138 protein-coding genes and 3 pseudogenes are annotated in these 168,936 nt (G+C 67.5%); 78 read left to right on the top strand and 63 right to left on the bottom strand.

Annotated features, from left to right (window positions below):
* Window positions 1-136: 136 nt before the first annotated feature.
* Window positions 137-1,693: a sigma-70 family RNA polymerase sigma factor gene (locus tag DIE15_RS20725; protein ID WP_124834229.1), complete on the bottom strand. Its 1,557-nt coding sequence runs from the start codon at window positions 1,691-1,693 to the stop codon at window positions 137-139.
* 308 nt (window positions 1,694-2,001) lie between these two features.
* Here DIE15_RS20725 and DIE15_RS20715 point away from each other — a divergent pair, with 308 nt between their 5' ends.
* Together DIE15_RS20715 and DIE15_RS20710 are read left to right on the top strand one after the other, a co-directional pair.
* Complete coding sequence (locus tag DIE15_RS20715) at window positions 2,002-2,436, top strand: hypothetical protein (RefSeq protein WP_124834228.1); 435 nt, start codon at window positions 2,002-2,004, stop codon at window positions 2,434-2,436.
* A 35-nt stretch (window positions 2,437-2,471) separates the two neighbouring features.
* On the top strand, window positions 2,472-3,290 hold the full coding sequence (locus tag DIE15_RS20710) for an SH3 domain-containing protein (RefSeq protein ID WP_124834227.1): 819 nt from the start codon (window positions 2,472-2,474) through the stop codon (window positions 3,288-3,290).
* A 98-nt stretch (window positions 3,291-3,388) separates the two neighbouring features.
* On the opposite strand, the gene ilvD is transcribed toward DIE15_RS20710, so the two are convergent.
* The 4 genes from ilvD to DIE15_RS20690 all read right to left on the bottom strand — a co-directional run bounded on the left by ilvD (window position 3,389) and on the right by DIE15_RS20690 (window position 9,823).
* Entirely contained in the window at window positions 3,389-5,248 is a 1,860-nt protein-coding gene (gene ilvD, locus DIE15_RS20705; RefSeq protein WP_057928321.1) for a dihydroxy-acid dehydratase, read from the bottom strand.
* Window positions 5,249-5,518: 270 nt separating this feature from the next.
* Window positions 5,519-6,541 (bottom strand): Ldh family oxidoreductase, encoded by a 1,023-nt coding sequence (locus DIE15_RS20700; protein WP_124834226.1) that lies wholly within the window; start codon window positions 6,539-6,541, stop codon window positions 5,519-5,521.
* Window positions 6,534-8,126 carry an aldehyde dehydrogenase (NADP(+)) gene (locus DIE15_RS20695; protein WP_124834225.1) on the bottom strand — a complete coding sequence of 531 codons (1,593 nt, stop codon included), beginning with the start codon at window positions 8,124-8,126 and terminating at the stop codon, window positions 6,534-6,536. The genes DIE15_RS20700 and DIE15_RS20695 overlap by 8 nt, the downstream gene beginning before the upstream one ends.
* A 71-nt stretch (window positions 8,127-8,197) precedes the next feature.
* Window positions 8,198-9,823, bottom strand: a complete 1,626-nt coding sequence (locus DIE15_RS20690) for an APC family permease (protein ID WP_124834224.1) — start codon at window positions 9,821-9,823, stop codon at window positions 8,198-8,200.
* 612 nt (window positions 9,824-10,435) lie between these two features.
* Between DIE15_RS20690 and DIE15_RS20685 the strand changes: the two genes are divergently transcribed.
* The 4 genes from DIE15_RS20685 (at window position 10,436) to DIE15_RS20670 (ending at window position 14,091) form a co-directional block, all read left to right on the top strand.
* Window positions 10,436-11,368, top strand: a complete 933-nt coding sequence (locus DIE15_RS20685) for a 4-hydroxyproline epimerase (protein WP_124834238.1) — start codon at window positions 10,436-10,438, stop codon at window positions 11,366-11,368.
* Complete coding sequence (locus tag DIE15_RS20680; protein WP_124834223.1) at window positions 11,365-12,492, top strand: FAD-binding oxidoreductase; 1,128 nt, start codon at window positions 11,365-11,367, stop codon at window positions 12,490-12,492. The genes DIE15_RS20685 and DIE15_RS20680 overlap by 4 nt, the downstream gene beginning before the upstream one ends.
* A 100-nt stretch (window positions 12,493-12,592) precedes the next feature.
* Window positions 12,593-12,826: a 2Fe-2S iron-sulfur cluster-binding protein gene (locus DIE15_RS20675; protein WP_011658575.1), complete on the top strand. Its 234-nt coding sequence runs from the start codon at window positions 12,593-12,595 to the stop codon at window positions 12,824-12,826.
* Window positions 12,823-14,091, top strand: a complete 1,269-nt coding sequence (locus DIE15_RS20670) for an FAD/NAD(P)-binding oxidoreductase (protein ID WP_124834222.1) — start codon at window positions 12,823-12,825, stop codon at window positions 14,089-14,091. Before DIE15_RS20675 ends, DIE15_RS20670 begins: the two co-directional genes overlap by 4 nt.
* A 46-nt stretch (window positions 14,092-14,137) precedes the next feature.
* Here DIE15_RS20670 and DIE15_RS20665 read toward each other — a convergent pair whose 3' ends face one another.
* Window positions 14,138-15,082 (bottom strand): LysR substrate-binding domain-containing protein, encoded by a 945-nt coding sequence (locus DIE15_RS20665; protein WP_124834221.1) that lies wholly within the window; start codon window positions 15,080-15,082, stop codon window positions 14,138-14,140.
* A 164-nt stretch (window positions 15,083-15,246) separates the two neighbouring features.
* On the opposite strand from DIE15_RS20665, the gene gtdA reads away from it, so the two are divergent.
* The 9 genes and pseudogenes from gtdA to DIE15_RS20620 all read left to right on the top strand — a co-directional run.
* Window positions 15,247-16,293 carry a gentisate 1,2-dioxygenase gene (gene gtdA, locus DIE15_RS20660; protein ID WP_124834220.1) on the top strand — a complete coding sequence of 349 codons (1,047 nt, stop codon included), beginning with the start codon at window positions 15,247-15,249 and terminating at the stop codon, window positions 16,291-16,293.
* Window positions 16,294-16,393: 100 nt separating this feature from the next.
* Window positions 16,394-17,092: a fumarylacetoacetate hydrolase family protein gene (locus tag DIE15_RS20655; RefSeq protein ID WP_057928333.1), complete on the top strand. Its 699-nt coding sequence runs from the start codon at window positions 16,394-16,396 to the stop codon at window positions 17,090-17,092.
* Window positions 17,093-17,126: 34 nt separating this feature from the next.
* The gene (gene maiA, locus DIE15_RS20650) at window positions 17,127-17,768 is read left to right on the top strand and encodes a maleylacetoacetate isomerase (protein ID WP_124834219.1); all 642 of its coding nucleotides are present in this window, start codon (window positions 17,127-17,129) and stop codon (window positions 17,766-17,768) included.
* Window positions 17,769-17,787: 19 nt separating this feature from the next.
* Entirely contained in the window at window positions 17,788-18,996 is a 1,209-nt protein-coding gene (locus tag DIE15_RS20645; protein ID WP_057928332.1) for a 3-hydroxybenzoate 6-monooxygenase, read from the top strand.
* Window positions 18,997-19,072: 76 nt separating this feature from the next.
* Complete coding sequence (locus tag DIE15_RS20640) at window positions 19,073-20,434, top strand: aromatic acid/H+ symport family MFS transporter (protein WP_124834218.1); 1,362 nt, start codon at window positions 19,073-19,075, stop codon at window positions 20,432-20,434.
* A 121-nt stretch (window positions 20,435-20,555) separates the two neighbouring features.
* Window positions 20,556-20,906 carry a helix-turn-helix transcriptional regulator gene (locus DIE15_RS20635; protein WP_057928309.1) on the top strand — a complete coding sequence of 117 codons (351 nt, stop codon included), beginning with the start codon at window positions 20,556-20,558 and terminating at the stop codon, window positions 20,904-20,906.
* Window positions 20,896-21,330: a YeeE/YedE family protein gene (locus DIE15_RS20630; RefSeq protein WP_057928308.1), complete on the top strand. Its 435-nt coding sequence runs from the start codon at window positions 20,896-20,898 to the stop codon at window positions 21,328-21,330. Before DIE15_RS20635 ends, DIE15_RS20630 begins: the two co-directional genes overlap by 11 nt.
* Window position 21,331: 1 nt before the next feature.
* The gene (locus DIE15_RS20625) at window positions 21,332-21,754 is read left to right on the top strand and encodes a YeeE/YedE family protein (protein WP_057928307.1); all 423 of its coding nucleotides are present in this window, start codon (window positions 21,332-21,334) and stop codon (window positions 21,752-21,754) included.
* A 106-nt stretch (window positions 21,755-21,860) separates the two neighbouring features.
* A pseudogene (locus tag DIE15_RS20620) lies at window positions 21,861-22,488 on the top strand (PLP-dependent aminotransferase family protein); the annotation flags it as partial.
* A 144-nt stretch (window positions 22,489-22,632) separates the two neighbouring features.
* On the opposite strand, the gene DIE15_RS20615 reads toward DIE15_RS20620, so the two are convergent.
* Entirely contained in the window at window positions 22,633-22,908 is a 276-nt protein-coding gene (locus DIE15_RS20615) for a hypothetical protein (RefSeq protein ID WP_057928306.1), read from the bottom strand.
* Between the two features lie 97 nt (window positions 22,909-23,005).
* Window positions 23,006-24,343 (bottom strand): cytochrome-c peroxidase, encoded by a 1,338-nt coding sequence (locus tag DIE15_RS20610; RefSeq protein ID WP_057928305.1) that lies wholly within the window; start codon window positions 24,341-24,343, stop codon window positions 23,006-23,008.
* A gap of 22 nt (window positions 24,344-24,365) precedes the next feature.
* Between DIE15_RS20610 and DIE15_RS20605 the strand changes: the two genes are divergently transcribed.
* The gene (locus tag DIE15_RS20605; protein WP_124834217.1) at window positions 24,366-24,620 is read left to right on the top strand and encodes a hypothetical protein; all 255 of its coding nucleotides are present in this window, start codon (window positions 24,366-24,368) and stop codon (window positions 24,618-24,620) included.
* Here DIE15_RS20605 and DIE15_RS20600 read toward each other — a convergent pair.
* Complete coding sequence (locus DIE15_RS20600) at window positions 24,607-26,070, bottom strand: metallophosphoesterase (RefSeq protein ID WP_124834216.1); 1,464 nt, start codon at window positions 26,068-26,070, stop codon at window positions 24,607-24,609. The genes DIE15_RS20605 and DIE15_RS20600 overlap by 14 nt on opposite strands.
* A 185-nt stretch (window positions 26,071-26,255) precedes the next feature.
* On the opposite strand from DIE15_RS20600, the gene DIE15_RS20595 reads away from it, so the two are divergent.
* Complete coding sequence (locus tag DIE15_RS20595) at window positions 26,256-27,104, top strand: class I SAM-dependent methyltransferase (RefSeq protein ID WP_124834237.1); 849 nt, start codon at window positions 26,256-26,258, stop codon at window positions 27,102-27,104.
* Between the two features lie 87 nt (window positions 27,105-27,191).
* On the opposite strand, the gene DIE15_RS20590 is transcribed toward DIE15_RS20595, so the two are convergent.
* Window positions 27,192-27,503 (bottom strand): hypothetical protein, encoded by a 312-nt coding sequence (locus DIE15_RS20590; RefSeq protein ID WP_057928302.1) that lies wholly within the window; start codon window positions 27,501-27,503, stop codon window positions 27,192-27,194.
* Window positions 27,504-27,561: 58 nt separating this feature from the next.
* The gene (locus DIE15_RS20585) at window positions 27,562-29,583 is read right to left on the bottom strand and encodes a BCCT family transporter (RefSeq protein ID WP_124834215.1); all 2,022 of its coding nucleotides are present in this window, start codon (window positions 29,581-29,583) and stop codon (window positions 27,562-27,564) included.
* A 506-nt stretch (window positions 29,584-30,089) separates the two neighbouring features.
* Between DIE15_RS20585 and DIE15_RS20580 the strand changes: the two genes are divergently transcribed.
* The 9 genes from DIE15_RS20580 (at window position 30,090) to DIE15_RS20540 (ending at window position 40,315) form a co-directional block, all read left to right on the top strand.
* Window positions 30,090-31,040 carry a MurR/RpiR family transcriptional regulator gene (locus DIE15_RS20580; RefSeq protein WP_124834214.1) on the top strand — a complete coding sequence of 317 codons (951 nt, stop codon included), beginning with the start codon at window positions 30,090-30,092 and terminating at the stop codon, window positions 31,038-31,040.
* A complete protein-coding gene (locus DIE15_RS20575) occupies window positions 31,037-32,026 on the top strand; it encodes an isoaspartyl peptidase/L-asparaginase family protein (protein WP_124834213.1) in 990 nt (329 codons plus the stop codon). The genes DIE15_RS20580 and DIE15_RS20575 overlap by 4 nt, the downstream gene beginning before the upstream one ends.
* A 27-nt stretch (window positions 32,027-32,053) precedes the next feature.
* Window positions 32,054-33,970 carry a dipeptide ABC transporter ATP-binding protein gene (locus DIE15_RS20570; protein ID WP_124834212.1) on the top strand — a complete coding sequence of 639 codons (1,917 nt, stop codon included), beginning with the start codon at window positions 32,054-32,056 and terminating at the stop codon, window positions 33,968-33,970.
* Between the two features lie 129 nt (window positions 33,971-34,099).
* On the top strand, window positions 34,100-35,662 hold the full coding sequence (gene gsiB / locus DIE15_RS20565) for a glutathione ABC transporter substrate-binding protein GsiB (RefSeq protein WP_124834211.1): 1,563 nt from the start codon (window positions 34,100-34,102) through the stop codon (window positions 35,660-35,662).
* A 67-nt stretch (window positions 35,663-35,729) separates the two neighbouring features.
* Window positions 35,730-36,650 (top strand): glutathione ABC transporter permease GsiC, encoded by a 921-nt coding sequence (gsiC, locus tag DIE15_RS20560; RefSeq protein WP_057928296.1) that lies wholly within the window; start codon window positions 35,730-35,732, stop codon window positions 36,648-36,650.
* A 7-nt stretch (window positions 36,651-36,657) separates the two neighbouring features.
* The gene (gene gsiD, locus DIE15_RS20555; protein ID WP_057928295.1) at window positions 36,658-37,551 is read left to right on the top strand and encodes a glutathione ABC transporter permease GsiD; all 894 of its coding nucleotides are present in this window, start codon (window positions 36,658-36,660) and stop codon (window positions 37,549-37,551) included.
* Entirely contained in the window at window positions 37,551-38,648 is a 1,098-nt protein-coding gene (locus DIE15_RS20550) for a P1 family peptidase (protein WP_124834210.1), read from the top strand. The genes gsiD and DIE15_RS20550 overlap by 1 nt, the downstream gene beginning before the upstream one ends.
* Window positions 38,645-39,472, top strand: a complete 828-nt coding sequence (locus tag DIE15_RS20545; protein WP_124834209.1) for a M55 family metallopeptidase — start codon at window positions 38,645-38,647, stop codon at window positions 39,470-39,472. The genes DIE15_RS20550 and DIE15_RS20545 overlap by 4 nt, the downstream gene beginning before the upstream one ends.
* Before the next feature lie 57 nt (window positions 39,473-39,529).
* Entirely contained in the window at window positions 39,530-40,315 is a 786-nt protein-coding gene (locus DIE15_RS20540) for a helix-turn-helix domain-containing protein (RefSeq protein ID WP_124834208.1), read from the top strand.
* Window positions 40,316-40,790: 475 nt separating this feature from the next.
* Here DIE15_RS20540 and pcaG read toward each other — a convergent pair whose 3' ends face one another.
* From pcaG to DIE15_RS20525, 3 genes are all read right to left on the bottom strand, one after another.
* Window positions 40,791-41,384, bottom strand: a complete 594-nt coding sequence (gene pcaG / locus DIE15_RS20535) for a protocatechuate 3,4-dioxygenase subunit alpha (protein WP_057928291.1) — start codon at window positions 41,382-41,384, stop codon at window positions 40,791-40,793.
* Between the two features lie 3 nt (window positions 41,385-41,387).
* On the bottom strand, window positions 41,388-42,095 hold the full coding sequence (pcaH, locus tag DIE15_RS20530) for a protocatechuate 3,4-dioxygenase subunit beta (protein WP_057928290.1): 708 nt from the start codon (window positions 42,093-42,095) through the stop codon (window positions 41,388-41,390).
* 303 nt (window positions 42,096-42,398) lie between these two features.
* Window positions 42,399-42,962, bottom strand: coding sequence for a YiiX/YebB-like N1pC/P60 family cysteine hydrolase (locus DIE15_RS20525; RefSeq protein ID WP_124834207.1), 564 nt, complete (start codon window positions 42,960-42,962; stop codon window positions 42,399-42,401).
* A 120-nt stretch (window positions 42,963-43,082) separates the two neighbouring features.
* Between DIE15_RS20525 and DIE15_RS20520 the strand changes: the two genes are divergently transcribed.
* The 4 genes from DIE15_RS20520 to DIE15_RS20505 all read left to right on the top strand — a co-directional run bounded on the left by DIE15_RS20520 (window position 43,083) and on the right by DIE15_RS20505 (window position 45,745).
* The gene (locus tag DIE15_RS20520) at window positions 43,083-43,820 is read left to right on the top strand and encodes a helix-turn-helix domain-containing protein (protein ID WP_057928288.1); all 738 of its coding nucleotides are present in this window, start codon (window positions 43,083-43,085) and stop codon (window positions 43,818-43,820) included.
* A gap of 77 nt (window positions 43,821-43,897) precedes the next feature.
* Window positions 43,898-44,884 (top strand): pca operon transcription factor PcaQ, encoded by a 987-nt coding sequence (gene pcaQ, locus DIE15_RS20515; protein WP_124834206.1) that lies wholly within the window; start codon window positions 43,898-43,900, stop codon window positions 44,882-44,884.
* 134 nt (window positions 44,885-45,018) lie between these two features.
* Window positions 45,019-45,378: a type II toxin-antitoxin system RelE/ParE family toxin gene (locus DIE15_RS20510; RefSeq protein WP_124834205.1), complete on the top strand. Its 360-nt coding sequence runs from the start codon at window positions 45,019-45,021 to the stop codon at window positions 45,376-45,378.
* 70 nt (window positions 45,379-45,448) lie between these two features.
* Entirely contained in the window at window positions 45,449-45,745 is a 297-nt protein-coding gene (locus DIE15_RS20505; protein ID WP_006758577.1) for an XRE family transcriptional regulator, read from the top strand.
* A 101-nt stretch (window positions 45,746-45,846) separates the two neighbouring features.
* Here the strand turns inward: DIE15_RS20505 and DIE15_RS20500 are convergent, their stop codons facing one another.
* The 3 genes from DIE15_RS20500 to DIE15_RS20490 all read right to left on the bottom strand — a co-directional run bounded on the left by DIE15_RS20500 (window position 45,847) and on the right by DIE15_RS20490 (window position 52,646).
* Window positions 45,847-47,121, bottom strand: a complete 1,275-nt coding sequence (locus DIE15_RS20500) for an APC family permease (protein ID WP_057928286.1) — start codon at window positions 47,119-47,121, stop codon at window positions 45,847-45,849.
* A 142-nt stretch (window positions 47,122-47,263) separates the two neighbouring features.
* Window positions 47,264-51,766 carry a DEAD/DEAH box helicase gene (locus DIE15_RS20495; RefSeq protein WP_124834204.1) on the bottom strand — a complete coding sequence of 1,501 codons (4,503 nt, stop codon included), beginning with the start codon at window positions 51,764-51,766 and terminating at the stop codon, window positions 47,264-47,266.
* A gap of 355 nt (window positions 51,767-52,121) precedes the next feature.
* Complete coding sequence (locus DIE15_RS20490; protein ID WP_057928284.1) at window positions 52,122-52,646, bottom strand: metal-dependent hydrolase; 525 nt, start codon at window positions 52,644-52,646, stop codon at window positions 52,122-52,124.
* 396 nt (window positions 52,647-53,042) lie between these two features.
* Here DIE15_RS20490 and ggt point away from each other — a divergent pair, with 396 nt between their 5' ends.
* Both ggt and ppk2 read left to right on the top strand, forming a co-directional pair.
* Window positions 53,043-54,764 (top strand): gamma-glutamyltransferase, encoded by a 1,722-nt coding sequence (ggt, locus tag DIE15_RS20485; RefSeq protein WP_057928283.1) that lies wholly within the window; start codon window positions 53,043-53,045, stop codon window positions 54,762-54,764.
* A gap of 228 nt (window positions 54,765-54,992) precedes the next feature.
* Window positions 54,993-55,943 (top strand): polyphosphate kinase 2, encoded by a 951-nt coding sequence (gene ppk2 / locus DIE15_RS20480; protein ID WP_057928282.1) that lies wholly within the window; start codon window positions 54,993-54,995, stop codon window positions 55,941-55,943.
* 61 nt (window positions 55,944-56,004) lie between these two features.
* Here ppk2 and DIE15_RS20475 read toward each other — a convergent pair whose 3' ends face one another.
* From DIE15_RS20475 to DIE15_RS20450, 4 genes are all read right to left on the bottom strand, one after another.
* Window positions 56,005-56,187, bottom strand: coding sequence for a hypothetical protein (locus tag DIE15_RS20475; protein ID WP_260428298.1), 183 nt, complete (start codon window positions 56,185-56,187; stop codon window positions 56,005-56,007).
* Window positions 56,188-56,281: 94 nt separating this feature from the next.
* A complete protein-coding gene (locus DIE15_RS20470) occupies window positions 56,282-56,887 on the bottom strand; it encodes an IMPACT family protein (RefSeq protein ID WP_409364311.1) in 606 nt (201 codons plus the stop codon).
* A gap of 829 nt (window positions 56,888-57,716) precedes the next feature.
* Window positions 57,717-59,918, bottom strand: a complete 2,202-nt coding sequence (locus tag DIE15_RS20455; RefSeq protein WP_124834203.1) for a glycoside hydrolase family 3 C-terminal domain-containing protein — start codon at window positions 59,916-59,918, stop codon at window positions 57,717-57,719.
* 497 nt (window positions 59,919-60,415) lie between these two features.
* Window positions 60,416-61,675: an oligosaccharide flippase family protein gene (locus DIE15_RS20450; RefSeq protein ID WP_057928328.1), complete on the bottom strand. Its 1,260-nt coding sequence runs from the start codon at window positions 61,673-61,675 to the stop codon at window positions 60,416-60,418.
* A gap of 578 nt (window positions 61,676-62,253) precedes the next feature.
* Here DIE15_RS20450 and DIE15_RS20445 point away from each other — a divergent pair.
* The 5 genes from DIE15_RS20445 to DIE15_RS20425 all read left to right on the top strand — a co-directional run bounded on the left by DIE15_RS20445 (window position 62,254) and on the right by DIE15_RS20425 (window position 69,805).
* Window positions 62,254-64,110, top strand: coding sequence for a serine aminopeptidase domain-containing protein (locus DIE15_RS20445; protein ID WP_057928327.1), 1,857 nt, complete (start codon window positions 62,254-62,256; stop codon window positions 64,108-64,110).
* A gap of 213 nt (window positions 64,111-64,323) precedes the next feature.
* Window positions 64,324-64,713 carry a hypothetical protein gene (locus tag DIE15_RS37070; RefSeq protein ID WP_185734519.1) on the top strand — a complete coding sequence of 130 codons (390 nt, stop codon included), beginning with the start codon at window positions 64,324-64,326 and terminating at the stop codon, window positions 64,711-64,713.
* A 108-nt stretch (window positions 64,714-64,821) separates the two neighbouring features.
* Complete coding sequence (locus DIE15_RS20435; protein WP_057928279.1) at window positions 64,822-66,048, top strand: polysaccharide biosynthesis/export family protein; 1,227 nt, start codon at window positions 64,822-64,824, stop codon at window positions 66,046-66,048.
* A 59-nt stretch (window positions 66,049-66,107) separates the two neighbouring features.
* Window positions 66,108-68,381 (top strand): polysaccharide biosynthesis tyrosine autokinase, encoded by a 2,274-nt coding sequence (locus DIE15_RS20430; RefSeq protein WP_124834202.1) that lies wholly within the window; start codon window positions 66,108-66,110, stop codon window positions 68,379-68,381.
* On the top strand, window positions 68,378-69,805 hold the full coding sequence (locus DIE15_RS20425) for an oligosaccharide repeat unit polymerase (RefSeq protein WP_260428297.1): 1,428 nt from the start codon (window positions 68,378-68,380) through the stop codon (window positions 69,803-69,805). Before DIE15_RS20430 ends, DIE15_RS20425 begins: the two co-directional genes overlap by 4 nt.
* A gap of 9 nt (window positions 69,806-69,814) precedes the next feature.
* Here DIE15_RS20425 and DIE15_RS20420 read toward each other — a convergent pair whose 3' ends face one another.
* The 4 genes from DIE15_RS20420 to DIE15_RS20405 form a co-directional block, all read right to left on the bottom strand.
* Window positions 69,815-70,867 (bottom strand): acyltransferase family protein, encoded by a 1,053-nt coding sequence (locus tag DIE15_RS20420; RefSeq protein WP_124834201.1) that lies wholly within the window; start codon window positions 70,865-70,867, stop codon window positions 69,815-69,817.
* 134 nt (window positions 70,868-71,001) lie between these two features.
* Window positions 71,002-72,081 (bottom strand): glycosyltransferase family 1 protein, encoded by a 1,080-nt coding sequence (locus tag DIE15_RS20415; RefSeq protein ID WP_057928275.1) that lies wholly within the window; start codon window positions 72,079-72,081, stop codon window positions 71,002-71,004.
* Window positions 72,082-72,108: 27 nt separating this feature from the next.
* Window positions 72,109-73,257 carry a glycosyltransferase gene (locus DIE15_RS20410; RefSeq protein WP_124834200.1) on the bottom strand — a complete coding sequence of 383 codons (1,149 nt, stop codon included), beginning with the start codon at window positions 73,255-73,257 and terminating at the stop codon, window positions 72,109-72,111.
* A 459-nt stretch (window positions 73,258-73,716) separates the two neighbouring features.
* Entirely contained in the window at window positions 73,717-74,778 is a 1,062-nt protein-coding gene (locus DIE15_RS20405) for a glycosyltransferase family 2 protein (protein WP_124834199.1), read from the bottom strand.
* A 414-nt stretch (window positions 74,779-75,192) separates the two neighbouring features.
* Here DIE15_RS20405 and DIE15_RS20400 point away from each other — a divergent pair, with 414 nt between their 5' ends.
* Entirely contained in the window at window positions 75,193-76,482 is a 1,290-nt protein-coding gene (locus DIE15_RS20400; RefSeq protein ID WP_124834235.1) for a nitrous oxide reductase family maturation protein NosD, read from the top strand.
* Between the two features lie 74 nt (window positions 76,483-76,556).
* On the opposite strand, the gene DIE15_RS20395 is transcribed toward DIE15_RS20400, so the two are convergent.
* Both DIE15_RS20395 and DIE15_RS20390 read right to left on the bottom strand, forming a co-directional pair.
* Window positions 76,557-78,179, bottom strand: a complete 1,623-nt coding sequence (locus tag DIE15_RS20395; protein ID WP_124834198.1) for a mannose-1-phosphate guanylyltransferase/mannose-6-phosphate isomerase — start codon at window positions 78,177-78,179, stop codon at window positions 76,557-76,559.
* Window positions 78,176-78,760, bottom strand: coding sequence for a drug:proton antiporter (locus tag DIE15_RS20390; RefSeq protein ID WP_057928326.1), 585 nt, complete (start codon window positions 78,758-78,760; stop codon window positions 78,176-78,178). Before DIE15_RS20390 ends, DIE15_RS20395 begins: the two co-directional genes overlap by 4 nt.
* Window positions 78,761-80,169: 1,409 nt before the next feature.
* Here DIE15_RS20390 and DIE15_RS20385 point away from each other — a divergent pair.
* Window positions 80,170-81,561, top strand: coding sequence for a sigma-54 dependent transcriptional regulator (locus DIE15_RS20385; RefSeq protein WP_057928269.1), 1,392 nt, complete (start codon window positions 80,170-80,172; stop codon window positions 81,559-81,561).
* A 45-nt stretch (window positions 81,562-81,606) separates the two neighbouring features.
* Here the strand turns inward: DIE15_RS20385 and DIE15_RS20380 are convergent, their stop codons facing one another.
* From DIE15_RS20380 to DIE15_RS20355, 6 genes are all read right to left on the bottom strand, one after another.
* A complete protein-coding gene (locus DIE15_RS20380) occupies window positions 81,607-84,081 on the bottom strand; it encodes a glycosyl hydrolase 2 galactose-binding domain-containing protein (RefSeq protein WP_124834197.1) in 2,475 nt (824 codons plus the stop codon).
* Window positions 84,078-85,133 (bottom strand): DUF1839 family protein, encoded by a 1,056-nt coding sequence (locus tag DIE15_RS20375; RefSeq protein WP_124834196.1) that lies wholly within the window; start codon window positions 85,131-85,133, stop codon window positions 84,078-84,080. The genes DIE15_RS20380 and DIE15_RS20375 overlap by 4 nt, the downstream gene beginning before the upstream one ends.
* A complete protein-coding gene (locus DIE15_RS20370; protein ID WP_057928266.1) occupies window positions 85,130-86,110 on the bottom strand; it encodes an amino acid--[acyl-carrier-protein] ligase in 981 nt (326 codons plus the stop codon). The genes DIE15_RS20375 and DIE15_RS20370 overlap by 4 nt, the downstream gene beginning before the upstream one ends.
* Window positions 86,107-87,303 carry an acyl-CoA dehydrogenase family protein gene (locus DIE15_RS20365; RefSeq protein WP_057928265.1) on the bottom strand — a complete coding sequence of 399 codons (1,197 nt, stop codon included), beginning with the start codon at window positions 87,301-87,303 and terminating at the stop codon, window positions 86,107-86,109. The genes DIE15_RS20370 and DIE15_RS20365 overlap by 4 nt, the downstream gene beginning before the upstream one ends.
* Complete coding sequence (locus DIE15_RS20360; protein ID WP_057928325.1) at window positions 87,300-87,551, bottom strand: acyl carrier protein; 252 nt, start codon at window positions 87,549-87,551, stop codon at window positions 87,300-87,302. The genes DIE15_RS20365 and DIE15_RS20360 overlap by 4 nt, the downstream gene beginning before the upstream one ends.
* 168 nt (window positions 87,552-87,719) lie before the next feature.
* The gene (locus DIE15_RS20355) at window positions 87,720-88,502 is read right to left on the bottom strand and encodes a Crp/Fnr family transcriptional regulator (protein WP_185734517.1); all 783 of its coding nucleotides are present in this window, start codon (window positions 88,500-88,502) and stop codon (window positions 87,720-87,722) included.
* Window positions 88,503-89,416: 914 nt separating this feature from the next.
* On the opposite strand from DIE15_RS20355, the gene DIE15_RS20350 reads away from it, so the two are divergent.
* Both DIE15_RS20350 and DIE15_RS20345 read left to right on the top strand, forming a co-directional pair.
* Window positions 89,417-90,199, top strand: coding sequence for a Crp/Fnr family transcriptional regulator (locus DIE15_RS20350; RefSeq protein ID WP_057928264.1), 783 nt, complete (start codon window positions 89,417-89,419; stop codon window positions 90,197-90,199).
* Window positions 90,200-90,210: 11 nt separating this feature from the next.
* On the top strand, window positions 90,211-91,617 hold the full coding sequence (locus DIE15_RS20345; RefSeq protein WP_124834194.1) for an undecaprenyl-phosphate glucose phosphotransferase: 1,407 nt from the start codon (window positions 90,211-90,213) through the stop codon (window positions 91,615-91,617).
* 82 nt (window positions 91,618-91,699) lie between these two features.
* Here the strand turns inward: DIE15_RS20345 and DIE15_RS20340 are convergent, their stop codons facing one another.
* Window positions 91,700-91,909 (bottom strand): hypothetical protein, encoded by a 210-nt coding sequence (locus DIE15_RS20340; RefSeq protein ID WP_057928263.1) that lies wholly within the window; start codon window positions 91,907-91,909, stop codon window positions 91,700-91,702.
* A 306-nt stretch (window positions 91,910-92,215) separates the two neighbouring features.
* Here DIE15_RS20340 and DIE15_RS20335 point away from each other — a divergent pair, with 306 nt between their 5' ends.
* On the top strand, window positions 92,216-92,608 hold the full coding sequence (locus DIE15_RS20335) for a TraR/DksA C4-type zinc finger protein (RefSeq protein WP_124834193.1): 393 nt from the start codon (window positions 92,216-92,218) through the stop codon (window positions 92,606-92,608).
* Between the two features lie 167 nt (window positions 92,609-92,775).
* The gene (polX, locus tag DIE15_RS20330; RefSeq protein WP_124834192.1) at window positions 92,776-94,542 is read left to right on the top strand and encodes a DNA polymerase/3'-5' exonuclease PolX; all 1,767 of its coding nucleotides are present in this window, start codon (window positions 92,776-92,778) and stop codon (window positions 94,540-94,542) included.
* Between the two features lie 13 nt (window positions 94,543-94,555).
* On the opposite strand, the gene ald is transcribed toward polX, so the two are convergent.
* Window positions 94,556-95,671 (bottom strand): alanine dehydrogenase, encoded by a 1,116-nt coding sequence (gene ald, locus DIE15_RS20325; RefSeq protein ID WP_057928260.1) that lies wholly within the window; start codon window positions 95,669-95,671, stop codon window positions 94,556-94,558.
* A 349-nt stretch (window positions 95,672-96,020) separates the two neighbouring features.
* Between ald and DIE15_RS20320 the strand changes: the two genes are divergently transcribed.
* The 5 genes from DIE15_RS20320 (at window position 96,021) to DIE15_RS20295 (ending at window position 102,948) form a co-directional block, all read left to right on the top strand.
* On the top strand, window positions 96,021-96,437 hold the full coding sequence (locus DIE15_RS20320) for a DUF3995 domain-containing protein (RefSeq protein ID WP_057928259.1): 417 nt from the start codon (window positions 96,021-96,023) through the stop codon (window positions 96,435-96,437).
* Between the two features lie 643 nt (window positions 96,438-97,080).
* Entirely contained in the window at window positions 97,081-97,821 is a 741-nt protein-coding gene (locus DIE15_RS20310; protein ID WP_057928258.1) for a gluconate 2-dehydrogenase subunit 3 family protein, read from the top strand.
* Window positions 97,821-99,599, top strand: coding sequence for a GMC family oxidoreductase (locus DIE15_RS20305; RefSeq protein WP_057928257.1), 1,779 nt, complete (start codon window positions 97,821-97,823; stop codon window positions 99,597-99,599). Before DIE15_RS20310 ends, DIE15_RS20305 begins: the two co-directional genes overlap by 1 nt.
* Window positions 99,596-101,014, top strand: a complete 1,419-nt coding sequence (locus tag DIE15_RS20300; RefSeq protein WP_124834191.1) for a cytochrome c — start codon at window positions 99,596-99,598, stop codon at window positions 101,012-101,014. Before DIE15_RS20305 ends, DIE15_RS20300 begins: the two co-directional genes overlap by 4 nt.
* A gap of 218 nt (window positions 101,015-101,232) precedes the next feature.
* Window positions 101,233-102,948 (top strand): cation:proton antiporter, encoded by a 1,716-nt coding sequence (locus DIE15_RS20295; RefSeq protein ID WP_057928255.1) that lies wholly within the window; start codon window positions 101,233-101,235, stop codon window positions 102,946-102,948.
* Between the two features lie 147 nt (window positions 102,949-103,095).
* On the opposite strand, the gene DIE15_RS20290 is transcribed toward DIE15_RS20295, so the two are convergent.
* Together DIE15_RS20290 and DIE15_RS20285 are read right to left on the bottom strand one after the other, a co-directional pair.
* Window positions 103,096-104,994, bottom strand: coding sequence for a penicillin-binding protein 2 (locus tag DIE15_RS20290; RefSeq protein ID WP_124834190.1), 1,899 nt, complete (start codon window positions 104,992-104,994; stop codon window positions 103,096-103,098).
* A gap of 379 nt (window positions 104,995-105,373) precedes the next feature.
* Window positions 105,374-105,721, bottom strand: a complete 348-nt coding sequence (locus DIE15_RS20285; RefSeq protein ID WP_057928253.1) for a DUF3564 family protein — start codon at window positions 105,719-105,721, stop codon at window positions 105,374-105,376.
* A gap of 650 nt (window positions 105,722-106,371) precedes the next feature.
* On the opposite strand from DIE15_RS20285, the gene DIE15_RS20280 reads away from it, so the two are divergent.
* Window positions 106,372-107,583 (top strand): SDR family oxidoreductase, encoded by a 1,212-nt coding sequence (locus DIE15_RS20280; RefSeq protein WP_124834189.1) that lies wholly within the window; start codon window positions 106,372-106,374, stop codon window positions 107,581-107,583.
* A gap of 70 nt (window positions 107,584-107,653) precedes the next feature.
* Here DIE15_RS20280 and hpaR read toward each other — a convergent pair whose 3' ends face one another.
* Window positions 107,654-108,094, bottom strand: a complete 441-nt coding sequence (gene hpaR, locus DIE15_RS20275) for a homoprotocatechuate degradation operon regulator HpaR (RefSeq protein WP_057928251.1) — start codon at window positions 108,092-108,094, stop codon at window positions 107,654-107,656.
* Between the two features lie 153 nt (window positions 108,095-108,247).
* Between hpaR and DIE15_RS20270 the strand changes: the two genes are divergently transcribed.
* The 10 genes and pseudogenes from DIE15_RS20270 to DIE15_RS20225 all read left to right on the top strand — a co-directional run bounded on the left by DIE15_RS20270 (window position 108,248) and on the right by DIE15_RS20225 (window position 116,589).
* A complete protein-coding gene (locus DIE15_RS20270) occupies window positions 108,248-108,937 on the top strand; it encodes a fumarylacetoacetate hydrolase family protein (RefSeq protein WP_124834188.1) in 690 nt (229 codons plus the stop codon).
* Complete coding sequence (locus tag DIE15_RS20265; RefSeq protein ID WP_124834187.1) at window positions 108,934-109,698, top strand: fumarylacetoacetate hydrolase family protein; 765 nt, start codon at window positions 108,934-108,936, stop codon at window positions 109,696-109,698. The genes DIE15_RS20270 and DIE15_RS20265 overlap by 4 nt, the downstream gene beginning before the upstream one ends.
* 22 nt (window positions 109,699-109,720) lie before the next feature.
* Window positions 109,721-111,184 carry a 5-carboxymethyl-2-hydroxymuconate semialdehyde dehydrogenase gene (hpaE, locus tag DIE15_RS20260; RefSeq protein ID WP_057928248.1) on the top strand — a complete coding sequence of 488 codons (1,464 nt, stop codon included), beginning with the start codon at window positions 109,721-109,723 and terminating at the stop codon, window positions 111,182-111,184.
* A gap of 44 nt (window positions 111,185-111,228) precedes the next feature.
* Window positions 111,229-112,077, top strand: coding sequence for a 3,4-dihydroxyphenylacetate 2,3-dioxygenase (gene hpaD / locus DIE15_RS20255; RefSeq protein WP_057928247.1), 849 nt, complete (start codon window positions 111,229-111,231; stop codon window positions 112,075-112,077).
* 29 nt (window positions 112,078-112,106) lie between these two features.
* The gene (locus DIE15_RS20250; protein WP_124834186.1) at window positions 112,107-112,499 is read left to right on the top strand and encodes a 5-carboxymethyl-2-hydroxymuconate Delta-isomerase; all 393 of its coding nucleotides are present in this window, start codon (window positions 112,107-112,109) and stop codon (window positions 112,497-112,499) included.
* Window positions 112,500-112,518: 19 nt separating this feature from the next.
* Window positions 112,519-113,322 carry a 2-oxo-hept-4-ene-1,7-dioate hydratase gene (hpaH, locus tag DIE15_RS20245; RefSeq protein WP_124834185.1) on the top strand — a complete coding sequence of 268 codons (804 nt, stop codon included), beginning with the start codon at window positions 112,519-112,521 and terminating at the stop codon, window positions 113,320-113,322.
* A gap of 12 nt (window positions 113,323-113,334) precedes the next feature.
* Complete coding sequence (gene hpaI, locus DIE15_RS20240) at window positions 113,335-114,138, top strand: 4-hydroxy-2-oxoheptanedioate aldolase (protein WP_057928244.1); 804 nt, start codon at window positions 113,335-113,337, stop codon at window positions 114,136-114,138.
* A 94-nt stretch (window positions 114,139-114,232) separates the two neighbouring features.
* Window positions 114,233-114,699, top strand: a pseudogene (locus tag DIE15_RS20235) (excisionase family DNA-binding protein).
* 361 nt (window positions 114,700-115,060) lie between these two features.
* The gene (locus tag DIE15_RS20230) at window positions 115,061-116,092 is read left to right on the top strand and encodes a DUF6402 family protein (RefSeq protein ID WP_260428296.1); all 1,032 of its coding nucleotides are present in this window, start codon (window positions 115,061-115,063) and stop codon (window positions 116,090-116,092) included.
* On the top strand, window positions 116,089-116,589 hold the full coding sequence (locus tag DIE15_RS20225) for a hypothetical protein (protein WP_244104804.1): 501 nt from the start codon (window positions 116,089-116,091) through the stop codon (window positions 116,587-116,589). Before DIE15_RS20230 ends, DIE15_RS20225 begins: the two co-directional genes overlap by 4 nt.
* A 138-nt stretch (window positions 116,590-116,727) precedes the next feature.
* Here DIE15_RS20225 and DIE15_RS20220 read toward each other — a convergent pair whose 3' ends face one another.
* The 4 genes from DIE15_RS20220 to DIE15_RS20205 all read right to left on the bottom strand — a co-directional run bounded on the left by DIE15_RS20220 (window position 116,728) and on the right by DIE15_RS20205 (window position 122,016).
* The gene (locus DIE15_RS20220; protein ID WP_124834184.1) at window positions 116,728-117,819 is read right to left on the bottom strand and encodes a porin; all 1,092 of its coding nucleotides are present in this window, start codon (window positions 117,817-117,819) and stop codon (window positions 116,728-116,730) included.
* A 155-nt stretch (window positions 117,820-117,974) separates the two neighbouring features.
* The gene (locus DIE15_RS20215; protein ID WP_057929791.1) at window positions 117,975-119,042 is read right to left on the bottom strand and encodes an ABC transporter ATP-binding protein; all 1,068 of its coding nucleotides are present in this window, start codon (window positions 119,040-119,042) and stop codon (window positions 117,975-117,977) included.
* Window positions 119,035-120,807 carry an iron ABC transporter permease gene (locus DIE15_RS20210; protein ID WP_057929792.1) on the bottom strand — a complete coding sequence of 591 codons (1,773 nt, stop codon included), beginning with the start codon at window positions 120,805-120,807 and terminating at the stop codon, window positions 119,035-119,037. The genes DIE15_RS20215 and DIE15_RS20210 overlap by 8 nt, the downstream gene beginning before the upstream one ends.
* A gap of 108 nt (window positions 120,808-120,915) precedes the next feature.
* On the bottom strand, window positions 120,916-122,016 hold the full coding sequence (locus DIE15_RS20205; protein WP_124834183.1) for an ABC transporter substrate-binding protein: 1,101 nt from the start codon (window positions 122,014-122,016) through the stop codon (window positions 120,916-120,918).
* Between the two features lie 126 nt (window positions 122,017-122,142).
* On the opposite strand from DIE15_RS20205, the gene DIE15_RS20200 reads away from it, so the two are divergent.
* Together DIE15_RS20200 and DIE15_RS20195 are read left to right on the top strand one after the other, a co-directional pair.
* Window positions 122,143-122,817: a response regulator gene (locus DIE15_RS20200; protein ID WP_057929794.1), complete on the top strand. Its 675-nt coding sequence runs from the start codon at window positions 122,143-122,145 to the stop codon at window positions 122,815-122,817.
* Window positions 122,814-124,289, top strand: coding sequence for a sensor histidine kinase (locus DIE15_RS20195; protein ID WP_242431958.1), 1,476 nt, complete (start codon window positions 122,814-122,816; stop codon window positions 124,287-124,289). The genes DIE15_RS20200 and DIE15_RS20195 overlap by 4 nt, the downstream gene beginning before the upstream one ends.
* Window positions 124,290-124,360: 71 nt before the next feature.
* On the opposite strand, the gene DIE15_RS20190 is transcribed toward DIE15_RS20195, so the two are convergent.
* The 8 genes from DIE15_RS20190 to DIE15_RS20155 form a co-directional block, all read right to left on the bottom strand.
* Window positions 124,361-125,227, bottom strand: coding sequence for an MOSC domain-containing protein (locus DIE15_RS20190; RefSeq protein ID WP_124834182.1), 867 nt, complete (start codon window positions 125,225-125,227; stop codon window positions 124,361-124,363).
* A 92-nt stretch (window positions 125,228-125,319) separates the two neighbouring features.
* Entirely contained in the window at window positions 125,320-126,276 is a 957-nt protein-coding gene (locus DIE15_RS20185; RefSeq protein WP_124834181.1) for an ABC transporter substrate-binding protein, read from the bottom strand.
* Window positions 126,277-126,365: 89 nt separating this feature from the next.
* Window positions 126,366-127,547, bottom strand: coding sequence for a cytochrome c (locus DIE15_RS20180; RefSeq protein WP_124834180.1), 1,182 nt, complete (start codon window positions 127,545-127,547; stop codon window positions 126,366-126,368).
* A gap of 50 nt (window positions 127,548-127,597) precedes the next feature.
* The gene (locus DIE15_RS20175; RefSeq protein WP_057929797.1) at window positions 127,598-128,410 is read right to left on the bottom strand and encodes an ABC transporter ATP-binding protein; all 813 of its coding nucleotides are present in this window, start codon (window positions 128,408-128,410) and stop codon (window positions 127,598-127,600) included.
* Window positions 128,404-129,492, bottom strand: a complete 1,089-nt coding sequence (locus tag DIE15_RS20170; protein ID WP_124834179.1) for an ABC transporter permease — start codon at window positions 129,490-129,492, stop codon at window positions 128,404-128,406. Before DIE15_RS20170 ends, DIE15_RS20175 begins: the two co-directional genes overlap by 7 nt.
* 4 nt (window positions 129,493-129,496) lie before the next feature.
* Window positions 129,497-130,531 carry an ABC transporter substrate-binding protein gene (locus tag DIE15_RS20165; RefSeq protein ID WP_124834178.1) on the bottom strand — a complete coding sequence of 345 codons (1,035 nt, stop codon included), beginning with the start codon at window positions 130,529-130,531 and terminating at the stop codon, window positions 129,497-129,499.
* Between the two features lie 36 nt (window positions 130,532-130,567).
* On the bottom strand, window positions 130,568-131,413 hold the full coding sequence (locus DIE15_RS20160) for a class II aldolase/adducin family protein (RefSeq protein ID WP_057929799.1): 846 nt from the start codon (window positions 131,411-131,413) through the stop codon (window positions 130,568-130,570).
* Window positions 131,414-131,434: 21 nt separating this feature from the next.
* Window positions 131,435-132,520, bottom strand: coding sequence for an LLM class flavin-dependent oxidoreductase (locus DIE15_RS20155; RefSeq protein WP_057929800.1), 1,086 nt, complete (start codon window positions 132,518-132,520; stop codon window positions 131,435-131,437).
* 445 nt (window positions 132,521-132,965) lie between these two features.
* On the opposite strand from DIE15_RS20155, the gene DIE15_RS20150 reads away from it, so the two are divergent.
* Entirely contained in the window at window positions 132,966-134,381 is a 1,416-nt protein-coding gene (locus DIE15_RS20150; RefSeq protein WP_244104803.1) for an acyl-CoA dehydrogenase family protein, read from the top strand.
* Window positions 134,382-134,442: 61 nt separating this feature from the next.
* Here the strand turns inward: DIE15_RS20150 and DIE15_RS20145 are convergent, their stop codons facing one another.
* Window positions 134,443-135,366, bottom strand: coding sequence for a LysR family transcriptional regulator (locus DIE15_RS20145; protein ID WP_057929802.1), 924 nt, complete (start codon window positions 135,364-135,366; stop codon window positions 134,443-134,445).
* A gap of 74 nt (window positions 135,367-135,440) precedes the next feature.
* Here DIE15_RS20145 and DIE15_RS20140 point away from each other — a divergent pair, with 74 nt between their 5' ends.
* Both DIE15_RS20140 and DIE15_RS20135 read left to right on the top strand, forming a co-directional pair.
* Window positions 135,441-136,007, top strand: coding sequence for a cysteine dioxygenase (locus DIE15_RS20140; protein ID WP_057929803.1), 567 nt, complete (start codon window positions 135,441-135,443; stop codon window positions 136,005-136,007).
* Window positions 136,008-136,133: 126 nt separating this feature from the next.
* Complete coding sequence (locus tag DIE15_RS20135; protein ID WP_124834177.1) at window positions 136,134-137,759, top strand: rhodanese-related sulfurtransferase; 1,626 nt, start codon at window positions 136,134-136,136, stop codon at window positions 137,757-137,759.
* Window positions 137,760-137,842: 83 nt separating this feature from the next.
* On the opposite strand, the gene DIE15_RS20130 is transcribed toward DIE15_RS20135, so the two are convergent.
* Window positions 137,843-138,988, bottom strand: a complete 1,146-nt coding sequence (locus DIE15_RS20130) for a glycerophosphodiester phosphodiesterase (RefSeq protein ID WP_057929805.1) — start codon at window positions 138,986-138,988, stop codon at window positions 137,843-137,845.
* 371 nt (window positions 138,989-139,359) lie between these two features.
* Between DIE15_RS20130 and DIE15_RS20125 the strand changes: the two genes are divergently transcribed.
* On the top strand, window positions 139,360-140,409 hold the full coding sequence (locus DIE15_RS20125) for a phytoene/squalene synthase family protein (RefSeq protein WP_124834176.1): 1,050 nt from the start codon (window positions 139,360-139,362) through the stop codon (window positions 140,407-140,409).
* 486 nt (window positions 140,410-140,895) lie between these two features.
* Window positions 140,896-142,095, top strand: a complete 1,200-nt coding sequence (locus DIE15_RS20120; RefSeq protein WP_057929807.1) for a porin — start codon at window positions 140,896-140,898, stop codon at window positions 142,093-142,095.
* A 153-nt stretch (window positions 142,096-142,248) separates the two neighbouring features.
* Here DIE15_RS20120 and DIE15_RS20115 read toward each other — a convergent pair whose 3' ends face one another.
* The 8 genes from DIE15_RS20115 to DIE15_RS20080 all read right to left on the bottom strand — a co-directional run bounded on the left by DIE15_RS20115 (window position 142,249) and on the right by DIE15_RS20080 (window position 150,237).
* Complete coding sequence (locus DIE15_RS20115) at window positions 142,249-143,736, bottom strand: efflux transporter outer membrane subunit (protein WP_124834175.1); 1,488 nt, start codon at window positions 143,734-143,736, stop codon at window positions 142,249-142,251.
* A 10-nt stretch (window positions 143,737-143,746) separates the two neighbouring features.
* Entirely contained in the window at window positions 143,747-144,901 is a 1,155-nt protein-coding gene (locus DIE15_RS20110; protein WP_057929809.1) for an ABC transporter permease, read from the bottom strand.
* Window positions 144,898-145,845: an ABC transporter ATP-binding protein gene (locus DIE15_RS20105; RefSeq protein WP_124834174.1), complete on the bottom strand. Its 948-nt coding sequence runs from the start codon at window positions 145,843-145,845 to the stop codon at window positions 144,898-144,900. The genes DIE15_RS20110 and DIE15_RS20105 overlap by 4 nt, the downstream gene beginning before the upstream one ends.
* Window positions 145,842-146,804, bottom strand: a complete 963-nt coding sequence (locus DIE15_RS20100) for an HlyD family secretion protein (RefSeq protein ID WP_124834173.1) — start codon at window positions 146,802-146,804, stop codon at window positions 145,842-145,844. The genes DIE15_RS20105 and DIE15_RS20100 overlap by 4 nt, the downstream gene beginning before the upstream one ends.
* A complete protein-coding gene (locus tag DIE15_RS20095; RefSeq protein ID WP_057929812.1) occupies window positions 146,801-147,499 on the bottom strand; it encodes a TetR/AcrR family transcriptional regulator in 699 nt (232 codons plus the stop codon). Before DIE15_RS20095 ends, DIE15_RS20100 begins: the two co-directional genes overlap by 4 nt.
* 284 nt (window positions 147,500-147,783) lie before the next feature.
* Entirely contained in the window at window positions 147,784-148,209 is a 426-nt protein-coding gene (locus DIE15_RS20090; RefSeq protein ID WP_185734515.1) for a cupin domain-containing protein, read from the bottom strand.
* A 10-nt stretch (window positions 148,210-148,219) separates the two neighbouring features.
* On the bottom strand, window positions 148,220-148,657 hold the full coding sequence (locus tag DIE15_RS20085) for a carboxymuconolactone decarboxylase family protein (RefSeq protein ID WP_057929813.1): 438 nt from the start codon (window positions 148,655-148,657) through the stop codon (window positions 148,220-148,222).
* A 95-nt stretch (window positions 148,658-148,752) separates the two neighbouring features.
* Entirely contained in the window at window positions 148,753-150,237 is a 1,485-nt protein-coding gene (locus DIE15_RS20080) for a PLP-dependent aminotransferase family protein (RefSeq protein ID WP_124834172.1), read from the bottom strand.
* Window positions 150,238-150,527: 290 nt separating this feature from the next.
* Between DIE15_RS20080 and DIE15_RS20075 the strand changes: the two genes are divergently transcribed.
* A complete protein-coding gene (locus DIE15_RS20075; RefSeq protein ID WP_057929815.1) occupies window positions 150,528-151,445 on the top strand; it encodes a LysR family transcriptional regulator in 918 nt (305 codons plus the stop codon).
* Window positions 151,446-151,591: 146 nt separating this feature from the next.
* Window positions 151,592-152,341 (top strand): SDR family oxidoreductase, encoded by a 750-nt coding sequence (locus DIE15_RS20070; protein ID WP_124834171.1) that lies wholly within the window; start codon window positions 151,592-151,594, stop codon window positions 152,339-152,341.
* A gap of 73 nt (window positions 152,342-152,414) precedes the next feature.
* On the opposite strand, the gene DIE15_RS20065 is transcribed toward DIE15_RS20070, so the two are convergent.
* Complete coding sequence (locus DIE15_RS20065; RefSeq protein WP_124834170.1) at window positions 152,415-154,052, bottom strand: glycoside hydrolase family 32 protein; 1,638 nt, start codon at window positions 154,050-154,052, stop codon at window positions 152,415-152,417.
* A 151-nt stretch (window positions 154,053-154,203) separates the two neighbouring features.
* On the bottom strand, window positions 154,204-155,781 hold the full coding sequence (locus DIE15_RS20060; protein WP_057929818.1) for a glycoside hydrolase family 68 protein: 1,578 nt from the start codon (window positions 155,779-155,781) through the stop codon (window positions 154,204-154,206).
* 189 nt (window positions 155,782-155,970) lie between these two features.
* Between DIE15_RS20060 and DIE15_RS20055 the strand changes: the two genes are divergently transcribed.
* The 9 genes from DIE15_RS20055 (at window position 155,971) to DIE15_RS20015 (ending at window position 168,226) form a co-directional block, all read left to right on the top strand.
* Window positions 155,971-156,984: a substrate-binding domain-containing protein gene (locus tag DIE15_RS20055; RefSeq protein ID WP_124834169.1), complete on the top strand. Its 1,014-nt coding sequence runs from the start codon at window positions 155,971-155,973 to the stop codon at window positions 156,982-156,984.
* A gap of 434 nt (window positions 156,985-157,418) precedes the next feature.
* On the top strand, window positions 157,419-160,361 hold the full coding sequence (locus DIE15_RS20050; RefSeq protein WP_124834168.1) for a type VI secretion system Vgr family protein: 2,943 nt from the start codon (window positions 157,419-157,421) through the stop codon (window positions 160,359-160,361).
* 3 nt (window positions 160,362-160,364) lie between these two features.
* Entirely contained in the window at window positions 160,365-162,416 is a 2,052-nt protein-coding gene (locus DIE15_RS20045) for a phosphatidylserine/phosphatidylglycerophosphate/cardiolipin synthase family protein (protein WP_124834167.1), read from the top strand.
* A 3-nt stretch (window positions 162,417-162,419) separates the two neighbouring features.
* Window positions 162,420-163,727: a sel1 repeat family protein gene (locus DIE15_RS20040; protein ID WP_221624178.1), complete on the top strand. Its 1,308-nt coding sequence runs from the start codon at window positions 162,420-162,422 to the stop codon at window positions 163,725-163,727.
* A 22-nt stretch (window positions 163,728-163,749) separates the two neighbouring features.
* Window positions 163,750-164,037, top strand: a complete 288-nt coding sequence (locus DIE15_RS20035; RefSeq protein ID WP_124834165.1) for a PAAR domain-containing protein — start codon at window positions 163,750-163,752, stop codon at window positions 164,035-164,037.
* A gap of 419 nt (window positions 164,038-164,456) precedes the next feature.
* Entirely contained in the window at window positions 164,457-165,143 is a 687-nt protein-coding gene (locus tag DIE15_RS20030; RefSeq protein WP_124834164.1) for a type 1 glutamine amidotransferase domain-containing protein, read from the top strand.
* Window positions 165,144-165,287: 144 nt separating this feature from the next.
* A complete protein-coding gene (locus DIE15_RS20025) occupies window positions 165,288-166,397 on the top strand; it encodes an NADH:flavin oxidoreductase/NADH oxidase (RefSeq protein WP_124834163.1) in 1,110 nt (369 codons plus the stop codon).
* 160 nt (window positions 166,398-166,557) lie between these two features.
* On the top strand, window positions 166,558-167,628 hold the full coding sequence (locus tag DIE15_RS20020) for an AI-2E family transporter (protein WP_057929822.1): 1,071 nt from the start codon (window positions 166,558-166,560) through the stop codon (window positions 167,626-167,628).
* 223 nt (window positions 167,629-167,851) lie between these two features.
* A complete protein-coding gene (locus tag DIE15_RS20015) occupies window positions 167,852-168,226 on the top strand; it encodes a hypothetical protein (RefSeq protein WP_124834162.1) in 375 nt (124 codons plus the stop codon).
* Between the two features lie 55 nt (window positions 168,227-168,281).
* Here the strand turns inward: DIE15_RS20015 and DIE15_RS20010 are convergent.
* Window positions 168,282-168,458 (bottom strand): annotated as a pseudogene (locus DIE15_RS20010) (oxidoreductase); the annotation flags it as partial.
* Window positions 168,459-168,675: 217 nt separating this feature from the next.
* On the opposite strand from DIE15_RS20010, the gene DIE15_RS36800 reads away from it, so the two are divergent.
* Window positions 168,676-168,831 carry a hypothetical protein gene (locus tag DIE15_RS36800; RefSeq protein ID WP_185734521.1) on the top strand — a complete coding sequence of 52 codons (156 nt, stop codon included), beginning with the start codon at window positions 168,676-168,678 and terminating at the stop codon, window positions 168,829-168,831.
* Window positions 168,832-168,936: the final 105 nt, after the last annotated feature.

The raw sequence follows: 168,936 nt of genomic DNA, 5'->3' as shown, positions 1-168,936 counted from the left end.
CCCCCCCCCCCCCCCCCCCCCCCCCCACCCCCCCCCCCCCCCCCCCCCCCCCCCCGCCCCCCCCCGCCCCCCCCCCCCCCCCCCCCCCCCCCCCCCCCCCGCGCCCCCCCCCCCCCCCCCCCCCCCCCGCGACCGGTTACGCGTCGAGGAACGACTGCGCGCCCTCGGCCTCGGCGGCCGTGCGCAGCGTGGCGAGCGCGCGCTTCTCGATCTGCCGTACGCGTTCGCGCGACATCCCCGCGTCCTGCGCGATCGCATCGTAGGTATCGGGTTCGGCACCACCGAGGCCGAACCGCCGGCGCAGCACGTCGGCCTCGGCCGGCGTGACCGACCGCAGCAGCGACGTCACGCATTCGCGCATGCGCGTGTCCGCCAGTCGCTCGAACGGGCTTGCCGATGCCTGGTCCTCGATCAGGTCGACGAGGCCGGCGTCCGCGTCGGGCAGCGGCGTGTCGAGCGACAGTGGCTCGGCCGGCAGCGCCAGCACCGCGCGCAGCTTGTCCTCGGCGAGCCCGGTCTCGGTCGCGAGCTCGGCCGGCGTCGCGCGGCGGCCCGTGCGCTGGCGGAAACGCAGGGCATGCCGCTGCACGCGCTGGTACTGGTCGCCGACGTGCACCGGCACGCGGATCGTGCGCGAGCGGTCGGCTACCGCGCGCGCGACCGCTTGCCGGATCCACCAGGTCGCGTAGGTCGAGAACTTGAAGCCGCGCCGGTATTCGAACTTCTCGATCGCGCGCATCAGGCCGAGGCAGCCGTCCTGCACGAGGTCGGGCAGGTCGACGCCGCGGTTCATGTACTTGCGCGCGATCGACAGCACGAGCCGCAGGTTCGCCTCCAGCATTGCGCGGGTGCCGTCGCGCACCTTCTGCTGGCCGTCGCTCAGTGCGGCGCCGAGCGCACGCCGCGCGACCGTGTCGAAACAGGCGGCATCGGTATCGGCGTCCGGGGTGGCGCCGACCGGCGCGGCGGCGAGTGCGCGCACGACGCGGCTCGCATCGTCGACGGCCGGTGCAACCCACGCGAGCGAACCGAGCAGTGCGGCGAGGCGGTTGCGCGCGTCGCGGTATTCGGACGAGCGGCAGCCATGCGCGCGCAATGCGCCGCGCACGTCCGCGACTGCAGCTTGCAGCGTGTCATAGCGCGCAGGCGCGGGTGTGTCGTCTTCGCGATCGTCGACGTCAGCACCTTCGTCGCCGGCCGTGCCGGTTGCGCCCGTTGCACCATGGCGCGCGAGCAGCGCATCGACCGCGGCCGGACAGCCGGCGAGCGCATGCAGGATCTGATGGCGGCCCGTTTCGATTTCGCGGGCGAGCACGATTTCGTCCTCGCGCTTGAGCAGCGGCACCGCATGGATGCGCCGCATATACAGCGCGAGCGGATCGGTCGAAGCACTCGTGCCGCGGGCGAGATCGCCGAGCAGCGCGCGGCCTTCGTCGAGCGCGTCGCGATCGACGTCGACCGGTGCCGCACCCGCGAACGGCGCCGGCGCGGCCGGCTCGTCGAGCACGGCAATGCCGATGTCCGCAAGCGCGGCGCGCACGACGTCCAGCGCGTCGGGGCTGTCGCTTTCCGGCGGCAGCGCGTCGACGAGGTCGGCGTGCGTCAGATAACCCTGTTCGCTGGCGAGCGCCAGTAGCTGGATGATCGGATCGAGGGGCGTGTCCGCCCGAAGCGTGGGGCGTGGCGTAGTCATGTCGATGGCGGCGTGAGCCGCGTTCCTGTCTGGGCGGGCCGAGGTCCGCGGGTTTCAGGCCGCCGGGGGCCGCGAACACCCGTCCGCGCCGGCCAGCCTGACTCGATATTCAAGTTGAGGGCATTTGCACCAACTTCAACGCCGGCGCGGCAGACGCGGGAGCACGCGGCATGCCCGCGCAGTCCGACCCTTCATTCGCCGCGGGGAAACAAAAAGTAACCGATCAAACCCGCAGAAATATGCAGGGGACGTAAGCTACAGTCAGGCGCGCGCCACGCGGCGACGCGCGGATTCCTGCGGAGCTTCACATGACCCCGATTCCCGCCGCAAGGCCATCCATCGTCGTGCTGGCCATGCTCGCGCTGAGCGGCTGCTATTACACGGGCCCTTACGGCTATGCACCGTATTACGCACCCGTGCCCGCCACGGTGTCGCAGCGCGAGATTCCGGTAGCGCCGGCAAACGCCGGACCGGTCGCGTCGACACCCGCGGCACCGACCGTGCCGCCGCCGGCGGACGACTACGCTTACGCGCCGGCTCCGGTCTATGCCGCGCCGGCCTATGTGCCTTACCCGGCCTACTATCCCGCGTACTACCCGGGCTGGTACGGGCCGCCCGTCACGATCGGCCTCGGCTTCTGGGGGCATTGGGGCGGCGGTTACCGGGGCGGGTACTGGCGCCGTCCGTGGGGCGGCGGCCACTGGGGTGGCGGACATTGGGGCGGCGGGGGCCATCGACACTGACCGACGCGCGGCGGCACCGCGCGGGAGAGAGCAACATGAGCAACACGATCATCCGAAGTCTGTGCGTCGCCCTGTTCGGCATCGCCGCGGTGCCGGGCATCGCCGACGCGCAAAGCAGCGCCTACACCAACTCGGGGGCCGAACTCTATGCGGGGCCGGCACCCGATTATCCCGTCGTCGCGCAGGTTCCGCCCGGCACCGCGCTGGACGTGTTCGGCTGTCTGAGCGACTACTCGTGGTGCGACGTCGCGCTGCCGGGCGTGCGCGGCTGGATCGACGCGCAGCAGCTCGACTATCCGTACCAGGGCAATTACGTGCCGCTGCTGGAATATGGCGCGATCATCGGCGTGCCGGTGACCGGGTTCGCGATCGGCGCGTACTGGGACCGTTATTACCGGCATCGGCCGTGGTATCACGATCGAGACCGCTGGGAGCATCGTGCCGAGCCGCGCGTCGGCCCCGGCGGGAGGCCGCCCGCCTATGGGCACCCGCAGCCGGGCGAACCGATCCAGCGCGCACCGGGCGGTGCACCGCCGCCCGTGCAGCACGACACGCGGCCGTCGGCCACGCGCGGCGGCTGGAACGGCCCGAATCGCGTGCCGGCTCCGCAGGCGGCACCGGCGCCCGCGCCGATGCCGGGCGCGGGCGGCAATGCGCATCCGCCGGCGGCTGTCGCGCGTCCGGCACCCGCGCCTGCGCCCGGCGGCGGCGCGGTGACCCGAATGATGCCGCCGCAGGCGAATCCGGGCGGCGGCGGTTTCGGCGCCCGGCCGCAAGGTGGCGGAAACCATGAGGGAGGCCACGGTGGCGGTGGGGGCGGCAGCGACGGGCGCAGCGACGAGTTTCGTCGCTGAGCGCGCGACGGTTCGGCCTGCCATCGACGAAAAAAAACCGCTCCGGAGAGCGGCTTTTCGACCGGGCGGGCCGTTCGTGCGGCCCGCTGCCCGGGGCGTCAGTCGTCCAGCAGCGACAGGTCGCGCACGGCGCCCTTGTCGGCCGACATCACCAGTTTCGCGTAGGCCTTCAGTGCCGCCGACACCTTGCGCGGACGCGGTTGCGCCGGCTTCCAGCCCTTCGCGTTCTGCTCTTCGCGGCGACGCGCGAGTTCGTCGTCCGACACCAGCACGTCGATCGTGCGATTCGGGATGTCGATGCGGATCTTGTCGCCGTCGCGCACGAGGCCGATTGCGCCGCCCGCTGCCGCTTCCGGCGAGCAGTGACCGATCGACAGGCCCGACGTGCCGCCCGAGAAGCGGCCGTCCGTCAGCAGCGCGCAGGCCTTGCCGAGGCCCTTCGACTTGATGTAGCTCGTCGGGTACAGCATTTCCTGCATGCCGGGGCCGCCCTTGGGGCCTTCGTAGCGCACGATCACGATGTCGCCGGCCTTGACCTTGTCGTTCAGGATGTTCTCGACCGCTTCGTCCTGCGACTCGGTCACGTGGGCCGAGCCCTCGAACACGTGGATGCTTTCGTCGACGCCGGCCGTCTTCACCACGCAGCCGTCGAGCGCGATGTTGCCGGTCAGCACGGCGAGGCCGCCTTCCTTCGAGAACGCATGCTCGTACGAGCGGATGCAGCCTTCGGCACGGTCGAGATCGAGGCTCGGCCAGCGCGTGTCCTGGCTGAACGCGACCTGCGTCGGGATCCCGGCCGGGCCGGCCAGGTAGAACGTGCGGACTGCCGCGTCCTCGGTGCGGACGATGTCCCACTGGTCGAGCGCATCCTTCAGCGTCGGCGCGTGCACGGTCGGCACGTCGGTGTGCAGCTTGCCGGCGCGGTCGAGCTCGCCGAGGATCGCCATGATGCCGCCCGCGCGGTGCACGTCTTCGATGTGGTACTTGTTCGTGTTCGGCGCGACCTTGCACAGCTGCGGCACGATGCGCGACAGGCGATCGATGTCCTTCATCGTGAAGTCGATACCGGCTTCCTGCGCGATCGCCAGCAGGTGCAGGATCGTGTTGGTCGAACCGCCCATCGCGATGTCGAGCGTCATCGCGTTCTCGAACGCCTTGAAGCCGACCGAGCGCGGCAGCACGCGCATGTCGTCCTGCTCGTAGTGCTGGCGCGTCAGTTCGACGATGCGGCGGCCGGCGCGCTTGAACAACTGCTCGCGGTCGGCGTGCGTGGCCACCACCGTGCCGTTGCCGGGCAGCGACAGGCCGAGCGCCTCGGTCAGGCAGTTCATCGAGTTCGCGGTGAACATGCCCGAGCACGAACCGCAGGTCGGGCAGGCCGAGCGTTCGACTTCGGCGACGTCGGCATCCGAATACGACTGGTCGGCCGCGATCACCATCGCGTCGACGAGGTCGAGCTTCTTCAGTTCGACGGTCTTGGTGACCGGGTTCGCGAGACGCGTCTTGCCGGCTTCCATCGGGCCGCCCGACACGAAGATCACCGGAATGTTGAGGCGCATCGCGGCCATCAGCATCCCCGGCGTGATCTTGTCGCAGTTCGAGATGCACACCATCGCGTCTGCGCAGTGCGCGTTGACCATGTATTCGACCGAGTCGGCGATGATGTCGCGGCTCGGCAGCGAATAGAGCATGCCGTCATGGCCCATCGCGATGCCGTCGTCGACCGCGATCGTGTTGAATTCCTTCGCGACGCCGCCGGCGGCTTCGATTTCGCGCGCGACGAGCTGGCCAAGATCCTTCAGGTGCACGTGCCCGGGCACGAACTGCGTGAACGAGTTGACGACCGCGATGATCGGCTTCGAGAAATCGTCGTCTTTCATGCCGGTGGCGCGCCACAGCGAGCGTGCACCTGCCATGTTGCGGCCGGCGGTGGAGGTTTTGGAACGGTATGTGGGCATTGTGATGGCTGAAGAAATATCGCGAAAAAGGGTGGAGGCACGGGAATAAAGGCCTCTCTCGCGCCCGTGCGAACAACCTCTTGAGCTGCGCCCTGGGCAAACTGGGCGATTATCCCACAGCCGCCGGGCGTGCGGCGCCCGCGGGAGCGGGCGCCGCGGACGGTGCGCCGGGCGGCGTCCGCGCACGCGAGCGCAGGACCTCGGCGGCGGAACGGGCGACGGCGCCATCGCCGTTCTGCCGGCGACGAAGCCGCGCCCCGCGATCGCGCGTCAGTCGAGCAGCGTCAGGATTTCGTCGTACAGCGCCTTCGGAATCCGCACGCCGTGCGCGAGGCTGCGCGCGCGGGCGTCGAAGCGCCGCTGCGACGGCAGCCGCGCGCCTTGCCCGGTGATCGACGCGAACATCCGCTCGCCGCGCGCGAGGCCCCCGTCGAGCCCGTCGCCGAGGAACACCTTCGGGTCGAACGCGACCACGAGCTCGCCATGGCACGGCGTCGCGCCGACGCCTTCGTCGAAGTCCATCGACTCCTGGCTCGTCATGTCGCCGATCAGCGCACCGCCGAGCAGCTCGACCATCGCCGCGAGCGCCGAGCCCTTGTGGCCGCCGAAGGTGCGCATCGCGCCCTGCAGCGCGGCCTTCGGATCGGTGGTCGGCTGGCCGTCGGCATCGATCGCCCAGTACGGCGGGATCGTCTTGCCCTGTTTCGCGTGCAGCTCGATGTCGCCGCGCGCGATCGCGCTGGTCGCGAAGTCGAACACGAACGGCACGCCGTCCGGGCGCGGCCACGCGAACGCGATCGGGTTGGTGCCGAACACCGGTTCGCGGCCGCCTTCCGGCGCGACCCAGCTGTGGCTCGGGTTCATCGCGATGCCGGCCAGCCCCTCGGCGGCGATCGCCTCGACTTCGGGCCACAGCGCCGAGAAGTGGTAGCAGTGGTTGATCGCCATCGCGGCGATCCCGTGCTGCTTCGCCATCTCGACGAGCACCGGCAGGCCGGTTTCGAAGCTCAGCAGCGAGAAGCCGCGATGCGCGTCGACTGCGACGATCGACGACGACAGCCGGCGCAGCGTCGGCACGGCCTGCGGATCGACCTTGCCCTTCTTCAGCGAGCGCACGCATACGAGCAGCCGGTACACGCCGTGCGAGTGGCACTCGTCGCGCTGGCCCTGCGTGATCACGTTGGCGATCGCCCGCGCGTGCGCGTCGGACATCCCGTTGTGCGTCAGCACTCGCAGCGCGAGCGCGTGCACGTCATCGAGCGACAGGACGACTTCGGCGAGCGGCTCAGACATCGCGCGCTTCCCGCGGCGCGGGCACGCCGTCGATGCGTTGCGGCACGTTCAGCGGGTTGCCGTCGCGGATTGCGTCGGGCAGCAGCGCGTCCGGCACGTCCTGGTACGACACGGGGCGCAGGAAACGTTCGATCGCGCGTGCGCCGACCGACGTCGTGCGCGTGTCGGACGTGGCCGGGAACGGGCCGCCGTGCACCATCGCATGGCCGACCTCGACACCGGTGCCGAAGCCGTTGACGAGAATGCGGCCGGCCTTGCGCTCCAGCGTCGGGCGCAGCGCGGCGAACAGCGCGGCGTCGCCGTCGGCGAGATGCGCGGCGATCGTCAGCTGGCCTTCGAGCGACTGCAGCACGCGATGCAGCGTGCCGCCATCCGGGCAGCGCACGATCAGCGACGCAGGGCCGAACACCTCGTCACGCAGTTCGGGGCGGGCGATGAACGCATCCGCCGACGTCGCGAACAGCGCTGCGCGCGCCTGGTAGCGGCCACCTTCCGCGCCTTCCGCCAGCAGCTCGACCGCGTCGTGCGTGCGCAGGGCGGCCACGCCTTGCGCATAGCTCGCGTGGATGTGCGGCGTCAGCATCGTCTGCGCGGCAGTCGCTTGCACTGCGGTGGCCGCCGCGGCTTCGAACGCGCGCAGCGCGGGGCCGTCGACCGCGAGCACGAGGCCCGGGTTCGTGCAGAACTGGCCGGCGCCGAGCGCGAGCGATGCGACGAACTGCGGCGCGATCGCGTCGTGGCGCGCGTCGAGCGCGGCCGGGAACAGCAGCACCGGGTTGATCGAGCTCATTTCCGCGTAGACCGGAATCGGCTCGTGGCGTGCGGCCGCGATGTTCATCAGCGCGACGCCGCCGCGGCGCGAGCCGGTGAAGCCGACGGCCTTGATGCGCGGATCGGCGACGAGCGCCTGGCCGATCTCGCGCGACGCGTCGAACAGCAGCGAGAACACGCCGGCCGGCAGCCCGCATTCGCGCACGGCCTGCTGGATCGCGCGGCCGACGAGCTCGGACGTGCCCGGATGCGCGGAGTGCGCCTTGACGATCACCGGGCAGCCGGCGGCGAGTGCCGAAGCGGTATCGCCGCCCGCGACCGAGAACGCGAGCGGAAAGTTCGACGCGCCGAACACGGCGACCGGCCCGATCGCGAGGTTGCGCAGGCGCAGGTCGACGCGCGGCAGCGGCTTGCGCTCCGGACGGGCCGGGTCGATGCGCGCATCGACGTAACCGCCGTCGCGCACGAGCGACGCGAACAGCGCGAGCTGGCCGACCGTGCGGCCGCGTTCGCCTTCGATGCGCGCGCGCGGCAGGCCCGTTTCGGTGACGCAGCGCTCGATCAGGTCGTCGCCGAGCGCCATGATGTTGCGGCCGATCGCGTCGAGAAACGCGGCGCGTTGCTCGGGGCGCGTTTCGCGGTACGTGTCGAACGCGTCGTCGGCGAGCGCGCAGGCCGTCTCCAGGTCGTGAAGGCTCGCGCCGCCGAACGCGGGTTCGAGCGGTTCGCCGGTTGCGGCGGCGATCGCGTGGAGGGTGCCGTTCTGTCCGGCGATGGCCGACTGGCCGATCAGGAGCTGACCTGTGAGTTGCATGGTTCTTCCTCGGAAAATGCGGGGCCGGGCGTGGTGCGCCCGGCCGGTGTGGAAAGGGGAAAACGGGTGCGTCAGTCTTCGTCGTCTTCGAGCTGCAGCTTGTCGGAACGGATGCCGGTGTTGGCACCCCAGTAGAAGATCACGAGCGCCACGGCCGCGACGACGACCGTGTCGTACGGATGCGCGAGCTGGCCCGTGCCGCCGAAGCCGCCGAAGTACGACAGCACGATCATGGCCGCGTAGAACGCGATCAGCCACGCGGACGAACGGACCTGCTCGGCGAGGCTCAGGTGCGCGGTCGGCACCCAGCGGCGGCACGCCAGATAGATCACGAACATCACGATCTGCAGGCCGAGCAGCCAGGACACGGTGCCCCAGCCCGACCAGTAGACGATCAGCGCGGCGATCACGAACGACGCGGGGCCGGTGATGCCGAACGCCACCGCGCGAAACGGCCGCGGCAGGTCGGGCGCGGTGCGGCGCAGCGCGGCGACCGACACGGGGGCGACCGCGTAGCTCAGCACGAGCGCGGCGGACACGATGTTGATCAGCGCTTCCCACGACGGGAACGGCATCGTCCAGAAGATCGCGAGGCCGAACGTGAGCCACAGGCCCGCGCGCGGGATGCCCGATGCTTCGTCGACGCGCGTGAACACCTTGAAGAACGTGCCGGTCTTCGCCCAGCCGTAGACGACGCGCGGCGTCGCGTTCATGTAGATGTTGCCGCAGCCGCTCGGCGAGATCATCGCGTCGGCGACGACCATCACCGCGAGCCAACCTACGCCGAGCGCGAGCGCGATGTCGCGGTACGGCAGGGAGAAGGCGCGGCTGACGTCATGCCAGCCGGCGGCGAGCATGTCGGTCGGGATGCTGCCGATGAACGCGAGCTGCAGCAGCACGTAGATCAGCGTGGACAGCAGGATCGACAGGATCAGCGCGATCGGGATCGTGCGCTGCGGATTACGCACTTCGCTCGCGACCGACACGATCGGCGTGAGGCCAAGATACGCGAAGATGATGCCGCCGGCCGACACGGCCATCTCGATGCCCGGCATGCCGAACGGCGCGAAGCCGTGCACGGTCAGGTTGGCCGGCTTGAAGAACGTGAACAGCACCGCGATCACCGACAGCGGCACGATGAACTTGAAGACGCTGATGACGTTGTTCGCTTTCGCGAAAGTCTTCACGCTCGAATAGTTCAGGTAAAAGAAGAAGCACAGCAGCGCGGCCTGCACGAGCCAGCCGAGCGTGGTCGGGTCGCTCGAGACTGCCTTGGTCAGGCCGGGGAACCACGCGGCCGCGTACTGGCGCGCGGCGACCACTTCGATCGCGATCAGGCTCGAGAACGCGATCAGCGTGATGAAGCCCATCAGATAGCCGAGCAGCGGGCCGTGCGAGAACACCGGGTAGCGGACCACGCCGCCCGCGCGCGGCAGCGCGGCGCCGAGTTCGCAATAGACGATGCCGAGCAGCAGCACCGAGAAGCCGCCGAGCAGCCACGAGAAGATGCCGGCCGGGCCGGCGATCGTCGAGACGTGACTCGCGGCGAATAGCCACCCCGAACCGAAGATCGCCCCGAGACCGATGAACGTCAGGTCGGTCAGCGACAGCTGCTTCTTGAACTTGCCGTGACCGCCGTCGGCGGGCACGGAACGGGAAAGCGGGACGGACGGGTGTGTGTTGCCTTGGCCTGGCATGGGTTTGTCTCCTGGGAAATATCGGGGCAGGTGCGGCGTGCGCCGCGCTCCGACGGAGCAGCGGCGCACACCTGCCGGCCGGCGCGCGACCGGTTCGAACGGCCGGGGCGGGCCGGGGACCGTTCATGCGCGGCGCGGGCTGGCGTTGCGGCGAACGGGCCCGTGCGGGCCATGCCGGACCGGAAGTGGCGATGCGACGGGGGAAGCCGTTGCACCGCCGGGGGAAAATCGGTCAGCGGTTCGCCCGGTTCTATCCGGCGCGGTGCGCGGCGTCGAAGGTGATGGAAGCGATGGAAGCGCCCGGCACGAACCGGTTGCTGAGGGCGGGGAACACTCCGGCCCGCGGGATGGCGTTTCGGCTCACTGCAATCTCCTGCTACGTATCGGCCGACGACAGGCGCGTCGACGTGCAACCAGTATCGCCGTGCAAACACCCATCACGCTTGAGTCGTATCGCGGAGCAGAATGACGAAATCGGCACAGTAGCCGGAAGGGGTGCGAAGGGCGTTCCGCACTATGCCGATTTCGTCGCCGTCCTCATCGAAAAGCCACAAGCGGACGGACGCACGACGGAGGAAGCTATGCTCCTTTCCCCACTTCGGACGGCTCATGATGAAGCGCATCCAGATCATCGATTCGCACACGGGCGGCGAACCCACGCGGCTCGTCGTGTCCGGTTTCCCCTCGCTAGGCAACGGCACGATGGCCGAGCGCCGCGACGTGCTCGCGCGCGAGCACGATCGCTATCGCACCGCGTGCATTCTCGAGCCGCGCGGCAGCGATGTGCTGGTCGGCGCGCTGCTGTGCGAACCCGTGTCGCCGGAGGCGGCGGCCGGCGTGATCTTCTTCAACAACAGCGGTTATCTCGGGATGTGCGGGCACGGCACGATCGGCGTCGTGCGCACGCTGCATCACATGGGCCGCATCGAGCCGGGCGTGCACAGGATCGAAACGCCGGTCGGCACCGTCGAGGCGACGCTGCACGACGACCTGTCGGTCAGCGTGCGCAACGTGCTCGCGTACCGCCATGCGAAGGCCGTCGCCGTCGACGTGCCGGGTTACGGCCCGGTGAAGGGCGACATCGCGTGGGGCGGCAACTGGTTTTTCCTGATCAGCGATCACGGCCAGCGCGTGGCCGGCGACAACGTCGCCGCGCTGACCGCCTATTCGTCCGCTGTGCGCGCAGGGCTCGAGCACGCGGGCATCACCGGTGCGAACGGCGGCGAGATCGACCATATCGAACTGTTCGCGGACGATCCCGAGCACGACAGCCGCAGCTTCGTGCTGTGCCCGGGGCATGCGTACGACCGATCGCCGTGCGGCACCGGCACGAGCGCGAAGCTCGCGTGCCTCGCGGCTGACGGCAAGCTCGAACCGGGTGTCGTGTGGCGGCAGGCGAGCGTGATCGGCAGCGTGTTCCAGGCGAGCTATGCGCAGGCCGACGGCGGCATCGTGCCGACGATTCGCGGCAGCGCGCACCTGAGCGCGGAAGCCACGCTGTTGATCGAGGAAGACGATCCGTTCGGCTGGGGCATCGTGTCGTGAGCGAGACCCGGACCGACGTCGTCGTGATCGGCGCCGGCATCGTCGGCGCCGCATGCGCGCATGAACTCGCGCAGCGCGGGCTGCGTGTGCTCGTCGTCGACGACGCGAGCGGCGGCGCGACCGGCGCCGGCATGGGGCACCTCGTCGCGATGGACGACAACGCGGCCGAACTCGCGCTGAGCCATTACTCGATCGAGCTGTGGCGCGTGCTCGCCGGCGAGATGCCGGAAGGTTGTGCGTACCGCAACTGCGGCACGCTGTGGCTCGCGGCCGATTCCAACGAGATGGATCTCGCGCGCACCAAGCAGGCGACGCTCGCCGCGCACGGCGTGGCGGGCGAGCTGATCGACGCGGCGACGCTCGCGCGGCTGGAGCCGATGCTGCGTGCGGGGCTCGGCGGCGCGCTGAAGATCCCCGGCGATGCGATTCTCTATGCGCCAGTCGCCGCGAGCTGGCTGTTGCAGCGCACATCGGGCATCACGTTGCGGCGCGATCGCGCGGTGGCGGTCGACGGCCCGAGCGTGACGCTCGCGAGCGGCGACACGCTGCGCGCGGAACGCGTCGTCGTCGCGAACGGCGTCGCCGCGCGCACGCTGTTGCCCGAATTGCCGCTGCGCCCGAAGAAGGGCCATCTGCTGATCACCGACCGCTATCCGGGCCAGGTGTCGCACCAGCTCGTCGAGCTCGGCTATGCGGCGAGCGCGCACGCGAGCGACGGCACGTCGGTCGCGTTCAACGTGCAGCCGCGGCCGACCGGCCAGTTGCTGATCGGCTCGTCGCGCCAGTTCGACACCGAGGACGCGCGCATCGAGCCGCCCGTGCTCGCGCGCATGCTGCGCCGCGCGGTCGGCTACCTGCCGGAGCTGGCGGACCTGAACGGGATTCGCGCATGGACGGGCTTCCGTTCCGCGAGCCCCGACGGCCTGCCGCTGCTCGGCGAACATCCGGCGCGGCCGGGCGTGTGGCTCGCGGTCGGGCACGAAGGGCTCGGCGTGACGACCGCGCCGGGCAGTGCGCGGCTCATCGCCGCGTTGATGACGGGCGAACGGCCGCCCATCGACATCGAACCGTATTTGCCGGGACGTTTCCTGACGACGTCCCCCGTAGCCGGAGCGCTGACATGAAACGACCCCCACGCTCGCTTCGTTCGCTTGGGGGGACGCAGTCCCCCCGTCCCTCGAAGGCCGATTCCTGTACGTGCAGGGCGGCCCGGCGGAGGCTGACATGATCATTCATCTGGACGGCCGCGCGCTGACGGTGGCCGACGGTGCGACCGTCGCGGCCGCCGTCGCGGCGAGCGGCGATGACACGACGCGCGTGTCGTGCACGGGTGCGGCGCGCGCGCCGTTTTGCGGTATGGGCATCTGCCAGGAGTGCAGGATGACGATCGACGGCCGCCGTCGTCTGGCTTGCCAGACGCTGTGCCGCGACGGGATGCGGGTGGAGCGGACGCGATGAAACAGGAACGACTGAGCGTCGACATCGCGATCGTCGGCGCGGGCCCGGCAGGGCTATCGGCCGCGCGGGCTGCCGCACGAAGCGGTGCAACGGTTGCGATCGTCGACGACAACCCGCGCGCGGGCGGGCAGATCTGGCGCCAGGCGGCTACCGCGATGCCGGTGCCTGCCGCGGCGGAACGCCTTGCCGTGCTGCGGCAGCCGAACGTCACGCATCTCGCGGCCACGCGCATCGTCGCCGAAACGCAGCCGGGCACATTGTTGCTGGAGGACGACGAGCGCGGATTCCTGCTCGAATTCCGCACGCTGATCCTGTGCTGCGGCGCGCGCGAGCTGCTGCTGCCGTTCCCGGGCTGGACGCTGCCCGGTGTGACCGGCGCGGGCGGCTTGCAGGCACTGATCAAGTATGGCCTCGACGTGCGCGAGCAGCGCACGGTGATCGCCGGCAGCGGCCCGCTGCTGCTCGCGAGCGCGGTGACGGCCAGGCAGGCCGGCGCGCAGGTGTCGCATGTGCTCGAACAGGCGGCGTGGAGCGACGTCGCCGGCTTCGGCGCGGGGCTGTGGCGCTGGCCGTCGAAGCTCGCACAGGCGGCGAAGCTCGTCACGGCCGCCTACCGGCCCAATGCATACGTCGTCGAAGCGTTCGGCGACAAGCGGCTCGAACACGTGCGGATCCGGCAGGGCGAGCGCGAATTCGACGTCGACTGCGACCGGCTCGCGTGCGGCTTCGGCCTCGTGCCGAACACCGTGCTGCCGAGCCATCTCGGCTGCCGGATCGAGAGCGGCGCGGTCGCGGTTGACGCGCACCAACGTACGAGCCGCGACGGGTATTTCGCGGCGGGCGAGTGCACGGGTGTCGGCGGCAGCGAGCTGGCGATGGTCGAAGGCGAGATCGCTGGCTGCGCGGCCACCGGGCAGACGGCGCCGCTCGCCGCGCTGGTTGCGCGGCGAGCGCACTGGCAGGCGTTCGCGGACGCCGTGCGCGAGCGTTTCACGATCCGCGAGCCGATTCGCCGGCTCGCGCGGCCCGATACGCTGCTGTGCCGTTGCGAGGACGTGCGCTTCGACGCGGTCGCGCCGGCGCCGGGCTGGACGGCCGCGAAGCTGCAGACGCGCTGCGGGATGGGCGCATGCCAGGGCCGCGTGTGCGGCGCGGCCGCGCAGGCGCTGTTCGGCTGGACGCCGCCGGTGCCGCGCACGCCGCTCGTGCCTGCGCGGGTCGGCACGCTGATGCTGGACGACACGGCGTCCTGCGACGGCGCCTGACGCGCCACGGTGAAGCGGCGCGGTTCGCGCCGGGCCGCTTCGCCGCTCAATCCGCCTTCACTTTCTCCCATCCGCCCACCTGCGGCGCCGCACAGGCACGCAGGCACTCGATCGCGGCGGCCACGGCCGCGCGATTCGCGCTGTCCGGGTGCCAGTACATCGACACCGCGCCCTGGCCCTCGAGCCGTATCGGCAGGATGCGGATCGCGTTCAATTGCTCGAAACGCCGTGCGGCGCGGTGCGATGCGACGCCGAGCAGGTCGGTGTTGTTCAGCAGCGTAAGGTTCAGGATCGACGAATTCGATTCGACGCAGTGCGGCGGCTGCACGCGGCCGGCGGCCGTCAGCGCGACCTGCAGCGCGTTGTGCACGGGCGTGCCGGGCGGCCAGACGATCCACGAGTAGGCCAGCACCTCGTCCCAGCCGACGGATGCCGTGCCGACGAGCGGATGATCGGGCCGCGCAACGAACACCACCGGATCGACATACAGCGCTTCGGCGTGCAGGTGCGGATCGACGGACGCGGATCCGGAGCGGCCGACGACGATGTCCAGCTCGCCGCGCGCGAGCTGCGGCATCAACTGGTTCATCGTGCTCTCCGCGAGCCGCACCTGCGCGCGCGGCATCCGCTTCAGCAACTGCGACACCGCGAGCGGCACCGTATCGGCGGCCGCGACGCCCGACGTGCCGATCGTCACCAGGCCGCTGCCGCCTTCGCGCAGCGCAGCCATGTCGTCGCGCGCGACGTCGAGCTGCGCCTCCACGCGGCGCGCGTGCTCGATCAGCGCGTCGCCGTAGGCCGTCGGCCGCAAACCGCGCGCGTGCCGCTCGAACAGCGGCAACCCGACGTCCTCCTCCAGTTCCTTCAGCCATTTCGACAGCGCGGGCTGGGTGGTCGCGAGCGCTGCCGCCGACTGGCTCAGGTTGCCCGTGCTGGCCAGGCTCAACAGCACTTGCAGGTGCCGCAATCGCAGCCGGTAGGTCCAGTCCATCGCGCGCTCCGTGTCGGAAGGTATATCCGAAATCATATGGATTAGATGATTTCATCATTTTACCGGGTATGTCTGCGTCGAATATAAATGCGCTAACGGACTGCGGCACGCGGTTCCCGACCCGACACAGCGCCGACCGCGATCGGCCGCCTCAAGGAGACATCATGACCAGCCGACACCCGGATACGTCGCGCGCCGACTACTACGCACGGATCGCCGAACAGCGCCTCGCGCCGTTGTGGGAGTCGCTGCACAACCTCGTGCCGAAAACCCCGCAGCCGGCCGCGCAGCCCGCGATCTGGAAGTACGCGCAGGTGCGCGACCTGGTGATGCAGGCCGGCAGCGTGATCAGCGCGGAAGAAGCCGTGCGTCGCGTGCTGGTGCTGGAGAACCCGGGGCTGCCCGGCCGGTCGAGCATGACGCCGACCCTGTACGCGGGCCTGCAGCTGATCCTGCCGGGCGAGATCGCGCCGAGTCACCGGCATACGCAGTCGGCGCTGCGCTTCATCGTCGAAGGCAAGGGCGCATGGACCGCGGTGAACGGCGAGCGCACGACGATGCATCCGGGCGACTTCATCATCACGCCGTCGTGGGCGTGGCACGACCACGGCAACCCGTCCGTGGAAGACGGCGGCGAGCCGGTCGTGTGGCTCGACGGGCTCGACATTCCGCTCGTCGCGAACCTCGATGCGGGCTTCGCAGAGAACTATCCGGAAGCCGAGCAGCCCGTCAGCCGCGCGGAAGGCGACAGCTTCGCGCGCTTCGGTCACAACATGGTGCCGGTGCGGCATCGCGCGAGCGATCCGACGTCGCCGGTGTTCAGCTATCCATATGCCCGCACCCGCGAGGCGCTCGACGGGCTGTACCGCAACGGCGAGCTCGACGCATGGGACGGCGTGAAGCTGCGCTACGTGAACCCCGCGACGGGCGGCTGGCCGATGCCGACGATCGCGACCTTCATGCAGTTCCTGCCCGCCGGTTTCGACGGCCGCACGTATCGCAGCACCGACGCGACGATCTATTGCGTCGTTGAAGGCAGCGGCACCGCGCACATCGGCGGCGACGCGTTCGCGTTCGAGCCGCACGACATCTTCGTCGCGCCGTCGTGGGTGCCGGTGCGGTTGTCTGCGTCCTCCGACAGCGTGCTGTTCAGCTATTCCGACCGGCCCGTGCTGTCCGCGTTGAACCTGCTGCGCGAAGCGCGCGACTGATGCGGCCGCATTTCCCGCTTTTCCCCGATTTCCCCGATTCGTCCAGTGCGCCGCCAAGGCGGCGCGCGTTCCTTCTTTCATGCTCAAGCTGGAGCCGTTCATGACTTACGTTTTCCCGCCCGAAGCGCCGGTGGCGCTTCCCGTCGCCGGTAGCGACGCCCGCTTCGCCGTACGCCGCGTGTACTGCGTCGGCCGCAACTACGCGGCCCATGCACGCGAAATGGGCTTCGATCCCGATCGCGAACCGCCGTTCTTCTTCTGCAAGCCGGCCGATTCGATCGTGCCGGTCGCCTACGGCGAAACGCTCGATCTCGAATATCCGTCGCAGACGCAGAACTACCACTATGAAGCCGAGCTCGTCGCGGTAATCGGCAAGGGCGGGGCGGACATTCCGCTCGAGCATGCGCTCGAGCACGTGTGGGGCTATGCCGTCGGCCTCGACATGACGCGTCGCGACCTGCAGATGAAGATGCGCGAGATGGGCCGGCCGTGGGAAATCGGCAAGGCGTTCGACCGTTCCGCGCCGATCGGCCCCGTGCATCCGGCGAGCGAAGTCGGCCACTTCGAGCAGGCCGGCGTGTGGCTGACCGTCAACGGCACGACGAAGCAGAAGAGCGACGTGTCGCACCTGATCTGGTCGGTCGCGGAAACGGTCGCCGACCTGTCGAAGTTCTTCCGCCTCGAACCGGGCGACGTGATCTTCACCGGTACGCCGGAAGGCGTCGGCGCGGTGGTCAAGGGCGACGTGATGAAGGTCGGCGTCGAGCGTCTCGGCGAACTGGCCGTGCGCGTGGTCTGACGCGCGTTCGTCGATTTCCTCGAAAGGCTACATCGTGCAACTGCATAGCTTCTTCAACAGTTCGACCTCCTATCGGGTGCGCATCACGCTCGCGCTGAAAGGACTGCCGTACGACACGCTGCCCGTGAACATCCGCACGGGCGAGCATCGCGAGGCCGGCTACGTCGCGCAGGTGAATCCGTCGGCGTCGGTGCCGGCGCTGGTCGACGGCGATTTCCGTCTCGGCCAGTCGCTCGCGATCATCGACTACCTCGACCGGATGCATCCGGCGCCGCGGCTGATCCCGCAGGAACCGCGGCAGCGCGCGCGCGTGCTGGAACTCGCGACGCTGATCGCATGCGACATCCATCCGGTCAACAACCTGCGCGTGCTGCGCTACCTCGACAGCGAACTTCAGGTCACGCCGCAGCAGAAGCGTGCGTGGTACCGGCACTGGATCGCGGAAGGAATGGCCGGTGTCGAGCGCTTGCTCGCGCGCGCGGACACGGGCCCGTGGTGTTTCGGCGATGCGCCGACGCTCGCCGACGTGTGCCTCGTGCCGCAAGTTGCGAACGCGCTGCGGATGGACTGCGACCTGAGCGCGTATCCGCGCAGCCTCGCGGTTTATGAACACGCGCGGCGCGAGCCGGCGTTCGACGCGGCGCAGCCGCAGCGACAGCCGGACTACGTCGCGTAACACGAAGCAGGAGACAGACATGAGCGAGACACACAACACAGGCCGGCGCGTCCTCGTGATCGGCGGCGGCATCGGCGGGCTCGCGACCGCGCTGGCGCTCGCGCGCCAGGGCATTCGCGTGAAGCTGCTCGAGCAGGCCGAGCAGATCGGCGAGATCGGCGCGGGCATCCAGCTCGCCGCGAATGCGTTCAACGCGCTCGACGCACTGGGCGTCGGCGACGCCGCGCGCGGCCGCGCCGTGTTCACCGACCGGTTGCAACTGATGGATGCGGTCGACGCGCGGGAAGTCGCGTGCATCGACACGGGCGCCGCGTATCGCGAACGCTTCGGGAACCCGTATGCGGTGATCCATCGCGCGGACATTCACCTGTCGATCTACGAAGCGGTCAAGGATCATCCGCTGATCGAATTCCGGACCAGCACGCAGGTGTGCGGGTTCGAGCAGGACGACAACGGCGTGACCGTGACCGACCAGCATGGCGAGCGTTATCGCGCGGACGCGGTGATCGGCTGCGACGGCGTGAAGTCCGCGATCCGGCAGGCGCTGATCGGCGACGCACATCGCGTGACGGGGCACGTCGTGTACCGCGCGGTGGTCGACGTCGACAACATGCCGAAGGATCTGCAGATCAATGCGCCGGTCGTCTGGGCCGGCCCGCATTGCCATCTCGTCCATTACCCGCTGCGCGGCGGACGGCAATACAACCTCGTCGTCACGTTCCACAGCCGTGAGCAGGAAACCTGGGGCGTGCGCGAGGGCAGCAAGGAGGAAGTGCTGTCGTACTTCGACGGCATCCATCCGCTGCCGAAGCAGATGCTCGACCGGCCGACGTCGTGGAAGCGCTGGGCGACCGCCGATCGCGACCCGGTCGAACGCTGGAGCGCGGGCCGCGCGACGGTGCTCGGCGACGCCGCGCATCCGATGACGCAATACATCGCGCAGGGCGCGTGCCAGGCGCTCGAGGATGCGGTGACGCTCGGCGCGGCCGTCGCGCAGACGGACGGCGATTTCGAGGCCGCGTTCGCGCTGTACGAGCGCGTGCGGATTCCGCGCACCGCGCGCGTGCTGTATTCGGCGCGGGAGATGGGGCGGATCTATCACGCGAAGGGCGTCGAGCGGCAGGTGCGCAACGCGCTGTGGGTCGGACGCACGCAGGCGCAGTTCTACGATGCGCTCGACTGGCTGCACGGCTGGCGTGCGGAGGATTGCCTGAAGTTCGTCGCCTGACGCGCTTCAGCCCGAATCCGGCGGCGCGCATTCCAACGACATCACGCGCGACCGCCTTCATGGAGGAGACACCATCATGGCCGATACGCTGTCCATCGACGTCAGCGAGTGGATCGACCGGCATCGCGTTGCGCCGTTTCAGGCCGCGATCGTCGCGCTGTGCTTCCTGATCGTCGCGATCGACGGTTTCGATACGGCATCGATCGGATTCATCGCCCCCGTCATTCGCGCGGAATGGGGCCTTTCACCCGCGCAGCTCGCGCCGGTATTCGGTGCCGGGCTCGCCGGGCTGATGGCCGGCGCACTTGTGTTCGGGCCGTTCGGCGACCGGTTCGGCCGCAAGCGCCTGCTGCTCGCCTGTGTCGCGTGCTTCGGCATCGCGAGTGCCGCGTCGGCGAGCGCGGGCGGCTTGACCGAGCTGATCGCGTGGCGCTTCGTGACCGGCCTCGGGCTCGGCGGAGCGATGCCGAATGCGATCACGCTGACGTCCGAGTATTGCCCCGCGCGGCGGCGCTCGCTGCTCGTGACGACGATGTTCTGCGGCTTCACGATCGGCTCCGCGCTCGGCGGGCTCGCGGCCGCGGCGCTGATCGAGCGCGACGGCTGGCGCACGGTGCTGGTCGTCGGCGGTGCCGCGCCGCTGCTGCTTCTGCCGGTGCTCGCGTGGCGGCTGCCGGAATCGGTGCGCTACCTCGTCAACACCGGCGCGGCGCGCGAGCGGATCGCGGCGATGCTCGCGCGTATCGCACCGGACCCGCATCTCGCGCACGCGTCGTTCATCGCGCCGCGCGGCAAGCCGGCCGGTTCGCCGCTCGGCCGCCTGTTCGGCGCGGACCTGTTGCGCGGCACGCTGCTGCTGTGGCTTACGTTCTTCATGAGCCTGCTCGTCATCTACCTGCTGTCGAGCTGGCTGCCGACGCTGTTGCGCACGACCGGCGCGTCGCTGCAGACGGCCGCGCGCGTGACCGCGATGTTCCAGGTCGGCGGCACGCTCGGCGCGATTGTGCTCGGCTGGTTGATGGACCGCTTCGATCCGCACCGCGTGCTTGCATGCAGCTATGCGGCGGCGGGTGTGTTCGTCGCGGCGATCGGCGTGCTTGCGGCGTCGCCGGCGGGTGCCGCGCTGGCCGTGTTCGCAGCCGGCTTCTGCGTGTCGGGCTCGCAGGTCGGCGCGAACGCGCTGTCGGCCGCGTTCTATCCGACCGAATGCCGGACCACGGGCGTGAGCTGGGCGAACGGGATCGGCCGCGGCGGATCGGTCGTCGGCTCGATGGCGGGCGGGGCGATGCTCGCAATGGGGTTGCCGCTGCCGACCGCGTTCGCATGCGTCGCGGCGCCGTGCGTGATCGCGGGGATCGCGGTGCTGGCGCTCGGCGCGGTGCGGGCCGGCGCGAAGCGCGCGGCGGCGGCCGATGCGATTGCCGGGGAGCAGGCGTAGCGGGTGGTACGGGAGGGCGGTGGTGATGGCGCCATTCGAGTAATGGCGCCGGACGATAGTACGAGTCATCAATATATAAATAGATATAATATTGATTCGTTAATCGTGTGCCACCATCCCCATGAATGCCGATCCTTCCGCCGGGCTGCCCGAGCCCAGCCAGATGCGCGCCGCTGCCGAATCGGCGTGCGCGCTGCTCAAGGTGCTGTCCAATCCCGACCGGTTGCTGCTGCTGTGTGAACTGTCGCAGGGCGAACGCTGCGTGAGCGATCTCGAGGCGCGACTGGATATCCGTCAGCCGACGCTGTCGCAGCAACTCGGCGTGTTGCGGGACAACGCGCTCGTCCGCACGCGCCGCGAAGGCAAGAACATCCACTACTCGCTCGACAGTCCGGCCGCGATCGCGGTGATGGGCGTGCTGTACGAACAGTTCTGCGGCCCGGCCGCGAAGGGGACGCGCCATGCAGCTTGATTCGCTTCATTTCACGCCGTGGCTGTCGCTTGCCGGTGGGGTTCTGATCGGGCTTGCCGCCGCGTGGCTCGTCGCATTCAACGGGCGAATCGCCGGGATCAGCGGCATCGTCGGCGGCTTGTTCACGGCCGGTGGCGCGGAGCGCGACTGGCGTGCCGCATTCGTCGCCGGGCTGGTCGCCGCGCCGCTGATGATGCGTATCGCCGGTGCCGCCGTCACGCCGCAGGTCGACGCAGGCTGGGGCACGTTGCTGGCGGCCGGCCTGCTGGTCGGGATCGGCACGCGCTATGCGGGTGGATGCACGAGCGGTCACGGTGTCTGCGGGCTGTCGCGCGGTGCGACGCGCTCGCTCGTCGCGACGGCGGTGTTCATGGTCGCGGGCTTCGCGACCGTATTCGTGCGGCGGCACGTGCTCGGAGGCTGACATGCAGGCAGGATTCGCATTTCTGGCGGGGTTGCTGTTCGGCGTCGGGCTGATCGTGTCGGGGATGGCCAACCCGCAGAAGGTGCTCGGTTTTCTCGACCTGGCAGGCCATTGGGATCCGTCGCTCGCGTTTGTGATGGCCGGCGCGATCGGCGTCGCCGTGTTCGCGTTCGCATGGGCGAAGCGCCGGACGCGGTCGCTGCTCGGTCTGCCGATCCAGTGGCCGACCGCGCGGACGATCACCGTGCGGCTCGTCGTCGGGAGTGCCGTGTTCGGCATCGGCTGGGGGCTTGCCGGGTTCTGCCCGGGGCCGGCGCTCGTGTCGATCGGCCTCGGCTCGGTCAAGGGCATCGCATTCGTCGTCGCGATGCTGGCCGGGATGGCGTTGTTCGAATGGCTCGAGCGTGCGTGGAAGGTGCGGTAGCAAAGGCGTGGAGTGCATGCCGCGCGGCGGGCAGGATGTGTCGGTTGGGGTTGTCGGCTCTGCTCGGCTGAATCGGCCCTGCGCGGTGAGGGAACCGGGCACGATCGCGCTGGTCGCGCTGTGCTCGCGTCGCGGCGTGGCCGTGATCGAGGACGAACCGTATCGCGAGCTCGTCGAAGCGCTGCACGCGGTGAAGCCCGTGAAGGCATGGGACCGCGACAGCACGGTGATTCTACTGCCCGTCGTTCAACAAGGTGCTGGCGCCCGGGATGCGGCTCGGCTGGATGAGCGCGGGCCGCTGGCACGCGCGCGTGAAGATGCTCAAGTTCGCGCACAGCCGGCACAACGCCGCGTTGCTGCAGGCCGTCGTGGCCGAATTCGTCGGCTCGGGTGCGTTCGATCGCCACCTGCACCGGTTTCGCGAACAGCTTCGCGTGCAGCGCGACGTGACGATCGACGTGATCGCACGCCATTTTCCAGCCGGCACGCGAATGAACCGGCCGCCCGGCGGCATGCTGCTGTGGATCGCGCTGCCGGACAGTGTGCGTTCCGAAGCATTGTTCGAGGCCGCGCTGGCATGCGGGGTAAGGATCGCACCCGGGTCGATCTTCTCGAATTCCGACCGCTTCGATGCGTGTATCCGGCTTGCCTGCACGCGGGCGTTCGACACGGCGCACGAAGCGGCGATCGAAACGCTCGGCCGGCTGATACGCGACGCGGCCGCCGCTGCGTAAGCAGGGCCGGTGACGGCCGGGCTGGCGCGTCGGCTATCGGGCTCGGCTGGCGTGACGGCGGCACGGGCCGGCCAATCCGGCACGCCGCGTTCACCCCGGTGGCCCGCCGCGCCATCACGCGCCGGCGATACGATTTCGGCGATTTCATCGGCTGACCGCATGCGCGGCGAGGTGCTGACGGATCAGCGACAGGTAGCGATCGCCGACCGAGAAGTCGCGTGCGGCACGCGGCCGTTCCGCCTGGCGCAGCGTGGCCGGCGCGCTCATGCCGAGATACCGGCATACCGCGGAAGGAAAGGGCTTGCGTGTGTGCCCGAGCTGGCGTGCCGCGCGCTCGACGCGGGCGTCGCCGACCTGCGCACGCAGCCAGGCCAGCACTTGGCGATCGGTGTCGTTGACGATACGGACCAGATGTTCCATCGCGCACCTCACTGTTCATAAATACAGTGCTGTAAATATAACCAGTATGTGAGGCGGCCGCAAGCGGGCGCGCATGCGCCTGGCCGTTCGGCCAGGGTCAGCGCGCAGGCGCGGCGGTGCGGACGACCGGCGACCCGGTGAGCGGGGCAGCCGGGGCCGCATGGGCGGCGGGCGGGAGGAGATGCGCGTAGCGCGCGTCGGTCAGCGTGCCGAGGAACGCGACGATGTCGTCGATTTCCGCGTCGGTCAGCGCGGGCGGCAGGCCCGGCCGGCGGTTCATCGGCGTCGAATTGACGTTGATGTTGCCGCGATAGGCGGCCGGCACGTCGTCGAACGTCCTGGCGCCGTGATACCAGTAGCCCGGGTCGGTCGAGCGGGTGTTGTAGAACGCGACCGCGTCGCGCAGCGTCGTGAACACGCCGTTGTGCATGAATGTCTGCTTGACCGCGACGTTGCGCAGCCCCGGCGTGCGCAGGTAGCCGCACCACTGCGTCGGCTCGGGCCAGCGCAGCCGCGTTGCCGTGTCGCACAGGCCGTTGTCGAAATGGCGCGGATCGCGGTTCGCGGGCAGCGCACGGTTGCGCGGCACCGCGATCGCGTCGTAGCCGAAATCGGTGAAGAGCGAGCGCTCCGGCCGGTTCGACGTTTCCGACAGCGTGTGGCAACTCATGCAGTTGCCCTTGTCGGGATTGCGGAACAGCGCCAGGCCGTGCATCTCCGCCGGCGCGAGCGGCTTGCGGGTGCGCAGGAACGCGTCGAAGCGCGACGTGAACGGCGCCATGTCGTCGCTCTGCAGATAGGCCTCGACGGCCGAGCCCAGCGCGCGCACCAGCTGCTCGGGATCGCGCCGCACCGATGCGCCGAAGTGCACGGCGAGATCGCCCGCCAGTTCGGTTGCGTCAACCTTGCGCAGCAGCGCGGCCGGCGACCGGTTGTTCATCTCGTTCGGATCGAACAACGGGCCGCGGATCTGTTCGGCGAGCGTGTCGGCGCGGCCGTCGCTGAAAAGGCCGCCGAACGGCGACGGCGCGGGCGCGTCGTCGTCCTGGTAGAAGTGGCGGCGCGGCACGTAGCGCACATAGAGCAGCGACGGCGCGTTGCGCTGGCTGAAGCGCCCGTGGCGGCTGCCTTCCGGCACGCCGGGCCCCGCGAGCGAGGCGGCCGACAGCGTCGGCGCGAATGCGCGCGCCGGATCGTGGCAGCCCGCGCACGACATGCCGCGCGGCTCGGACAGGCGCGGATCGAAGAAGATCCGGCGGCCGAGCGCGACGAGCGTCGGGTCGGGCGCGAAACGGGCGGTCGCCGCGTCGACCTTGCCGGTCACCTGCGGCGTGCCGTTGCCGATCGTGTCGACGACGCGCGACGGCGGCGCGCCGGGGAGCAGGGTCGTTTCGGACGGTGCGGCGTGGGTTGCGAGCGCCGCGCCGGCGAGCAAGGCGGCGGCAAGTACGCGTGCCGTGCAGCCGCTGCCGGCGACCGAAGCCGAAACTGAAACCGCAGCCGCAGCCGAAGCCGAAGCCGAAGCCGAAGCCGAAGCCGAAGCCGAAGCCGAAGCCGAAGCCGAAGCCGAAGCCGAAGCCGAACGCTCGACGGAAGCCGCCGACGAACCCGGCCGTTTCCGCGTTCCGGCCGTCCACCACCGGCGGCCGGTCGAACCCGTCAAACCCGTCAAACCGCCAAGCAATCGAACTTCATCACTCACGGCGCGATGAACCCCGTCTTGTCGCATGCGAGCGTCGTGCCCGACTGGTCGCACGACGCGAGCAGCTTGCCCGCCGCCGAATATGCATGGAACACCCAACCGGTCGCCGGCGCCGCGCGTCGCTCCATGATCAGGAAACCGAAGCTGTTGTTATGCGAGAGCCGCTCGATCACGGCACCAGGCGCGGGCGTCAGGTCGGCCGGGAACGGATCGGGCAGCGCGACGTCGAGATTGTCGCCGCCGTTGCCGGACACGATCGTCGCCGGATGCCCGGACGAGAAGTTGATCGCCTGGAAGTCGTGCACGTGCCCGTGCAGCGCGACGTGGATGCCGGGCGGGTAGTACGCCTGCGCGTTCAGGCTCGACATCACCGACTGCAGCGCGAGGTTGCCCGGCGCGGGCGTGCTGCCGGCGATCGGCGCGAACGCGAGGATCGGATGGTGGTTCGTGAAGATCGTCGTCGTCATGCCGGCCTTCGCTGCGAGCGACGCCACCGTCTGGAACTGCTTCTGGTAGATGCGGAATTGCGCGTCGGTCGTCTTCAGCGGATTGCGGCCGACCTTCGCGGTGTCGAATACGATCACCTGCGTGCCGTCGCCGAGCGACACCGCATACGGATCCGAATAGTTCGCATCGTTGTCGTTGGCCGGATCGTCGCACGAGCGGGCTGTCGAATACGGGTGCGTATCGAGAAAGCGGTACCAGCCCTGGCCGGCCCGCGCGCATTCCTCGTGGTTGCCGCGCACGACGACCCACGGCGCCTTCGCGAACAGCGGCGCGGCCGGGCGGAACAGGTCGGCCTGCCACGTATCCCAGCCGTAGCCCCACGGGCTGTCCTTGCAGCCAGCGATGTCGGGCGGGCAAGCGTTCTCGCGGTAGTGATAGTCACCGACGTGCAGCACGAGATCCGGCGACAGCTTCGCGACGCTCGCCGCGATCGTGTCGAAGGGCCAGACCGTCGCGTCGCTGCACGCCTGCCATGCGTTGTCGGCCTTCTTCATCCGGCAGCCCGTGTCGGCGATGATCGCGATGCGCTGCGGCTGCGCTTTCGGCAGCGGCAGCGCGCGGCCTGCGACGCTCGCCGTCTGCGCATCGGCCGGCAGCGTCGTTTCGCAGACCGACACCGGGAAGCTCGACGGTTTCGAGTCGGCCGGGTCGCTGGCGGTCGGCCGTTGCGCGATGGTCGCGGCGCCGGCGCGCAGCGTCATGCGCGACAGCTTGCCGTCGACGGACAGTTGCGGGCACAGCGGATCGCTCGCGGACGCGGGGCTGTAGTTCGTGATCACGCGCGCGATCGCCTGGTTCGCATCACCGATCTCGACCCACGCGGCCTGGACGTTGATCGCGGCACTCGCTGGATCGGCGGGTGTATCGATGTGATTCGAACACGCGGACAGCGCCGCGAGGGCAGCAAGCGGGGCGCAACGCACGAATCGCGCGCGAGAGAGGAATCGTCGCATGGGAGGCACCGTGGGAAAGTCGTCAACGATACGCAACACGAATGTAAGAATTATGAAAAGCGGGGCGCGACAAGTGCTCAGGTGCTCGGCGTGAAGCGTGCCAGCGTCGTGGCCTTGACCTCAAGCCGGCTTGAAGCAGCATAGTCCGGATCACGATCAACGACGCGGACAAAGGAGAGTCGATGATGAAAGACAGCCCGGCAAACGAAGCGCAGTCTGCGCTGTGGAACGGCCCGTCGGGGCTTGCGTGGGTCGACGCGCAGCGCTCGCTCGACCGGATGTTCGAGCCGTTCGAGATACTGCTCGCGGATGCGGCGGCGTCCGCACGCAGCGTGCTCGACGTCGGGTGCGGCACGGGCGCGGTGACGCTCGCGATTGCACGGCGGCGCGGCGTGCACGCGCACGTGCACTGTACGGGTGTCGACATCTCGGCGCGGATGATTGCCGCCGCCAAGGCACGCGCCGAACGCGACGGCCCTGGCGCCGACTTCGTGCATGCCGATGCGCAGACGCATGCGTTTGCGCCCGGTCAGTTCGACCTGATCGTGTCGCGCTTCGGCGTGATGTTCTTCGACGATCCGGTGCGCGCGTTCGCGAACCTGCGGCGTGCGGCGCGCGCGAACGCGCAACTGCGATTCGTCGCATGGCGCGGCGCGGCCGACAATCCGTTCATGACGACGGCTGAACGCGCCGCGGCGCCGTTGCTGCCGAACCTGCCGGCGCGGCAGCGGGGTGCGCCGGGACAATTCGCATTCGGCGACCGGCAGCGGATCGCGTCGGTGTTGTCGGATAGCGGCTGGGCTGATATCGCGATCGAGCCGATCGATGTCGCATGCACGTTGCCGGCGTCCGCGCTGGACGACTACATCGCGCGGCTGGGGCCGGTCGGGCTCGCGCTTCAGCACGCGGACGATGCGACGCGGCGACGCGTGATCGATACGGTTCGCGCCGAGTACGACGGCTACCTGCAGGGCACGAACGTGCGCTTCGATGCCGCATGCTGGCTCGTCACCGCACGTGCGCCGTCCGCATGACGCATCGGGAGAGGGGAAGCGGCACGACGTTCGGCACGCGCGCTGCTGTTGACGCGTGACAAGGGCGGGCCATGCAAAAGGCGGATATCAGCCGCGCCGGGCGCGCAACATCAGCCACGCACAGCCGGCTGCAACGAGCGCGAGCCCGAGCAGCACCGCTTCGACGCCGAGCGCGAAGCCCGGCGGCATTTCGCCGCTGTTCGGCACGGGCGACAGGTTCGCGGTCATCACGATGGCGCCGCCTGCCAGTAGCGCGATGCAGGCGATCCAGTAGAACTTGCCGCGTCGCGCGGCGGTGCGAATCCGCCACAGCGCGAGGCCGACGCCGCCGAGGTACAGCAGCGCGAGCGTGGCGAGCGCGACGACGTCGCCGGTGCGATCGTGCAGGAGGCCGCTCATCGTGCGACTCCGTCGGGTGCCGCGCGCCGGTTTGACGCGATAAAGGTGACGGTCTCGTTCATTCGGCCTCCGTAGCGTGCCCCGGAGCACGGCTCAGCAGATGCGTACGCTGGTCGGCCGCGAGCGACACGTAGCGTTCGTACTGACGCAGCACGTCGGCAATCAGTTCGTCGCCGCGCAGGTATTCGACGTCATAGCCGAGCCGACCATCCTCGAAGAACGTGACGATGCCGTACACGTGTGCACGCTGCGATTCCGGCTCGGCCGCCTCGCGCATGAGGAACGCGGCGGCGGATTTCGCCGTCACGCGCGCGCCATAGACGAAGTCACGGTGTTCCGCGGTCGGCACGGTCAACCGTACCGCGTCTTCGCTGTCGCGCTGCACGTGCGCGTCGACGCCGCCCGCCCGCAACTCGTCGGCGACTTTGCGCAGCGCGGGCTCGACGGTTTCCGCGACGAACTGGCGTGCGTCGGCTTCGGTCGTCTGCCGCAGGATGTGCGTCAGGCGATGGCGCCAGTGCTGGCCGGTCCAGAAGCTCGTCGCGGGCGCGACGGCCTGCGAATAGTGCACGCGATCGGCCGCGAGCCCACGCCACAGTCCGTAGCACAGCGCGAGCATGATCAGGGCGACCGGCAATGCGGCGATCAATGTCATCGCCTGCAGTGCGCCGAGCCCGCCCGCGACCAGCAGCACGGCTGCCGTCACACCGAGCAGCCCAGCCCAGAACAGCCGCTGCCAGACCGGCGAATGCGCGGCGCCGCGCGTCGCGATCTGATCGATCACGAATGCACCCGAATCGGCGGACGTGACGAAGAACACCGCGATCAGCACGATCGCGGCGATCGACAGCAACTGCGGCAGCGGCAGGAAATCGAAGAAGCGGAACAGCAACGCATCGACACGGGTAGCCGTTTGCGCGAGTGCCCCGGCCGCGCCGTGCGTGTCGAGCCAGATCGCGCTGTTGCCGAATACGGTCATCCATACGAGATTGAATGCGGTCGGCACGAGCAACACGCCGATCACGAACTGGCGGATCGTGCGGCCGCGCGAGATCCGCGCGATGAACATGCCGACGAACGGCGACCACGATACCCACCACGCCCAGTAGAGGATCGTCCAGCCGCCGAACCAGCCTTCCTCGCGTGGCGGCGCGTACGCATAGGTGCGGAACGACAGGTCGACGAGATTCGCCAGATACTGGCCGATATTGTCGCCGAGCGCGCGCAGCAGGAACGACGTCGGGCCCGCGACGACCACGAACGCAAGCAGCAGGAACGCCAGCAGCAGATTCAGCTCCGACAGCCGCCGCACGCCCTTGTCGAGGCCGCTCGCGGCCGATGCGCCCGCCAGGATCACGACGATCGCGACGAGCCCGATGCGGAACGCGTTGCCGCTCGTGTCCCAGCCGGCGACCGTATGCAGGCCCGCGCTCATCTGCATCACGCCGTAGCCGAGCGTCGTCGCGATGCCCGCGACCGTGCCGACCAGCGCGAACGCGTCGACCGTGTGGCCGATCCAGCCGTTCACGCGCTCGCGCAGCACCGGGTACAGACCGGAGCGCAGCGTCAGCGGCAGGTTGTAGCGGAAGCCGAAGTACGCGAGCACGAGCCCCATCAGCCCGTAGATCGCCCACGCATGGAAGCCCCAGTGGAAGAAGGTCATCAGCATCGCCTCGCGCGCGGCGGCAGGCGTGCCGGGGTCGACGGTCGGCGGCTTCAGGAAGTGCTGCATCGGCTCGCCGACGCCGAAGTACATGAGGCCGATGCCCATGCCCGCCGCGAACAGCATGGCCGTCCACGACAGGAAACTGAACTCGGGCTCGGCGTCATCGGGGCCGAGCCGGATGTTGCCGAAGTCGCTCGCCGCGATCAGCACGAGAAACACGAGGAACGTGGTGACGGCGAGTACGTAGAACCAGTCGAAACGCGCGACGACCCATTGCTGGCCGGAGGAGAACAGCGCACCGGCTTCGTTCGGGTGCCACCCGCACACGATGAGCAGTGCGCCGATGACCGCGAGCGCGGGCAGCACGACCTGCGGCTTGAATGTCGTGCGGGGCGAGGGACGGGGATCTGGCATGGCTGGCATCCAGTTGTGGGTGCAACGAGGCGCGACGCCGCCCGGCGCGCCTGTCGCGCGTCGGACCCTGATACGGCGTGCGTCGAGTGTACCGTGGTGTCAGGACTGCAAGAGGGAGCATGCAGCGATAAAGCTGACGAATTGTAAGGTATCGATGCGAGTGCGAAAACCCGCACGAGCAGCGCGGCGCCTGAAACACGGAGGGGTGGAAGCCGGATGGCAGTGCATTGCGTCCACGCCGGCTATTCGAAGCCGAGTCCAGCCGTCGCGAATCCGCATTCGAATGGGCCTGGGGGTATTCCCGATGGGCGGGCGGGCACAGCACGCATGGCGACGCGCGACGATTGCGTGCGCAACGCCCGTGCAGCGGGGCTTCGCAACGGCCGGACAATTGCCCGATTCCTGGCCGGTACGACGCAGCGCATGTCCACCGTCATGAAAATTTATTTTTTTCCAATCGGTAGATTGTGTAAATTGATTTTCATCTACCTTGCAAAACCATTCGTATGACGCCTCTCGTTCCGCACGATGCCAGTCAGGACGAATCCGCGATCGCGGAGCGCATCGCGTCGGCCATGCCGCGGATGACGCCGATCCACCGCCGGATGGGCGAGTTCGTGCTCGCGAATCCGTTTCGTGCGGCGACGATGCGAATCGACGAACTCGCGCAGGCGGTGAATGCATCGATCGCGACTGCGAATCGCTTCGCGAAGGCGCTCGGCTTCGATGGCTATCCGGCGATGCGCGCGGCGCTCGTGCGCGGTTTCGAGGCGACGCTCGGCCCCGTCGAGCGGCTGCGTTCCGCGCAGGAACAGGAGCAAGAGCAGGGCGTGCGCGGCGCCGCGTGGATCGACGCGGTGTTCGACCAGGCCGTCACGAACATCGAGAACACGCGCGCGCAGCTGGACGCGGCCGATGTCGAGGCGGCCGTCGAAGCGATCGTCGGTGCGCGGCGCGTGCTGATCCTCGGCGCCGGTTCGAGCGCGTTTCTGGCCGGGCTGATGGAGCATGGATTGTCGGTGTGCCACGACAACGTGCAGTCGCTCGCGCTGCTCGGCGGCCCTTCGCATGCGGCGCGGCGCTTGTACACGGCCGACTCGCGCGATCTCGTGATCGCGCTCGCGTTTCCGCGCTACGTGAAGGACACGATCGAGCTGGCCCGTCGCGCGGCCGCGCGTGGCGCACGCGTGCTCGGCATTTCCGATGGGCCGGGTTCGCCGCTTGCACCGGTCGCGTCGCTGAATCTGTACGTGAAGGCCGAACGGCGTTTCGCGGCCACGTCGGAAGCGGCCGTGCTGACGATGATCGAGGCGCTGATCGATGCGGTCGCGCTGCGCACGCACCGCTCCGCGAAGTCCGCGGCCGAGATGACCGAATTCCTGTTGCCATGGCTGATCCAGCCGCAAGCGGTGCTGCCGGCCGCCAACCCTTCTTCCTCCGGTCCGAAAAAATCATGACTTCACCCGCGATTGTCGCGATTCACGGCGGTGCAGGCACGATCCTGCGCGATGCGATGGATACCGACACCGAACGCCAGTACCGCGCCGAGCTCACCGCGATCCTGCAGGCCGCGCAGAAGGTGCTCGCCGACGGCGGCAGCGCGCTCGACGCCGTGACCGTCGCCGTGCGGATGCTCGAGGACTGCCCGCTCTTCAATGCAGGGCGCGGCGCCGTCTATACGGCCGAAGGCAAGCACGAACTCGACGCGGCGGTGATGGACGGCGCGACGCTCGCGGCCGGCGCGATCTGCAGCGCGACCCGGGTGCGCAATCCGGTCCTCGCCGCACGGCGCGTGATGGAGGCGAGCGAGCACGTGCTGTTCGCCGGTGCGGGCGCCGATGCGTTCGCGGCCGCGCAGGGCCTCGAACTCGCCGAGCCCGGCTACTTCGATACCGAAGCGCGTCATGCGCAGTGGCTCAAGGCGCGCGCGGCGGCAGCCGGCATGATGCTCGATCACGATGCCGCGACCTTCTCGTTCGGCGCCGGGCAGCCGGCCGAACCGCTCGATCCTGATCGCAAGCACGGCACGGTCGGCGCGGTCGCGTGCGACCTCAACGGCCATGTCGCGGCGGCGACGTCGACCGGCGGCATCACGAACAAGCAGCCCGGGCGCGTCGGCGATTCGCCGATCATCGGCGCCGGCTGCTACGCGGACGATGCGACTTGCGCGGTATCCGCGACGGGCACCGGCGAGATGTTCATCCGGCTTGCGACCGCGCACGACGTGGCCGCGCAGATCGCGTATCGCGGCGCATCGCTCGCCGACGCCGCGCACGACGCCGTGATGAACAAGCTGCCGCGCCTCGCCGGGCGCGGCGGGATCATCGCGGTCGATGCGCACGGCAACGTCGCGATGCCGTTCAACACGGAAGGGATGTATCGCGGCTACGCGCGCGTCGGCGAGACGCCGGTGGTCGGCATCTATCGCGACGATGCGGCCTGATCCCGGACCGCACGAGGAGACCTTCGCATGACTTCGAGCCGAACCCCGTCCGCGCTGGTGCTGCCGGAGCAGCGCGTGGTCGCCGTCGACGACCTGTCGGTCATGTTCCGTCGCGAAACCGCGACGTTCGATGCGGTGCGCAACGTGTCGTTTCACGTCGATCGCGGCGAGACGCTCGCGATCGTCGGTGAATCGGGCTCCGGCAAGTCGGTCACGTCGCTCGCGCTGATGCGGCTCGTCGAGCACGGCGGCGGCGAGATCACGAGCGGCCGGATCGCGTTGCGGCGCCGCGGCGGGGCGATCGTCGATCTTGCGCAGGCGAGCGCGGCGGCGATGCGCGGAATCCGCGGCGCGGACATCGCGATGATCTTCCAGGAACCGATGACGTCGCTGAACCCGGTGTTTACGGTCGGCGACCAGATCAGCGAGGCGATCGCGCTGCACCAGTCGAAGAGCGCGGCCGAAGCGCGCGCGGAAGCGTTGCGGCTGCTCGATCTCGTGCGCATTCCGGAGGTGCGCCGCGTGTTCGCGCGCTATCCGCACCAGTTGTCCGGCGGGATGCGCCAGCGCGTGATGATCGCGATGGCGCTGTCGTGCCGGCCCGCGCTCCTGATCGCCGACGAGCCGACGACCGCGCTCGACGTGACGATCCAGGCGCAGATCCTGCAACTGATCCGCGGCCTGCAGGACGAAATGAACATGGGCGTGATCTTCATCACGCACGACATGGGCGTGGTCGCCGAAGTGGCCGATCGCGTGCTCGTGATGTATCGCGGCGAGAAGGTCGAGGAAGGCGAGTCCGAGCGCATTTTCGCGACGCCCGCGCACCGCTACACGCGCGCGCTGCTCGCGGCCGTGCCGCGGCTCGGCTCGATGCAGGGTACCGATATCCCCGAGAAATTCCCGTTGCTGAAGGTGGACGGCAAGAGCGCCGCCGCACCGGCGCCTGCCGCGAACGACACCTCCGGCGCGGCCGCGGTCGATGCGCAGCCGCACGTCGATCCGGCCGCGCCGCCGATCCTGCGCGTGCGCGATCTCGTCACGCGGTTCCCGGTGAAGAGCGGCGTGTTCGGCCGCGTGTCGCAATACGTGCATGCGGTCGAGCGCGTGAGCTTCGAGCTGCGCGCGGGCGAGACGCTCGCGCTCGTCGGCGAATCGGGCTGCGGCAAGTCGACCACCGGCCGCTCGCTGCTGCGCCTCGTGGAATCGCAGAGCGGCTCGATCGAATTCGACGGCCGCGACATCAGCGCGCTGAAGGGCGCGGATCTGCAGGCGCTGCGCCGGAACATCCAGTTCATCTTCCAGGATCCGTTCGCGTCGCTGAATCCGCGCTTGACGGTCGGCTTCTCGATCATGGAGCCGCTGCTCGTGCACGGCGTCGCGAGCGGCCGCGACGCGCAGGCGCGCGTCGACTGGCTGCTCGACAAGGTCGGCCTGCCGCCGGAGGCCGCGCGCCGCTATCCGCACGAGTTCTCGGGCGGCCAGCGCCAGCGGATCGCCATCGCCCGCGCGCTCGCGCTGAACCCGAAGGTCGTGATCGCCGATGAATCGGTGTCCGCGCTCGACGTGTCGGTGCAGGCGCAGATCGTCAACCTGATGCTCGACCTGCAGCGCGAGCTCGGCGTTGCGTACTTGTTCATCTCGCACGACATGGCCGTCGTCGAGCGCATCAGCCATCGCGTCGCGGTGATGTATCTCGGCCAGATCGTCGAGATCGGCCCGCGCCGCGCGGTGTTCGAGGCGCCGCAGCATCCGTACACGAAGAAGCTGATGAGCGCGGTGCCGGTGGCCGACCCGGCGCGTCGGCATGCGCCGCGGCAACTCGCGGCGGACGAGATTCCGAGCCCGATCCGCGCGGCCGGCGACGAGCCGACGGTCGCGCCGCTCGTTGCGGTCGGCCCCGATCATTACGTCGCGACGCATCGCGTCGGCGGCGCGTATTGATTGCACGGCGGAGGACATATGGACCGCAGCTGCGCACGAGCCAGGCAACGGCGTCATTTTCCCGAGCGGATGCAGTCACACCGCGATTTCCACCACGCGTTACCGAATCATCCACAGGAGCCAGACAAAATGAACAAGCCGAATTCGTTCCCGATGTTCCGTCCGCGCGCGTTCTTCGCTGCAGGGGCAGGCGCGCTCGCGCTGTCGGTCGCGGTGCCCGCGTTCGCGCAACAGAACGTCGTGGTCGCCGTGTACTCGACGTTCACGACGATGGACCCGTACGACGCGAACGACACGGTGTCGCAAGCGGTCGTCAAGTCGTTCTACGAAGGGCTGTTCGGTTTCGACAAGGACATGAAGCTCGTCAACGTGCTCGCGACGGGCTATGAGGCCAGCCCCGATGCGAAGACATACACGGTCAAGCTGCGCCCGGGCGTGAAGTTCCACGACGGCACCGACTTCAACGCCGCCGCGGTGAAGGCGAACTTCGACCGCGTGACGGATCCTGCGAACAAGCTGAAGCGCTACGGGCTGTTCCGCGTGATCGAGAAGACCGAGGTGGTCGATCCGATGACGGTGAGGTTCACGCTGCGCGAGCCGTTCTCCGCGTTCATCAACACGCTCGCGCACCCGTCGGCGGTGATGATTTCGCCGGCCGCGCTGAAGAAGTGGGGGCACGACGTGTCGCTGCATCCGGTCGGCACAGGCCCGTTCGAGTTCGTCGAATGGAAGCAGACCGACGACATGAAGGTGAAGAAGTTTGCCGGCTACTGGAAGAAGGGCTATCCGAAGGTCGATTCGATCGACTGGAAGCCGGTGGTCGACAACAACACGCGCGCCGCGCTGCTCAAGACCGGCGAGGCGGATTTCGCGTTCACGATTCCGTTCGAGCAGGCGGCCGACCTGAAGAGCAATCCGAAGGTCGAGCTGATCGAACGGCCGTCGATCATCCAGCGCTATATCTCGCTGAACACGCAGAAGAAGCCGTTCGACAATCCGAAGGTGCGTGAAGCGCTGAACTACGCGGTCAACAAGGAAGCGCTCGCGAAGGTCGTGTTCGCCGGCTATGCGACCCCGCAGACGGGCGTCGCTCCGGTCGGCGTCGAATTCGCGACGAAGCTCGGGCCGTGGCCGTACGATCCGGCGAAGGCGCGCGCGCTGCTGAAGGAGGCCGGCTATCCGAACGGCTTCGAGTCGACGCTCTGGTCCGCATACAACCATTCGACGGCGCAGAAGCTGATCCAGTTCGTCCAGCAGCAGCTCGCGCAGGTCGGCGTGAAGGTGCAGGTGCAGGCGCTCGAGGCCGGCGAGCGGGTCGCGAAGGTCGAGAGCGCGCAGGATCCGGCGACCGCACCGGTGCGGATGTACTACAGCGGCTGGTCGGCGTCGACGGGCGAGGCGAACTGGGCGCTGTCGCCGCTGCTCGCGTCGACGTCGGCGCCGCCGAAGCTCTACAACACCGCGTACTACAAGAACCCGGCCGTCGACGACGATCTCGCGAAGGCGCTCGAGACGACCGATCGTGCGAAGAAGGCGTCGCTGTACGCGGATGCGCAGAAGCAGGTGTGGACCGACGCGCCGTGGATTTTCCTGGTGCAGGAGAAGATCGTCTATGCGCGCAGCAAGCGCCTGCACGGGATGTACGTGATGCCGGACGGTTCGTTCAACTTCGACGAAATCTCGGTGAAATGACGGCGGTTCGCCCGCTGCGTGGCGTCGGCGGCGCAAGCTGCCGGCGCACTGATTCGATCGGTGCCCCATGCTGAATTTTCTCGTCAAACGCCTGTTCGGCCTGCTGCCCACGCTCGCGATCGTCGCGGTGCTGGTGTTCCTGTTCGTGCACCTGCTGCCGGGCGACCCGGCGCGACTCGCGGCGGGCCCCGAAGCCGACGACGCGACGGTCGCGCTCGTGCGCGCCGACCTCGGGCTCGACCGGCCGCTGCCCGCGCAGTTCGCGAACTTCTTCGTGAAGATCGCGCACGGCGATTTCGGCACGTCGACGCGCAGCAAGCGACCGGTGTCGACCGAGATCGGCGAGCGCTTCATGCCGACGCTGCTGCTCACGCTCGTCAGCATGGTGTGGGCGACGGCGTTCGGAATGGCGATCGGGATCGCGTCGGCGGTGTGGCGCAACCGCTGGCCCGACCGCCTCGGGATGACGATCGCGGTGTCGGGCATCTCGTTTCCGGCATTCGCGCTCGGCATGCTGCTGATGGAGATCTTCTCGGTGAAGCTCGGCTGGCTGCCGGTCGTGCCGGACGGCACGTGGAAGAGCTACGTGCTGCCGTCGCTGACGCTCGGCGCCGCGGTCGCGGCCGTGATGGCGCGCTTCACGCGCGCATCGTTCGTCGAGGTGCTCAACGAGGACTACGTGCGCACCGCGCGCGCGAAGGGCGTGCACGAGCCGATGGTCGTGCTCAAGCACTGCCTGCGCAACGCGATGATCCCGGTCGTCACGATGATGGGGCTGCAGTTCGGCTTCCTGCTCGGCGGCTCGATCGTCGTGGAGGCCGTGTTCAACTGGCCGGGGCTCGGGCGCCTGCTGGTCGATGCGGTGACGATGCGCGACTACCCGGTGATCCAGGCGATCGTGCTGCTGTTCTCGCTCGAGTTCATCCTGATCAACCTGACCGTCGACGTGCTGTACGCGGTCATCAACCCGACCATCCGGTTCAAGTGAGGCGCGCATGAACGCGACTGTCCAGCCCGCGGCGCCGGCCGCATCGACCGCGATCCGCACGCCGTGGCGCGAATTCTGGCGCAAGTTCCGCAAGCAGACCGTCGCGCTCGTCGCGGGCGGCTTCGTGCTGGCACTCGTCGTGCTGGCGTTCGTCGGCCCGCATATCGTGCCGTTCGATCCGGAAAACTATTTCGACTACGACGCGCTGAATGCGGGGCCGTCGGCCGTGCACTGGTTCGGCGTCGATTCGCTCGGCCGCGACATCTTCAGCCGGATCATCACCGGCACGCGCATCTCGCTCGCGGCCGGCTTCTTCTCGGTCGCGCTCGGCGCACTGATCGGCACGTTCTTCGGGCTGCTCGCCGGCTACTACGAAGGCTGGTGGGACCGTATCACGATGCGCGTGGCCGACGTGCTGTTCGCGTTCCCGGGGATCCTGCTCGCGATCGGCGTGGTCGCGATCCTCGGCAACGGAATGGTCAACGTGATCTGCGCGGTCGCGATCTTCAGCATTCCGGCGTTCGCGCGGCTCGTGCGCGGCAACACGCTGATGCTCAAGCACATGACCTACGTGGAAGCCGCGCGCAGCATCGGCGCGTCCGACTGGACGATCATCATGCGGCACATCCTGCCGGGCACCGTGTCGTCGGTCGTCGTCTACTTCACGATGCGGATCGGCACGTCGATCATCACGGCCGCGAGCCTGTCGTTCCTCGGGCTCGGCGCGCAGCCGCCGACGCCGGAGTGGGGCGCGATGCTCAACGAGGCGCGCGCGGACATGGTGACCGCACCGCACGTCGCGCTCTTCCCGAGCCTCGCGATCTTCCTGACCGTGCTCGCGTTCAACCTGCTCGGCGACGGGCTGCGCGACGCGCTCGACCCGAAGCTGGAGCGCCGCTGATGCGTGCAGTTCCCATGTGGAGCGCGACGCTGCCGGCCGGGCCGCGCGGCACGATCGCCGACGTGCCGGGCGTGACGGTCGGCCATGCGACGCTCGATGCGGGCGACGTACAGACGGGCGTCACCGTCGTGAAGCCGCACCCGGGCGACCTGTACCGCAGCAAGGTGCCGGCCGGCGCGGCCGTGATCAATGGCTTCGGCAAGAGCGTCGGGCTCGTGCAGGTCGACGAGCTCGGCACGCTCGATACGCCGATCGCGCTGACCAACACGTTCGGCGTCGGCGCGGTCGCGCAGGCGCAGATCCGCGCGGCGATCGCGGCGAATCCGCAAATCGGCCGCGACTGGTCGACCGTCAACCCGCTCGTGTTCGAGTGCAACGACGGCTATCTGAACGATATCCAGGCGTTCGCGGTGACGGCCGCGCATTACGACGACGCGTGCCGCACGGCGGCGCGCGGCTTCGCGCGCGGCGCGGTGGGCGCCGGGCGCGGGATGTCGTGCTTCGACCTGAAGGGCGGGATCGGCTCCGCGTCGCGCGTGGCCGTCGCGGCCGGCCGGCCGTATACGGTCGGCGCGCTCGTGCTCGCGAATTTCGGCCGGCTGCCGATGCTGACGCTCGGCGGCGTGCCGCTCGGGCGCATCGTCGCGCAGCGGCATGCCGCCGCAGCCTCGGTCGCGCAGGCGACACATGCAGCGCCGCCCGAGCAAGGCTCGATCATCCTGCTGCTCGCGACCGATGCGCCGCTCGACGCGCGACAACTGTCGCGGCTCGCGCGCCGCGCGGGCGCGGGCCTGGCCCGCACCGGTTCGGTCTACGGACACGGCAGCGGCGACATCGCGCTCGCGTTTTCCACCGCGTACACGATCGCGCACGACGCGTCGACCGTCGCGCTGCCGGCCCTCGTGGCCGATGCGGCGCTCGATCCGCTGTTCATGGCCGCGGCCGAAAGCGTCGAGCACGCGATCGCCGACGCGCTGCTGCAGGCCGTGACCGTCGTCGGGCGCGACGGTCACGTGCGGCAGTCGCTGCGCGTCGCGGTGCCCGATCTCGAAAACCTGTTCAACGACGACAACGAAGGACGTCATTCCCCGTCATGAAGATCCTGATCTCGACCGACATCGAAGGCGTCGCCGGCGTATTCGCCGCCGAGCAGACGCGTGCCGGCAATCCGGAATACGAACGCGCGCGCCGCTGGATGACCGCCGAGGCGAACGCGGCGATCGAAGGTGCGTTCGCGGGCGGCGCGCAGGCCATCTGGGTCAACGACTCGCATGGCGGCTTTCGCAATCTGCTGCCCGACGGGCTCGATGCGCGTGCGCGCGTCGTGCTCGGCAAGCCGCGCACGCTCGGGATGATGGCGGGCCTCGAACAGCAGCCCGATCTCGTGTTCATGATCGGTTTTCATGCGAAATCGCAGACGCGCGGCGTGCTCGCGCACACCATCAACAGCTTCGCGTTCACGCAGGTGTGGCTGAACGGCGTCGAACTCGGCGAGGCCGGGCTGTACGGCGCGCTGGCGCGCGAATACGGCGCGCACGTCGCGCTGGCGTCGGGCGACGACGTGTTCGCCGAGGAAACCCGGCCACTGTTTCCGGACGCGCGTTTCGAGACGGTCAAGACGGCCGGCGGTGCATCGAGCGGCGACACGCTCACGCCGGCCGCGTCCTGCGCGCGTCTTGCAGCCGCCGCACGCGACACGGTTGCGCATGCGCTGTCGTCAGGCTGGCGCGCGAGCGCGCATCGGCCCGCACCGGCCGCCTGCACGCTACGCGTTCAGACGGCCGCGCTCGCCGATCTGTTCTGCGTGCTGCCTTCGCTCGAGCGGGTCGATGCGGTCACGCTGCGCTTCGACGGGCCGTCGGTCGAGCACGTCGTGCGCACGCTGAACAGTCTGTCGGCCATGTCGTTCATGCTGCGATGAGGCATGCCGACCGGATGCCGCGCGATGCGCGGCGCGTCACATGATGGACTTCCGGCCTTGAGAAATACGCTGCTGGATCCCTACGAACACATTCCGCGTAGCGTGGTCGTGACCGCCAACGACTACGCGGCGGGTACGACGTTTCCGGAACGCGCGCACGGGCGCGGGCAGTTCGCGTTCGCGTCGCGCGGCACGATCGGCGTGTCGACGCCGCACGGCCGCTGGCTGGTGCCGCCGCAGCGTGCGTGCTGGGTGCCGGCCGGCGTGCACCACGAAATGACGACGACCGGGCCGGTCACGATGCTCAACACGTTCGTGTCCGACGATGCGGCCCGGGCCGCCGGGCTGCCGGACCAGTGCGGCGTGTACGGTGTGTCGCCGCTGTTGCGGCAGCTGATCGACGATGCGATCGACCTGCCGGCGATGTACGACGTCGACGGCCGGGCGGGCAAGCTGATGGCGCTGCTGGTCGCGGAGATCGCGACGATGCCACGGCTGTCGCTGCATGCGCCGCTGCCCGCCGATGCACGCCTCGCGAGGATCTGCCGGCATCTGTTCGTGTCGCCGTCGATCGCGGCCGATCTCGACCAGGTGGCGACCGATGCGGGCGTGAGCCGGCGCACGCGCACGTTTACGCGGCTGTTCCGTGCGCAGACCGGCGTGAGTTTCGCCGCGTGGCGTCAGCAGGTCTGCATGCTCGCGGCGATTACACGCCTGAGCGACGGGCAGCCGGTGACGCGGGTCGCGTTCGATCTCGGCTATGCGAGCGCGAGCGCCTTTATATCCGCGTTTCGCCGCATCCTCGGCGATACGCCGAGCCGGTATCTGGAGGTTCGCCGCTAGCCGGGAGGGCCGCGGGCGGCGGGGGGGGGGCGGCGCACCGCGCTGGCCGTCGCCGCGCGCACAAAAAAACGCGCCTGCCAGGATTCGGTCAGACGCGTTTGAAGGCACCCGGTCAGAAAAAATGCGCGACCGGCCATCGGGGCAGCGCTCGCGCATTGACTCGTGAAATTGTTTCTTATTCCGATTCAATTCCATCGGTGCGTTATGGATAGCAAAGCATACGCCGCATAACGCGCAAACGATATCGTGCACGTCAAACGATTCATATGCGCTCGCAGCATGCGTTTCAATCGCGCGTTTGATGGCGGGGTCGGAGACCCTCAAACATCGGTAGCTGCGATCCCGTTCGGGCGTGCTGCGACACAGCATCGAATGTTGTTGCCCGAAAACAAAAACCGCCGCGCGACGCGATGCCTGTCGGTATCGCGCCACACGGCGGTTCGGTGCGAGCAGCCGGCGTGCGCCGGCTTGCGTGTCACACGTCGAAGAACACGGTTTCGTCCGGCCCCTGCATGCGGATGTCGAAGCGGTACACGACGGGCCGGCCCGGCTGCGCGTCGCGCTTCGCGACGAGCGTCGCGCGGCGTTCGGCCGGCACCAGGTTCAGCACCGGATCGGCTGCGTTCGCCGCGGCTTCGTCATCGAAATACACACGGGTGAATGCGTGGGTCAGGATCCCGCGCATCATCACGGTCACGTTGATGTGCGGTGCTTCGTCGGCGGCGATGCGGCCCGGCTTCACCGTCGCGACGACGAAGCGCTGCTGCGCATCGGTGCCCGTGCCGACGCGTGCGAAGCCCGTGAAGCCGGACTTCGCGATGTCGTCACGCGACGCGGGATAGCGGCCGGCGCTGTCCACCTGCGTGAATTCGAGCACCGCGTCGCCAACGACGTTGCCGTCGCCGTCGAACACCTGGCCGACCAGCAGCACGTGCTCGCCTTCGGCGTCCGGCGTGGCGATCGTCGGCGTGAACAGGCTCTTCAGGTCGTAGTCGTATTGCTGCGGGCACAGGCCGTATGCGAAGTACGGGCCGACCGTCTGCGAAGGGGTTTGCTTCAGCGTCGTCATGGTTCAGCGCTCCATCGGGGTAGCGTCGCGGCCGCGCAGCACGATGTCGAATTCGTAGCCGAGCGCATAGCCTTCTTCGGTGATGTCCATCGAGAAGCGCGAGATCAGGCGGTCGCGCGCCGCTTCCGGCGTGCCCTGGAAGATCGGGTCGTACGCGAGCAGCGGATCGCCGGGGAAGTACATCTGCGTGACGAGGCGCGAGCCGAAGTAGTCGCCGAACAGCGAGAAGTGGATGTGATTCGGGCGCCACGCGTTCGGGTGGTTGCCCCACGGATATGCGCCGGGCTTGATCGTCAGGAAGCGGTAGCGGCCTTCGTCGTCGGTCAGGCAGCGGCCCGCGCCGAGGAAGTTCGGGTCGAGCGGTGCGTCGTGCTGGTCGACCTTGTGCACGTAGCGGCCGGCCGCGTTCGCCTGCCATACCTCGACGAGCGTGTTGCGCACGGGCTTGCCGCCTTCGTCGAGCACGCGGCCGGTGACGACCATGCGCTCGCCGAGCGGCTCGCCGTTCTTCACGGCGTTCTTCGTCAGATCATGGTCGAGCGCGCCGAGATCTTCGGCGCCGTAGACGGGCGCGTACTGGTCGCGCAGCTTTTCCTTCAACGGGATCATCGGGCGCGTCGGGCCGCGCTTCACCGACGAACGGTACTCGGGGTGGACATACGCGGGATGCGACGGCCAGTCGCGCGGCGTGAGGATCGTGGGGGAATCCATCGGGCGTCTCCTGATAGGTAGGTATTTCGCGAAGTGGATGGCAAGACTTTAGCCAATCCGGAAAGTTATGCAAAATGACCTTTTTTCGCGAATCGCATAACCATTCGTTATGTTCGGCGACGCCAATGAAAATCCGCCGGACAGGCGGCCTGTCCGGCGGAAAAAGCGATCGGGCTTCGCGTCGTCGGTGACGACTCCGTGCACGGCCCTCCAGCCAGCCCGTCGCTGCTTTTTTTGTGTTTCGTTGTTGTTGTTATCCGGTCTCCCCGAGCGTGCCCGTCGATCGTCCTGGGTGCTTGGTCGTTACGGTCGGGCGGGATCGAAGACGATCCCGTCGAATTCGAGCGACAGCGTGCCGCTGCACAGCAGCGCGGCCGGTGTCGCGGCGTGCTCGGCGCCGAGCACGTCGCTCACGTAGTTCGCGCAGAACCCGCGCCGCGCCAGCAGGCTGAAGCGGCTGCCGAGCAGCGCGTCGATCCGCCGTTCGGCCAGCGCGTGCACGTTGCGCTGCGCGTCGGCGGTCGGTGCGGCGACGCGGCGCGCCAGTGCGATGCGTCCGCCGTCGGCGCGGGCGACGAAGCGCGACAGCGGCGTGAGCTTCGTTCGCGCAAAGGCCGGCTCGGCGATCAGCGGCTCGTTGCCCGACGTATCGACGACGATGCCGAAGCGATCGGCCCATGCGCCCGCGTTGCCTGCCGCGTCGCGGGGCGCGCCGGCCGGCACGCGGATGAACACGAGATCCCCGACGTGCGCGCCGGCGGCCAGCGTGCGCACCGTGGCGAGCGGCAGCGTGCGATCCGTGTCGCGAGCGTCGCGCGGTGCGGCGGGATGCAGGTCGAAAGCGGTGGTGTCGGTTCGGGTGCTCATCGCGGCTCCGTCGGTGAGTGACAGGACGGAGCGGATTATGCTGACAAGTACCTGAAAGTGCTTGTTTGGATGCTTGAGTAGCCTAATATCCGACCTCGAGCATCATTTTTCGATACCAACATGACCGAGACCGCCCAACTCATCGAAACGTTGAAGCGCCAGTTGAAGGCGCAGGGAATGACTTACCGCGACGTCGCGCGTGCGCTCGACGTGTCCGAGACGAGCGTGAAGCGGCTGTTCGCGAGCGGCCGCTTCACGCTGGAGCGCATCGCGGAGATCGCGCAGCTGCTCGGCTATACGCTCGCCGAGCTGGTCCAGGAGGCGTCGGCATCGGCGCCGCGATTGCGCGTGCTGACCGAACAGCAGGAGGCGCTGCTCGTGTCGGACGAGAAGCTGCTGCTCGTCGCCGTCTGCGCGGTCAACTACTGGACCGTGCAGGACATCGTATCGGCCTACTGCCTGACGCAGGCCGAGTGCGTGAAATACCTGCTGATGCTCGACCGGATGAACGTGATCGCGCTGCTGCCGGGCGATCGCATCCGCGTGCGCGTCGCACGCGATTTCGACTGGCTGCCAGGCGGGCCGATCCGCCGATATTTCCGTGCGCACGTGCTCGACGACTTTCTCGGCAGCCGTTTCGACGGCCCGGGCGAGACGATGACGTTTTCGCAAGGGATGCTGACCGAGGCGGCCGCCGCGGAACTCGCGCAGGAGCTGCGGCGGCTGAGCAGCAAGGTGGCCGCGCTGCATGCGGAATCGTCGTCCGCGCCGCTCGGGCAGAAGCGCGGTACGGCCCTGCTGATCGCGAAGCGGATCTGGGAGCCGACCGGATTCCACGCGCTGCGGCGCCATGCATGACGCCGCGCCGAATGCTTGGGGCTTTCCGGAAAGTTATGCAAAATGACACAACATCGCCACTTGCATAACCACTCGTTATGAATAACCGTATCGCCGACGGCCGCGTCAAATTCCGGCACCTGCAGTGTTTTCTCGCGGTCGCGCAGCTGGGCGGCGTGCAGAAGGCGGCCGAAAGCCTGTCGATCACGCAGCCGGCCGTGTCGAAGACGATCGCCGAACTGGAATCGATCCTCGGCGTGAAGCTGTTCGAACGCGGGCGGCACGGCGCGCAGCCGACCCGCGAAGCGCAACTGTTCATCCCGCATGCGAACGCGTGCGTGCTGGCGCTGCGGCAGGGTGTCGGGCTGCTCGCGCGCGAGGGCGGCGCGGCCGCGGCGACGCTCGAGATCGGCATGCTGCCGACGGTTGCGGCATCGCTCGCGCCCGCGCTGATGAAGGCGCTGACCGCACGCTGGCCGCGCGTCGTCGTGCGGATCGCCACAGCCGCGAATGCCGAACTGCTGGAGCGGCTGAAGGCGGGGGCGATCGAGTGCGCGATCGGGCGCCTGTCGGAGCCGGAGCGGATGATCGGGCTCGCGTTCGAGCAGCTGTACAACGAGCCGCTCGTCGCGGTCGTGCGCGCCGGCCATCCGCTGCTGGCCAGCGCCACGCCGGCCGTCGAACTCGCGCGCTATCCGGTCGTGCTGCCGCCGTTCGGCACGCTGATCCGCCAGTCGGCCGAGCAATTGCTCGGCGCATGCGGCGCGCCGCCGCTGGATTCGTTCATCGAGGTGCTGTCGGTGTCGGTCGCGCGCGCGCTCGCGCTCGAGAACGACGCGGTCTGGTTCGTGCCGCTCTATGCGGCCGAATACGACTTGTCGGCCGGTGCGCTCGCGCGCCTGCCGCTGCCGTCCGCGGGCACCGACGAACCGGTCGGGCTCGTGCTGCGCACCGATGCGCAACCGTCGCCCGTCGCGCGGACGCTCATCGACGCCGTGCGTGAAATCGCGCAGGCGCGGTTCGGCGATGCGCGAGCGCATCGCGCGCCGCGCGGCGCGCGCAAGCCGGTTCGCCGCGAACGTTGAGACGCCGCGCAGGGCCGGGCCACGTGTCGTCCGGCCGTCGTTCGTTCACCGCCATTCGTTAGCCGTTCGGTCAGTAGCGGGTCTCGTCGTGCTTGGCATATCGTATCGTTTTTGGTACGATCGATGACACGACGATGGTGAGACAGCAAATGCAGTTCACGCTCGGCGTGCGGTTCTTCCGCACCGCGCGTGGCAACGAACCGGTGCGCGAATGGCTCAACGCGCTCGGGCAGATCGAGCGCAGGGTGATCGGCGAAGAGATCAAGACCGTTCAACGGGGCTGGCCGCTCGGCATGCCGCTGGTCCGGAAGATGTCGAAGGATCTGTGGGAGATCCGCGTGATGTTGCCGAGGCAAAGCGCGCGCGTGCTGTTCACGGTCGTCGGCGACACGATGGTGCTGCTGCACGCGTTCTTCAAGCAGTCGCCGGCCACGCCGTCCGACGATCTCGACGTGACCGTCGCGCGGCTGAAAGCGCTCACGCGCGCCATCTGAATTTCCCGGTTGCGCCGGCACGTGCGGTTCGCCGCTGTGCCGGCCGGCAACGCCATGTATTGGAGTACCCATGACGACCACGAACAATCCGCATATCGGCAGCGACTTCGACACCTTCCTCGAGGAAGACGGCCATCTCGAAGCGGCCACCGCCACCGCGATCAAGCGCGTGATCGCGTGGCAGATCGGGCAGGAGATGAAGGCGCAGCACATCACGAAAACCGCGATGGCCGCGCGAATGAAGACCAGCCGCGCCGCGCTCAATCGTCTGCTCGATGAAACCGACACGAGCCTCACGCTCGCGACGCTCGCGAGCGCGGCCACCGCACTCGGCAAGCGGCTCAGTTTCGAGCTGGTGCCAGCCTGACGTGTTCGGCGAAACGGTGCGCGGCCCGTTCGCGGCGGGCCGGCGCATCGCATCGCGGCAAGCGGGTGCATGTTCATCCGCTCGCGGGCATCGGCACACGATCATGTGCGCTGCCCGGCCATTCGCAGGTAAAGCAACGCACCGCACGCGAGCAGCAGCGGGCACAAGATATACCACCCCGTCGTCAGGAACAGCCCGGCGACGGCGACCAGCGAAATCCACGCGCAGCGGTACGCGATGCCGCCACGCGGCAGCAGTTTCAGCGCGGCAGCCGCGCCGAGCCCGTACACCATCACGAAGCAGCCGGACGTGACGAGCACGAGCGGTTTCGGCCCGACGTCCGAGAGCGTCGTCGCGGCGAGTGCGACGGCTGCCAGCACGGTGATCACGCCGAGACTGCGGCGTGGCACGCCGCCGACCTGGCTGCCTTGCGCGAGCCACGCGGGCAGCGCGCCATCCCGCCCGAGCGCCGCGCCGAGTTTGGCCGCACCCGCGAAATATGCATTCATCGTGCCGAGCGTGAGCAGCAGCGCGGCAGCGGCCGCCAGCACCTGCGCGTGACCGCCGATGCCGCCCGCGATCAGTTCCGCAAGCGGCGCGCCCGATGCGCCGGCCGACGGCCCGAGCACCGCTACGCTCGCGGCCGCGACCGACAGATACAGGAAGCCGACGACCACGACCGCGATGGCGGCCGAGCGCGGCATGTCGTGTGCGGGCCGGCGGAACTCGGCGGCGAGGTGCGTGATTGCTTCCCAGCCCGCGAAGCTCCACACGAGCAGCGCCGCAGCCTGGCCGACCGCGAGCCAGCCATGCGGCGCGAACGGATGCAGGTTCTCCGCGCGTGCATGCGGCGCGGACGCGAGCACCGCGGCCAGCAGCAGCGTGACGAGCAGCGCCGACAACACGAGCTGCATGCGGCCCGACACCGTGACGCCGAACGTATTCGCGGCCGACACCATGGCGATCAGTGCAGCGGCCGTGACGATGACCGTCGCATGCCCGCCGCCCGTGACGGCCGCGACGTATGCACCGCCGAACATCGCGGCGGCCGGCGCACCGGCCGGCACCGCGAAATAGAAACACCAGCCGACGATCGCCGCGGCCTTCGGCCCGAATGCACGACGCGCGTAGGTGGATACACCGCCCGCGTCCGGGTAGCGCGCGCCAAGTGCCGCGAAGGTGGCCGCAAGCGGCCCCGACAGCACGACGAGCGCGGCCCACGCGAGCAGCGACGCAGGGCCCGCAACCTCGGCGGCGAGCGCGGGCAACGCAATGACGCCGGTGCCGAGCACCGCGCCGATATACAGCGCAGCGCCCTGGAAAATCGTCAGCGAGCCCACGTGATGAACAGCGGGCGAATCGGCATGCGAGGGCATGAACAGCAGTCTCCGGAAGGCTTGTTCTGGGCGCGGTCGTTCTGCAGTCGCTCGCGCGGTGAATCGTTCGATGCTACCCGAACGGGTGCGTCGATGCCGCGCGGCGTTCAGTAGTCCGCGACGTGTCGCGTGTCAGCCGATGTCAGTAGCGCCGTGCGAGGCGTAGGCGCGCATCCTCGCGCGCGGCGGGCGGCAGTTCGGGCGCGTAGTGGAACGTGCCCGACACGAGCGACGCGACGGGCACGCCGTCGCGGAACAGCACGCGATTGCCGGCCAGCGCGGGCACCTTGTCGCCGGGCAGCAGCGTGCCGGCAAGGTTCAGCGGATCGGCGCCCGTCACGCACACATACTGGCCGTCGCCCGGTTGGCGACGCAGTTCGCGCAGGATCGGGATCGCTTCAGGCAGCGCGAACTGCTCGCCCGCGAGCCCCGCGACAAAGCGTCCGCCGCGAATCTCGCCGCGTGCTTCGAGCCGCTGCAGCACGCGCACGAGTTCGCGCCAGCTCGGCAGCCAGTCGGCTTCGCGCTCGAGCAATCGCCAGAACACGACGCCATAGCGACGCAGCAGCGTCCAGGCGATGTGTTCGAGCGCATCGGGATCGGTCGCGGGCACACTACGCTTCGGTGCCGGCGTTGGCGCGTCGTTCGATGCCGAAACGCGTTGCACGAGCGCCCAGCGGCCCGCATCGTCCATCCCGCCGATCAGTGCGCCGCCGCGTCGCGTGCGCGGTGCATACGTCGCGCTGCGCTTGACTGCCGGCTTCAGCAGTGCGCGCAGTCCGGCAAAGCTGTCCGCATTCACGAGACCGGCCGACACGAGTTCGCCGAGTGCCTGTTCGAGTTCGACGGGCAACATGTGCAGCTCGTCGAGCAGCGCATCGAAGAACATCGCACCGTGCGCGGCGAGTGCGTCGCGCACCTGCGTCGCGCGCGCGGACAGCGTCGGTTGCGCATCGGGGTCGCGCAGCACCTGCCATGCGCCGAGGTGGCGGCGCGGCAGCAGCACGACCGGCGTCGTCTTCACGGGCGTACCCGCCGCGCGGGCCGGTGCGCCGATGCGGGTCCACACGAGCTTGCCGGAGCGGCACAGCTCGTCGAGGCCGCCGGCCGTGTAGTCGGTCAGCCGCGCGGGCAGCAGCGCGTCTTCCCATGCGCTCGCCGCGGCTTCGTAGCCTTCCAGCTGCTCGACGACGGCTGCGAGCGCGTCGCGGCCCGTGCCGCGCGTGTCGGGCGTCAGGTGCTGCCAGTGGAACAGGAAGCGCATGAAATCGGCGCGCTCGACCGGTTCGATCTCCCGGCGCAGCCGCTTGACCGTATAGCGATGAATGCGCGCGAGCAGGTGGCGTTCGCACCATTCGTCGGCCGTCACGCCCGGCGTGAAGCGGCCGCGCATCACGTAGCCTTCGCGCTCCAGTGCCGCGAGCGCTGTCGCGATCACCGCAGGCGGCAGGCCGAGCGGCCGCGCGATCGCGTCCAGCGTCAGCGGTCCGAAGCCGGTGAGCCGTGCGCGGATCACGTCGACGAGTGCGGCGTCGGTTTCCCATGGCGTCGCGCAAGCGGCCGGCACCTTCAGCGCGGGCGCAACGCGTGCGTCGGGATGCAGCGCACGCATGCAGACCAGCCGTTCGATCGGCACCCACAGCGCGGTACCGTCCGGCGTGACGAGCTTCGTCGCGCGACGGCGTTCGGCCAGTTCCGCGAGCCGGTCGGGCCAGCCTTCGTTCGCCTGAGCTTCGCCGTCGGCGACGCACGCGAGCGTGAGCAGCGCGTCGTGCATTTCGCCAGCATCGCGCACGAGCGGCCACGCTTCGTCGCGCACCGCGTCGATCGCGTCGGCGTCGAGTGCGCCGAGATCGTCGGCCGATTCCGGATCGCTCCAGCGGCGCGATTGCACGGCCTGCGTGCGGCGCTCCTCGAGCGGCGCATCGTCGAGGAACGCATACGGTTTCGCGTTCAGGATCTCGGCCGCGAGCGGCGACGGCGCGGGCAGGTCGCGCGCGATCAGCTCGATCGCGCCGCTTTCGATCCGGCGCAGCAGCGCGAGCCAGCCGTCGGTATCCATCGCGTCGTGCAGGCAATCGTCGAGCGTCTGGTCGACGAGCGGATGGTGCGGGATCTCGCGTTCGCCGACGATGTTCTCGAGGCACGCGACCTGATCGGGGAACACGGTCGCGAGCAAGTCTTCGCTCTTCATCCGCTGCAGTTGCGGGGCGGTGCGCCGGCCGCCGGTGAAGCGCGGCAGCGCGAGCGCGGTCGTCGCATTCCAGCGCCAGCGCACACCGAACATCGGCGCGTCGAGGAGCGCCTGGACCAGCACGTGCTCGGCGCTGGCCGAGCGCAGGTAGCGCCACACTTCGTCGAGCGCGAAGCTATGTGCGAGCGACAGCGAAAGAATGATCGCGTCGTCGGTCGCGGCGGCCTGCAGCTCGAAGTTGAAACTGCGGCAGAAGCGCTTGCGCAGCGCGAGCCCCCACGCGCGGTTGATGCGGCTACCGAACGGCGAATGGATCACCAGTTGCGTGCCGCCCGATTCGTCGAAGAAGCGCTCCATCACGAGCGTGTCCTGGGTCGGCAGCGCGCCAAGTGCCGAGCGCGTGCGCGCGAGATAGTCGGCGATCTGGCTGGCTGCGTCGCGCGACAGGTGTAGATCGTCGACGAGCCAGCGCAGCGCCGGCACGAGGCGGTTTTCGGCCGGGCCGATCGCGGTGCCGTCGGCGTTGCTTCGCGAATCGGCGACGGCATGGGCTTCCGGCAATTGCCTGGCCTTGCCGGGCGCGCCGGTCTTGCCGGCCGCATCGCCGCTCGCGCGTTTGCGTCCACCGGCATCCGCTTGCCGATCGCCTTCGGCGAACAGCCCGTCGAGCCGTGCGCGCAGCCGGCCGACCGCCGCCGACAGCTCGTCGCTGCGTCCGGGCGCCTCGCCGAGCCAGAACGGAATGCTCGGCGACTGGCCTTGCGCGTCCTCGACGCGCACGCGGCCCGTTTCCACGCGAATGATCCGGTACGACTGGTTGCCGAGCTGGAACACGTCGCCCGCCAGGCTCTCGATCGCGAAATCCTCATTGACGGTGCCGACCTGGATGCCCTGCGGTTCGAGCAATACCGCGTAGTCGGCCATGTCGGGAATCGTGCCGCCCGATGTCGTCGCGGTCATCATCGCGTTGCGGCGCCCGCGCACCGTGCCGCCGACCACGTCGCGATGCAGATACGCGCCGCGTACGCCGCGGCGGCTCGTGAAACCTTCGGCGAGCATCTTCATCACGTCGTCGAAGCGTTCGCGTGACAGGCGCGCATACGGCGCCGCGCGCGTGAAGCTCGCGTACAGCGCGTCCTCCCGCCATTCCGCGCAGGCGACTTCGGCGACGATCTGCTGCGCGAGCACGTCGAGCGGTGCCTCGGGAATCCGCAACGCGTCGAGCTCGCCGCGTTGCACGCAGTCGAGCAGCGCCGCGCATTCGACCAGCTCGTCGCGCGACAGCGGGAACAGGCGGCCCTTCGGCACGCCGCCGACATGGTGCCCGGAGCGGCCGACGCGCTGCAGGAACGGTGCGATCCCGCGCGGCGAACCGACCTGGCACACGAGATCGACGTCGCCGATGTCGATGCCGAGTTCGAGCGATGCGGTCGCGACGAGCAGCTTCAGCTCGCCGCGCTTCAACCGCTGTTCCGCGTCGAAGCGATGTTCCTTCGCGAGACTGCCGTGATGCGCGGCGATCGCGTCCTTGCCGAGGCGATCGGCGAGATGGCGCGCCATGCGCTCCGCGGTGCGCCGCGTATTCACGAATACGAGCGTCGTGCGATGCGCGGCGGCGAGCGCGGCGATCCGGTCGTACACCTGTTCCCACACGTCGGTTGCCATCACGGGTTCGAGCGGCACGTTCGGCAGTTCGAGCGCGAGGTCGCGTTCGCGCGTGTGGCCGGTGTCGACGATCGTGCAGTCGCGCGGCGCATCGATCGGGCCGCCGACCAGGAAGCGCGCGACCGCGTCGATCGGCTTCTGCGTGGCCGACAACCCGATGCGCGGCAACGCGCGGCCTGCCAGTGCGTCGAGGCGTTCGAGCGACAGCGCGAGGTGGCTGCCGCGCTTGGACGACGCTAGTGCGTGGATTTCGTCGACGATCACCGAGCGCACGCTCGACAGCATCTGTCGTCCCGACGTCGACGACAGCAGCACGTACAGCGACTCGGGCGTCGTCACGAGGATGTGCGGCGCGCGCTTGCGCAGCGCCGCGCGTTCGGCCTGCGTGGTGTCGCCGGTGCGCACGGCGGTGCGGATCGCCGGCACCGGCAGACCGAGCTGCGCGAGCGACTCGGCGATGCCGGCGAGCGGTGCGTCGAGGTTCACGTGGATATCGTTCGACAGCGCCTTCAGCGGCGACACGTAGACGACGAGCGTCGCGTCGGGCAGCGCGCCGTCGTGTGCGAGCGCATCGCGCACGAGGTCGTCGAGCGCGCACAGGAATCCGGTGAGCGTCTTGCCGGAGCCGGTCGGCGCGGCGACGAGCGTCGACCGGCCGGCCTTGATGTGCGGCCACGCGAGCGCCTGCGCGCCGGTCGGGGCGGCGAACGTGCGGCGGAACCACGCGGCGACGGCCGGGTGGAACACGTCGAGCGCGTTGGCGGGGCGGGTGGCGGTGACGTCCATCGGAGCGTTGAAATGGGGTGCGAGCGCACGGGGCGGCCGCGCGCGAATCGTCAGTGTGCCAGACGTCGCGTGTGCGTGCCGGGCACCGCGGGCGGGGGAATGCACGCGTCGCAGATGCAGATGAGGCGCGGTGACGGCGTTTCAACAGGTGTGCGGGTGTGCGCGGACAACGGCAACGGCGTCCGTTCGGTCACGGGCGCCGGCGTGCACGGGCGCCGGCCCGGCGGAAGGAGGCGGCTGCGGTCGAGGGGCGCCGGGTCAACGGCGCGATGCGTCGACTGCACGCGACTACACGCGCGCGATCGCCTCGACGTCGCCGTTGCGCTGGCGCAGCGGCGGCAAAAACGGCGCGCAATTACACGCGATGCAGCCAGCCGAGCCAGTGTTCGAGGAACGGTGCGCGCGTCCACAGCGACTGCGCAAGCCACAGCGCGCCGCCCCATGCGGCGGCCACGACGATCAGGTCGCAATGTCCGCTGTTCCACAGGTTCAGCGAGTGGCGCCGCCAGATCCACGGCACGCCGAGCGGATTCGGCCAGTCGGCGAGCAGGTGCATCACGCCGCCGCATGCGAAACCGAACAGCGGCGCGGCCCACAGCGGATGCGGATGATGCGTGAGTCCGTGCCATCCGAGCGCGAGCAGCGCGATCCAGCCGATGCCCCAGTGCGTGACGGTGCGGTGCGTGATCCACAGGCGGCGCTTGCGGGTCCACCACGCGACTTCGAGCCAGTCGGGCGCGGTGCCACCCGCGACGCCGGCCGCGAACGCGGCGAGCAGACCTGTGTGCAAGGGGCCGGTCGCGCCGGTTTGCGCAACGAGGACGGCGGCGACGACACCGGCTGCGAAGCCGGACGCGTGATGCGCATTGTGTGATGCCATAGGGAACGAAACGAAGAAACGTGAAGCGGCGTGCGAGCGACAGCAACGATGCGTCGCGAAAGCGGGGCGCTATCTTCTCAGATCGGCCCGCGCAGCGGGCGGTTCGATCGCAGATTTTTTGCATGTGCAGCATGAGCGGCCGTGAGTTTTGCAACTTTCGGATTTGTGCATTGCGCGATAACGAGCGGAGTGCGTAATTTCGACCGATACGCGTGTCCGTTTCTACCGGATGTGCGACCGGGCCCGCACAATCTGCACGTGTTCGTCGTGCGTCGCGTGTTCGACCCTTTTTGTCCCCCTATACTACGAAGCCGCACATATCCTCCGGTGTGCCAGCGGATACGTGCGGATCAGGCGCCTTTCCTGCCTGAAGGAGATCCACATGGGGGACATGCAATGACTACGCTGAATCGCTTCAAGACTTCCGCCGTCGTGCTCGCGACGGTGGCCGGTGTCGGCTTCCTGCCGAACGCGCCGGCTTATGCGAAGGGACCGCAGCCGGCGGTCCTGACGAGCTCGGCGGTCGCGGTGGCCGACAAGTACAGCGCGGACGCCGCGCAGCAGATCTTCAAGGAAGGCGGCAACGCGATCGACGCGGCCGTCGCGATCGCGTTCACGCTGGCCGTCACGTATCCGGAAGCCGGCAACATCGGCGGCGGCGGTTTCATGACGATCTACAAGGATGGCAAGCCGTACTTCATCGACTACCGCGAGCGCGCGCCGCTCGCCGCGACGAAGGACATGTACCTCGACAAGGACGGCAACGTCGTCAAGGGCATGAGCCTGTACGGCCCGCGCGCGGTTGGTGTGCCGGGCACGGTCGCGGGCATGTGGGAAGCGCAGAAGCGCTTCGGCAAGCTGAAGTGGAAGCAGGTGCTCGCGCCGGCGATCCACTATGCGCGCGACGGCTTCGTCGTCGACGAACAGCTGGCGCAGCGCGGTGTCGATGCGTCGAAGGAGTTCGGCGGCAAGACCAATTTCGACAAGTACTTCTCGACGATGAAGGCCGGCACGAATTTCAAGCAGCCCGATCTTGCCGGCGTGCTCACGCGCATCGCGAACGACGGCGCCGAAGGTTTCTACAAGGGCAAGACGGCAGAACTGATTGCCGCGTCGATGAAGACCGGCGACGGCAACGGACTCATCACCACCGAGGATCTCGCGCAATACCGCGCGGTGTGGCGCCAGCCGGTGCAGGCGAAATGGAACGGCTATGACGTGATCACCGCGCCGCCGCCGAGCTCGGGCGGCATCGGCCTCGTGCAACTGCTGAAGATGAAGGCCGACCTGAAGAAGGACTTCGACGGCGTGGCGCTCAATTCGCCGCAGTACATCCACCTGATCGCGGAGATCGAGAAGCGCGTGTTCGCCGATCGTGCGCAATACCTCGGCGATCCTGATTTCTACAAGGTGCCGATCGCGCAGCTGACCGACGACGCGTACATCGCGAAGCGCGCGGCGGAGGTCAATCCGAAGGAACCGTCCGACACGAAGAGCGTGCAGCCGGGCCTCGGCACGTCGATGCCGGAGAAGGCGGAGACGACGCACTTCTCGGTCGTCGACAAGTGGGGCAACGCGGTGTCGAACACGTACACGATCAACGGCTATTTCGGTTCGGGCGTGATCGCCGACGGCACCGGCATCGTGCTGAACGACGAGATGGACGACTTCTCCGCGAAGCCTGGCGTCGCGAACATGTTCGGCGTGGTCGGCAGCGATGCGAACGCGATCGAGCCCAAGAAGCGTCCGCTGTCGTCGATGTCGCCGACGATCATGACGAAGGACGGCAAGGTGTCGCTCGTGATCGGCACGCCGGGCGGCTCGCGAATCTTCACGTCGATCTTCCAGGTGATCAACAACATCTACGACTTCAAGATGCCGTTGAAGGAGGCTGTCGGCGCGATGCGCTTCCATCATCAGCTGCTGCCGCCGAACACGATCTTCTGGGAGCCGTACCATCCGATCGAGGGCGAGCTCGCGAAGCAGATCGAGGCACGTGGCTACACGCTGAAGGGGCAGGACTTCAGCGGCGACATCCAGGTGATCAAGATCGACGGCAAGACGCCGGAGGCGATGGCCGATCCGCGCGGGCGCGGCGTTACGCGGATCATTCGGTGACGCAGGCCCAACGCGCGACCGCCGAGGCGGTCGTGCCGACGGCGCTCGATGCCGGGCTCGCGCCCGGCATTTTTCATGCTAGGGCTGTCCGGCCGCATCGGCGCCGCCGTTGCCGGAGCAGCCGATGGGCGACGGCCGCAACATGGTCGGCCCCTTTTTCATCAATTTGACGCACGACGCTGAGATAATGGTGGAGTTTGGCTGCGTCAATTGAAGGAAGGAGGCCCCATGGGCGACAACGATACCCGCACCGAGACCGACAACTTCACCGATACGGCATCGCTGGAGTCGCGCCAGCGCCGCTTCGAGGAAGACCTCGTCGACGCATACGACGAAGAACTCGAAATGGAGCTCGACGACCGCCGCTTCGACGACCACGAGGATCTGCTGTTTTCGCCGGAGCGCCGGGAAGCGCGCAAGCAGTATTTCCGCGAGCTGTTCCGGCTGCAGGGCGAGCTCGTGAAGCTGCAGGACTGGGTCGTGAGCACGGGGCACCGGCTCGTCGTGATTTTCGAAGGGCGCGACGCGGCCGGCAAGGGCGGCGCGATCAAGCGCATCACGCAGCGCCTGAATCCGCGCGTGTGCCGCGTGGCGGCGCTGCCGGCGCCGAGCAACCGCGAGCGCACGCAATGGTATTTCCAGCGCTATGTCGCGCATCTGCCGGCCGGCGGCGAGATCGTGCTGTTCGATCGCAGCTGGTACAACCGCGCAGGCGTCGAGCGCGTGATGAATTTCTGTACCGACGACGAATACGAGGAATTTTTCCGCTCGGTGCCCGAGTTCGAGAAGATGCTGGTGCGCAGCGGGATCCAGATCGTCAAGTACTGGTTTTCGATCACCGATCACGAGCAGGAAGTACGCTTCCAGAGCCGGATCGAGGATCCGCTGAAGCAGTGGAAGCTGAGCCCGATGGACCTCGAGAGCCGCCGCCGCTGGGAAGCCTATACGGCCGCGAAGGAAGAAATGCTGCAGCGCACGCATATCACCGAGGCGCCGTGGTGGGTCGTGCAGGCGGTCGACAAGAAGCGCGCGCGCCTGAACTGCATCCACCATCTGCTGACCCAGGTGCCGTATCACGAGGTGCCGCGCCCGACGATCGATTTGCCGCAGCGCGAGCATCACGAGGACTACATTCGCCGGCCGACGCCGGACGACATGATCGTGCCGGATACTTATTGAGCGTGAGCGGTTCGGGCCGATCGGAGCGGCTACAGGGGCGCGCGGTGCAACGCGGCGCGCGTCACGCCCAAATCAGGAGCGCGCCACGGTCGCGGTCCGCGATCCAGGCGAGCGCGCGGCGACGGCCGCCCCTCGTGGCGCCCGTCGCCGGATCGCGATATTTCGCGCCGATCGTGAACAGCGTCGCGCGATCGCTGTAACCCTGCCCGAAGATTTCCCGCGCGGTCGGCGCAGGATTCGCCATGCGCCGGCGCACCTGAACTAGTGCCGCGTGTATCTGAATTTTCGCGGGGATCGTTGCGAATCCGTGGCGCCGACGCACTGCGGTCGGCAGCGCATTACAGGTCAGGGAAGCCCGAGCGCCCCTGCGTCAGGTCGAACAGCTCGGTTTTCGCTGCCGCTTCGACCGTTTCCGGCAGCTTGATCACGAGCCTCACCGTCATCCCGTACGCACTGTCCGCCAGCTCGTAACCCGCCTGCTCGATCCAGCGGCGCACGCGCGCTTCGTCCGGATAGCCGATTTCGATCGCGAACCGCGTGTGGCGAATGCGTTCGATGCGCTCGGCGTCGAGCAGCGCGGAGGCGATCGCATCCGTATAGGCGCGCACCAGGCCACCCGCGCCGAGCTTCACGCCGCCGTAGTAGCGGACGACCGCGCCGAGCACACCGTCGAGATCGTGATGACGCAGGACTTCGAGGATCGGCCGGCCGGCGGTGCCCGACGGCTCGCCGTCGTCCGACATGCCGGATTGCCCGCCCGCGAGCAGCGCCCAGCACACGTGGGTGGCGGTCGGGTGCTCGTCGCGCAGGCGCTGGATTGCCTGCATCGCGGCGTCGCGGTCGTCGACGGGGATCGCGTATGCGATGAAACGGCTCTTGCGGATTTCGAGCTCGGTCGTGCGGGAGGCGGATAGGGTGTAAGTCACGTTGATCGTTGTCGGCATGCACGGAGCATGCAATGGGTTGCCCGCACGGCGGGCGCTTTCTGTCTCGGCCGGGGCGAATGCGCTGCGCGGTCCGCGCATCCACATGCCCGTCGCGGGGCCGGCCGATGAACGGGGCGGCAACGCGACGGCATGTGAGAAGGATACCGCGAGCGGGCGAGGCAGCGGGCGAACCCGCCCGCGACGCGCGCCGCATCGGGCCGGGATTCGGCACTGTCACGCAGACCAACGGCGACGCCGCGTTCGCGATTCGCCCCGTGTCGGCCGCCATGCGCCGTATGCTGCAAGGCTCGGCCTGCGTGGTGAGCCGCAGCGGTTGCGGCGGATGGTACTCGAAATCGGCCGCGGCCATCCAGCCGAACGATTCCGACAGGATCGTCTCGCCGTCGAGGCGCTGGCGGTCATGCTGAAGGATGACCGCCGCATCGAGTTGGCTGCGCGGGAGATCGCGCGCAATCGCGAGACGGCGGGCCGGGCGGGTGTCGTCGCAGCGGCCGTCGATGTCGATCCGGCGCGCTGGAGGCCGACGCGGGGCGCGTTTCGGAGCATGATCCGGACGACGGCTGCGCGGGTACGGTGTATCAGGTGCCGCATCTCGCGCGGCCGTTGCTGGACACGCTGGAAGGGGGCGAATGACGATGCGGTTGCCCGCGGGCCTCGCGGTCGCCGCGCATCTGGCGGGTATGGCGGGTATGGCGGCGGGGATCGCCGCGCTGGCGACGCTGCCGGCGCTGTTGCTCCGGTAGGCGGCATGCGAGGCCGAGGAGAGCGGTTCGGGCATGGAAAACGGAAGCGCCGCACGCGGCGCCTCCGGTCACTTTATCGCCGCTCAGTTCCCCTGCAGCCGGATATCCCGCGACGACGCGCCGACATACACGGTCCCGCCTGGCACCATGCGCCAGCCATTGCGCGACGTATCCCACACGCTCTGCATCCGCGGCGACACGATCACGCGCACATGCCGCGCCTCGCCCGGGTTCAGCCGGATTTTCTCCCAGCCGACCAGCCGCTTCGGCGGTTCGTCCTTGTACGGCACGCCGAGATAGACCTGCGGTGTTTCCGCGCCGGCGACGCGGCCGTCATTGCGCACGGTAAACGCGACGCTGAGCGATCCGTCCTGTTGCCGCGACACCGACAGCCCCGAATACGCGAAGTGCGTGTACGACAGCCCGTAGCCGAATTCATACATCGGCTTGACGTTGCGTGCGTCGTACCAGCGATATCCCATGTTCAGCTTTTCGGCGTAGACAGGGTCGCTCTCGAACGCGCCGCTTTGCCCCCACGTCGGCGTGTCCTGGTCGCGCGCCGGGAACGTGACGGGCAGCTTGCCGGACGGATTGACCGCGCCGAACAGCACGTTCGCGATCGCCTTGCCGCCGCCTTCGCCCGGATACCACGCCTCGACGATCGCCGACACGTTGTCCTTCCACGGCATCAGCACCGGATTGCCGCTCTGGACGACGACGATCGTGTGCGGATTCGCGCGCGCGACCGCTTCGACGAGCGCGTCCTGGTTCGACGGATTTGCGAGGCTCAGGCTCTGCAGGTCGCCGAAATCCTCGCCGGCGGGCTGCGCGACCACGACGATCGCGACGTCCGAGCGCCCGGCGAGCGCCGCGGCCTGGTCGATTTCCTGCTGCGTGTACGCGCGGAACGGCGACTGCTGGTCGCTGTTGCCCGCGAACGTGACCTGCGCTGCCGGCGCGAGCGCGCGGATCGCCGCGACGATCGGCACGTCGACCTTGAGCCACGGATTGCGCCACCAGCTGCAGCCCGTCGACGACCCGAACGTCAGCCCGCCGCAGCCCGCGAACGAACCGGTGACCGGATCGCGCGTGTTGCCGGAGCCGCCGCCCGACAACACGGCGGCATCGGCGTGGCCGCCGATCACGGCGATGCGCGACAGCGCGGACGCCGCCAGCGGCAGCTGATTGCCGTCGTTCTTCAGCAGCACGATCGACTGCTCGGCGACGCCCTGCGCGAACCGGTTCGCGGCCGCGAAATCGATCGTGCCGCCACCCTTGGCCGGATCGTCCATCACGCCGACGCGGATCATCACGGCCAGCTTGCGGCGCACCATGTCGTCGAGGCGCACGGTCGACACCGAGCCGTTCGCGATCGCCTGCTTGACGGCGGCCGGCGTCAGGTAGACGGAGGGGCCGACGTCCTCTTCCTCGTCGAGCCCGGCGTTGATCGCGGCGGCGGTGCTGTGCGTCGCACCCCAGTCGGACTGCACCTGGCCCTGGAAGCCCCATTCGTTCTTCAGCACGTCGTTCAGCAGGTGGTTGTTCTCGCACGCATACGTGCCGTTCAGGCGGTTGTAGCTGCACATCACGCTGCCGGGCCGCCCGCGCTTCGCGGCGATTTCGAACGGCAGCAGGTAGAGTTCGCGCAGCGTGCGCTCGTCGATCTGCGTGTTGCCGCCCATCCGGCCATGCTCCTGTTCGTTGCCGGCATAGTGCTTGATGGTCGCGATGACCTTCTGCCGCTGCGTGGCAAGCGTGCGCTCGGCGAGCAGGTCGCCGGCGAGCAGCGGATCCTCGCCGAGATACTCGAACAGCCGGCCGCCGCGAGGCTCGCGTGCGAGGTTGGTGCCGCCGGCGAGACCCATGCCGAACCCTTGCGCGCGCAACTGGATCGCGACCGCCTTGCCGTAGTCGTACGACAGCCGGCGATCCCAGCTCGCGGCGACGGCGATCGTCGCCGGGAAGGTCGTGCTGGCCTGCGACGTACTGCCGGAGCCGGTCGCCGAGTCGACCATGTCGAGATCGGGAATGCCCAGGCGCGGCACGCCCTGAATGTAGCCGGCGCCACCGCCCGGCACTTTTGACATTTCGTATTGCGAATGAATGAACTGCAGTTTCTCGTCGAGCGTCATCTTGCGCACGAGGAGGTCGGCGCGCCGTTGCGAAGCGGACGACGCGAACGCGTCGGCGGCGTCGCCCCGTGAATCGAAATCGACATTGGCCGCATAGACGCTGGTGCAGAGGGTCGCGGCCAGCACGGCGGCCGGCCAGAGTTTGTCCCGCATGTTGCTCTCCATGATCGTATTGCCGGTTGTTCGGATGATGTCTGGAGCTGCGCACGTCCGATGGATTCGCATCGAACGCAGTCGGCTGGCGATGCAGGGTGGTTACGCGTCGGCATGCCAGGCCAGGCGGGGAATCGTTACGGCCGGTTGGGCCCGATCGAACAACGCGGGAGGCGACGCGGACCGCCCGACACTGCCGAATCGGATGTAGCGATTCTCTGCAGCGACCAATCGTACGAATGTAGTTTGACTACAGCATCGGTGTTTCTACCGATACGTACGATCTTTTTCGATGCAATTGCGTAGCACGGGAAAAAGGCGGTCATCGTTCCCGATCGAGCGTCTGCTGCGGGGTAAGAAGTACCTGAGTGAGGGCGTCAGGAAGAGAAAGAAGGCGCGAAGCGTGCATCCGCACGATGCGGTTCGTTGCGCGCACATCGAATGGCACATCATCGGATTCCGGCTGCCCGAGCAAACCGGGCCGCACGGACGATACGCTAGCCGCGCCGCGCGACCGGGCTGCCGGGCAGCGGAATGCCGGCGCGATAGACGACGGTCGCGAGCGCCGCGGCAACCGCGGCCTCGGCCGTCAGCACGGCGGCGGCGGCGCCCAGTTCCGCGAAGTACTTCGCGAGCACGGGCACCAGCACGATGTTCAGAATGCCCGATGACATCAGGATTCGCGTGAACGCAGACTTCATCCCGAGCGGCAGCATCGTCTGCACGCCGAACAGGTCGGTCATGCCGGCCATGAACGGGATGAATGCCATCCAGCGCAGCACCTGGACCGTCGGTTCGTACGAAGGGCCGTACAGGATGCGCACGGCGAGCGGCGCGCCGAAGAAGATCGCGAGCGAGATGCCGAGCACCATCGCGACCTGCACGACGAACAGCTTGCGCAGGAACGAGAACGCGTCGTTGCGCGCATGCCGCATCAGGTAGTTGACGCGCGGATAGGTGGCGGCCTTCAGCGGCTGCAGCATGCTGAGCGCCGCGCGGATCAGCTTGTCGCCGGCAGCGAAGTAGCCGGCCGCGACGTTGCCCGACACGAAGCCGAGCAGCACGGTGTTGGTCGATGCATAGAACGCGATCGACGTCGATGCGAGGAACACCTGCCAGCCGCCTTTCAGCGATTCGGCGATGTCGGTGAAGCCCACGCGAACGAAGTCGATCTCGCGGTGGAGATACAGGTAGGCGGCCAGTGCGATCGCGGACAGCGTCGGGACGGCGGCGTTGACGATCATCGCGCGGTCGATGTCCGCCGGGTTGTGCACGAGCGCGAACATCGCGGGCAGGCTCAGGATGCGGCCGATGAACAGGATCACGCTCAACGCGCGCAGCTTCTCCATGCCCTGGAAATACCAGCCTGGCGTGAACGCCACGCCGGCCACCATCCCGAAGCCGATCAGCAGCAGGTCGCGGTCCTCGCCGAAGCGCTCGACCAGGAAGGTCAGCGCGACCAGCACGACGAAGCAGATCACCGCGATGCCGATCTGCGCGTATAGCGTCGCCCAGAAGATGCGAGAGCGTTCGGCGCGGTTGTCGCGGGCGAGCGCGATGCGCGGCGTGGCGGTCAGGTCGAAGCTATAGCTCGTGCAGTTGGTCAGATACGCGATGACGGCAAGCGAGAACGCGAGCTGCCCGTAGCCTTCCGGGCCCAGTGCGTGCGTCAGCAGCGGTGCGATCAGCAGTGGCACCGCGTACATCGAGATCTGCAACGTCAGCAGCAGCAGGAAGTTCTTCTTGAGGTTTGACATTCGCTCGGTCGGCGCCGTGGGTGTCGCATGGCGGTGCAGTGCGGGCCGCCGTGCACTCGCGCGGCCGGTCGGCGCTGACCCGGCTGCATCGGTTTGCGGTCCGTTCCGGCGGGCGCCGGTTGCGTCCGGCGATGCCGGACACGGCCACATCGTATAGCGGCAATGATACGGGCCGCGCGAGACGACTGTGTTCGCGAGCCTACCGTTCGCGGATTCCGTGCGCGCGGCATGAATCGCGATGCGGCGCGCATCGTTGTATCGCCGCAGTGGCGAATGCATTTGTAAGCTGGCGCACCGAAGGGCACTCGGGCCGGGTGCTCTAATCGAGCGCACTGTTTTGGTTGAGGGCGGACAGGGCCTGGCGATGACTCGGGCCGGGAACCGCCGTCCCCGGGCACCGGGGGCAGGACGACGCATGACGAAGGGCGAACGGGTCGCGCAGGGGCGCGGCGGTAGTCCGTAGCCGGGAAGCCGTGCGTTCGTCGGGCAGTCGCATGATCGTGGAATGGTCGATTCCGGTGGCGCCGCCGGAACGCGTGTCCGCATTCGATAACAAAGACCGATCCGAGGAGTACCGATTGAAGCCGATAACGTTCGGCAGCTGCGTGGGGTGGCTGCACGAAGGACAGACGACACAAGGCGTGATCCTGTGCGAATCGCTGGGGCACGAGGCTTCGTGGACGCACAAGCTGATGCGGGCGATCGCGGAGCGGCTGGCCCGCGACGGCGTCACCGTATTGCGATTCAACTATCCGTGCACCGGTGACTCGGCGGGCGACGATCGCGACGCCGATCGGCATGCCGCGTGCATCGGCAGCATTCACGACGCGATCGACCTGTTGCGCGACCAGGCCGGCGTGACCGCGCTGACGCTTGTCGGGATTCGCGCGGGCGCGCTGTTCGCGATGCTGGCCGCCGCGGGCATGGGCCCGCGCCCGTCGCCGCGCGTCGATGCGCTGGTGGCGCTCGCACCGGTCGTGCGTGGCCGCGCCTTCCTGCGCGAGCTGTCGTTCGTGCAGCGCCAGTGGCTCGACATCACATCGCCGGCCATCCGCGCCGCGCATCGCGACGAACCGTGCATGAACGTGCTCGGACACCGCTTTCCCGTCGATTTCGTCAATGCGCTGAAGGCGGTCGATCTATGCGACGTCGTGCGCGATGCGCCGACGTTGCCCGGCGCGATGCTGCTGATCCAGCCCGATCAGGGCGACGGGCCGGCATTGCGCGACGCGTTGCTCGCACGCGGCGTGCATGTGGCGAGCGATCCGTTCCGCGAATGGGCGACGACGATGCTGGACGGTACGCGCTCGCGCCTGCCGCTCGCGGCGATCGACACGCTCGCGAACTGGATTGCCGAACGCGCACCGCGTACGCCGTCCGGCGCCGATACCGGGTCGCGAGCGGACCCGACATGGAATGGCGAATCGGCCGTCGCGCTCGACATGAACGACATGACCGAGCAGGTCGTCGCGGTCGGTCCGGACCGGCTGGTCGGCGTACTGTGCCGTCCCGCCGATACGCGACCGGCGAATCCGGTCGGCCCGGCGGTCGTGATCGCGAACACGTCGACGAATCCGCGCAGCGGCGAAGGGCGCTTCAGCGTGCGGCTTGCCCGCACGCTGGCGCGTGCCGGCGTGACGACGCTGCGGATCGACGTGCATGGCGTCGGCGATAGCGGGCCCGCCGCGCTCGACGACCAGTCGGGCATCGTGTATTCGACGCAGTCGAGCGACGACGTGGCCGCTGCCGCGGACTGGCTGCGCGCGCTCGGTCATCCGGAGGTGGTCGCTGCCGGCATTTGTTCGGGCGCCTACGCGGCGTTGCATGCGGCCGTGAAGACATCGTCGCTCGGCGGCGTGATCGCGGTCAATCTCGCGCGCTTCGTGTGGCCGGCCGGGCTCACGCTCGATGCGGTACAGAAGCAGCGGAACAACTCGGTGCGCGGCTACTGGCTGTCGGTGCGCGACTGGCAGAAGTGGAAACGCCTCGTGCGGGAGCGGCGCGACCTGCGTCCGATTGCCCGGGCGGTGGCCGCGAATGCGATCGCGCGGGTCAGCGTGCCGGCGAAGGAGCTCGCAGTGCGGGTCGGCTGGAAGCCGCGCAGCGGCACGCCCCGCGGCGTGATGCATGAACTTGCGCAGCGCAACGTCTGGACGACGCTGGTGTATGGCGCGCTCGATCCCGGCATCGACGATGTCCGGCGTCACTTCGGCGCAATCGAGCACGCGTTCCGGCGCTCGCGTCACGTGCGCCTGCACCTCGAGCCGCAGGTCGACCACGCGGTGTACGGCGCGGTGGGCACGGACATCGTGATCGACCTGTGCATGCAGGCGCTGGGGCGCGACTCCGCATGGCCGGTCGCGCGCATCGCCGATCCGGCCACGCCGGATGCGGCCGCGCGATCGTACGCGAACGTGTCGGTCGGCCGGTCGTGATGATGCGTGCCGCGTCGCACACGTCGGCGCGTCGGGGGGCGAATCCCGTTTCCTGTGAAGATCGGCGTTCGGTGGGGTCGCTCACAGACGCGCCGTTCGCCGTGGTGTCCAATCCCGTATCGGCACGCGCACGGCCACGCCGTGGCGTGATCGATCGGGATGCGTCAGTGGGGATTGCCCGGCCGTGCATAGGGCGGCTTTGCATAGGGTGACGTGTACAGCGTGCCGGTCTGCCAGACGTTTTCCGTGGCGGTATCAACCACTTTCGGGCGGCGCGGCCGCATCGGCACGAGCGGTCGGCGCAGCGCGCCGCGGGCGCGCGATTCGGGCGCTGCGGCGGTGCTCGCAGCGGGAAGCGCAGCGGCAGGTGCCGCGACTTCGGACGCAGCGGCAGCAGGCTCCGCGGTCGCGCTGACCATTGCGGTTTGCGCGGAATGCTGGAGCGGCACCGGCGCGAGCAGCGTGGGCGACACGGCGACCGGCGCGTCGGCCGACGTGGCGGGCAAAGTCTGCGCGCCGGCGGCACAGGCAACGCTGGCCATGACGATGCAGACGAGTGACGAAAGCGACGAAGAGCAGTTCATGACGAATCGTACGGAGTGACGTGAGGTGAAGAGGGAGGCGCGGCACCGCCAGGCGAGCCGCGCCGGCAAGCGTAATGCCGGAACTCGCCGCGTTCGGCGGGTTACCGCACAGTTTTGGAAGGGCACGATGTCAATCACCACGCAACCGGAATCGACGCTCGGGACGCCGCGGCCACGCACGGCAGGCATCCGGCACGCACCGTGGCTGTCGCGCATCGCGATCGTGGCAGCCGCGTGCGCACTGAGCGCATGTGCGCTGTCGCCAGGCATGACTTACCGGGCGCCTGCCGAGCGCGACGCGAATGCGCGCGTGAGCGCCGACGCATCGGGCTCGGGCGGCCTCGACGGCGTGCAGAACGTATCGCGCGAGGACCTGATCGAGATCACGCCGGCGTTCGTCGCACAGCAGCATGCGGGCCAGCGACCCAATGTCGATGCGGAAATCCACCAGTTGTTCGGCAAGCCGCAGCCATACGCGATCGGCCCCGGCGATGTGCTCGGCATCGTCGTCTGGGACCACCCCGAACTGAACCTGCCGACGCCGCAGACGGCGGGCGGCGGCGACGGCGTCGGTGCCAGCTCGGTCGCGACGGGCTACACGGTCGACGCAAACGGCAACGTGCAGTTTGCGTATGCGGGCCTCGTGCATGTCGCCGGGCTGACCGAGGCGCAGGCGCGTGCGCTGCTGACGAAGCGGCTCGGCGAATACGTGCGCAAGCCGCAGATCGCGCTGCGCGTGCAGACCTATCGCAGCAAGCGCGTGTATCTCGACGGCGAAGTGCGCACGCCGGGGCTGCAGATCGTCAACGACATGCCGATGACGCTGCCGGAGGCGATCGACCGCGCGGGCGGCTTCACCCCGACGGCCGACCGCTCGCAGGTATCGGTGACGCGCGGCGACAGGACCGTGAACGTCAGCCTGCCCGCGCTGATCGCCGCGGGCGTGAACCCGTCGAACATCCTGCTGCGCGACGGCGATCTCGTGCGCGTGCGCGCGGCGAGCGACGCGAAGGTGTTCGTGCTCGGCGAGGTGTCGCGGCCCGCGACGCTGACGCTGACCGACGGCCGGATGAGCCTCGGCGAAGCACTCGGCGACACGGGCGGCGTGAGCCAGTACACGTCGGACGCGCGCCAGGTGTTCGTCGTGCGCCGCGGCCCGGACAACCGCCCGCGGGTATATCACCTCGACGGCAGCTCGCCGGCGTCGTTCGCGCTGGCCGACCAGTTTCCGCTCGAGCGCCGCGATGTCGTGTTCGTCGATGCGTCGTCGCTGGTGCGCTGGAGCCGCGTCGTCAATCTGCTGATTCCGTCGTCCGCGCAGGGTGCGCTGACGGCAAAGGCCATCTCGCCGTGACGCTCGTGGCGGATTTCGTGACCGCGACCGCGCGTCGCGCCATACGGGACTGATGTTGTATGACTTCTTCGACCCTGCCTGACCCGCACAGCGGGCCCGCCCTGCGGCCGTCCTATCCGGTGCGCCGCTACTGGGGCATCCTGTACGGCGGCCGGCGCCTGATCCTTTGCACGACGCTCGCGGGCGCGCTCGCCGGCGCCGTGTATGCGCTGTGCGCGGCCCCCGTCTACCGGACCGACATCCTGTTCCAGGTCGAGCAAAGCCCGACCGATTCGAAACCGACGTCGCCGCCCGGCGATCCGTCGTCGGTGTTCGACCTGAAGACCGACGCGTCGACCGAGATCGAGGTGCTGAAATCCCGCGCGGTGCTCGACCGCGCGATCGACAGCACCAATCTGGCGGTCGACGCACGGCCGCATTACCTGCCGCTGATCGGCTGGCGGCTCGTGAACGCGGCAGACGGATTGTCGTCGCCGTTGCCGGGCGGCTACGTGTACGGCACCGAGCGCGTCGACGTGCCGACCTTCGACGTGCCGAAGCGCCTGCTCGGCAAGCGGTTCGCGCTGAGCGTCGGCGACGACGGTGCTTACACGTTGCAGCGTACGGGCTGGTTCGGCCGGACGGGACCGGCATGGCAGGGCCGCATCGGGCAGCCGCTGCATGTCGAGACGCCGCAGGGGCCGCTCGACCTATTCGTGCGCGACGTGGCCGGCAAGCCCGGCGCTCGCTTCGACCTGACGCGCTATAGCGACGAGGAAGCGACAACCTGGCTGCAGAAGAACGCGCTGATCTCGGAGCGCGGCAAGCAGTCGAACATGATCGGCGTGACGCTCGATGGCATCGATCCCGTGCACGACAGCCGCGTGCTGAATGCGATCGGCGACGCATACCTGGCACAGAACACGCAGCGCAAGTCCGAGGCGGCCGACAAGCTGATCCGCTTCATGGATACCCAGCTGCCGCAGCTGAAGGCGCAACTGGAAGCGGCGGAAAACCGCTTCAACGCATTTCGTGCGTCACACGGCACGGTCAATACGAGCGACGAAGCGCTGGCGTTGCGCCAGCAGTCGGTCGACATCGAGACGCGCGTGCAGACGCTGCAGCAGCAGCGCGAGGAATTGCTGACGCGCTTCATGCCGAAGCATCCGGCGGTGGTGGCCGTCGATGCGCAGCTGGCCGACGCGCAGCGTTCGCTCGACACGACACGCAAGCAGATCCAGCAGTTGCCGACCGTCGAGCAGGGTGTGCTGCAACTGCAGCGCGACGTGACCGTCGATACCGCGCTGTACACGAACCTGCTCAATACGCGCCAGCAGATGATCCTCGCGCGGGCCAGCAAGACCGGCACCGTGCGGATCGTCGATACGGCGAAGGTCGCGGAGCAGCCGGTCGGGCCGCATCGCGGGGTCGCCGTGATCGGCCTGCTGATGGTGGGCCTGCTCGCGGGCGCGGCGACCGTGATCGTCCGGCAGCGTGTCGTCGGCACGATCGGCGACGCCGAGGAAATCGAATGGACGACGGGGCTCCCCGTGTTCGCGACGGTGCCGCACAGTCCGGCCGCGGCGCAAGCGGAATTGCACTCGAAGGCCGGACGGCGCGACACGCGCGCGCCGATGCAGCCGGCTGCCGCGCAGGACGCGGCGCTCGAAAGCCTGCGCAGTTTCCGCGTGGCACTGCAACTGTCGATGCCGGACGCGTCGAATTCCGTCGTGCTGATCTCGGGGCCGACGACGGGCGTCGGCAAGTCGTTCGTCGCCGCGAATATCGCGTCGCTGGTGGCGGCGGCGAGGCGGCGCGTCCTGCTGATCGATGCCGACCTGCGCAAGGGTTCGCTGCACGAGCGGTTCCGCTACAGCCGGGCGCCGGGCCTGTCGGACGTGGTGGCAGGCACCCACACGCTCGACGAGTCGATCAAGCGCGGCGTCGTGCCGGGCCTCGATTTCATCGCGATGGGCAGCGTCGTGCCGGATCCGGGCGAACTGCTGCTGCAGCCCGCGCTCGCCGAACTGATCGAGCAGGCCGGGTCGCGCTACGACATGGTCGTGATCGATGGCCCGCCGTTGCTGCCGGTGGCCGACGCGCTGGTGCTCGGCCGCCTCGCGGGAACCGTGTTCCTCGTCGCGCGCAGCGGCGTGACGACGCTGACCGAGCTCGAAGAAAGCGCGCGACGGCTCGAACACGCGCATGTCGACGTGCGCGGGGTGGTCCTGAACGACTGCACGGGGGCGCCCGGACGGTACGACTACGGCTATACGGATGCGAACACGCATCAGGCCGCGTCCGGATATACGGGGGTGATGGCACAGCGGCAACGGGTGGAAAGGGTGTCATGAACCGGCGAGCGGGCGGGGCGTGGGCCGGGCTGAGACACGGCTCGGCGACGATGCGCGGGGCGGCGCGCGTGCGCGGCGCCGCCGGCGGTTATACGGGCTACTGGTGGGAAGATCCGGCACGTCTCGTGCTGATGTTCATCCTGCCGCTGTACGGCTTGCTGTCGCTCAGCCTGCTGGGCGACCAGAAGTCGATTGCGCGGATCTATTTCGACGGCTTCTATGCGTTCGTCGGCGCGCTGTTCCTGATGGTCGTGATGGCGGCGGCATGGCTCGCGACGACCGAAGCACGGACGCGGGGGGGCCCTCCGGCGCCTCCCGTCGAGGTGCCAGCGCGCGTGCTCGATGTCCTGTTCCTGCTCGCGCTGTTCGGCAATCTCGTGATGATGAGCGGGATCATCGCGCATCCTGCGCTGCTGCTCGAATTCCTGCATGGCCAGGCCACCGCGTACGACATGCTCCAGCAGATCGGTCGCGTTACCGGGTTGAGTTCGTTCACGCAGGCCACGGCGCCGTTCGTCGCGCTGTATTTCTACGTGTTCAGGACGCCGGTGAAAGGCCTGAACCGCTACAAGATCTACATGGCCGTGCTCGCGGTGCTGACGCTGCTGCGCAGCTTCCTTTTCGCGGAGCGGCTCGCGTTGATCGAGATGACGATGCCGCTCGCGCTGATGGTCGTGCGGTTCCGGCTGCGCGGCCGGTATGCGCGGCTGCTGACGTTCGGGCCGTACGCGGCGATTCCGCTGCTGTTCGCGCTGTTCATCGCGAACGAGTACAACCGGTCGTGGGAAGCCTATTACGTCAACATCTACGACAACATCTTCGACTTCGCACTCGAACGGCTTGGCCTCTACTATTCGACGTCGCTGAACAACGGCGCGGGGATGCTCGCCGTGCTCGGCTGGGGCCAGGGCCATCCGATGTTCACGTTCGACTGGCTGATGCGCTTTCCGGTGATCGGCACGACATTTCAGCCTTGGCTCGACTCAAGCGACAGCTTCAACCTGTTCCTGAACAGCTACGCAGACCCGGAATTCAACAATCCGTCGGGCATCTTCGTCCATTTCTACGAGTGGGGCTGGTTCGGGTTGCTGGACGCGGCCGTGCTGGGCTGGGTGCTTGGCCGCAGCTATGCGGGCTGGCGCAGCGGCAATGGAGTCTGGTGCTGCGCACACGCGGTGCTTTTCGTGTCGATGATGGAAATCATGCGTACACCGAACCTGTTCAGCGGACGCAACTTCCTGCCGATCGTGCTGCCGATCATCGTGTTCAACTGGTTCACGAAGCGGCCGGCAGGCAGTGCGCAGTCCGACGTGCATGTCGCGCATGCCGCATCCGGCAGCCGCTCGCGGCCCGCGGGAACGAACGGGCGGGAAGGCCGGACAACCGTATTGCCGCCCGCCGGACGCTCGTCCGACATCCACTGACCGTGATGCTCACGCGGTGCGCGTGCGCACCGCCGTGTCGCGTCCGGGCCAGGACGGGAAGCCGGCAACACGTGCGAGCCCCGTCCTCAGGGCCACCCGGTAGGCGACCATCGGGATCGCGACGCCGGCCAGCGTGCCGAGCGCGAGGTGTATCGCGACACTGGTGATCCCGGCGCGCATCAGCACGATACGTACGGCAGCCATCGCGAAGATGTGGGTCAGGTAGATCGGCATCGACGCGCAGCCGATCGCGGCCAGCCATGCCGCGCGTGCCGGACGTGACGCATGCCGGTGTGCGAGTTGCAACGCCAGCGCGATGCCCGCGAAGGCGGCGGGAAGCGCCCAGACGCTCGTCGCACTACCGAAGCGGTGAGCGAATACGACCGCCGCGACGAACGCCGTCGCCGTTGCGGCGCATGCGGCGGGTCCGCTGTTGCGCTCGAGCCAGCCGGGCAATGCGTGCGACGCTAGGACGCCCGCGACGAAGAACGGCCCGTTCATCAGCGTGATCGACAGGATGCCCCATTGGGTTGCCGCGCCGAGCATCAGGCCGAGCACCGCGCATGCGGCGAGCCGGCCGCGGGCGCGCGTCGGCATGGGAATACGCGTGACCTCGGGCACCGCCGTCGCGAATGCGTGGATGCCGATCATGCAGAGCATCAGCGCATACAGGAACCAGAACTGCGCGAACGGTCGCCATCCGATTGCGAGCAAATCATTCAGCGTAAACGGATGATTGGTGCCGTGAGAGGCCATTGCGATCTGCACGGCACCCTGCGCGATCGACCAGACCAGGTACGGATACACGATCGTCCTGACCTTGGACCACAGGAATCCGCGTGGCGCGCGGCGCAGCGAACCGCAGACGTGCAGGCCGGACAGGAAGAAGAACAACGGCATGTGGAACGTATAGATCGCGTAGTCGTTCCATGCGAGGACGGTATCGGCCACGCCGGGCGGCACGAGGTCCGCGGAAACGACGCCGCGCAGGACGTGTCCGTATACGACAAGAATGATTCCCGCACCGCGGGCGACATCGAGGCTGGTTTCGCGTGCTGTCATGACGAAGGGGCGGCCGGCCCGTGAGGATCCGCACCGCGCAGATAACGGAGAGTCGTTCCACTCTATGGAGGCACGACGCTCGAGACAGTGCGGTGGGGGACAGTCGGTCTCGTCGTGCAGTACGACGGAATGCGCTACAACGTCTCGAATATCGCCTTCATCATCTCGGCGCTTCGGCTCCAGCGATATTGCTCCGCGTGCGCGCTTCCCTTGCGTTTGAGCTCGGCCCTGAGCTCGGCGGAATCGAGCAGGCTCCGCAGCTTCTGCGCGATGTCGTCCTGCGAATACGGATCGCAGTACAACGCCGCATCGGCACAGACTTCCGGCAGCGCCGCGGATTGTCCGACGACAGCCGGGCAGCCGTAGCGCATTGCTTCGAGGGGCGGTATGCCGAAGCCTTCGTAAATCGACGGGTAGAGGAAGCATGCCGCGTGCTGATACAGCGCCTTCAGTTGTTCGTCGCTGATGTAGCCGACGTACTTGATGTTGGGTTCCGTCGCGCAGACGGCGTCGTGCTTGCCGAACACCGTGGTGTTCTGCATCCCGACGATGACGAGATCGACCGACGGATCGTCGATCTGCCGGAACGCGGCGATCAGCCGGCCGAAGTTCTTGGTCGGATTCATGCTGCTGACCGCAAGCACGAACCGGTCCGGCGTCAGCGCATGCTTGTCGAGCACGCTCGTGTCCGGTTCCAGGGCGTCGAGATGATCCGCACCGAGCGGCACGACGCTGATTTTCTCCGCCGAAACGCCGCAGTGATGGGCGAGGCGATCGCGCGAGAAGCGGGAGTTGGTCAGCACGCAGACCGAGGTTCGCGCCAGGATCCAGAACATGATCCGATACCACACCCGAAACGGTCGGGAGAAATGGGCGGGAGTGTCGAATACCGCCGCATCGTGCATGTAGATGATCTGGTTGCCGATGAAGATGGATGCGGAATTGCCGAGATTGACGATGCGGCCGCGGCGCGCGAACAGCGGGAGGACCAACTGCTCCCAGACCACGCCCTTGTAGAAGCCGACCTTGATCGTCTTCGCTCCGCTCACCGCGACGCCGGGTTGCGGAGGCACCAGCACGGTCACCGGGTCCTGCGGCTGAAACTTGATCAGTGCGGCGATCAGCTCGCGTGCGACGCGCTGCACGCCGGTCGTCTTCTGCGTCGTGAATCGGCCGTTGTAGACGAGTTGTTTCGGTTTCTTGAAAGCGATCATGTCAATGAAAGGATGTCGAAATCGGAATCAGGCCTCGACGTGATCCGCGGCGACCGGCTTGAAATCCCGCGTGTCGACACGCGGCTCGCTGGCGTCGAGTCCGTAAAGGGCGTGCCACTGCCGGAGGATCGCGTTCAGCGAAAACCGCTGAATCGCTCGTTTCCTGGCTGCCTCGCCCATCTGCTCGCGAAGCTGCCGGTCGTCGCGGAGCACGGTCAGATACGCGGCCATCTCTTCGGCGTTTGTCGCGACGTAGCCGGTCACGCCGTGGATCACCACGTCGCGATTGCCGACGACGTCCGTCACCACGGCCGGTATGCCGGCAACCTGCGCTTCGATCAGCGCGACCGGCATGCCTTCCCAACGGGAGGGCTGCACGTAGATGTCCAGTTCCGACGTGAGCGCCAGCGCCCGCGCACGGGTCACCCAGCCGCTGCAGACGACGGCTGGGCGCTGGCCGGGATCCGGGATCTCGGCCGCGTTCCCGCCGATCCACAGAAACTCGACATCGGCGCCGCGCAACTGGGCGGCGAGTCGCACGAATGCTTCGTGATTCTTCTGGAACGACGCCCGACCGCTCATCCCGATGACGACCCTGCGATCGCCACGCGTGCGACGCGTCGGGATCTCCGCCACATGGACGCCGTTTTCCACCAGTACCGCCGATTTCGGCCGGACCTGACTCCTGATCTCGCCGAGCTCGCTGCCCGAGCACGCGACGACGGTTCCGCCGATGCGCGCCGCGATACGTTCGAAGCTCAGATACGCGAACCGCTTCATGCGCGATACGTCGCAGCGCAGGAACGAGAGTCCGTGCGGCGAGTAGAGGACCGTCGCATTCGGGGCGGCGATCCGGGCGGCGAGCCGTCCCAGCACGCCGGCCTTCGACGAATGCAGATGAATCGCGGTCGGTTTGCAGTCGCGCAGGTTCCGAACCAGCGCGCGCAAGCTCCCCAGATCCCGTGTGACGCTGACCTCGCGCACCATGTCGACGTGGACGAGTTTCACATCGGGCCGGAACAGCGTTGAAAAATCGGTCGGGGTTTCCGGTCGGATCGAGTGCAGCACCGTGACGTCGACGCCGGTTGCCGCGGCATGGTTGGCGAGCTGGGTCAGCATCGACAGCACGCCGCCACCGAACGCTTCGGCGATATGAACGATCTTCTCTGTGGTCATCTTTGGGTCCAGCGATCCGATCCCGCCTGTCGTCTTCCATCGCGACGATGGTCAGCCGATGAATCGTTCGGTTGAGTCGTCCTGTTCATTGAGCTACGCATTCCTAATAAAAATGCATGCCAGTCGTGGCCAGTGAATCCTGCTGACGAGCCCGCGTATGCGAAGCGGACGAGGCGGCCGGTCGATTCGCGTCGATTCGATATCGGGTCGATGCTCCCGGACGGCGCCGAACACGATGCAGCGTGACGCATCGATGCCGCGTTCTACGTGCCGGTTCGATCCTTCTCGACGTCGGATGCCGGCGTTCGACTACGGCAACCGGAGGTGAGGCAATGGCGAAGTGCGGTCAGTGCGCGTGAATCCACTGGTCCGGATCATTGTGCAGCGCATGCCCGGTCCACTGGGTGCGATGGCTTACCGAAGAAGCGATTCGGTGCCGCAAGTCGCGACTCGACGACGCTATCGCGTACCGACACGCTGTCCGGACGATTTGCGCACGCGCGCGAGCGGATTGGAGAGATAGCGAATCGCGCGGTTGCTGAGCGTCGATGACGGCAGCAGGCACGCGAGCGACAGCCCGGCGACGGCCACTTTCTTCGCAGGGCGCCAGAACGGGTTGCGCAGCACGGTATGCCAGTAGCGTCCGGATTCGCACAGGAACCAGCGCCAGCGCCGCACGAGCGGCGCGTGATACAGCGTGCTGGCGAAACGGGCCTTTTCGATCGCGAAGTCGAGCGGCGCGCTCGGCAACGCTTCGTGCAGACGCGTGCGGGCGAGCATGCGCAGCGTCGACCATCGGCGTTCGGCTTTCAGCGCACCCGTCGCAGCGTCCTCCGAATTGGTGAGGGCAAGGGTGGGCGTGTCGGTGTCCGCGTCGCCGGCCGGGCATGGATTCGACTGCTGATGCACGCGATAGCCGCCGAGCGTGGCGTCGATCATGTGGACGGCGCCGAGCAATGCGATGCCGTAGATCGCATAGAAGTCGGCACCATGCAGGTTATCGGCCGTAACGGGCACCGGAAAGATGCGCTTGAGCGCGTCGACTCGATACGCATTGCCCGACGCGGGCGGCGACGGGTACAGCCAGCCCGCGCGCAACAGGCGGCCGCAATCGGTGTCGACGGCCGACTGCGGCACGCTCGCGCCGGTCATCGCACCGTCCCGCGCGATCACGTGGAGCCGGAAGTGAACCTTCACGAAGTCGCCGGCCGCGAACGCCGCCAGCACGCGGGCCGCGGCGTCGGCGTAGAGCAGGTCGTCCGCGTCGAGCAGGATCAGGTAGCGCGTCGCGACATGCTCGAGCGCACGGTTGTACGCGGCGACCTGACCGCGATTCTCCTGGAACACCGCCGTCACGCGCTCGCCATATGAGCAAATGATGTCGCGCGAATCGTCGGTGGAACCGTCGTCGACGACCAGCACGCGTACCCCGGGCGCGGTCTGCGCGAGCGCCGAATCGATCGCGTCGCGCAGGTATGCGCCGTGGTTGTAGTTGCAGATGGCGATGGTCAGGTCGGTCATGAACGGGTTCTGGACGAGCGAAGAGCGGACGCATCCGGATGCGCGGCGCGCCGCGTGTGTGGCCGCGACGCTGGATCGGGGGGGCCCGGTGTCTTGCGGCGACGCCGTCGCAAGGCCGCATCGTATGGTGGCCATGATACGCATCGCCGATCGTCGCTCGGTTCGCGAGCCTACCGTTCGGCGCTGCGCTGCGTGCAAGCGCGACGAATCGCCGGCTGGCACGTGGGATCGCACCGCTCAGGCAGGCTGCATCGGTCTGTTGACGCACCGACACCCGGCTGGACCGAATGGTCCAATCGAACGTATTGCGCCGTCCGCTTCGGCGATGGCGCAGGCGGGCAACTCGGCGAGCACGCTGCGATTCGGGTGCGCAGGCCGACGCGTGTGACGACATTTCAGGGAAAACGATTCGATATGCGTAGATCGCAATGCGTGTTCCGCGCGTGCGCGGTGATCGCCGGCATCTGCATGACCAGCGGGCCGGCGTGGCCGGACGGCGCCGCGGCAGCATCCGGCGCGCCTGCACCCGGCGCGCTTCATGCGAATGTGCCGGACGCGTACGTGCGTCCTGCCGCGGACACGGCGGATCAGGCAGACATGCTGCAACACACGCTGGATGCGTTGCAGCCGGGCCAGAGGCTGGTATTCGCACCGGGACGGTACGTGGTCGGCCGTTCGTTGATCGTGCGGCAGCCGAATGTGGTGTTGTCGGGCTACGGCGCGACGCTGATCGCAACAACCGCGGACGACCAGACGATCGAGATGCGCGGCGACGGTACGACGCTCGTCGGCTTCCGTCTTGCGGGCACCGGCACGACGCGCCTGACGACCCCGGCATCGACGAAGGTCGAGGTCACGGGGCGCGGTGTGCAGGTGCTCGACAACGTGATCGACGGCGGCGCCGGCGCGGGCATCTTCGTGTTCGGCGGCGCGGACGTCGCGATCGTCGGCAACGAGGTGCTGTCGACACTGGCGGACGGCATTCACATGACGCACGGCTCGCACGACGTGCTCGTCCAGGGCAACGTCGTGCGTGGCACGGGCGACGACATGATCGCCGTCGTGAGCTACCGGTCGGAGGGCGTGCTGACACGCAACGTGCTGATTACCGGCAACTCGCTGGAAGGCAATCCTTGGGGACGGGGCATCACGGTGGTCGGCGGCGCGGACGTCACCATCTCCAACAACATCGTGCGCAACGTGGCGGTCAGTTCCGGGATTCTCGTCGCGCAGGAGGACAGCAACGGGACCTATGGCGCGTCCGACATCCGCATCGAGAACAACGTGATCACGGATATCCAGACCGCGACGAGCCGGACCGATTCGCGTCCGCTCACGCAGCAGGCAGCGATCGAGGTCAGCACGTGGTCGGGTTCGGTGGCCAGCGTGACCATAATCGGCAACCGCGTGTCGCATGCGCGATTCGACGGCATTCGCTTGTGGGGGAACGTGTCAGGCGTGCGGCTCGCGGATAACCGGTTGTCGGGTATCGGGGGCATGCCGGTGCGGGTCGGCCCCGGCAAGGATTGCGCGGATGGCGGGCCGTCGCGGCCATCGGCGACCCAGCCGCAAGGGGCGGCGTGCGCGGCGGCGTATCAGTCGACGGCGGCCGTGGCGGACGCGGCCGGCGCGAATCCGTCGTTGCTGCCGCGCGTACGCGAGGCCGTCAGGCAGGCGCGCTGGTCGCAGCGAGGCATCGACTGACACCGTGTCGGATGCGGATGAGCCGCGCGTCGACCGCGAAATGCGGCGAGCGCGCCAGTGTGATCCGCACGCGCCTATCGGATGGCGTCGCGTTCCGCCGCTTCCTCCTGCGACTCGCCAGGCTCACTCGCCGCGCGTGATGCAAGCGTCGCCGGCTGTGCCGCTGCCGCTGCCGGTCTCGGTCGCGACTGCGCGGTTTCGACGACCGGCCGTCCATACTGGTCGTCGAGCCGCACGATATCGTCTTCGCCGAGATAGTCGCCCGACTGCACCTCGATGATCTCGAGCGGAATCCGGCCGGGATTCTCGAGACGGTGTACCTCGCCGACCGCAATATAGGTCGATTCGTTTTCGCTGAGCAGGAAGGTCTCGTTGCCGCGCGTGACTTTCGCGGTGCCGCGCACGACGATCCAGTGCTCGGCGCGGTGATAGTGCATCTGCAGCGACAGCCGTTTGCCGGGTTCGACGACGATCCGCTTTACCTGGAACCGTTCGCCGAGATCGATCGAATCGTAGTGTCCCCACGGCCGCTGCACCTTGCGGTGCTCGCTTGCCTGCGGTCGCTGCTCGGTCTTCAGGCGTGCGACGATGTTCTTCACGCGCTGCACGTCGTGCTTGTTCGCGACCAGTACCGCGTCGGGCGTCTCGATCACGACGACGTCCTTCATGCCGACGCACGCGATCAATCGCCCCTCCGAGCGCAGGAGACTGTCCTGCGTGTCCTCGAACACGATCGGGCCGCGTGCGACGTTGCCTTGATCGTCCTTCGGCATGATTTCCCAGATCGCGTCCCAGGTGCCGACGTCCGACCAGCCGGCCGAAAGCGGCACCACGATGCCTTCGATACCGAGCTCGTGGCTCTCCGCGAGGCGTTCCATGACCGCGTAGTCGATCGAGTCGGACGGGCACGCATCGAAGGCCGCCGCGTCGATCCGGAAGAACGGATCCTCGGCGATGCCCGCGCGCCACGCCGCATCGCAGGCCGCATGGATGTCGGGCGCGAGCGCGCGGATCGCCTTCAGCCAGACCGATGCGCGCGTGACGAAAATGCCGCTGTTCCACCAGTAATCGCCCGAATGCAGGTAGCGCTCGGCGAGTGCGGCATTCGGTTTCTCGACGAAGCGCCCGATCGCGTAGCCGCCTTGCCCGCCAAGGCGGCCAGTGCGCGGTTCGCCGACCTGGATGTAGCCGTAGCCGGTTTCCGCGCGACGCGGTAGCACGCCGAGCGTGACGATCGCGCCTTCCTGCGCGTAACGTGCCGCGCGCCCGATCGCTTCCTGAAATGCGCCGACGTCGCCGATCACGTGATCGGCCGGCATGACCGCGAGGACAGGATCGTCTGCGAGCACGCTGGCGTCGAGTGCCGCGAGCGTCAGCGCAGGCGCCGTGTTGCGTGCGGCCGGTTCGAGCAGGATGCGCGCGGGTGCCGCGCGTCCGAGCACCTGTGCGGCGCTCATGATGCGATGCTGTTCGCCGCATACCAGCAGCAGCGTGTCGCCGAGCGATGCGTTCGCGATGCCGTTCAGGCGGCGTGCGGTCGACGACAGCGGCGACTCGTTCGAGGTCAGCTCGATCAGTTGTTTCGGATACTGCTCGCGCGACAGCGGCCAGAGCCGCGTGCCCGAACCGCCGGCGAGAATGACGGGAAGGATGCAGGGCAGCCCGGGGTCGGGAACCGGGCGGAGTGTGGTGGTCATCGATTGGCTCCGGTATCGGCGGACAGCCGGTTGTGTGCGCGGCCGTCGACGCGCGCGTCCTCGCTTCGCGACCGCGGTGCCGAGACGGTTCGCGACAGCAGCTGACGCAGCGCGCCGGCAGCGCGATCCGCGGGCCGAACCAGGCCGACGAACGGTGCGCCCTGTTCGAGATAGGGGCCGTAGGCCTTGCGGAATCCGAAGCGTTTGTAGAATGCCTGGCGCTGCGCTGGAACGTGCGTGCGCACCGCCGTGTCGGGCCACGCGGCCTGAGCGGCCGTGATCGCGCGCTGCATCAGTTGCTCGAGCGTGGAGTCGTCGCGACATGCCTCGCGCGTGAGCACCTTGTCGATCACGACGTCCGGATCGGCGTCGTCACCGGGCAGCACGCGCGCGTAGGCGACGACTTCGGTCGTGTCGCCCGTGCGCATGCTCGCGAACACGTGCAGCGCGTGCGCATCCTTGCCGTCGATGTCGAGATGCGTGTGCGCATCCTCGACCACCAGCACCGCGTTGCGCGAGCGCAGGATTGCATAGAGATCGACGGCGCTCAGATGTTCGAATTCACAACAATGCCATTCCATGATGCGGTCCTCGCGTGAAGCCTTCAGCACGCCGAGCCGCACGAATGCGTTCGGTGCAGCGCGGCGATGTCCATGATGCGGATGCGGTGCGCGCCGGTCTGTTCGAAAGCGTACTCACACACCCGTTTCGCGCACGGTCGGCGCGGGATGCGCGTTGCGGCCGCGTGCCGCGAGCGGGGCAATGTGCGGTAGCACACACTGACCGTCGGGAGGCTTTCCCATAATTGACCCGACGCGACGGCCTGCTGCGAAACACGCAGCACGAAACGTCAGCATCGAACGCGATTGAAGAACCGGGGAGCTGTACTTGAAGATTGCGATCGCTCACGACGGGCGGGGCGTGCATTGCGGTGCCGGGCGCACGCGATCGACTGCCTGCGCTTGCAGGCCGGCGTCTGCCGCTCCGTCGATTTCCTTGCGCTGCGCACGTCGTTCATTCGGACACCGCCATTCCGGCGCGCCGGCCGATATGCGCATGCTTGCTACAGCGCGTTGTCCGACTCTTTCAATTCGCATACCGGCTTGCACGAGTGCGGTGCCCGCCGTATTGACGCGTCGGCAGCGACAGCGGGTATGCATCACGCGCGGCGTCCATGCCGTGTTGGGTCGGCAAGCGGGCGATCCGGCCGGTTTCGTGGCGATCGGCGGTGTGCCGCCACATCGTGGAATCCGTGATCGACCGGCCCGGCATGGCGCGACGACGCCGGGGCCCGGGTCGATACGGCCAGCCGCTTCGTTACGACGTTGTAACGAGCGCGCGCGGTTCGCCTGCGTTCGATGTGTCATGCTGGTGCCGCGCGGCGCACGCGATTACCGACGAACGAAACACACTGCCCGAATTTTCCGTGCGATTTCGGCGAGAATCGCGGGCAATGGGCGGCACCGATCTTGCAGAAAAGTAGTATTTGCCACTGATTGACGGGAATGGTCGTAGATAATCAAATTTGAATCGCTAAACGCGCGCCGCGCCGGCGGGGCGGCAGTGTAACCGGCTGAATCGATGTTTATCGTTTGGTAACAAGGCCATCTCGATACGGGATTAAATTCAGGAGTGGATGAAATGAGGCAGCCATTCCGAAAGCGGGTTGGCGGCCATCCGATTCAGCATCGAGCGCGGCTGTCGTGTACGACGCGACGCAAATGCGGACGGAATTCCCGTTTGCCGACGCGCTCCGCCTGACGGCGCGTCGCATCAAAGCCGGAACGCCGTGGCTCCCGCGGCCTCGCGTTCCCTTCGAGTTCGATGACAACGAGGCCGGATGACATCCGGCTCGACCTCCGGGGGCTCTCGCCGTGTGCAGTTTCGATCTTCGCCAAAGCTGCGGAAACGCAGCACGGACAGGCGGCCATGCGCCGCCGCCCGCAGCGCACGCGAACGGTTCGCGGAGTGGAGAAAGTGATGGTTCGTTATGAATATGCCAATAACGCGCGATAAGAGCGCCGGCGGGGAGAGGGCTAACGGGCAGCGTCCTCTGATTTACTGGAGCCAGTCGCCGTCCGTCATGCTCCGCAAGGAGCTCGCGCGACGCGACTGGAAAGTGACGATCGTCGCGCAGGCGAGCGATCTGCGCGACACCTCCGGCGAAATCACCTGCGGCATCCTCGACTTGAGCGGCGGCCACGCCGACGCGATCGGCAGCATCGCGTCCACCTGCGCGTCGATGCGCGATGTCGTGTGGGTCGCGCTCATCGAGACCGGTCAGACGGCCTCGCCGAACGTGCGCGCACTATTGCGCGACTATTGCTTCGACTACGTCACGTTGCCCGCGTCGCATCAGCGGATCGCCGATACGGTCGGTCATGCGTACGGGATGGAATGCCTGTTCGCGCGCGATCGCGAACGCCTCGAATCGCAGGAGAACGGCGTCGTCGGCACCTGCAGCGCGATGCTGCGGCTGTTCGATACGGTGCGGCGTTTCGCGCGCACGGACGCACCGGTGTTCGTGTTCGGCGAGACGGGAACCGGCAAGGAACTGACGGCCGTCGCGATCCATCGTCATTCGGAACGGCGCAACGGTCCGTTCGTCGCGGTCAACTGCGGAGCGATCCCGCCGCATCTGCTGCAATCGGAACTGTTCGGCTACGAGCGCGGCGCGTTTACCGGCGCGAACGCGCGCAAGATCGGCTACGTCGAGGCCGCGAACGGCGGCACGCTGCTGCTCGATGAAATCGGCGACCTGCCGCACGAGAGCCAGGCGAGCCTGCTGCGCTTCCTGCAGGAGCGCGCGATTCATCGCCTCGGCGGCAGCGATCCGGTGCCGGTCGACGTGCGGATCGTTTCCGCGACGCACGTCGACCTGCGCGAAGCGATGGAGGAAGGGCGGTTTCGCGCGGATCTGTTCCACCGCCTTTGCGTGATGCGCATCGACCAGCCGCCGCTGCGCGCGCGCGGCAAGGACATCGAATTGCTCGCGCATCACATGCTCGAACGCTTTCGCGGCGACGCGCGCCATCGCGTGCGCGGCTTCTCGACGGATGCGATCACGGCGCTCTACAAGCACGACTGGCCAGGCAATGTCCGCGAACTGATCAACCGCGTGCGGCGCGCGGTCGTGATGACGGAAGGGCGCCTGATCACCGCGCAGGACCTCGAGCTCGAATACTGTCTCGACGCGGCTTCGCCGTCCGTTGCCGACATCCGCAAGTCGATCGAGCGCGAAGCGATCGAAACCGCGCTGCTGCGCACGCGCGGACGCGTCGCCGCTTCCGCGCGCGAGCTCGGCGTGTCGCGGGCGACACTCTATCGCTGGATGGAAGCGTATGGAATCGAGCGGCCGCGCGGCACGGGATCGTCGGACTGACGTGCGCGGCGCGGCCGCGCGACCGCATGTGCGGCCCCGGCCGCGTCAGCCGGCCAGTGCCGCGCGCACGGCTCGTGCCGCGTTGACCGCGCGGATCTCGACGGTCGGTGGCGCGCCGGCGGCGCGATGGTCGCGGGTGTCGTCGAGCGGCACGAGTGCGATGCGTGCCGGCGTGCCGGGTGCGAGATCGAACCAGTCGTCGCGCGGCACGAAGCCCGGCGCGTCGATCTGGACATGGCGCGCGACGTGGCGCGTGTCGATGTCGACGTGCCACGTGTCGCCGGTGCGCGACACGCATGCCTCGATGCCGGGCTCGCGGCGCGCGAACACGGCCGGATGCGTGCGGGACGGGAAGTAGAACGCCTGCGACAGCAGCGTGCCGTCGTCGGCGCGCAGTGTCGCGACGACGGTGTCGTGCTCGCACGGGCCAAAGCGATACGCGTAGGTCCAGTCGAAGAAGCGTCCGAGCAGTTCGGCCGAACCGAGCCGCACCGTGTCGTGCGCGGCGATCCGCACCGGCCCGCCGGTCCGCGCGACCGGCGTGCGGCCGTCGCGCAGCGCCACCAGTTCGATGGCCGCCGACAGCGGCGCCGGCCGTTCGTTGATCACGTGCACGTCGAGGCCGTTCAGCCCTTCGTCGACGAGCAGGACCTGCACCGGCTGCAGCACCTGGCGCAGCGCATACCACGCCGATTTCGGTCGATGCGCCGCATCGAGCAAGCCCCATCCGGCGCCCGGCATCACGTCCTGGAACTGCCAGACGAGTGCCCCCGCGCAGCGCGAGCCGGTGCGCCGCCATTCAGCGAAGGTGTCCCGCATCAGGTCCGCGATCGCCGCGCGCGACAGCTCGAAGTAGCGCGACGGATCCTCGCGCCGCAAGCGGTCGGGCGCCACGTCGTACAGCGTCTGCAGATAGTGGTCCCGAATATCGTCGAAATCCCACGACGTGCCGGGGTCGCGCGGCACGGCCGCCTTCCAGCGCGGCTCATGAACGCCCGGCCAGCCGAGACTCGCGAGCATCGCGTCGCACGGCACGTTTGCGAACGCGAGGCATTCGCTCGCGAAGCGCACGTCGGCCCGGCGTGCGTCGTCGAGCGGGCGCAGGTACGCGCCGACGCCGTAGTAGTGCGACACGCGCTCGCGCGGCATGAACGGCAGTACGCCGCCATCGGGCGAGTCGGGGACGTAAAGCGCGTCGGGCCGCCGCGCCGCCGCCTGGCCGGCGAGACGCTCGGCGGTCAGTTCGAGGAAGCGCTGCTTCGGCCCGAGCCCCGACATCGCGGCCTGCTGCGCGATCTCGCTGCCGCCGCACAGCACCGCGAGCGACGGCGACGCGCGGTGGCGTGCGAGGAACTGTTCGGCCTCGCGATCGACGGCGTCTGCAAACGCGCGATCGTCGAGCGTGTAGTCGAAGTTCGCGAACATGAAGTCCTGCCAGACCAGCAGCCCGAGACGGTCGCACCATGCGTGGAATGCGTCGGCCTCGTAGGTCATCGTGCCGCCGACGCGAATCATGTTGAAGCCGGCGTCGCGCGCATGCCCGAGCAAGCGGCCATAGGTCGCGTCGTCCGCGTGCAACGCGAGCGGCGCGGGGCTGCTCCAGCATGCGCCGCGCGCAAACACGCGCACGCCGTTTACGCGCAGCCCGAACCCCTTGCCGTCGTCGCCCGTATCCTGTTCGATCGTGCGGAAACCCGTCGCTCCGAGCGGCCGCCGATCGGCGCCGATGTGCAGCGCGACGTCGTAGAGCACCGGGTCGCCATGCGTGTGCGGCCACCAGCGGCGCACGTTCGGCACCGCGACGCTCGCGTGCAGCCGGTCGGCGCCGCTGCGCTCGAGCGTCGCGTGGTGCTCGCCGCACGACAGCCGAGCCGCGAACGCATCGGGCAGCGGTGCGGCAAACGCGAGTTCCGCATCGAGCCAGCCGGTGTCGCCGTCGATGCGCGCATGCAAGTCGCAACGGGCTAGAACGGGGCCGTCGGCCGGATCGAGCACGTCGACGGGCCGCCACGGTCCGGTCGGCACGCAGCGGGGGAACCAGCCGGGCATGTGCCCGAGCAGCGACGTGCGAACGGTGCGCAGCGTCGCCGGTTCGGCCAGTCGGGTGCGCCAGCGTGCGCGGTGCGGGGCGCGTGCATCTCGCAGGTGCGGCGCGAGGGCACGAAAGCAGAGGGTGAGCCGGTGCGTGCCGTCGAGCGACACGGGCACGTCGTGCGCGACGAACATGCTGTCCGAGCGCAGGATCGGCGTGTCGTCGAGCCATGCCTCGGCGAGCGTCGCGAGGCCGTGAAAGCGCAGCACGCGCGGCCCGTGTCCGCGCAGTTCGATGCGATACCAGTGGTCGCGCTCGTCGAGCGACGCCGTATCGTCAGGCCGGCCGGCCAGCGCGAGCGCTTGCGCGACCGTGCCGGGAACAGGGGCTGCGATCCACCCATCGGCAGGGAGATCGAGCGGCTCGCGTACCGCGCCCGCGGCCGTCGCGAGCATCGACCACGCGGGCGCGGCGCGCGCGCGCGTCACCGCATCACCGGCACGCGGGCCGCGTCGACGCGAACGGGCGCCGCATGCGGCGGCGGCGGGGCGATCTGACGCGCGCAGTCGATCAGGTCGGCGTAAGCCGTTTCGATCGCTTCGAGCGTCGCGTCGCCGCGTTCTTCCTTGCCGCGCGCGCAGGCACGCGCCAGCCGGAATTCGAGCACCATCGACTCGGATGCGATGCGGTCGCAGGCGGTGCGAATCTCCGCGAACGGCCCGACGCAGCCGCTTGCCTGCAGCCAGCGCGTGTAGTGACCGAACAGTTCGAAGCTTGCGCCGAGCTGCCGCACCGAATTGAACGAGTACGCGTGGAAGCGTTCGAGCGGCGAATCGGCGAGCGATTTCGCATCGACCTGCAACTGGCGCCGGAATGCCGAGACCGGATTGACGACCGGCAGGCGGCGCAAATGCCGTTGCAGCGACGCGAGCGACGCGTCGCACAGCGCGCGCTCGTCGAGCGGCGCGAACCGTCGCTTCGCGCATTCGACGTACGGCGGCAGCGGCATCGGCGCGCTGCCGCCGACGAGGCCGTTGTAGTCGAAATCCTCGGCCACGTAATAGCCGCTGTTGTGGAAGTAGCCGATCTGGCGCCGCGTGCGATCGATCGAGTCGATGCCGATCGTCGTCTTCGTATGCTGCGTGCGGTAGCTGCTGCCGCGCGTGTCGGGCAGGAACCACGCGTCGACCTCGACGATCATCAGATGGCCGCGCGCGACCTGCGTCTCGACGTGCAGTTCGAGCGGTTCGTAGATCGAGTGCTCCTGCACGACGATCCCGTAGAGCTGCTCCAGTTCGTCGTGCGGAAACTTGAAGAACGTGAACTGGTCGCCTTCGAAATCGAGCGCGATCGTAAACGGCAGCGCCGCGTACGGATTGAGGCCCCACCACCGGAGCACCTCGAGCCACATGTCGACGTAGCAGTTGGTCTGCTTCCAGACCATCTCCTGACTGTGCAGCGGGTGCGGCCGGTAGTGACGAGCGCGGTGGCGCACGTCCTCGAACGACGCGTCCTCGCCGGCGCGAGACACGAATTTCATCGCGTACCCCACAGCACGTCGCGAACTTCGCCGGGCCAGGCGTCGATGTCGAAGCCGTGATGACGGAACAGTGCGAGCGTCAGCCGCTCGAGGCCGAAGCCGACGCAGCCCGTGTGCGCGACGTCGCCCGTCGCGGTGCGGATATCCCATAGCAGCCCGAAGTGATCCATGTGGTAGTTGAAGCTCAGGCAGGCGGTCTGTCGGTCGTCGCGCTCGATCGGGATCAGCAGCTCGAACTTCAGGTTCTGCTCGCGCTGGCTGTTCGCGACGATCTTGCCGCCGCGCCCGAAGAACGGATCGTTCGCGAGATCGATCGCGTTCGGCAGGCGCAGCGCCTCGATCATCCGCGTGCCGCGTTCCATCCACGTCGTGCGGAACGCGACGATCTGCTCGGGCGTGCCGATCCGCACGTACTCGCGCATCCGGAACAGCTGCATGCGGGTCGGGTCGAGCGACGGCTCGTGGCGAAAGCAGTACGAGAACACGTCGACGATGCGGCCGTCGTCGGGCAGCGCGCCCGCGCGCGCGACGACCGGATACACCGGGTAGCACGCGGCCGGCGTCATCACGATGTAGGTCGGTTTCTGGCTTTCGGTCCAGTCCTCGCCGCGCTCGAGGCACTGCAGCACGCGCTGGTGCCGCTGTTCGTCGCCGCAGAACGCATGCACGCTGCCCGCGAGTTGCGGAAAGCTCTTCATGTATTCGCTGCGCTCGAATTCGGTGCGGCTCATCGCCGGCGGGAAGCGCAGCACTTCGGCCTGCTGGTCGGCACCGAGACGCGTGACGAAGGCGTCGAGCGCTTCGACGACGCGCTCGAATCGCTCGCTGCGGCCGAACAGGCCCTGGATGCCGGTCGACACGAGCAGGCCCGCGTCGATCAACTCGTCGCGCAGCGGATTGACGCCCGCACGGTCGAGCGGCGCATCGGACGGGGTGGCGGAGGGGGCAGCGGAGGGCACGGAGAGGCGATCGTTCACGAATGTTTCTCCAGCGTCGCGGGACGCAGTGCGAGCAGCAGGCTCGAGGTATTGGCGGCAATGCGGTCGTTGCTGATCATCAGCGGCGCCGCGTGCAGGTCGCGCAGGTGGCGGCCGACGCTGAACGACGTGCCGTGCTTGTAGCCGGCCATCCCGCAGATCATCATCGCCTGCTGCGCGACCTCCAGCGCCGTCGACGACACATAGGTCTTCAGCGTGTTGATCTCGGCGGCCCAGGCCATGCCGGCCGACCACGAGCGGATGGACGCGCTCGAATAGAGGCGCAGAACGTTGTCGACGCGTGCCTGCATCGCCTGCATCAGCGCGAGCGATTCGGCGATGCGGCGCGACGCGGGCGATGGCGCGCCGTCGGTCTGGCGTGCCTGCGCGCGGAAGAACTGGTGTGCGCGATGGAACGCGTCGCCGGCCACGCCGATCCACACGGCGGCCCACAGGATGTGCGAAACCGGCACCATCGTCTGTTCCGCGATCTGCGCGAAGGGTACGGGCAGGCATTGCACGGTCGCGCCCTGTGCGTCGAGCACGAAGCCGTTGCTGCACGTGCCGCGCATGCCGAGCGTGTCCCATTCGCCGCGGCGCGTGAGCGTATAGCCGTCGCGCAGCAGCGTGACGAGCACCTGCTCGGACGCCGGCGCGTCGGCGTCGCGCCGCGCGGTCGCGAGGATGCCGTCCGCGTAGTCGCCGTACGAGATCGTCGGCGCGGATTTGCTCAGCCGGAATTCGCCGCCGTTGGCCTCGAGCGCGCACTGGCTCGCGCGCAGGTTGCCGCCGACGCCGTCTTCCGACGTCGCCGATGCGAGCAGCCACTGATGGCGCACGAGCTGCTGCAGGAACAGCTTGTGCCAGCCCTGGTCGGCCGCGTGGTTGACGATGCAGGCGACCTGGATCTGGTGCATCGCGAATACCATCGCCGACGATGCGCAGGCCTGGCCGAGGATGGAGCATGCCGATGCGATGTCGGCGAGCGACGCGCCGGCACCGCCGAGCGAGGTCGGGACCATCGCGCTCAGCAGCCGGCGTGCGCGCATGGCTTCGATCGCCTCGACGGGGCAGCGCGCGTCGCGATCGACGGCATCCGCATGCTGGGCGGCGATGTGCGCGACCGCGTGCGCAGCCTCGTCGAGCCGGCGTGCGTCGTCGTCGGCCGCAAGTTCGGGAAGCAGCGCGCTCATGCGGAATGCTCGGAGCGTTGCAGGGTTGCGATCGTGTCCGCGAGCGCGTCGATGCTGCGGAACAGATTGCGGTTCAGCATCTCGTCGGGAATCTCGATGTTGAACTGCTTCTCGATCGCGAGCATCAACTGAATCGTGTCGAGCGAGGAGAGGCCCGCTTCGTAGAGGTCGTCCCCGTCACCGATCGAATCGATCGCGGCTTCGAGATGGGCGACGTGCTTGAGGATGGTTCTGATATCGTTTTTCACGTGCTGCTCCGGCGTGCGTGGTGTCGTCCGCTCGGGCGGACGCGCGCAGTGCGCTGACATCCCCCCGGCAGTCCGGCATCAGTAGACCATTCGCACGCACGGCGTTCTGTTCGCCACCCTACAGTCGGCTGACTCGGATCGCACGCGAGTGCCGGCTTGCCGCGCGCATCATGCGCGCGCCGTGGCAGCCACGCCCGAGTCGGCCGACAGGATGCGCTTCATCTCGTCGCGCACGATCGCGCGGCAGCCGCACGACAGTTTCTCGAGGCCCGCCAGGTCGGCGAGCACGATCGAGCTGCGGTACTGGCGGATCAGGCCGAGCTTCTGGATTTCTCTGGCCGCGTCCGTGACCGTCTCGCGCCGCACGCCGAGCATTTGCGCGAGCATGCTGTGGGTGATCTGGATCTCGATGCTGCGCGACCGGTCGTACGCGAGCAGAAACCATCTGCATAGCTGATGCTTGAGTACGTGATGGCGGCTGCAGAACGTGATCTGCGATACCTGGGCCATCAGCAGTCGCACGCAGACGAACACGAGATGGCGAATCACCGGCGACGCGTCGAACGCGGCGGCGAAGATGCGCCGGTCGAGCCGGTAGACGAAGCCGTCGCGACATGCGACGGCACGGCACGGCATCCGGCCGCTGCCGCCGATCACGTCGTCGCATACGACACTCTCGCTGCCGATCTCGGCCACTTCGAGCGTCATGCCGCCGGACGACATGTACTGCAGCGAAATTGCCGTCGTGACGGGCAGGTAGACCGCGGTGAGCATTTCACCGGGTTCGCACAGCACCTGGCCTGATTTCAGGTGAACGAGTTGGAGGTTGGCGATCAGCGTGGCGCGTTCGTCGCGGTCGAGGGCCGCGAGAAACCGGTTGGCGTCGAAGCTGTGGGAAAGCTCGATCATGCCGCTCGCATGGGCGACGGCGTCATTGGCCTGGTGGGTCACGGCGCATCCTCGTAAGGGGCGATCGCACATCGCGCGGCGGTATCCACGGGGATTTGGCACGCACGTGCGAATTCATGTTCGTCGGAATTCGAATGCCGATGGCGGGAAAAGGCTAGCACGCTATTGAATTCGATAAATTGCGCATTTCGTCATCTCACAAAGTTTGACGATTCGAGCGCAAACGCAAACGTTATATGGATTTGAGATTCATGTTTTCATTAATTAATCATATTGAAATGGATTGTCGGTAAGCCGTGAATTCCGTGTCGACCGCGAGCCAATCGGGCGATGTCGTGAATCGTACAAGGAAAACATCCGGAATGCATTGAACATTATTTGACAATCGATGCGTGTTGGTTAATTTGTTCAATTGAATCATTGGTTTGCAGTCGATATGTGCGTTCGCTTACAAAGCCGCGAATTAGTGTGACGATTCAAATTTGAGACAGTTTAAAACAGTCATTCGGCGTGCGATGCGCCGCTCGGGCGGCGCGTGAGACATCACGGAAACAATTGAAAACGGGCTGTAAGTATTTGAACGATAAGCTCTGCGCGCCGCCGCTGGTGCCACTGCAAGCGCCGCGGTCATTGATCAGTCGAATCGCGTGCCATCCCCGCGACGATGGTGGGTGTCCGGAAATGAGACGTTTTCGGCGGTTTGCTGCCAGCTATTCGGTCGTTCTGAATCGCGTGTCATTTATATATTAAGGATGGAGCGGGTATTGGCACGTAAATCGCTTATTCAGGCGAGCGTGTCGAAACGGGACTGCCGAATCGATCCACGGCGTGAAGCCGAGGGTCGATTGGATCGAGGGTTGTGGGCCGCAACCCGCGTCGCCGTCCGGATGCGCATTGCGATAACGAGTTCCGCTGACGCGACTGCATGTGGCACGGACAATAAAAGGGATACAGACATGCTTCATCTTCACTCGAGCTACTCGGCGAATGCCATCCTCGATGCCCTCCCGGAGGACAGCATCCGTGCCATCGCACCGCACCTCGAGCTGGTCAGGATCAAGGCCGGCATGCTCGACCGGGTCGGGGAACCGATGCGCCACCTGCATTTCCCGACAACCGCCATGATGTCGGTGCAGCACCTGATGGAGGACGGGGCGATGGTCGAAGTCGCGGTGGTCGGCCGCGAAGGCGTGGTCGGCCTGGCGACGCTCGTCGGCGGCACCGCGGTGTCGAGCCGCGTCGAAGTCCGCATCGGCGGGATGGCCTATCGCGTGCCGACCTGCGTGATGCGCTCGGAATTCGAACGTTCGCCGGCGACGTATCGCCTGTTGCTGAACTACTGCCAGGCGACGATGGCGCAGATTTCGCGCAGCGCGCTGTGCAACCGGCATCACTCGGTCAGCGAACAGTTGAGCCGCTGGCTGCTGCTCGCGCACGACCGGATCGACGGCGACGAACTGGCCGTCACGCAGCAGACGATCGCGAACATGCTCGGCGTGCGTCGCGAAGGCGTGACGGAGGCGGCCGGCAATCTGCAGGAGGCCGGGCTGATCCGGCAACGTCGCGGCCGCATCACCGTGCTCGACCGCGACGGGCTCGAGCGCCAGGCATGCGAGTGCTACGAGCTGATTCGCGCGGACTATCGCCGGTTGCTCGGCTCGCGGGCGGGCGCGCGCGTGCTGCCGGTGCGGCCGCGCATGCAGGACATGCACGGCGGAATGCCCGCGCACGGTGCGTGACGATGCATGCGATGGCGGGTGGAACGAATGCGGTGCGGCGTGCCGCGATCGCCGCGGCCGATGTTGCGTTCGTGCTGGCCGGAACCCTCGCCGCGCAAGCCGCGATGGGGCTCGCGTGGCGTGATCTGTCGGATGCGCAGCGCGGCGCGATCGCATTGCTGTGCGTGCTGACCGTCGCGCTGTTGCCGCATATCTTGCGCGTGCCGCGCGGTGCGGTGTCGCCGCACGGCAGCGGCGCCGTGCTGACGCGCACGGTGATTGCCGTCGTGTGCGCGGGCACGCTGACGGTGGTCGGCACGATGGGGATCATGAACCGTGGCGGCACGGTCACGACGCGCTGGATCGCGCGGACGGTGCTGTCCGGCGACGCTGCGCTGCTGCTCGGCAGGCTGGCGCTATGCGCGCTGGCGATGAAGCGCGGCGATCCGCGCGCGCGGCAGCGGCGGGTCGCGGTCGTCGGCGCGACCGCTTACGGACGCGTGGCGATCGAGCGAATGCAGCTCGAGCCGGCCGGACCGTTCGCGGCGGCCTGCGTGTTCGACGACGATGCGCGGGCCGCGGCCGACGGGATCGGCGGCGTGCCGGTGATCGACGACTGGGTCGTGCTGCGGCGCATGATCCGTGCCGGCGAGATCGACGAAGTGTGGCTCACGCTGCCGATGTCGCACGAGTCGCGCATCCAGCGCATCGTGCGCGAATTGCGCGACGAGTTCGTCGAGCTGCGATTGTTGCCGGACGTGCGGCAGATGGCGGTCGTCGAGCGTTCCACGACCGACGTGCTCGGCATGCCGGCAATCAACCTCGCGACCACGCCGCGCTCGGCGCCGGAACTGTGGGCGAAGTTCGCGTTCGACCGGCTGTTCGCGGTCGCCGTGCTGATCCCGCTGCTGCCGCTGCTCGCGGTGCTGGCGATCGCGGTGAAGCTGTCGTCCCCGGGGCCTGTCTTGTTCAGGCAGCGCCGCAAGGGTGCCGACGGGCGCGAGTTCCATATCCTCAAGTTCAGGACGATGCGCGCGCACCGCGCCCAGCCCGGTGTCGTGCGGCAGGCCTCGCGCAACGATGCGCGCATCACGCCGGTCGGCGCGTTCCTGCGGCGCACGTCGCTCGACGAGCTGCCGCAGTTCTTCAACGTGCTGTTCGGCCAGATGTCGGTGGTCGGCCCGCGTCCGCACGCGATCGAACACGACGACTTCTACCGGCAACTGATCGACTGCTACATGTATCGCTATCGCGTGCGGCCGGGGATCACGGGATGGGCGCAGGTGAACGGCTATCGCGGCGAGACGCGCAAGGTCGAGGCGATGGCCGCACGCGTGAAGTTCGACCTGTTCTACATGCAGAACTGGAGCTTCTGGTTCGACATGAAGATCATCCTGATGACGGTCGTGCGCGGCTTCGTCGGACGCAATGCGTTTTGATTGAGAGGATTACGAAGTATTGAAGGCAGGATTTTTTGCCATCGATGCGACGTGCACCGCAACCGCGAACCACAAGCCGAACTCAGCTATCCGCCGGCGGCTGCCCGGCCGCCGGCAACGCAGCGGGCGAGACAGCGGGGTGGGTGTCGGGCGCGGCTTGCGCGCTCGACGGCTGGACGGCGTGCTGAATCGTCGGCACGACCATCGTCGGGAACAGGGCCGCAAGGGCCACCCAGATGACGACGCCGAACACCATGACGTTCTCCCGGAAAGCCGCGGATTTGCCGCGCATGCTTTCAATCTATGACGCAACTTTTTTCAGGGGATTGATCGACCTCAACGGCCGCTGCGTCAGACGAATGCAGTTTGGCTGGTTTTCGCGTCGGTCCCCGGTTTTCGTGCACACGGTGCGGGCGCTGACGCCGGTCAACACATGCGTGTGCATTGGGTTTATGCTGCGTCGAATGCGTCCGGCGCTTTGTGCCTCCGGACGCGTATCCGGGCGCGGCGAGCCAGGCATGCCGGCCCGCCGTGCACCGGCGCGACAACCGCGCACCGCATGCCTCATTGCGCGGAACCCGGAAAAGGAGAGACGGCGATGGCGCTCGACCAAGAACAACGGCAGACGCTGCAGCGGCGGCTGACCGAGAGCGAGCAGGCGTTGCGGGCGGACATCCGGACGAGCGAGGACCAGCGCGCGTCGGAGTCTTATGCCGAGCTCGCCGGCGCGGCGCCGGACGAGGGCGACGAGGCGAATGCCGATCTGTTCGTCGACATGGATCATGCGTTGATCGGGCTGAAGCTGGCCGAATTGCGCGCGATCGGGCGCGCGCAGCAGCGCATGCGCGACGGCAGCTACGGCGAGTGCATCGATTGCGATGCGCCGGTCGGCTACGAGCGTTTGCTCGCGCGGCCGGCCGCCGAGCGCTGCACGCATTGCCAGTTGGTGTACGAGCGTCGCTACGCGACGACGCCGCGCGCATCGCTCTGACGTCGGCGCCGGGGGCGCTCGAACAGCGCGGCCCGCGCAGCACGACACGGACAATCGGCGCAGGATGACCAACGGGCGCCCGCTGCCGTCGACATGCGGCGCCGGGCGGGCGGACGCCGGCGCGCCAGCGCACGGCGCCATCCACGTGGAAGGGAGCCACGCCGATCATGCCGATCCACAATGCCGAGTGCGCGGCCGTGTTCGCCGAAATCGCCGACATGCTCGAGATCCAGGGCGCGAATCCGTTCCGGGTGCGCGCCTATCGCAACGCGGCCCGTACGATTGCCGACTACGGGCGCGACATTCCGGCGATGATCGCGAGCGGCGGCGATCCCGGCCGGATCCCTTCGATCGGCGCCGATCTTGCGGCGAAGCTGCGCGAGATCGCCGCGACCGGCACCTGCGAACTCCAGCAAACGCTGCGCCATGCATTGCCGGGCGCGATCGTCGAACTGCTCGACGTGCCGGGGCTCGGCGCGAAACGCGTGAAGGCGCTGCATGACGCACTACACGTCGACTCGCTCGAACAGCTGCGCGCCGAAGCGAAGAGCGGGCACGTGCGCGCGCTGCCGGGCTTCGGCGCGAAGACCGAAGCGCACCTGCTCGACGCGATCGACGATCGCCTGCAGCGCGAGCCGCAGCGCTTCCTGCTGCCCGATGCCGCGCGATCGCTGATGCCGTTGCTCGAACGGCTGCGCAACGTGGCCGGTGTCGGCGAAGCGGTGCCGGCCGGCAGCTTTCGACGCGGCCGCGAGACGGTCGGCGATCTCGACATCCTGGTGACCGCACGCGATCCGGCCGCGGTGGCCGACGCGTTCGTCGGCTACGGCGATGTCGCGCGCGTGCTCGCGAACGGCAAGACGCGTTCGAGCGTCATGCTCGGCAACGGACTGCAGGTCGATCTGCGCGTCGTCGACGCCGACGCGTTCGGCGCGGCGCTCGTCTATTTCACGGGATCGAAGGCGCACAACATCGCGCTGCGCCGGCTCGCGCAGGCCGGCGGGCTGAAGATCAACGAATACGGCGTGTTTCGCGGCGACGAGCGGATCGCGGGCGCGACGGAGGCCTCCGTCTACGAGGCGATCGGCCTTCACTGGGTGCCGCCCGAATTGCGCGAGGACCGCGGCGAGATCGACGCGTCGCGCGCCGGCACGCTGCCGACCCTGATCGAACGCAAGCATGTCCATGGCGATCTGCACGCGCATACCGATGCATCGGCCGGGCGTGACAGCCTGCGCGCGATGGCGGACGCGGCGCGTGCGCGCGGGCTCGCGTATCTCGCCGTCACCGACCGCATGCCGGATGCCGCCGGCGGCCGCACCGATTGCGACTGGCTCGTGCGGCAGATCGACGAGATCGACCGCGTCAACGCGTCGTTCGACGACTTCGTGCTGCTGAAGGGTGTCGAGGCCGGCATTCGCGAGGACGGCAGCCTCGATGTGCCGGATGACGTGCTCGGCCGGCTCGACCTCGTCGTCGGCGCGGTGCGCGACGGCTTCGACCTGCCGGGCGACGCGCAGACCGAGCGGATCCTGCGTGCGATCGATCATCCGTATTTCACGATCCTTGCGCATCCGACCGGCCGGCTGCTCGGCGAACGCGACGCGTGCGAACTCGACGTGCCGCGCGTGCTCGCCGCGGCCGCCGCGCGCCACTGCTTCGTCGAACTCGACAGCGACCCGCGGCGGCTCGATCTGCCGGACGTGTGGTGCCGCGAGGCCGCGAAGGCCGGCGTCGCGGTCGCGATCGGCTCGGACGCGCAGCGCTCGGACGATCTCGACAACCTCGGATACGGTATCGGCCAGGCGCGGCGCGGCTGGCTCATGCGGCACGACGTGCTCAACACGCGCACGCTCGCGCAACTACGGCCGCTGCTGGCGCGTACGATGGGCGCCAGCAGCGCGTCGAAGCGCGGCCGCCCGAAGGGCGCGTGACGGCCCGCCCGAGTCAGGCCAGCACGTCTTCCGCCGGTACGTACGGCAAGCCGAGCGCGAGCGCGACGGCCTCGTACGTGATGTGACCGTCGCAGACGTTCAGGCCCGCGCGCAGGTGCGGGTCGTCGGTCATCGCGCGTTTCCAGCCTTTGTCGGCGAGCGCGAGCGCGTGGCCGAGCGTTGCATTGTTCAGCGCGAACGTCGACGTGCGTGCGACCGCGCCCGGCATGTTCGCGACGCAGTAGTGCACGACGCCGTCGACGACGAAGGTCGGCTGCGCGTGCGTCGTGGCATGCGATGTCTCGAAGCAGCCGCCCTGGTCGATCGCGACGTCGACGACGACGGCGCCCGTGCGCATCGTCGCGATCATGTCGCGCGTGACGAGCCGAGGTGCCGACGCGCCCGGCACGAGCACCGCGCCGATCACGACGTCGGCGTCGCGCACGGCTTCGTCGATCGTGTGTGCGTTCGAGCAGACGGTCGTGATCCGGTTCGCGAAGATCAGGTCGAGCTGGCGCAGCCGGCCCACGTTCGTGTCGAGCACGGTGACGCGCGCGCCGAGGCCGACCGCCATCTGCAGCGCGCCGGTGCCCACCACGCCCGCGCCGAGCACCACGACGTGCGCGGCCGGCACGCCGGGCACGCCGGCCATCAGCACGCCGCGGCCGCCGCGCGGGCTTTCGAGGTGGGTCGCCGCGACCTGGATCGACATGCGTCCCGCGACTTCGCTCATCGGCGCGAGCAGCGGCAGCCCGCCGCCGGGGCCCGTCACGGTTTCGTACGCGATGCAGACCGCGCCGGACTTCACGAGCGCCGTCGCCTGCTCGGGATCGGGCGCGAGATGCAGGTACGTATAAAGGATCTGCCCGCGCCGCAGCATCGCGCACTCGGCGGCCTGCGGCTCCTTGACCTTGATGATCATGTCGGCGCGCGCGAAGATTTCGCGCGCGTCGTCGCACAGTGCTGCGCCGGCGGCCGTGTAGTCGTCGTCGAGCAGGCCGATCGCGGTGCCCGCGCCGCGCTGCACGAGCACGGTGTGGCCGTGTCGCGTGAGTTCGCGTGCGCCGGCCGGCGTGAGGCCGACGCGGTATTCATGGTTCTTGATCTCTTTCGGCACACCGATCAGCATGAGTCGCCTCCATGGGTATTCGTCATTGTTGTCATGCCCGGACGCGTTGCGGTCGTCCGACCGTGCGTGCCGGTGAACGGCACGTGTGCGACGGTGGGCATGCACGGCTCGATGGCCGTATTGGAATAAAAGGGTAGTGGTGCCCGGAGGGAAGTCAAGCGGCGGCCCGGTGCGACGGTATGCGCACTGCACCGCAACACGCGGCGTGGCGTATTGCGACCGGACGTCGCAACGCACAAAGCGTGCGGTTTGGGTATCGTCTTGTGTGGTGCGGAACGGGGCCGCACGCCGGCAACCTTCCGGCTGGATCACGACACAACGACACGATGCGACAAGGAACCTTACCGACATGACCGGCGCGTACTTCAGCGTGCCGACGCTTTGTGCGATCGCACTCATCCACGTCTACTGGGCGTTCGGCGGACGGCTCGGCAAGCGTGCGGCCATTCCGGAGCAGGACGGCGTGCCGCTGCTGCGGCCGACCGCGCTCGGCACACTCGCCATCGCCGCAGCATTGCTGGCCGGCGCATGCGCGGTGGCGTCGCGCGCGGGCTGGCTGTGGCCGAACCTGTATCCCGGCGCGATCGCGTTCGCGGTCGTTGCGCTCGCATTGATCTTCGCGGTGCGCGCGGTCGGCGATTTCCGCTACGTCGGCTTCTTCAAGCGGATCCGCGGGTCGCGTTTCGCGCGGATGGACAGCCTGTGTTATTCGCCGCTGTGCGCGGCGCTCGCGCTGTCGACCGCGTCGATGCTGTGGCCGTGGTGAGCGCCGGGCCGATCGGGGCGGACGTCTTGGCACGAGCGAGACGGCGGTAACGCGGGTCGCGGGGTCGCGACGGAAAGCGCCGACCGGCGCGGGTGAGGGCATTCCCGAAAAAACGACATGCGCGGACCGGGCGAAACCTGCGTCTGCGTCCGGCCACCCCGACGAGCAACGACACGATCGCGCCGCGGCTCTTGCGTATTCCGACTTCCGGATTTTCCGATTATTGCGTTTTTCGATGCAATGAATTGCATCGAACCCTTTGGATATGGAACCGGTTCCATTTATAATTCGCCGCACGTGTCGCCAGGCTCGAAATGAGGGTCGTGCACGCTGCGCTTGCCGTCGGTCGGCGCGGCGTCTAAGTTGAATAGGGCCATGGCGATGAAGGGCAGATGCGGGTGGTAACCGGTATTTGTCCGACGATAGACCCGCGAAGAGGTCGACCCCGCGCAGCGCGCCGGAACCGGCGCGCGCGCGGCTGCACGACGGCGCCGCCGCGCACTGCGCGGCCGGCGCCCGTCGTTGTTCGCAATACAGCAAGAACAGGACGGCCGGCCGCGCGCGGCATGGCTACCGTGGCGGGCATGTCGCATGCGAAATGCGCGTCTCCCGAACCACGCTCCCCAACGATCAACATCCGACCATGTCCACGCCACCCGACAAACCCAATTCGCGTCGCCGCTTCCTGCGCACGTCGGTCGCACTCGTGCCGATCGCGTCGGTCGCCGGTTGCGACCTGCGCTCGTCGTCGTCGTCCGCCACCACGGCCGGCAATGCCTCCGCCGCGTCGGCCGGCGCCGAACGCGCGCCGTACAAGCCGACTTTCTTCGATGCGAAGGAGTGGGCGTTCGTCCAGGCCGCGGTCGACCGGATGATTCCGGCCGACGCGGAAGGCCCCGGCGCGCTCGAATCCGGCGTGCCCGAATTCATCGATCGCCAGATGGAAACCCCGTACGCGCACGGCGCGACGTGGTACATGCAGGGGCCGTTCCAGCAGGGCGTGCCCGAGCTCGGCTACCAGCTCAAGCTCGTGCCGCGCGACATCTACCGCCTCGGCATCGCGGCGGTGAACCGTTATTGCGAAAAGGCTCACGGCAAGGCGTTCGCCGACCTCGACGCACCGACCCGCGATACGGTGCTCGGCGCGCTGGAGAAGGGCGGCGCGCAGATCGACGACGTGCCGTCCACCGTGTTCTTCGGCCAGTTGCTGCAGAACACGCGCGAAGGCTACTTCTGCGATCCGGTACACGGCGGCAATCACGACATGGCCGCGTGGAAGATGATCGGTTTTCCGGGCGCGCGCGCCGACTTCATGGATTTCGTCAACCAGAACGGCAAGCCGTATCCGTATGGCCCGGTCTCGATCAACGGGGAGCGTACCTGATGGCCGCAGAAAAGAAGCCGCACGTCGATGCGGTGATCGTCGGCTTCGGCTGGACCGGCGCGATTCTCGCGAAGGAACTGACCGAAGCGGGATTGAACGTGGTCGCGCTCGAGCGCGGCGAGTATCGCGACACTTATCCGGACGGCGCGTATCCGAACACGATCGACGAGCTGACCTACAACGTCCGCAAGAAGCTGTTCCTCGACCTGTCGAAGACGACCGTGTCGATCCGCCACGGCGTGCAGGACACCGCGCTGCCGTACCGGCAGCTCGCCGCGTTCCTGCCGGGCGAGGGCGTGGGCGGCGCGGGGCTGCACTGGTCGGGCGTGCACTTCCGGATCACGCCGGAGGAACTGCGCCTGCGCAGCCACTACGAAGAGCGCTACGGCAAGAAATTCATCCCCGAAGGGATGACGATTCAGGACACGGGTGTCAGCTACGACGAGCTCGAGCCGTATTTCGACTTCGCCGAGAAGGTGTTCGGCACGTCGGGGCAGGCGTACAAGGTCGGCGGCAAGGTGGTCGGCGACGGCAACGTGTTCGAGGCGAACCGCAGCGACAACTTTCCGCTGCCCGCGCAGCTCAATACCTATTCGGCGCAGCGCTTCTTCGATGCCGCGAAGTCGCTCGGGCTGCATCCGTATCGGCTGCCGTCGGCGAACACGTCGGGACCGTACACGAATCCGTACGGCGTGCAGATGGGGCCGTGCAACTTCTGCGGCTACTGCAGCGGCTACGCGTGCTACATGTACTCGAAGGCGTCGCCGAACCTGAACATCCTGCCCGCGCTGAAGCAGGTGCCGAACTTCGAGCTGCGCTCGAAGTGCCACGTGCTGCGCGTGGACCTGGACGACACGAAGAAGCGCGCGACGGGCGTCACCTACGTCGACCCGGCCGGTCGTGAAGTGCACCAGCCGGCCGATCTCGTGATCGTCGCCGCGTTCCAGTATCACAACGTGCACCTGCTGCTGCTGTCGGGCATCGGCAAGCCGTACGACCCGATCTCGGGCGAAGGTGTCGTCGGCCGCAATTTCGCGTACCAGAACCTGTCGACGATCAAGGCGTTCTTCGACAAGGACACGTACACGAACCCGTTCATCGGTGCGGGCGGCAACGGCGTCGCGGTGGACGACTTCAACGCGGACAACTTCGACCATGGCCCGCTCGGTTTCGTCGGCGGCTCGCCGCTGTGGGTGAACCAGGCCGGCGTGAAGCCGATCAGCGGCATCGCGACGCCGCCCGGCACGCCGCAGTGGGGCTCGGCGTGGAAGAAGGCCGTGAAGGACAACTACGCGCACACGATCTCGATGGACGCGCACGGCACGAACATGTCGTACCGCGACGTGTACCTCGACCTCGATCCGACCTATCGCGATTCGTACGGCCAGCCGCTGTTGCGGATGACCTTCGACTGGAAGGACAACGACATCAGGATGGCGCAGTACGTGACCGGGCAGATGAAGAAGATCGCGGAGGCGATGGGGCCGAAGGCGATCGGCGTGTCGACGCGCGAGTTCGGCAAGCATTTCGATTCGCGCGCGTACCAGACGACCCACCTCGTCGGTGGCGCGATCATGGGCACCGACCCGAAGACGAGCGTGCTGAACCGCTATCTGCAGTGCTGGGACGTGCACAACGTGTTCGTGATGGGCGCCTCGGCATTGCCGCAGGGCATCGGCTACAACCCGACCGGGATCATCGCGGCGCTGGCCTACTGGTCGGCACGTGCGATCCGCGAGCAATACCTGAAAAATCCCGCCCCGCTGGTGACCGCATGAAGAGGACGATGAACCACCACAACGCCGTGCGCTGCCTGATCCCGCTGCGGCGCGCGCTGGCGATCGGCACCGCATGGGCGGCGTTTGGCTTCGCCGGTCCGGCCTTCGCGCAGCCGGCGGCGGCTTCGGCGGCGTCCGGTACGGCCGCACCCGTGGCCCGGTCGGCCGACGCGAGCCTGATCAAGCGAGGCGAATACCTTGCCCGCGCGGGCGACTGCATCGCGTGCCACACGGCGAGCGGCGGCAAGCCGTTCGCGGGCGGGCTGAAGTTCGACACGCCGATCGGTGCGATCTATTCGACGAACATCACGCCAGATCCGAAGACGGGCCTCGGCGGCTGGACGCTCGACGACTTCACCCGCGCGGTGCGCGAAGGTGTGCGCAAGAACGGCGACACGATGTATCCGGCGATGCCGTACCCGTCCTACGCGCGCCTGAACGACGACGACGTGAAGGCGCTGTACGCGTACTTCATGCACGGCGTCGCGCCGGTCGAGCACGAGAACCGCGCGGTCGACATCGTGTGGCCGCTGTCGATGCGCTGGCCGCTGACGTTCTGGCGCAAGATGTTCGCGCCGGCGCCGAAGCCGTTCGATGCGGCGCCGTACACCGATCCGGTGGTCGCGCGCGGTGCGTATCTCGTGCAGGGTCTCGGCCATTGCGGCGCGTGCCATACGCCGCGCGCGGCGACGATGCAGGAGCGCGCGCTGACCGACGCGGGCGGCCTCGACTTCCTGGCCGGCGGCGCGGCGATCGACGGCTGGGTGCCGACGAGCCTGCGCGGCGAGCCGCGCACCGGGCTCGGCACGTGGAACGAAACCGAGATCGTGCAGTTCCTGAAGACGGGCCGCACGCTGCGCACGGCCGCGTTCGGCGGGATGACGGACGTGGTCGGCCACAGCATGCAGCACATGAGCGACGACGACCTGACTGCAATTGCACGCTACCTGAAGACGCTGCCGCCGCGCGTGCAGGGCGAGCAGCCGCACGTGTACGATGCGGCCGCCGCGAAGGCGCTGCAAACCGGCGACGCGAGCAAGCCGGGCGCAGCCGTCTATCGCGACAACTGCATGGCCTGCCACCGCAGCGACGGTCACGGCTACACGCGCGTGTTCCCGGCACTCGCCGGCAACCCGATCGTGCAGGGTGAGGATCCGACGTCGCTGATTCACGTCGTGCTGGAAGGCAGCGCGCTGGAGGGCACGCACACCGCGCCGTCGACCTTCACGATGCCGCCGTTCGGCTGGCGCCTGTCGGACCAGGAAGTCGCGGACGTGTCGAACTTCGTGCGCACGAGCTGGGGCAATACGGGCGCGCCGGTCACGGCCGCGCAGGTCGCGAAGGTGCGCAAGAGCATGCCATCGACGCGACCGGAGCCGCCGCCGGGCGCGCGGTTCCCGCAGGCGTCGCGCTGACGAACTTGGCGGGGCGACGGGGCGTCCGGCCCCGCCCGATCGATCCGCCTCGCGGCGCCGTCTAGCCCGCGAAGTTCGTTCCGTGCGACCGGGGTTGCACCCCGCAATGGCGCGCCACCGCGTGAATTTTTCGCGGCGGCGCGCCATTTTTTCCGTGTCATCCCTTATCCTTTCATTCTTGAACCTTACTAAATAGTTACAAGAACTTGGGAGGGGGGATGCCTCATGATGTCAGCCTGATTGCGTTGCTCGCGGCCGGTTTCGGCCTCGCGATGATCTTCGGTTACCTCGCGTCGCTGCTGAAAATGCCGCCGCTCGTCGGCTATCTGCTTGCCGGGATCGTGATCGGCCCCGGCACGCCCGGTTTCGTCGGCGATCTGTCGCTCGCGCAACAGCTTGCCGAAGTCGGCGTGATGCTGCTGATGTTCGGAGTCGGTCTCCATTTCTCGCTCGGCGACCTGCTCGCGGTGCGCAAGATCGCGCTGCCGGGGGCCATCGTCCAGATTACCGTCGCGACGCTGCTCGGCGGCGGGCTCGCGCTCGCATGGGGCTGGAGCGTTGGCGCGGCACTCGTGTTCGGCCTCGCGCTGTCGGTCGCGAGCACGGTCGTGTTGCTGCGCGCGCTAGAAGGGCGCGGGCTCGTCGAGACGGTCAATGGGCGCATCGCGGTCGGCTGGCTCGTCGTCGAGGATCTCGTGATGGTGCTCGTGCTCGTGCTGCTGCCGCCCGTCGCGGGGCTGCTCGGCGGCACGCCGCCCGGCGACGTGCACGCGGCCGGCGGCAGCGTGTGGGGCACGCTCGGCGTCACGATGCTGAAGGTCGCCGCGTTCATCGCGCTGATGCTGGTGGTCGGCAAGCGCGTGTTTCCGCGCATTCTGTGGCTCGTCGCGCGTACCGGTTCGCGTGAGCTGTTCACGCTTTGCATGATCGCCGCGGCGGTCGGCATCGCGTTCGGCGCGGCGAAGCTGTTCGACGTGTCGTTCGCGCTCGGCGCATTCTTTGCCGGGATGATGATGCGCGAGTCGGAATTCAGCCGGCGCGCGGCCGACGAGACGCTGCCGCTGCGCGACGCGTTCTCGGTGCTGTTCTTCATTTCGGTCGGGATGCTGTTCGATCCGAAGGTGCTGCTCGCCGAGCCGCTGCACGTGATCGAGGTCGCGGCGATCGTGTTGATCGGCAAGACGCTCGCGGCGGTCGCGCTCGTGATCGCGTTCCGTTATCCGCTGAACACCGCGCTGACGGTCGGCGCGGGTCTCGCGCAGATCGGCGAGTTCTCGTTCATCCTCGCGGGTCTTGGCCGGGCGCTCGGACTGCTGTCGGCCGAGGGGCAGAGCCTGATTCTCGCGGTTGCGCTGATCTCGATCGCGATGAACACGCTGCTGTTCGCGATGATCGATCCGGCGCTCGTATGGATCCGCAAGCATTCGGCGTTCGCGCGCAAACTCGAGGCTCGCGACGATCCGCTCGCCGCGCTGCCGATGTCGACGCCGCAGACGCACCTGACCGGCCAGGTCGTGATCATCGGCTACGGCAAGGTCGGCACGCGGATCGCACATGCGCTGGACGAGCGCGGGATCGCGTATGTCGTCGTCGAGCAGAACCGCGAGCTCGTCGAGAAGCTGCGCGCGGACGGCGTCGCGGCCGTGTCGGGCGACGCGATCGAGCCGGTCGTGCTCGTGCAGGCGCATATCGCGCGCGCCGGGATGCTGGTCGTCACGCTGCCGGACGTATTCGACGTGCGGCAGATCGTCGAGATATCGCGCACGCTGAACCCGGCGCTGGAGGTCGTGCTGTGCACGAACAGCAGCGACGAGGCCGCGTTGCTGTCGAGCGAGGGCGTCGGCACGGTGTTCATGGGCGAGAGCGAACTCGCGCGCGGGATGACCGAGCACGTGCTCGGCAGGATGGTGAGGCCGGTGGCGGCAGCGCATTGACGGTCGCGCGGCCGGGTCCGCCCGGTTAGCGGGATTGCACCGGCCGTCGGAACGGCGGGAACGGCGCAAGGGCGCGTGCGAGGCATTCGGCACGGCGAAGCGCACACGCATGCGTCGGCAGCCGCGCCCGGTACCATCCGGCAGGCTTCAGCCTGCCGCCTTCGTCTGGACGGCCGCGCCGGCGCCGGGTTGCTCGGCCGTCTTCACCGGCATTGCCGCCTTCTGCGCGGCCGCCGTCTTCGGTTGCACCGCGGCCTTCGGCGCTGCGACCGTCTTCTGCGGGGCCACCGCCTTGGCCGGCGCATTCGGCGTCGGCTCGACCGGCGCGTCGGGCGGCACGCCGAGCAACTGCAACGAGCCGCTCGTGACCGACGAAAACACCGGGCCGGCCACCGTGCCGCCGTAGTAGCCCTTGCCGCGTGGCTCGTCGATCATCACCGCGACGATCAGGCGCGGGTTGCTCATCGGCGCCATCCCCGCGAACAGTGCGCGGTACTTGCCCTTCGCATAGGTCGCGCCGACCTGCTTGCGCGCCGTGCCGGTCTTGCCGCCGATCCGGTAGCCGTCGACGCGCGCGCGGCGCCCCGTGCCGCCTTCGCCGACCGCCGACTCGAGCATCGCGCGGATCGCCGCCGCGGTTTGCGGCGACGTCACGCGGTGGCCGCGATGGGCATCGATCGTCTGAGGGTCGGAGCCGTTCTTCAGCAGCGACACCGGGTGCAGCGTGCCGTCGCCCGCGTAGGCGGTGTAGGTCTGCGCGATCTGCAGCAGCGACATCGACAGCCCGTAGCCGTATGCCATCGTCGCCTGCTCGATCGGCCGCCAGCGCTGGTAGCCGCGCAGGCGGCCCGATGCGACGCCCGGGAACGTCAGTTCCGGCGCACGGCCGATCCCGTATTCCTGGTACTTGTTCCAGATCGTTTCGGCCGGCAGGTTCAGCGCCAGCTTCGCGAGCGCGACGTTGCTCGACTTCTGCAGCGCCTGCGAGACGGTCAGCGAGCCGTGGTTCGACGTGTCGTGGATCACGGCCGGGCCGATCTTGTAGGTGCCCGGCGACGTGTTGATGATCGTGTTGGGCGTGACCTTGCGCTCGTCGATCGACAGCGCGACGACGAGCGGCTTGATCGTCGAGCCGGGTTCGAACGTGTCGATCACCGCGCGGTTGCGCAATTGCTGGCCCGTCAGCCGGGCGCGATCGTTCGGGTCGAAGGTCGGGTAGTTCGCGAGCGCGAGGATCTCGCCGTTCTGCGCGTCGAGCACGACGACGCTGCCGGCCACCGCGTTGTTCTCGATCACCGCGGCCTTGAGCTGGCTGAACGCGAGCTGCTGGATGCGCCGGTCGATCGTCAGTTCGATCGTCGCGCCGTGCTGCGCGGGGACGAGCGGGCGCGTGTCGGACACGATGCGCCCGAGCCGGTCGCGGATCACCTCACGCTGCCCGGACGTGCCCGACAGCCGCCCATTCGCCGCGAGCTCGACGCCTTCCTGGCCCTTGTCCTCGACGTTGGTGAAGCCGACCACGTGCGCGGCCGATTCGCCTTCCGGATAGAAGCGCTTCGAATCGGCGATCTGCGTGATGCCGTCGATCGCGAGCTTGTCGAGCCGGCTCGCGGTGTCGGCGTCGACCTGCCGCTTGAGCAGCACGAACGTACGGTCGTTGCGCAAGCGGCGCTTCGCTTCCGCGAGCGGCATGTCGAGCAGCTTCGCGACCTGCGGATAGTCGATTTCGGCGACCTGTTTCGGGTTTGCCCAGATTTCATAGGTCGACAGGCTGACCGCGAGCATCGCGCCATTGCGATCGACGATGCGCCCGCGCATCGCGTCGAGCTCGATCGTGCGCTGGTAGCGCTTCTGGCCTTCCCCGACGTAGAAATCCTGGTTCGCGATCTGCACCCAGAACGCGCGTCCGATCAGCGCGGCGAAACCGATGGACACCATGATCACGACGAACTTCGAGCGCCACATCGGCAGGCGCGACGCGAGCATCGGATGCTTGGTCGCGGCGGCGTACGGATCGGCGGGATGGGTCTTCTTTTTCACGCTCATGCAAGGGCCGGGTCGGGCCGCCGGACGGCGGCGAGTCAGTCGGAATAATGTGATTGTAATAAATGAGTAAACATCATGTGGGGAAAGTATGTTTCGGCCCCGTAAAAGATGCGTATTCAAGGCCGGATAGGGCGGAACGAGGCGGGAACGAGGTGGGAGCGACGGCGAGGCGTCGCTCGCCGGTTCGCCCGATCGGGAGGGCGCGGTGCGATCGTTACCACCGCGCCGCCGCGATCCAATTAACCCGGCCCCGATTAATTTCGAGACGGGAAAATAAAAAGCGCCTCGGAGAGAGGCGCCTTATTTCTGAATATCGAAATGAATATCGCGGAAACTGGAATAAACCCGAAAACCCCCAGAGGAATGCCGTCAAAAATACCTATCGCGCGACGGAAATAAATTCCTCGTATTCCGGCTCCACCGTGGAGCGATCGACCGCCTGCAGGCGCCACGCGCCGTGCGGGTGCTCGCCGGCGAGCACCGCGGGACCCTGCTCGCGCTGCGAAGCGCTGAACGACAGGCCCTTCAACTGGCACACGGCATTCCCGCTGTCGGCCGCGCAGAGGGCCATCGCGCCTTCTACGTCCCGAACCTTGCCCCAGGTCGGAAGATCGATGCCCTGGTGTGCCTCGCGTGACCACAGGCCCTCGTCGGTATCGACCCACAGCACCGCGAAGGCGTGTCGGGTTGCCGATTCGCTGCCATTAATCCGAATGGTGAGGCGCATTGGATCTTCTCCTGAAGAAAATGACACATTCGACCGTTTTGGTTTGAACAGTCTAGATAGACTGACGTGAAACGCAAGTGATAATCCTCAATAAATCCGAATTGAGTCTATTGGGGTTTCAGATGAAACGACGTCTGACGATCCATCACGATTCCGGCAGCGCGAGCAAACGCAGGCGCCAGCGCGATCCGCGCGCCGTGACCGGACGCTGGCGGGCCGAGGACATGCGATGACCTGGGGCGGTGGCCGCGTCGAAGTGCCGCGCTGAAAGCGGTCTCACCCGACGCGCGCGGGTCGTCCTGTCATGCACGCCGCAAAATGCCGACCGACCGGACGTTTCAATGATTTGACGGCCCGGCGGCTACGACACACTCCGACATTCGCGTACAAATCCGCACACTTTCACGAAACTTTCAGGACAGACTTGCGGGCGATCGGACCCCACACTTGGCATTTCCCGATCCTGCGCTGCGGACGCCCGTCCGTGGCGGGCCGCCACCTCTTTCCGGAGACGCGATCGACGCGATCGCGGGCTGCAGCCCGATCGGGATTGCCGGGCGTGCGTCGGCCCCGGCCCGGCCGACCGCCGTACGCCACCCCGCTACCCGGGGCAGCCGCGCCGTCCGGCCGATTCTTCGAAGGAGACTATCGTGCTGATCTGGAAAACCGCGTTGTCGCTCAACTGGCGCACGAGCCTCGTTTCGCCGGCCAGCGCACCGGTCGCGGCGGCCAACGTCGGCGGGCTGGTGCTTACCGGTGCCACCGGCTTCATCGGCAGTACCGTGCTGACGGCGCTCGTCAACGCAGGGTTGCTGGAACGGATCGTGTGTATCGTGCGTGCCGAGAATCGCGGCCACGCGGTCGCGCGTCTGCGCGAAGCGGCGCTGCGCGCGGGGCTTGCGCCGTACTGGGCATCGCGTCTCGGCGACGCGAACGTGGTCGTCGGCGCGCTCGGCGACGTGTGGCAGGGCCCCGATGCGCCGCGTCTCGCCGGCGCGACCCACGTGATCCACTGCGCGGGCCATGCATCGCCGGCCGACGGTGCGCACCTGCAGGCGGACATCGCCGATTCGCTCGGTTTCGCCGCGCGCTTCGCGCACGCGCCGCAGCTGCAGCGTTTCGTCTATGTCGGCACCGCGTTTGCACATGCCGGCCGCGGCGGGATCGTCCACGAGGAAATGGCCGGCCCGGTGGCGAGCGGCGCCGCGCACGGCGGCGATGGGCTGCCCGGCGCGGTGCTCGCAGCCGACTACCTGCACGCGAAAGCGGAAACGGAGCAGCGCCTGCGCGGGCTCGGCCTGCCGCTCGTCGTCGTGCGTCCGTCGCATGTCGTCGGCCACACGGTGCTCGGCACGCGGCCCGCGCCGAATTCGTTCTGGATGTTCCGCGTCGCGCATGCGGCGCGCCGCTTCACCGCGCGGCCGATGACGCGCATCGACATCGTGTCGGTCGACGACGTTGCGCGCGCGACGATGCTGTTGGCCGTAAAGCCGACGCTGATGCACGACGTGTATCACGTGTCGGCCGGCGACGAGGCGCCGCAGGTCGCGCAGATCGTGCGCGCGATGGACGAGGCGGCCGGCATGACGGGCGCGCCGCGCTACGCGGCATGCGTGCCGGCCGAACTGCCGCTCGTGGTGCGCGACGTGCTCGGGCGGCACGATCCTGCGCTCGAGCGTGTGATCGGCCGGGCGCTGCAGCGTTGCGCGGAATTCGCGACGGTCGATCGCGTATTCGACAATCGCCGCGTGCGCGACGAAATCGATTTCGAGCCGCTGCCGTTTGTCGATTACGTCGAGGAATGCATGCGCACGTCGCGCGGCGTCGCGGTGACCGAGCTGATGCGCGGCGCGCTGCACTGAGCGCCCGCGCGATACGGCACCTGCTGGTTCAGGTTCGCGGCCGCTTGCGGCGGCCCGGTGCCGGCAGGTCCTACGACGCGCTGCCGAGCTCGATCAGCCGGTCGAGCGCGCGATAGATGTCGTCGAGGCCGTCCTGGCCGAAACGCGCTTCAAGCTGACGATACTGCTCGTCGATACGCGGACCGATTTCGGTCACCAGCTTCTTGCTCTGCGGCGTCAGGCTCACCAGCAGCCGGCGCTGATCTTCCTGCGCGCGCATGCGCGTAATCAGGCCGTCGCGTTCCATTCGTTCCAGCACGCCCGTCAGGCTTGGGCTCAGGATGCAGCAGCGGCGTGCGATCTGTCCTGCTTCGAGCGCATGTGTCGGCTCGCCGTCGAGCACGCGGATGATCCGCCATTGCTGTTCGGTCAGCGCGAATTCCTTGAGAATGGGGCGGAACATGCCCATCAGCGTTTCGCGGGCCTCGAGCAGCAGCATGGCCAGGTTGCGATGGTCGAGCGTACGGTTCATCGGGGGTGGGGAATGGACGGGGACGCATCAATCTTAACAGCCGATGGTGATGAATTCCGCATATCAGGGTAATCAAGGTTGCCAGCGTCCGGTTGTTTATTTAAGATATTAACTATTGACGATGCGCCGCGACGCGCGGCAGGGGAATGACGCATGGAGCTGTCTTGCAGGACCGCCGCGGCGCCGCCGCTGCCGGTCGCCATCGGTACCGTCTACGGTGCGCTGCTCAACGAGCGCGCCGCACTCGACGCGCTCGGCGATGCCGTGCACGCACCGCCTTACGGCCGTCCGCCGCAGGCGCCGATCCTTTACATCAAGCCGGCCAACACGCATGCGGCGGACGGCGCGGCGGTCGTGGTGCCGGCCGGCATCGACGCGCTGGAGATCGGCGCGTCGGTGGCCGTCGTGTTCTCGCGACGCGCGACGCGCGTGCCGGCCGCGCAGGCGCTCGACTACCTGCACGGCTTCACGCTTGCGAGCGACGTGTCGGTTCCGCATCCCGATTACTACCGTCCGGCCGTGCGCTTCAAATGCCGCGACGGCTTCTGCCCGCTGGGTCCGGCGATCGTGCTGGCGGCCGCGCTCGGGGACGTCGACGCGATCGGCCTGACCGTGCGGATCGACGGCAACACGGCGGTGTCCGCGTCGACCGCCACGCTGATCCGCCCGGTGCGCGAACTGATCGCCGACGTGACGGCCTTCATGTCGTTCGACGCGGGCGACGTGCTGCTGCTCGGCGTTCCGGGCGCCGCACCGCGCGCCCGCGCGGGCAGCACCATCGAGATCGCCGCCGACGGCATCGGCACGTTGCGGCATACGCTGATTGCGGAGGACGCACGATGAAGACGGCGCGCGTGATCTACAACGGCGCACTGCATGCGGCCGAACCGGCGGGCGACGGCGTGATTCGCCTCGACACGGGGCGCGTGATCGCCGAGGACGCGGTGACGTGGCTGCCGCCAATCGCGCCGCGCACGACGTTCGCGTTGGGCCTGAACTACGCGGACCACGCGAAGGAACTCGCGTTCAACGCGCCGAGCGAGCCGCTGATCTTCCTGAAGGGGCCGAACACGTTCATCGGCCACCGGTCGCACACCGTGCGCCCGGCGGATGCAACGCACATGCACTACGAGTGCGAGCTGGCCGTCGTGATCGGCCGTCCGGCGCGCAACGTGAGCCGCGCGCAGGCGCTCGATTACGTCGCCGGCTATACGGTCGCGAACGACTATGCGATCCGGGATTACCTCGAAAACTACTACCGCCCGAACCTGCGCGTGAAGAACCGCGACACCTGCACGCCGCTCGGGCCGTGGTTCGTCAGCCGGGACGAAATCGGCGATGCGGGCGGCCTGACGCTGCGCACGACGGTGAACGGCCAGGAGACGCAGCGCGGCAGCACGCGCGACATGATCTTCGACGTGCCCGCGCTGATCGAGCATATCAGCGGCTTCATGACGCTCTCGCCGGGCGACCTGATCCTGACCGGCACGCCGGAAGGATTGGCGGACACGAAACCGGGCGACGAGGTCGTGACGGAAATCGAAGGGATCGGCCGGCTCGTGAACACGATCGTCGGCGAAGCAGACTACTATCGCGCCGGCTGAGCCCGTCGCCCAAGGAGAGAGCATGACCATCAAGCACTGGATCGACGGCCGCGAAGTCGAGAGCCGCGAGACCTTCACGACGCTGAACCCTGCGACGGGCGACGTGATCACCGACGTCGCGTCGGCCGGCGAGGCCGAAGTCGACGCGGCCGTGCGCGCGGCGAAGGAAGCGTTTCCGAAGTGGGCGAACACGCCTGCGAAGGAGCGTGCGAAGCTGATGCGCAAGCTCGGCGAACTGATCGAGAAGAACGTGCCGATGCTCGCCGCGCTCGAGACGCAGGACACCGGCCTGCCGATCGCGCAGACGAGCAAACAGCTGATTCCGCGCGCGTCCGAGAACTTCAACTTCTTCGCGGAAGTGTGCGTGCAGATGAACGGCCGCACGTATCCGGTCGACGACCAGATGCTGAACTACACGCTGTACCAGCCGGTCGGCGTGTGCGCGCTGGTGTCGCCGTGGAACGTGCCGTTCATGACCGCGACGTGGAAGACGGCGCCGTGTCTCGCGCTCGGCAACACGGCCGTGCTGAAGATGTCGGAGCTGTCGCCGCTGACGGCCGACCAGCTCGGCCGGCTCGCGCTCGAAGCCGGCATTCCGCCGGGCGTGCTGAACGTCGTGCAGGGTTACGGCGCGACCGCCGGCGATGCGCTGGTGCGCCATCCCGACGTGCGCGCGGTGTCGTTTACGGGCGGCACGGTAACGGGCAAGCGGATCATGGAACGCGCCGGCCTGAAGAAGTATTCGATGGAGCTTGGCGGCAAGTCGCCGGTGCTGATCTTCGACGATGCCGATTTCGACCGCGCGCTCGACGCGTCGCTGTTCACGATCTTCTCGATCAACGGCGAGCGTTGTACCGCGGGCTCGCGGATCTTCGTGCAGCGCACGATCTACGACCGTTTCGTGCAGGAATTCGCGCGCCGCGCGAACAACCTGGTGGTCGGCGACCCGTCCGATCCGGGCACGCAGCTCGGCGCGATGATCACGCGCCAGCACTGGGAGAAGGTAACCGGCTACATCCGCATCGGCGAGCAGGAAGGCGCGCGCGTGGTCGCGGGCGGCGCGGACAAGCCGGCCGGTCTCGCCGATCATCTTCGCCACGGCAACTTCGTGCGGCCGACCGTGTTCGCGGACGTCGACAACCGGATGCGCATCGCGCAGGAAGAGATCTTCGGGCCGGTCGCGTGCCTGATCCCGTTCGAGGACGAGGAAGAAGGGCTGCGGCTCGCGAACGACACGTCCTACGGGCTCGCGTCGTACATCTGGACGCAGGACGTCGGCAAGGTGCATCGCCTCGCGCGCGGCATCGAGGCCGGGATGGTATTCGTGAACAGCCAGAACGTGCGCGACCTGCGCCAGCCGTTCGGCGGCGTGAAGGAATCGGGCACCGGGCGCGAGGGCGGCGAGTACAGCTTCGAGGTGTTCGCGGAGATCAAGAACGTGTGCATCTCGATGGGTTCGCATCACATTCCCCGCTGGGGCGTGTAACGGGCGCGGGGCGTTTTGGCGCAAAAGAATACGGAGACTTGATGATGGGCAAACTGTCCCTCGCCGCGAAGGTCACGCACGTGCCGTCGATGTACCTGTCGGAGTTGCCCGGCAAGCATCACGGCTGCCGCGAGGCAGCGATCCGCGGCCATCGGTTGATCGGCGAGCGCTGCCGTGCGCTCGGCGTCGACACGATCGTCGTGTCGGACGTGCACTGGCTCGTCAACGCCGGCTATCACGTGAACTGCAATGCGCGCTTCTCGGGAATCTACACGAGCAACGAGCTGCCGCATTTCATCCGCGACATGCAGTACGCGTATCCGGGCAACCCGGAACTCGGCCGCCTGATCGCCGAGACGGCCAGCGCGCGCGGCATCGCGACGCGCGCGCACGAGATCGACAGCCTCGAGCTCGAATACGGCACGCTCGTGCCGATGCGCTACATGAACGGCGACCAGCACTTCAAGGTCGTGTCGATCGCCGGCTGGTGCATGTGGCATCAGCTCGACGAGAGCCGGCGCTTCGGCGAGGCGCTGCTCGAAGCGATCGAGAAGAGCGATTCGAACGTCGCATTCCTTGCGAGTGGCTCGCTGTCGCATCGCTTCAACGACAACGGCAGCCCCGAGGAATCGATCCACCAGATCAGCCGCGAATTCTTCCGGCAGGTCGACCTGCGCGTGGTCGAGCTGTGGAAGCAGGGCGATTTCAAGACCTTCTGCGCGATGCTGCCCGAGTACAACGTGCATTGTCACGGCGAAGGCGGGATGCACGACACGGCGATGCTGCTCGGCCTGCTCGGCTGGGATCGCTACGACAAGCCCGTCGAGATCGTCACCGACTATTTCGCGAGCTCGGGCACCGGGCAGATCAACGCGATCTTCCCGCTCGCCTGAGCGCCGCATCACCTATCCGGAGCGTTGCCATGCCACACATCGTCGTCGAATACACCGCGAACATCCGCGACGACGCGCGCATTCCCACGCTGCTGCGCACGATCAACGCCACGCTGATCGCGCAGGGCGGCGTGTTTCCGACGGGCGGCATCCGCTCGCGTGCGATCGAGCTGCAGGACTACTGCGTCGCCGACGGCACCGAGGACGACGCGTTCGTCCACGTGACGCTGAAGATCGGCTCGGGCCGCAGCGACGAGACCAAGAAGGCCGCGTGCGACGCGCTGTTCGACGCGATCAAGGCGCATTTCGTGGAGCTCTACGCGACGCGTTATCTCGCGCTGTCGATGGAACTCACCGAGTTCAGCGAAAGCGGCTCGTACAAACACAACAACATCCACGCCCGCTACAAGCGGGCCGGCTGAACCCATTCCCGATCCGACCATGCTCGAACCCGCCATCATCGACCAGCTCGCACGGCGTCTGCACGACGCCGAGCGCGAACGCACGCAGATCCGCCAGATCTCGCTCGACCATCCCGACATCACGATCGACGACGCATATGCGATCCAGCGTGCGTGGGTGGCACTGAAACTCGTGGAAGGTCGCACGCTCAAGGGCCACAAGATCGGCCTCACGTCGAAGGCGATGCAGAACACGTCGCAGATCGACGAACCCGATTACGGCGCGCTGCTCGACGACATGTTCTTCGACGACGGCGGCACGATCCCGACCGGACGCTTCATCGTGCCGCGCGTCGAGGTCGAGCTCGCGTTCGTGCTCGGCAAGCGGCTCACCGGCCCGAACTGCACGATCTTCGACGTGTATGACGCGGTCGACTACGTGGTGCCCGCGCTCGAGATCATCGATGCGCGCAGCCAGTCGATCGATCCCGATACGAAGCGGCCGCGCAAGGTGTTCGACACGATCGCCGACAACGCGGCGAACGCGGGCGTCGTGATCGGCGGGCGGCCGGTGCGGCCGCAGGACGTCGATCTGCGCTGGGTTGCCGCGATCATGTCGCGCAACGGCGTGGTCGAGGAAACGGGTGTCGCGGCCGGCGTGCTGAATCATCCTGCCAATGGCGTCGCGTGGCTCGCCAATCGGCTGTCACGCTTCGACGTCGAGCTGGAGCCGGGGCAGATCGTGCTGGGCGGCTCGTTTACGCGGCCGTGCGCAGCGCGGCCGGGCGACACGTTCAGCGTCGACTACGGCCCGCTCGGGACGATCCAGTGCTACTTCGAGTGAGGTGAGCGAGCGATGCAGATTCCGTCGAATGTCTTCAAGGCCGCGCTCGCGCGCGGCGACGCGCAGATCGGGCTGTGGCTCGGGCTCGCCAATCCGTACAGTGCCGAAGTCGTCGCGGGCGCCGGTTTCGACTGGCTGCTGATCGACGGCGAACATGCGCCGAACACGGTGCCGACGATCCTCGCGCAGTTGCAGGCGATCGCGCCGTATCCGTCGCATCCGGTCGTACGCGTGCCGTGGAACGATCCGGTGATCGTCAAGCAGGTGCTCGATCTTGGCGCACAGACGCTGCTCGTGCCGATGGTGCAGAGCGCCGACGAAGCGCGCGCGGCGGTGGCCGCGACGCGTTATCCGCCGCACGGCATTCGCGGGGTCGGCAGTGCGTTGGCACGCGCGTCGCGGTGGAACCGGGTCGGTGACTATCTGCATCGTGCGAACGACGAGATGGCCGTGCTCGTGCAGGTCGAGACGCGTGCGGGGCTCGACGCGATCGATGCGATTGCGCGGGTCGAGGGCGTGGACGGCGTGTTCATCGGTCCGGCGGATCTCGCTGCCGATCTCGGACATCTCGGCAATCCGGGGCATCCGGATGTGCAAGCGGCGATCGACGGCGCGATCCGGGCGATCAAGGCGGCCGGCAAGGCGCCGGGGATTCTCAGCGCGGATGAGGCGGCGGCGCGGCGGTATCTGGAAGCGGGGGCGTTGTTTGTCGCGGTGGGAGTCGATACGACGCTGCTGGCGAGGGGGGCGGAGGCGCTGGCGGTGCGGTTCAAGGGGAAGGGCGAGGTGGCGACGAAGCGGGATGCGACGTATTGAGCGATACCGGAGGTTGCTAGTTCCATAGAGTTCGATCGAATTTCGTTGACTGAGATTAAGATTTCGCATTCCAAAACCTACATTGGAGTGCGCGATGCCCCATACGTCGACGTCTGACACGATCTTGCCCGTGGACCGCGAGGTGCAGGCGGCTGTCGAAGGGCAGCGTGCGCTGGCGGCTTGCCTCGCCACGCGAACGGAAATACAGCGCATCCAGATTTTCGACGACGAAAATTGCGCGCATCAAGTCGAACTCCCGACGTCTGCACTGCGCCTGCTGGTTGACTCCTCGCTGAACTCGCCGATGGCAACGCCGTCAAGGTCGTGCCTGTTCATGCTGGGCTGACGACGCAGGAAGCGGCTGACTTGCTCAATGTGTCGCGGCCGCATCTCATAAAGCTTCTCGAATCGAAGGCGCCGCCGTATCACAAAACCGGAAAGCACCGTTGTGTGCGCTTGTCCGATCTGACGCGCTACAAGACGGAACGCGATCAGGTTAGCATCGATGCAATGGAAGAACTGAGCCGGCAAGCGCAAGAGTTCGGAATGGGCTACGAATGACGAGGTCGCCGTTCACAGTTGACAACGATGCTTGGGTGCTTTGTCCCGAATCGCGGGACTGCCTGCCGCTTGTTTCACGACACGAGTTTTCCGCGTTGGCGACTCCGTCGAATCTGTGATTCTTGATGAACGGCGCATGCGTAACGTTGTGAACCGGTGAGTGAATCTGTAAGGTCCGGGATTCTACAACCCGAGGGGAAGCCACGGTGAGCGATAACGATAGGATTCCGTACTTCAGGATCAACAAGCTGATTTGGAAATGGAAGCTATGCGACGGGGACGATGGGGAATCCCGGCGTGTGATCTTGGCCTATCACTGACAATGGCGCCGCCGGCGAGCGAGTCGCCAGTAGAGCAATCTATGCCCGTTGCGCAGGTCGACAAGCGTGACTCGCTCGACAAGATGGTGGACGATATCGAAAAGGTCGCGACTGCGTTTTCTCGTTTCAAGAAGTGGTTGGATGCACCTGTTCCGCCCAAGCAACCGAAGCCGACGGAGAAGGAAAGGGTGGTGCCGCCTTTCGATATTCAGCAAATTCCCGATGCAATGCGCAAAGAGCATATGCCAGTTTCGGCGAAACTGATGGAGCGTTGGTTTGCGGGGCAGCTCAACTACTCGCCCACATCAAAAGATCAGCAGAACGAGATCAACCAGAATGGCGAACTCTACCCTGAGTCAATGGTCGATCGGACTACCATAAGACTGGATTGGGTCCTCAAGCACGCGCGTGCCAGGAAGGCATACGATAACCTGGTAAATACCGATATATACAGTTCGCGTGCATACGAGGCCCTCAAAGACATTATCGGCCGCTACCGTGGTCGCGGAGAAGTATCGCCTTGGACGGTCAGCGGCTACGATATTCGCAAGCTACACAAAGGATTCCAGTTTCAGCGAGCAGCGGTAGAAAGCTCGTTTGAGCAGAAGGCACTGCAGGCCGTACGGCGGCTTCCGGATGCCGGTGTTCCTGACGACCTGACCGGCGCGTTGGGGGCATTCAACCTTTATGCGGCAGTAGCACGCGTCATTTTCGATGCGGAGAACAGGAAGGCGACGGTTACGAATATTGTCGTATACGTCAGGGATGGCTATTCCTTCGACGGGGCAACAGATTCACGATCCCAGTACCTGGGCCACTGGAGCAAAAACGGTGTGGTTATCGTGCCGAGTTACACGGCAGCGAATCTCGCAGAGCAGCCCTGGTTCGACTTTCCCGTCGTGTCCGGCAGTACGGCCGCAAACCTCTATGAACCAGGGAAGGTTTACTATCCGGTCCGGAACCGTTCGTTCCGGGAGTGGCAAGACAGGCACCATCGAGGCGGAGACTTCATTGTATTTTCGGACTATAGGCCGATCATGCTCGCTGAACCAATAACGGTGTACTTCGAATGAACGGATTGGCGACCGCCATGCAAGGGGCAGGTTTGGTTGCACTTGCAGAAATCGCGTTGATCGGAATCGCAGTGTGCATTCTGATAGTTATCTTATGCAGTCTTGCACGGAAAGAGGGGCGTGCCGCACGAATGAAGTCGGGAATGAAAGTGCTCGGTTTAGGTCTGGCAACTGTCACTTTTTTGTGCTTCGCGGGCTCTTACTATCAGGATGCGCGTGTGCGCGCTCGAGCAACACAGTTTGATACCGAGCGCTCCAGGAACGACGGGGGGCGCTACACGGCGCAATACGCCTACCTGGGAGGAGATCGGATCCTTCTTCGGCTCTATCGGACATCCGACATGCAATTGCTTGCCGAGCGGACTTACGAGTACCCGGATGCTGTTCGCTTGATATGGACTAAGGAATCCATAATATTCGATACTGCGGTGGATAGCGATGGAGAGATCAAGCTTCCCCCTGCACAGATCGAACGATGGAAGGCCATGTTGCCGTAGATATGCGCGATTAGTACGTGTGCGACCGCGTAGTGCGGTATGGCTCGCCGCACGAGGACGCGCCAGGGCCGTGGCGACAGCGCAGCATGGAGGCGGGTGGGCGACGACTCATGCCGCCGCCCGTGCCGCACGTCAGATTCAGAACCGCTGCTGAATCCCCGCCGTCACGCCGACCTGCGTGGTGCCATACCCGTTGAAATCACGCGACACGCCGACCTTCTCCCCATGCTGCGCGATCGCAAACGCGCCGGCCGCATACAGCACCGTACGCTTCGACAGCGCGTATTGCGCGCGCACCGACACCAGCGTCGGATCGGCATCGGTGCCACCCTTGATGTTCTGGTGATAGACGGCCGCGATCATCGAGAACGTCGGCGTGAACTGGTACGAGCCGCCGAGCCAATACATATCGCTCAACTGGTTTGCGGCGCTCGTGTGATACGTGCGCCGATAGTTGCGATAGCCGGCCATTGTCTTCAGATTGCCGAAGTCATAGCTCAGGCCCGCGTGGATGCCCTGGATAGTGTTGACGGTATCGGCCGGCGTGACGCTGTCGGCCGCACCGTTCTGCCGGTCGAACGTGACGACCGCCGCGAACGGGCCGGTTTCGTAGCCGAGTGCGAAGTCGTACTTCGAACTGGTCTTCACGCTGCCGGGCACGTTGCCGAAGCCGTACAGCGCACCGAACTTGAAGCCGCTGAATTCGCCGTCGTAGCGCACGGCGTTCGACGAACGCGTGAAGAGGCCGTCCTTGCGGCCACCGGTCGCCATCGACGACGTCGCCCACGAGTAGTTCTGCGCGTAACCCATCGGGTCGAACGGCAGCATGTAGTCGTAGGTGACGGTGAAGTTGCGGCCGAGCGAGACTTCGCCCCATTTGCCCTTCAGGCCGACCGTCGCGCGGCGCGCGAAGATCGAGTCGGGGCCGTCGTCGAGCGCGCCGTTCGCGAGATCGATCCCGCTTTCGAGGCGGAACACGGCCTTCAGCCCGCCGCCGAGATCCTCGACGCCGCGCAAGCCCCAGCGCGACGTGTTCTTGTTGCCGGATTTCAGCTTGAACGCATTGCCGCCCTCCGGTGCCGCATGGTTCGTGTACTCGATGCCGGCGTCCATGATCCCGTACATCGTGACCGACGACTGCGCGTGCGCGGCGCCTGCCGCGAGGCCGGCTGCGACGGCCGATCCGGTCAGGACGGCGGTGCGAAGGGAACGTTCTGCGCGTGACTTCATTGACGGTGTCTCCTTGGTTCTTGTGGGTTGGGTGAAACGGTTACGCAGCGCGCAGCACGTCACGGCGGACACCGTGAAGCGTCCGCCGAACCTGTGTCGAAACGGGATGCGCGCCTGAATGCATGTGCGGCGGCGCGCCGGCCGCCGCGCCTGGGTCAGCCCGCTTTCGCGAACGCCCAGCAGTCGTTGGTCGGGAATTCGATCCAGTGCTTGCCGGCTGCGCGCGGCACGTGGCCGAACGCGCGCAGGCGCATCTCGCCGCAATGGAACAGGTATTCCCAGCGGTCGCCGAGATACATCGACGTGACGAGATCGGCCTGCAGCCGGTTCGCGCCCGGGCCGTCGGCGACCTGCACGCGTTCGAGGCGGATCACGGCCTGCGCGTCCTGGCCCGGTGCGAAGGTGTCGCGTGCGAGCGCCTGCAGTTCCCAGCCGTCACCGGCAAGCGTCACGCGTTCGCCATCGACGGAAGCGACGCGCGCGTCGATCCGGTTGTTGCTGCCCATGAATTCGGCCGTGTACAGCGAGCGCGGCGCGCCGTACAGCTCGGCCGGCGTGCCTTCCTGTTCGATGCGGCCGTTGCGCAGCAGCAGGATGCGGTCGGACATCGCCATCGCCTCGGTCTGGTCGTGCGTCACGCAGAGCGCGGACAGTCCGAGCGACACGATCAGCTCGCGCAGCCATGCACGCGCCTCTTCACGCAGCTTCGCATCGAGGTTCGACAGCGGCTCGTCGAGCAGGATCACCGGCGGGTTGTAGACGAGTGCGCGTGCAATGGCGACACGCTGCTGCTGGCCGCCCGACAACTGGTGCGGAAAGCGTTCGGCGAGGTGACCGAGGCCGAGCTGGTCGAGCGCGGTCTGCACGCGGCGCTTCTGTTCGGCCGCCGCGACGCGGCGCAGCTTGAGCCCGTAGCCGACGTTGTCGGCGACGGTGCGGTGCGGCCACAGCGCGTACGACTGGAACACGAGGCCGAGCGAGCGCTGCTCGACGGGCAGGTCGACGCGCTGCGCGCCGTCGAAGAACACGCGGTCGTCGAGCTGGATGCGCCCGTCGGACGGCTGTTCGAGGCCGGCCACCGCGCGCAGCAGCGTGGTCTTGCCGCTGCCAGACGCGCCGAGCAGGCATACGACTTCACCGGCCTTCAGTTCGAACGACACGCCCTTGAGGATCGGGTTGGCGCCGTAGCTGAGATGCAGGTCGTCGACGATGAGCTTATCCATGAAGTTTCACTCCGAAGCGCAGGGCCACGCCGAGACCGGCGCCGACCATCGCGATGTTGATGACAGAGAGCGCGGCGACCTGGTCGACGGCGCCGGTCGCCCACAGCGACACGAGCAGCGCGCCGATCACCTCGGTGCCGGGCGACAGCAGATAGACGGCGGTCGAGTATTCGCGCTCGAAGATCATGAAGATCAGGAGCCACGCGGCGAGCAGGCCGAAGCGAACGAGCGGCAGCGTGACGTCGAGCGACACGCGGCTGCGCGTCGCGCCGACGCTGCGGCCGGCTTCCTCGAGCTCCGGGCCGACCTGCAGCAGCGCGCTCTGGATGAGCCGCATCCCGTATGCGAGCCACACGACCGTGTACGCGATCCAGATGCTCCACATCGAGTTCTTCAGCTCGCGCAGGCCCGGGACGAACAGGAAGATCCACAGGAACGCGAGACCGGCGAGCAGGCCCGGCACCGCGCGCGGCAGCAGCACGAGATAGTCGAGCAGCTTGGTCGCCCAGTCGTGGCGGCGGTGGCCGGCGAACGCGACGAGCGAGTAGAAGCCGATCGCGAGCGCGCCGCCGATCACGCCGATGCCGAGCGTGTTGACGATGGCGCGCACGAGGTTGTCCTGCTCGAACAGCTCGACGAAGTTCGACAGCGTCAGCACTTCGGTGAGCGGCACGCCTTCGCCCCAGTTGGTCACGAACGCGCGCAGCACGATGCCGGAGATCGGCACGATCACGGTCAGCACGAGCCACAGCGCGACGATCGCGAGCGCGACCCAGCGCCACACGCCGAGCGGCAGCACGGTCGAGCGGCCGGCCTTGCCCTTCACGGTGACGAAGCGGTTGGCCGTCTTCAGCAGGCGGCGCTGCAGCAGCACGAGCGGGAACGTGATCGCGACGATGCACACCGCGACCGCGGCCATCAGGTGATACGACGGCACGCCGAGCTTGTTGGTCAGCTTGTACAGGTAGGTCGCGAGCACGAGGTGGCCTTCCGGATCGCCCAGCACGAGCGGCAGCCCGAACACCTCGAAGCCGAGGAAGAACACGAGCACGCCGGCGAACAGCAGCGCGGGCATCGTCATCGGCAGGCTCACGTCGAGCGCGACGCGAAACGGGCGGGCACCCGTCACGCGCGCGGCTTCCTCGACGTCCGAGCCGAGGTTGCGCAGTGCGGCCGACGAGTACAGGTACACGTGCGGCACGTGCGTGAGGCCGACGATCACCGTGATCGCGAAGATCGAGTACACGTTCCAGGGCACGTTCTGCACCCCGAACAGTTCCTTGAACCACACCGAGTAGAAGCCGACCGGGCCGGCTGCGACGACGTAGCCGAATGCGAGCACCATCGGCGACACGAACACGGGCGTGAGCAGCAGCGGCTCGAGCCAGCGGCGGCCGGGCAGGTCGGTGCGCACCATCAGGAACGCGAGGATGCCGCCGAGCGGGATCGAGATGAACAGCATCCCGCCGGCGATGATGAACGAGTTCTTCACGGCCAACCAGAAGTCCGGATCGGTGAAGATGAAGCGGAAGCCTTCGACGCCGAGCGTCTTGTTCGCGTCGAAGAACGGTGCGGACAGCAGGCTCTGGAACAGGATGAAGCCGAGCGGCAGCGCGACCGCGACGGTCAGCACCGCGACGACGATCCAGCGCAGCATGCCGGCGAGCGGCTGCAGGCCGTTGGCCGGCAGCGCGGGGATCGCGCCGCCCGGGTCGGTGGTGGGCGGAACGGCCGGCGCCGTTGCCCGTGTGCTGGTTGAAAGCATGAGTTCACCCCTGCGGCCATCCGGATGGCCGCCTCTAGGAAATCGGTAAGGGGAAAGGGCCACCCGCGCGACGTGCGGCGGGCGGCCCGCGGTCAGCGGGTCAGCAGATCAGCGCTTGATTGCCTGCTGCCATTGCTTCAGGAACGCGAGCCGCTTCGACTGGTCGAGATAGACGAGCAGGCCGGTGCCGATCGGGATCGGCTTCAGCGAATCGCCGAGTTCCTTCGTGAGGCTCGCGGCCGAGGTTTCGCCGGTCACGTCGGTGCGGATCGCGTACAGGTTCGCCTGGTTCGCGATCAGCGTCTGGCCGCGCTTCGACAGCAGGTAGTCGACCCACAGCTTCGCGGCGTTCGGGTTCTTCGCCTTCTTCGAGATCGTGGCCAGGCGGCTCACGACCTGCGTGTAGTCCTTCGGAAACACGTAGCCGATCGACTTGTCCTTCTTCGCCTTCGCGTACGCGTACGAGCCGATGATGTTGTAGCCGATCAGGTTCTCGCCCGACGAAATCCGCTCCATCATCGCGCCGGTGCTCGACTGCAGCTTCGGGCCGGTCGTGCCGATCGCCTTCACGAGCTCCCACGTGACCTTCTCGTTCACGTGCGCGTCCTGCGTCAGGTAGTTGAAGCCGACGCCCGACTTCTCGATGTCGTAGGTCGTGACCTTGCCCTTGAACTTGTCGGCTTGCGTGGTGAGCAGCTTGATCAGGTCGGCGCGCGTCTTCGGCACCTCGTTCTCGGGGATCAGGCGCTTGTTGTAGACGATCGCGAGCGGCTCGAACGTCGTGCCGTATGCCTGCTTCTGGTATTGCGCCCATTGCGGCACGTTCGGGCTCTCGGGCGAATCGTACGACGCCATCAGGCCGTCGTTGACGAGCTTGACCTGCAGGTCCATCGCCGAGCTCCACAGCACGTCGGCGCTGGTGCTGCTGGCCGCGTTCTCGCTGATGTAGCGGTTGTACAGCTCGGTGCTGTTCATGTCGTTGTACTCGACCTTCACGCCGTACAGGCTTTCGAAGTCCTTGATCAGCGGACGCACGAGGCCCGTGTCGGTGGTCGAGTAGACGATCAGCTTGCCTTCCTTCTTCGCGGTGCCGACGACACCCTGGTAGTTACCCGGATATCCTGCCGGAACCTGCGCGATGGCGGCGCCGGTGGCGGTGCCCAGGACGATCGCCAGCGCGGCGGCGAGCTGCTTCGGTGCAAACGGCATTGTCTTCCTCCAGTGATGCGTGTGTGTTGTTCGAGTGAGGCGGATGTTAATTGCGAGGCACTTTCAGCCCGCTTTCATTTCGGTTCACAATAGCGTCCTTTGTGTCATGGATTTCCCGAGGTCCCCATGCGTGTGCTGCTCGTCGAAGACAACCCGAACCTGGCGCAGTCGTTGAACGACGCGCTGAGCGCCGCGCGCTTCGCGGTCGATCACATGGCGGACGGGGAGGCGGCGGATCACGTGCTGCGCACGCAGGACTACGCGCTGGTGATCCTCGATCTCGGGCTGCCGAAGCTCGACGGGCTCGAGGTGCTGCGGCGGCTGCGCGCGCGCCGCAATCCGGTGCCGGTGCTGATCCTCACCGCGCACGGCTCGGTCGAGGACCGCGTGAAGGGGCTCGATCTCGGCGCCGACGATTACCTGGCGAAACCGTTCGAGCTGACCGAGCTGGAGGCGCGCGCCCGCGCGCTGATCCGGCGCAGCCTCGGCCACGAGCATGCGCGGGTCGAATGCGGGCCGCTTTCGTATGACAGTATCGACCGCAGCTTCCACCTCGCCGGCGAAGCGCTGCCGCTCACACCGCGCGAGCGCTCGGTGCTGGAGGTGCTGATCCTGCGCAACGGCCGCGCGATCAACAAGGAGACGTTGTCGGAGAAGATCTTCGGGCTCGACGAGTCGGTCAACGCGGATGCGATCGAGATCTACGTGTACCGGCTGCGCAAGAAGCTGGAGAACACCGGCGTCGCGATCGTCACGCTGCGCGGGCTCGGGTATCTGCTCGAGGCGAAGGCGGTCGGATGAACCACCCCGACGCTCACCTGCGTGCGCTGCCCCCGGAGGGCGCGCAAGCCCACCTCGGGGCGGCCCGGCGGCGGGCGTGGCACCGCCCGAACCTGCGCACGCAGGTCGCGCTGTGGCTGCTGCTGCCGCTGCTCGGGCTGCTCGCGCTCGACTCGTGGCTCACGTATCAGCGCGCGATGAGCGCCGCGCACGTGGCGTTCGACCGCACGCTGTCGTCGTCGCTGAAGTCGATCCGCGAAGGCGTTCGCCTCACCGAGGGCGAGATCGAGGTCGACCTGCCGTATCTCGCGCTCGAGATGTTCGAATCGGGCGACGGCGGCAAGATCTACTACCTGATCCGCGAGGACAACGGCCGCACGATCACCGGCTATCCGGACCTGCCGCTGCCGCAGGGCGACGGCGCGCTGTTCGTCACGCGCTACTACGATGTCGTCTATCGCGGCGATCAGTTGCGCATGGCCGCGCTGCGCGTGCCGGTGCACGACGTGCCGACCGCGCAAACGCGCATCGTATGGGTGATGGTCGGGGAGACGATCGAGGCGCGCCAGGCGCTCGCGCGCGAGATCCTGATGGGCTCGCTGCTGCAGGAAGGGCTGCTCGTCGTGCTCGCGCTCGGGATCGTCTGGCTCGGCGTCGGGCGCGGGCTGCGGCCGCTGAACCGGCTGTCGGCGACGGTCGCCGCGCGCAGCGACGGCGATCCGACGCCGCTCGACACCGGCGGCATGCCGAGCGAGCTCGCGCCGCTCGTCGAGTCGATCAACCAGTACATCGGCCGCACGCAGCGGATGCAGGTCGCGCGGCGGCGTTTCTTCGCGGATGCGGCCCATCAGTTGAAGACGCCGCTCGCGGCCGTGCAGGCCGGCGTCGAGCTGGCGTTGCGCCCGGACGAGCAGCCGCGCGTGAACGTGCATCTGCGGCGCGTGAACGGCGCGGTGCGGCAGGCGGCGAAAATTGTCCAGCAACTGCTGTCGCTGTCGCGGCTCGATTCGGACAGCGGCCATGCAATCGCGCACCAGCCGGTCGCGCTGCAGCGGCTCGCGCGCAGCGTGACGCTCGACTGGTCGCCTGTCGCCCGTTCGCGTGACATCGACCTGGGTTTCGAGCACGAGGCCGATGTCGACGTGCTCGGGCAGCCGGACCTGCTCGGCGAAATGATCGGCAATCTGATCGACAACGCGATTCGCTACTCGGGCGATCGCGCGGTGATCACGGTGCGCGTGTCGCGCGACGGCGAGCATGCGCGCCTCGACGTGATCGACAACGGGCCGGGCATTCCGGCTGACGAGCGCGACGCCGTGTTCGAGCGTTTCCATCGCGGCAGCAAGACGCAGACGGTCGAAGGCACGGGGCTCGGACTGTCGATCGTGCGGGAGATCGCGCGCGTGCATCAGGGCAGCGTGACGCTAGCCGATGCGGCGGGCGGCGGATTGATCGTGGCGGTGAGGCTGCCGGCGGTTCAGGCGGCGCGGTAGAAGAGGCGCCGCGTGCAAAGCAGTCGCGGCGAATGGCGGCGACTCACACGACGCGTCGTCCGCCGCAACCCTCAGTCGCCGAACCCGATCTCCGCTTCGACGGACTGCCCGACCTTGAGCCACGCACCCGCGCCTTCGACGACGATCGCATTGATGCCGAACGTCAGCGCATTGTCATAGTTCGGATTCGCGCGATAGGTCTGCATCGTGTCGGTCGGCTCGTGCGGCCAGTCCGGGTTCGGCGTACCGGTGACCTGGTCGATCGTCGGCATCGGGCAGCGCGTGCACAGCTTCACGAGGCGCAGGCGCACGGGCGTCTCGCCGTCGGCGTCGAGATGCTCGACGAAATCCTCTTCATACGCATCGAGATCCGACACGACGATGTTCGGGCGGAAGCGGTTCATCGGGATCGCCGGCGCGCCTTTCGCGACGAGCTTCGCGTTCAGGTCGTCGAGCGACGACTGGCCGATCACGAGCAGCGGATAGCCGTCCGCGAACTGCGTGTGCGTGTCGATGTCACCGGTCCATTTGCGGTTGCAGCCGCGACGCGCGTCGGCGCTGAAGCGCGCGAGCTTCAACGGCGTGCCGAGGAATTCGGTGAGCCACGTGGCGGTGTCGGCGCCCGTGTCGATCGCGTCGACGGTGTCGCGCCAGACGGTCGCGGCCATCTTCGGCGTGGCGGGCGTCGCGTCGCCGTCGAGCGGCGTGCGGATCTCGGGCATGCCCGGCGCGTTCAGCACGAGCGCATCGCTGTCGAGCGCGGTGCGGATCAGCGCGAGGCGCGGGTGCGTGCGCTGCGTGATCATCATCCCGTCCGGGGTGGTGATCAGCCAGTGGCGATCGTATGCGAGGCCCGTTTCGAGCAGTTGCGCGCGCGACAGCGCGATGCCGGCGCAGGACTTGATCGGGTAGATGAAGAGTTCGGAGATGGCTGGCATGACGCTGGCTGACAAAGGCGGGATGGTCGAATCGCGATTGTGCCAGATCGTGCGAAAGCCGTTCGGGCGGTCGTACGCCGCCGCGCGGCCGGTCACGCGAGCGCGAAGCCGAGGTCGAAGGTCGCGCGCATGTCGAGCGGCTGGCGCAGCAGCCCCGCCTTCAGGTAGAAGTCGGCCGTGCGCTGCTGACCGGCGATTACCGTCGCGTCGATCGGTAGCCAGCGCGTGTTGCGGCGCTCGAACTGCAGCTTCGCGGCCGCCGACGGGATGCCGATGATGCGCGCAAGTGCCGCGGAATACGCGTCGACGTGCCGGTACGACCAGACCTGCGCGCGCACGACGCGTTGCAGGAAGTCGTGCAGTACGTCGCGCTTCGACGCGATCGCAGCGTCGGTCGCCGCGACGTAGCTCAAGCCCGACCACAGGCCCCGACCGTTGACCAGCACGCGCGCGCGACCGCTCGTTTCGGCGAGGGCGGTATAGGGCTCCCACGTCGCCCACGCGTCGATCGAACCGGTTGCGAGCGCAAGCATCGTGTCGGCCGGCGGCAGGAAGCGGAACGATACGGCATCGGGCGGCAGGCCGGCCGCGTCGAGCGCCTTCAGCGTGACGAAATGGCCGATCGAGCCGCGCGTGGTGCCGATGCGCTTGCCTTTCAGGTCGGCGGCGCCTTGCAGCGTGGCGTCCGGCCGCACGAGCACGGCGGTGCCGTACGGGTCGGAGCGGTTCGCGCCGATCACCTTGATGCGGGCGCCCGACGCGAGCGCGAAGATCACCGGCGCGTCGCCGATCGGTCCGCAGTCGACGGCCGCCGCGTTCAGCGCTTCGGCCAGCGGCGCGGCGGCCGGGAATTCGGTCCACGCGATGTCGTACGCGAGGCCGTTCAGTTCACCGGCCGCTTCGAGCAGCGCGCGCAGCCCGCCTTTCTGGTCGCCGGCCCGCAGCAGCGGCCGCGCGCCCGATTGCGCATGGAGTGCGGCCGGAGCGGCGGTGATGGCGGCGGCGAGGGTGCCTGCTTGTGCGAGGAAGTGGCGTCGGGTCGGATTCATCGTGAAGTTCGGTCGAGCGGGGAAACGGTTCGGGGATTCAGTTCGGAGATTCAGTGCGGAGATTCAGTGCGGAGATTCAGTGCGGAGATTCAGTGCGGAAGCCCGGCCTGCACGTCGCGCACGGGTTCGGCATCCACGCGCAGCAGCAGCGCGGTCAGCGGATCGACGTTCGGGGTCGCAGCCGACGGTCGCGCGGCGGCATCCGAGCGGCACAGCAGGTCGGATGCCGACCAGCCCGCGCTGCCCGGCAACGCGCGCGCCCGCAGCCAGCCGCGCCGGTCGGCGAGCAGTTGCGTGCCGCCGAACGTAGCGGGCGGCACGCCCGCGATCGTCGCGAACGCGTGCCATGCATCGGGCGTCGATGCGACACAGTTCGCGCGCGGGCCGGTGGCCCGCAGTGCAAGCGTGTCGTCGGCAACGACGAGCAGCGTCTGCCAGCGCGGGTCTTCCTGCGGCGGCGTGCCGCCCGGCGCGAGCGCGACGACGCGCACGCGCTGGCCTTCGCGCCAGCGCTCGAGCGGTTGCGGCGTGGCGTTGCCGCAGCGCACGTCGAGCGCCGGCAGCGGAACGGGCACGGGCCACGCGCCTTCCGCCCGCGCGCCGCTGCCGGCCGACAGCGCTTTCAGGTAATCGAGCACGGCCCATGTGTCGGCCGGGCCGAGCGTCGCGGCAAAGCCCGGCATCGATGCCGCGCCGCGTGCGTCGCGCGTGCCGTGCCGCACGCGCCAGTACAGTTCGCCGTCGAGCCGCCGGGCGAGCAGCGCGCCCGCGAAGGTCGGCGGCCAGTGCGCGAGCGTCGCGGCGAGCGGCCCTTCGCCGCGGCCGTCCGCGCCGTGACAGGCCGCGCAATGCTGCGCATACAGGTGCGCGCCGCGCATCACGTTCGCGACGGAAAACGGCACGGGGCTGCGCTGGAAACTGGTGGGCACCGCAGGCGCGAGCCACAGCGACGCCGGCGGCCACGGCGCGAACCACGCCACGGCCAGCGCGGCGATTGCCGATGCGGCACGCCACTTGCGCGACACGAGTGCGATGCAGCCGAGCGCCACGGCGAGCGCGGTCGCCGTGCCCGCGAACGCGAGCTGGCGCGTGAGTCCCGCATCGATGCGCAGCGTTTCGAGCGCGATCCGGTGCGCCCAGGGCCACGTGGCCTGTCCGTCGGCATCGCCGGTCAGGCCGGCCGCATGCAGCATGCGTGCGAACGCGATCTGCGCGCGATAGAGCAGTTGCAGGAACAGGCGCGCCCAGTCGGCGAACGGCGGCGCGTTCATCGGCGCGGTCCTTGCCGCGCACCGGCCATCCTGCGAAGGGAACCGCGCATCTACCAGCTCGCATCGAGCCCGAGATGCCGCAGCGCTTCATGGCGCAGCCCGGCGAGACGCGGGTCGCCGCGATGGCGCGGATAGGGCAGGTCGACGCGCAGTTCCGCGACGATGCGTGCAGGGCGCGGCCCGAACACGATCACGCGCTGCGCGAGAAACAGCGCTTCCTCGACATCGTGCGTGACGAGCAGCGCGGAGAATCCGTCGCGTTGCCACAGCGCGGTCAGCTCGGCCTGCATCGTCAACCGCGTCAGCGAATCGAGCTTGCCGAGCGGTTCGTCGAGGATCAGCAGGCGCGGATCGTTGACGAGCGCGCGGGCGAGCGCGACACGCTGCGCCATCCCGCCCGACAGCTGATGCGGAAACACGTTCGAGAATTCCTGCAGCCCGACGCGCGCGAGCGCATCGTCGACGCGATGCTGCGCGGTGCGTGCCACGCCGCGCGCTTCGAGGCCAAGCGCGACGTTCGCGCGCACGCGGCGCCACGGGTAGAGCGTCGGATCCTGGAACACGACGATGCGCGACGGATCGGGCCGTTCGATCGGCGCGCCGTCCTGCGCAATCGTGCCTTGCCGCGCGGCGTCGAGGCCCGCGACGAGCCGCAGCAGCGTCGATTTTCCGCAGCCGCTCGGGCCGAGCAGCGCGACGAATTCGCCGGCCGCGACCGACAGCGTGACGTCGTCGAGCACCGGCAGCGGGCCGCCGGGGCCGTCGAACGCATGGCTCACGCGGCGGATGTCGATGCGCGCGCCGCGCGGCGGCGTGGCGGGGGGCGTGGCAACGGACGGTTCGAGAACGGCGGTGCTTACCATTTGACGGTTCCTTTCTGCCACGCGAGCACACGGTCGCGCACGGCGAACAGCAGCGCGATCAACCCGGAAAACAGCAGCGCCATCACGATCAGCGCCGCATACATGTTCACGTACGATGCCCAGCCCTGCGCCCAGCTCAGGTACCAGCCGAGTCCCGACTTGACGCCCATCATCTCGGCGACGACGAGCACCGTGAACGACGCGCTCAACCCCATGAAGATGCCGACGAACACGTGCGGCAGCGCGGCCGGAATCGCGACGCGCAACACCAGGAACCGCGCGTTCGCGCCGAGCGTGCGCGCGACGTCGTAGTACTGCCGGTTCACGCTCGCGACGCCCGACCACGTCAGCACCGCGACCGGGAAGCCGGTCGACAGTGCGATCAGGAACGCCGCCGCCGAGTAGCTCGTCGGAAAGAAGTAGAACGTGAGCGGCAGCAGCGCGGTGGCCGGCACGGGGCCGAGCACGCGCAGCACCGGATGCACCCAGTAGCCGATGCGGCGCGACCAGCCGATCGACACGCCGACCGCGAACCCGACCGCGACGCCGTACGCAAACCCGAGCGCGAGCAGCTTCAGCGTATTGCCGGCGCTGCCGGCGAGGCGCGGCCAGTCGTCGACGTAGACCTCGATCAGCGCCTGCGGCGGCGCGAAGAACGGCGTCGGCAGCCAGCCGGTCTTCGCGGTGACGATTTCCCACGCGGCGAGCACGAGCGGCAGCGCGACGAGCCACGGGCCGGCCGCGCGCACGCGGGCGAGCCGTGCGCGCGTGGCCGGCACGCGATGGCCGAGCGTCGCCGCGATCAGCAGCAGCGCGGCGATGCTCCACGCGGCGGTGCCGAACGTGTCGGTGTACGCCCAGTCGGTGAAGCCGACGACGCGGTTCGGCCACAGATGCGTGATCGCGCCGAGCACGGCCCACGCAAGCGCCGCGGCGACGCCGGTCGGCCAGGTGCGCGCACGGCGGGCTTGGGCCGCGAGCGTCGCGTCGCAAGCCGTGCAGGCGGCACGGGGCGTAGCGGCAGCAGTGGCGGCCGGGGCCGACGCGGTGCGGGCGGTGGACGTGTGTTCGATCGTCGACATCGCGTCACCCCAGCACGTTCGCATAGACCTGCTGCGCGAAGCGCTGCGGGTCGGTGCTCTTCTTCAGCACGTTGATCTGGCGGAAATCGTCCGCATAGAACGCGATTTCCTGCTGCAGGTCGACGTTGGTCGGGTGGTGCGTATAGGTCAGCGTCGCGTACAGCTTGCGCAGGTCGTCCGGGCTGATCTTCGGTGAATACTTCGCGAACGCCTTCGCGGCTTCGTTCGGGTTGTCGTGCGTGTACTCGGTGGCCTGCACGATCGAGCGCGCGAGCGCGGCGGCCGCCGGCCGGTCGTTGCGCACGAGGTCGCCGCGCGCGCCGATCACGCAGCACACCTTGCGCGCGTATTCGCCGGACAGGTTCGTCGCGAGTTCGGTATACGCGCCGTTGCTGCGTTTCTCGAGCAGGTAGAGGTTCGGGTCGCCGTCGGCGATCGCCTGGATCTCGCCCTTGTCGACCGCGACGCCGAGCAGGTCGGCCGGATACTGCCGCCATGTGATGTCGCGCTCGGGATCGATGCCGTTCTTCGCGAGCAGGATCGAGAAGAAGTGCTTGCCGGGCGCGGCGAGATCGCTGACGCCGACCGTCTTGCCCTTCAGCGCCTGCAGCGTCGTGACGCCGGCCGTCTTCGCGCCGACGAGCCGCACGCAGCCGCCGTGCGAGCTGCCGATGATCTTCACGTCGAAGCCGGCTTCGAGCGGCTTCAGCCACCGGTGGATCATCCCGACCGCCGCGTCGGCCTTGCCGGTCGCGATCGATTCGAGCAACTGGTCGGTCGATCCGCTGTAGTTGATCAGCTCGACCTTCAGCCCGTTCTTCTCGAAGAAGCCGTGCTCCTGCGCGACGACGATCGGCGTCAGGCAGAACGCGTTCTGATTCCACGCGAACGTGAGCTTCTTCAGCGGCGGCGCGGACCAGGCCTTGCGGCCGAGCGTGATCGCCGGCGCGGCGAGCGCGGCGGCGCCGGCCGCGCGCAGCAGCCGGCGGCGCTTGTCGTCAGGGGCGCCGGTCGGCGCGGGTGCGGTGGTTTCGGTCATCGTGTGGTCTCCGGTTCCGGTCGTGCGGAAGGGCGCTCAGTCGAGCAGGTCGGGTTCGTCGGCGACGACGCGCGCGAACAGGCTGTCGAACGCATGCAATGCGCCCTCGGGGCCGCCAATCTGGCCGTGCGTGTGCTGCGCGGTCGCGTGATCGATCGGTTGCGGCGTGCCGGCCGCTTCGGCCAGCAATTGCGTGTGCGCCGCATTGTCGAGTGCGATGTACCACCACGCGGCGGCCTCGACCGTCGGGCCGGCCGTCAGGATTCCGTGGTTCTTCAGGATCACGCCCTTGTGCGTGGTGCCGTCGGGCTTTGCGAGCGCATGCGCGATTCGCGCGCCTTCGCTCGTATCGACGACCATGCCCGTGAAGTCGTCGAACAGCGCGTGGTCCTCGTAGAACACGCACGCGTCCTGCGTCAGCGGATCGAGCGGGCGGCCGAGCGTCGACCATGCCTTGCCGTAGGTCGAATGCGTATGCGCGGCCGCGACGATGTGCGGATGCGCATCGTGAATCGCCGCATGGATCGCGAACGCGGCCTTGTTCAGCGGCCGGTCGCCGATCGCGGTTTCGCCGCGCGCGTTGACGAGCAGCAGGTCCGACACCCTGATCCGCGAGAAATGCACGCCGAGCGGATTCACCCAGAAGTGGTCGGGCAGTTCCGGATCGCGCGCGGTGATGTGGCCGGCGAGGCCCGATGCGAAGCCAAAGCGCGCGAACAGGCGGAACGCGGCCGCGAGCCGCTCCTGCCGGTGGCGACGCTCGGCGGCGACGTCGACGCGCGGCGCGGGCGGATCGAACCAGAAATGCTGGCGCGGCGTATCGGCGAGTACGAGACCCGACGCGGTGCGCGCGGGCAAGGACGAGGACAGGACGGCGGACATGATCGGCGGCTCCCCTTCGCGTCAGGCGGCACGGCGCGCCGCGTCGCGTGCCGCGACGGCGCTGCGTACGCGCGGAATCAGTTCACGGCCATAGTCGATCGCGTCTTCCAGCGGATCGAAACCGCGAATCAGGAACGTCGTCACGCCGAGGTCGTAGTAGTCGAGCAGCGCGTCGGCGACCTGTTCGGGCGTGCCGACCAGCGCGGTCGAATTCGAGCGCGCGCCGGTGAGTTTCGCGATCTCGGTCCACAGCCGCTTGTCGACGCGCGAGCCGCGTTCGGCCGCGGCAAGCAGGCGCCGCGCGCCTTCGCTCTGCTGCGGGCCGCCGGTGCCGAGGCCGGCCGCTTCCCGCAGCCGGCGCGTTTCGTCGAGGATCCGGTGTGCGCGCGCCCACGCTTCGTCCTCGGTCGCCGCGAGGATCGGCCGGAACGACACGGAGAAGCGCACCTGCCGTCCGTGCTGCGCAGCTTCGGCGCGCACGCGCGTCGTCAGGTCGCGGACCTGGTCGAGCGATTCGCCCCACAGCGCATAGACGTCCGCGTGCTTGCCGGCGACTTCCAGCGCCGCTTCCGATGCGCCGCCGAAGTAGATCGGCACGTGCGGCCGCTGGAACGGCTTCACTTCCGAAAAGCCCTGCTTGAAGCGGTAGTGCGCGCCGTCGTGGTCGAACGGCTGCGTTTCGGTCCAGATGCGTCGCAGGATGCCGAGGTATTCGTCGGTGCGTGCATAGCGCGCGTCGTGATCGAGGAAATCGCCGTCGCGCTGCTGCTCGCTGTCCGAGCCGCCGGAGATGAAGTGCACGGCGAGCCGGCCGCGGCTGAACTGGTCGAGCGTCGCGATTTGCCGAGCGGCGAGCGTCGGCGCGGTGAATCCCGGGCGATGCGCGAGCATGAAATGGATGCGTTCGGTCGCGGCCGCTGCGAACGCGATCGTCAGCGTCGCCGACGGGCCGGTCGAGTGGTGCGGGACGAGGATCCGGTCGAAGCCGGCCGTTTCGTGGGCACGTGCGAAGTCGCGCACGTAGTCGGGGTCGACGACGGGGCCGGCAGGCGGATGGATTTCCGACTGCTTCTGGCTCTGGATCATGCCGATGAATTCGACGCTCATCTGGGTCTCCGATGCAAGGACGGCCCGACACGGCTAGCGACGGCCGGCAGGGGCGGGGATGGAGCGCAGATTACCGTCGGGATCATGCGGAATGGAAATAATCAATCCCGATTTGAATATCAGATTTGCATGGTTTGGGTGCGTGTGCGTTGCGCATACGCTGTGGGCTCGAGATCGGATCGAAAGGGCGCCGCCCGAGTGTTCGCGGGGCTTGTGCGCGTGACAGGAACCGGATCGGCATGCGATTCGCGGCCGATTCGAATGCGGATGCATGCACGACACATGCTCACGATCATGTCCGCGAATCTACGGCCGGCCGCTGCCGGCTTCACCAGCCGCTGCCGGCTTCACCAGCCGCCGCGCCAGTTGCCGATCGATCTCCGCTGTTACCGCTATTACGTTACCCAGACACCCAGCTACCCAGTCACCGAGGGAATCCGTACCGATGTCCGCCAGCCTTGCCGCTTCCTCGCCGCTGCCGCCGCAGTCGTCGCTGCGTCACCTGCCTGCCGACGACGCACGCGTTGCCGCGCTGCTCGAGCGTCTCGCGCCCGAACTCGCCGCCGACGCGGCGCGCAACGATGTCGACGGTCGCTTTCCGCACGAGAACTTCGCGCGCCTGCATCGCGCCGGGCTGATCGCGCAGGTCGTGCCGCGCGAGCATGGCGGCGCGGGTGCGACGCTCGCGCAGGCGAGCCGCATCGTGGCCGCGGTCGCGCGCGCCGATCCCGCAACCGCGCTGGTGCTGACGATGACGTATCTGCAGCATCGCGCGCTCGGCCGAGCGGACAACCACTGGCCCGCGCGTCTGCGGCGTGCGGTGTTCGACAGTGCGGTCGACGAAGGCGCGCTGATCAATGCGCTGCGCGTCGAGCCGGCGCTCGGGTCGCCGTCGCGCGGCGGCCTGCCCGAAACGGTTGCGCGTCGCGACGGCGACGGCTGGCGGTTGTCAGGTCACAAGCTGTACAGCACCGGCATCCCGGCGCTGCGCTGGCTGGCCGTGTGGGCCCGCACCGACGAGCGCGAGCCGCGTGTCGGCGTGTTCCTCGTGCGGCGCGAGCGCGACGCGGAGGACGATGCGCGCATTCGCGTGATCGAAAGCTGGAATCACCTGGGCCTGCGCGCATCGGGCAGCCACGAGGTCGTGTTCGACGACGTGCGGCTGCCCGCCGATCATGCGGTGGACGTGCGCGCGCCCGATGCGTGGGCCGTGTCGGCCGCGAGTCATGCGGATGTCGACGCGCAGGCCGACCAGCAGGCCTGGATGGTCGCGCTGCTCGGCAGTCTCTACGATGCGGTGGCGCGCGCGTCGCGCGACTGGCTGCTCGATTTCGCGACGACGCGCGCGCCGAGCGGGCTCGGTGCGCCGCTCGCGACGCTGCCGCGCGTGCAGGAGGCCGTCGGCGAGATCGAAGGGTGGCTGCACACGAACCGCGTGCTGCTCGACGCGCACATCGCGCGCACCGATGCGAACGATGCGCCGGCGGTGACGACGAGCGGCCTCGTCAAGCGGGCCGTGACGGAACAGGCGATCCGCACGGTCGAGCACGCGTTGAAGCTGTCGGGCAATCACGGACTGAGCCGCCATAATCCGCTCGAACGTCACTATCGCGACGTGCTGTGCAGCCGCGTGCATACGCCGCAGGACGATGCGATCGCGGTGGCGGCCGGACGCGCGGCGCTCGAGGCTGCGGCGCGAAACGCAACGATGAACATGGACGCTGGGAGAACGTCACGCGACGCGCCCGCGCGAACCGCAACCGCAACCGCAACCGCAACCGCAACCGCAACCGCAACCGCGAACGCGGAGACGGCCCGGACGTCGCACGATGCGCCGGCACCCGATCGAAACGATGCGTGAGCCGAGCGGTGTGGCGGTCAGTGCAAACGGGGCGACACCGTGGAGGCGTCGTCGATCGCGGTCAAGCGGCCTCGTCGTGCTCGCCGGCATCAGCCGGCAGCGCGAATGCCGTGCGCGCATGCGCGGCCACGGCCGCGAGCGGCGCCGCAAAGCGCGCGGCATCCTGCCGGTGCAGCAGCCACAGATCGATCTGCGGCTTGAAATCGGCGAGCGGCACGATGTCGAGCGCATCGCGCAGCGGGCTGCCTTCGAGCAGCGGCTTCGGCATCAGCCCGATGCCGAAGCCGTTCGCGACGCTCTGCAATTGCAGGTCGCGGCCATGAGTGTCGAGCGTGACCGGCATCGGCAGCCCCTGCGCGTCGAGCGCGCGGCGCAGGCCCGCGCGAAACCCGCAGCCGTCGGGATTGAGCACCCAGCCGCGCGCGTGGCAGTCGGCGAGGCGGTAGCTGCGGCGCGGCCAGTCGCCCTTGCGGCCGACCGCGACGAGCCGCGTGGCCAGCAGCCTTTCGCCGTCGACCTGCGGCGGCAGCACCATCTCACGGGCCAGAAACACCAGTGCCGCATCGAGCTCGCGGCGCGCGATGCGCTCGACGAGCATGCCGCCCCAGGCGGTCGTGACCTGCGTGGCGAGCGCAGGCCACTGCGCGGCGAGCTGCGCGATCAGGCCGGGCAGCATCAGCTCGCCGAGGCCTTGCGTGAGGCCCACGCGGAATTCGCCGGCGGGCGGCCGCTGGCCGGCCGTCAGCTCGCGCAACGCATCGACTTCGCGCAGGATCGCGCGGCACTGCTCGAATACCTGCCTGCCGATGTCGGTCGGGCGCGGCGGCTTCGTGTTGCGGTCGAGCAGCGTGACGCCGAGCGCTTCCTCGAGATTCTGCACGCGCCGCGTGATCGCGGGCTGCGTCATCCCGAGCTCGGTCGCGGCCTGGCTCAGCGTCTGGCAGCGGACGACCGCTGCAAAAGCGTCGATATCGCTAATTTTCATGTTTGTTCTGCATGGTATTTCGGGTGCATCATGACGATCCATCATATTCGGCATCATATTCGAGGAGACAGCCGATGAGTACGCTTTCGTTGCAGCAGACGCCGCTGCGTCCGTTCGTCGACGGGCTGGGCGCACTGCTCGCGTCCGGCGCGAACGAGGCGCGCATCCTCGACGAGGGCGGCGCGCTGCTCGCTGCCCTCGTCGCGCACGACGACTGGCTGCCCGACGCGTTCGCGCAGCCCGATCCCGAGCGCTACCGCCAGTACCTGCTGCATCTCGATCCCGACGAGCGGTTTTCCGTCGTCAGCTTCGTGTGGGGGCCCGGCCAGACGACGCCGATCCACAACCACACGGTGTGGGGGCTGATCGGGATGCTGCGCGGCGGCGAGCTTTCGCAGCCGTACCGGTTCGATGAAACCGGCAAGCCGGTGCCGGCCGGCGACGCAGTGCGGCTGCGGCCGGGCGAGGTCGAGGCCGTGTCGCCGCGCATCGGCGACGTCCATCGCGTGACCAACGCATTCGCGGACCAGGTGTCGATCAGCATCCACGTATACGGCGCGAACATCGGCAAGGTCGAACGCGCGGTGTTCCAGGACGACGGCACCGTAAAGCCGTTCGTGTCCGGCTATTCGAACGCGTGACCGAATGCCCGTTGCCACATGCCGTCGATACGGCCCATTGAGGGCGCACGCCGGCACGCGCGAGATTCATCCGTTTCCCGTTTGCATCGTTCTTCACCGACTTCAACCGAATCCGACAGAGACATCGTGACGCAATCCGCCGATTCCACTTCCCGTTTCCCCGTCGCGTCGTACCAGGACGTACGCGCGCGCCTGCTGGCCCGCGATGAACTCGCGCTGATCGACGTGCGCGAGGAGGATCCGTACGCGCAGGGCCATCCGCTGTGGGCCGCCAACTTTCCGCTGTCGAAACTCGAACTCGACGCGTGGACGCGCATTCCGCGCCGCGATACGCCGATCGTCGTATTCGGCGAAGCCGGCGGCGAGGATCTCGCGCCGCGTGCGGCCGCGAAGCTCGCGCAACTCGGCTATACCGACGTGCGGCTGCTCGACGGCGGTCTCGCGGGCTGGCTCGCCGCGGGCGGCGAACTGTTCATCGACGTGAACGTGCCGAGCAAGTCGTTCGGCGAATGGGTCGAGGCCGAGCGCCATACGCCGTCGCTGTCCGCGCAGGAAGTGCAGGCGCTGATCGATGCGAAGGCCGACGTCGTGATCGTCGACGCGCGCCGCTTCGACGAATACCAGACGATGAACATCCCGACGTCGACGAGCGTGCCGGGCGCGGAACTCGTGCTGCGCGTGCGCGCGCTCGCGCCGAATCCGGCCACGCAGGTGGTGGTGAATTGCGCGGGCCGCACGCGCAGCATCATCGGCACGCAGTCGCTGATCAACGCGGGCCTGCCGAACCCGGTCGCCGCGCTGCGCAACGGTACGATCGGCTGGACGCTCGCCGGCCAGACGCTCGAGCGCGGCGCCGCGCGACGCTTTCCCGACGACGTCGATACCACGCAGCGCGAGGAAGCGCGCCGTGCCGCGCGCGCGGTGGCCGAGCGTGCCGGCGTGCCGCGCATTGCGCTCGCGGGCGTCGCCGCGCTCGACGAGCCGGGCCGTACGCTGTATCGCTTCGACGTGCGCACGCCGGAGGAATACGAGGCCGGCCATCTGCCGGGCTTCCTGAGCACGCCGGGCGGGCAGCTCGTGCAGGAGACCGACCATCACGCGGCCGTGCGCGGCGCGCGGATCGTGCTCGCCGACGACGACGGCGTGCGTGCGGACATGACCGCGTCGTGGCTCGCGCAGATGGGATGGGACGTGCGCGTGATCGAGCCGGCCGGCACGGCGGCGTTCGTCGAGCGCGGCCAGCCGCCGCGCGACGTGCCGGTGCCGCCGCAGGTGACCGAGGTGTCGCCCGCGACGCTCGCGGGCTGGCTGAAGGAGGCGGCTGCGGGCGAGATCGCGATCGTCGACGTGACGACCAGCGCGAACTTCGTGAAGCGCCATATCCCCGGCGCGTGGTTCGTCGTGCGTGCGCAGTTGCGCGATGCGCTCGCCGCGATCCCGCCGGCGAAGCGCTACGTATTCACGTGCGGATCGAGCCTGCTCGCGCGATTCGCGGCGGACGACGCGCGTGCGTTGCTGCCGGCTTCCGCTGCAATCTCGGTGCTGACCGGCGGCACGGCCGCGTGGATCGACGCGGGGCTGCCGCTCGAGCACGGCGAGACGCATCTGGCGTCGCCGCGTGTCGACCGCTACCGGCGCCCGTACGAAGGCACCGACAACGCGGCCGCCGCGATGCAGGCGTATCTCGACTGGGAATACGGGCTGGTCGACCAGTTGAAGCGTGACGGCACGCATCACTTCCGCGTGATCTGACCACGGTGCGGCAACCGGCGCGCGGCGCGATGCGCGCCGCGCCCGGGGGTTGCGTGTTCAGCGGCTCGTCGTGTTCAGCGGATTCAGCGCTTGAACGTATCGACGGCTGTACGGCCGACGGCCGGATCGTCGGTGAAGAAGCCGTCGATGCCTGCGCGCAGGTACGCCTGGATCTCGCGCACCGAGCCTGCGGTGTTGCGCGTGGCCGGCGTGCCGCCGTCCTTCAGCGACGCGGGCAGGAAGTTGTTTTCCGGGCGGAACGTGTACGGATGCACGACGAGGCCGGCTTCGTGCGCGTAGCGCACGTACGGCGTCGGCTGCTGCAGCGTGCCGTCCGCGGCGACCGCGATGATCGACGTCTTGTACGGGCCGACGCCGTTCGCATAGGACGCGATCTCGCGCATCCCGTCGCGCGTCGACAGGTCGCCATAGGTGCGCTTGTCGTTCGCCTTCACGAAGTCGTACGGACGCTGGCCGGCTTCGTCCATCAACTGCACGAGCTTCCAGTTCGGCTGGCTCGACTTGATCCGGTTGCGGATCGCCCTCAGGTTCGCGACCTCGAACGACTGGATGTAGACGGTCGCCGTGCGCGCCGTGTACGGATCCTTCAGCAGCGCGTCGACGAGACGGTCCTCCAGCGGCAGGTCGATCGACTGGAAGTAGGTCGGGTGCTTGGTTTCCGGATACAGGTGGATCGTGCGGCCGGTCTGCGCGGACATCTGCTTCGCGAGCGCGACGATCTCGTCGAAGGTCGGAATCTCGAACTGATCGTTGTACGTGGTGTTCGCCGGGCGGACTTGCGCAATGCGCTCGCGGGCGCGCAGCGTCTTCAGCTCGGCGAGCGTGAAGTCCTCGGTGAACCAGCCGGTCAACTGCGCGCCGTCGATCGTCTTGGTCGCCTTGCGGCTCGCGAACTGCGGCAGCGTCGACACGTTCGTCGTGCCCGAGATCTCGTTTTCGTGGCGCGCGACGAGAACCCCGTCGCGGGTCGCGACGAGATCGGGCTCGATCACGTCCGCGCCGTCCTCGATCGCCTTGCGGTACGACGCGAGCGTGTGCTCGGGGCGCAGCGCGCTCGCGCCGCGATGGCCGACCACCTGGACCTTCGCGGAGATCGGCTGCGTGGGATCGGACGCCGACACCTCATCGCCGCCGCAGGCGGCAAGCAGGAGGGCGGCGGCACAGGCGAACGGGATGCAGCGCTGGGCGGTCGGGCGCGTGAGGAGCATGTCGATGAACCTTCGAAACGGAAGTCGATGAAAGGGCGGTCGATCCGGCCGCGCCGTGTGTCGTGCCGGGCCGCGCGGGATCGAATGGGACGCGATCGTCGCACCGGAGCATTACATATGTATTACTCAGGCCTTTCTGTTTTGTTGTGAGGTCGAGCGCGCGGGATGGTGGAAAGCGCGGCGGTGCGCGCGGTGCGATCCGGCCGTCTCCGCGAGCCGGCGCGCCGGATGCACTAAACTTGCGGGACTTTTGCATCGCCGCGCCGGGCCGACATCCGCCCGCGCACGACGATGCGGCGACTCGCGGGCCGGCGCGGGCGCCCGGCGCCCGTGGGTGTCCGGGGCCCGCGCCGGCCGATTTTTACCGACCCATGACGACTCGAACCGATCCCGCCTACCTGCTCGGCGACCTGCTGAAGAACGTTTCCCGCTCCTTCTACCTGACGCTGCGCGTGCTGCCCGACGGCATGCGCGACCCGGTCGGCCTGGCCTACCTGCTCGCGCGCGCGGCCGACACGATCGCCGACACGGCGCTCGTCGCGCCCGATCGCCGCGCGGCGCTGCTGACCGACCTGCGCGACGAGATCGAGCGGCTCGGCGATGGCGTGATGCTGTCGCGCTCGCTCGAGGACGTGACGCGGATGCAGACGGATTCGCACGAGCACGTGCTGCTCGGCTCGATGCAGCCGATGCTCGCGTTGCTGCGCGCGCAGCCGGACGCGGACCGCGCATCGATCCGCAAGGTCGTCGCGACGCTGACGTCGGGGATGGAATTCGATCTGCGCACGTTCCCCGACGAGCAGTCGGGGCAGGTCGCGTCGCTGCCGAACCGCGACAGGCTCGATCGCTACACGTACCTGGTCGCCGGCTGCGTCGGCGAATTCTGGACCGACATGACCGGCGCGCACACGCGGGCCGCGCGCGGCTGGGACCTGGCGGACATGCGCGAGAAGGGCATCCGGTTCGGCAAGGCGCTGCAGATGACCAACATCCTGCGCGACTGCGCGAAGGACCTGCGGATCGGCCGCTGCTACCTGCCGGACGACGTGCTGGCCGCGCACCGGGTGGGCGTTGCCGACCTGATGTCACCCGACGCGTCGGCGCGTGCGCGCGGCGTGCTGGTCGACCTGTTGCGCGTGACGCTCGCGCAGTATCGCGACGCGTGCCTCTATACGCTGGCGATTCCGCGCCGCTTCGTGCGGCTGCGGCTCGCCTGCCTGTGGCCGATCATGATCGGCCTGGAAACGCTCGAACTGCTGGCCGGCCACGCTGCGTGGCTCGATCCGGCGAGGCCGGCGAAGGTGCCGCGCAAGCGGATCTACCGGATCATGGCGTCGTCGCTCACGCTGGTCGGTTCGAACGCGGCGATCCGTGCGCGGATGAACACGCTCGTCGACGCCGTGAACGCGCGGATCGCCTGACCCGCGTCGCATCGCATGTCGCCGGCGCGATGCGCCGGCATCCTCCTTCGACCCGCGCTCGCCGGGCCGCTCCCATCCGTTCTCCCGCGCACGGGCTGAAACGTTTTCAAATTTCGCTTCCCGAAATGTGGCTGTCATGAACGTCAGCGATCCTGCGCGGCGGCGTGGATCGCGGCGTCGGCCGCGGTCGTGCATTTGTAAGAACAACGTTGCCGAAGGCGTCTGACAACATCGGACGGTCGTGTTGCACCAGTAAAAATGTAAAGCTAGGGTTTTCACCGGGAAATGCCGGAGAGCCCCACCGCGTAAGCGTTTTCAGGTGTTATGTAACCATTTGGTGAACCCGTGCGTTGCGTCGATCATACGATGACCGACTGTGCGTATTGGGAAACGATTGGTAATCCGTCAGAATCGCACCGGCATGTACTCGCACATGTGCATAAAACCACACCAGAAAAGAAATCATTCTTTGAGGACGGAGAATCAATGAAAAAGCGCGTCGCTTTCGCCATGACGGCAGTGGGTCTCGCAGCCGCTACCGCAGCCCACGCCCAGAGCAGCGTGACCCTGTACGGTATCGTCGATAACGCTATCGCTTACCAGAACAACGCAGCGCCGTCGACCGGCGCGACGAGCGGCGGCCACTCGAAAGTGTCGATGGGCACCGGCATTTGGGCCGGCAGCCGTTTCGGCCTGAAGGGCAGCGAGGACCTCGGCGGCGGCACGAAGGCGATCTTCCAGTTGGAAGCCGGCTTCAACGCGAACAACGGCGCATCGCAATGGGCGGGCGGCATCTTCACCCGCCAGGCATGGGTCGGCATGACGAACCCGATCTACGGTACGCTGACGGCAGGCCGCCAGTACACCGCGTACTACACGCTGCTGTCGCCGTACAGCCCGACGACGTGGCTGACGGGCGCATACGGCGCGCACCCGGGTGATATCGACTCGCTGGATACGAGCTACCGCGCGAACAACTCGCTGGTCTACATGTCGCCGAAGTTCTACGGCTTCACGGTCGGCGGTTCGTACTCGTTCGGCGGCGTCGCAGGCAGCGTGAACCGCGGCTCGACGTGGAGCGCGGCGATCCAGTACCTGAACGGCCCGGCAGGCGTCGCGGTCGGCTTCCAGAAGGTCAACAACTCGACGCTCGGCGGCGGCGTGTGGGGCGACAACTCGACGGTCACGAGCGGCGGCCAGCCGGCCGTGTCGGCGATCAACAGCGGCTACCAGACGGCGCAAACGCAGCAGCGCCTCGGTGTGACGGCCGGCTACCAGTTCACGCCGGCATGGGACGTGTCCGTGTCGTACACGAACGTCCAGTACGTGCCGGGCGTCGGTTCGGCGTTCCGCAACACGGCGATCTTCAACACGGCAGGCGCCGTGCTGCACTGGAAGGCAGCGCCGCAGTGGGACTTCGCGGCAGGCTATGCATACACGGCGGCAACGCAGTCGAACGGCATCTCGAGCGCGGCCAAGTACCACCAGGTCACGCTGTCGCAGTACTACAGCCTGTCGAAGCGCACGGGCCTGTACGCACTCGAGGCTTACCAGCACGCGACCGGCAACACGCTGAACAAGGCTGGCGGCATCCAGGCAGCGACGACCCAGATCGGCGACGGCGTGGCAGCAGGTTCGAACCAGAACCAGGTTGCAGTCGGCGTCGGCATGATCCACCGCTTCTGATGTCGCGCGGCGCGCAAGCGCCGCTCACGGCATGCGGTATGAAGAAACCGGCCTTCGGGCCGGTTTTTTTCGTGGGTTCGCGCGGAGCACGTCGCGCGGGCGTGCTTCTCCATCACGCGGGTTTGACGAAGCATGCCCGAGCCATCGTGCCGATCAGTGGTGCGAATCGTCCGCCCAGTTTCCCGCCAGCGCCTGGAACAGCGCCGCCGTATCGGCAAGCCGGTCGGCTTGCGCGCGGGTACGGTCGAGCGCGGTCTGCAGGGCCTGTCGCTGCGTGTCGAGCAGGTTGAACAGGCTGATTCCGCCTGTCGCATAACGGTCGCCGGCAATGGCGTTGCTTGCCGCTGCCTGTTGCGCGGCGGTGTCTCTCGCCTGCAGTTCGGCGGCATCGTGTTCGACCGCGCGCATCGCGTCGGCAACCTGCTGAAGCGCCAGCAGCACGGTTTCCCGATAGCTTGCGAACGCGGCGGCGTACGCCGCTTCGGCCGCGCGTTTCCTCGCGCGCAGCTCGCCGCCGTGAAAGAGCGGCTGCGTCAGGCCCAGGCCGACGTTCCACACATTGAGCCCGCTGACGATATCCGCGATGCGCGTGCGCTCCGACCCGATCCCCGCCGAAATCGAAAAACGCGGATACAGGTTCGCGGTGGCCACGCCGACGTTCGCGCTCGCTTGATGCAGCACGGCCTCCGCCGCGCGGATGTCTGGCCGTTCGCGCGCAAGCGTCGACGGCAGCGCGACCGGCAGCGTGCGAGGCAGCGCGAGTGCATCGAGCGCGAGCTCGGGCAGTGCATCGCCGGACGGCGGCGCGCCCAGCAGGATCGCGAGCCGGTGGCCGGCCTGCGCGTAGCGAGCCGCGAGCGGCGGCAAGGAGGCCTGCGTCTGCGCGAGCAGCGCGCGCTGCGCATGCACGTCGGCACGCGACACGCCACCCGCCGCGAAGCGCGCTTCGACGATGCGCAACTGCCGCGCCTGTGCGTCGACGAGCTGCCGGGTGAGCTGGACTTGCTGCGCGAGCGACGCGCGCAGTATCGCGGTCGCGACGACGTTGCCCGCGAGCGTCAGGCGCGCGGCGTCGAGCGTGTACGCCTGATAGTCGACCTGGGCGCGCAGCGCTTCGAGCGCGCGCCGGTTGCCGCCGAACACGTCGAGTGCGTACGACACGCTCACCGACGCGTCATACAGCGTGAACGGCCCGGGATTCGGCACGTTGGCGGGCAGCCCGAACGCGGCGATGTCGACCTGCTCGCGCGTGGCGGAGAGGTTCGCGTCGACGCGCGGCAACATCGTCGCGCCGGCTTGCGCCGCATGGTTCTGGCGCGCTTCGTCGAGCCGCGCGCGGGCCTCGGCGAGCGTCGGGCTGTTGTGCCATGCGGTATCGACGAGACGGTCCAGCGGTTCGGAGCCGAACTGCGTCCACCAGCGTTGCAGCGTGTGCGCGGACGACGCGAACGTCTGCGCGTCGCCCGCCGGGCCGCCGGCGGCCGCCGTGGTAGCGGGTGCGGCGTCGCGCGTGTACTGCTGCGTGGCCGGCGGATCGGGCGCGCGGAAATCCGGCCCGACCGCACACCCGGCGAGCAGCGCAACGGCGGCCAGCGCGCTGCAGCGGGCAGCGTGGGAGGGGCGACGCGAAGCGGGTTTCATCGCGCGGCCCCTAATCGAGCGTGCGCCGGTAGAAGCGCAGCGCGACGCTCATCACGACGACGGTGAATAGTGCGACGGGCCATACCGACGGCCACAGGTCGGCCCAGTCGTTGCCTTTGAGCAGGATGCCGCGCACGAGGCGGTTGAAGTAGGTGAGCGGCAGCAGGTTGCCGATGAACTGCGCCCACTTCGGCATTCCGGCGAACGGGAACATGAAGCCCGACAGCAGGATGTTCGGCAGGAAATAGAACACCGCGAGCTGCATCGCCTGCAACTGGTTCTGCGCGAGCGACGACAGCGTGATGCCGACCGTCAGGTTCGCGGCAATGAAGAGCAGCGCGGACAGGTAGATCGCGAACACGCCGCCGACGAACGGCACCTCGAACACGTACCGCGCGGCGGCGAGAATGATCGACACCTGGATCAGCCCGATGAACACGTACGGGACGATCTTGCCCGTCATCACCTCGATCGGCCGCACCGGCGTCGCGAGCAGGTTTTCCATCGTGCCGCGCTCGCGTTCGCGGGTGATCGCGAGGCCCGTCATCATCACCATCGTCATCGTCAGGATCACGCCCATCAGGCCCGGTACGACGTTGTACTGCGTGATGCCTTCGGGGTTGTACAGGCGGTGCAGCACGACGTTGAACGCGGCCGGGCGGCCGTTCAGGCGCGCGAGCGGGCCCGTCAGGTCCTTGTCCGCGACGGGCTGCACGAGACCGGGCAGCGCGCCGATCGCCGACGCGGTCGCGACGGGATCGGTCGCGTCCGCCTCGACGAGCAGCGACGGGTGTTCGCCGCGCAGCAGCCGCCTCGAGAAATCGGCCGGCACGCTCAGCACGAACTGCACGTCGCCGCGCGCGAGCGCATGTCGGCCGGCCGCTTCGTCGGGCAGCGTTTCGACGATGTCGAAGTACGCGGAATTGCGCATCGCGGCGATGAAGCTGCGGGTGAAGGGGCTCGAATCGGCAACGATCACCGCGGTCGGCAGATGCTTCGGATCGGTGTTGATCGCGAAACCGAACAGCGCGAGCTGGATGATCGGCACGCCGACGATCATCGCGAACGTCACGCGATCGCGACGCAGCTGCAGGAATTCCTTCAGCACGATGCTCCACCAGCGCGCGACCGAGAACGCGCCGCGCATGCTCGCCCGCGCGCTCATGACGGCGCTCCGCCGGCGGGGCCGGGCGCGCGGCCCATCATATAAATAAACACGTCCTCGAGCCCGGTGTCGATCGGCGCGACCTGAAACGACGCGTTGCCGCACACCTGCGCGAGCGTCGCGTCGAGCCGCGCGCGATCGCGGCCGCTCACGTGCAGCACCGAGCCGAACACGACCGTCTGGTCGACGCCCGGCATCGTGCGCAAGCGCGCGGACAGTTCGGCCAGGTGCTCGCCGGCCACCGCGCGCGTCGACAGGTGCTGCGACGCGACGATCTCCGCCGACGTGCCCTGCGCGAGCAGTTCGCCGTACGCGATGTACGCGAGCTTGTGGCAGCGCTCGGCTTCGTCCATGTAGTGCGTGCTGACGAGCACCGAGATTCCTTGCGCGGCCAGCCGGTGCAGTTCTTCCCAGAAGTCGCGGCGCGCGGCGGGATCGACGCCGGCGGTCGGTTCGTCGAGCAGCAGCAGTTCCGGCTCGTGCAGCATGCACGCGGCGAGCGCGAGGCGCTGCTTCCAGCCGCCCGACAGCGCGCCCGTGAGCTGGTCCGCGCGGCTCGCGAGGCCGAGCCCGTCGAGCGCGCGCGCGACGGCCGCATGGCGGTCGGCCATCCCGTACACGCGCGCGACGAAATCGAGGTTCTCGCGGATCGACAGGTCTTCCCAGTACGAGAAGCGCTGCGTCATGTAGCCGACGCGCCGCTTGATCTGCGCGCTGTCGCGCACGATGTCGTAGCCGAGGCAGGTGCCGCTGCCCGAGTCGGGCGTGAGCAGGCCGCACATCATCCGGATCGACGTGGTCTTGCCGCTGCCGTTCGGCCCGAGAAAGCCGAAGATCTCGCCGCGCGCGACGCGCAGCGATACGTCCTTCACGACATGCTTGTCGCCGAACCGCTTGTTCAGGCGGTCGACGTCGATCGCGTACGGAGCGGGCGGCACGTTCATCGCACGCTCACGGCGACCGGCTGGCCCGGATGCAGCTTCGGCGCGTCGGCGGGCGCCGGACGCGCCTCGACCATGAACACGAGTTTGGCCCGGCTCTCGTTGCTGTAGATCACGGGCGGCGTGTACTCGGCTTCGCGCGACACGTAGGTGATGCGTGCGGGCACGTCGGCCGCGCAGCCGTCGCAGTGGATCGCGATCGTACGCCCGGGGGCGAGCGACGCCACGGCCGCCTCCGGCACGAAGAAGCGTACCTTCAGGTTCTGCGGCGGCAGCATCTGCACGACCGGATTGCCGGCCTGCACCCATTCGCCGACGCGGTACAGCGTGTCGTACACGCGCCCGGCGGCGGGCGCGGCGATGCGCTTCTGGTCGAGCTTCCATTGTGCTTCGGCCACTGCCGCCTGCGCGGCGTCGACCTGCGCGGCCTGGGCGGCGACCTGCTGCGTGCGGCCCGGCAAACGGGCGACTTCGACCTGGTTCTGCAACTCGCGCGTCTGTGCGGCGGCGGTCTGCGCGGCCGTGCGCGTATCGTCGAGCTGCTGCTTCGACACGCCGCCGGCCGCGTACTGGCGTTCGTCGCGCGCGAGTTGCGCGGCGGCCCGCGCGGCTTGTGCGGTGGCCTGCGCGAGCTGGGCGCGCGTGACCGCGACCTCCGGCGCGCGCTTGCCGGTCTGCAGGTCGGCAAGCTGCGCGCGTGCGGCCGCGAGCTGATGCTGCGCCTGCTGCAACGCGGCCGTTTCGCTGACGGCCTCGAGCGCGAACACCGGTGTGCCGGCCGCGACGGCCTGGCCGCGTTCGACCGACAGTTGCGTCAGCGTGCCCGCCTGCGACGACGACAGGTAGACGAATTCGCCTTCGACGTAGCCCTGGTAGGTCGCGCCGGTGTCTGCCGGCCGTCCGCAACCGGCGAGCAGCGCGGCGGCGGCCAGCGCGAGCGGCAGCGGGCAGGCGGTGCTCACGACGGCCTCCGTGGCGCGCGAGAACGCGCATCCGGCGCGGGGGCGGGCCGCTGCAGTCCGGAGTCGAGCAGCGCGCGGACGTGGCGATGCAGCACGTCGCGATCGATCGGTGGCAGGCCGCGCGCGCTTTGCCACAGCTTCGCGGTCGCGAGCGGCAGCATCACGAGTGCGATGATCGAATGGAACAGGAATGCGGGTTCGAGCGATGGGTTCAGCGTGCCGGCCTGCTGCGCGGCCCGGATGCGTTCGGCGAAACGCCCGACATGCTCGAGCGGAATGCGGCGGACCATCCGCTCGCGCAGCAGGCCGCCTTCGTGAACGATCTCGCGCAGCCAGATCGACGGGAGCCAGGGCATGCGATGCGTAACGTCGAAGAACCGGTCGACGAGTTCGGCGACGAGCGCGAACGGATCGCCTTCGATCTGCGGCGCGGTCGGCCGCCACACGAACGCGATGACTTGCGCGAGCCGCTCCTCGACGATCGCATCGAGCAGTTGCTCGCGATTCGTGAAGTAGTAATGGACCATCGCCGACGTGACGCCGGCGGCCGTGGCGATCTGTGCGACCGTCGTCGCGGCGATGCCGCGCTCGGCGAACAGTTGGATCGCAACATCGAGCATGTGATCGCGCAGGTCGAAGTCCTCCACCGACGGGCGGCGCCCGCGCGGCCTGGCGACGGTGGATTTCGCGTTCATGCAGACGACGCTAATTGATGAGTTAGTTAATTTCAAGAAAGGGTTTTCGCGCGCGACGAGCGCGATCGGGCGTGCGTCGCATGGCGGTGCGGACGAGCGGGGAGGTCGCGCGACGGACGGCCGCGTGCGGGGGGCGCTGTGTAGGGAGCGGCTAATGAGGAAGCGGCGGGGGGAAATGGCGGGCGAAGCGGCGGAAACCGGTGAGGCATCCGCACGCAACCGGCGGGGAAACCGGTCTGGGTCATGAAACAGGCGCGTGCCCGGCGCGCGCGCCTGAAACGTCGTCACTGATCGATCGGCGACTTCAGCGGCTCGTGCTCGCCCGTCAGCCCGAACACGACGAGCTGCGCGGGCTCGGTCGCGCTTGCATTGCGCGACACCTGGTGGCGCGAGCCGGGCGCCTCGTACCAGCCTTCGCCGGCGCGGTAGCGGCGCACCGGGCCGCCGTTCACCTGCGACAGCACTTCGCCTTTCGACACGACCGCGAACACCGAACCGAGGTGCTTGTGCGCTTCGGAGGACTGACCGGGCGCATAGTCGACGGTCGCGACGACGGCGAGCTTGCCGGGCGCTTCGGGCACGGCCTGCCGCATGATCGCGTGCACGTTGTCGTCGGCACCGTGCGCGTGGGCGGCGGCCGGCAGCGCGGCGCCGAGCGCGAGCGCCGTGCACAGGAGCGCGTGGCGGAGCATGGAGCGGGAATGCATCATCGTCGTCTCCTTACTCGGGCATCTTGCGGAACGCGATCGCGAAGCGGTTCCACGTGTTGATCGTCGCGATCAGCATCGACAGCTCGAACAGTTCCGTGTCGCTGAAGTGCGGCTTCACGGCTTCCCAGACGGAATCGGGCACGTGGTTGTCGGCGACCAGCGTCAGCGCTTCGGTCCATTCGAGCGCCGCGCGTTCGCGGTCGGTAAAGAACGGCGTTTCGCGCCAGACGACCACCGTCGCCAGGCGTCGGTCGGTCTCGCCGCCCTTGCGTGCGTCGGTGGTGTGCATGTCGACGCAGAACGCGCAGCCGTTGATCTGCGACGCGCGCAGCCGGACGAGCTCGGCGAGCGGCTTCTCGATCGAGCTCTTCGCGATGAATTCCTCGGCGTTGCGCATTACCTTGATCGCGTTCGGGCTGGCGGTATAGAAGTTCAGGCGCGGTTGCATGGCAGGTCCTTTTTCGGTTGGGTGCGCACGGTGGCGCGACAGGACCCACTTTAAGCGTGCAACTGGCCCGCTTGAATGACCAATTCTGGCGAAATTCAGGTAACCAGTGGCGAGCTGCCGAAGCTGTTCGAACCCAGTAGCTCGGCGAGTTTCGCGAGCGCGGTGTCGATGCGCAGCGCGTCGATTCCGCCATAGCCGAACAGCAGCCCCGCGCGCGCCGCCGAGCCGACGTGGAATGCCGAGATCCCGTACAGGCCGATGTCGTGCCCGCGGACCGCGCGGACCAGTGCGGCTTCGTCGAGCCCCGGTTTCAGGTGCGCGGCCAGGTGGATGCCGGCGGTCGGCACGATCGTATCGAACCACGGCGCGAGGTCGCCGCGCAGGTGCGCGAGCAGCATCTTGCGGCGCGCGTCGTAGTGTTTCTGCACGCGCCGCAGGTGCCGCGCGAAATCGCCTTCGAGCATGAAGCGCGCGAGCGCCGCTTGCGTCAGCGTGCAGGTATGCCAGTCGACGATCTGCTTCGCCTTCGCGAGCGCGCCGCGCAGCGCGCGCGGCGGAATCGCGTAGCCGATGCGCAGTTCGGGAAAGATCGTCTTCGAGAATGTGCCGACGTACGCGACGAGGCTCGTGCGGTCGAGGCTCTTCAGCGACTCCACCGGCCGGCCTTCGAAGCGGAACTCGCCGTCGTAGTCGTCCTCGATGATCACCGCGCGGCGGCGCTGCGCCCATTCGAGCAGCGCGACGCGCCGGTCCAGCGTCATCGGCATCCCGAGCGGGAACTGGTGCGACGGCGTCACGTAGACGAGCCGTGCGTCGTCGGGCAGCCGCTCGGTGACAAGGCCGTGTGCGTCGACTGGCACGCCGATCACCGTCGCACCGAGCGACGCGAACGCCGCGCGAGCCGGCGGATAGCCGGGATTCTCGACCGCGACGACGTCGCCGGGCCGCACGACCACGCGCGCGATCAGGTCGAGCGCCTGTTGCGCGCCCTGCGTGACGAGCACGTCGTCCCAGCCGCAGGCAACCGCGCGGCTGAACCCGACGTAGCGCGCGATCGCGCCGCGCAACTGCGGATCGCCGGCCGGGTCGTGATACTGGCCGGGGCCGCGCGCCTGCTGGCGCAATGCGTGATGCAGGCAGCGGCGCCATGCGTCGAACGGGAACAGCGCCTTGTCGGTCACGCCGCCGCGGAAGTCGAAGGCGGGCGAGTCCTGCGGCGTGGGCATCGCGAGCGCATCGGGCAGGTCGTCCCACAGCGCCCGTGCGTCGACCGCGTGGACGCGCGGCGTGTCCTCGACGAGCGACGGCGTCGAGCCCGCCGCCGCATGCGGAACCCGCGCGAGGCCGTCCGCGACGAACGTGCCGTCGCCCGCGCGCGTGTTCAGGTAGCCCTCGGCGACGAGCCGCTCGAACGCGTCGAGCGTCGTTTTACGCGACACGCCGAGCTGCTTCGCGAGATCGCGCGTCGACGGCAGCCGAGCGCCGCCCTCGAGCCGTCCGTCGACGATCGCGGTGCGCAATTGCCGGAAGATTTGCCCGGTCAGGTCGTGACGGCCTTCGATGCGGATCGCGATGTCCATCGCAGTGGTTACCTCGGATGTCCGGATTTGATGCCGGTCAGCATACCGGAAGTTCGTCGCCTGAATGGCCTCCGGGAACACGCGAACGACTTCGGGCGGCCCGGGAAGGCGCGTGCCGTTGCCGGAGCGATGAGCGCTGGACGCAAGGCCGTCCGGATTCGCGAGACCCGCTTCAAGATGAATACCGGCCGGCCCGGCATCCACCCCACCCCGCGCACAGCGTCATTCGATTGGACCGCCGCCCGCCGCTGCCTTACGATCCACCACACCCCCCGACCGGAGTGCAACTCATGCTGTCCGAAGACGAACTCGCGCTGCTCGATGCGATCCGCGCCACCGGCAGCCTGTCGCGGGCGGCCGCACGGCTCGGCAAGGCGCCGTCGACTGTGTCGCACGCCGCGCGACAGCTCGAAGCGCGTTTCGACGCGCTGCTGTTCGATCGGCGCGGCTACCGGCTGCAGCTCACGCCGGCCGGGCAGCTGCTGACCGACGAGGCGTCGCGCCTCGCGCTCGATGTCGCCCGGCTCACGCAGCGCGTGCGGCAGGTCGCGAGCGGCTGGGAGGACCGGCTGTGGATCGTCAGCGACGAGGTGCTGGAGTTCGACACGCTGCTGCCGGTCGTGCACGCGTTCGATGCGCTCGATTCGGGCGTGTCGTTGCGGTTCACGCACGAAGTGCTCGGCGGCACCTGGGAAGCGCTGCGCGACGGCCGCGCGGATCTGGTCGTGGGCGCGACCAACGAGCCGCCGGCGATTCCGGGCTTCAAGTGGTTCGAGCTCGGCGTGATGGAATGGGTGTTCGCGGTATCGCCGCGCCATCCGCTGGCATCGGCGAGCGAGCGGCTCACCCGGGACGCGATCGGCGCGCATCGCGCAGTCGTCGTCGCCGATTCGTCGCGGCGCACGGCCGGCCGTGCGTACGGACTGCTCGGCGGCCAGGCGGTGCTCGCCGTGCCGTCGATGCGCGCGAAGATCCTCGCGCAGCGCGACGGGCTCGGCGTCGGCTGGGTACCGCGCCGGCGGGTCGCGTCGTTGCTCGCGCGCGGCGAGCTGGTGGAGAAGGAAACGGTCGATCCGCGCGAGCCGAACGTGCTGTATGTTGCGTGGCGCGGCGACCGCGACGGCCGCGCGCTGCAATGGTGGCTCGAGCAACTGCGCGAACCGAGGCTCGCGCAGCGGCTGCTCGACGGGATCGACGTGACGGGCTGAGAGCGTCAGCCGGGCTCGCGACCGGCAGGCCCCGGCAGACATGTTCGAAGATTTCGAACATGTCTGCCGCGCCGGTCGTACGGCATGGCCGGGCGCCGCGCGCATGCTGTGTTCACGGTCAACTCACAGGTTCACAGGAGAACATCATGCAACGCTTCGAAGGAAAGACGGTACTCGTCACGGGCGGCAACAGCGGCATCGGCCTCGCGGCCGCACGGGCATTCGCGGCCGAAGGCGCGCGGGTCATCATCACCGGCCGCGACGAGCGGACGCTCGCCGCCGCGCGCGAGACGCTCGGCGACGGCGCGCTCGCGATCCGCAACGAGGCCGGCAGCGTTGCGTCGGCGCGGGCGCTGGCGGACGCGATCGCGGCGTCCGGCGCGCGGCTCGACGCGGTGTTCATCAATGCGGGCGTCGCGAAACTCGCGCCGTTCGCGGATAGCGACGAGGCGATGTGGGACCTCGTGTTCAACACCAACGTGAAGGGCGCGTATTTCCAGATCCAGGCGCTCGTTCCGCTGCTGAACCGCGGCGCATCGATCGTGATCAACGGCTCGATCAATGCGCACATCGGGATGCCCGGTTCGTCCGTGTATGCGGCGAGCAAGGCGGCCGTCAACTCGTTCGCGAAGACGCTGTCGACGGAATTGCTGCCGCACGGCGTGCGGGTGAACGTGGTGAGCCCCGGGCCGGTCCAGACGCCGCTGTACGGCAAGCTCGGGCTCGATGCGGCCACGCTCGACGAGACGGCCGACAAGATCAAGGGCCTCGTCCCGATCGGCCGCTTCGGCACGCCGGACGAAATCGCGTCGACGGTGCTGCACCTGAGCGCGCCCGAGTCCGCATTCATCGTCGGCGCGGAAATCATCGCGTCGGGCGGGATGGGGCTGCTCTGAGCGTACAAGCGGCGGGGGCTGCCTCGCCTGACGTGACGTCGGGCGGCGCAGCCCCCGCCGTCAATCCGTATCGCTAGCGCGATGCACAGGCGTCACGGGCTGGGTCGCGCGCATCGAGCTGCGTTACCGTCAGCCCCGAGAACGTCGCGCTGCCATGCTCGGCGAACACAGCGACGCGGTCCGCATCGAGCGGCGGAAAGACCAGGTCCGTCAGCACCGTGCGGCCGCCGTTCGCGAACACTTCGACCGACCCGCGATCGACGACGATCTCGAGCTGCAGGCGTCCGTGCTCGAGCGGCAGATCGACGATGTGCTCGTGGCTGAAGGTGCCGGCGAAATCCGTTGCGCCAGAGCGGGAGCGATCGAGCGTCAGCGTGCGTTTCGCGGTGTCGTACACGATCCGGGTGCCGATCGCACCGTCCGCCGAGCCGCGCACGATCAAGCCTGCGCGGGCCGAGCGCTGCGGCGCGATCGTCACCGTGATGCGCTGGACCACGCCGCGCGTCGCGGCCGGCAGCATGCGCGTGGCGGAGTCGACGCTCAGATCGCCTTCATGCACGGCGGGCCGCCCGTCGGCCCACGCATCGAATGCGGCGGCCGGCGTCACGACGAGCGTGGGTTCGCCGCCGATCGTCTTCAGCGCCAACTCGCGCGGCAATGTCGTCGCGCCGCGCCAGGGTGCCGTCGGCGCTTTCGCCGCGTAGTCCCAGTTGCTCATCCACGCGATCGCGACAGGGCGGGCGCCCGGCGCACCCGAAAACGTGCCGGCTGCATAGAAGTCGGCGCCATGATCGACCCAGCGGAATTGAGCGGGATCGGAACCGGCCGGCGCGACGCGATCGGGAACGAACGTACGGCCATCGAAGTTGCCGACGAAATACATCGCGCCGGAACCGCCGGCGATCGACCACGGGTTGACGTTGACGATCATCACCCACTTGATGTGCCGCGGATCGTCGTCGACGGGCAGCGGCACGAGGTCGGGCATTTCCCACAGCGCGCCTGCATGCGGCACGTCCGGCAGCGTGAAGTCGCTCAGGAACGACCAGTGGACCAGGTCGTCGGAACGGTAGAGCTTCACGACGTGCGCGTCGGCGACGACGGTCGTCATCAACCAGTAGCGTCCCGGTGCGTACCACGACACCTTCGGGTCGCGGAACTGCTTCGACTCCGGGTCGAGCGTGAGCACCGGATTGTGCGCGTAGGGCTGCCACGTCGCGCCGTGGTCGAGGCTGTACGCGAGCGACTGTGCCTGCGTGCCGGGTGCGTGACCGGAACCGGCCTTGTAGACGCTCGTATAGAGCGCGACGAGCGGCGTCTTGCCCGGCGTGCCGAGGCCGGACGTGTTGTGCGTGTCGGCGACGATCGAGCCGGAGAAGATTTCCTCCGTGGCATTCGCGTGCATCGCGACCGGCTGCTCGCGCCAGTGGACGAGATCGGTGCTGGTCGCATGGCCCCACGACATGTTGCCCCAGTCGTGGCCGAGCGGGTTGTACTGATAGAACAGGTGATAGCGGCCGTTTTCGTAGACGAGGCCGTTCGGATCGTTCATCCAGTTGCGTTGCGGCGTGTAATGGATGGCGGGTCGCCATTGCGGCGTCGCGTTCGCGGGCGGCGCGGCGCATGCCGCGTGCGCCGCCTGCGCGCCAGCCGCACACGCGAATACGAGTCCGGCGAGCCGGAAGGAAAAGCGGGAAAACGTCGATCTCATGCGGGGGCCCGTTTCGCCGCGCGAAGCGGGAAAGAAGGGCGCATGCCGCCGGCAAGGGCGGCATGCGCGGTCTGCGTAGCAAAAGGACAGGCGCACACGCGACTCGCGCGATGCGCACCTGCAAAACGGACAGGCTATGCCGCCGTGATGGTTACGGCCGGGTGCCGGGGCCGCCGTTGTGACCGTCACCCGTCGCCGGCAGGTTCGACGGGATGTCGCCGTAGCCGCCGAGGCCGCTGCGTCCGTACGTGCGGTCGACCGCCGTCGACGTGCCATTGATGTTGACCTTCACCGTCGGCGCGAGCGTGCCGCCACGGCGCGGGCCGATCGCATCGATGAACGACTCGACGAGCCCGCCCGGCATCACGAAGTGCGAATACGACTGGAATTCGCGCGGGTTCTGGTTCGGGTCCTGTGCATACGGCGCGCCGGCCGGCGCGGAGAAGTCGGTCGGGTTGCCGAGGACGAGCCCGCTGCCGCCGTTCAGCGGCAGGAAGTCGCTGCGGATGCCGTTGCCGACGAAGCCGTAGACGCCGTCCGGCCCGTCGACGCCCGCGGCCATCGTCGTGCGGTGGCTGATCGTGAACAGGTAGTACTTGCCGTCCTTCAGATAGATCTGCGGGCGCTCGGTCTGGTCGTCGACGCAGTTGGCCGACAGGATCGGCGGCAGGAACTTCCATTCCGTGAGTTGCGGGTTCGTCGCGACCGCCAGGCCGACATTGGCCTTTTGATACACTGCGCCCGAGTTCATCACGGCGTTCAGGTCTTCCTTGTACGGATCGTTCGGCGCGTAGCCGAGATCGGCCTCGGTGCAGGTCCGGGCGCCGCGCTGGCCGCCCGTGTTGCCTTCGAACACCATGTAGGTCTTGCCCGGGTGCGCCGGATCGGTGAACACGAACGGATCGCGGAACGAGAAGTAGGTATTTTGCTGGCCGGTCTGGTAGTAGTTGCCGTCCGGTTGCAGCAGCGCCTTGTGATCGTCGAAGCCGCTGAACCACACGTGCTTGTCGTCGGCGTGGATATGGCCGTCGGCGCGCGTGATGATCGCCTGCGGCGGCGTGATGTCGGCACCGCCCGGCGCCGAGCGGTTGAACGACGTCGCGGTGTAATACAGGCTGACGTTGTCGCCGTGCGTGAGGCGCGCCGAGCCCGACCATTCGGCGTTGTTGGTCATCGGCGACGTGCCGAACACCTTGACGCTCGCGCCGTCCGGGAACAGATGGCCGCCCCAGGTCCAGCCGCCGTTCGCGGGCCGCTGCGACGCGGGAATGCCCGCGCGGCGATAGAAGAAGCCGATGCGCGCGTGGACGTGGCGGTCATCGAACGTGTAGCCCGCGTGCGGATCGGCGGTGAGCGAGAAGATCACCTCCCAGCCCTTGTAGCTGAGCTGGTTCGCGCGCAGGTCGGCCAGCGGCCAGGTGTCCCACACCCACACGTTGGAATTGATCAGCGGGAAATCCTGCGGGATGTCCGGCATCGTCAGCGCTTGCGGCAGCGAGTTCTTGTCGGCGCCGGCCGTATGCGACTGCGCGACGATCTGGCGGATGTCCGCGCGGGTCCAGCGCATCGTGAAGTTGCCTTCGGGGTCGTATGCCTGCTGCGTGTGAGGCGTCGGCGCGGGAGCGCCGGCGGTCTGCGCATGCGAAACGGACGAGAAGGCGGCCAGTGCGGCGCCGGCGAACAGCAAACGTTTGGCCGCGGTCGCGCGGCAAAAAGGAAAGTAAGTCATGTCGGCGTTGTTTTCCGTTGACGGTGAAAGGGAACGACTGACGGCGGCATCGATGTCCAAACCGGTTTGGATGCTATTTCAAACCGGTTTGGACGTCAAAAGATAAATATTTGACGGTAATAACTACTGTTCGGAAATAATTGCCAGAAAGTGGCTCGGACGGATGGAAAACACAACGCGAGGAGCGACGTGAAGGTGAATCTGAAGGCGCTGTCGGAGGCGCTCGGGCTGTCGCGCACGACGGTCAGTCGCGCGCTGAACGGCTATGACGACGTGAGCGAGGCGACCCGCGAACGCGTGATGAAGGCCGCGCGCGAACTCGGCTATGTCGCGGACCCGACCGCCCGCCGGCTGGCGACGGGGCGCTCCGATGCGATCGGCATCGTGTATCCGTTCGGCGCGGGCGACCTCGGCGATCCGCGTTTCGGCGAAGTCGTCGCGGGCATCACGGAGCGGCTCGCCGAGCGCAATCTCGACTTCATCGTCGCGGCCGCGCGGCCGAACGCCGAGCTGGACACGTATCGACGGCTCGTCGACGGCAAGCTCGTCGACGGGCTGATCGTCGCGCGCACGCTGGTCGACGATCCGCGCATCGCCTACCTGCGGTCGAACGCGTTTCCGTACATCGCGTATGGCCGCACGCAAACCGCCGAACCCTACGCATGGTTCGATTTCGACAACGAAGCGGGCGCGCGCGATGCCGTGCGGCGCCTGATCGGCTTCGGCCATCGGCGCATCGCGATGATCAGCGCGCCGCTGTCGCTCAATTTCGCGATGCAGCGTCGTGCCGGCTATCTCGCGGCGCTGCGCGAGGCCGGCATCGAGGCCGATCCGGCGCTGCTCGTCGAGTGTCCGTTTACGCGCGACGGTGGGCAGCAGGGCGTGCAGACGTTGCTCGCGCGGACCGAACGGCCCACGGCGTTGCTCGTCGACAACAATATCGCCGGCGGCGGCGCGTTCCGCGCGCTGGTCGACAACGGGGTGCGTCTGGGGCACGACATGTCGTTGATCGTCTATGACGGCGTGCCGCCGGACGTCGCGCGTCCGCATCGGGTGACGGCAGTGGTGCAGCCGACCGGACATGCGACCGGACGTTCGCTGGCGGACCTGATGCTGGGATTGCTCGCGGACGGCGTCCGCGGCCATCGACTCGAGATGCCGGTGATCGAGGCCGGCGATACGGACGGGCCGCCGCGCGGCTAGTTTTCCAAGATGAGCAATTGCTGAATTCCGCATCAGATGTCATTGCAGACGCCTAAACGCGACTGAGCGAATTTCTCGCTAACGACTTGCTGTCGCCGTGTCGGAACGCGAGCCACGGCATCTTGATTGTTCATTCCAGCGCGAGCATCGGCAACTTGGTCGCTGGGCCGCTTGCTCACGCATAGGCAGTTGGGAGGTTTCGCGCAAATATGAAAGAAAAACGAAAAAAATAACGCGCTCCTTGTTACTTGGTGAATTACTTACGGAGCAAGCGCAAAAAATCGTCAAGCAAACGGCCGACGAGTTCGCCTCATGTCACGTATTTGCCTTATTCCAGATAAAATCGCGCGAGCGGCAGTATTCACGACCGCGGACCGTCCTTTTTGCCTTGCATCCTTGTGACGGTCGAACCTGAGAGACAAGGACAAGAACAGATGGCACTCAGACCGACAGATTCGGGGAGTTTGAGATACAGCGACATCTTCGATGCGATTAACCGTGGCCTCATGCAGCATGGCCGTTTGCTGATGCTGTGCACCCCGCTGGGCGATAACGTACTCACGCCCGTTCGCGCGAAAGGCTGGTCGAAGATCGGCCGTGATTATCGCTGGACGGTTGATGCGGTATCCACGCGCGACGACATCGAATTGCTTGCGCTGATGCATCAGCAGGTGTCGTTGTTGATTCAGCAATCGACAACACGCTATGCCGACGCGGAGTATCGTCCGATTCACGGCTTCGTGCATCAGATCAGGCGATTGGGGGCCGATGGTGCGCTATCGCTTTACCAGATCGAGTTCGCGTCCACCCTGTTCTTCTTGGGCGAAGGTCGTGACGATTATTACTGGCTGGACTCGAACGCTGTCCAGAGCATCAGCACCGTATTCGACAAATACCCTCAGTTGCGCGGGCACTACCGGTTCAATCTCAGCAGCCAGCCAAGTACACGCACATACACGCGACAGAGCGAATCGGATTTGAATTTTGTTCAACGTCTGCTGGAAGACGAAGGGTGGTACTTCTATTGGGAGCATGCACCCGTCAAGGGTAACGAACCACCGAACACCACGCTGGTGATCGTGGACAGCATCTCGGCGTTGCCGGAAGCGCACGATGTCACGTATTCCCGAAGCAACACGGGCGATGAAATCGATGGCTTGACGCAGTGGGTGATGCAGCAGACTGCACAGCCAATGGAGTTCAAGTCCACCTCGTTCGATCAGGATCGACCGGGCACCAGCTTCGCTGCGAGTAGTCTGATGGAGGCGACGACATACACGGTCCAGCATTACCGGGACAAGGAAACCGTCAGTGTTCCGGGTGTACCTGCGACCGTGTATGAACCGACGACCTTGGGCTATCCGGACTCCGACAGCGGTGGCCGCCGTGCGCGGATTCGGACGCAGGCATGGGACGCAATGGCTCGCCGCTTTATCGGCGTTGGCGGAGTGCGTTGGCTCGATGCAGGGTCGCGGTTCGTGCTGAACGACCATCCACGTCACGATGAGCGTGATCCGAAGGACCGGGAGTTTCTGGCGGTCGAGACGCACTGGTTCATCCTGAATAACGTACCGTTCGCCCGTCAGGCGGGGGCATTTCCGTTCAGCATGCAACCGGAGTTCGACCGCGTTCAGGCGGAATACGAACAGGCGTCGGTGTCTCGGCCCCATGCGGATGACGGTTCGGTCGGCTTCTTCTTGATGAAGACCGAAGCCCAGCGCGCCGATGTCGTGTACCGCAGTCCGCTCGAACACAAGAAGCCGGTGATGCAGGTTGAGCATCTGCTCGTCGGCGCGCCGGACGGCGAGGAAGCGTGGACGAACAAGAACAACGAGATTCGTGGCCGATTCGCATGGGACCGGCAGAGTAAGCCGGACGAGTACAACACGTCGCCGTGGATGCGCGTCATGCAGGGCGACACCGGTGACGGCTACGGTGCGGTCCACGTTCCCCGCAAAGGTGAATGGGTCGCTATCGGTTACTGGCAAGGCGATTGTGATCGTCCCTTCGTGCTGGGTAGGCTGCCCGGTGGGACCACTCAGCAGCCGTGGCATTCGGATGTACTGAAGTCGGGCCAGCAGTCGCGCGGCTTCGGCAATACCGGCGCGTACAACGCGCTAATTCACGACGATTCCACACATCAGGGCGGCCAGCGCCTGACGAGCTATTCGGGAGGCACGTATCACCTATTCCATCAAGGATATCTAATCGACCAGACGGGTAATACGCGGGGCGGATATCGTGGGATCGGCTACAAGCTTCATACCGACGCGTTCGGTGCGATGCGGGCGAATCAGGGGATGGCGATCAGCACGCAGCACAAGTCGCCGGACGCCGAACAATTGGACGTGCGAGAGGCGAGTCAGCAACTGTCCCGCGCGGGGAACTTGGTTGATTCGTTGTCAGAAGCCAGCAAGGGGCATCAGGCAGCAGACCTCAAGACCGGTCACGACGCGTTGAAGCATTTCGCGGACGCACTGGAATTGCCACAGACGCCCGAGGCCAAGGGGGGGCGCACGGCGGGTGGTGGCACAGGCACCGCGAACGCTTTCAAAGAACCCGTGATGCTGCTGGACAGCCCAGCGGGAATTGCGGCGTCAACGCAGCAATCGGTTCATCTCGCGGCAGACCAACTCATCAATCTCGTTAGCGGCCAGACAACTACTGTCGCGTCGGGGCAGTCGTTGATCGTCGCAGCGCTCAATCTGATCAGCCTCTTTGCGCAGAACGGCGGTATGAAGGCCATCGCTGGCAAGGGCGACATCGATATTCAGGCGCATGCCGGCGTGATCGATCTGGCGGCTCAGTTGGCGTTGCATATCCGCTCGGTTACCGATGTGATCGAGGTAGCGTCAGGAAAGGAAATCCGGATTTTATGCGGCGGTGCAATTATCCAGATCAGTCAGGACGGCAGCATCAATATCCACTCGCCGGGCAAGATCGACTTCAAGGCCGCCAGCTATTCGTTCGCCGGCCCGGCGCGGGTCGATATCACGAACCCAGCGTTCAAGGACTCGCCGGTTCAGAAACTGTCGCTGAACACGTTTGCGTCGCCTTCGGCGACTGGTTCGGTCCCAGCCGGCATGCCCTATAAGCTGTATGCCGATGGCGCGCTGGTCAAGCAAGGTGTGTTCGATAAGTCCGGGCAGTTGCCTATCGATCACCACGTGGCGACGCAGAAATACACGCTTGAGTTGGCAAACGGTGTCAAGCATGAAATTCCCGTTCCCGGTGAGTATCACGATGCCGTAAACGGCAAGCTGGCGAACCAGGGGTTCCCGTTTCACGAAGGTCTATCTGGCAGCGAGGGCGTACCGGACCGAGCCGCGCACCGACAGAATTATTTCGATCTGCTCAATCCCTCTTCGGAAGCATAAACCATGGCAACGCTGACCAAGACGATTACGACACCGATTGCGCAGAACCACACGAGCACCGGCAACATCACTCTGCCTTGGTTCGTGCAACACACGGAATACAATCCGACGTGGGCCACGTTCAAGCCGCTAGTAAACGGTAAAGAGGCATTCGGTGCAGTGTATGACGCAATCCGCGATGCGAAACACTCAGTCGACATCATCTGCTGGGGATTCCAGCCGTCGATGTACTTCAGACGTGGCGAGGCCGGTGCGAGAACCATCGGGAGCCTGCTAGTACAGAAGGGCAAAGAAAATGTTAGGGTCCGCCTGCTGTGCTGGCATGACGACTGGTATGTGTCTCAGTGGGGTGAGAACAACATGCCCGGATACAGTATGCAAACCTGGATCAAGGCGCTCACGCCCGACTGGGTGTACAAAAAAGCCTCGCTGATGTCGCGAGACTATCAGACCACCACTCAGCGGATCTACGATACGTTTTGGTATTACTGTGCCAACCTGAACAACGTGAGCATGACTGGTTCGTGGCAGGAGTCTCTTCAGCGCAAGGTCAACTGGCTGGCCCACTATCCGCTTACCTTCTCGAATGTTGAATTTGCGACGCGTGACTTCGACTTAAAGGCGCGGGTCGAAAACGCGTGGCGGCTCTACATGCGCGGCAAAGATTCTACGAGAGATACGCGCACCAAGGTAATGAACGCCGGCTTAACGGCTATCGCTACGCCGACCCATCACCAAAAAATGGTGCTGATCGATTACGAAGACCCGAGTCTCGCGACGGGGTTCGTGATGGGCCACAACATGCTCGATCAGTATTGGGACAAAGACGATCACAGCGCCAAGCGCAACGAACCTGATCAAGGACGTTGCGGGCCATTTCCCTGGCAGGATATTTCAAGTCGCGTCACTGGCCCCGTTCTTCAATATTTGAACGCGAACTTTTGTCAGGCATGGGATGCCGCCACGGGGCAAAGTCTCGGAAAAGCCCGTGCCGGTATGGAAAAGCGCCTGACGATGCGCGTCGGGCCGGACGCTGGAGCGACGGTGATGGCGCAGATAGTGCGCACGAAATCGAAGCAATCGACATCGAAGGGCGTGGTAACGGATATCGGAGCCATGTACCTCCAGGCCGCGAATAACGCGACGAAGTACGTTTTTATCCAGAACCAATACTTCCGATGGGTGCCGCTTGCTGATCAGATCAAGGAGGCGGTGCAACAGCAAATCAAAGGTGGACGCGATCCCGGCTATCACGGACCGATTCATCTTTTTGTCATCACAAACTCCAGCGATGAGGGCGTGGGTCCCGGCTCGTTCAACACCTATCGTATGCTTGACGCGCTTGGTCAGAGCAATTCGATTCCGGGTGTCGTACGTGAGCTAGACAAGCAATCGCTTGAAGTACAGCAGAAGGCACTCGAAGCGAAACTTGCAGCCGAGCAAGCTGCCGAGCAGAAGATTGCGACACAGGGAGTGGACTATACGTCCTCTGCAGTCCAGGGTGTCATGACGTTCATTCAGCAAAGCAGGTTGCGCCAACAGGACCTCCAACAGCAAATCAATGAGTTGAAACGTCAAAGTCAGACTATTGCGGATAAGACGAGCGACCAAGATAAGCTGGAAAAGGACGACACAAACAAGATCGACATTCCGACAAAGGACATAACAGGGCTGAAGGTTCACGTGTGTACGTTAGTCGCACCGGACTCGCCCGCTGGCGGCTGGGTTCCGGTGTACGTCCATGCCAAGCTGATGACCGTCGATGACGCGTTTACGACCATCGGTTCTGCGAACATCAATTCCCGCAGTATGGAAGGTGATAGCGAACTGAATATTTGTACAGAGCAGCAGGATTTGGCGAAGTCGCTGAGGCTGCAGTTGTGGAATCTGCATGCGGGCAACGACGCGGGTGATCAGGAAGACCCGGCGAAAGCATTCAAAACTTGGGGTGAAATTATTAACCGGAATAAGGTTAGAAAGAATCACAACGGAGCTCCAATCGCCTCGCTCGTTGGGTTTCTGAGAACGTCCACAGCCATTAATCGTAGCGACTGATATATGAAAAAAAACCTATTAATCATTGCTACTGCGTTTGCATTATGTGCCTGTACCAAAAAGGATAGCCCCGTGACATCTTCCCCTGACATGAGCGCTGTTCGCGCCAACCTCGCATTTACATGTGTGCATCAAGGAGATCATCTGCCGTCACTTGATCCGGAGGCCGACAGTCTGTTTCGGTATGCCCGCTATCTAGAGAAAAGAGAAGGGTCAAAGGATTACAGCGATATTGCCCGGTATTACCGGATTGCGGCGGCACATGGTCACTACAAGGCGAACCAGAATTTACAATCGCTCCTTTCGGAAGGGTTGGTGGATTCACCTGACCCACGGGCAGAGGCGGTCGATCTCGCTATGTTGCTTGTTAAGCGCGACATTCCCAGCGGCTATTACGCTGTCGGGCACTATCTCGAAATCGGCTATGGCCTAAAACAGGATTCCGAATCGGCGCTGCGTTACTTCCGAAAAGCGGCTGACCTCGGAAGCCCGGAGGCTCAGTATTATGTTGGTGATAAATTATTGCCAAATGATAATGCCCCCGATATCGCGCGCCAGATGTTGGCGTGCTCTGCTGATCAAGGATTTGGACAAGCGGCAAATTTGTTGGGTGTGGATCGGATGGAAGATGCAATCTACGCAGAGGCAATCAAGATCTTTCAGAAAGGCGTTGCAGCCGGAGATTCACAATCTGCGTCCTTTCTGGAAAAAGGCTTTAGAGGGCCGCCGGAATCCAATAAATTGTATTATCTCGGACTTGAAAAAGACCCCGAACGTTCGCGGCGCTATGAGCTAATCGGTGAATTCATTGATCGTAACGATGGCCGGAATCCCAAGGTTCCGGACATCGACAAGATCGTGCCCCTTCCACCCGCAAAGCTTCCGCCGTGGGATGGCACGTTCCAGTGGCAGAAAGAACAGGACGTTGCTGTGCCGCCGCAAAAGCCGGCGTACGAGGTCATCGATCAGATGGCGAAGGAGAAGAATCTCGACCCGGCAACCGGCTTGCCTCTGGCAACTACTGCAGAAAAGACTTCGCAACACGATCAGCAGCAGACCGTTGCGGCACGTCTGCCCTTGGGCACCGTCGCGCATACCGGTCAGCGGTGTCCGGAAGACGGCGTATGGTGCGCGAAACTCGATGCTGGTCAGGTCGGCGATGCGAAACGCCGGTTTCTAAAAGGTGATGCGTTGCCGTCCGTCGTCGTGCATGAACCGCGTCGGCTGGCAGTCCTCGACAGCATGATGGGTACGCGGCAGCACATTGCATCTGTCGCGTGGGAACTCGTCGCTTACCTCGACGAAGCTTGATTTTGAATAGACGACGCAAATCATGACTCGATACCTCATCCTCGACGGTGATCACACGACCGTGGCCGGAACGGTCCGAGCAAAAGGAACACCGTTCGTATTGGACAATAAACATATCGCGCACGAAGACGACGACGTGATTTGTCCGGCTTGCAAGTCCATCGGCAAGATTCAATGCGAGGGGCAGCGAATTCCAATGACGGGGCCGGATGGAAGACGCGTCGCGCTGAGCGACGATCTGTGTATTTGCAAATGCCCGACGCCGCCGAAGCTCGTCGCATCGCAGCAGGTCATGTCGGTTGACGTGTGATTCCGCCATCAACCAGTAGCTATCGACGGCGATGGAGCGCCAGTCGGGTAGTGAGGGGTATCGAAAGGCCATGACAATTGCAGGGATGAAGGATCATTCACTAGACGACCGGTCTAATCAGTAGATATCATTCAGCCTCATGAGTGCGACGTCGTTCCTGACGCGCGGCGTGGGACGCGAAATTGCCATCCGCGCTGCGATGCTGGTCGTGCAGGAGACGCCGCTTTTTTTCGAGCCAGTTATAGACGACTGGTCTAATAGGCTCTGGGCAACATTTTCGGTAACGTGGCCGGCACATTGACACGCGCCAGCAGCCTAACCGGCAGGCGCGCCGTCATCGCCGCCGGCACGCGGCGTGCGTCACGCTGGCCGCTGCCGCGACGCGGCTCCGTTCCCCCATTTCGAAGGAGTGTCCGATCATGAAGATTCTGGTTGTCCTGACCTCGCACGACACGCTCGGCGACACCGGCAAGAAAACCGGCTTCTGGCTCGAGGAACTGGCCGCGCCGTACTACGCGTTCAAGGATGCGGGCGTCGAGTTGACGCTCGCGTCGCCGAAGGGCGGCCAGCCGCCGCTCGACCCGAAAAGCAGCGATCCGACCGCGCAAACCGACGCGACGCGCCGCTTCGATGCGGATCCGGCGGCCAAGGCCGAACTGGCCGCCACGCGCAAGCTGGCCGACGTGTCGGTCGACGATTACGACGCGGTGTTCTACCCGGGCGGGCACGGCCCGCTGTGGGACCTCGCCGAGGACCTGCATTCGATCGGCCTGATCGAGCGCGCGCTGTCGGCCGGCAAGCCGGTCGCGGCCGTGTGCCACGCGCCGGGCGTACTGCGCCACGTGAAGGACCCGAAAACCGGCGAATCGGTCGTGCGCGGCAAGCGTGCGACGGGCTTCACCAACAGCGAGGAAGCGGCCGTCGAGCTGACGGAAGTGGTGCCGTTCCTCGTCGAGGACATGCTGAAGACCAACGGCGCGCAGTTCGAGCGCAGCGCCGACTGGGCGCCGCACGTCGTTACCGACGGGCTGCTGATCACGGGGCAGAACCCCGCGTCGTCGGAACCCGCTGCCGAGGCGCTGCTCGCGAAGCTCGGCCGTCAGTAAGCCGGCCCGGCGCCGGCGCGACCGGCGCCAGGCCGTTTGCGTCACCGGGCGCGACCGGCCCGGCGACCGCCTGAATCGCTCCGCCGTGCGTACCGCTCGGCGGCTCATCCAGTCGTTTCGTAGAACCAAGCAAAGGAGTGGTGGATGTCTGCCCTGTTCGAACCGTTCAAACTCAAGGACGTCACGCTGCGCAACCGCATCGCGGTGCCGCCGATGTGCCAGTACGTCGCCGAAGACGGCGTCGTCAACGACTGGCATCACGTGCATCTGGCCGGCATCGCGCGCGGCGGCGCGGGCCTCGTGATCGCGGAGGCGACGGCTGTGTCGCCGGAAGGCCGAATCACGCCGGGCTGCGCCGGGCTGTGGACCGATGCGCAGGCCGCCGCGTTCGCGCCGTCGGTCGCGGCGATCAAGGCGGCCGGTGCGGTGCCGGGCATCCAGATCGCGCATGCGGGCCGCAAGGCAAGCGCGAACCGTCCATGGGAAGGCGACGACCATATCGCCGACGGCGATCCGCGCGGCTGGCAGACCATCGCACCGTCGGCGGTACCGTTCGGCGCGCACCTGCCGAAGATGCCGCGCGCGATGACGCTCGACGACATCGCCCGCGTGCAGGCCGACTTCGTCGCATCGGCGAAGCGCGCCCGCGACCTCGGCTTCGAATGGCTCGAACTGCATTTCGCGCACGGCTATCTCGGCCAGAGCTTCTTCTCCGTGCATTCGAACCAGCGCGACGACGCGTACGGCGGTTCGGCCGAAAACCGCGGCCGCTTCCTCGTCGACACGCTGAAGGCCGTCCGCCAGGTCTGGCCGGAGCACCTGCCGCTGACGGCGCGTCTTGGCGTGATCGAATACGACGGTCGCGATGAAGAAACGCTCGCCGAATCGATCGCGCTCACGCAGCGGATGAAGCAGGAAGGGCTCGACATGCTGAGCGTGTCGGTCGGTTTCTCGACGCCCGACGCGCGGATTCCGTGGGGCCCGGCGTTCCTTGCACCGGTCGCGGAGCGCGTGCGCCGCGAGACCGGCCTGCCGGTGTCGTCCGCATGGGGGATCGACACGCCGCAACTCGCCAATCGCGTTGTCGCCGAGCAGCAGCTCGATCTCGTGATGGTCGGCCGCGCGCATCTGGCCGATCCGCACTGGCCGTACTACGCGGCCAGGCAGCTCGGCGTCGAGCGTCCGTCGTGGACGCTGCCCGCGCCGTACGCGCACTGGCTCGAACGCTATCGCGTCGCCGACAAGGTGGCCTGAGCCCGCGTTGCATCGCGCGGCGGCGCGGCGTTCGCGGCACGCATTTGACGATGCATGACATGGCGTGCGCATGCCGTTGCGGTGCCGATGGATAGAATGGCGGTTCGTACAGGCTTCCGGCCTGCGCGAGCCGCCATTTTTTCATTTCGACCGAGGTGCCATGCGCGCACATGTCTCCCCGTCCCAGGATTCCGCCGCGCGGCCGCGCGCGCAGCAGATCGCCCGCGTCGTGCTGTATGCGGCGCTGCTGGTGCTCGCGCTGTGGGTGATCCGCGACTTCCTTCCCGCCATCGCGTGGGCCTGCGTGATTGCGATTGCGCTGTGGCCGTTGCTGAAACGTTTCGAAGCGGACCGCTGGTTTCGCGACCGGCCGACCCTGATCGCGACCGTGATTACCGCGGGCGTTTCGCTGCTGGTCGTGCTGCCGGTCGCGCTCGCGCTCGGCCAGGCGATCTCGCAGGAGCACGACCTGCGCATGTGGCTGCACTCGATCCAGGACAACGGCATTCCGTTGCCGGACGTCGTCAGTCGGCTGCCGTACGGTGCCGCGCAGATCACCGATTGGTGGCAAGCCAATCTCGGTCATCCGCTGCATGCGGCTACCGCGATGCACGGTGCGAGCGGCGAGAAGTTCATCGCATTCGGGCGGCAGTTCGGCTCGAAGCTCGCGCATGCGTTGTTCGAGTTTGGCTTCATGCTGGTCACGCTGTTCGTGATCCTGAGGGCCGGCCACAAGTTGTCGGGCGCGTTGCTGCAGGGCGCGCGGCGCGCGTTCGGCCGCGGTGGTGCGGATCTGATCGAACGGATGGTCGCGGCCGTGTACGGCACGGTGACAGGACTGGTCGTCGTCGGGTTGGGCGAGGGCGCCATTCTCGGCGTCGCGTATGCGCTCGCGGGCGTGCCGCACGCGACGCTGCTCGGTCTCGTCACGGCGGTCGCCGCGATGCTACCGTTCTGCGCGCCGATCGTATTCTGCGGCGCGGCGCTCTGGCTGTTCGTGCAGGGGGCGACCGCGTGGGCCGTCGTGGTGCTGGCGGTCGGCTTCGTGGTCGTGTTCGTCGCCGAGCATTTCGTGCGGCCGGTGCTGATCGGCAGTTCGACCCGCTTGCCGTTCCTGCTCGTGCTGTTCGGCATTCTGGGCGGTGCCGAGACGTTCGGGCTGATCGGGTTGTTCGTCGGCCCCGCGCTGATGACGGTGCTGACGATGCTGTGGGCCGAATGGGTCGCATGACGATGACGGCCGTTGCACCGATTCGGCACATCGGCGCAACGATGCGCACGTGCGCGCGAATCCGCCCGGTAGCCCAACGATTCGTGACGATCGAAATCGGGCGGACCGGCGCGATGCGGCGCATCGGACACAAGTCTCAACATTTCTTTTCGATCCGGACCCAAAGGTCGAGTAGCATGAGGCTTTCGATCACGCCGGCAGGGCGCAGCAGATTTCTCCAAGCATGCGATTGATTTCGATGTCCCGTCCCGCAGCGACGCTGTCGCTGGCCGCCAGTTGCCTGATGCTGCATGGCTGCGCATGGTTCGACTCGTGGCTGCCGTTCTCGTATTCGCGCACGCCGCTGGCGAGGGCCGCGTCGCGGCACGGTGCAACCCGTGCCGACGTCGTCCGCGCGGGCGGCAACCCGCGCAGCGTATGGATGGTCCGCAACGGCAGCGGCGTCTGCTACAACTACTTCATCGAGCACGACAACGATCACCGCACTTTCTTCGTCGTATTCGACAACGCCGGGGTCGTCACGCAACACGGCTTCGATACCTGCATGGACGCCGATCGCAAGGGCACGCTCCAGCCGGACAAGGCCGCTTCCCGATAGCACGGCAGGCGCGTCGCCGCGCCTGCCGTGCTCGTCATTCGGGCCATCCGCGCCATCAAGCGATCGTATCGAGCACGCCGCCGTCGGCGCACTGCGCGGCGTCCGTCGTCGCCGAAGCCTGCGGCGAGCACACGTACACCACCAGATTCGCGATTTCCTTCCGCTGCGCCGGCCGCCGGATGATCGACGTCGCGTGCTCGCTGCGCACGAAATCCATCGACGCGTCTACAGACTTCGCGTTTGATCCCGCGTGCCGCGGCCACCGCTTTGCGGTGGCCGCGATCATTCTGAAACCTTCTATAACGATTGCCCATATACGTATGACCGGCTGCTCGCGGACGGCATGGGAGCGTCGCGTCATATCGGCGTCCGGCCCATAGACGTTTCTCTGCCGGTCTGTTTCACTCGCGAACATCCGACGGCACGGTTTTCCCGATATGGATGTGCTCGTGAACGCCAAAACTAGTGCGATGGTGGCCAGCGGCGACGCGTCGATGACCATCGAGAACGGCAACGTCGTTTTCGACTGTCTGGGTGAATTCCGTATCAGGGCGGCCTCGTTCACGTTCGAAGAGCCCGGCAATACGTCCATCAGCCTGCCGTAATTGCCGGTGAGCGACTACCAGCCCAGCTCCAAATACAGCCACACACAATAACGATCATGATTATCAGCCCGCCGTTTCTGCCCAAAGCCGGTCTCGCGGTCCCGA

Source organism: Burkholderia sp. Bp9031, from assembly GCF_003857965.1.
GTDB classification, from domain to species: domain Bacteria; phylum Pseudomonadota; class Gammaproteobacteria; order Burkholderiales; family Burkholderiaceae; genus Burkholderia; species Burkholderia ambifaria_A.
Note: the sequence above shows the minus strand (reverse complement) of the source record. Positions and strands in the feature narration are given on the sequence as shown.

Coding starts and splice junctions, on each gene's coding strand:
- DIE15_RS20725 (WP_124834229.1), bottom strand. CDS start 1,693: ATGACTACGCCACGCCCCACGCTTCGGGCGGACACGCCCCTCGATCCG.
- DIE15_RS20715 (WP_124834228.1), top strand. CDS start 2,002: ATGACCCCGATTCCCGCCGCAAGGCCATCCATCGTCGTGCTGGCCATG.
- DIE15_RS20710 (WP_124834227.1), top strand. CDS start 2,472: ATGAGCAACACGATCATCCGAAGTCTGTGCGTCGCCCTGTTCGGCATC.
- ilvD (WP_057928321.1), bottom strand. CDS start 5,248: ATGCCCACATACCGTTCCAAAACCTCCACCGCCGGCCGCAACATGGCA.
- DIE15_RS20700 (WP_124834226.1), bottom strand. CDS start 6,541: ATGTCTGAGCCGCTCGCCGAAGTCGTCCTGTCGCTCGATGACGTGCAC.
- DIE15_RS20695 (WP_124834225.1), bottom strand. CDS start 8,126: ATGCAACTCACAGGTCAGCTCCTGATCGGCCAGTCGGCCATCGCCGGA.
- DIE15_RS20690 (WP_124834224.1), bottom strand. CDS start 9,823: ATGCCAGGCCAAGGCAACACACACCCGTCCGTCCCGCTTTCCCGTTCC.
- DIE15_RS20685 (WP_124834238.1), top strand. CDS start 10,436: ATGAAGCGCATCCAGATCATCGATTCGCACACGGGCGGCGAACCCACG.
- DIE15_RS20675 (WP_011658575.1), top strand. CDS start 12,593: ATGATCATTCATCTGGACGGCCGCGCGCTGACGGTGGCCGACGGTGCG.
- DIE15_RS20670 (WP_124834222.1), top strand. CDS start 12,823: ATGAAACAGGAACGACTGAGCGTCGACATCGCGATCGTCGGCGCGGGC.
- DIE15_RS20665 (WP_124834221.1), bottom strand. CDS start 15,082: ATGGACTGGACCTACCGGCTGCGATTGCGGCACCTGCAAGTGCTGTTG.
- gtdA (WP_124834220.1), top strand. CDS start 15,247: ATGACCAGCCGACACCCGGATACGTCGCGCGCCGACTACTACGCACGG.
- DIE15_RS20655 (WP_057928333.1), top strand. CDS start 16,394: ATGACTTACGTTTTCCCGCCCGAAGCGCCGGTGGCGCTTCCCGTCGCC.
- DIE15_RS20645 (WP_057928332.1), top strand. CDS start 17,788: ATGAGCGAGACACACAACACAGGCCGGCGCGTCCTCGTGATCGGCGGC.
- DIE15_RS20640 (WP_124834218.1), top strand. CDS start 19,073: ATGGCCGATACGCTGTCCATCGACGTCAGCGAGTGGATCGACCGGCAT.
- DIE15_RS20635 (WP_057928309.1), top strand. CDS start 20,556: ATGAATGCCGATCCTTCCGCCGGGCTGCCCGAGCCCAGCCAGATGCGC.
- DIE15_RS20630 (WP_057928308.1), top strand. CDS start 20,896: ATGCAGCTTGATTCGCTTCATTTCACGCCGTGGCTGTCGCTTGCCGGT.
- DIE15_RS20625 (WP_057928307.1), top strand. CDS start 21,332: ATGCAGGCAGGATTCGCATTTCTGGCGGGGTTGCTGTTCGGCGTCGGG.
- DIE15_RS20615 (WP_057928306.1), bottom strand. CDS start 22,908: ATGGAACATCTGGTCCGTATCGTCAACGACACCGATCGCCAAGTGCTG.
- DIE15_RS20600 (WP_124834216.1), bottom strand. CDS start 26,070: ATGCGACGATTCCTCTCTCGCGCGCGATTCGTGCGTTGCGCCCCGCTT.
- DIE15_RS20595 (WP_124834237.1), top strand. CDS start 26,256: ATGAAAGACAGCCCGGCAAACGAAGCGCAGTCTGCGCTGTGGAACGGC.
- DIE15_RS20590 (WP_057928302.1), bottom strand. CDS start 27,503: ATGAGCGGCCTCCTGCACGATCGCACCGGCGACGTCGTCGCGCTCGCC.
- DIE15_RS20585 (WP_124834215.1), bottom strand. CDS start 29,583: ATGCCAGATCCCCGTCCCTCGCCCCGCACGACATTCAAGCCGCAGGTC.
- DIE15_RS20580 (WP_124834214.1), top strand. CDS start 30,090: ATGACGCCTCTCGTTCCGCACGATGCCAGTCAGGACGAATCCGCGATC.
- DIE15_RS20575 (WP_124834213.1), top strand. CDS start 31,037: ATGACTTCACCCGCGATTGTCGCGATTCACGGCGGTGCAGGCACGATC.
- DIE15_RS20570 (WP_124834212.1), top strand. CDS start 32,054: ATGACTTCGAGCCGAACCCCGTCCGCGCTGGTGCTGCCGGAGCAGCGC.
- gsiB (WP_124834211.1), top strand. CDS start 34,100: ATGAACAAGCCGAATTCGTTCCCGATGTTCCGTCCGCGCGCGTTCTTC.
- gsiC (WP_057928296.1), top strand. CDS start 35,730: ATGCTGAATTTTCTCGTCAAACGCCTGTTCGGCCTGCTGCCCACGCTC.
- gsiD (WP_057928295.1), top strand. CDS start 36,658: ATGAACGCGACTGTCCAGCCCGCGGCGCCGGCCGCATCGACCGCGATC.
- DIE15_RS20550 (WP_124834210.1), top strand. CDS start 37,551: ATGCGTGCAGTTCCCATGTGGAGCGCGACGCTGCCGGCCGGGCCGCGC.
- DIE15_RS20545 (WP_124834209.1), top strand. CDS start 38,645: ATGAAGATCCTGATCTCGACCGACATCGAAGGCGTCGCCGGCGTATTC.
- pcaG (WP_057928291.1), bottom strand. CDS start 41,384: ATGACGACGCTGAAGCAAACCCCTTCGCAGACGGTCGGCCCGTACTTC.
- pcaH (WP_057928290.1), bottom strand. CDS start 42,095: ATGGATTCCCCCACGATCCTCACGCCGCGCGACTGGCCGTCGCATCCC.
- DIE15_RS20525 (WP_124834207.1), bottom strand. CDS start 42,962: ATGAGCACCCGAACCGACACCACCGCTTTCGACCTGCATCCCGCCGCA.
- DIE15_RS20520 (WP_057928288.1), top strand. CDS start 43,083: ATGACCGAGACCGCCCAACTCATCGAAACGTTGAAGCGCCAGTTGAAG.
- pcaQ (WP_124834206.1), top strand. CDS start 43,898: ATGAATAACCGTATCGCCGACGGCCGCGTCAAATTCCGGCACCTGCAG.
- DIE15_RS20510 (WP_124834205.1), top strand. CDS start 45,019: ATGGTGAGACAGCAAATGCAGTTCACGCTCGGCGTGCGGTTCTTCCGC.
- DIE15_RS20505 (WP_006758577.1), top strand. CDS start 45,449: ATGACGACCACGAACAATCCGCATATCGGCAGCGACTTCGACACCTTC.
- DIE15_RS20500 (WP_057928286.1), bottom strand. CDS start 47,121: ATGCCCTCGCATGCCGATTCGCCCGCTGTTCATCACGTGGGCTCGCTG.
- DIE15_RS20495 (WP_124834204.1), bottom strand. CDS start 51,766: ATGGACGTCACCGCCACCCGCCCCGCCAACGCGCTCGACGTGTTCCAC.
- DIE15_RS20490 (WP_057928284.1), bottom strand. CDS start 52,646: ATGGCATCACACAATGCGCATCACGCGTCCGGCTTCGCAGCCGGTGTC.
- ggt (WP_057928283.1), top strand. CDS start 53,043: ATGACTACGCTGAATCGCTTCAAGACTTCCGCCGTCGTGCTCGCGACG.
- ppk2 (WP_057928282.1), top strand. CDS start 54,993: ATGGGCGACAACGATACCCGCACCGAGACCGACAACTTCACCGATACG.
- DIE15_RS20475 (WP_260428298.1), bottom strand. CDS start 56,187: ATGGCGAATCCTGCGCCGACCGCGCGGGAAATCTTCGGGCAGGGTTAC.
- DIE15_RS20470 (WP_409364311.1), bottom strand. CDS start 56,887: ATGCCGACAACGATCAACGTGACTTACACCCTATCCGCCTCCCGCACG.
- DIE15_RS20455 (WP_124834203.1), bottom strand. CDS start 59,918: ATGCGGGACAAACTCTGGCCGGCCGCCGTGCTGGCCGCGACCCTCTGC.
- DIE15_RS20450 (WP_057928328.1), bottom strand. CDS start 61,675: ATGTCAAACCTCAAGAAGAACTTCCTGCTGCTGCTGACGTTGCAGATC.
- DIE15_RS20435 (WP_057928279.1), top strand. CDS start 64,822: ATGTCAATCACCACGCAACCGGAATCGACGCTCGGGACGCCGCGGCCA.
- DIE15_RS20430 (WP_124834202.1), top strand. CDS start 66,108: ATGACTTCTTCGACCCTGCCTGACCCGCACAGCGGGCCCGCCCTGCGG.
- DIE15_RS20425 (WP_260428297.1), top strand. CDS start 68,378: ATGAACCGGCGAGCGGGCGGGGCGTGGGCCGGGCTGAGACACGGCTCG.
- DIE15_RS20420 (WP_124834201.1), bottom strand. CDS start 70,867: ATGACAGCACGCGAAACCAGCCTCGATGTCGCCCGCGGTGCGGGAATC.
- DIE15_RS20415 (WP_057928275.1), bottom strand. CDS start 72,081: ATGATCGCTTTCAAGAAACCGAAACAACTCGTCTACAACGGCCGATTC.
- DIE15_RS20410 (WP_124834200.1), bottom strand. CDS start 73,257: ATGACCACAGAGAAGATCGTTCATATCGCCGAAGCGTTCGGTGGCGGC.
- DIE15_RS20405 (WP_124834199.1), bottom strand. CDS start 74,778: ATGACCGACCTGACCATCGCCATCTGCAACTACAACCACGGCGCATAC.
- DIE15_RS20400 (WP_124834235.1), top strand. CDS start 75,193: ATGCGTAGATCGCAATGCGTGTTCCGCGCGTGCGCGGTGATCGCCGGC.
- DIE15_RS20395 (WP_124834198.1), bottom strand. CDS start 78,179: ATGACCACCACACTCCGCCCGGTTCCCGACCCCGGGCTGCCCTGCATC.
- DIE15_RS20390 (WP_057928326.1), bottom strand. CDS start 78,760: ATGGAATGGCATTGTTGTGAATTCGAACATCTGAGCGCCGTCGATCTC.
- DIE15_RS20385 (WP_057928269.1), top strand. CDS start 80,170: ATGAATATGCCAATAACGCGCGATAAGAGCGCCGGCGGGGAGAGGGCT.
- DIE15_RS20375 (WP_124834196.1), bottom strand. CDS start 85,133: ATGAAATTCGTGTCTCGCGCCGGCGAGGACGCGTCGTTCGAGGACGTG.
- DIE15_RS20365 (WP_057928265.1), bottom strand. CDS start 87,303: ATGAGCGCGCTGCTTCCCGAACTTGCGGCCGACGACGACGCACGCCGG.
- DIE15_RS20350 (WP_057928264.1), top strand. CDS start 89,417: ATGCTTCATCTTCACTCGAGCTACTCGGCGAATGCCATCCTCGATGCC.
- DIE15_RS20345 (WP_124834194.1), top strand. CDS start 90,211: ATGGCGGGTGGAACGAATGCGGTGCGGCGTGCCGCGATCGCCGCGGCC.
- DIE15_RS20340 (WP_057928263.1), bottom strand. CDS start 91,909: ATGCGCGGCAAATCCGCGGCTTTCCGGGAGAACGTCATGGTGTTCGGC.
- DIE15_RS20335 (WP_124834193.1), top strand. CDS start 92,216: ATGGCGCTCGACCAAGAACAACGGCAGACGCTGCAGCGGCGGCTGACC.
- polX (WP_124834192.1), top strand. CDS start 92,776: ATGCCGATCCACAATGCCGAGTGCGCGGCCGTGTTCGCCGAAATCGCC.
- ald (WP_057928260.1), bottom strand. CDS start 95,671: ATGCTGATCGGTGTGCCGAAAGAGATCAAGAACCATGAATACCGCGTC.
- DIE15_RS20320 (WP_057928259.1), top strand. CDS start 96,021: ATGACCGGCGCGTACTTCAGCGTGCCGACGCTTTGTGCGATCGCACTC.
- DIE15_RS20310 (WP_057928258.1), top strand. CDS start 97,081: ATGTCCACGCCACCCGACAAACCCAATTCGCGTCGCCGCTTCCTGCGC.
- DIE15_RS20305 (WP_057928257.1), top strand. CDS start 97,821: ATGGCCGCAGAAAAGAAGCCGCACGTCGATGCGGTGATCGTCGGCTTC.
- DIE15_RS20300 (WP_124834191.1), top strand. CDS start 99,596: ATGAAGAGGACGATGAACCACCACAACGCCGTGCGCTGCCTGATCCCG.
- DIE15_RS20295 (WP_057928255.1), top strand. CDS start 101,233: ATGCCTCATGATGTCAGCCTGATTGCGTTGCTCGCGGCCGGTTTCGGC.
- DIE15_RS20290 (WP_124834190.1), bottom strand. CDS start 104,994: ATGAGCGTGAAAAAGAAGACCCATCCCGCCGATCCGTACGCCGCCGCG.
- DIE15_RS20285 (WP_057928253.1), bottom strand. CDS start 105,721: ATGCGCCTCACCATTCGGATTAATGGCAGCGAATCGGCAACCCGACAC.
- hpaR (WP_057928251.1), bottom strand. CDS start 108,094: ATGAACCGTACGCTCGACCATCGCAACCTGGCCATGCTGCTGCTCGAG.
- DIE15_RS20270 (WP_124834188.1), top strand. CDS start 108,248: ATGGAGCTGTCTTGCAGGACCGCCGCGGCGCCGCCGCTGCCGGTCGCC.
- DIE15_RS20265 (WP_124834187.1), top strand. CDS start 108,934: ATGAAGACGGCGCGCGTGATCTACAACGGCGCACTGCATGCGGCCGAA.
- hpaE (WP_057928248.1), top strand. CDS start 109,721: ATGACCATCAAGCACTGGATCGACGGCCGCGAAGTCGAGAGCCGCGAG.
- hpaD (WP_057928247.1), top strand. CDS start 111,229: ATGGGCAAACTGTCCCTCGCCGCGAAGGTCACGCACGTGCCGTCGATG.
- DIE15_RS20250 (WP_124834186.1), top strand. CDS start 112,107: ATGCCACACATCGTCGTCGAATACACCGCGAACATCCGCGACGACGCG.
- hpaH (WP_124834185.1), top strand. CDS start 112,519: ATGCTCGAACCCGCCATCATCGACCAGCTCGCACGGCGTCTGCACGAC.
- hpaI (WP_057928244.1), top strand. CDS start 113,335: ATGCAGATTCCGTCGAATGTCTTCAAGGCCGCGCTCGCGCGCGGCGAC.
- DIE15_RS20230 (WP_260428296.1), top strand. CDS start 115,061: ATGCCCGTTGCGCAGGTCGACAAGCGTGACTCGCTCGACAAGATGGTG.
- DIE15_RS20225 (WP_244104804.1), top strand. CDS start 116,089: ATGAACGGATTGGCGACCGCCATGCAAGGGGCAGGTTTGGTTGCACTT.
- DIE15_RS20220 (WP_124834184.1), bottom strand. CDS start 117,819: ATGAAGTCACGCGCAGAACGTTCCCTTCGCACCGCCGTCCTGACCGGA.
- DIE15_RS20215 (WP_057929791.1), bottom strand. CDS start 119,042: ATGGATAAGCTCATCGTCGACGACCTGCATCTCAGCTACGGCGCCAAC.
- DIE15_RS20210 (WP_057929792.1), bottom strand. CDS start 120,807: ATGCTTTCAACCAGCACACGGGCAACGGCGCCGGCCGTTCCGCCCACC.
- DIE15_RS20205 (WP_124834183.1), bottom strand. CDS start 122,016: ATGCCGTTTGCACCGAAGCAGCTCGCCGCCGCGCTGGCGATCGTCCTG.
- DIE15_RS20200 (WP_057929794.1), top strand. CDS start 122,143: ATGCGTGTGCTGCTCGTCGAAGACAACCCGAACCTGGCGCAGTCGTTG.
- DIE15_RS20195 (WP_242431958.1), top strand. CDS start 122,814: ATGAACCACCCCGACGCTCACCTGCGTGCGCTGCCCCCGGAGGGCGCG.
- DIE15_RS20190 (WP_124834182.1), bottom strand. CDS start 125,227: ATGCCAGCCATCTCCGAACTCTTCATCTACCCGATCAAGTCCTGCGCC.
- DIE15_RS20185 (WP_124834181.1), bottom strand. CDS start 126,276: ATGAATCCGACCCGACGCCACTTCCTCGCACAAGCAGGCACCCTCGCC.
- DIE15_RS20180 (WP_124834180.1), bottom strand. CDS start 127,547: ATGAACGCGCCGCCGTTCGCCGACTGGGCGCGCCTGTTCCTGCAACTG.
- DIE15_RS20175 (WP_057929797.1), bottom strand. CDS start 128,410: ATGGTAAGCACCGCCGTTCTCGAACCGTCCGTTGCCACGCCCCCCGCC.
- DIE15_RS20170 (WP_124834179.1), bottom strand. CDS start 129,492: ATGTCGACGATCGAACACACGTCCACCGCCCGCACCGCGTCGGCCCCG.
- DIE15_RS20165 (WP_124834178.1), bottom strand. CDS start 130,531: ATGACCGAAACCACCGCACCCGCGCCGACCGGCGCCCCTGACGACAAG.
- DIE15_RS20160 (WP_057929799.1), bottom strand. CDS start 131,413: ATGTCCGCCGTCCTGTCCTCGTCCTTGCCCGCGCGCACCGCGTCGGGT.
- DIE15_RS20155 (WP_057929800.1), bottom strand. CDS start 132,520: ATGAGCGTCGAATTCATCGGCATGATCCAGAGCCAGAAGCAGTCGGAA.
- DIE15_RS20150 (WP_244104803.1), top strand. CDS start 132,966: ATGTCCGCCAGCCTTGCCGCTTCCTCGCCGCTGCCGCCGCAGTCGTCG.
- DIE15_RS20145 (WP_057929802.1), bottom strand. CDS start 135,366: ATGAAAATTAGCGATATCGACGCTTTTGCAGCGGTCGTCCGCTGCCAG.
- DIE15_RS20140 (WP_057929803.1), top strand. CDS start 135,441: ATGAGTACGCTTTCGTTGCAGCAGACGCCGCTGCGTCCGTTCGTCGAC.
- DIE15_RS20130 (WP_057929805.1), bottom strand. CDS start 138,988: ATGCTCCTCACGCGCCCGACCGCCCAGCGCTGCATCCCGTTCGCCTGT.
- DIE15_RS20125 (WP_124834176.1), top strand. CDS start 139,360: ATGACGACTCGAACCGATCCCGCCTACCTGCTCGGCGACCTGCTGAAG.
- DIE15_RS20120 (WP_057929807.1), top strand. CDS start 140,896: ATGAAAAAGCGCGTCGCTTTCGCCATGACGGCAGTGGGTCTCGCAGCC.
- DIE15_RS20115 (WP_124834175.1), bottom strand. CDS start 143,736: ATGAAACCCGCTTCGCGTCGCCCCTCCCACGCTGCCCGCTGCAGCGCG.
- DIE15_RS20110 (WP_057929809.1), bottom strand. CDS start 144,901: ATGAGCGCGCGGGCGAGCATGCGCGGCGCGTTCTCGGTCGCGCGCTGG.
- DIE15_RS20105 (WP_124834174.1), bottom strand. CDS start 145,845: ATGAACGTGCCGCCCGCTCCGTACGCGATCGACGTCGACCGCCTGAAC.
- DIE15_RS20095 (WP_057929812.1), bottom strand. CDS start 147,499: ATGAACGCGAAATCCACCGTCGCCAGGCCGCGCGGGCGCCGCCCGTCG.
- DIE15_RS20090 (WP_185734515.1), bottom strand. CDS start 148,209: ATGATGCATTCCCGCTCCATGCTCCGCCACGCGCTCCTGTGCACGGCG.
- DIE15_RS20085 (WP_057929813.1), bottom strand. CDS start 148,657: ATGCAACCGCGCCTGAACTTCTATACCGCCAGCCCGAACGCGATCAAG.
- DIE15_RS20080 (WP_124834172.1), bottom strand. CDS start 150,237: ATGGACATCGCGATCCGCATCGAAGGCCGTCACGACCTGACCGGGCAA.
- DIE15_RS20075 (WP_057929815.1), top strand. CDS start 150,528: ATGCTGTCCGAAGACGAACTCGCGCTGCTCGATGCGATCCGCGCCACC.
- DIE15_RS20070 (WP_124834171.1), top strand. CDS start 151,592: ATGCAACGCTTCGAAGGAAAGACGGTACTCGTCACGGGCGGCAACAGC.
- DIE15_RS20065 (WP_124834170.1), bottom strand. CDS start 154,052: ATGAGATCGACGTTTTCCCGCTTTTCCTTCCGGCTCGCCGGACTCGTA.
- DIE15_RS20060 (WP_057929818.1), bottom strand. CDS start 155,781: ATGACTTACTTTCCTTTTTGCCGCGCGACCGCGGCCAAACGTTTGCTG.
- DIE15_RS20050 (WP_124834168.1), top strand. CDS start 157,419: ATGGCACTCAGACCGACAGATTCGGGGAGTTTGAGATACAGCGACATC.
- DIE15_RS20045 (WP_124834167.1), top strand. CDS start 160,365: ATGGCAACGCTGACCAAGACGATTACGACACCGATTGCGCAGAACCAC.
- DIE15_RS20040 (WP_221624178.1), top strand. CDS start 162,420: ATGAAAAAAAACCTATTAATCATTGCTACTGCGTTTGCATTATGTGCC.
- DIE15_RS20035 (WP_124834165.1), top strand. CDS start 163,750: ATGACTCGATACCTCATCCTCGACGGTGATCACACGACCGTGGCCGGA.
- DIE15_RS20030 (WP_124834164.1), top strand. CDS start 164,457: ATGAAGATTCTGGTTGTCCTGACCTCGCACGACACGCTCGGCGACACC.
- DIE15_RS20025 (WP_124834163.1), top strand. CDS start 165,288: ATGTCTGCCCTGTTCGAACCGTTCAAACTCAAGGACGTCACGCTGCGC.
- DIE15_RS20020 (WP_057929822.1), top strand. CDS start 166,558: ATGCGCGCACATGTCTCCCCGTCCCAGGATTCCGCCGCGCGGCCGCGC.
- DIE15_RS20015 (WP_124834162.1), top strand. CDS start 167,852: ATGCGATTGATTTCGATGTCCCGTCCCGCAGCGACGCTGTCGCTGGCC.